At 66.2% G+C, this 230,686-nt stretch carries 204 protein-coding genes, 6 tRNA genes, 3 rRNA genes and 1 pseudogene (2 of these 214 cut by a window edge); 131 read left to right on the top strand and 83 right to left on the bottom strand.

From position 1 onward, the window contains the following. The 3 genes from dnaE to ABD05_RS01600 form a co-directional block, all read left to right on the top strand. Positions 1-3,482, top strand: partial view of a DNA polymerase III subunit alpha gene (dnaE, locus tag ABD05_RS01610; RefSeq protein ID WP_047898664.1) — the 3' portion only. It extends 52 nt beyond the left edge of the window; only the last 3,482 of its 3,534 coding nucleotides appear in the window; its start codon lies beyond the left edge, outside the window; the stop codon is at positions 3,480-3,482. A 270-nt stretch (positions 3,483-3,752) separates the two neighbouring features. Further along, positions 3,753-4,841, top strand: a complete 1,089-nt coding sequence (locus tag ABD05_RS01605; RefSeq protein ID WP_047898663.1) for a glycosyltransferase family 9 protein — start codon at positions 3,753-3,755, stop codon at positions 4,839-4,841. Positions 4,842-5,027: 186 nt separating this feature from the next. Further along, on the top strand, positions 5,028-6,206 hold the full coding sequence (locus tag ABD05_RS01600; RefSeq protein ID WP_047898662.1) for a glycosyltransferase family 9 protein: 1,179 nt from the start codon (positions 5,028-5,030) through the stop codon (positions 6,204-6,206). A 155-nt stretch (positions 6,207-6,361) separates the two neighbouring features. Here the strand turns inward: ABD05_RS01600 and ABD05_RS01595 are convergent, their stop codons facing one another. From ABD05_RS01595 to ABD05_RS01585, 3 genes are all read right to left on the bottom strand, one after another. After that, entirely contained in the window at positions 6,362-7,642 is a 1,281-nt protein-coding gene (locus ABD05_RS01595; RefSeq protein WP_047898661.1) for an O-antigen ligase family protein, read from the bottom strand. Between the two features lie 132 nt (positions 7,643-7,774). After that, positions 7,775-8,617 (bottom strand): glycosyltransferase family 2 protein, encoded by an 843-nt coding sequence (locus tag ABD05_RS01590; RefSeq protein WP_047898660.1) that lies wholly within the window; start codon positions 8,615-8,617, stop codon positions 7,775-7,777. Between the two features lie 128 nt (positions 8,618-8,745). After that, on the bottom strand, positions 8,746-9,498 hold the full coding sequence (locus tag ABD05_RS01585) for a glycosyltransferase family 2 protein (protein WP_047898659.1): 753 nt from the start codon (positions 9,496-9,498) through the stop codon (positions 8,746-8,748). A gap of 239 nt (positions 9,499-9,737) precedes the next feature. Here ABD05_RS01585 and msbA point away from each other — a divergent pair, with 239 nt between their 5' ends. Beyond that, positions 9,738-11,489 carry a lipid A export permease/ATP-binding protein MsbA gene (msbA, locus tag ABD05_RS01580; RefSeq protein WP_047898658.1) on the top strand — a complete coding sequence of 584 codons (1,752 nt, stop codon included), beginning with the start codon at positions 9,738-9,740 and terminating at the stop codon, positions 11,487-11,489. Positions 11,490-11,581: 92 nt separating this feature from the next. Beyond that, positions 11,582-11,974, top strand: coding sequence for an RcnB family protein (locus tag ABD05_RS01575; protein WP_047898657.1), 393 nt, complete (start codon positions 11,582-11,584; stop codon positions 11,972-11,974). A gap of 48 nt (positions 11,975-12,022) precedes the next feature. Here ABD05_RS01575 and ABD05_RS01570 read toward each other — a convergent pair whose 3' ends face one another. The 3 genes from ABD05_RS01570 to ABD05_RS01560 are packed head-to-tail and all read right to left on the bottom strand — an operon-like array spanning position 12,023 to position 14,861. Continuing rightward, positions 12,023-12,589, bottom strand: a complete 567-nt coding sequence (locus ABD05_RS01570) for an FUSC family protein (protein WP_047898656.1) — start codon at positions 12,587-12,589, stop codon at positions 12,023-12,025. A gap of 41 nt (positions 12,590-12,630) precedes the next feature. After that, positions 12,631-13,899 carry an MFS transporter gene (locus ABD05_RS01565; RefSeq protein ID WP_047898655.1) on the bottom strand — a complete coding sequence of 423 codons (1,269 nt, stop codon included), beginning with the start codon at positions 13,897-13,899 and terminating at the stop codon, positions 12,631-12,633. Further along, entirely contained in the window at positions 13,896-14,861 is a 966-nt protein-coding gene (locus ABD05_RS01560; RefSeq protein ID WP_047898654.1) for a PRC-barrel domain-containing protein, read from the bottom strand. Before ABD05_RS01560 ends, ABD05_RS01565 begins: the two co-directional genes overlap by 4 nt. 186 nt (positions 14,862-15,047) lie before the next feature. Here ABD05_RS01560 and ABD05_RS01555 point away from each other — a divergent pair, with 186 nt between their 5' ends. Further along, on the top strand, positions 15,048-15,251 hold the full coding sequence (locus ABD05_RS01555) for a hypothetical protein (RefSeq protein WP_047898653.1): 204 nt from the start codon (positions 15,048-15,050) through the stop codon (positions 15,249-15,251). On the opposite strand, the gene ABD05_RS01550 is transcribed toward ABD05_RS01555, so the two are convergent. From ABD05_RS01550 to upp, 11 genes are all read right to left on the bottom strand, one after another. Then, on the bottom strand, positions 15,244-16,473 hold the full coding sequence (locus tag ABD05_RS01550; protein ID WP_047898652.1) for a collagen-like triple helix repeat-containing protein: 1,230 nt from the start codon (positions 16,471-16,473) through the stop codon (positions 15,244-15,246). The genes ABD05_RS01555 and ABD05_RS01550 overlap by 8 nt on opposite strands. A gap of 483 nt (positions 16,474-16,956) precedes the next feature. Further along, positions 16,957-17,292 (bottom strand): YggL 50S ribosome-binding family protein, encoded by a 336-nt coding sequence (locus ABD05_RS01545; RefSeq protein ID WP_034184839.1) that lies wholly within the window; start codon positions 17,290-17,292, stop codon positions 16,957-16,959. A 126-nt stretch (positions 17,293-17,418) separates the two neighbouring features. After that, positions 17,419-18,888 (bottom strand): ribonuclease G, encoded by a 1,470-nt coding sequence (rng, locus tag ABD05_RS01540; protein ID WP_047898651.1) that lies wholly within the window; start codon positions 18,886-18,888, stop codon positions 17,419-17,421. 7 nt (positions 18,889-18,895) lie between these two features. Then, a complete protein-coding gene (locus tag ABD05_RS01535) occupies positions 18,896-19,528 on the bottom strand; it encodes a Maf family protein (RefSeq protein WP_047898650.1) in 633 nt (210 codons plus the stop codon). 51 nt (positions 19,529-19,579) lie between these two features. Next, positions 19,580-20,050, bottom strand: a complete 471-nt coding sequence (gene rlmH, locus ABD05_RS01530) for a 23S rRNA (pseudouridine(1915)-N(3))-methyltransferase RlmH (RefSeq protein WP_006484265.1) — start codon at positions 20,048-20,050, stop codon at positions 19,580-19,582. Positions 20,051-20,069: 19 nt separating this feature from the next. Next, positions 20,070-20,516, bottom strand: coding sequence for a ribosome silencing factor (gene rsfS, locus ABD05_RS01525; protein WP_047898649.1), 447 nt, complete (start codon positions 20,514-20,516; stop codon positions 20,070-20,072). A gap of 4 nt (positions 20,517-20,520) precedes the next feature. Further along, the gene (locus ABD05_RS01520; protein WP_082146027.1) at positions 20,521-21,222 is read right to left on the bottom strand and encodes a nicotinate-nucleotide adenylyltransferase; all 702 of its coding nucleotides are present in this window, start codon (positions 21,220-21,222) and stop codon (positions 20,521-20,523) included. A 39-nt stretch (positions 21,223-21,261) separates the two neighbouring features. Next, positions 21,262-22,185, bottom strand: a complete 924-nt coding sequence (gene hemF, locus ABD05_RS01515; protein WP_047898648.1) for an oxygen-dependent coproporphyrinogen oxidase — start codon at positions 22,183-22,185, stop codon at positions 21,262-21,264. 118 nt (positions 22,186-22,303) lie between these two features. Beyond that, positions 22,304-23,584, bottom strand: coding sequence for a phosphoribosylamine--glycine ligase (gene purD, locus ABD05_RS01510; RefSeq protein ID WP_034184846.1), 1,281 nt, complete (start codon positions 23,582-23,584; stop codon positions 22,304-22,306). Positions 23,585-23,688: 104 nt separating this feature from the next. Next, positions 23,689-24,417 (bottom strand): YebC/PmpR family DNA-binding transcriptional regulator, encoded by a 729-nt coding sequence (locus tag ABD05_RS01505; RefSeq protein ID WP_047898647.1) that lies wholly within the window; start codon positions 24,415-24,417, stop codon positions 23,689-23,691. 219 nt (positions 24,418-24,636) lie between these two features. After that, on the bottom strand, positions 24,637-25,287 hold the full coding sequence (upp, locus tag ABD05_RS01500; protein ID WP_047898646.1) for a uracil phosphoribosyltransferase: 651 nt from the start codon (positions 25,285-25,287) through the stop codon (positions 24,637-24,639). Between the two features lie 221 nt (positions 25,288-25,508). On the opposite strand from upp, the gene ABD05_RS01495 reads away from it, so the two are divergent. From ABD05_RS01495 to ABD05_RS01415, 16 genes are all read left to right on the top strand, one after another. After that, positions 25,509-26,288 (top strand): SDR family oxidoreductase, encoded by a 780-nt coding sequence (locus ABD05_RS01495; protein ID WP_034184849.1) that lies wholly within the window; start codon positions 25,509-25,511, stop codon positions 26,286-26,288. A 55-nt stretch (positions 26,289-26,343) separates the two neighbouring features. Further along, positions 26,344-26,736, top strand: a complete 393-nt coding sequence (locus ABD05_RS01490) for a methylglyoxal synthase (RefSeq protein WP_047898645.1) — start codon at positions 26,344-26,346, stop codon at positions 26,734-26,736. Between the two features lie 177 nt (positions 26,737-26,913). Then, complete coding sequence (locus ABD05_RS01485) at positions 26,914-27,888, top strand: quinone oxidoreductase family protein (protein ID WP_047898644.1); 975 nt, start codon at positions 26,914-26,916, stop codon at positions 27,886-27,888. A gap of 298 nt (positions 27,889-28,186) precedes the next feature. Continuing rightward, positions 28,187-28,279 carry a K(+)-transporting ATPase subunit F gene (gene kdpF / locus ABD05_RS01475; RefSeq protein ID WP_006752209.1) on the top strand — a complete coding sequence of 31 codons (93 nt, stop codon included), beginning with the start codon at positions 28,187-28,189 and terminating at the stop codon, positions 28,277-28,279. Continuing rightward, entirely contained in the window at positions 28,276-30,081 is a 1,806-nt protein-coding gene (kdpA, locus tag ABD05_RS01470) for a potassium-transporting ATPase subunit KdpA (RefSeq protein WP_047898642.1), read from the top strand. The genes kdpF and kdpA overlap by 4 nt, the downstream gene beginning before the upstream one ends. A gap of 54 nt (positions 30,082-30,135) precedes the next feature. After that, entirely contained in the window at positions 30,136-32,220 is a 2,085-nt protein-coding gene (gene kdpB / locus ABD05_RS01465; RefSeq protein ID WP_047898641.1) for a potassium-transporting ATPase subunit KdpB, read from the top strand. A gap of 18 nt (positions 32,221-32,238) precedes the next feature. Beyond that, on the top strand, positions 32,239-32,820 hold the full coding sequence (kdpC, locus tag ABD05_RS01460) for a potassium-transporting ATPase subunit KdpC (RefSeq protein ID WP_047898640.1): 582 nt from the start codon (positions 32,239-32,241) through the stop codon (positions 32,818-32,820). A gap of 164 nt (positions 32,821-32,984) precedes the next feature. Continuing rightward, positions 32,985-35,828, top strand: a complete 2,844-nt coding sequence (locus tag ABD05_RS01455) for a DUF4118 domain-containing protein (protein ID WP_047898639.1) — start codon at positions 32,985-32,987, stop codon at positions 35,826-35,828. Then, complete coding sequence (kdpE, locus tag ABD05_RS01450) at positions 35,821-36,519, top strand: two-component system response regulator KdpE (protein ID WP_047898638.1); 699 nt, start codon at positions 35,821-35,823, stop codon at positions 36,517-36,519. The genes ABD05_RS01455 and kdpE overlap by 8 nt, the downstream gene beginning before the upstream one ends. 158 nt (positions 36,520-36,677) lie before the next feature. Further along, on the top strand, positions 36,678-36,959 hold the full coding sequence (locus ABD05_RS01445; RefSeq protein ID WP_047898637.1) for a DUF333 domain-containing protein: 282 nt from the start codon (positions 36,678-36,680) through the stop codon (positions 36,957-36,959). 165 nt (positions 36,960-37,124) lie between these two features. Continuing rightward, positions 37,125-37,445, top strand: a complete 321-nt coding sequence (sugE, locus tag ABD05_RS01440) for a quaternary ammonium compound efflux SMR transporter SugE (RefSeq protein WP_047898636.1) — start codon at positions 37,125-37,127, stop codon at positions 37,443-37,445. A gap of 384 nt (positions 37,446-37,829) precedes the next feature. Further along, the gene (locus ABD05_RS01435) at positions 37,830-38,447 is read left to right on the top strand and encodes a DUF4126 domain-containing protein (protein WP_034190778.1); all 618 of its coding nucleotides are present in this window, start codon (positions 37,830-37,832) and stop codon (positions 38,445-38,447) included. 50 nt (positions 38,448-38,497) lie between these two features. Continuing rightward, positions 38,498-41,059, top strand: coding sequence for an ABC transporter permease (locus ABD05_RS01430; RefSeq protein ID WP_047901026.1), 2,562 nt, complete (start codon positions 38,498-38,500; stop codon positions 41,057-41,059). A 43-nt stretch (positions 41,060-41,102) separates the two neighbouring features. Further along, entirely contained in the window at positions 41,103-41,513 is a 411-nt protein-coding gene (locus tag ABD05_RS01425; protein ID WP_047898635.1) for a group II truncated hemoglobin, read from the top strand. A 105-nt stretch (positions 41,514-41,618) separates the two neighbouring features. Continuing rightward, positions 41,619-42,350, top strand: a complete 732-nt coding sequence (locus ABD05_RS01420) for an alanyl-tRNA editing protein (RefSeq protein ID WP_047898634.1) — start codon at positions 41,619-41,621, stop codon at positions 42,348-42,350. Next, a complete protein-coding gene (locus ABD05_RS01415; RefSeq protein ID WP_047898633.1) occupies positions 42,347-42,964 on the top strand; it encodes a DUF924 family protein in 618 nt (205 codons plus the stop codon). Before ABD05_RS01420 ends, ABD05_RS01415 begins: the two co-directional genes overlap by 4 nt. A 182-nt stretch (positions 42,965-43,146) precedes the next feature. Here the strand turns inward: ABD05_RS01415 and ABD05_RS01410 are convergent, their stop codons facing one another. The 11 genes from ABD05_RS01410 to ABD05_RS01360 all read right to left on the bottom strand — a co-directional run bounded on the left by ABD05_RS01410 (position 43,147) and on the right by ABD05_RS01360 (position 52,639). Then, positions 43,147-45,039, bottom strand: coding sequence for an ArnT family glycosyltransferase (locus ABD05_RS01410; RefSeq protein ID WP_047898632.1), 1,893 nt, complete (start codon positions 45,037-45,039; stop codon positions 43,147-43,149). A 226-nt stretch (positions 45,040-45,265) separates the two neighbouring features. Continuing rightward, positions 45,266-46,027 carry an SDR family oxidoreductase gene (locus ABD05_RS01405; RefSeq protein WP_047898631.1) on the bottom strand — a complete coding sequence of 254 codons (762 nt, stop codon included), beginning with the start codon at positions 46,025-46,027 and terminating at the stop codon, positions 45,266-45,268. Between the two features lie 22 nt (positions 46,028-46,049). Continuing rightward, the gene (locus tag ABD05_RS01400; RefSeq protein WP_047898630.1) at positions 46,050-46,631 is read right to left on the bottom strand and encodes an LOG family protein; all 582 of its coding nucleotides are present in this window, start codon (positions 46,629-46,631) and stop codon (positions 46,050-46,052) included. Continuing rightward, the gene (locus ABD05_RS01395; RefSeq protein WP_047898629.1) at positions 46,628-47,386 is read right to left on the bottom strand and encodes a TetR/AcrR family transcriptional regulator; all 759 of its coding nucleotides are present in this window, start codon (positions 47,384-47,386) and stop codon (positions 46,628-46,630) included. Before ABD05_RS01395 ends, ABD05_RS01400 begins: the two co-directional genes overlap by 4 nt. Positions 47,387-47,599: 213 nt before the next feature. Next, the gene (locus ABD05_RS01390) at positions 47,600-48,136 is read right to left on the bottom strand and encodes a diacylglycerol kinase (protein ID WP_047898628.1); all 537 of its coding nucleotides are present in this window, start codon (positions 48,134-48,136) and stop codon (positions 47,600-47,602) included. After that, entirely contained in the window at positions 48,133-49,167 is a 1,035-nt protein-coding gene (locus ABD05_RS01385) for a glycosyltransferase family 4 protein (protein WP_047898627.1), read from the bottom strand. The genes ABD05_RS01390 and ABD05_RS01385 overlap by 4 nt, the downstream gene beginning before the upstream one ends. A 29-nt stretch (positions 49,168-49,196) precedes the next feature. Further along, the gene (locus tag ABD05_RS01380) at positions 49,197-50,135 is read right to left on the bottom strand and encodes a UDP-2,3-diacylglucosamine diphosphatase (RefSeq protein ID WP_047898626.1); all 939 of its coding nucleotides are present in this window, start codon (positions 50,133-50,135) and stop codon (positions 49,197-49,199) included. A 223-nt stretch (positions 50,136-50,358) separates the two neighbouring features. Beyond that, complete coding sequence (locus ABD05_RS01375; RefSeq protein WP_047898625.1) at positions 50,359-50,865, bottom strand: RDD family protein; 507 nt, start codon at positions 50,863-50,865, stop codon at positions 50,359-50,361. A 6-nt stretch (positions 50,866-50,871) separates the two neighbouring features. Then, positions 50,872-51,627 (bottom strand): DUF3106 domain-containing protein, encoded by a 756-nt coding sequence (locus tag ABD05_RS01370; RefSeq protein WP_047898624.1) that lies wholly within the window; start codon positions 51,625-51,627, stop codon positions 50,872-50,874. Between the two features lie 26 nt (positions 51,628-51,653). After that, on the bottom strand, positions 51,654-52,079 hold the full coding sequence (locus ABD05_RS01365; protein ID WP_047898623.1) for a DUF3619 family protein: 426 nt from the start codon (positions 52,077-52,079) through the stop codon (positions 51,654-51,656). Next, on the bottom strand, positions 52,076-52,639 hold the full coding sequence (locus ABD05_RS01360; protein ID WP_047898622.1) for an RNA polymerase sigma factor: 564 nt from the start codon (positions 52,637-52,639) through the stop codon (positions 52,076-52,078). Before ABD05_RS01360 ends, ABD05_RS01365 begins: the two co-directional genes overlap by 4 nt. Positions 52,640-52,995: 356 nt before the next feature. On the opposite strand from ABD05_RS01360, the gene ABD05_RS01355 reads away from it, so the two are divergent. From ABD05_RS01355 to ABD05_RS01330, 6 genes are all read left to right on the top strand, one after another. Next, positions 52,996-54,759, top strand: a complete 1,764-nt coding sequence (locus ABD05_RS01355) for an acetolactate synthase 3 catalytic subunit (protein WP_047898621.1) — start codon at positions 52,996-52,998, stop codon at positions 54,757-54,759. 112 nt (positions 54,760-54,871) lie between these two features. Continuing rightward, positions 54,872-55,363 (top strand): acetolactate synthase small subunit, encoded by a 492-nt coding sequence (ilvN, locus tag ABD05_RS01350; RefSeq protein ID WP_006750445.1) that lies wholly within the window; start codon positions 54,872-54,874, stop codon positions 55,361-55,363. A gap of 104 nt (positions 55,364-55,467) precedes the next feature. Continuing rightward, positions 55,468-56,484: a ketol-acid reductoisomerase gene (gene ilvC / locus ABD05_RS01345; protein WP_047898620.1), complete on the top strand. Its 1,017-nt coding sequence runs from the start codon at positions 55,468-55,470 to the stop codon at positions 56,482-56,484. 127 nt (positions 56,485-56,611) lie between these two features. Further along, positions 56,612-57,256, top strand: a complete 645-nt coding sequence (locus ABD05_RS01340; RefSeq protein WP_047898619.1) for a phosphatidylserine decarboxylase — start codon at positions 56,612-56,614, stop codon at positions 57,254-57,256. A 15-nt stretch (positions 57,257-57,271) separates the two neighbouring features. Continuing rightward, entirely contained in the window at positions 57,272-58,144 is an 873-nt protein-coding gene (gene pssA, locus ABD05_RS01335) for a CDP-diacylglycerol--serine O-phosphatidyltransferase (RefSeq protein ID WP_047898618.1), read from the top strand. A gap of 319 nt (positions 58,145-58,463) precedes the next feature. Further along, positions 58,464-60,008, top strand: a complete 1,545-nt coding sequence (locus ABD05_RS01330) for a 2-isopropylmalate synthase (RefSeq protein ID WP_047898617.1) — start codon at positions 58,464-58,466, stop codon at positions 60,006-60,008. Between the two features lie 71 nt (positions 60,009-60,079). Here ABD05_RS01330 and ABD05_RS01325 read toward each other — a convergent pair whose 3' ends face one another. From ABD05_RS01325 to ABD05_RS01315, 3 genes are all read right to left on the bottom strand, one after another. Then, positions 60,080-61,630 (bottom strand): SulP family inorganic anion transporter, encoded by a 1,551-nt coding sequence (locus ABD05_RS01325; protein WP_047898616.1) that lies wholly within the window; start codon positions 61,628-61,630, stop codon positions 60,080-60,082. Between the two features lie 33 nt (positions 61,631-61,663). Beyond that, positions 61,664-62,305: a carbonic anhydrase gene (locus ABD05_RS01320; protein WP_047898615.1), complete on the bottom strand. Its 642-nt coding sequence runs from the start codon at positions 62,303-62,305 to the stop codon at positions 61,664-61,666. 382 nt (positions 62,306-62,687) lie between these two features. Next, complete coding sequence (locus ABD05_RS01315; RefSeq protein ID WP_047898614.1) at positions 62,688-63,200, bottom strand: hypothetical protein; 513 nt, start codon at positions 63,198-63,200, stop codon at positions 62,688-62,690. Between the two features lie 169 nt (positions 63,201-63,369). Between ABD05_RS01315 and ABD05_RS01310 the strand changes: the two genes are divergently transcribed. The 28 genes from ABD05_RS01310 (at position 63,370) to ABD05_RS01175 (ending at position 90,125) form a co-directional block, all read left to right on the top strand. Further along, positions 63,370-64,629, top strand: a complete 1,260-nt coding sequence (locus ABD05_RS01310) for a branched-chain amino acid ABC transporter substrate-binding protein (protein ID WP_047898613.1) — start codon at positions 63,370-63,372, stop codon at positions 64,627-64,629. A gap of 106 nt (positions 64,630-64,735) precedes the next feature. After that, positions 64,736-65,005 (top strand): 30S ribosomal protein S15, encoded by a 270-nt coding sequence (rpsO, locus tag ABD05_RS01305; protein ID WP_006398792.1) that lies wholly within the window; start codon positions 64,736-64,738, stop codon positions 65,003-65,005. 291 nt (positions 65,006-65,296) lie between these two features. Next, on the top strand, positions 65,297-67,444 hold the full coding sequence (gene pnp, locus ABD05_RS01300; protein ID WP_047901025.1) for a polyribonucleotide nucleotidyltransferase: 2,148 nt from the start codon (positions 65,297-65,299) through the stop codon (positions 67,442-67,444). Between the two features lie 148 nt (positions 67,445-67,592). Next, the gene (locus ABD05_RS01295; protein ID WP_047898612.1) at positions 67,593-68,612 is read left to right on the top strand and encodes an NAD(P)H-quinone oxidoreductase; all 1,020 of its coding nucleotides are present in this window, start codon (positions 67,593-67,595) and stop codon (positions 68,610-68,612) included. Between the two features lie 141 nt (positions 68,613-68,753). Further along, entirely contained in the window at positions 68,754-69,509 is a 756-nt protein-coding gene (gene tpiA, locus ABD05_RS01290) for a triose-phosphate isomerase (protein WP_047898611.1), read from the top strand. A 72-nt stretch (positions 69,510-69,581) separates the two neighbouring features. Next, the gene (secG, locus tag ABD05_RS01285; RefSeq protein ID WP_047898610.1) at positions 69,582-69,959 is read left to right on the top strand and encodes a preprotein translocase subunit SecG; all 378 of its coding nucleotides are present in this window, start codon (positions 69,582-69,584) and stop codon (positions 69,957-69,959) included. 111 nt (positions 69,960-70,070) lie between these two features. Beyond that, positions 70,071-70,155, top strand: a tRNA-Leu gene (locus ABD05_RS01280). Positions 70,156-70,308: 153 nt separating this feature from the next. Further along, positions 70,309-70,668: an NADH-quinone oxidoreductase subunit A gene (locus ABD05_RS01275; RefSeq protein WP_006398798.1), complete on the top strand. Its 360-nt coding sequence runs from the start codon at positions 70,309-70,311 to the stop codon at positions 70,666-70,668. A 62-nt stretch (positions 70,669-70,730) separates the two neighbouring features. After that, positions 70,731-71,210 (top strand): NuoB/complex I 20 kDa subunit family protein, encoded by a 480-nt coding sequence (locus ABD05_RS01270; protein WP_006398799.1) that lies wholly within the window; start codon positions 70,731-70,733, stop codon positions 71,208-71,210. 21 nt (positions 71,211-71,231) lie between these two features. Then, positions 71,232-71,834 (top strand): NADH-quinone oxidoreductase subunit C, encoded by a 603-nt coding sequence (locus tag ABD05_RS01265; RefSeq protein ID WP_006478264.1) that lies wholly within the window; start codon positions 71,232-71,234, stop codon positions 71,832-71,834. A 9-nt stretch (positions 71,835-71,843) separates the two neighbouring features. Next, complete coding sequence (locus tag ABD05_RS01260; RefSeq protein ID WP_047898609.1) at positions 71,844-73,097, top strand: NADH-quinone oxidoreductase subunit D; 1,254 nt, start codon at positions 71,844-71,846, stop codon at positions 73,095-73,097. A 173-nt stretch (positions 73,098-73,270) separates the two neighbouring features. Next, a complete protein-coding gene (gene nuoE, locus ABD05_RS01255) occupies positions 73,271-73,756 on the top strand; it encodes an NADH-quinone oxidoreductase subunit NuoE (protein WP_006756903.1) in 486 nt (161 codons plus the stop codon). Further along, a complete protein-coding gene (nuoF, locus tag ABD05_RS01250; RefSeq protein WP_034184889.1) occupies positions 73,753-75,063 on the top strand; it encodes an NADH-quinone oxidoreductase subunit NuoF in 1,311 nt (436 codons plus the stop codon). The genes nuoE and nuoF overlap by 4 nt, the downstream gene beginning before the upstream one ends. An 82-nt stretch (positions 75,064-75,145) precedes the next feature. Further along, positions 75,146-77,476, top strand: coding sequence for an NADH-quinone oxidoreductase subunit NuoG (gene nuoG / locus ABD05_RS01245; protein ID WP_047898608.1), 2,331 nt, complete (start codon positions 75,146-75,148; stop codon positions 77,474-77,476). Next, positions 77,477-78,544, top strand: coding sequence for an NADH-quinone oxidoreductase subunit NuoH (gene nuoH, locus ABD05_RS01240; RefSeq protein WP_047898607.1), 1,068 nt, complete (start codon positions 77,477-77,479; stop codon positions 78,542-78,544). A gap of 12 nt (positions 78,545-78,556) precedes the next feature. Further along, positions 78,557-79,045 (top strand): NADH-quinone oxidoreductase subunit NuoI, encoded by a 489-nt coding sequence (gene nuoI, locus ABD05_RS01235; RefSeq protein ID WP_009691265.1) that lies wholly within the window; start codon positions 78,557-78,559, stop codon positions 79,043-79,045. A gap of 105 nt (positions 79,046-79,150) precedes the next feature. Continuing rightward, a complete protein-coding gene (locus tag ABD05_RS01230; protein WP_047898606.1) occupies positions 79,151-79,801 on the top strand; it encodes an NADH-quinone oxidoreductase subunit J in 651 nt (216 codons plus the stop codon). Between the two features lie 17 nt (positions 79,802-79,818). Then, positions 79,819-80,124, top strand: a complete 306-nt coding sequence (gene nuoK / locus ABD05_RS01225) for an NADH-quinone oxidoreductase subunit NuoK (protein ID WP_004185739.1) — start codon at positions 79,819-79,821, stop codon at positions 80,122-80,124. 17 nt (positions 80,125-80,141) lie between these two features. Next, the gene (nuoL, locus tag ABD05_RS01220; RefSeq protein WP_047898605.1) at positions 80,142-82,205 is read left to right on the top strand and encodes an NADH-quinone oxidoreductase subunit L; all 2,064 of its coding nucleotides are present in this window, start codon (positions 80,142-80,144) and stop codon (positions 82,203-82,205) included. Between the two features lie 18 nt (positions 82,206-82,223). Next, a complete protein-coding gene (locus ABD05_RS01215) occupies positions 82,224-83,714 on the top strand; it encodes an NADH-quinone oxidoreductase subunit M (RefSeq protein WP_047898604.1) in 1,491 nt (496 codons plus the stop codon). Between the two features lie 39 nt (positions 83,715-83,753). Then, complete coding sequence (gene nuoN, locus ABD05_RS01210) at positions 83,754-85,208, top strand: NADH-quinone oxidoreductase subunit NuoN (RefSeq protein ID WP_047898603.1); 1,455 nt, start codon at positions 83,754-83,756, stop codon at positions 85,206-85,208. After that, positions 85,208-85,504, top strand: a complete 297-nt coding sequence (locus ABD05_RS01205; protein ID WP_047898602.1) for a DUF2818 family protein — start codon at positions 85,208-85,210, stop codon at positions 85,502-85,504. Before nuoN ends, ABD05_RS01205 begins: the two co-directional genes overlap by 1 nt. A 40-nt stretch (positions 85,505-85,544) precedes the next feature. Further along, the gene (locus tag ABD05_RS01200; protein ID WP_047898601.1) at positions 85,545-86,135 is read left to right on the top strand and encodes an NUDIX domain-containing protein; all 591 of its coding nucleotides are present in this window, start codon (positions 85,545-85,547) and stop codon (positions 86,133-86,135) included. Positions 86,136-86,271: 136 nt separating this feature from the next. Then, positions 86,272-86,694 (top strand): DUF1178 family protein, encoded by a 423-nt coding sequence (locus ABD05_RS01195; RefSeq protein WP_047898600.1) that lies wholly within the window; start codon positions 86,272-86,274, stop codon positions 86,692-86,694. A gap of 104 nt (positions 86,695-86,798) precedes the next feature. Then, positions 86,799-87,995, top strand: a complete 1,197-nt coding sequence (locus ABD05_RS01190) for an acyl-CoA dehydrogenase family protein (RefSeq protein ID WP_047898599.1) — start codon at positions 86,799-86,801, stop codon at positions 87,993-87,995. Positions 87,996-88,020: 25 nt separating this feature from the next. After that, positions 88,021-89,154, top strand: coding sequence for an acyl-CoA dehydrogenase family protein (locus ABD05_RS01185; protein ID WP_047898598.1), 1,134 nt, complete (start codon positions 88,021-88,023; stop codon positions 89,152-89,154). A gap of 36 nt (positions 89,155-89,190) precedes the next feature. After that, positions 89,191-89,652, top strand: coding sequence for a MaoC family dehydratase (locus tag ABD05_RS01180; RefSeq protein ID WP_047898597.1), 462 nt, complete (start codon positions 89,191-89,193; stop codon positions 89,650-89,652). Further along, positions 89,649-90,125, top strand: coding sequence for a MaoC family dehydratase (locus ABD05_RS01175; protein WP_047898596.1), 477 nt, complete (start codon positions 89,649-89,651; stop codon positions 90,123-90,125). The genes ABD05_RS01180 and ABD05_RS01175 overlap by 4 nt, the downstream gene beginning before the upstream one ends. A gap of 47 nt (positions 90,126-90,172) precedes the next feature. Here ABD05_RS01175 and ABD05_RS01170 read toward each other — a convergent pair whose 3' ends face one another. Further along, positions 90,173-90,865 (bottom strand): glutathione binding-like protein, encoded by a 693-nt coding sequence (locus ABD05_RS01170; protein ID WP_047901024.1) that lies wholly within the window; start codon positions 90,863-90,865, stop codon positions 90,173-90,175. A gap of 278 nt (positions 90,866-91,143) precedes the next feature. Next, positions 91,144-91,935, bottom strand: coding sequence for an oxepin-CoA hydrolase, alternative type (locus ABD05_RS01165; RefSeq protein WP_047898595.1), 792 nt, complete (start codon positions 91,933-91,935; stop codon positions 91,144-91,146). A gap of 202 nt (positions 91,936-92,137) precedes the next feature. Between ABD05_RS01165 and ABD05_RS01160 the strand changes: the two genes are divergently transcribed. Further along, positions 92,138-92,794 carry a glutathione S-transferase family protein gene (locus ABD05_RS01160; protein WP_047898594.1) on the top strand — a complete coding sequence of 219 codons (657 nt, stop codon included), beginning with the start codon at positions 92,138-92,140 and terminating at the stop codon, positions 92,792-92,794. Between the two features lie 44 nt (positions 92,795-92,838). Here ABD05_RS01160 and ABD05_RS01155 read toward each other — a convergent pair whose 3' ends face one another. Together ABD05_RS01155 and ABD05_RS01150 are read right to left on the bottom strand one after the other, a co-directional pair. Continuing rightward, on the bottom strand, positions 92,839-94,011 hold the full coding sequence (locus ABD05_RS01155; RefSeq protein WP_047898593.1) for a pyridoxal phosphate-dependent aminotransferase: 1,173 nt from the start codon (positions 94,009-94,011) through the stop codon (positions 92,839-92,841). 33 nt (positions 94,012-94,044) lie between these two features. Continuing rightward, positions 94,045-94,542 (bottom strand): putative toxin-antitoxin system toxin component, PIN family, encoded by a 498-nt coding sequence (locus ABD05_RS01150; RefSeq protein WP_047898592.1) that lies wholly within the window; start codon positions 94,540-94,542, stop codon positions 94,045-94,047. A gap of 57 nt (positions 94,543-94,599) precedes the next feature. On the opposite strand from ABD05_RS01150, the gene yaaA reads away from it, so the two are divergent. Together yaaA and ABD05_RS01140 are read left to right on the top strand one after the other, a co-directional pair. Further along, positions 94,600-95,382, top strand: a complete 783-nt coding sequence (gene yaaA / locus ABD05_RS01145) for a peroxide stress protein YaaA (RefSeq protein ID WP_047898591.1) — start codon at positions 94,600-94,602, stop codon at positions 95,380-95,382. A 137-nt stretch (positions 95,383-95,519) separates the two neighbouring features. Next, entirely contained in the window at positions 95,520-96,674 is a 1,155-nt protein-coding gene (locus ABD05_RS01140) for a M14 family metallopeptidase (protein WP_047898590.1), read from the top strand. An 82-nt stretch (positions 96,675-96,756) separates the two neighbouring features. On the opposite strand, the gene ABD05_RS01135 is transcribed toward ABD05_RS01140, so the two are convergent. The 4 genes from ABD05_RS01135 to ABD05_RS01120 form a co-directional block, all read right to left on the bottom strand. After that, the gene (locus ABD05_RS01135; protein WP_047898589.1) at positions 96,757-97,410 is read right to left on the bottom strand and encodes a BspC domain-containing protein; all 654 of its coding nucleotides are present in this window, start codon (positions 97,408-97,410) and stop codon (positions 96,757-96,759) included. A gap of 139 nt (positions 97,411-97,549) precedes the next feature. Beyond that, positions 97,550-98,224 carry an energy-coupling factor ABC transporter permease gene (locus ABD05_RS01130; protein ID WP_047898588.1) on the bottom strand — a complete coding sequence of 225 codons (675 nt, stop codon included), beginning with the start codon at positions 98,222-98,224 and terminating at the stop codon, positions 97,550-97,552. A gap of 74 nt (positions 98,225-98,298) precedes the next feature. After that, positions 98,299-99,135, bottom strand: a complete 837-nt coding sequence (locus ABD05_RS01125) for a response regulator transcription factor (RefSeq protein ID WP_047898587.1) — start codon at positions 99,133-99,135, stop codon at positions 98,299-98,301. A gap of 212 nt (positions 99,136-99,347) precedes the next feature. Next, complete coding sequence (locus ABD05_RS01120) at positions 99,348-100,565, bottom strand: DUF2863 family protein (RefSeq protein WP_047898586.1); 1,218 nt, start codon at positions 100,563-100,565, stop codon at positions 99,348-99,350. Positions 100,566-101,131: 566 nt separating this feature from the next. On the opposite strand from ABD05_RS01120, the gene ABD05_RS01115 reads away from it, so the two are divergent. The 8 genes from ABD05_RS01115 to ABD05_RS01085 all read left to right on the top strand — a co-directional run bounded on the left by ABD05_RS01115 (position 101,132) and on the right by ABD05_RS01085 (position 107,837). After that, a 16S ribosomal RNA gene (locus tag ABD05_RS01115) occupies positions 101,132-102,664 on the top strand. A gap of 62 nt (positions 102,665-102,726) precedes the next feature. Then, positions 102,727-102,803 (top strand) — tRNA-Ile (locus tag ABD05_RS01110). Positions 102,804-102,845: 42 nt separating this feature from the next. Then, positions 102,846-102,921, top strand: a tRNA-Ala gene (locus ABD05_RS01105). A gap of 290 nt (positions 102,922-103,211) precedes the next feature. Beyond that, positions 103,212-106,093 (top strand): 23S ribosomal RNA (locus tag ABD05_RS01100). A gap of 131 nt (positions 106,094-106,224) precedes the next feature. Then, a 5S ribosomal RNA gene (gene rrf / locus ABD05_RS01095) occupies positions 106,225-106,337 on the top strand. The 16S, 23S and 5S rRNA genes sit together here with 2 tRNA genes alongside, the layout of an rRNA operon. 250 nt (positions 106,338-106,587) lie before the next feature. After that, positions 106,588-106,992 (top strand): Cu(I)-responsive transcriptional regulator, encoded by a 405-nt coding sequence (cueR, locus tag ABD05_RS01090; RefSeq protein WP_047898585.1) that lies wholly within the window; start codon positions 106,588-106,590, stop codon positions 106,990-106,992. 216 nt (positions 106,993-107,208) lie between these two features. Next, a complete protein-coding gene (locus tag ABD05_RS35530; RefSeq protein ID WP_080970925.1) occupies positions 107,209-107,355 on the top strand; it encodes a DUF3563 family protein in 147 nt (48 codons plus the stop codon). Positions 107,356-107,468: 113 nt separating this feature from the next. After that, the gene (locus ABD05_RS01085; protein ID WP_047898584.1) at positions 107,469-107,837 is read left to right on the top strand and encodes a hypothetical protein; all 369 of its coding nucleotides are present in this window, start codon (positions 107,469-107,471) and stop codon (positions 107,835-107,837) included. 15 nt (positions 107,838-107,852) lie between these two features. On the opposite strand, the gene ABD05_RS01080 is transcribed toward ABD05_RS01085, so the two are convergent. Further along, positions 107,853-108,698: a 23S rRNA (adenine(2030)-N(6))-methyltransferase RlmJ gene (locus ABD05_RS01080; RefSeq protein ID WP_047898583.1), complete on the bottom strand. Its 846-nt coding sequence runs from the start codon at positions 108,696-108,698 to the stop codon at positions 107,853-107,855. Positions 108,699-108,809: 111 nt separating this feature from the next. Further along, positions 108,810-109,781, bottom strand: coding sequence for a potassium channel beta subunit family protein (locus tag ABD05_RS01075; RefSeq protein ID WP_047898582.1), 972 nt, complete (start codon positions 109,779-109,781; stop codon positions 108,810-108,812). Positions 109,782-109,945: 164 nt separating this feature from the next. Here ABD05_RS01075 and ABD05_RS01070 point away from each other — a divergent pair, with 164 nt between their 5' ends. Beyond that, positions 109,946-110,734 (top strand): 3-hydroxybutyrate dehydrogenase, encoded by a 789-nt coding sequence (locus ABD05_RS01070; protein WP_047898581.1) that lies wholly within the window; start codon positions 109,946-109,948, stop codon positions 110,732-110,734. A 121-nt stretch (positions 110,735-110,855) separates the two neighbouring features. Here ABD05_RS01070 and ABD05_RS01065 read toward each other — a convergent pair whose 3' ends face one another. Then, a complete protein-coding gene (locus tag ABD05_RS01065; protein ID WP_047898580.1) occupies positions 110,856-112,055 on the bottom strand; it encodes an amino acid aminotransferase in 1,200 nt (399 codons plus the stop codon). A 251-nt stretch (positions 112,056-112,306) separates the two neighbouring features. On the opposite strand from ABD05_RS01065, the gene uvrB reads away from it, so the two are divergent. The 5 genes from uvrB (at position 112,307) to ABD05_RS01040 (ending at position 117,849) form a co-directional block, all read left to right on the top strand. Next, on the top strand, positions 112,307-114,397 hold the full coding sequence (gene uvrB, locus ABD05_RS01060; RefSeq protein ID WP_047898579.1) for an excinuclease ABC subunit UvrB: 2,091 nt from the start codon (positions 112,307-112,309) through the stop codon (positions 114,395-114,397). A 227-nt stretch (positions 114,398-114,624) separates the two neighbouring features. Next, complete coding sequence (locus tag ABD05_RS01055) at positions 114,625-115,176, top strand: iron transporter (protein WP_047898578.1); 552 nt, start codon at positions 114,625-114,627, stop codon at positions 115,174-115,176. Between the two features lie 45 nt (positions 115,177-115,221). Beyond that, complete coding sequence (locus ABD05_RS01050) at positions 115,222-115,554, top strand: cupredoxin domain-containing protein (protein ID WP_047898577.1); 333 nt, start codon at positions 115,222-115,224, stop codon at positions 115,552-115,554. Between the two features lie 58 nt (positions 115,555-115,612). Next, positions 115,613-116,455 (top strand): FTR1 family iron permease, encoded by an 843-nt coding sequence (locus ABD05_RS01045; protein WP_047898576.1) that lies wholly within the window; start codon positions 115,613-115,615, stop codon positions 116,453-116,455. Beyond that, the gene (locus ABD05_RS01040; protein WP_047898575.1) at positions 116,452-117,849 is read left to right on the top strand and encodes a 4Fe-4S binding protein; all 1,398 of its coding nucleotides are present in this window, start codon (positions 116,452-116,454) and stop codon (positions 117,847-117,849) included. The genes ABD05_RS01045 and ABD05_RS01040 overlap by 4 nt, the downstream gene beginning before the upstream one ends. A 314-nt stretch (positions 117,850-118,163) precedes the next feature. Here ABD05_RS01040 and hemP read toward each other — a convergent pair whose 3' ends face one another. The 3 genes from hemP to ABD05_RS01025 form a co-directional block, all read right to left on the bottom strand. After that, a complete protein-coding gene (gene hemP, locus ABD05_RS01035) occupies positions 118,164-118,409 on the bottom strand; it encodes a hemin uptake protein HemP (protein WP_047898574.1) in 246 nt (81 codons plus the stop codon). Between the two features lie 138 nt (positions 118,410-118,547). Then, on the bottom strand, positions 118,548-119,033 hold the full coding sequence (locus ABD05_RS01030) for an SRPBCC family protein (protein ID WP_047898573.1): 486 nt from the start codon (positions 119,031-119,033) through the stop codon (positions 118,548-118,550). A gap of 100 nt (positions 119,034-119,133) precedes the next feature. Beyond that, on the bottom strand, positions 119,134-120,006 hold the full coding sequence (locus ABD05_RS01025) for a pirin family protein (protein WP_047898572.1): 873 nt from the start codon (positions 120,004-120,006) through the stop codon (positions 119,134-119,136). 122 nt (positions 120,007-120,128) lie between these two features. On the opposite strand from ABD05_RS01025, the gene ABD05_RS01020 reads away from it, so the two are divergent. Continuing rightward, positions 120,129-121,103, top strand: coding sequence for a LysR family transcriptional regulator (locus ABD05_RS01020; protein ID WP_047898571.1), 975 nt, complete (start codon positions 120,129-120,131; stop codon positions 121,101-121,103). A gap of 424 nt (positions 121,104-121,527) precedes the next feature. Here ABD05_RS01020 and ABD05_RS01010 read toward each other — a convergent pair whose 3' ends face one another. The 9 genes from ABD05_RS01010 to ABD05_RS00970 all read right to left on the bottom strand — a co-directional run bounded on the left by ABD05_RS01010 (position 121,528) and on the right by ABD05_RS00970 (position 128,828). After that, positions 121,528-121,956, bottom strand: coding sequence for an ExbD/TolR family protein (locus tag ABD05_RS01010; protein WP_006478310.1), 429 nt, complete (start codon positions 121,954-121,956; stop codon positions 121,528-121,530). 13 nt (positions 121,957-121,969) lie between these two features. Then, a complete protein-coding gene (locus tag ABD05_RS01005) occupies positions 121,970-122,701 on the bottom strand; it encodes a MotA/TolQ/ExbB proton channel family protein (RefSeq protein WP_047898570.1) in 732 nt (243 codons plus the stop codon). 37 nt (positions 122,702-122,738) lie between these two features. Continuing rightward, on the bottom strand, positions 122,739-123,473 hold the full coding sequence (locus tag ABD05_RS01000; RefSeq protein WP_047898569.1) for an energy transducer TonB: 735 nt from the start codon (positions 123,471-123,473) through the stop codon (positions 122,739-122,741). Positions 123,474-123,691: 218 nt separating this feature from the next. Next, complete coding sequence (locus ABD05_RS00995; RefSeq protein WP_039370093.1) at positions 123,692-123,928, bottom strand: (2Fe-2S)-binding protein; 237 nt, start codon at positions 123,926-123,928, stop codon at positions 123,692-123,694. Positions 123,929-124,078: 150 nt separating this feature from the next. Continuing rightward, positions 124,079-124,939, bottom strand: a complete 861-nt coding sequence (gene murI / locus ABD05_RS00990) for a glutamate racemase (RefSeq protein WP_047898568.1) — start codon at positions 124,937-124,939, stop codon at positions 124,079-124,081. Between the two features lie 39 nt (positions 124,940-124,978). Further along, the gene (gene bfr / locus ABD05_RS00985) at positions 124,979-125,455 is read right to left on the bottom strand and encodes a bacterioferritin (protein WP_047898567.1); all 477 of its coding nucleotides are present in this window, start codon (positions 125,453-125,455) and stop codon (positions 124,979-124,981) included. A 193-nt stretch (positions 125,456-125,648) separates the two neighbouring features. After that, a complete protein-coding gene (locus ABD05_RS00980; protein WP_047898566.1) occupies positions 125,649-127,172 on the bottom strand; it encodes a fumarate hydratase in 1,524 nt (507 codons plus the stop codon). Positions 127,173-127,206: 34 nt separating this feature from the next. Further along, positions 127,207-127,815, bottom strand: a complete 609-nt coding sequence (locus tag ABD05_RS00975; RefSeq protein ID WP_047898565.1) for a TIGR00645 family protein — start codon at positions 127,813-127,815, stop codon at positions 127,207-127,209. A gap of 113 nt (positions 127,816-127,928) precedes the next feature. Then, on the bottom strand, positions 127,929-128,828 hold the full coding sequence (locus ABD05_RS00970; protein WP_047898564.1) for a DMT family transporter: 900 nt from the start codon (positions 128,826-128,828) through the stop codon (positions 127,929-127,931). A gap of 303 nt (positions 128,829-129,131) precedes the next feature. Here ABD05_RS00970 and acs point away from each other — a divergent pair, with 303 nt between their 5' ends. The 3 genes from acs to ABD05_RS00955 all read left to right on the top strand — a co-directional run bounded on the left by acs (position 129,132) and on the right by ABD05_RS00955 (position 133,563). Beyond that, a complete protein-coding gene (gene acs, locus ABD05_RS00965; protein ID WP_047901023.1) occupies positions 129,132-131,114 on the top strand; it encodes an acetate--CoA ligase in 1,983 nt (660 codons plus the stop codon). Positions 131,115-131,199: 85 nt separating this feature from the next. Next, positions 131,200-131,544, top strand: a complete 345-nt coding sequence (locus ABD05_RS00960) for a DUF4212 domain-containing protein (RefSeq protein WP_047898563.1) — start codon at positions 131,200-131,202, stop codon at positions 131,542-131,544. 3 nt (positions 131,545-131,547) lie between these two features. Continuing rightward, complete coding sequence (locus ABD05_RS00955; RefSeq protein ID WP_047898562.1) at positions 131,548-133,563, top strand: sodium:solute symporter family protein; 2,016 nt, start codon at positions 131,548-131,550, stop codon at positions 133,561-133,563. A 224-nt stretch (positions 133,564-133,787) separates the two neighbouring features. Here ABD05_RS00955 and pdxR read toward each other — a convergent pair whose 3' ends face one another. Next, positions 133,788-135,257 carry a MocR-like pyridoxine biosynthesis transcription factor PdxR gene (pdxR, locus tag ABD05_RS00950; protein WP_047898561.1) on the bottom strand — a complete coding sequence of 490 codons (1,470 nt, stop codon included), beginning with the start codon at positions 135,255-135,257 and terminating at the stop codon, positions 133,788-133,790. A gap of 104 nt (positions 135,258-135,361) precedes the next feature. Between pdxR and ABD05_RS39405 the strand changes: the two genes are divergently transcribed. The 3 genes from ABD05_RS39405 to ABD05_RS00935 all read left to right on the top strand — a co-directional run bounded on the left by ABD05_RS39405 (position 135,362) and on the right by ABD05_RS00935 (position 139,668). Continuing rightward, the gene (locus ABD05_RS39405; RefSeq protein ID WP_158361549.1) at positions 135,362-137,422 is read left to right on the top strand and encodes a PepSY domain-containing protein; all 2,061 of its coding nucleotides are present in this window, start codon (positions 135,362-135,364) and stop codon (positions 137,420-137,422) included. A gap of 217 nt (positions 137,423-137,639) precedes the next feature. After that, the gene (locus ABD05_RS00940; protein WP_047898560.1) at positions 137,640-138,383 is read left to right on the top strand and encodes a DUF4198 domain-containing protein; all 744 of its coding nucleotides are present in this window, start codon (positions 137,640-137,642) and stop codon (positions 138,381-138,383) included. A gap of 130 nt (positions 138,384-138,513) precedes the next feature. After that, entirely contained in the window at positions 138,514-139,668 is a 1,155-nt protein-coding gene (locus tag ABD05_RS00935; protein ID WP_047898559.1) for a porin, read from the top strand. A gap of 239 nt (positions 139,669-139,907) precedes the next feature. On the opposite strand, the gene ABD05_RS00930 is transcribed toward ABD05_RS00935, so the two are convergent. Both ABD05_RS00930 and ABD05_RS38250 read right to left on the bottom strand, forming a co-directional pair. Further along, positions 139,908-139,998: transfer RNA gene (locus ABD05_RS00930), tRNA-Ser, on the bottom strand. Positions 139,999-140,069: 71 nt separating this feature from the next. Further along, a complete protein-coding gene (locus tag ABD05_RS38250; RefSeq protein WP_158361546.1) occupies positions 140,070-140,459 on the bottom strand; it encodes a hypothetical protein in 390 nt (129 codons plus the stop codon). Between the two features lie 256 nt (positions 140,460-140,715). Between ABD05_RS38250 and ABD05_RS00920 the strand changes: the two genes are divergently transcribed. From ABD05_RS00920 to ABD05_RS00895, 6 genes are all read left to right on the top strand, one after another. After that, positions 140,716-141,804: a toxic anion resistance protein gene (locus ABD05_RS00920; RefSeq protein ID WP_047898558.1), complete on the top strand. Its 1,089-nt coding sequence runs from the start codon at positions 140,716-140,718 to the stop codon at positions 141,802-141,804. Between the two features lie 10 nt (positions 141,805-141,814). After that, positions 141,815-142,555, top strand: coding sequence for a VWA domain-containing protein (locus ABD05_RS00915; protein WP_047898557.1), 741 nt, complete (start codon positions 141,815-141,817; stop codon positions 142,553-142,555). Between the two features lie 44 nt (positions 142,556-142,599). Further along, complete coding sequence (locus tag ABD05_RS00910; RefSeq protein WP_047898556.1) at positions 142,600-143,616, top strand: DUF475 domain-containing protein; 1,017 nt, start codon at positions 142,600-142,602, stop codon at positions 143,614-143,616. A gap of 91 nt (positions 143,617-143,707) precedes the next feature. Then, positions 143,708-144,364 carry a TerD family protein gene (locus ABD05_RS00905; protein ID WP_047898555.1) on the top strand — a complete coding sequence of 219 codons (657 nt, stop codon included), beginning with the start codon at positions 143,708-143,710 and terminating at the stop codon, positions 144,362-144,364. 51 nt (positions 144,365-144,415) lie between these two features. Further along, positions 144,416-145,282 carry a hypothetical protein gene (locus ABD05_RS00900; protein WP_047898554.1) on the top strand — a complete coding sequence of 289 codons (867 nt, stop codon included), beginning with the start codon at positions 144,416-144,418 and terminating at the stop codon, positions 145,280-145,282. Positions 145,283-145,418: 136 nt separating this feature from the next. After that, positions 145,419-146,039 (top strand): HAD family hydrolase, encoded by a 621-nt coding sequence (locus ABD05_RS00895; protein ID WP_047898553.1) that lies wholly within the window; start codon positions 145,419-145,421, stop codon positions 146,037-146,039. Between the two features lie 24 nt (positions 146,040-146,063). Here ABD05_RS00895 and ABD05_RS00890 read toward each other — a convergent pair whose 3' ends face one another. Continuing rightward, on the bottom strand, positions 146,064-147,173 hold the full coding sequence (locus ABD05_RS00890; protein WP_047898552.1) for a fatty acid desaturase: 1,110 nt from the start codon (positions 147,171-147,173) through the stop codon (positions 146,064-146,066). A gap of 226 nt (positions 147,174-147,399) precedes the next feature. On the opposite strand from ABD05_RS00890, the gene ABD05_RS00885 reads away from it, so the two are divergent. Next, positions 147,400-148,437: an AraC family transcriptional regulator gene (locus ABD05_RS00885; protein WP_047898551.1), complete on the top strand. Its 1,038-nt coding sequence runs from the start codon at positions 147,400-147,402 to the stop codon at positions 148,435-148,437. 64 nt (positions 148,438-148,501) lie between these two features. Here ABD05_RS00885 and ABD05_RS00880 read toward each other — a convergent pair whose 3' ends face one another. The 5 genes and pseudogenes from ABD05_RS00880 to cysD all read right to left on the bottom strand — a co-directional run bounded on the left by ABD05_RS00880 (position 148,502) and on the right by cysD (position 154,437). Next, the gene (locus tag ABD05_RS00880; RefSeq protein WP_047898550.1) at positions 148,502-149,551 is read right to left on the bottom strand and encodes a lactonase family protein; all 1,050 of its coding nucleotides are present in this window, start codon (positions 149,549-149,551) and stop codon (positions 148,502-148,504) included. Then, a pseudogene (locus ABD05_RS00875) lies at positions 149,538-149,882 on the bottom strand (MFS transporter); the annotation flags it as partial. The gene ABD05_RS00880 and the pseudogene ABD05_RS00875, both read right to left, overlap by 14 nt. Before the next feature lie 421 nt (positions 149,883-150,303). Further along, the gene (locus tag ABD05_RS00865) at positions 150,304-151,491 is read right to left on the bottom strand and encodes a helix-turn-helix transcriptional regulator (protein WP_047898547.1); all 1,188 of its coding nucleotides are present in this window, start codon (positions 151,489-151,491) and stop codon (positions 150,304-150,306) included. Positions 151,492-151,621: 130 nt separating this feature from the next. Then, positions 151,622-153,541, bottom strand: coding sequence for a sulfate adenylyltransferase subunit CysN (gene cysN / locus ABD05_RS00860; protein WP_047898546.1), 1,920 nt, complete (start codon positions 153,539-153,541; stop codon positions 151,622-151,624). Next, positions 153,541-154,437: a sulfate adenylyltransferase subunit CysD gene (cysD, locus tag ABD05_RS00855; RefSeq protein ID WP_047898545.1), complete on the bottom strand. Its 897-nt coding sequence runs from the start codon at positions 154,435-154,437 to the stop codon at positions 153,541-153,543. The genes cysN and cysD overlap by 1 nt, the downstream gene beginning before the upstream one ends. 214 nt (positions 154,438-154,651) lie before the next feature. On the opposite strand from cysD, the gene ABD05_RS00850 reads away from it, so the two are divergent. The 4 genes from ABD05_RS00850 to ABD05_RS00835 are packed head-to-tail and all read left to right on the top strand — an operon-like array spanning position 154,652 to position 158,782. After that, entirely contained in the window at positions 154,652-155,761 is a 1,110-nt protein-coding gene (locus tag ABD05_RS00850; protein WP_047898544.1) for a DUF1214 domain-containing protein, read from the top strand. After that, positions 155,758-156,951 carry a sulfotransferase family protein gene (locus ABD05_RS00845; protein WP_047898543.1) on the top strand — a complete coding sequence of 398 codons (1,194 nt, stop codon included), beginning with the start codon at positions 155,758-155,760 and terminating at the stop codon, positions 156,949-156,951. Before ABD05_RS00850 ends, ABD05_RS00845 begins: the two co-directional genes overlap by 4 nt. A gap of 41 nt (positions 156,952-156,992) precedes the next feature. Beyond that, positions 156,993-157,784, top strand: a complete 792-nt coding sequence (locus ABD05_RS00840; RefSeq protein ID WP_047898542.1) for an SDR family oxidoreductase — start codon at positions 156,993-156,995, stop codon at positions 157,782-157,784. 17 nt (positions 157,785-157,801) lie between these two features. After that, entirely contained in the window at positions 157,802-158,782 is a 981-nt protein-coding gene (locus tag ABD05_RS00835; RefSeq protein ID WP_047901020.1) for a hypothetical protein, read from the top strand. A 68-nt stretch (positions 158,783-158,850) separates the two neighbouring features. On the opposite strand, the gene ABD05_RS00830 is transcribed toward ABD05_RS00835, so the two are convergent. Further along, positions 158,851-159,303 carry a nuclear transport factor 2 family protein gene (locus ABD05_RS00830; protein ID WP_047898541.1) on the bottom strand — a complete coding sequence of 151 codons (453 nt, stop codon included), beginning with the start codon at positions 159,301-159,303 and terminating at the stop codon, positions 158,851-158,853. A gap of 13 nt (positions 159,304-159,316) precedes the next feature. Beyond that, positions 159,317-159,796, bottom strand: a complete 480-nt coding sequence (locus ABD05_RS00825) for an SRPBCC domain-containing protein (RefSeq protein WP_047898540.1) — start codon at positions 159,794-159,796, stop codon at positions 159,317-159,319. Between the two features lie 379 nt (positions 159,797-160,175). Here ABD05_RS00825 and ABD05_RS00815 point away from each other — a divergent pair, with 379 nt between their 5' ends. After that, positions 160,176-161,654 (top strand): cryptochrome/photolyase family protein, encoded by a 1,479-nt coding sequence (locus ABD05_RS00815; protein ID WP_047901019.1) that lies wholly within the window; start codon positions 160,176-160,178, stop codon positions 161,652-161,654. Between the two features lie 30 nt (positions 161,655-161,684). On the opposite strand, the gene ABD05_RS39265 is transcribed toward ABD05_RS00815, so the two are convergent. The 3 genes from ABD05_RS39265 to ABD05_RS00800 form a co-directional block, all read right to left on the bottom strand. Beyond that, positions 161,685-161,807 carry a hypothetical protein gene (locus ABD05_RS39265; protein WP_047898538.1) on the bottom strand — a complete coding sequence of 41 codons (123 nt, stop codon included), beginning with the start codon at positions 161,805-161,807 and terminating at the stop codon, positions 161,685-161,687. Then, entirely contained in the window at positions 161,798-163,027 is a 1,230-nt protein-coding gene (locus tag ABD05_RS00805) for an MFS transporter (RefSeq protein ID WP_047898537.1), read from the bottom strand. The genes ABD05_RS39265 and ABD05_RS00805 overlap by 10 nt, the downstream gene beginning before the upstream one ends. Positions 163,028-163,201: 174 nt before the next feature. Further along, positions 163,202-164,143, bottom strand: a complete 942-nt coding sequence (locus tag ABD05_RS00800; RefSeq protein ID WP_047898536.1) for a LysR substrate-binding domain-containing protein — start codon at positions 164,141-164,143, stop codon at positions 163,202-163,204. Between the two features lie 88 nt (positions 164,144-164,231). On the opposite strand from ABD05_RS00800, the gene ABD05_RS00795 reads away from it, so the two are divergent. After that, positions 164,232-165,272: an alpha/beta hydrolase family protein gene (locus ABD05_RS00795; RefSeq protein WP_047898535.1), complete on the top strand. Its 1,041-nt coding sequence runs from the start codon at positions 164,232-164,234 to the stop codon at positions 165,270-165,272. Between the two features lie 156 nt (positions 165,273-165,428). After that, positions 165,429-166,184: a 4'-phosphopantetheinyl transferase family protein gene (locus tag ABD05_RS00790; protein WP_047898534.1), complete on the top strand. Its 756-nt coding sequence runs from the start codon at positions 165,429-165,431 to the stop codon at positions 166,182-166,184. Positions 166,185-166,205: 21 nt separating this feature from the next. Here the strand turns inward: ABD05_RS00790 and ABD05_RS00785 are convergent, their stop codons facing one another. After that, the gene (locus ABD05_RS00785) at positions 166,206-167,126 is read right to left on the bottom strand and encodes a glutamate/aspartate ABC transporter substrate-binding protein (protein ID WP_047898533.1); all 921 of its coding nucleotides are present in this window, start codon (positions 167,124-167,126) and stop codon (positions 166,206-166,208) included. 216 nt (positions 167,127-167,342) lie between these two features. Here ABD05_RS00785 and hutH point away from each other — a divergent pair, with 216 nt between their 5' ends. The 10 genes from hutH to ABD05_RS00735 all read left to right on the top strand — a co-directional run bounded on the left by hutH (position 167,343) and on the right by ABD05_RS00735 (position 179,852). Next, positions 167,343-168,866 carry a histidine ammonia-lyase gene (hutH, locus tag ABD05_RS00780; protein ID WP_047898532.1) on the top strand — a complete coding sequence of 508 codons (1,524 nt, stop codon included), beginning with the start codon at positions 167,343-167,345 and terminating at the stop codon, positions 168,864-168,866. Between the two features lie 4 nt (positions 168,867-168,870). Then, a complete protein-coding gene (gene hutC / locus ABD05_RS00775; RefSeq protein ID WP_047898531.1) occupies positions 168,871-169,566 on the top strand; it encodes a histidine utilization repressor in 696 nt (231 codons plus the stop codon). A gap of 39 nt (positions 169,567-169,605) precedes the next feature. Beyond that, on the top strand, positions 169,606-171,294 hold the full coding sequence (gene hutU, locus ABD05_RS00770; protein WP_047898530.1) for a urocanate hydratase: 1,689 nt from the start codon (positions 169,606-169,608) through the stop codon (positions 171,292-171,294). Between the two features lie 2 nt (positions 171,295-171,296). Continuing rightward, positions 171,297-171,908: a HutD/Ves family protein gene (locus ABD05_RS00765; protein ID WP_047898529.1), complete on the top strand. Its 612-nt coding sequence runs from the start codon at positions 171,297-171,299 to the stop codon at positions 171,906-171,908. Between the two features lie 4 nt (positions 171,909-171,912). Then, entirely contained in the window at positions 171,913-173,136 is a 1,224-nt protein-coding gene (gene hutI, locus ABD05_RS00760; RefSeq protein ID WP_047898528.1) for an imidazolonepropionase, read from the top strand. 153 nt (positions 173,137-173,289) lie between these two features. Then, the gene (locus tag ABD05_RS00755; protein ID WP_047898527.1) at positions 173,290-174,666 is read left to right on the top strand and encodes a formimidoylglutamate deiminase; all 1,377 of its coding nucleotides are present in this window, start codon (positions 173,290-173,292) and stop codon (positions 174,664-174,666) included. A gap of 59 nt (positions 174,667-174,725) precedes the next feature. After that, positions 174,726-175,523, top strand: coding sequence for an N-formylglutamate deformylase (gene hutG, locus ABD05_RS00750; protein ID WP_047898526.1), 798 nt, complete (start codon positions 174,726-174,728; stop codon positions 175,521-175,523). A gap of 746 nt (positions 175,524-176,269) precedes the next feature. Next, positions 176,270-177,076, top strand: coding sequence for a gamma-glutamyl-gamma-aminobutyrate hydrolase family protein (locus ABD05_RS00745; RefSeq protein ID WP_047898525.1), 807 nt, complete (start codon positions 176,270-176,272; stop codon positions 177,074-177,076). 12 nt (positions 177,077-177,088) lie between these two features. Next, entirely contained in the window at positions 177,089-178,426 is a 1,338-nt protein-coding gene (locus tag ABD05_RS00740; protein WP_047898524.1) for a glutamine synthetase family protein, read from the top strand. Between the two features lie 28 nt (positions 178,427-178,454). Next, on the top strand, positions 178,455-179,852 hold the full coding sequence (locus ABD05_RS00735; RefSeq protein ID WP_047898523.1) for an aspartate aminotransferase family protein: 1,398 nt from the start codon (positions 178,455-178,457) through the stop codon (positions 179,850-179,852). A gap of 209 nt (positions 179,853-180,061) precedes the next feature. On the opposite strand, the gene cysC is transcribed toward ABD05_RS00735, so the two are convergent. From cysC to ABD05_RS00720, 3 genes are all read right to left on the bottom strand, one after another. Further along, a complete protein-coding gene (gene cysC / locus ABD05_RS00730; protein WP_047898522.1) occupies positions 180,062-180,604 on the bottom strand; it encodes an adenylyl-sulfate kinase in 543 nt (180 codons plus the stop codon). 637 nt (positions 180,605-181,241) lie between these two features. Further along, positions 181,242-181,316: transfer RNA gene (locus ABD05_RS00725), tRNA-Val, on the bottom strand. Positions 181,317-181,503: 187 nt separating this feature from the next. Then, positions 181,504-182,406, bottom strand: coding sequence for a LysR family transcriptional regulator (locus tag ABD05_RS00720; RefSeq protein WP_047898521.1), 903 nt, complete (start codon positions 182,404-182,406; stop codon positions 181,504-181,506). Positions 182,407-182,579: 173 nt separating this feature from the next. On the opposite strand from ABD05_RS00720, the gene ABD05_RS00715 reads away from it, so the two are divergent. The 3 genes from ABD05_RS00715 to ABD05_RS00705 all read left to right on the top strand — a co-directional run bounded on the left by ABD05_RS00715 (position 182,580) and on the right by ABD05_RS00705 (position 187,051). After that, positions 182,580-184,331, top strand: coding sequence for an acyl-CoA dehydrogenase family protein (locus ABD05_RS00715; protein ID WP_047898520.1), 1,752 nt, complete (start codon positions 182,580-182,582; stop codon positions 184,329-184,331). Beyond that, positions 184,328-185,536, top strand: a complete 1,209-nt coding sequence (locus tag ABD05_RS00710; protein ID WP_047898519.1) for a CaiB/BaiF CoA transferase family protein — start codon at positions 184,328-184,330, stop codon at positions 185,534-185,536. The genes ABD05_RS00715 and ABD05_RS00710 overlap by 4 nt, the downstream gene beginning before the upstream one ends. Before the next feature lie 102 nt (positions 185,537-185,638). Beyond that, positions 185,639-187,051, top strand: coding sequence for an MFS transporter (locus ABD05_RS00705; RefSeq protein WP_047898518.1), 1,413 nt, complete (start codon positions 185,639-185,641; stop codon positions 187,049-187,051). A gap of 109 nt (positions 187,052-187,160) precedes the next feature. Here the strand turns inward: ABD05_RS00705 and ABD05_RS00700 are convergent, their stop codons facing one another. Together ABD05_RS00700 and argA are read right to left on the bottom strand one after the other, a co-directional pair. After that, positions 187,161-187,436 (bottom strand): oxidative damage protection protein, encoded by a 276-nt coding sequence (locus tag ABD05_RS00700; RefSeq protein WP_006478357.1) that lies wholly within the window; start codon positions 187,434-187,436, stop codon positions 187,161-187,163. A gap of 50 nt (positions 187,437-187,486) precedes the next feature. Further along, positions 187,487-188,866 (bottom strand): amino-acid N-acetyltransferase, encoded by a 1,380-nt coding sequence (argA, locus tag ABD05_RS00695; protein WP_047898517.1) that lies wholly within the window; start codon positions 188,864-188,866, stop codon positions 187,487-187,489. 23 nt (positions 188,867-188,889) lie between these two features. Between argA and hrpA the strand changes: the two genes are divergently transcribed. From hrpA to ABD05_RS00670, 5 genes are all read left to right on the top strand, one after another. Further along, a complete protein-coding gene (gene hrpA, locus ABD05_RS00690) occupies positions 188,890-193,080 on the top strand; it encodes an ATP-dependent RNA helicase HrpA (protein ID WP_047898516.1) in 4,191 nt (1,396 codons plus the stop codon). 179 nt (positions 193,081-193,259) lie between these two features. Then, positions 193,260-194,249 (top strand): YVTN family beta-propeller repeat protein, encoded by a 990-nt coding sequence (locus ABD05_RS00685; protein WP_047898515.1) that lies wholly within the window; start codon positions 193,260-193,262, stop codon positions 194,247-194,249. A 16-nt stretch (positions 194,250-194,265) separates the two neighbouring features. Further along, a complete protein-coding gene (locus tag ABD05_RS00680; protein WP_047898514.1) occupies positions 194,266-195,240 on the top strand; it encodes a sterol desaturase family protein in 975 nt (324 codons plus the stop codon). Positions 195,241-195,351: 111 nt separating this feature from the next. Beyond that, positions 195,352-196,185 carry an EI24 domain-containing protein gene (locus ABD05_RS00675; protein WP_047898513.1) on the top strand — a complete coding sequence of 278 codons (834 nt, stop codon included), beginning with the start codon at positions 195,352-195,354 and terminating at the stop codon, positions 196,183-196,185. Then, complete coding sequence (locus ABD05_RS00670; RefSeq protein WP_047898512.1) at positions 196,182-196,997, top strand: competence/damage-inducible protein A; 816 nt, start codon at positions 196,182-196,184, stop codon at positions 196,995-196,997. The genes ABD05_RS00675 and ABD05_RS00670 overlap by 4 nt, the downstream gene beginning before the upstream one ends. Before the next feature lie 104 nt (positions 196,998-197,101). Here the strand turns inward: ABD05_RS00670 and ABD05_RS00665 are convergent, their stop codons facing one another. Continuing rightward, a complete protein-coding gene (locus ABD05_RS00665; RefSeq protein ID WP_034183537.1) occupies positions 197,102-197,566 on the bottom strand; it encodes a rhodanese-like domain-containing protein in 465 nt (154 codons plus the stop codon). A 406-nt stretch (positions 197,567-197,972) separates the two neighbouring features. Between ABD05_RS00665 and glnA the strand changes: the two genes are divergently transcribed. The 4 genes from glnA to ABD05_RS00645 all read left to right on the top strand — a co-directional run bounded on the left by glnA (position 197,973) and on the right by ABD05_RS00645 (position 204,463). Beyond that, the gene (glnA, locus tag ABD05_RS00660) at positions 197,973-199,388 is read left to right on the top strand and encodes a type I glutamate--ammonia ligase (RefSeq protein WP_047898511.1); all 1,416 of its coding nucleotides are present in this window, start codon (positions 197,973-197,975) and stop codon (positions 199,386-199,388) included. 161 nt (positions 199,389-199,549) lie between these two features. After that, positions 199,550-200,692 carry a nitrogen regulation protein NR(II) gene (gene glnL / locus ABD05_RS00655; RefSeq protein ID WP_047898510.1) on the top strand — a complete coding sequence of 381 codons (1,143 nt, stop codon included), beginning with the start codon at positions 199,550-199,552 and terminating at the stop codon, positions 200,690-200,692. 46 nt (positions 200,693-200,738) lie between these two features. Further along, entirely contained in the window at positions 200,739-202,256 is a 1,518-nt protein-coding gene (ntrC, locus tag ABD05_RS00650; RefSeq protein WP_047898509.1) for a nitrogen regulation protein NR(I), read from the top strand. An 89-nt stretch (positions 202,257-202,345) separates the two neighbouring features. Further along, complete coding sequence (locus ABD05_RS00645; protein WP_047898508.1) at positions 202,346-204,463, top strand: prolyl oligopeptidase family serine peptidase; 2,118 nt, start codon at positions 202,346-202,348, stop codon at positions 204,461-204,463. A 19-nt stretch (positions 204,464-204,482) separates the two neighbouring features. On the opposite strand, the gene xth is transcribed toward ABD05_RS00645, so the two are convergent. Then, complete coding sequence (gene xth, locus ABD05_RS00640) at positions 204,483-205,259, bottom strand: exodeoxyribonuclease III (protein ID WP_047898507.1); 777 nt, start codon at positions 205,257-205,259, stop codon at positions 204,483-204,485. A gap of 183 nt (positions 205,260-205,442) precedes the next feature. On the opposite strand from xth, the gene ABD05_RS00635 reads away from it, so the two are divergent. Beyond that, positions 205,443-205,519, top strand: a tRNA-Met gene (locus ABD05_RS00635). Between the two features lie 104 nt (positions 205,520-205,623). Here the strand turns inward: ABD05_RS00635 and ABD05_RS00630 are convergent. Then, complete coding sequence (locus tag ABD05_RS00630; protein WP_047898506.1) at positions 205,624-206,316, bottom strand: aspartate/glutamate racemase family protein; 693 nt, start codon at positions 206,314-206,316, stop codon at positions 205,624-205,626. A gap of 137 nt (positions 206,317-206,453) precedes the next feature. Here ABD05_RS00630 and dinB point away from each other — a divergent pair, with 137 nt between their 5' ends. Then, the gene (dinB, locus tag ABD05_RS00625; protein ID WP_047898505.1) at positions 206,454-207,617 is read left to right on the top strand and encodes a DNA polymerase IV; all 1,164 of its coding nucleotides are present in this window, start codon (positions 206,454-206,456) and stop codon (positions 207,615-207,617) included. A 58-nt stretch (positions 207,618-207,675) separates the two neighbouring features. On the opposite strand, the gene ABD05_RS00620 is transcribed toward dinB, so the two are convergent. The 4 genes from ABD05_RS00620 to fixL all read right to left on the bottom strand — a co-directional run bounded on the left by ABD05_RS00620 (position 207,676) and on the right by fixL (position 214,260). Further along, entirely contained in the window at positions 207,676-209,763 is a 2,088-nt protein-coding gene (locus ABD05_RS00620) for a M3 family metallopeptidase (protein WP_047898504.1), read from the bottom strand. A gap of 255 nt (positions 209,764-210,018) precedes the next feature. After that, positions 210,019-210,879, bottom strand: coding sequence for a bifunctional methylenetetrahydrofolate dehydrogenase/methenyltetrahydrofolate cyclohydrolase FolD (gene folD, locus ABD05_RS00615; protein ID WP_047898503.1), 861 nt, complete (start codon positions 210,877-210,879; stop codon positions 210,019-210,021). Positions 210,880-211,108: 229 nt separating this feature from the next. Beyond that, positions 211,109-211,747 (bottom strand): oxygen response regulator transcription factor FixJ, encoded by a 639-nt coding sequence (gene fixJ, locus ABD05_RS00610; RefSeq protein ID WP_006493245.1) that lies wholly within the window; start codon positions 211,745-211,747, stop codon positions 211,109-211,111. Continuing rightward, positions 211,744-214,260 carry an oxygen sensor histidine kinase FixL gene (gene fixL / locus ABD05_RS00605; RefSeq protein ID WP_047898502.1) on the bottom strand — a complete coding sequence of 839 codons (2,517 nt, stop codon included), beginning with the start codon at positions 214,258-214,260 and terminating at the stop codon, positions 211,744-211,746. Before fixL ends, fixJ begins: the two co-directional genes overlap by 4 nt. A 273-nt stretch (positions 214,261-214,533) precedes the next feature. Here fixL and aceE point away from each other — a divergent pair, with 273 nt between their 5' ends. The 3 genes from aceE to lpdA all read left to right on the top strand — a co-directional run bounded on the left by aceE (position 214,534) and on the right by lpdA (position 220,974). Then, a complete protein-coding gene (aceE, locus tag ABD05_RS00600) occupies positions 214,534-217,230 on the top strand; it encodes a pyruvate dehydrogenase (acetyl-transferring), homodimeric type (RefSeq protein ID WP_047898501.1) in 2,697 nt (898 codons plus the stop codon). Positions 217,231-217,298: 68 nt separating this feature from the next. Next, positions 217,299-218,930: a dihydrolipoyllysine-residue acetyltransferase gene (gene aceF / locus ABD05_RS00595; RefSeq protein ID WP_047898500.1), complete on the top strand. Its 1,632-nt coding sequence runs from the start codon at positions 217,299-217,301 to the stop codon at positions 218,928-218,930. A 277-nt stretch (positions 218,931-219,207) separates the two neighbouring features. Then, positions 219,208-220,974: a dihydrolipoyl dehydrogenase gene (lpdA, locus tag ABD05_RS00590; protein WP_047898499.1), complete on the top strand. Its 1,767-nt coding sequence runs from the start codon at positions 219,208-219,210 to the stop codon at positions 220,972-220,974. Between the two features lie 205 nt (positions 220,975-221,179). Here the strand turns inward: lpdA and ABD05_RS00585 are convergent, their stop codons facing one another. Further along, complete coding sequence (locus tag ABD05_RS00585) at positions 221,180-221,746, bottom strand: phasin family protein (protein ID WP_047898498.1); 567 nt, start codon at positions 221,744-221,746, stop codon at positions 221,180-221,182. 652 nt (positions 221,747-222,398) lie between these two features. Here ABD05_RS00585 and pbpG point away from each other — a divergent pair. Beyond that, positions 222,399-223,559 (top strand): D-alanyl-D-alanine endopeptidase, encoded by a 1,161-nt coding sequence (pbpG, locus tag ABD05_RS00580; RefSeq protein WP_047898497.1) that lies wholly within the window; start codon positions 222,399-222,401, stop codon positions 223,557-223,559. A gap of 104 nt (positions 223,560-223,663) precedes the next feature. Here the strand turns inward: pbpG and ABD05_RS00575 are convergent, their stop codons facing one another. Beyond that, a complete protein-coding gene (locus tag ABD05_RS00575; protein ID WP_034183553.1) occupies positions 223,664-224,473 on the bottom strand; it encodes an IclR family transcriptional regulator in 810 nt (269 codons plus the stop codon). Between the two features lie 183 nt (positions 224,474-224,656). Between ABD05_RS00575 and ABD05_RS00570 the strand changes: the two genes are divergently transcribed. The 9 genes from ABD05_RS00570 to hscB all read left to right on the top strand — a co-directional run. After that, positions 224,657-225,379, top strand: coding sequence for a (Fe-S)-binding protein (locus ABD05_RS00570; protein WP_047898496.1), 723 nt, complete (start codon positions 224,657-224,659; stop codon positions 225,377-225,379). Positions 225,380-225,414: 35 nt separating this feature from the next. Beyond that, positions 225,415-226,827, top strand: coding sequence for a lactate utilization protein B (locus ABD05_RS00565; protein WP_047898495.1), 1,413 nt, complete (start codon positions 225,415-225,417; stop codon positions 226,825-226,827). A 129-nt stretch (positions 226,828-226,956) separates the two neighbouring features. Further along, positions 226,957-227,184, top strand: a complete 228-nt coding sequence (locus tag ABD05_RS00560) for a hypothetical protein (protein WP_047898494.1) — start codon at positions 226,957-226,959, stop codon at positions 227,182-227,184. 102 nt (positions 227,185-227,286) lie between these two features. Beyond that, positions 227,287-227,769, top strand: a complete 483-nt coding sequence (locus tag ABD05_RS00555) for a low molecular weight protein-tyrosine-phosphatase (RefSeq protein WP_047898493.1) — start codon at positions 227,287-227,289, stop codon at positions 227,767-227,769. Between the two features lie 114 nt (positions 227,770-227,883). Next, positions 227,884-228,423 (top strand): Fe-S cluster assembly transcriptional regulator IscR, encoded by a 540-nt coding sequence (iscR, locus tag ABD05_RS00550; RefSeq protein ID WP_009691731.1) that lies wholly within the window; start codon positions 227,884-227,886, stop codon positions 228,421-228,423. 65 nt (positions 228,424-228,488) lie between these two features. After that, the gene (locus ABD05_RS00545; protein ID WP_047898492.1) at positions 228,489-229,712 is read left to right on the top strand and encodes an IscS subfamily cysteine desulfurase; all 1,224 of its coding nucleotides are present in this window, start codon (positions 228,489-228,491) and stop codon (positions 229,710-229,712) included. Positions 229,713-229,780: 68 nt separating this feature from the next. Then, positions 229,781-230,188, top strand: a complete 408-nt coding sequence (gene iscU, locus ABD05_RS00540; RefSeq protein ID WP_006481982.1) for a Fe-S cluster assembly scaffold IscU — start codon at positions 229,781-229,783, stop codon at positions 230,186-230,188. A gap of 65 nt (positions 230,189-230,253) precedes the next feature. After that, a complete protein-coding gene (gene iscA, locus ABD05_RS00535; RefSeq protein WP_047901018.1) occupies positions 230,254-230,577 on the top strand; it encodes an iron-sulfur cluster assembly protein IscA in 324 nt (107 codons plus the stop codon). Positions 230,578-230,671: 94 nt separating this feature from the next. Continuing rightward, positions 230,672-230,686: the start of a Fe-S protein assembly co-chaperone HscB gene (gene hscB / locus ABD05_RS00530; RefSeq protein WP_047901017.1), read on the top strand. Its footprint extends 513 nt past the window's final position; the window shows 15 of its 528 coding nt (coding positions 1-15); it begins with the start codon at positions 230,672-230,674; its stop codon lies off the right edge, out of view.

Below are 230,686 nucleotides of genomic sequence, written 5' to 3'. Positions count from 1 at the left end.
CCGACGGCATCGTGCGTCTCGACGACATCGTCAAGGCGGCGGCCGCAGACGGTCAGGGCGCGCTCGCGCTCACCGATCTCGGCAACGCATTCGGCCTCGTCCGTTTCTACCAGGAAGCCCGCGGCAAGGGCATCAAGCCGATCGCCGGCTGCGACGTCTGGATCACCAATCCGGACGATCGCGACAAGCCGTCGCGGCTGCTGCTGCTGGTGAAGGACAAGGTCGGCTACCTGAATCTCTGCGAGCTGCTGTCGAAGGCATGGCTCACGAACCAGTATCGCGGCCGCGCGGAACTCGACGCGAGCTGGCTCGACGGCGAACTCGCGCAGGGGCTGCTCGCGCTGTCGGGCGCGCAGCAGGGCGATATCGGGCTCGCGCTCGCGGCCGGCAACGAAGAAGCAGCGCGCCGTCACGCCGAGCGCTGGGCGAAGGTGTTTCCGGGCGGCTTCTACATCGAGCTGCAGCGATACGGCCAGCCGGGCGCCGAGGCGTACATCCAGCAGGCCGCGACGCTCGCGGCGTCGCTGAAGCTGCCGGTCGTCGCGACGCACCCGACGCAGTTCATGACCGACGACGATTTCACCGCGCACGAGGCGCGCGTGTGCATTTCGGAAGGCGACATCCTCGCGAACCCGCGGCGCCAGAAACGCTTCACGACCGACCAGTATTTCCGCACGCAGGACGACATGGCCGCGCTGTTCGCCGACCTGCCGTCGGCGGTGGCGAACACGGTCGAGATCGCGAAGCGCTGCAACCTGAAGCTCGAGCTCGGCAAGCCGAAGCTGCCGCTGTTCCCGACGCCGGACGGCATGTCGCTCGACGACTACCTGGTCCAGTTGTCGAAGGAAGGGCTCGAGACGCGGCTCGCGCAGTTGTATCCGGCCGAAGCCGAACGCGACGCGCAACGCGACACGTACTACAAGCGCCTCGAATTCGAGTGCGGGACCATCACGAAGATGGGCTTCCCGGGCTACTTCCTGATCGTTGCCGACTTCATCAACTGGGCGAAGAACAACGGCGTGCCGGTCGGCCCGGGCCGCGGCTCGGGCGCCGGTTCGCTGGTCGCGTACGCGCTCGGCATTACCGACCTCGACCCGCTGCGCTACAACCTGCTGTTCGAGCGCTTCCTGAACCCGGAACGCGTGTCGATGCCCGACTTCGACATCGACTTCTGCCAGCACGGCCGCGACCGCGTGATCCAGTACGTGAAGGAGAAGTACGGCGCGGATGCCGTGTCGCAGATCGCCACCTTCGGCACGATGGCGGCGAAGGCGGCCGTGCGCGACATCGGCCGCGTGCTCGACCTCGGCTACATGTTCACCGACGGCGTGGCGAAGCTGATCCCGTTCAAGCCGGGCAAGCACGTGACGATCGCCGACGCGATGAAGGAAGAGCCGCAGCTGCAGGAGCGCTACGACCACGAGGACGAAGTCCACCAGTTGCTCGATCTCGCGCAGCGCGTCGAGGGTCTCACGCGTAACGTCGGGATGCACGCGGGCGGCGTGCTGATCGCGCCCGGCAAGCTGACCGATTTCTGCCCGTTGTACACGCAGGGCGACGACGGCGGCGTCGTCAGCCAGTACGACAAGGACGACGTCGAAGCCGTCGGCCTCGTGAAGTTCGACTTTCTGGGCCTCACGACGCTGACGATCCTCGACTGGGCCGAGCGCTACATTCGCCGCCTCGACCCATCGAAGGCCGACTGGTCGCTCGCGCAGGTGCCGCTGGACGATCCGGCTTCGTTCCAGATCCTGAAGAAGGCCAACACGGTTGCGGTGTTCCAGCTGGAAAGCCGCGGGATGCAGGGCATGCTGAAGGATGCGCAGCCCGACCGCTTCGAGGACATCATCGCGCTCGTGTCGTTGTACCGTCCGGGCCCGATGGACCTGATCCCGAGCTTCTGCGCACGGAAGCACGGCCGCGAGAAGGTCGACTATCCGGATCCGCGCGTCGAACCCGTCCTGAAAGAGACCTACGGCATCATGGTCTATCAGGAGCAGGTGATGCAGATGGCGCAGATCATCGGCGGCTACTCGCTCGGCGGCGCCGACTTGCTGCGTCGCGCGATGGGCAAGAAGAAGCCCGAGGAGATGGCCAAGCACCGCGAGATCTTCGCCGAGGGTGCGGCGACGAACGGCCTCACGCGCGAGAAGTCCGACGAGATCTTCGACCTGATGGAGAAGTTCGCGGGCTACGGCTTCAACAAGTCGCACGCGGCCGCCTATGCGCTGCTCGCGTACTACACCGCGTGGCTGAAGGCGCACCATCCGGCCGAATTCATGGCGGCCAACATGACGCTCGCGATGGACGACACCGACAAGGTGAAGATCCTGTTCGACGACTGCGTCGTGAACAACCTCGCCGTGTTGCCGCCCGACATCAACCAGTCGCATTACCGGTTCGAGCCCGTCGCCGAAGCCGACGGCAAGCGCTCGCGCACGATCCGCTACGGCCTCGGCGCGGTGAAGGGCAGCGGCCAGAACGCGATCGAGGAAATCCTGCGCGCGCGCGAGGAAAAGGCGTTCACCGACCTGTTCGACTTCTGCGAGCGGATCGACCGGCGCGTCGTCAACCGCCGCACGGTCGAGGCGCTGATCCGCGCCGGCGCGTTCGATTCGCTGAACGCGAACCGCGCGCAGATGCTCGCGTCGGTGCCGCTCGCGATGGAAGCGGCCGACCAGGCCGAGGCGAACGCGATGCAGGCCGGCCTGTTCGACATGGGCGCCGAGTCGCCGCACGCGCATGCGCTCGTCGATGAACCGGCGTGGGACGACAAGCGTCGCCTGCAGGAAGAAAAGGGTGCGCTCGGCTTCTACCTGTCCGGCCACCTGTTCGACGCGTATCGCGACGAGGTGCGGCGTTTCGTGCGGCAAAAGGTCGGCGACCTGAAGGAAGGGCGCGACAAGCTGGTCGCGGGCATCATCGCATCGCTGCGCACGCAGATGACCCAGCGCGGCAAGATGCTGATCGCGCTGCTCGACGACGGCTCGGGCCAGTGCGAGATCACGATCTTCAACGAGCAGTTCGAGGCGAACAAGGCGCTGTTCAAGGAAGACGAACTGCTGATCGTGCAGGGGCAGGCGCGCAACGACGCATTCACGGGCGGCATCCGTTTCACGACCGACACGGTGATGGATCTCGAACGCGCACGCAGTCGTTATGCGCAGGCCGTGCGGCTGACGATGAACGGCAACGCCGACGCGGCCGCGCTGCGCCGCGTGCTCGAGCCGCACGTGTCGAAGGACGATCCGGCTGCCGCGCCCGCGGTCGAAGCACCCGCGCCGCGCGGCGGCGGGCGTGACGGCGGCCGCCGCCCGCAGGCGCCGCTGCCGAACGGGCTCGCGGTCCAGATCCACTACAGCAACGCGCGGGCGCAAGGCGAAATGCGTCTAGGCGATGCGTGGCGCGTGAAGCCGAGCGACATGCTGCTCGCGGAACTGCGTGCGGCGTTCGACGGCAGTGTGGTCGAAATCACGTACTGACCGTATCCCGGCCGGACGGCTGTCGCGATACGCGGCCCGTCGCATCGCCATCGTGCGGTGCGGCGGGCCGTTTTTGCATCTTCGGGCAGCCGGGTCTTGGGCCGGCCATCCGGACGCTATACAATCCGGCGCAAGCCGCGCTCGCACGCGCGCACACAAACGGGGGCGGATCCATGCGGCGAGCGGCAGCGCGCGAGCAGGCCGTCCCGGAACAGGATGCCGGGGCATCGGCCCGTCGCGACGAAAAAAACTGACAGTCACCACATGACCATGGCCAACAGGAACCCGACCGGGCGGATCCTCGTGATCCGGATTGATTTTCTGGGCGACATGCTGTGCACGACGGCGTTCCTTCGTGCGCTGAAGGAGCGCTGGCCCGGCGCGGAGCTGCATGTGGTCGCGAACCGCTACAACGCGGCCGCGCTGGCCGGAAACCCGGACGTGCACGCGATCCACACGTACGTGTACAGCCGTCAATGCGAACGCAACGACCGTCCCGGGCGGATGCGCGCGTTCTTCGACCGGCTGCGGCTCGTGCGCCGCCTGCGTCGGCTGCGGTTCGACCTCGTGGTCGTGCCGAACGGCGGCATGCATCGCAGCAGCATGCAGTTCGCGCGCCAGCTCCGCGCGAAGGATTGCCGCTGGCACGATGCCGAGACCGAATTCGACGATCGCAAGCCCGAACATGTCGCGCAGCGGCCGATGTGCCATGAGGCGCTGTCGGGGTTCCGGCTCGTGCCCGAACTCGGTCGCGCCGATCTCGACCGCATCGAGCTGTCGGTTCATCCGGACCGCGCGCTGCAGGATGCGTGGTATCGCCTGCTCGGGGAGCGCACGAAGCCGCGCGTCGGACTGTTCGTGTCGAACAAGGCGGCCGAGCGCCGCTGGCCCGCGGACCGCTGGCGCGACCTCGGCGAGCGGCTCGCGCCGTTCGCCGACGTGATCGTGTTCCGCGATCCGGCCATCGGCAAATCTGCCGAGGACGATGCGTGGCGCGACGTGAGCGCGCGCCATGTCGCGCCGTCGTCGGTTGCCGATCTGGTGGCCGCTGCGAGCCTGCTCGACGCAATCGTGTCGGCAGACAGCGCCCCCGTGCATCTCGCGTCGGCGCTTGGCGTGCCCGTCGCCGCACTGTTCGAGGATCGTCCCGAGAAATACCTGCGCTGGCATCCGCTCGGCGTGCCGCACGTGATCCTGCGCGCCGGCGCGACCGTCGATGCGATCGGCGTCGATGCTGTCGAGCGCGCCGTGCGCCATCTGCTGCCGCAGGCCGGGCATTGCGACGCGCCGGTGGCCGATGCGGAACGCGCGCGGCCGGCGGTCGCTGCGACACCCGCGATCCCGACCATCGCTTCGTAGCGCCGGACGCTCCGCGCACGGTGCAAGCGCCGGCGCGCGGGTGCCTGCCGCACCGCGTCCCGCAGGCAGGGCCACATCAGGGCCCCGTCGGCGCGCCATGCACGCCCGGTTCGCCATGCCGCGCCGGCTGCTGCAAAATCCTGTACATTGCCAGCCTTGTTCAGCCAGCTAGACAGACCGATCGCCGTGGCCCTGTTTTCCTCCGCCCGCCCGCCCAGAACCATCCTCGTTGCCGCGCCGCGCCGTATCGGCGACGTGCTGCTGACGACACCGCTCGTGCGTTCGCTGAAGGCCCGCTGGCCCGATGCGCAGATCGACATGCTGGTGTTTCGCGGCACCGAGGGCGTGCTCGAGCACAATCCGGACGTTCGCCGCGTGATCGTCGTCGCGCAGCGCGCGGGATTCCGCGAGCGGCTGCGCGACGCGCTGTCGATGTGGCGTCGCTACGATCTCGCGTGCGCGGCGCTGAGTTCCGATCGGCCGCGTTTCTATAGCTGGTTCGCGGGCCGCAAACGGGTCGGCCTCGTCGATCCGAACCGTGTCACGTGGCTTACGCGGATGATGCTGAACGGGATCGCGATCAATCACCACGAATCCGCGCATACGGTCGTCAGCACGCTCGCGCTCGCCCCCGTGATCGGCATCGAGCCGGTGTCCGAGGTCGTCGCGCCCGGTATCGGCGACGATCCCGCGCGGCGCGCGCGCTTCGACGCATGGCTCGCGGCGTCGCCGGCGATCCGCGACGGCAAGCCGCTGGTCGTCCTGCATCCGTATCCGATGTTCCGATACAAGCAATGGCGGCTCGAGGGCTGGGTCGAGATGATCCGCTGGCTGCGCGAGCACGGCTTCGCGGTCGCGTTGTCGGGCGGTCCGGCCGATCGCGAACGCGAGTATGCGGAGCAGGTCGCGGCCGAGGCGGGCGGCGACGTGCTGAACCTGGTCGGCCGCCTCACGTTCGGCGAAAGCGCGGAGCTCGTGCGGCGCGCGCGCCTCTTCATCGGGCCGGACACCGGCGCGACGCACGTCGCGGCTGCAACGGGCACCGACACGATCGCGCTGTTCGGCCCGTCCGACCCCGTGCGCTGGGGGCCGTGGCCGCAGCACTGGCCCGCGACCGAGAATCCGTGGGCGCTGCGCGGCTCGGGGCGGCACGGGAACGTGTGGCTGTTGCAGGGGGAGGGCGATTGCGTGCCGTGCCGGCACGAGGGCTGCGAGCGCAAGGTCGACAGCCGCAGCGATTGCCTCGCCAATCTCGGCGCGCAGCGCGTGAAAGCCGCGGCGGCCGAGATGCTCGGGCTGACTCCGCCGGGCCTGGCCGACGCCGTTGTCGACACGTCGCGACTGCATCGCGCCGGATCGGACTGACGACCGACGCGCGGAAGACGCGCGTTTTTTCTTCGCTTTTCGGGGGGCTTGTTTCTCGACGAGCCGCGCTGACGGCGCGCAGCCCGCTCGCTTTGACGGCGGGCCGCCGCGGCCGCCGAAGCTGGAGCCGGCAGCGGGGCGTATGCCGTCGTGCGTTACGCGCTGCGCCGGATCGCCGACGTCTCGCGCGGCAGCGCCTCGCTGCGCTCGCCGCAACCGAGCAGGATGCCTGCCAGCAGCACGATCAGGTGCCCTTCCGCGAAGTCGAGCAGCAGCGAATTCGCGAGACTGCCGATCGTGAAGATCGCGAGCCATGCGAGCAGCAAGTGCCGCGAGCGCGGATCGAGCGTGCGGCTGCCGCGCGCGATCTGCACGATCAGGTTGACGAACAGCAGTACGCCGAGCGAGCCGAGTTGCACGGCCATCAGCAGGTATTCGTTGTGCGGGTTCGACGTGAGCTGGCCCTCGGCGGCCGTCTTGCCGGCCGTGAGCTTCTCGAATTCGAACTCGAGGCCGCCCGCGCCGTAGCCGATCACGGGGCGCTGGCGATACAGCTCGAGCCCCTTCTTGTACCACTCGAGGCGCAGCCCGGTCGACGTGGCCGCATCGCTCTGCCGGTATTGCTGCACTTCCGACACGACTTTCACGAGCCGGCCGTCGTGAACCGTGCACGCGGCGACGACGAGCGCGACACCGGACAGCACGAGCACGCCGGCGGCGAGCCCCGCGCGCAGCGCCGATTGCCGGCGCAGCAACAGCACGAAACGCACGGCGACGACGAGGATCAGCAGCAGCGCGATGACCTGCCCCGTGCGCCCCTGCAGCATCACGAACACGTTGACGAGCGACCACGCGGCAACCCCCGCATAGGCGGCGCGCCACAGCGTCGTGCGGGCCGCCAGGGCCAGATCGGCCGCCTGGTAGAACAGCAGCGCGCCGAACATGCCGGCGGCGATGTGGTTCTTGAACACCCACGCGCGCGACAGCGGCAGTTGGGTCGCGTGCGCGGGCCCGATCGCGGTCAGCCCGAGATAGTTGGTCGTCGACAGCAGCAGGATCACGCACAGCGTGCCGAACCAGCAGCGCCGCACGATCGGCGCCCAGTTCGAATGACGGAACGCGAGCACGGCGAAGGGCAGCAGCAGCAGCTTGTCATACTTGCCGACCCAGCTCCACGCCTTGTTGTGCGGTGCGACCGTATACGCGACGCTGGCGGCCAGCGCGGCGAGGACCAGCAGCGCCGCGAGCGAAGCCGGGTCGGTCACGAACGAGCGAAGATCGCGCCAGAATTCGGGGGAGATCACGAGCGCGACGGCGAACAGCCCGCAGAAGACGTTGGTCAGCGCGGTCGAGACCGGCACCATGCAGAGCGCGGCGACGGCGAATGCGCGGGCAGCGGTCAGGCGCCGCGTGGCGGGAGCGGAAAACGAAAGCATCGGAACCTGTCGAATGGACGAATGCGGCTTGCGGACATCATGCTCGCGCCGCGCGTCCCGGCGGGAGCCTCGGGACGAACGGCGCAGTATACGCGAAGCAGGGCAGGTTTCTGTGTCGTTTTGGGGGGCTGATCAGCTGAATGCGCGCTTGATCCGCGAACGCAGCAGCGCGCGCTTCAGGCGCCCGGCGACAGCCGGCGTGTCGAGTGCGATGCGCGTGCCGGCCGGTTCGCCGCGATGCAGGTAGTAGCGGTCGAACGTGGCCTGGGTCATGCCCCATTTGTTGAGGAACTGGCGGCGGCCGTCGTTCTTGACGATCTTGCCCGTGCTCTTCTGCTGGAAGTGGTAAACGAGGCTGTCGCCGACGCCGAGGAAGATCCGGCAGCCGGCGTCCCAGAATTTCATCGAGAAGTCGTTGTCGCTGCTCATGCCGGGCGACAGCTCGCTGCTGTAGCCGCCGATGCGGTTCCACCAGTCGCGGTGCACGAGCGTCGGCGGCCAGGTCGACCCGAGCCAGTCCGCGCGCGCGAGACGCGGGGTTGCCTCGACGAGGCCCGCGGCGTCGAAATGCTCGGCGTCGCGGCCGAAATTGCTGACGACGACGCACGGGTTGCGCGTGTCGACCGGCTCCACCATTGTGCCCGACAGCATGAAGAGGTCGGTCGGCATCTGTTCGATGCGGCGCACGAGCGCCCTGTCCCAGCCGGGACAGCAGAACATGTCGTCGTTCATGTAGACGACGTAGTCGCGCGTCGCGCGCGCGGCGGCCAGGTTCACTGCATGGCAGATGCCGATGTTGGTCGGCGATGCGGTGTGCTCGATCCCTTCGCTGCGCACCCAGTCGAGCGTGCCGTCCGAGCCGTCGTTCACGTGCACGATGATCTGGTGGTCGTACGCGGAGTGGCGGCGCAAGCTGTCGACGACGAGCTTGAGGTACGGCAGGTTGTTCCAGGTCGGGATGATGATGGAGAACATGGCGGTCGGATTCGGTGGTCGTCGTGGCGGGCGGTGCGCGGTGCAGCCGCTCGGGCGCGCGCGGCGCGGGCAGCCCGGCATTGTAACGCCGGGCCGGCCGCGTACAGGCGGCGTGCAGGAGCGCGCGCTCAGCGCGCCGGTTCGTGGCCGAGCTTCAGGAAGCGGTAATACACGGTTTCGGCGTTGAACACGGCGATCATGAAGCCCGCGCGGCCGTCGAGGAACCCGCGCCGCAGCACGTAGGTGCGCACGAACGCCCAGGCGCCGCGCGCGAGCGCCTTGCCGAAGCCGCCGCGCTGGCCGGCCGCGCGGCGCTGGCGCGCGCCGGCCGTCGAATACGCGTCGAGCTTGCGCACGACGGTTTCGAAGTCTTCGTACGAGTAGTGCAGCAGCTTGCCGGGCAGGCGCTGTGCGGCGGTATCGAACACGAGACGCTCGTGCACGAGATCGTCCGAGAAGCGCGCGGTGCCGCGCCGGAACAGGCGCGGCACCCAGTCCGGATACCAGCCGCTGTGATGGATCCACTGGCCGCAGAAGCTCGACAGCCGGTCGAGCGCATAGACCTGCGCGGCCGGCGCGCGGATCGCGTCGCGGATCGACTGCGCGAGTTCCGGGCTGACGACTTCGTCGGTATCGAGCGACAGGATCCAGTCGGTGCCGAGCGCGTCGAGCGCGCGGTTCTTCTGCGGGCCGAAGCCCGGCCAGTCGCGCTCGACGATCACGCGCGCGCCGTGCGCCTGTGCGATCGCGACCGTATCGTCGGTGCTGCCGCCGTCGATGACGACGACATCGTCGGCGAACGACAGCGCCGCGAGGCACTGGGCGAGCCGCGCGGACGCGTTGAGGGCGATGAGGGCGACGCCGAGGGAGGGTTCAGCCATGAAATCGTCGGAAAGGCGGAGAAAACGGTGAGCGGCAGTATACCCGCGGCCCGGCCGCGGGCCGCCGGCCGCCCGTCGCATCGGCCTTGCCCGTGCCGGCGGGGGCGGTGCAGCTATAATGTTGAGCCCTTTTCGGCACCCGCCCGACAAGGGCGAAATCCCGGGCGGCCACGCGCCGGGCGCCGCATCGCGGCTCAAGAAGGATTGCCTTGGAAACCCAGAACACTCTTCGCAAACCGATGGACGGCAGCGGCACCTCGCCGGTCACGGTCCTCAAGCGCCTGTGGCCGTACATCCGTCCGCTCATTGGCATCGTGGTGCTCGCCGTGATGACGATGGGCGTCGTCGCGGCCACCGAAGCCGGCATTCCTGCGCTGCTCAAGCCGCTTCTCGACCACGGCTTCGGTGTGCACGGCAGCGACAGCGCGAAATGGTACGTGCCGATCGCGGTGATCGGCCTCGCGCTCGTGCGCGGCGTATCGCAGTACGCATCGAATTACCTGCTCAACTACGTATCGAACCGCATCCTGCTGCAACTGCGGCTCGAGATGTTCCAGCGGATGCTCCACACGGGCGCGTCGTTCTTCCAGCGCGAAACCGCGAGCACGGTGATCAATGCGATCGTGTTCGAGGTCAACCAGATCCTGTCGGTGCTGACGGGCGTGATGGTGACGCTCGTGCGCGATTCGCTGACGGTCATCTTCCTGCTCGGCTACCTGTTCTACCTGAACTGGCGGCTCACGCTGATCGTCGCGGTGATCCTGCCCGGCATCGGCTGGCTCGTCAGCAAGATCAACCGCCGCCTGCGCCGCCTGAACCGCGAGCACCAGACGCTGACCAACGAGCTGTCGTACATCGTCGAGGAGACGGTCGGCGGCTACAAGGTCGTCAAGGTGCACAACGGCGAAGCGTACGAGATGGACCGCTTCACCGCGATGAGCAAGCGCCTGCGCGGCTATGCGATGCGGATGACGATCTCGGGCGGTCTCGCCCAGCCGCTCACGCAGTTCCTTGCGTCGATCGCGCTCGCGGTCGTGATCACGATCGCGGTCGTGCAGTCGACCAACGACCAGACGACGGTCGGCGGCTTCGTCGCGTTCGTCACGTCGATGCTGCTGGTGATCTCGCCGCTCAAGCACCTGATCGACGTCAACCAGCCGCTGCAGCGCGGGATGACGGCCGCCGAACTGATCTTCGGGCTGATCGACGAGCCGGCCGAGCCGCAGGGCGGCGGGCGGCCGCTGCCGCATGCGCGCGGCGAAATCGAGTTCCGCAACGTGTCGTTCGACTATGGCGCGACCGAGCGGCCGACGCTCGACCGCATCTCGTTCAAGGTCGCGCCGGGTGAAATGATCGCGCTCGCGGGCCCGTCCGGCAGCGGCAAGACGACGCTCGTGAACCTGCTGCCGCGCTTCTTCGACCCGACGGACGGCGCGATCATGGTCGACGGCGTGGCGGTTTCCGACTACGACCTCCACGCGCTGCGCGGGCAGATGGCGATGGTCAGCCAGGACGTCGTGCTGTTCAACGACACGATCGCCGCGAACGTCGCATACGGGCAGACGCCCGACCGCGCGCGCGTGCAGGCCGCGCTCGAGGCCGCGAACCTCGCCGATGCGGTCGCCGCGATGCCCGACGGGCTCGACACGCTCGTCGGCGGCAACGGGATGCGGCTGTCCGGCGGCCAGCGCCAGCGGCTCGCGATCGCGCGCGCGATCTACAAGGACGCGCCGATCCTGATCCTCGACGAAGCGACGTCGGCGCTCGATTCGGAATCGGAGCGCCACGTGCAGGCCGCGCTCGAACGGCTGATGGAAGGTCGCACGACGCTCGTGATCGCGCACCGGCTGTCGACGATCGAGCGCGCGGACCGCATCCTCGTGCTCGAGGCCGGCAAGATCGTCGAAGAGGGCAGCCACGACGAACTGCTGCGCCACGGCGGCCTCTACGCGCACCTGCACCGGATCCAGTACCAGCAGCAGGCGGCTTGACGCACGTTCCGTTCGCGTCAGACCGGTGTGCTAGTCTTCATCGGGCGGGCCCAGTCGTTTCGCACCACGTGACAACACGGAGGGAAGGCACGATGAAGAAGATGCACAGCATGATGCTGGCCGCGCTGATCGCGGCAGGTTGCGCCGCGCCGGCCGCGATGGCGCAGGATCACGACAACTACGACAAGCACGATAACCACGGTGGTCACGGCATGCACCGCGGCCACGGCCCGAAACACATGCCGCCCGGCCAGGCGATGCACCGCGAGGACGACGTGCCGCCGCGCTGGGCTGACCAGCCGCGCCGCGACTGGCACAAGGGCGACCGGTTGCCCGACGAATTCCGCGACCGCCAGTACGTGATCGACGACTGGCGCGGCTACCATCTGAGCCCGCCGCCGCGCGGTTATCAGTGGGTCGGCGTGGGCGGCGATCACCTGCTCGTGCAGATCGGCTCGGGCATCGTGCTGCAGATCGGCCAGTAACGTTTCCCGCCGTTTATCCTGTTGCCGGGCGCGCGCCCGGCAACCGCGTCACTTTGCCGCCGCGCGGCGGAACCAGCGCCGCTCGATTCTCGACATCGCCCAGCACACGCCCAGCGCACACACGGTACCGAGCGTCACCTCGCCGAGCCGCATCAGCGGAATGTCCCACAGCGGGCCGTTGCCCGGAAACAGCAGCACGATCGTCGCGGTCACGCCGCCGAGCCGTGCCGCGCTGCCGACGTTCAGGCACCAGCAGCAGACGATCGTGAGCGCGACCGCGAGCGCATAGGCGACGAGGCGATCGCCGCCGAGCGCGGCGCCCGCGAAGCCGAGCACGCCGCCGATCATCGCGCCGATGAACTGGTCGCGGGACAGCGACATCGTGTCCGAGTAGTTGTGCTGCGTGACGGCGATCGCGGTGACCGCCGCCCACACGGCCTGCTCGGTGTGCAGCGCACGCCCGATCGTGTACGCGAGGCACGCGCCGCAGACGGCCTGGATGGCCATCAGCACGCCTTGCACGAAACGCTCGCTGAAGGTCAGCCCCTTGAACAGATCGAAGATCGACTGCTGGATCTGCTGGCGGGCTTCGTTGAGTGTCCTGATCGTATCCATCGTGAGTCGGCCAAGAAGCGGGTAACGGCGGCGCGCTGCGCTCAGTGCGCCTGTTTGGGCGACGCGGCGGCCGGCTCGTCGGCCGCTGCGTCGCCGTTCTCGACGCGCGTTTCGGGCATCACGAGCCAGACCAGCAGCACCGCGAGCGCACCCGCGCCCGCGAGCCCGAAGAAGCTGACCGCGTTGCCGAAGTGATCGGCGACGTAGCCGGCCGCGGCCGTGCTGAGCGTCGCGCCGATCCCGGCCGCGAGCCCGAACAGCCCGATACACAGGTTATAGCGGCCCTTGCCGCCCGCGACGTCGGCCGCGATCAGCGGCAGCATCACGCCGAACACGGCGGCGCTGATGCCGTCGAGCATCTGTACCGGCACGAGCAGGTACGGGCTGCTCACGCCGGCGAACAGCAGCGCGCGCACCGGCAGCGCGGAGAAGCCGAGCAGCAGGATCGGCCGGCGCCCCCAGCGTTGCGCGGAGCGGCCGACCCATGGCGACAGCATCGCGACGATCGCCTGCGGCACGATGATGCACGCGGCGATCACGAGCTGCACGTTCTCGCCCATCCCGGCCGTGACTTCGCCGGCCGCGAGGTTGAGCATCGCCGCGTTCGACAGGTGGAACAGCACGACGCACGCCGCGAAGATCAGCATCCGGCGGTCGCGCAGCAGTTCGAGCAGCGTTTCGCGTTCGCCGGCTTCGTCGTGAGTGCCGTGATCGTCGGGCTTCGACGATTGCGGGATCACCTCGTGCGTCGGCTGGATCATCGCGAGCGCGAACAGCGCGGGCAGCGCCAGCACCGCGGTCAGCCAGAACACCGCGCGCGCGGAGAAGTATTCGCCGGTGAGCCCCATCAGGCCCGCTGCGACCGCGCTGCCGATCGATGCCCAGCGTGCGTTGCGGCCGAGCCGGTCGCCGAGGTCCGCGCGGCCGACGAGCGAGAACGAGATCGCGGCCATCGCCGGCACGAGCATGCAGCTCGCGAAACCGTGGAACACCTCGGCGGCGATCACCGGCACGATCGTCGGGCTCGACGCGAGCAGCACCGCGGACAGGATGATGGCCGCGATCGCCCACGCGGCCGCGCCCTTCTTGTTCTTCAGCGCATCGACGGCCGCGCCGCCCGGCACCTGGCTGACCATCGCGCTGATCGTGCCGATCGACAGCACCATGCCGATCTCGCCCTGCGTCCACTTGTGCGACGCGAGGTAGGACGCGATGAACGGACCGAACCCTGTTTGAACGTTTGCAACGAAGAAGTTGAGCCAGTCGAGGGACCGGAGACTGCGTACGCTGACGGAATGCTTGATCGTCATCGGGTGGCACTCGCAGACGAAGCCGGCACGGGGGCGGCAGGGGGCGGCGAGACCGCGACGATCGGCTTGTCGGCCGCGTAGGGCGGCGACGCCTTGATCTGCGCGTCGTTCAGGTCGAGTTGCGGATGCAGCGCCTTGTCGCGCGTGACGAAGCGCAGCGCGGCCCAGTTCGCGGCGATCGAGCGGCGGTCGGTATTGACGAGCCCGCCGAGGTCGAGCACGACGGCCTGCGGTTGCGCGGCGCGGTCGATCAGCACGTCGACGATGCGGCCGATCTTCGTGCCGTTCGGGCGCTCGACATCGCTGTCGAGCATCGGCAGCCGCGTCGCGGGCGACGCCGCGGCGGAGCCCGACAGCGGCACGGCCTTCGGCCGCGCGGCCGGTGGCAGGTCACCCGACGGCACGTCGAGCACGATCGGCTCCTGTTTGCCGCCCGGCGTGAAGCGGAACACGTTCCACGGGAAGATGACCTTGCGGTCGCCGACGCCCATGAAGCCCTGCAGGTTGACGATCATCTCGTGCGGCTTGCCGCTCGCGTCGGTGACCATGTCGACCGCGCGGCCGATCACCTTGCCGTTGCGGCGCGCGACTTCGCTGTCGAGCAGCGCATGGATCTGGGTGCGGTCGAGCACGCGCGTCGCGACGAGCGGCGCGGGCGGCGGGGGCGGCGGCGTAGGCGTTTCCGGGCGCTGCACGGGCTTCGGGCGCGTCACCTCGCGATGCGGCTTCTTCGGCGCTTCCGGTTCTTCCGGCTGCGTCGGCGCCGGCACGGGCGGCATCGTCAGCGGCTCGCCGGCGGTTTCCTCGACGGGTTCGACGAGCGCCTCGCTGATCGGCGCGGGCGGATTCTGGACCGGCAGCAGCCCGCAGCCGGACAGCAGCACGGCGGCGGCGAGAATCGGGAAGACCGTCGACGACGGAAACGACTTGCGGGATGCGGGAAACGGAAGTCCGCCGCTCATTGACACTCACTCCATGGGTCGGGGGCGGCCCGAGGGCACGCGGCTGGCGATGGATGGCGGGTGCGGGCGGCGCACCACGCGAGGTGAGAGTTTAACGTGTCTTGCTTTCAGGACCGATTTCGATGGCCGATTGGAGGCGGACTGTCGGGAAAAGGAAGGGATCGGAGGCGGGGCCGGGGATGCCGAATGACGGTTGACGATGCGGCTGAGGCCGAGGCCGAGGCCGAGGTTGAGGTTGAGGTTGAGGTTGAGGCTGCGGCTGAGGCTGAGGCTGAGGCTGAGGCTGAGGCTGAGGCTGAGGCTGAGGCTGAGGCTGAGGCTGAGGCTGAGGCTGAGGCGCCCGACCGTCGACGACGATGCGGGCGCCGCGCGAGCCGGCGGCTTATTTGACCAGCGCGCCGAGCGTCGTCGTCACGGGCGCGAGCACGCCGCCGCCCGTCTTCGAGATTGCGCCGGTGCTGCCCGTCAACCCCGCGACGGGCGAGCCGCCGGCCGCACCCGACACTGCTCCCGTCACGGTGCCGACCGCCGACGTGAGCGCGCCAGCCGGGTTGCTGCCGCCCGTCGCGCCACCGAGCGCGCCCGTCGACAGGAGCCCCGTGACCGGCGCGAGCGGATTCGTCGCGGCGCCGCCACCGCCGAGCAGCGTCGTGCCCGCGGTCGCTACCGTGTTGCCGGTCGCCGTCACGACGTTGCCGACGCCGGTCGTCACCGGATTGCCGCCGGTTTTCGCGATCGTCGTGCCGGCGTTCGCGACGCCGTTGCCGATCGTCGTCACGAGGTTCGTGAGCGGCGCGCCGAGCGGCGTGCTCGACGCGACGGTCTGCGTGACCGACCCGACCGTCGACGTGATCGGCGTGATCGCCGAGCTGGCGGCGCCCGTGACCTGCGCGACGGGGCCGGTCGACAACTGCGTGCCGAGCGTCGCGCCGCCGCCCGCGATCGTATTGCCGAGCGTCGTGATCGCGCCGCCGACGGGCGACGTGACGGGCGCGAGCGGTGCCAGCGCCGACCCGCTGGCGCCGAGACTCGACACGACGCCGCCCGTCGCGGCGACCGCGTTGCCGAGGTTCGTGGCCACGCCGCCCGTGCTCGCGACCGTCGTGCCGACCGGATTCGACGACGCGCCGAGCTGGCCGAGCCCGGACCCGACGCCGTTGCCGAGCGTCGTGACGGCCGCGCCGGCGTCCTGCACGACGGTGCCGAGCCCCTGTGTGGTCGCCGCGTTCGTGCCCGGCAGCGACTGGCCGGCGATCGCCGTGCCGACGCCGGATACGGCGCCGCCCGCGGCCGTCACGATATTGCTCGACGTATCGATCGTCTGGCCGAGCGCATTGGCCGAGGTGCCGGTGCCCGAGGTGCCGCCGGAGCCGCTGCCGGTGCCGCCGACGGTCGAGCCGCTCCCCGACCCGCTGCCGGAGCCGTTGCCCGTGCCGTTGCCCGTGCTCGTGCCGCCGGTCGCGGCCGTCGTATTGCCCGAACCCGATCCGCCGCCGGTGCCCTGGCTCAGCGAGCCGGAGCCGCCGCACGCGGACAGCGACATCAGCGCCGCAACGCCCGCCGCGACCATGATCATTCGGAGTCCTGCTCGATGGGTGTTCGGCGTGTTCATGTCGTCCTCGTATCGATTGAAGGGTTGGGTCAGGCGGCCTTCGCGTGCGCCGACGTGTCGTCGCTACGGTGGGGAAGCGGTCGGCGCATCGTTGGTTGTCTCCCTGATCGACCTGTCGCCGTGTCGCCTTTTCGCCTGTACCGGAAGCCGGAACACCTGTCGGGCGGGCGGTTTGCATTCTTTCGTATTGCTTGCCGATCGCGCCGGAAAACACCGGATTCCTGGCGATCAGAGTAGGTCCGCCGGTGTGAGACGTCCTTTAACGATCGTTAAATTGAAGTAAACGTCCGATTCACTGCCGGAATCGGGGTAATCACGGTCGACGCGGCGCGAATCGCGTGAGTCGGTGCCGGTCGCGCGGGTGTCGGGCGACGGGGAAGGGAGGGAGAGCGGGAGAGGAGGCGGTGCACGCAGGCGCCGGCCCGGCCCGCCGTCATGGCGGGCCGGCGCGGGCGCTGCCCGATGCAGGGCGAAGCCGGAAAGTCAGGCGTCCGGATACCACGCGTCGGTGAATTCGCTGACCTTGACGTCGGTCAGTTCCGGCCGTGCGGCCAGCCAGCCGCGCACGATCTCGCGATCGGCGTCGGTCGTCGTGCCGCGCGGCGCGCCGGAGATCACGTACGCGCCGATACCTTCGTCCGCGGACGCAACGGTCAGCAGCCCGTTCGCTTCGACGAAGTCGATGAACGCGTCGATCAGTTCGCCGCGTTCGAGGTCGGTCATCTCGTTGCGGTAATGCGCGGTCGCGTTGAACGCGAGTTCCTGGAATTCGCCGATGTGGAGTTTCTTGCGCTGGCGGCGGTTGTGGCCTTGGCTCATGGTGCGTGATGAATACGAAAAGGGTAAATGAAAGGGCGGCGGCGGGCGCTGGCGCGGGATGCGCGAGCGGCCCGGGCGCCGCATCGAAGCGCCGCGCGGCGATGCCGGCGGCGGATGGGCGGAACCTTACATCAGCACGATATCGTACTGCTCCTGGCTCAGGTTCGATTCGACCTGCAGCGACACCGGCTTGCCGATGAAGTCGATCAGCATCGCGAGATGCTGCGACTCCTCGTCGAGGAACAGGTCGATTACCTGCTGCGCGGCGATCACGCGGAATTCGCGCGGGTTGAACTGCCGCGATTCGCGCAGGATCTCGCGCAGGATGTCGTAGCACACGGTGCGCGACGTCTTCACCTGGCCCTTGCCCTGGCAGGTCGGGCACGGCTCGCACAGCACGTGCGCGAGCGATTCGCGCGTGCGCTTGCGCGTCATCTCGACGAGCCCGAGCTGCGAGAAGGTATTGACCGTCACGCGCGTGCGGTCGCGCGACAGCGCCTTCTTCAGCTCGGACAGCACCGCGTCGCGATGCTCGGCGTTCTCCATGTCGATGAAGTCGATGATGATGATCCCGCCGAGGTTGCGCAGCCGCAGTTGCCGCGCGATCGTGTGCGCGGCCTCGAGGTTGGTCTTGAAGATCGTGTCGTCGAAGTTGCGTGCGCCGACGTAGCCGCCGGTGTTCACGTCGATCGTCGTCATCGCTTCGGTCTGGTCGATCATCAGGTAACCGCCCGACTTCAGGTCGACGCGGCGCGACAGCGCACGCTGGATCTCCGTCTCGATGTTGTACAGGTCGAACAGCGGCCGCTCGCCCGTGTAGTGGTGCAGCTTCGGGCTCACGGCCGGCGTGAACTCGGACGCGAATTCGGAGAGGCGCTGGTACGTCTCGCGCGAATCGACCTGGATGCGCGTCGTGTCGTCGTTCGCGAAATCGCGCAGCACGCGCTGCGCGAGATCGAGATCCTGGTACAGCAGGCTCGTCGCCGGCAGCCGCTGCGCAAGCCCTACGATCGTCGCCCACGTCTTGCGCAGGTACGTGACGTCGCCGGCCAGTTCGTCGGAGGTCGCATCCTCGGCGATCGTGCGCACGATGTAGCCGCCTTTCTCGTCCGGCGGGATCACGGCCGTCAGGCGCGCGCGCACGGCCTCGCGCTCGGCCTCGCTCTCGATCTTCTGCGAGATGCCGATATGCGGCTCCTGCGGCAGGTAGACGAGCGTGCGGCCCGCGATGCTGACCTGCGTCGACAGCCGCGCGCCCTTCGTGCCGATCGGATCCTTGATCACCTGGACCATCAGCGTCTGGCCTTCGAACACGGTCTTCTCGATCGGCTGGTGCGGCGTGTTCGATTGCGACTCGCCGGCGAGGCGCGGATGCCAGATGTCGGCGACGTGCAGGAATGCCGCGCGCTCGAGGCCGATGTCGATGAACGCCGACTGCATGCCGGGCAGCACGCGCACGACCTTGCCGAGATAGATGTTGCCGACCCGCCCGCGCGACAGCGTGCGCTCGACGTGAAGCTCCTGCACCGCGCCTTGCTGGACGAGTGCGACCCGCGTTTCCTGCGGCGTGAGGTTGATCAGGATTTCTTCGTTCATGGCGGGCTCAGAAGGCGACACGCGCGGCGCGCAACAGCGCCGCGGTCTCAAAAAGGGGCAGACCCATGATACCCGAATGGGAACCGTCGATCCGCTCGATGAATTCGGCCGCGCGCCCCTGGATCGCGTACGCGCCGGCCTTGCCGAACGGCTCGCCCGTTTCGACGTAGCGCGCGTATGCGTCGCGCGATGCCGCCGCGAAGCGCACCGACGAGCGCGACAGCGCGGGCGGCAGCAGTTCGCCGCCGGCATCGATCACGGCGACGGCGGTCAGCACCGCGTGTTCGCGGCCCGCGAGGCGCGTCAGCATCGTGAGTGCGTCGTCGGCGTCCGCGGGCTTGCCGAGGATCGCGCCGTCGATCGTGACGGTTGTATCGGCAACCAGCACCGGCGCGGCCGGCTTGCCGCTCGCGACGAGGCGCGCACGTGCGGCTTCGGCCTTCGCGACGGTCACGCGCCGCACGTATGCATCGGCGGCTTCGCCGGGCAGTTCGGCTTCGAGCGCCTCGGCGTCCTCGTCGGGGCGCGGCAGCAGCAGCTCGAAGCGTACGCCGATCTGCTGCAGCAGCTCCTGGCGGCGCGGGCTTTGCGAAGCGAGGTAAAGAGTCGGGAAAAGCGCGGGGGACGTGCTGGACGGCATGGTGTCGTTATCTCGGTGAGCGCGCGCGGCGCGCGTCTCGAGGACGACACGTCATGCGCGGTGGTAGGGGTGATTCTGCGTGATGCTCCACGCCCGGTAAAGCTGTTCGGCGAGCAGCACGCGCACCATCCCGTGCGGCAGCGTCATGCTCGAGATGCGCAGCAGCACGTCGGCGCGTGCTTTCAGTTCCGGATCGAGCCCGTCGGCGCCGCCGATCACGAACGCGACGTCGCGGCCGTCCTGCTGCCAGCCGGGCAGCGCCTGCGCGAGTTGCATCGTGGTCCAGTCGCGGCCGCGCTCGTCGAGCGCGACGAGGCGCGCGCCCTTCGGCAGCGCGGCCTCGATCTTCTGCCGCTCGGCCGCCATCACGCTTTCGGCGCTACGGCCGCCCGAACGCAGTTCGGGCTTGATCTCGCGCAGCTCGATGCGCAGTTCGGGCGGCATCCGCTTCGTGTATTCGTCGAAGCCGGATGCGATCCAGCCCGGCATCTTGTGGCCGACCGCGAGGATGAAAAGCTTCATCGGGACGATTCGTAACGACTTAACGGCGGCGGGCGGCCGTCTTGCGCGCCGGGCGGGCCGGTGCTTCTTCCTCGTCGTCCTCGTCTTCGCTTGCGGTGGCGAATCCGTTCTGGCCCTTGCCGCCGCCGAGCTTCATCCGTACAGGCTTGTCGCCCCAGATTTCCTCGAGGTTGTAGTACTGGCGCAGGGCCGGCTGCAGGATGTGCACGATCGCGTCGCCGCAGTCGACGAGCACCCATTCGCCGGTTTCCTCTCCCTCGGAGCTGACGATGTCGCCGCCGGCTTCCTTGACCTTGTCGCGCACGCTCGATGCGAGGGCCTTGGTCTGGCGGTTGGAGGTGCCCGATGCGACGACCACGCGGTCGAACAGTTCGGTCAGGTGGCTGGTGTTGAACACCTTGATGTCTTGCGCCTTGACGTCTTCGAGGGCGTCGACGATCACGCGCTGCAGTTTGCGAATATCCATGGAATCAGGTGTGGTAGAGGCGATGTTGAAGAATATAGGCCCATACGGCGGCCGGCACATGCTCGGCCGACGCGTCGGGCATTTGCGCATGGCGCGCGATGCATTCGCGCAAGTGCGCGCGGATGTCGGTCGCGGCGATGTCGAACGCGAGGGTCGTGTCGATCAGCAGGTGGCCGGCCGGCGTGGCCTTCAGCACGTCGGCGCCGGCCTGCCGTGCGGTGATTTCCTGCGCGACGTCCGGCGACGCCGCGCCGAGCTCGAAGCCCGGACGCGTCGACGCGCAGATGTGCGCGTAGTCGAACAGCTTGCGCCAGTCGCGCCACGTATCGAGGCGCACGAGCTGGTCGGCGCCGATCAGCAGCGACAGCGACGCGTCGGGGCCGACCCGCTCGCGCCAGCGCGCGAGCGTGTCGACCGTGTAGGTCGGGCCGGCGTGCTCGATCTCGTCGGTCGCGACGGTCACTGTCACGCCCGGCAGCACGAGCGAATCCGCGGCCGCGCGCGTCATCGCGAGCCGATGCTCGGCGGCCGACACGTCGCGTTTCTGGTACGGCTGCCCGGCGGGCAGCAGCACGAGCTCGGTCAGGCCGAGCAGCTCGGCGAACCGGCGCGCGAGCGCGAGATGGCCGTCGTGGATCGGGTCGAAAGTACCGCCCAGCAAGCCGATACGACGCGGCAGCGGGGCGGGGCGGGCGGTGGTGTTCAGAAAGCGCGTCCTTTTCTTGGGGCAGCGGGGTGCGCGGGCTCAGACCCAGTCGCGCGGCACGATGAAGTCGCTGTACAGGCGCGCTTCGGGCGTTCCCGGTTCGGGCTGCCAGTTGTAGCGCCAGTTCGCGACCGGCGGCATCGACATCAGGATCGACTCGGTCCGGCCGCCGCTTTGCAGGCCGAACAGCGTGCCGCGGTCGAACACGAGGTTGAATTCGACGTAGCGGCCGCGGCGATAGGCCTGGAAATCGCGCTCGCGCTCGCCGTACGGCAGGTCGGCGCGGCGCTCGACGATCGGCAGGTAGGCCTGCAGGAACGCATCGCCGACGCTTTGCATCAGGTCAAACGAGCGTTCGAAACCGGGTTCGGAGAAATCGTCGAAGAAGATCCCGCCGACGCCGCGCATCTCGTTGCGGTGCTTCAGGAAGAAATACTCGTCGCACCATTTCTTGAAGCGCGGGTAGAGTTCGGCGCCGAACGGGTCGAGCGCATCCTTGCAGGTCTGGTGGAAATGCCGCGCGTCGTCCTCGAAACCGTAAACCGGTGTCAGATCCATGCCGCCGCCGAACCAGAACACGGGCTCCTCGCCCGGTTTCGTCGCGATCAGCATCCGCACGTTCATGTGCACGGTCGGGCAGTACGGATTGCGCGGGTGCAGCACGAGCGACACGCCGAGCGCCTCGAAGCCGCGGCCCGCGAGCTGCGGGCGCGCCGCGCTCGCCGACGGCGGCAGCGCGTCGCCCGCGACGTCCGAAAAGCCGATTCCCGCGCGTTCGAACACGCGGCCGCCTTCCAGAATCCGCGTGCAGCCGCCGCCGCGCAGGCGTTCGGCCGGCCCGCGCTGCCAGGCGTCGGTCGCGAGCGGCGTGCCGTCGAGCGCGCCGAGCGCGTCGGCGATGCGTGTCTGCAGGCCCTGGAGGTACGTGCGCACGCGTGCCACGTCGTAGGTTGAATCGGTCATGTCTGGACTGGGTGCCCCCGCTTGAAGCGGCGGCCGTAAAAAAGGCATCTGCCGGGCATTCTATCGAACCCCGGCAGAGGAGCGGGCGCGCCGCGTTGCGGCGCGCCCGACGCGATCGTCACACGCTCTTGCGGTTGAGCGCGCGGAAACCGATGTCGCGGCGGTACTGCATGCCTTCGAAATTGATCTGGTTGATCGTGTCGTACGCATGCTGCTGCGCTTCGCGCACCGAATCGGCGAGGCCGACCACGCACAGCACGCGGCCGCCGGACGTCACGAGCTTGTCGCCGTCGCCGAGCGTCGTGCCCGCATGGAACGTGACGGCCTGTTCGGTCTCGGCCGGGATCCCGTTGATGCGGTCGCCCTTGCGCGGCGCGTCCGGATAACCGTGCGCGGCCAGCACGACGCCGAGCGCGGTGCGGCGGTCCCAGTCGAGCTCGACCGTATCGAGCGTGCCTGCGATCGCCTGCTCGACGACCTTCGAGAAATCGCTCTTCAGGCGCGCCATGATCGGCTGCGTTTCCGGGTCGCCCATCCGGCAGTTGAACTCGAGCGTGCGCGGATTGCCTTCCTTGTCGATCATCAGGCCCGCATACAGGAAGCCCGTGAAGCGGATGCCGTCCTTCTCCATCCCGCGCACGGTCGGCATGATGATCTCGCGCATCACGCGTGCGTGCATCTGCGGCGTGACGATCGGCGCGGGCGAATACGCGCCCATGCCGCCGGTGTTCGGGCCGCGGTCCTCGTCGAGCAGGCGCTTGTGGTCCTGGCTGGAAGCCAGCGCCAGCGCGTGCTTGCCGTCGACCATCACGATGAAGCTCGCTTCCTCGCCGTCGAGGAATTCCTCGATCACGACGCGCGCGCCGGCATCGCCGAGCTTGTTGCCGGACAGCATCATGTCGACGGCAGCGTGTGCCTCTTCGAGCGTCATCGCGACGACGACGCCCTTGCCGGCCGCGAGGCCGTCGGCCTTCACGACGATCGGCGCACCCTTCGCGTCGATGTACGCGTGGGCCGCGGCCGCATCGGAGAAGGTTTCGTAATCGGCCGTCGGGATGCCGTGACGCTTCATGAACGCCTTCGCGAAATCCTTCGAGCTTTCGAGCTGCGCGGCTTCGCGGGTCGGGCCGAACACTTTCAGGCCGCGCGCGCGGAACAGGTTGACGATGCCGGCCGCGAGCGGTGCTTCCGGCCCGACGAGCGTGAACGCGACGCCTTCGCTTTCCGCGAAATCGGCGAGTTCGTCGAGCGACGTGATGTCGACGTTCTTCAGGCGCTCGTCCTGCGCCGTGCCGCCATTGCCGGGTGCGACGTAGACCATCTGGACGCGCGGCGACTGCGCGAGCTTCCACGCCAGCGCATGTTCGCGGCCGCCGGAACCGACGACGAGTAGTTTCATGGGATTCCCCGCAGACTAGAAAACAGGGCGGCCGGCACGCTCAGGCGCGCCGGCCGCGGATTCGGTCGAGCCGCCGTCGCGACAGGAGCACGGCGGCCGGCATCTCATTCCTCGATGATGACGGCGTTCGTGTACACGTCCTGCACGTCGTCGAGGTTCTCGAGCGCGTCCAGGAGCTTCTGCATCTTCGCCGCGTCGTCGCCGGTGAATTCGACTTCGTTCTGCGGCTTCATCGTCACTTCGGCGAGTTCGGCCTTGAAGCCCGCGGCTTCGAGCGCGTCCTTCACCTTCGAGAATTCCTGCCAGTCGCACAGCACTTCGATCGAGCCGTCGTCGTTCGTGTTCACGTCGTTCGCGCCGGCTTCGAGCGCGGCTTCCATCAGCGCGTCTTCCGACGTGCCGGGCGCGAACAGGAACTGGCCGATGTGATCGAACATGAACGCGACCGAGCCGTCGGTGCCCATGTTGCCGCCGAACTTCGAGAATGCGTGGCGGACTTCCGCGACCGTGCGGGTGCGGTTGTCGGTCAGCGTGTCGACGATGATCGCCGCGCCGCTGATGCCGTAGCCTTCGTAACGGATTTCCTCGTAGTTCGCGCCGTCCGCGCCGCCGACGCCGCGATCGATCGCGCGCTTGACGTTGTCCTTCGGCATGTTCGCGTCGGCCGCCTTGTCGACCGCGAGACGCAGGCGCGGGTTCGAGCTGACGTCGCCGCCGCCGAGGCGGGCCGCGACCTGGATTTCCTTGATCAGGCGGGTCCAGATCTTGCCGCGCTTCGCGTCGGCCGCTGCCTTCTTATGCTTGATGTTGGCCCATTTCGAATGACCAGCCATACCTTTCTCCGTGCCCGGGCGCGCTGCGCGGGCGATTGTGCAATGTGTCGTTGAATCGGCGGCCGTTTCGGCGGGCATGAAGCCGCGGGGCCGCGCGTGTCGAGTGGATCGAGATTTTATCACGCGGCGACCGCCGGATCGGGGCCGCCGCGCATGGCCGAACGGCCGGGCAGGCCGCCGCGGGATACCCGACGGCGCGCCGCGCGGCCGCGCAGGGCGTCAGTTCTTGGTGCCGAACAGGCGGTCGCCCGCGTCGCCGAGGCCCGGCACGATGTACGCGTGCTCGTTCAGGTGCGAGTCGAGCGACGCCACATACAGCTTGACGTCCGGGTGCGCGTCCTGGAACACCTGCACGCCCTCGGGTGCGGCGACGAGCGCGACGAACATGATGTTCGCGGCCGGCACGTTGCGGCGCATGAGCACGTCGACCGCGTGCACGGCCGAATAACCGGTCGCGACCATCGGGTCGCACAGGATGAAGATGCGATCCTCGAGGTCGGGCAGGCGTACGAGATATTCGACCGGGCGGTGGTCCTCGGCGCGGTATACGCCGATGTGGCCGACGCGCGCGGACGGGACCAGGTCGAGCAGGCCGTCCGACATCCCGATGCCCGCGCGCAGCACGGGCACGATCGCGAGCTTCTTGCCCGCGATCACGGGCGCGTCGACCTCGACGAGCGGGGTTTCGACCCGTCGGGTCGTGATCGGCAGGTTGCGGGTGATCTCATAGCCCATCAGCAGCGTGATCTCGCGCAGCAGCTCGCGGAACGTGCGCGTGGACGTGTCCTTGTCGCGCATGTGGGTGAGCTTGTGCTGGATCAGCGGGTGATCGAGGATGAAGAGATTCGGGAAACGGCTGTCCTGTTTCATGACGGGGGCGCCTTGGCGGCAAAAGGGGAACGGGGCGACGGCGGGCGCAAGGCGGCCGTCGCTTATGGCCGCAATTTTACCAAGGCGCGTCGCATGATCCGGATATTATCGACGTCTCACGACAATCCGCGCGCCGCGCCCGCCCGTTCGCCCGCCCACCGGCGCGAAACGGGGCCGCACCGGGGGCCGCATCGGCGCGCGTCGCCACCAGGGAATCGACGATGGATCTCGGCATCGCAGGAAAGACCGCGCTCGTGTGCGCGGCAAGCAAGGGCCTCGGGCGCGGCTGCGCGGAAGCGCTGGCCGCCGAGGGCGTGAACCTCGTGATCGTCGCGCGCACGCGCGACACGCTCGAAGCCACCGCCGACGCGATCCGCGCGGCGTCCGGCGTGTCGGTCACGGCGGTCGCGTGCGACATCACGACACCCGACGGGCGCGCGGCCGCGCTCGCCGCGTGCCCGCAGCCGGACATTCTCGTGAACAATGCGGGCGGCCCGCCGCCGGGCGACTTCCGCGACTTCTCGCACGACGACTGGATCCGTGCGCTCGAGTCGAACATGCTGACGCCGATCGAGCTGATCCGCGCGACCATCGACGGGATGATCGCGCGCGGCTTCGGCCGGATCGTCAACATCACGAGTTCGGCCGTGAAGGCGCCGATCGACGTGCTCGCGCTGTCGAACGGCGCGCGCTCGGGGCTGACCGGCTTCGTCGCGGGGCTGTCGCGCAAGGTCGCCGGCCAGGGCGTGACGATCAACAGCCTGCTGCCGGGGCTGTTCGACACCGACCGGATCGCGACGACGCTCGCCGCGTCGGCGCAGGCGCAGGGCGTGACGGTCGACGAAATGCGCGCGCGGCGCACGAAGGACATCCCGGCCGGCCGGCTCGGCACGCGCGAGGAATTCGGCGCGGCGTGCGCGTTCCTGTGCAGCGTCCATGCCGGCTATATCACCGGGCAGAACTGGCTGCTCGACGGCGGCGCATATCCGGGCACGTTCTGACGCGCGCCCGCCAAATCACGATCACGACAACAACCGAACGACGAAGGAACCGGAGATGAGCAAACCCCGCATCGCACTGATTGCGCACGACGCGAAGAAGGACGAGATCGTCGCACTCGCGGGTCAATTCCGCGCGACGCTCGCGCAATGCCGGCTGGTCGCGACGGGCACGACGGGCGGCCGCATCGCGGCCGCGCACGGGCTGGAGGTCGAGTGCAAGCTGTCGGGGCCGCTCGGCGGCGACCTGCAGATCGGCGCGGAACTGGCCGACGGCCGCGTCGACATCGTCGTGTTCCTGCGCGACCCGATGACCTCGCAGCCGCACGATCCCGACATCACCGCGCTGGTGCGCGCGTGCGACGTGCACGACGTGCCGGTCGCGACCAACGTCGCGACCGCGCGGATGCTGCTCGACGATCTGGCGCGGAACATGCAGGACGTTTGCTAGGCGTTGGCCGCGCCCGATTGCCCCTGCTGACGGCAGGGCCATGCACGGACGGCGGCGACGCGCGAGAATCGTGCGTCGCGACGCACGCCTGCCGGCCGATTCCCGCATGAATCGGCCGGCCCGCGCATCGGCGACCCGGATTTTTCCCTGACCGATTGACAGACGAGGAGCGAAACGATGCCGAAAGCAATCCGATACGACCAGCCGGGCGGCCCGGACGTGATGAAGTGGGTCGATGTCGAGGTCGGCGAGCCGAAGGCGGGCGAAGTCCGCATCCGGCAGCATGCGGTCGGGCTCAACTACATCGACGTGTATTTCCGCACGGGCCTCTATCCGCAGCCGCTGCCCGGCGGCCTCGGGATGGAGGCGGCGGGCGAGGTGACGGCCGTCGGCGACGGCGTGACGGCGCTCAAGGTCGGCGACCGCGTCGCATACGTCGGGCAGCCTCCCGGCGCGTATGCGCAGGAGCGCGTGATGCCGGCCGAGCGGCTCGTGAAGCTGCCGGACGGCATCAGCTACGACGATGCGGCGTCGGTGATGCTGCAGGGCCTGACCGCGCACTACCTGCTGCGCCGCACGTACCGGGTGAAGGCCGGCGACACGATCCTGATCCACGCGGCGGCCGGCGGCGTCGGCCTGCTCGTGTGCCAGTGGGCGAAGGCGCTCGGCGCGACCGTGATCGGCACGGTCGGCTCCGACGAGAAAGCCGAGCTGGCGAAGGCGCACGGCTGCGACCATCCTGTCGTCTATACGCGCGAGAACTTCACGCAGCGCGTGAAGGAGATCACGAACGGCGCGGGCGTGCCGGTCGTCTACGATTCGATCGGCAAGGACACCTACATCGGCTCGCTAGACAGCCTCGCGCCGCTCGGGCTGTTCGTCAGCTTCGGCAATGCGTCGGGCCCGCTGCCGCCGATCGACTCGAAGGAGTTCTCGTCGCGCGGCTCGCTGTTCTTCACGCGCCCGACGCTGTTCTCGTACATCGCGAAGCGCGCCGATCTCGAAGCCGCCGCCGCCGAGCTGTTCGACGTGCTGCTGTCGGGCAAGGTGAAGACGAGCATCAACCAGCGCTACCCGCTCGCGGAAGTCGGCCGCGCGCATGAAGATCTCGAAGCGCGCAAGACCACCGGCTCGACGATCCTCGTTCCCTGACCTTCCCCTCGTGCCGGCGCGATGCCGGCACGCGCCTTCGCGGGCGGTGCTGCGGCGCCGCCCGTCCTGTCTCCGCTTTTCTCCCGTCTCGCGTTTACACGTTTTTTACATCCGCCCCGATACCTTTGACCCGTCCTTTACGTGCGTTCCCATAAGGTTCTAGTCGTCTCACTTCGACGACGGAGAACACAAAAATGGATGGGGTATTTATCGGCGCCCTGATGCTTTTCACCGCGCTGATCCTCGGTTTGATCGCCGGTTGCGAGAAGCTCGTGCAATACGGTCGCGGGGGGCGAGCATGACCTGGATGCTTTGGCTGGCGGGCGCATCGACGGCCCTGCTGTTCGCGTATCTCGTCTTTGCGCTGCTGCGCGCGGAGGACATCGAATGAACGCGAACAACCTGTTGCAGGCGCTGCTCTTCATCGTCGTGCTGCTGGCGGCGGCCGTACCGGTCGCCCGCTACCTGACGGCCGTGATGGACGGCAGCTCGCGTGTCGTGCGCGTGTTCGGGCCGCTCGAACGCGTGCTGTACCGCATCGCCGGCGTCGACGCCGGCAGCGAGATGAACTGGAAGCAGTACGCGATCGCGACGATCGCGTTCAACGCGCTCGGCGCCTTGTTCCTGTATGGCCTGCTGCGGCTGCAGGGCTTCCTGCCCGGCAACCCGCAGCAGTTCGGCGCGATGACGGTCGACGGCGCATTCAATACGGCCGTCAGCTTCGTCACCAACACGAACTGGCAGGACTACACGCCCGAGCAGACCGTCAGCTACCTGACGCAGATGCTTGGCCTGACCGTGCAGAACTTCCTGTCGGCGGCGACCGGCATCGTCGTCGTGATCGCGCTGATCCGCGGCTTCGCGCGTCATACCGCGCAGACGATCGGCAACTTCTGGGTCGACCTCGCGCGCGTGACGATGTATGTGCTCGTGCCGATGTCGGTGATCATCGCCGCGCTGCTGATGAGCCAGGGCGTGATCCAGAACATGAAGGCGTACGAGGACGTGCCGGTGCTGCAGGCAAGCACCTATGCGGCGCCGAAGCTCGACGCGCAGGGCAACCCGGTGAAGGACGACAAGGGCAACCCGGTGACGGTGCCGACCCCGCTCACGAAGCAGACGCTCGCGATGGGCCCGGTCGCGTCGCAGGAAGCGATCAAGATGCTCGGCACCAACGGCGGCGGCTTCTTCAACGCGAACTCCGCGCATCCGTACGAAAACCCGACGCCGTTCGCGAACTTCATCCAGATCTTCGCGATCCTGATCATCCCGGCCGCGCTGTGCCTCGTGTTCGGCCGCGTGATCGGCGACCGCCGGCAGGGCATCGCCGTGCTCGCGGCGATGACGGTCGCGTTCGTGATCGCGATCGGAGCAGAGGTGAGCGCCGAGCAGGGCGGCAACCCGACGCTCGCCGCGCTGCACGTCGACCAGTCGGCGAGCGCGCTGCAGCCGGGCGGCAACATGGAAGGCAAGGAAACGCGCTTCGGGATCGCGCAGACCGGCATCTTCACGGTCGCGACGACGGCCGCGTCGTGCGGCGCGGTCGACACGATGCACGATTCGCTGACGCCGCTCGGCGGCCTCGTGCCGATGCTGCTGATGCAGCTCGGCGAGGTGATCTACGGCGGGGTCGGCTCGGGCCTCTACGGGATGCTCGTGTTCGCGCTGCTCGCGGTGTTCGTCGCCGGCCTGATGATCGGCCGCACGCCGGAATACGTCGGCAAGAAGATCGAGTCGTACGAGATGAAGATGGTGTCGATCGTCGTCCTGCTCACGCCGCTGCTCGTGCTGGTCGGCACGTCGATCGCGGTGCTCGCCGATGCAGGCAAGGCCGGCATCGCGAACCCGGGCCCGCACGGCTTCTCGGAAATCCTGTACGCGTTCAGCTCGGCCGCAAACAACAACGGCAGCGCGTTCGCGGGCCTGACGGTCGGCACGCCGTTCTACAACTGGATGACCGCGATCGCGATGTGGTTCGGCCGCTTCGGCACGATCGTGCCGGTGCTGGCGATCGCCGGCTCGCTCGCCGCGAAGAAGCGCATCGCGGCGACGAGCGGCACGCTGCCGACGCACGGTCCGCTGTTCGTCGTGCTGCTGCTCGGCACCGTGCTGCTGGTGGGCGCGCTGACCTACGTGCCGGCGCTTGCGCTCGGCCCTGGCGTCGAGCACCTGATGATGTGGCTGGGCGCGTAATGCGCGCCCGCATGGCGACACATTGAAAAGACTGAAGAGATTGAAGAGATCGCAATGACTCAACATTCCGCAACACGGTCCATGTTCGATCCGGCGCTGCTGCGCCCGGCGATCGTGGACTCGTTCAAGAAACTCACGCCGCGCACGCAGTTCCGCAACCCGGTGATGTTCTGCGTGTACGTCGGCAGCATCCTGACCACGATCCTGTGGATCGCGGCGCTCTCCGGCCAGGCCGAGGCGCCGTCGGGCTTCATCCTCGCGATCGCGCTGTGGCTGTGGTTCACGGTGCTGTTCGCGAACTTCGCCGAAGCGCTCGCCGAAGGTCGCTCGAAGGCGCAGGCCGCATCGCTGCGCAGCGCGAAGAAAGACGTGATGGCGAAGAAGCTCAACGAGCCGCATCCGAAGTCGCCGATCCGCATCACGACCGCAACCGAGCTGCGCAAGGGCGACGTCGTGCTCGTCGAGGCCGGCGACGTGATCCCGGCAGACGGCGAGGTCGTCGACGGCGTCGCGTCCGTCGACGAATCGGCGATCACCGGCGAATCCGCGCCGGTGATCCGCGAATCGGGCGGCGACTTCTCGTCGGTGACGGGCGGCACGCGCGTGCTGTCCGACTGGATCGTCGTGAAGGTCACCGCGAACCCCGGCGAGGCGTTCCTCGACCGGATGATCGCGATGGTCGAAGGCGCGAAGCGCAAGAAGACGCCGAACGAGATCGCGCTGACGATCCTGCTCGTCGCGCTGACGATCGTGATGCTGCTCGCGACCGCGACGCTGCTGCCGTTCTCGATGTTCTCGGTCGAGGCGATGAAGGCCGGTCACGTGGTGACGATCACCGCGCTCGTCGCGCTGCTCGTGTGCCTGATCCCGACGACGATCGGCGGCCTGCTGTCCGCGATCGGCGTGGCGGGGATGAGCCGGATGATGCAGGCGAACGTGATCGCGACGTCGGGCCGCGCGGTGGAAGCGGCCGGCGACGTCGACGTGCTGCTGCTCGACAAGACCGGCACGATCACGCTCGGCAACCGCCAGGCATCGACGTTCGTGCCCGCGCCGGGCGTGACCGAGGAAGCGCTGGCCGATGCCGCGCAACTGTCGTCGCTCGCCGACGAAACGCCGGAAGGCCGCAGCATCGTGGTGCTCGCGAAGGAACGCTTCAACATTCGCCAGCGCGACATGGCGCAGCTTCATGCGACGTTCATCGGCTTCTCCGCGCAGACGCGGATGAGCGGCGTCGACCTGCCCGGCCGCGAGATCCGCAAGGGCGCGGCCGACGCGATCCGCCGCTACGTCGAGACGCACGGCAGCCGCTTCCCGGAAGAAGTGCGCCGCGCGGTCGACGAGGTCGCGCGCCGCGGCAGCACGCCGCTCGTCGTGGCCGACCTGCATGAAGGGGCGGCGCGCGTACTCGGCGTGATCGAGCTGAAGGACATCGTGAAGGGCGGCATCAAGGAGCGCTTCGCGGAACTGCGCAAGATGGGCATCAAGACCGTGATGGTGACGGGCGACAACCGGCTGACGGCCGCGGCGATCGCGGCGGAAGCGGGCGTCGACGATTTCCTCGCGGAAGCGACGCCGGAAACCAAGCTCGCGACGATCCGCGAGCATCAGGCGGCCGGCCGGCTCGTCGCGATGACAGGCGACGGCACCAACGACGCGCCGGCGCTCGCGCAGGCCGACGTGGCGGTCGCGATGAACACGGGCACGCAGGCCGCGAAGGAAGCGGGCAACATGGTCGACCTCGACTCGAACCCGACGAAGCTGATCGAGATCGTCGAGATCGGCAAGCAGATGCTGATGACGCGCGGCTCGCTGACGACGTTCTCGATCGCGAACGATATCGCGAAGTACTTCGCGATCATCCCGGCCGCGTTCGTGACGACGTATCCGCAACTGCGCGTGCTCGACATCATGCACCTGACGTCGCCGGCGTCCGCGATCCTGTCGGCGGTGATCTTCAACGCGCTGATCATCGTCGCGCTGATCCCGCTCGCGCTGAAGGGCGTCACGTACCGGCCGCTCGGCGCCGCGTCGCTGCTGCGCCGCAACCTGCTGGTCTACGGTCTCGGCGGCGTGCTGCTGCCGTTCCCGTTCATCAAGCTGATCGACATGACGCTCGCCGCACTCGGCTGGGCCTGAGGTCCTGAAGGAAACATCATGAAAACGTTGATTCGTCCGCTCGTCGTGATCTTTGTCGTGCTTGCCGCCGTGACGGGGCTCGCTTACCCGGCCGTGATGACCGTGTTCGGCCAGGCCGTGTTCCCGTCGCAGGCGAACGGCAGCCTGATCGAGAAGGACGGCAAGGCGGTCGGCTCCGCGCTGATCGGCCAGCAGTTCGATGCGCCGAAGTACTTCTGGGGCCGGCTGTCGGCCACGGCGCCGATGCCGTACAACGCGACCGGCTCCGGCGGCTCGAACCTCGGCCCGCTGAACCCGTCGCTCGCCGACCAGGTGAAGGGGCGCATCGCCGCGCTGCGCGACGCCGGCACCGACATGTCGAAGCCCGTGCCGGTCGACCTCGTGACGGCGTCGGCGAGCGGCCTCGATCCGGAGATCACGCCGGCCGCTGCCGCGTACCAGGTCGAGCGCGTCGCGAAGGTGCGCAACCTGACGCCCGACGCGGTCGCGCAGATCGTCGCCGCGAACACGACGGGCCGCCAGTTCGGCGTGCTCGGCGAGCCGCGCGTGAACGTGCTGAAGCTGAACCTCGCGCTCGACGCGGCGCAGGCCGCGCACTGATCGCGCGTCCGGGCGCCCGGCCCGGCAACCGGCATCCGGCGTGGCCCGAGCCGCGCCGGATGCGCTTTTTCCCGACGGCGCAAGCGCCGTCTTTGCCTTTTGCGGCGATTTGGAACAACAATGCTCGTACTCGCGCGCATCCGTGCGCTTCGCTTTCCTGACGCATGAACCGTCCCGATCCAGACCAACTCCTCGACAAGCTGCAGCGAGACGAAGAAAAGCAGCGTCGCGGCCAGCTCAAGATCTTCTTCGGCGCATCGGCCGGCGTCGGCAAGACCTACGCGATGCTGCAGGCTGCGCGCCAGCGCCTGCAGGAAGGCGTCGACGTCGTCGTCGGCATCGTCGAGACCCATGGGCGCAGCGAAACCGCCGCGCTGCTCGACGGCCTCGACGTGCTGCCGCTCGCGCGCATCGACTATCGCGGCCGCACGCTCGCCGAATTCGATCTCGATGGTGCGCTGGCCCGCCAGCCGCAACTGATCCTCGTCGACGAACTCGCGCACTCGAACGTGCAGGGCGCACGGCACCTGAAGCGCTGGCAGGACGTCTACGAACTGCTCGACGCTGGCATCGACGTATATACGACCGTCAACGTCCAGCACCTCGAAAGCCTGAACGACGTGGTCGGTGCGATCACCGGCATCCGCGTGTGGGAGACGGTGCCCGACCGCGTGTTCGACGCGGCCGACGAGGTCACGCTCGTCGACCTGCCGGCCGAGGAGCTGCTCGAGCGGATGCGCGACGGCAAGGTCTATCTCGCGCAGCAGGCCGAGCGCGCGGTACGCAACTTCTTCCGCAAGGGCAACCTGATCGCGTTGCGCGAACTGGCGCTGCGGCGCACGGCCGACCGCGTCGACGCGCAGATGCGCGAATACCGTGCCGACCGTTCGATCCAGCGTATCTGGCAGGCGCGCGAGCGGCTACTCGTGTGCGTCGGGCCCGGCGCCGAAGCGCCGACGCTCGTGCGCGCGGCCGCGCGGCTCGCCGCGAGCCTGAAGGCCGACTGGATCGCCGTGTATGTCGAGACGCCGCGCCTGCAGCGGCTGCCCGACGCGCAGCGGCAGCGCACGCTCGACGCGCTGAAGCTCGCGGCCGAACTCGGCGCGGAGACGGCGACGCTCGCCGGCGCCGACGCGGTGGCCGCGCTGATCGGTTATGCGAAGGTGCGCAACGTGTCGAAGATCGTCGCGGGCGGCTCGCCGAAGGTCGGGCTCGTGCGCCGCTTCGCGCGGCCGTTCGGCGAACAGCTTGCCGAACGCGCGGGCGACGTCGACCTGATGCTGATCCGCGCGTCCGCGAGCGACGAGGCGCGCGCGGCGCCGCTCGATCCGCGCGCGCGCGACTGGCGCGATGCGTTCGCGCAGTTCGGCACGCACCGTTCGCCGCCGCGGCACTACGTGTACGCGGCCGCGATCTGCGCGGCGATCACCGTCGTCGCAAACGTCGTGTCCGAGCGGCTCGACCTCACGAACCTCGTGATGCTGTACCTGCTCGGCGTCGTGTTCTCGGCCGTGCGGCTCGGGCGCGGCCCGGGCGTGCTGCAGTCGTTCCTGTCGGTGGCCGCGTTCGACTTCTTCTTCGTGCCGCCGCGCATGTCGTTCTCGGTCAGCGACACGCAATACCTGCTGACCTTTTTCGGGATGCTGCTGACGTCGCTCGTGATCAGCCACCTGACGTCGACGCTGACGCGCCAGGCGAGCGTCGCGCAGCGCCGCGAGCGCCGCACCGGCGCGATCTATGCGATGGCGCGCGAACTGGGCGCGGCGCTGACGACCGAGCAGATCGTCGAGATCGGCAGCCGCCACGTGGGCGAGGTGTTCCGCGCGCGCGTCGCGTTCCTGCTGCCCGACAGCGCGGACAAGGTGCGCCAGAAGATCGAGGAACCCGACGCGGCCGTCACGCTGACGGGCGCCGATCTCGACTGTGACGTCGGCCAGTGGGTGTACGACCAGCAGAAGCCGGCCGGCCGCGGCACCGACACGCTGCCCGCGACGGTCGCGCTGTACCTGCCGCTGAAGGCGCCGATGCGCACGCGCGGCGTGCTCGCGGTCGCGTCGCGCGAGCCGCGCGAACTCGAGGTGCCCGAGCAGCAGCGGATGCTCGACGCATTCGCCGCGCAGATCGCGCTCGCGCTCGAACGCGTGCACTACGTCGAGATCGCGCGCGACGCGCTCGTCAACATGGAGTCCGAGCGGCTGCGCAACTCGCTGCTGTCGGCGATCTCGCACGACCTGCGCACGCCGCTCACGACGATCGTCGGCTTCTCGTCGATGCTCGCGAACGGGCGGGCGGCCGCGCAGGGCGGTGATGCCGCGGCGGCCGAACGCTTTGCGCAGCGCGAGGGCGAACTCGTCGACGCGATCCACGACGAGGCGCTGCGGATGACGGGCATCGTCACGAACCTGCTCGACATGGCGCGGCTGCAGGCCGGCAGCCTGCAGCTCAAGCGCCAGTGGTCGCTGCTCGAGGAAACCGTCGGCGCCGCGCTCGCCGCGTGCAAGCGCGTGCTCGCGCGCCATCCCGCGCGCGTGTCGCTGCCGGCGGACCTGCCGCTGCTGCAGATGGACGCGGTGTTGATGGAGCGCCTGTTCACCAACCTGTTCGAGAACGCGGCGAAGTACACGCCGCCCGATACGCCGATCGACATTGGCGCGGAGCGCGTGACCGACGACGGCCTGCCGTTCGTACGCGTGCACGTCGACGATCACGGTCCGGGCTTGCCGGCCGGCATGGAAACGCGGATCTTCGACAAGTTCACGCGCGGCGAGAAGGAATCGGCGACGCCGGGCATCGGGCTCGGCCTCGCGATCTGCCGCGCGATCGTCGAGGCGCACGGCGGTAAAATCGGCGCACTCAACCGCACTGCGCCCGACGGCCACGTGACGGGCGCGCGCTTCTGGTTCACGCTGCCGGTCGAGACGCCGCCGGCCGCGCCCGCCGTGCCCGACGACGAATCCGACGTGCCGGGCGCATCGTCCCCATCCGAGTCATTGCCAGACCATGAGTGAACCCAGCCTGACCGTCGTCCTGATCGAGGACGAAAAGCAGATCCGCCGCTTCGTGCGTGCCGCGCTCGAAGAGGAGGACATCGCCGTGTTCGAGGCCGAGACGGGCAAGCAGGGGCTGATCGACGCGGCGACGCGCAAGCCCGATCTCGTGATCGTCGACCTCGGCCTGCCCGACACCGACGGCCTCGACGTGATCCGCGAGCTGCGCGGCTGGTCCGAGGTGCCGGTGATCGTGCTGTCCGCACGCACGCAGGAAGAGGAGAAGGTCGCCGCGCTCGACGCGGGCGCCGACGACTACCTGACCAAGCCGTTCGGCGTGTCCGAGCTGCGCGCACGGATTCGCGCGCAACTGCGCCGGCGCAACCAGGGCGGCGCGAACGAGTCGCCGAAGGTGAGCTTCGGCACCGTGTCCGTCGATCTCGCGCTGCGCCAGGTATGGCGCGACGGCGAGATCGTGCACCTGACGCCGCTCGAATACCGGCTGCTCGCAACGCTCGTGCGGCACGCGGGGCGCGTGCTCACGCACCGCCAGTTGCTGCGGGACGTGTGGGGGCCGTCGCACGTCGAGAGCCATCACTACCTGCGCATCTACATGGCGCACCTGCGCCAGAAGCTCGAGCGCGACCCGGCGCAGCCCGAGTACATCGTCACCGAGACGGGTGTCGGCTACCGGCTGGTCGGCGCCGCGTGACGGGCAACGCGCGGCGGCGGCAGCCCGGGCCGGCGTGACGCCGCGCGCCGGCGGGGTTGCGTCGGCGCGACAGTCGCGCGGCCGGCGCCGGCCTTCCACACCGGCCGCGCAATCCCCGTTATGCTGACCGTTCCGCGAACAAAATCGAGGAGCGTGCAATGTCCGTCCGTCTGGCCGTCATCTGTGCGCTGGCGCTGACTGCGCCCGGCGCGTATGCCCAACCGCTGCCGCAGGGGCAACAGCCGCCCGCGCAGGCCGCGCTCGCCAATCCCGCGTCGGTCAACTGCGAGAAGCTCGGCGGTCGCCACGTGATCCGCAGCCTGCCGAGCGGGCAGGTCGGGATGTGCATGTTCAAGGATGGCCGCGCGTGCGATGAGTGGGCGCTGTACCGCGACGACCGCTGCGTCGGCGGCGTTGCGCCGAAGCGCGTATCGAATTGATGTCGAACTGATCGGGCCCGGCCGATCCTGCCGCGGATCGGCCGCCGGCCGTGCGCCGCGTCCGGCATATCCGTAAGCCTCTTGTTATACTCGGCGCCGCCCGGGGACGACCCCGGGTCATTCGCTTCAACGGGGACGGCCCCATCCGATACGGAGTACGTCGAGATGGCGTGGGTACTGTTGTTGATTGCCGGTGTGCTGGAAGTGGCCTGGGCGGCCGGCATGAAATCGTCGGACGGCTTCACGAAGTTCGGTCCGTCGGTGTTTACGATCGTGACCGCGCTGGCCAGCTTCGGGCTGCTCGCGGTCGCGATGCGCCAGTTGCCGCTCGGCACCGCGTACGCGGTGTGGACGGGCATCGGCGCGGTCGGCGCGTTCGTGTTCGGCATCGTGATGATGGGCGAGGCGCTGACCGTCGCGCGCGTCGCGAGCGCTGCGCTGATCGTCGCGGGGCTGGTCGGCCTCAAGCTGTCGTCGGCCGCGTGACGCCGGAGTCCCGGACGCGCTGGGCACCGCACTGCGGAATTGCGCAGGCGCGGCACGTTCCCCTGTTTGGAAAAAATCACTGTGGGACTGGCCACCGGACCGATCGCGGCGTCATGCGCGTCGCGAATACGTCGGGTATTCGCTTCGTCCCACTGGGACTTCCGTTGGTCGTCGTATCCCTTGCGCTCGGCCCTTCTGGTGGCCGGCGCAAGCCCGTTATTAGCGGGAGCAGGTTCTAACCTGTCTATAATGGAACGCATTCGGGCCTGAATGCCGTTGTGCCGTTCGCGGCATGCGGCGCCGGTCGCCACGCGCCGCGCGGCCGGTCTGACCGACCCGATCCGATCGATCGGCAAAGCGCACGGAAAGTGCAAGGAGAGGGCCATGATCGAAGCCATTTCGCTCGGCGCGGGGCTCGCGTGGGCGAGCGGGCTGCGCCTGTACCTGACGGTGCTGATCGCCGGCGTGCTGGCGCGGGTCGGCTGGCTTCATCTGCCCGACACGCTGGCCGTCCTGATGTCGCCGTGGGTCATCGGTGCCGCGGCCGTGCTCACCCTCACCGAATTCCTCGCCGACAAGATCCCCGCGTTCGACTCGCTGTGGGATGCCGTGCACACCTTCATCCGGATCCCGGCCGGCGCCGTGCTCGCGGCCGGCGCCCTGGGCCATGCCGATCCGACCGTGCTGGCGGTCGCCGGGCTCGCCGGCGGTTCGCTTGCCGGCGCCGCGCACGTGGCGAAGGCCGGTACGCGCGCGCTGATCAACCTGTCTCCCGAACCGATTTCGAACTGGGTCGCGTCGTCGACCGAAGATGGCCTCGTGGTCGGCGGGCTCGTGCTCGCGTTCTTCGTCCCGCTCGCGTTCCTCGTGCTGCTCGCCGCCTTCATCGCCGCTTCGGCCTGGGCGCTGCCGCGCCTGTGGCGCGGCGTGTCGGGCGGCTTTCGCGGGATGGCGAACCACATGGTGTCGCGGCTCAACTCGATCGGGGGGAAGCGCGATTGAAGGGGCGGCAACACGCGGCGCAGCCGCCGGCCGGGCAACCCGGCCATGACATGCCCGCGCATGCCGGCCGTTTCGGCCTGCGCGACCTGATCCGCCAGGCTGCACGGATGACCGCGCGCGACTGGCGCGCGGGCGAGTTGACGCTGCTCGTACTCGCGCTGGTGCTCGCGGTCGCGGCACTGACGAGCGTCGGCTTTCTCGCCGACCGGCTGCGCCAGGGGCTCGAGCGCGACGCGCGCCAGATGCTCGGCGCCGATTTCGTCGTGCGCGCCGACCGTCCCGTCGATCCGTCGTTCGACCGCCAGGCCCGCGCGCTCGGCCTGCGTACCGCGACGACCGCGATTTTCCCGAGCATGATCGCGTCCGCCGCGGGCGGGCAGGCAACCGATGCAGCGCCCGCACGCCTCGCGGCCGTGAAGGCCGTGTCGGCAGGGTATCCGCTGCGCGGCGCGGTCGAGATAATGCCGGCCGGCGCCGCTGCCGCGCACAAGGCGGACGCGATTCCCGCGCCCGGCACCGTGTGGGCCGATCCCGCGCTGCTCGACGCGTTGCACCTGAAGGCGGGCGATACCGTGCGCGTCGGGCTGCGCACGTTCACGGTCGCCGCGTCGATCTCCCGCGAGCTCGATCGCGGTTTCTCGTTCGTCAATTTTTCGCCGCGGCTGATGATGCGCGCGGACGAACTCGCCGCGACGGGGCTCACGGGCTACGGCAGCCGCGTCACGTACCGGCTGCTGGTTGCCGGCGACGCGCAGGCCGTCACGCGCTTCGAAACCTATGCGCACGAGCGCGTCGACGGCGGGAAGCTGCGCGGCGTCGGTCTCGAGTCGCTGCAAGAGGGCCAGCCGCAGGTGCGGCAGACGCTGGATCGCGCGCGCCATTTCCTGACGCTCGTCGCGCTGCTGACCGCGCTGCTCGCGGCGGTCGCGATCGCGATGGCCGCGCAGCGCTACATGCGGCGCCATCTCGACGGCTGCGCGACGATGCGCTGCCTCGGCGTGAGCCGCCGCACGCTCGGCGCGCTGTTCGCGCTCGAATTCGTCGGCATCGGGATCGTGTCGGGTGCCGCGGGCGCGGTGCTCGGCTACGGCGGCCACTGGGCATTGCTGGCCGCGCTCGGCGGCCTGATCGAGGTCGTGCTGCCGCCGCCCACGCCGTGGCCGGCGCTCATCGGCGTGGGCGCGGCACTGGTGCTGCTGCTCGGCTTCGCGCTGCCGCCGCTCGTGCCGCTCACGCGCGTGCCGCCGGTGCGCGTGCTGCGCCGCGAGTGGGGCGATGCGTCGCGCACCGCGTGGGCTGCATATGCGATCGGCGTCGTGTTGTTCGCGGGGCTGCTGATCGCGGCCGCCGGCAACCTGAAGCTCGGCCTGATCGTCGCGGGCGGCTTCGCCGGCGCGCTGGTCGGGTTCGCGCTGATCGCGCGGCTCGTGCTGTTCGCCGCCGCGCGGGCGGTGCGCAACGCGCGCGTGGCCGCGGGCGTCGGCTGGCGCTACGCGCTCGCGTCGCTGCACCGGCGCGGCGCGGCCAGCGCGCTGCAGATCACCGCGCTCGCGCTCGGCCTGATGTGCCTGCTGCTGATCGCGATCACGCGCAACGACCTCGTCGCGGGCTGGCGGCAGTCGACGCCGCCCGATGCGCCGAACCAGTTCCTGATCGACATCCAGCCCGACCAGCGCGACGACGTCGCGGCCTATCTGGTCGCGCACGGCGTGCGCGATGCGGTGCCCGCGCCGATGGTGCGCGGCCGCCTCGTCGCGATCAACGGCAAGCCGGTGAATCCGGACGCGTATCCGTCCGACGAGGCGCGCCGGCTCGTCGACCGCGAGTTCAACCTGTCTTATACGACCGAGCTGCCGTCCGACAACCGGATCGTCGCAGGCGACTGGTTCGGCGCCGCGGCCACGCCGCAGATCTCGATCGAGGCCGGCCTCGCGAAGATGCTGAACGTGAAGCCGGGCGACACGCTGCGCTTCGACGTGACGGGGCTGACGGTCGACGCGCCGATCACGAGCGTGCGCAAGCTCGACTGGGGCACGTTCCGCGTCAACTTCTTCGTGCTGATGCCGCCGCCGGTGCTGAAGGATTTCCCGGCCGTCTACCTCACGAGCTTCCATCTGCCCGCATCGAACGCCGCGCTGCTCGATCCGCTGATCGCGCGCTACCCGAACCTGACCGCGATCGATGTCGCGCCGATCCTCGCGCAGTTGCAGCGGATGATGCTGCAGGTGGTCGGCGCGGTGCAGTTCCTGTTCGCGTTCACGCTCGCGGCCGGCGTGCTCGTGCTGTACACGGCGCTCGCCGGCTCGCGCGACGAGCGGGTGCGCGAGGCCGCGCTGCTGCGCGCGCTCGGCGCATCGCGTGCGCAAGTCAACGCGGTGCAGCGCGCGGAATTCGTCGTGGTCGGCGCACTGGCCGGCGCGCTCGCGTCGGCGGGCGCGATCGCGGTCGGCTGGGTGCTCGCGTCGCGCGTGTTCGAATTCCGGCTCGCCGTCGATCCGTGGCTCGTGCCGGCCGGCATCGCGGCCGGCATCGTGTGCGCCGGTGCGGCCGGCTGGCTGAGCCTGCATAATGTGTTGCGGCGCCCCGCGCTGCAGTCGCTGCGCGACGCTTGAGCGTCGCAGGCAGCCCCGAAGATCCCGTTTTCCGACTATCCGTATGACCGATGTGAATGACGATGCGCCGTCGCAACCGACGGCGTTCGAGCTCGTGGGCGGCGAAGCCCGCGTGCGCGAAATGGTGGACCGCTTCTACGACCTGATGGACCTCGAGCCCGAGTTCGCGCAGATTCGCGCGGTGCACCCGGCATCGCTCGACGGCTCGCGCGACAAGCTGTTCTGGTTCCTGTGCGGCTGGCTTGGCGGCCCTGACCACTACATCAGCCGGTTCGGCCATCCGCGGCTGCGCGCGCGGCATCTGCCGTTCCCGATCGCGTCGGTCGAGCGCGACCAGTGGCTGCGCTGCATGGCGTGGGCGATGGAGGATATTGGGCTGCCGGAGCCGCTGCGCGAGCGGCTCATGCATTCGTTCTACGACACGGCCGACTGGATGCGCAACCGGCCCGGTTGATCGACCGGTACGCCGCTGCCCGCGCGCGGGACGATCTGCGTCTGGGCGCGCACGCCGCGCGGCGCGACACTGGCCGTTTCCCCCAATCGATACGAGGCTCGCCCGATGACGACACAAGCGCTGTTTCGCGAAGACGCGTACCTCACGAAATGCGATGCGGTCGTCGAGGCTGTCGGCGACGACGGCATCCGGCTCGACCGCACCGTGTTCTATCCGCTCGGCGGCGGCCAGGCCGGCGACACCGGCACGCTGACCCTGCCCGACGGCAGCACGATCGCGATCGCCGATACGCGCAAGGCAAAGTTCGACGGCGCGACGCCCGACGACGCCGTGCACGTGCCGGCACCGGGGCAGGAGGCGCGCGTCGCGGCGCTCGTGCCCGGCACGCGCGTGGTGGCTGAGATCGACTGGCTGCGCCGTTACCGGCACATGCGCCTGCATACGGCCGCGCACCTGATGTGCGCGGTGCTCCCGTACGCGGTCGACGGCTGCAGCGTGACGGCCGACTACGTGCGGCTCGATTTCGCGACGTCCGACGCGATCGACCGCGACGACGTCGAGCGGCGCCTCGCCGGCCTGGTCGTCGGCGCGCATCCGGTCACGACCGAATGGATCACCGACGACGAGATGGCCGAGCGGCCCGAACTCGTGCGCACGATGAGCGTAAAGCCGCCGATGGGTCTCGGCCGCGTGCGGCTGCTGCGCATCGAGCAGGTCGACCTGCAGCCGTGCGGCGGCACGCATGTGCGCAACACGTCGGAAATCGGCGACCTGCGCGTCGCGAAACTTGAAAAGAAGAGCGCGCGCACGCGGCGCCTCGTACTGGAGTTTGCATGACGATCGACATCGGGGTGGCGGGCGCGGCGGCGCTGGATCCGCAAGCGCGGGAGATTCTGGATTTCTGGTTCGGCGAGCCGGGCTCGGCCGAATTCGGGCAGGAACGCAAGATCTGGTTCAACGGCGGCGCGGCGTTCGACGACGTGCTGCGCACGCGCTACGGCGCGCTGCTCGACGCCGCGTGCGACGGCGCATGCGATCACTGGGCCGGCTCGCCGTCGGGTGCGCTTGCGTTGATCGTCGTGCTCGACCAGTTCTCGCGCAACATCCATCGCGGCACGCCGCGCGCGTTTGCCGCCGATCCGAAGGCGCTCGCGCTCGCCCGCCGTGTCGTCGCGGCCGGCTGGGATGCGCAGCTGCCGAGCGGCCATCACCGTGCGTTCGCGTATCTGCCGTTCGAACACGACGAATCGACCGACAGCCAGCGCGAAGCGGTGCGCCTGTGCGCGGGCATTCGCGGCGAGGCAGGATGCGAGGGCTATCACCGCTTCGCGTTGCGGCATGCGGCCGTGGTCGAGCGCTTCGGCCGCTTTCCGCACCGGAACGCGATTCTCGGCCGGACGTCGACCGATGAGGAGACGGCGTTTCTTCGCGAACCCGGTTCGTCGTTCTGACGATCCGGGCGGTTGCGTGACTGAAGCGGGGAGGGGCGAGCCCGCGGATTCGCGCGGGTGCGTTGGCGGTCGGGGAAACCGGCTGGCGGCGCGCATCGCCCGGCGGTTGCGCACTGCTCAGACGGCCGGTTTCAACCTTTGCCGGAGATGAAGGCAGGCAAGACGGCGCGCGCCGTCTTGCGTCACTGCAGGTGCTGTTCGGGCGTGCGCACGTAGACGCGCAGCAGTTCCTCGTTGTCGCCTGGGCGCGCGCCCGTCCAGAACAGTTTCCATTCGCTGCCGGGCGCCGGATCGACGGCCCGCACACCCTGGACGATCATCCACGTGCAGCGCGTCGTCTTCGCGTCGTCGATCGGCGTGTGCTGGATGCCGGAGAAGTAGTACAGCATCGGCGCTTCCGATTCGCCGAGCCCGTGCAGGCTCGCCATGCAGTCGCCGTCGTTCCATTCGAGCGCGAGATGCGCGTTCAGGTCGTCGAACACCGAGCGGTAGCTCTTCGCGACGTCGAGCCACGGCAGCAGCAGCGTATAGACGAGCCCCCACGCGACGAGCGCGCCGGCGCCCCACGACAGCGCGCCGCGCCAGAGTCCCGTCGTGCGCAGCTTCGGCAGCAGCGTCAGCCAGCCGACCGTCAGCGCGAGCGCACCGACCACGAGCGCGGGCTCGATCGGCATTGTCCAGTCGAGCGGCAGCCAGCGGCCGAGCGGCGCGAGATCCGCGCGCGACGCGGTCGGGTCGGCCATCACTGCCCAGATTGCCCAGGCGAGCGCGGCGGTGGTGCCGAACAGCACGCGGCTGAAGTAATCCCACGCGAGATGCAGCGTGCGCGGAATGCGTTCGATCGCCTGCGCGGCGACCAGCGCGAGCGGTGCGAAGAACGGCAGGATGTAGAGCTGGCGCGACGTTGCGGACACTTGCAGCACCGCCAGCCCGATGCCGGCGAACAGCACGGGCAGCGCGATGCGCGGCGTGCGCCAGTCGCGCCACGCACCGCGCGCGAGCGCAACGATCGCGAGCGGCGCGACCGGGAAGCCGACGAGCAGGAACGCGCGCAGGATGAAGAACGGCTTGTCGTTTTCCGCACCGAGTTCGGGGACGGAGAAACCGAAGAAACGGCCGACGTTGTTGTCCCAGAACCACGTCATGAACAGCGTCTCGGAGCGCAGGAACAGCGCGGTCGGCCAGATCAGCGCGAACGGCGCGAACACGAGCGCGGCGACGCCGAGCGCGCGCGCGAACGAGCGGGTACGGCAGGCCGGGTAGAGCACCAGCGCGCCGACGAGCGTGGCCGCGAATACGAGCGGCACGAACAGCCCCTTCGTCATCAGCGCGATGCCGACGCCCGCGCCGAAGATCGGCGCGGCCCAGCGGCCCGACGGCCGGACCGGCAGCCCGTGCCGCATCTGCTGCGCGCGCGCGACGTGCTGCATCACGAGTTCGAGCAGCCCGCAGAAGCCCATTGCCGTACCGGCGAACAGCGCGACGTCCGTCATCATGTCGTGCATGTGCTTGATGACGACGAGCGTGCCCGCGCTCAGCACGACGGGACCGATCACGCGCAGGTCGAACCAGCTGTCCGCGCGGCTGGCGACGCGCGCCGCGCGTGCGATGAAGCCGAACGCGAGTGCCGCGAACAACGCGCTCGCGAGCCGTGCCGCGTCGTGCAGCGGCATCACGCGCTGCAGCAGCCATGCAAGGCTGGTCGCGACCCACGCGTAAAGCGGCGGCTTTTCCATGAACGGCAGGCCGGCATTGGTCGGCACGACGAAGTCGCCCGTCTCGAGCATGTGCTGGATGATGCCGAACGTGTAGGTTTCGTCCTGTTTCCACGGGTCGTGGCCGAGCACGCCGGGCAGCACATACGCGCAGACCAGGGCGACGACGAGCAGCCACGCGCGCCAGCCGAGCAGGAGCGAGCGGTCGCGCGCGGTGCTGGTTGCGGCGGTCGCGGCGACGACGGGCGTGCCGGCGGTGTCAAGCGTCGCGGTGAGGTTCGCGTCGGCGGTCGGGTGTGCGTGCGGGGCCGGAGCGGGCACGGACGTGCGTCGCCGGCTGGGCGCTGCGGTTCCAGGCATGGAAAAGATCTCGGGTCGAGTCGAGCCGGTTCGGCGACATGGGCCGGACCGATAAGGGCCACATCAGGGCGGCAAGGAACAGGCGTTTATGACACCTGTCTGAATGTACGCTAGTAGATCACGGAACTATTACGGATGTTTACTGAAACCGTCACGAAATTGTGAAGATTTGTGGCGCTGTGACGACAGATAGCTTGAGGCGGCGGTTTTGATTTGCCGCGCGCGGTTACCGGCCGCCGCCGACGTCGAGCAGGGCGCCCGTCGTGTAGGACGCCGCGTCGCCGAGCAGCCAGACGATCGCTTCGGCGATTTCCTGCGCTTCGCCCGCGCGGCCGAGCGGCGTTTGCGCGCCGAGGCGGGCCGCACGGCCCGGCTGGCCGCCACTCGCGTGTATTTCGGTCTCGATCAGGCCGGGTCGCACCGCGTTGACGCGCACGCCGTGCGGGCCGAGTTCCTTCGCAAGGCCGATCGTCAGCGAGTCGACCGCGCCTTTCGAGCCCGCGTAGTCAACGTATTCGTTCGGCGAGCCGAGCCGGGATGCGATCGACGATACGTTGACGATCGCGCCGCCCTGGCCGCCGCGGTCGGTGGACAGCCGGCGCGCGGCTTCGCGCGCGCACAGGTACGCGCCGAGCACGTTGGTGTCGAACATCCGCCGCAGCCGGTCGGCCGGCATGTCGGCGAGCGGCATCGACGGCGCGACGATGCCCGCGTTGTTGACGAGCGCGTCGAGGCGTCCGAACGCGGCCGCGACGGTGTCGAACATCGCGACGACGTCGGCTTCGTTCGCGACGTCGCCCGCGACCACGCATGCACGGCCGCCCGCGTCGCGGACGGCCTGCGCGGTGAGTTCGGCCGCCGCCGCGTCGCGCGCGTAGTTGATGCCGACGTCCCAGCCGCGTTCGGCCGCGAGCACGGCGGTCGCGCGGCCGATGCCGCGGCTCGCGCCGGTGATGAGAACGGCCTTGCGGTCGGACGGTGCGGTCATCGTGTGCGGTTCCCGGGAAGGGTTACTTCGCTGCGTCGGGCGCCCACTTGTCGTTGGCGGGCGGCTGGTAGCGGCGCAGCCGCTCGATCAGTTCGATCGGTTCCGAATCGACGCACAGCGCGTCGAAATAGGCCGGACGCATGAAACCCTCGTCGACCGTATGGCGCAGCAGCGCGATCAGCGGATCGTAGAACGAATCGATGTTGTAGAGCGCGACGGGCTTGCGGTGATAACCGAGCTGCGCCCACGTGTAGACCTCGAAGAGCTCCTCGAGCGTGCCGGCGCCGCCGGGCATCGCAACGAACGCGTCGGCGAGGTCGGCCATCATTTTCTTGCGGTGGTGCATGTCGGGCACGACGTGCAGTTCCGACAGCCCCGTATGGCCGACTTCCTTGTCGACGAGCAGTTCGGGGATCACGCCGACCGCACGGCCGCCGGCCGCCATCACTTCGTCGGCGATCACGCCCATCAGGCCGACACGGCCGCCGCCGTACACGAGCGTGATGTCTGCATCGACGAGCGCTCGGCCGAATGCGCGCGCGGCGTCGGCATAGACGGGTCGCACGCCGGGCGACGAGCCGCAGTAAACGCAGACCGCCTTCATTGCTTGGAATCCTTGATGGGAGCCTGCCCAACGGTGACCGGGCTGTCGGCGGGGCGGGGCGAACCGTCGCGCGGCGGCAGGTAGTCGGTGAACTGGCGCTTCGGCAGCTTGCCGGAGACCAGGTCGTCGAACAGCTGGCGCGAACGGCCGCGCAGGTACGGCGCCATCACGGAGATCACGTGCATGCTGACCTGGTGCAGTTCCTCGCGGATCGCGTCCTGGTCGTTGTACTTGCGCGGATGCATCACGTACTGATACGACAGCCAGTACGTCGAAATAACGGCCATGTTGGTGGCGATGACCTCGATCTCGGCGGGCGTCGCGACCATCTCGGCGTCGGACACGAGCAGCTCGCACATCTCGCGCGCGAAGCGCACCTTGTGGCTGATGATCTGCTTGAAGTGCGTCTCGAGCGTGCGGTTGCGGGCGAGCAGGTCGTTGAGGTCGCGATACAGGAACCGGTAGGTCCACATGAAATCGGCCATGTACTGCAGGTACGACCAGGTTTCGTCGATCGTCGGACGGTGATCTTCGGGAAAGCGCAGCCGCCGTTCGATCTGCTGCTCGAACTGCGCGAAGATGCTGTTGATGATGTCGTCCTTGTTGCGGAAATGGTAGTACAGGTTGCCTGGACTGATTTCCATTTCCTCGGCGATCGTCGTGGTCGTGACGTTCGGCTCGCCGATCTCGTTGAAGAGTTTCAACGACAACTCGAGAATCCGTTCGCGGGTGCGGCGGGGAGGTTTCGCTTCCATGTCGTCCGGCCCTGTGTGTGCCGGACTGGCGGGCGCTGCAATCGATGCTGCGTGATTCGTCCGGCGCGGGTTGCTGTTCTATGTCTAGCGGACGATTATAAACCGGGGTTTCGCCACATCGGGCGCATTTCGTGATCGCGGCCCCGCGCGACGGATGGTGCAGCGCCGCACGCGGGCGGTGTGCAACGCGCCCGCAGGCAGCCGTCCGGAAGCCTAGAAGCCGAGCCAGTGCGCGACGAGCGGGCCGAGCACGAAGCCCCAGGTCGTCACGCACGCGAACAGCGCGACCGTCACGGCCGCGCTGCCGAGGTCCTTCGCGCGCTTGGAGAGTTCGTGGCGCTCGAGCGAGATGCGGTCGATCGCGGCCTCGACGCTCGAGTTCAGCAGTTCGACGATCAGCACCAGCAGCACCGAGCCGATCAGCAGCGCGCGTGACGCAGCCGGCACCGGCGCGAACGCGCCGATCGGGAGCATCAGCGCGGCGAGCGTGAGCTCCTGGCGAAACGCGCTCTCCTCGCGGATCGCGACACGGAAGCCGTTCAACGAATGCTTGAGTGCGTACCATGCGCGCGTGATGCCGCGATGGCGCTTGTACGGGTTCGGCGGCAGCGGCGTCAGTTGATCGTCGGGGCCGAGCGGCTCGGACGCGTGCGCGTCCGTGTCGCCATGCGGCTCTTCCTCGTCGAACGGGCGGTGCCGTTGCGGCGTCGCGGCGGGGGGCGGGGTCTTGTCGTTCAGGTCTCGTTTCAAACGGCGGCACCTTCGGCTGGCGAGTACGCGGTCTTCGGCAGCGGCTTCAGATGCGATGCGAACTGCTCGGACGCCGCGCGCCACGAGAAGCGTTCTGCCCACGCGCGCGCAGTCGTGCGTTCGATCTTCAGCGCTTCGAGGCAGGCTTCCTGCAGGTCCTCGTGCATCGTACCCGCGTCGCCGCCGCTGAGCACGTCGATCGGGCCCGTGACGGGATACGCGGCGACCGGCGTGCCGCAGGCGAGCGCCTCGAGCAGCACGAGGCCGAACGTGTCGGTGCGACTCGGGAACACGAACACGTCGGCCGCAGCATACACCTTCGCGAGCTCGGCCTGTGACAGCACGCCGAGATAGTTCGCTTCCGGGTAGCGCGACTTCAGTTCCGCGAGCGCGGGGCCTTCGCCCGCGACCCACTTCGAGCCGGGCAGGTCGAGGCGCAGGAACGCCTCGACGTTCTTCTCGATCGCGACGCGGCCCACGTACAGGAAGATCGGCCGCGCGGTGTTGAGCACCTTCGACTCCATCGGGCGGAAGATGTCGAGATCGACGCCGCGCGTCCACAGCACGACGTTCGTGAAGCCGAACTTCTCGAGATCCTGCTTGACGACCGGCGTCGGCGCCATCACCGCGAGCGACGGGCCGTGGAACCAGTGCAGGAAGCGGTAGGTTGCGGCCAGCGGGATGCCGAAGCGCGCCTGCACGTATTCCGGAAAGCGCGTGTGGTATGCGGTCGTGAACGGCAGCTTGTGGGTGCGCGCATAGCGTCGCGCGGCGAGGCCGAGCGGGCCTTCGGTCGCGATGTGCAGCGCGTCGGGCGCGAACGCATCGATTCGCGCGCGCAGCTTGCGGTACGGCAGGATCGACAGGCGGATCTCGGGGTAGGTCGGGCAGGGCACCGTGCGGAACTCGAGCGGCGTCAGCAGTTCGACGCGGTGGCCGAGCGCCGTGAGTTCACGCGACGTGCTCTTCAGCGTGCGCACGACGCCGTTGACCTGCGGTTCCCACGCGTCGGTGACGATCATGATCTTCATCGCGGCATTGTCCTGTAAGTAGGGTTGTGTCAGGCAGTGGCCTTGGCCTTGCGCGACGTGGTCTCCGACGGCGCGGTGCGCATCACCGTCCAGTAGACGATCTTCAGTTCGCCTTCCATCGTTTCGACGAGCGCGGACAGGCTTTCGACCCAGTCGCCGTCGTTGCAGTACAGCACGCCGTCGATATCGCGGATCTCGGCCTTGTGGATGTGGCCGCACACGACGCCGTCGCAGCCGCGGCGGCGCGCCTCGTCGGTCATCACGGTCTCGAACTGCGAGATGAAGTTGACCGCGTTCTTGACCTGGTGCTTCAGGTACTGCGACAGCGACCAGTACTGGAAGCCGAGCCGGCTGCGGATCCGGTTGAACCAGCGGTTCAGCACGAGGATCAGCGTGTACAGCGTGTCGCCGAGGTACGCGAGCCATTTCGCGTGCTGGATCACGCCGTCGAACAGGTCGCCGTGCACGATCCACAAACGTTTGCCCGCGAGCGTCGTGTGGAACGCCTCGCCGCGCACCTGGATGTCGCCGAACGCGAGGTCGCAGAACTGTCGCGCGCCTTCGTCGTGGTTGCCGGGGATGTAGACGACCTGCGTGCCCTTGCGCGCCTTGCGCAGGATCTTCTGCACGACGTCGTTGTGCGCCTGCGGCCAGTACCAGCCTTTTTTCAACTGCCAGCCGTCGATGATGTCGCCGACGAGGTACAGGTATTCCGAATCGTTGTGACGCAGGAAGTCGAGCAGGTACGGCGCCTGGCATCCGCTCGAGCCGAGGTGGATGTCGGACAGCCAGATGGTGCGGTAGCGATGCGCGGACGGGTCGGGATCGTCGTGCTGCGTGGCGTGCTCGGCAGGCGGTTCTTGCGACGCCAGGTCATCGGCTGCGGCCGAGCCGGACAGGAAGGCGGTGACGGCGCGGGCGCCGATCGGGTGACGGAAAAGAGAGGTCGCGGACGTTTTCTGGCCCATGCATGACTCGCGCCGGTTGACATTACCGGCATTCCGCCATGCGGGCGTGACTGTGCCGTGACAGTCACGAGACGTTCTTATTACGACCTATGCAGGGTGTTTAGCAGTGAATGAACGGGGTTGTGCAATCTGCCGCACCGAACGGTCGGCGGTTGCCTGGCAGGCCGTCAGGCGAGGTGGCGGAGGCTTGGGCGAGCTGATTTCGTCTGGCGAATGCGGCGCGTCAGCGCGGCATGGCGACGACGCGCGTGCGCGCGATCCGGTCGTGCGGAAACTGGCCGCCGGCATGCAGCCGCGCGGCGCCGGCCCATGCGACGATCCATGCGGCGGTGAGCGCCAGCGTGACCGGCACCGACAGGCCGAGCAGCGGATGCAGTGCGAGCGGCGGCAGGAACCACAGCCAGCCGAGCGCATAGCGGACGAGCGCGTGGCCGGCGCGCAGCGGCCGGCCGCTCGACGATTCGAGCCGCAGCCGCCAGGTCTTCATCGGCAGCGTCTGGCCGCCATGGGTCCAGAACCAGATGAAGTACGCGCCGACGACGAGCGCGATCCACGCGGCGAGCAGGTTGTGATGGACGAGGCCGTTGCGCTGCTGCGTCGCGAGGCTGAACGCGAGCCCCGCGAAGAACACGACGCCGAACAGCAGCACGCCTTCGTAGAGCAGCGCGGCGAGACGCCGCCGCACGGACGGCGCGGTGGCCGGAGTCTCGGGTGCGCGGGCGTTCGCCACGGCCGCTCAGGAGCCTTTGAACAGCGAAGGCGCGTCGGCGGGCGACACCGGCGCCACTGGAGCGGGCGCGGACGCGGCGCCGGCCGTCGACGACGCGGGCACCGGCGGCGCGGCGGCGCCGGCCGAGGCGAGCGCCGGTGCGGTGGCCGCACCGCTTGCCGGGTGATCGTGCGAATTGACGAGGCGGCGGACGTCACGGTCGGCGACGGTCGGCGGCGCGCTGACGACGCTCGGCCGGCGGCGCCGCTCGGCCGCGGCGAGACGCTCCTTCTGCTCCTCGGGGAGCTGCTGGTAGGCCTTCCACGCGCGCTCGCGCGCCTGCGCGGAAAGCTCCTTCGCGCTCTGGTAGTTCTCTCGCGCGACGCGGCGCTGCTCGGGCGTCATCCGCGCCCATTCGGACATCCGGTCCTGCAGGCGCTTTTGGTCATCCGGCGTCAACTTCGCGAAACGCGATGCGATCTTCAGCCATTTGCGCTTGCGGGCGTCGCTGAAGCCGTCCCACTGGTCGGCGAACGGCGCGAGTGCCGCGTGCTGCGCCGGCGTGAGGCGTGCCCACGACAGCGGGCCGGTGGCGGCCGGCAGGGGCAGCGGCGGGAGGTCGGTGGTCAGCCCGGTCGCGGCCGATGCGGGCGCGGCAGGGCTGCTGGCCGTGACGGAAGTCGTCGCGGGGGACGGGTGGAATCGCGAATAGGTGGCGACGTAGGAAACGGCGATCGCGATCACGCATCCGAAAAATACGGCCAGGCCGCGCTTCTGACTCACCCGTGCGATCCCCTCGTTATTGTCTGTTAGTGAGCGCGCGAAAGATACGCGTTGAACCCGTGATCGAGATACGCGTTGAGCGGCAAGTCGTCGCTGAGCATCGCCGCGTCGATGTCGGCGAGCTCGGCGGTGCGCTGCATGTCTTCCCAGTAGGCGATGCCGATGAGCCCCGCGAGCAGCAGCGCGAGCGGCCACGCGCGCAGCAAACGGCGCGCGAACGACGCCTGCGGGCGGCTCGTGGGCGCCGGGCCGTAGGCGCCGGCCGCGCCGGCGAAGGCCGGCACGAACACCGGCGCGGTCGCGGGCTCGGGCTTCTTGCGCGCGAGCGCAGCCCGGCGGGCGACGGCCAGCCGATCGGTGGTCGCGGCTGGCAGTTCGGCCGCGCGTTCATCCAGCGCGCGGCGCACCTTCAGCGCGAATTCGTGTTCTCGGTTTGCGGGAGTGGAGCTCATAGCGTGATTCCTTTGGCCTTGAGCGCTTGCGCCAGGGTGTGGGTGGCTCGTGAGCAGTGCGTCTTGACGCTGCCTTCGGAGCACCCCATTGCGGCGGCAGTCTCGGCGACATCCATATCTTCCCAATAACGCATCAGGAACGCTTCCCGTTGACGCGCCGGAAGTTTCTGGATTTCTTCGTCGATCAGGGCCAGAACCTGCTCTCTTTCGAGGCGGTGCTCGCTGCTCTCGACGCCCGCGTTGTCGTCCGCGGATTCGAGCGTTTCGAGCGGGTCGAAGTCTTCGTCGTCGGTGTTGTTCAGCGACGAGAAGAGCGTGACCCAGGTGTTGCGGACCTTCTGCCGGCGGAACCAGTCGTGGATCGTGTTCTGCAGGATCCGCTGAAAAAGCAGCGGCAACTCGGCCGCCGGCCGGTCGCCGTATTTCTCGGCCAGCTTGATCATCGCGTCCTGCACGATGTCGAGCGACGCATCGTCGTCACGCACCGCGTACGCAGCCTGCTTGAACGCGCGCCTTTCGACGCCCGCCAGAAAGTCGGCGAGTTCCTTGTCTGATGCCATTCCGTGAAGGTATGCGCTGCGGACCGCTGCGTGGTGTAAAAGGTCGAAAAATTTCGTAAAACCCGCGGATGCTAACAAATTTTCACGCTGCTTGGCACCGGGTTGGGCGCCGCGCGTTGCGCGCGAGCCGCGGCGGCGGGGTGCCGGGCGGCGCGCATGATGCGCTGCGGGATATTTTGCTTGACGACCCAATCACGACCCGCTATCGTCAACGATTCGCAACATGAAGTGATGGTCTCATTTGAGGCTGGCCCAAGAAGCCCGCCCTTCAAACTGGACGCGCCGCTTGAACCCGAGCCACAAGCCCGGCAGAGAGCACCCGATCAATTTTTTGCCGAAAATTCGAAAGGTCAAAGATGAACATGCCCAGCGCGGAATTCTCCACGTCGGAACCCCTTTCCCCTCCCGATAGCGACTCCATCGGCGCCACCGTGCTCATGAAGGCACTGGCCGACGAGAACGTCGAATTCATCTGGGGCTACCCCGGCGGCTCGGTTCTCTATATCTACGACGAGCTTTACAAGCAGGACAAGATTCAGCACGTGCTGGTGCGCCACGAACAGGCGGCCGTGCACGCAGCCGATGCGTATGCACGTTCCACCGGCAATGTCGGCGTCTGCCTCGTGACGTCGGGCCCCGGCGTCACCAACGCGGTGACCGGCATCGCGACGGCGTACATGGATTCGATCCCGATGGTCGTGATCAGCGGCCAGGTGCCGACTGCCGCGATCGGCCAGGACGCATTCCAGGAATGCGACACGGTCGGCATCACGCGCCCGTGCGTGAAGCACAACTTCCTCGTGAAGGACGTGCGCGACCTCGCGGAAACCGTCAAGAAGGCGTTCTATATCGCCCGCACCGGCCGTCCGGGCCCGGTGCTGATCGACATCCCGAAGGACATCTCGAAGACGCCGTGCCAGTACGAGCCCGTCAAGAGCGTGTCGCTGCGTTCGTACAATCCCGTCACGAAAGGCCATTCGGGCCAGATCCGCAAGGCCGTGTCGCTGCTGCTGACGGCGAAGCGTCCCTACATCTACACGGGTGGCGGCATCATCCTCGCCGACGCGTCGCGCGAACTGAACCAGTTCGCGGACCTGCTCGGCTACCCGGTCACGAACACGCTGATGGGCCTCGGCGGCTATCGCGCGTCGGACAAGAAATTCCTCGGCATGCTCGGCATGCACGGCACCTACGAAGCGAACATGGCGATGCAGCACTGCGACGTGCTGATCGCGATCGGTGCCCGCTTCGACGACCGCGTGATCGGCGATCCGGCGCACTTCGCGTCGCGTCCGCGCAAGATCATCCACATCGACATCGACCCGTCGTCGATCTCGAAGCGCGTGAAGGTCGACATCCCGATCGTCGGCGACGTGAAGGAAGTGCTGAAGGAGCTGATCGAGCAGCTGCAGACAGCCGAGCACGGCCCCGACACCGACGCGCTCGCGCAATGGTGGAAGGACATCGAGGGCTGGCGCTCGAAGGACTGCCTGAAGTTCGACCGCGAAAGCGAGATCATCAAGCCGCAGTACGTGGTCGAGAAGGCGTGGGAGCTGACGGACGGCAATGCGTTCGTGTGCTCGGACGTCGGCCAGCACCAGATGTGGGCCGCGCAGTTCTACCGTTTCAACAAGCCGCGTCGCTGGATCAATTCCGGCGGCCTCGGCACGATGGGCTTCGGCCTGCCGGCAGCGATGGGCGTCAAGATGGCGCACCCGGACGACGACGTGCTGTGCATCACGGGCGAAGGCTCGATCCAGATGTGCATCCAGGAACTGTCGACCTGCCTGCAGTACGACACGCCCGTGAAGATCATTTCGCTGAACAACCGCTACCTCGGCATGGTTCGCCAGTGGCAGCAGATCGAATACAGCAAGCGCTATTCGCATTCGTACATGGATGCGCTGCCCGATTTCGTGAAGCTCGCCGAAGCGTACGGCCATGTCGGCATGCGGATCGAAAAGACCTCGGATGTGGAGCCGGCGCTGAAGGAAGCGCTGCGCCTGAAGGATCGCACCGTGTTTCTCGACTTCCAGACCGATCCGACCGAAAACGTCTGGCCGATGGTACAGGCCGGCAAGGGCATCACCGAGATGCTGCTCGGATCGGAAGATCTGTAACGGCGCGACGCGCGCTCAGGCCGGATGCGGCCGCCTTCACGAAGGGCGGTGCGGCACGCGGCGGCGCGCGGCGCGAGTGAATCGACACGGACACATTCTGGAAGAAGCGAACATGAGACACATCATTTCCGTCCTGCTGGAGAACGAACCGGGCGCGCTGTCGCGTGTGGTCGGTCTGTTTTCCGCACGCGGCTACAACATCGAAACCTTGACGGTGGCGCCGACCGAAGACCAATCGCTGTCGCGGCTCACCATCGTTTCCATTGGCTCCGACGACGTGATCGAACAGATCACGAAGCATCTGAACCGCCTGATCGAGGTGGTGAAAGTGGTGGACCTGACCGACGGTGCACACATCGAACGCGAGCTGATGCTGATCAAGGTACGTGCAGTGGGCAAGGAGCGCGAAGAAATGAAGCGGATGTCGGACATTTTCCGCGGCCGCATCATCGACGTGACCGAAAAGACCTACACGATCGAATTGACGGGCGCGAGCGACAAGCTCGACGCATTCATCCAGGGGCTGGACGCGAGCGCGATCCTCGAGACCGTGCGTACCGGCAGCTCCGGCATCGGACGCGGCGAGCGCATCCTGAAGGTGTGATGCCGAAATGCCAAACAGGCACGCCGGGTGCGCCGTCATGTCCCGGCCCGCAGTACTCCATCCGAACGAATTGTTGAATTTTTGAATTAGCGAAGGAACCCATCATGAACGTTTTCTACGACAAAGACGCTGACCTCTCCCTCATCAAGGGCAAGCAAGTCACGATCATCGGCTACGGCTCGCAAGGCCATGCACACGCGCTGAACCTGAAGGAAAGCGGCGTGAACGTGACGGTCGGCCTGCGCAAGGGCGGCGCGTCGTGGAGCAAGGCCGAAAACGCCGGCCTGTCGGTCAAGGAAGTCGCGGAAGCGGTGAAGGGCGCGGACGTCGTCATGATGCTGCTGCCGGACGAGCAGATCGCCGACGTGTACGCGAAGGAAGTGCACGCGAACATCAAGCAGGGCGCGGCGCTGGCATTCGCGCACGGCTTCAACGTCCACTACGGCCAGGTGATCCCGCGCGCCGACCTCGACGTGATCATGATCGCGCCGAAGGCACCGGGCCACACCGTGCGCGGCACGTACTCGCAAGGTGGCGGCGTGCCGCACCTGATCGCGGTTGCGCAGAACAAGTCGGGCGCGGCCCGCGACATCGCGCTGTCGTACGCGGCAGCGAACGGCGGCGGCCGTGCGGGCATCATCGAGACGAACTTCCGTGAAGAGACCGAAACCGACCTGTTCGGCGAGCAGGCCGTGCTGTGCGGCGGTACCGTCGAGCTGATCAAGGCCGGCTTCGAGACGCTGGTCGAAGCAGGTTACGCGCCGGAAATGGCGTACTTCGAGTGCCTGCACGAACTGAAGCTGATCGTCGACCTGATCTACGAAGGCGGCATCGCGAACATGAACTACTCGATCTCGAACAACGCCGAGTACGGCGAGTACGTGACGGGCCCGCGCGTCGTCACGGAAGAGACGAAGAAGGCGATGAAGCAGTGCCTGACCGACATCCAGACGGGCGAGTACGCGAAGAGCTTCATTCTCGAGAACAAGGCAGGCGCTCCGACGCTGCAATCGCGCCGCCGCCTGACGGCCGAGCACCAGATCGAGCAGGTCGGCGCGAAGCTGCGCGCGATGATGCCGTGGATCGCGAAGAACAAGCTCGTCGACCAGACGAAGAACTAAGCACCGCGTGCTGTTCCGGCCCTTCGAGTGGAGGGTCGGCATCAAAAAGCCGTCCGAAGGCAGCAGTGCCCCGGGCGGCTTTTGTTATGCTACGGGCTTTGCAATTCACCGAACACAGAACGAATCCATGAACTATCCTCATCCGATCATCGCGCGCGAAGGCTGGCCGTTCATCGCGATTGCTGCCGTCATCGCGCTGTTGATCCACGCCGTCGGGGGCTTCGGCTTCGCGTGGCCGTTCTGGCTGCTGCTCGCTTTCGTCGTCCAGTTCTTCCGCGATCCGCAGCGCCCGATCCCGGCGCAGCCGAACGCGGTGCTGTGCCCGGCGGACGGCCGCATCGTCGCGGTCGAGACCACCCAGGATCCGTACGCGAACCGCGAAGCGCTGAAGATCAGCGTGTTCATGAATGTCTTCAACGTCCATTCGCAGCGTTCGCCTGTCGATGGCGCGATCTCGAAGGTCGAGTACTTCCCGGGCGCGTTCCTGAACGCGGCGATCGACAAGGCGTCGACCGAGAACGAGCGCAATGCGGTCGTGATCCAGACGGCGAGCGGCAAGACCGTCACCGCCGTGCAGATCGCAGGCCTCGTCGCCCGCCGGATTCTCTGCTACGTACGCGCCGGCGAGCCGCTGTCGCGCGGCCAGCGCTACGGGTTCATCCGCTTCGGTTCGCGCGTCGACGTGTACCTGCCGATCGGCAGCCGCGCGAAGGTGTCGATCGGCGAGAAGGTCTACGCGTCGTCGACGATCCTCGCCGAGCTCGAACAGTAAGCGGCGGGGCGCACGATGGCCGCATTCAAACCACGCCGGCCGCGCAACGGCTCCGGCCAGACGCCACGCCCGTTCCGCCGCAACAAGGGGATGGCCGCCGATCCGGTACCCATCGAGAGCCGCCGTGCCACGCGCCAGCGGTTCCTGAGGACGCGCGGCATCTACCTGCTGCCGAACGCGTTCACGACCGCCGCGCTGTTCTGCGGCTTCTTCGCGGTCGTGCAGGCGATGAACGTGCGTTTCGAGATCGCCGCGATCGCGATTTTCGTCGCGATGGTGCTCGACGGGATGGACGGGCGCGTCGCGCGCATGACGCATACGCAGAGCGCGTTCGGCGAGCAGTTCGACAGCCTGTCGGACATGGTGTCGTTCGGCGTCGCGCCCGCGCTCGTGATGTACGAGTGGGTGCTGAAGGATCTCGGCCGCTGGGGCTGGCTTGCCGCGTTCGTCTACTGCTCGGGCGCCGCGCTGCGCCTCGCGCGCTTCAATACGAACATCGGCGTCGTCGACAAGCGCTTCTTCCAGGGGTTGCCGAGCCCGGCCGCCGCGGCGCTGATCGCAGGCTTCGTGTGGCTCGCGACCGACAACCGCGTGCCGATGAAGCTCGGCTGGCTGCCGTGGGTTGCGTTCGTGCTGACGATCTACGCGGGCGTGACGATGGTGTCGAACGCGCCGTTCTACAGCGGCAAGGCGCTCGACGTGCGGCACCGCGTGCCGTTCGCGGCGATCCTGCTCGTCGTCGTCGCGTTCGTGCTCGTGTCGTCCGACCCGCCGCTGATGCTGTTCTGCCTGTTCGTGCTGTACGGGCTGTCCGGTTATGTGTTCTGGGCCTACATGGCGATCCGCGGGCGCGCGAATCCGGCACGCTCGTCGCAGCGCGATCACTGACCTGACGCGCGATCTGCCCGGAAACGGCGGCCTCGGGGCCGCCGTTTTCATTTGCCCCTTTTTCGAACGGGGGCAGCCGGAACCCGGGGTGCCGTCCGATTGCGCGCCCAACGGAATGCCGCTATAGTCTTCGGCATGACTGCATTTTCCCGCCTCTCCCTCCTTCTAGCCGGTGCGCCGCTACGCGCGCTAGCGTTGGCGCGCCTGCCGCGCTGACCGTTCTCGCCCTCCGTCAAGCTTCGTCTGTTGTTGAGCGTCGCCAGCGGTGGCGCGATCTCATTACGTTTGACTTCCGTATAAAGAGCCCTGGAGCCCCCCCATGACAGACAAGCTGATCATTTTCGATACGACGTTGCGTGACGGCGAGCAATCGCCCGGCGCGTCGATGACGAAGGAAGAGAAAATCCGCATCGCGAAGCATCTCGAGCGGATGAAGGTCGACGTGATCGAGGCCGGTTTCGCGGCCAGCTCGAACGGCGATTTCGATGCGATCCACACGATCGCCGGTCTCGTGAAGGACAGCACGATCTGCTCGCTGGCCCGGGCCAACGACAAGGACATCCAGCGTGCGGCCGACGCACTGAAGCCGGCCAACAGCTTCCGGATCCACACGTTCATCGCGACGTCGCCGCTGCACATGGAAAAGAAGCTGCGGATGACGCCCGACCAGGTGTTCGAGCAGGCGCGCCTCGCGGTGCGTTTCGCGCGCAAGTTCACCGACAACGTCGAGTTTTCGCCGGAAGACGGCAGCCGTTCCGACCTTGATTTCCTGTGCCGCGTGCTGGAAGCCGTGATCGCCGAAGGCGCGACGACGATCAACATCGCCGACACGGTCGGCTACGGCGTGCCCGAGCTCTACGGCAACCTCGTGAAGACGCTGCGCGAGCGCATTCCGAACTCGGACAAGGCGATCTTCTCCGTGCACTGCCATAACGACCTCGGGATGGCCGTCGCGAACTCCCTCGCCGGCGTGAAGATCGGCGGCGCGCGTCAGGTCGAGTGCACGATCAACGGTCTCGGCGAGCGCGCGGGCAACACGTCGCTCGAGGAAATCGTGATGGCGGTGAAGACCCGCAAGGACTACTTCGGCCTCGACGTCGGCATCGACACGACGCAGATCGTGCCGACGTCGAAGCTCGTGTCGCAGATCACCGGTTTCGTCGTGCAGCCGAACAAGGCGGTGGTCGGCGCGAACGCGTTCGCGCACGCGTCGGGCATCCATCAGGACGGCGTGCTGAAGGCGCGCGACACCTACGAGATCATGCGTGCGGAAGACGTGGGCTGGTCCGCGAACAAGATCGTGCTCGGCAAGCTGTCGGGCCGCAATGCGTTCAAGCAGCGCCTGCAGGAACTCGGCGTGTCGCTCGACAGCGAAGCGGAACTGAACGCCGCGTTCATGCGCTTCAAGGATCTCGCCGACCGCAAGGCCGAGATCTTCGACGAGGACATCATCGCGATCGTGTCCGAGGAATCGGCATTCGCGCACGAGCAGGAACACTTCAAGTTCGTGTCGCTGTCGCAGCGTTCGGAGACGGGCGAGCAGCCGCAGGCGAAAATCGTGTTCGCGGTCGAAGGCAAGGAAGTGACCGGCGAGGCGCGCGGCAACGGTCCGGTCGACGCGACGTTCAACGCGATCGAAGGCGAAGTCGGCAGCGGTTCCGAACTGCTGCTGTACTCGGTGAACGCAATCACGACCGGCACGCAGGCGCAGGGCGAAGTGACCGTCCGGCTGTCGAAGAGCGGGCGGATCGTCAACGGCGTCGGTACCGATCCGGACATCGTCGCCGCGTCCGCGAAGGCGTACATCTCCGCGCTGAACAAGCTGCATTCGAAGGACGACAAGCTCAACCCGCAGCGCTCGTAAGCGCCGCGCGCAGCGCATCACGAAACGCCCCGTGCGGCCCTGCGCCGCCGGGGCGTTGTTTCATCTGCCGCTCATTCGGCGGCCGGCGCGCGGAACAGCCAGCGGCGCGTAGCCGCGCGGGGCACCGGGCTGCGTCGGCGGAACTCGACCGCGATCCCGCGCTGCGGCGCATCGGCGACGAACGCGTCGAGCAGTTCGAGCACGTCGTGATCGATGTAGTCGGCGCGCGTCGCGTCGATGATGACCGCTGCGCGGTCCGGAATGTGTCGCAGGTGGTGCTTGACCTGGACCTTGCCGAGAAACGACACGTCCTTGCGGAACGACAGCAGGAAGTGGTCGTCGTGCTGCGCAAGCGTGACCGGGCTCTTCAGGTTCGCGACGGCGACCGCCAGCACGCTGCATGCGAGGCCGAGCGCGATGCCGAACAGCAGGTCGACCGCCAGCACGCCGCCGATCGTCGCGGCGAACGGCACGAACGCGGCCGGCCCTTGCTTCATCACGGAGCGGAACAGCGCCGGTTTCGCGAGCTTGAAGCCGGTGTGGATCAGGATCGCGGCCAGGCTCGCGAGCGGGATCAGGTTGATCAGGCCGGTGAGCGCGAACACGCTCGCGAGCAGCAGCATCCCGTGGACGATTGCCGACATCCGGCTCTGCGCGCCCGCATTGACGTTGACCGAGCTGCGCACGATCACCGACGTGATCGGCAGGCCGCCGAACGCGCCCGCGACGAGATTGCCGACGCCCTGGGCTTTCAGCTCGCGGTCGGGCTGGGTCGGCCGGCGCTTCGGATCGATCTGCTCGACCGCTTCGAGGCTCAGCAGCGTCTCGAGGCTCGCGACGACCGCGAGCGTGATCGCGACGCGCCACACGTCCGGATTGACGAGCTGCGCGAAGTTCGGCCCGAGCTCCGCGTGCTTGAGCGATGCCGCGAAGGCCGCGAACGATCCGAGCTCAGGCAGCGTCACGCGATGGGCGGCGCCCGGCGCGACCGACGGCGCGACGAAGCCCAGCACGAGCGTCGCGCCGATGCCCAGCACGACGACCGCAAGCGGCGCGGGTACCGAGCGCACCAGCGTGAAGCGGCGCAGCGCGGGCGTGTCCCATGCGATCAGCAGCGCGAGCGAGGCGAGCGCGATGGCCGTGGCGGCCCACGCGACCGGCAGCCCCGGCCAATTCGCAAACGATTGCGCTGCCGAGCCGCCGATGCCGAACGCGAACGGAATCTGCTTCACGATCAGCAGCAGGCCGATCGCGGCGAGCATGCCCTTGATGACGGGCGACGGCACGTACGCGGCGAAGCGGCCGGCGCGCAGCATGCCGAACCCGAACTGCAGCACGCCGGACAGCAGCACCGCGAGCAGGAACGCGGAGAAGCTGCCGAGTTGCGCGATTCCTTCGACGACGATCACGACGAGGCCGGCGGCCGGCCCGCTGACGGACAGCGACGAGCCGCTTAGCAGCGCGACGACGATGCCGCCGACGATGCCGGACACGAGCCCGGCGAACGGCTCGACGCCGGACGCATTGGCGATGCCGAGGCAGAGCGGCAGCGCGACGAGGAAAACGACGATGCCGGCGACGATGTCGCGCGGCAGGGTGGACAGGCGCTCGTTCAGTTTCATGGTTGGGGCGATTTCATTGGCGTAAGGGGGGAATCAGCCGAGCGCGGCGGCCGTTGCGGCCTGCACGGGTTCGACGTCGGCGGGCGGTGTCGTGTAGCCGGAATCGAGTTCCAGCAGGCGGCCGTCGGCGAGCGAAAAGATCCAGCCGTGCACGAGCGGCGGCCGTTCCCGGCCGCGCACGATCGGCGATGCGCGCAGCAGCCGTACCTGTTCGAGCACGTTCAGCTCGGCGAGGCGGTCGGCGGCGGCCGTGTCGTCGAGACCGTCGAGCGTGTCGCGATTGCGCCGCGCGAGCGCGCAGAGCGGCGCGATGCGGCGCGCGACGTGCGGCAGGTCGGACGGTGGCGGCAGCAGCGACGCGCGCACGCCGCCGCACCCGTAGTGCCCGCACACGATCACGTGGTCGACCTGCAGCACGCGCACCGCGTACTCGAGCACGCTGGCGGAATTGTCGTCGTCGGGATGGAACAGGTTCGCGATGTTGCGATGAACGAACAGCTCGCCGGGTGCGCAGTGCGTGATGGTTTCGGCCGGCACGCGGCTGTCCGAGCAGCCGATCCACAGCACGCGCGGATTCTGGCCGCGCGCGAGCGCGTCGAAAAAGCCGGGCATGTGTTCGCGCGTCTCGCGGGCCCACGCGATGTTGGCAACCAGCATGCTCTTGGGGCGATTCATGAGGACTCCTTTATGATAAAGGCAAATAAATATCGACGGAAATGGCGCAACAGGAGTCTTTCTAAACTGAAAGGTTGAATTTGGACTGATATTAGGGGTATGCCCTAGCATTCCGGGGGCGTTGAAACAAATTGTTTCAAATTGATTTGGCGTAGTGCATTGCGTGCACCAACCCAACGCATGACATGCATTGCGCCTGCCTGTTTCCACGCAAAGGCCCGCATGACGGGGATTTCAGCGTGCTGCCATCGGAATGTCATCGATCGGAAAAGATTTCCGTCATATTTTCTGAATTAATCGGGTGGCGGAAAAAAGGAAATGGCCATTCACGCAATAATTCGTGAATGGCCATTGTGAAAGTTGCGCGTAAATGCGTAATCGGTCAGAACAGGTTGCGGCGATCGGGATCGTGCAGCGGGTCCGGCGTTTTCTGCGTGATGCGAAGGATGCCCTGCGGATCGAAGTAGAAGCTGTACATCATGTACCAGACGTTGTCCTCGAGATACCGGTACGTCCACACCTCGCGCTTCATCAGCGGGAAGTAGGACGTCTCGACGGGGCGTCCGAAATTGACGAGGACATCGGTCTTCGTCCACTTGCCGATCTCCGCACGATAGAACTCGCTCGGCTGCAGCACCTGGCGCACGTTGACGATCTTGTGGGCCGCGTCGACGTCGGCCGCGACCGTGACCTCGCCCATCGGCTGGGTCGGCCACATCAGGCGTTTGCCGCCGCCGGGCAGGTCGTAGATCTCGCGCGGCGGGCCCATGCGCGCGACGATCGCCGACTCGTCCTGGCCGGCCTGGTATTGCTGCCACGGTTGTGCGCAACCGGCCAGCAGCGCGGCGGCACAGGCGAACAGCACCGGCAGGCGCGCGGGAATGCGTATGCGCATGGGGATTCTCCAGAATACGGAAACAAGTCCCGTTGTATCACGGACGGCGAGCGACGGCACATCGTGCAGAAAAAATCGGTCCGGATCGCCGGCGCTGCCGCGCTTGCGGCCGGCAGGGGCGCCGGCCTATGATCCGCGCTTCTCGGGCAGATTGAAGGGTAGGTAGCCGATGCAGGGATGGAAGCGGTGCGCGCTCGCATTGAGCGCGGGGTGGATGCTGGTGTCGTCCGCGTTTGCCGGCGGCGAGCCGGTGCGGATCGCGCTGATCGAAGGGATGTCGGGCCCGTTCGCGAACGCGGGCGCGGCAGTCGAGCGCAATCTGCGCTTCGGCGTCGAGCAGGTCAACGCGGCAGGCGGCGTGAAGCTGCGCGACGGCGCACATCCGCTCGAGCTCGTCGTGCTCGACAGCAAGGGCAGCCCGGAAGAGGCGCTCGTGCAGTTGCGCGCGGCCGCGGACCGGCATATCGGTTTCGTCGCGCAGGGCAACAGTTCGGCCGTCGCGGCCGCGCTCGTCGCGGCGCTCGACAAGCTGAACGCACGCGACCCGGACAACCGGATGCTGTTCCTCAACTATTCGGCCGACGATCCGGCGCTGACCGGCGCGCGCTGCAGTTTCTGGCATTTCCGCTTCGATGCGCACGCGGGGATGCGGATGGCCGCGCTCGCGGACGTGATGGCGCGCGACCGCGCGCTGCGCAAGGTCTATCTGCTGAACCAGGACTACAGCTTCGGCCATGACGTCAGCACGCTCGCGCGGCAGGCGCTGGCCGCGCGGCGCCCGGACGTGACGATCGCCGGCGACGAATTCCACCCGATCGGCCGGATCAAGGATTTCTCGCCGTATATCGCGAAGATCCGCGCGAGCGGCGCGGACGCCGTCGTGACCGGCAACTGGGGCAACGACCTCACGCTGCTCGTGAAGGCGGCGCGCGAGCAGGGGCTGAATGCGACGTTCTATACGTTCTACGGCAACAGCCTCGGCGCGCCGGCCGCGCTCGGCGATGCCGGGGTCGGGCGGGTCGTGGCCGTGGCCGACTGGCACCCGAACGCGGGCGGCGCGAAATCGGACGCGTTCTACCGCGCATTCCGAACCCGTTTTCCGACCGCGCGGGACGACTATCCGGTGCGGCGGATGAGCCTGATGATCGAGATGCTGGCCGCCGCGATGAACCGCGCGGGGGCGGCCGACCCTGCCGCGGTCGCGCGTGCGCTCGAGGGCCTGTCGTTCGACGACGGCTTCCATGCGTCGCGGATGCGCGCACAGGATCATCAGTTGATCCAGCCCCTTTATGTGATGGAGATGGACAAGGCCGGCACGCCGGGCGTGCGCTTCGACAACGAGGGTTCGGGCTACGGTTTCCGGACGGTGCTCGCGGTGCCGGCGCAGCGCACGGAAATGCCGTCGACCTGTTCGATGACGCGCCCGTGACAGGGGCGGTAGGAACGGTGGGGAGTTGTGTTACAATGCCCGCCGGTTGTAAGTCACGGCACGGCCATTCTTCCGTGTCCGCCTGTTCAGTTAGAAAGGAAATCACATGTCTGTTGCAGATATCAAGAAGTCGGAAGTCGTTGCTCAGTTCGCCCGCGGTACCAACGACACGGGGTCGCCCGAAGTCCAGGTCGCACTGCTGACCGCACGTATCGTCGAACTGACGGGTCACTTCAAGACCCACGCGAAGGATCACCACAGCCGCCGCGGCCTGCTGCGCATGGTTAGCCGCCGCCGCAAGCTGCTCGACTACCTCAAGGGCAAGGATGCCGACCGTTACCGCGCACTGATCGAGAAGCTGGGTCTGCGTAAGTAATCGAGGCGATTGCCGCCAGCAAGATGCCTGTGTCAGTCCGCTGATGCAGGCATTTTGTTTTTGCGCGGTGCGTAGCGTCACACGCATCGCAGGCTGTCCGGCACGTTGGCGCCGGATGGCCGGAACGGCTGATGCCGGAGTCGGGATTTGTGTCATTCCAGCGCGTCGCTGCACGAGCGCCGCGCTGGAATGGCATAAAAAACACACCTTGCTCCGGGTGATTCGGTCGCGACGCCGCCGCGCGGGATGGCCGGCGCGGCGAATGAAATGCATGCATTCAAAGGAGCAACCATGTCCATGTTCAACAAGGTCGTGAAGGAATTCCAGTGGGGCCAGCACAAGGTGCGCCTCGAAACCGGTGAAGTCGCTCGCCAGGCAAGCGGCGCCGTGATCGTCGACGTCGAAGACACCGTCGTGCTGGCAACCGTCGTCGGCGCGAAGTCGGCGAAGCCGGGTCAGGACTTCTTCCCGCTGACCGTCGACTACCTCGAAAAGACCTACTCGGCCGGCAAGATCCCGGGCGGCTTCTTCCGCCGCGAAGGCCGTCCGTCGGAGCACGAGACGCTGACGTCGCGCCTGATCGACCGTCCGCTGCGCCCGCTGTTCCCGGAAGGCTTCTACAACGAAGTCCAGGTCGTGATCCACGTGCTGTCCGTGAACCCGGAAATCCCGGCGGACATCCCCGCGCTGATCGGCGCATCGGCTGCGCTCGCCGTGTCGGGCCTGCCGTTCAACGGCCCGGTCGGTGCCGCGCGCGTCGCGTACATCGACAACGCCTACGTGCTGAACCCGACGCGTGACCAGATCAAGGCGTCGAGCCTCGACCTCGTCGTCGCGGGTACGGAGCGCGCTGTGCTGATGGTCGAATCGGAAGCCGACCAGCTGTCGGAAGACGTGATGCTGGGCGCCGTGGTGTTCGGCCACGAGCAGATGCAAGTGGCGATCGACGCAATCCACGAACTGGTGCGCGAAGGCGGCAAGCCCGAGTGGGACTGGCAGCCGGCGCCGAAGAACGAGGCGCTGATCGCGCGCGTGACCGAGCTGGCACAGAACGACCTGCTCGCCGCTTACCAGCTCCGCGACAAGCAGGCTCGCTCGACGAAGCTGAAGGAAGTCTACTCGGCGACTTCGGCGAAGCTCGAGGAAGACGCGCAGGCAGCCGGTACGGCTGCGGCCGACAAGGCCACCGTCGGCAACGTCCTGTTCGACATCGAGGCAAAGATCGTCCGTTCGCAGATCCTGAACGGCGAGCCGCGCATCGACGGCCGCGACACGCGCACCGTGCGCCCGATCGAGATCCGCACCGGCGTGCTGCCGCGCACCCACGGCTCGGCGCTGTTCACGCGTGGCGAAACGCAGGCGCTGGTCGTCGCGACGCTCGGCACGAAGGGTGACGAGCAGATCATCGACGCGCTCGAAGGCGAGTACCGCGAGCGCTTCATGCTCCATTACAACATGCCCCCGTTCGCGACCGGCGAAACGGGCCGCGTCGGCTCGCCGAAGCGCCGCGAAATCGGCCACGGCCGCCTCGCGAAGCGCGCGCTGGTCAAGTGCCTGCCGAGCGCCGACGAATTCGGCTACTCGATCCGCGTCGTGTCGGAAATCACCGAGTCGAACGGTTCGTCGTCGATGGCATCGGTGTGCGGCGGCTGCCTCGCGCTGATGGACGCCGGCGTGCCGATGAAGGCGCACGTCGCGGGTATCGCGATGGGCCTGATCCTCGAAGGCAACAAGTTCGCGGTGCTGACCGACATCCTCGGCGACGAAGATCACCTCGGCGACATGGACTTCAAGGTCGCGGGCACCGAGCAAGGCGTGACCGCGCTGCAGATGGACATCAAGATCCAGGGCATCACGAAGGAAATCATGCAGGTCGCGCTCGCGCAGGCGAAGGAAGGCCGCATGCATATCCTCGGCAAGATGACGTCGGCGGTTTCGGGTGCGAACACGCAACTGTCGGAATTCGCGCCGCGCATGATCACGATCAAGATCAACCCGGAAAAGATCCGCGACGTGATCGGCAAGGGCGGTTCGGTGATCCGCGCGCTGACGGAAGAAACGGGCACGACCATCGACATCTCGGACGACGGCGTCGTGACGATCGCCAGCACGAACAGCGACGGCATGGCCGAAGCGAAGAAGCGCATCGAGAACATCACGGCCGAGATCGAAGTCGGCCAGGTGTACGAAGGCACGGTGCTGAAGCTGCTCGATTTCGGCGCGATCGTGAACCTGCTGCCGGGCAAGGACGGCCTGCTGCACATCTCGGAAATCGTCAACGAGCGTGTGAAGGACATCAACGACTACCTGAAGGAAGGCCAGCAGGTCAAGGTCAAGGTGATCCAGACGGACGAGAAGGGTCGCGTGCGTCTGTCGGCAAAGGCGCTGCTGAATGAAGCAGCGGCGGCGTCGCAGTCGGACACGCCGCCGCAGCAGTAAGCGGGCAGGCGGACCAACGGCCGGCAGTGCGAAAGCGCGCCGGCCGTTTTTTCTGTAGCATCGTTGTGCGGCGCAGCAGCGCCGGCGAGGCGCCCGTGCCGCGCGCACGGGTGTGCCATCCGATTCCGATCCTGGAGCCACCCTCACCATGAAAGCCATCGAAATCACCGAATTCGGCGCCCCCGACGTGCTGAAGCTCGCGGAGCGTCCGCGCCCCGAACCGAAGCGCGGCGAGGTGCTGATCAAGGTGGCGGCTTCCGGCGTGAACCGGCCCGACGTGTTCCAGCGCAAGGGCGCCTATGCGCCGCCGCCGGGCGCGTCGGATCTGCCGGGCCTCGAGGTCGCGGGCGAGATCGTTGGTGGCGACCTGTCGGATGCCGCGCTGAACCCGTTCGGCCTGAAGCTCGGCGATCGCGTGTGCGCGCTGCTCGCGGGCGGCGGTTATGCCGAGTATGCGGTCGCACCGCTGCCGCAATGCCTGCCGGTGCCCGACGGGCTCACCGATATCGAGGCTGCGTCGCTGCCCGAAACGTTCTTCACCGTGTGGAGCAACGTGTTCGACCGCGCGCAGCTCGGTGCGGGCGAGGGTGGCGAGCAGGAAACGCTGCTCGTGCAGGGCGGCTCGAGCGGCATCGGCGTGACGGCGATCCAGATCGCGCACGCGCTCGGTTTTCGTGTGTTCGCGACGGCCGGCACTGCCGACAAGTGTCGTGCGTGCGAGGCGCTCGGCGCCGAGCGCGCAATCAACTACAAGACCGAAGACTTCGTCGAGGTCGTGAAGTCGCTGACGCACGATCGCGGCGTCGACGTGATCCTCGACATGGTGGCGGGCTCGTACGTGCCGCGCGAGCTGTCCGCGCTCGCGGACGGCGGCCGGCTCGTGCTGATCGCGCTGCTCGGCGGCGCGAAGGCCGACGTCAACCTGAGCGAGATCCTGCGGCGCCGGCTGACGGTGACGGGTTCGACGTTGCGGCCTCGTCCGGTCGAGTTCAAGGCGCGCATCGCCGCGCAACTGAAGGCGCGTGTGTGGCCGCTGATCGCCGACGGCCGCATCAAGCCGGTGATCTATCGCGTGCTGCCGGCCGCGGAAGCCGCACAGGCGCATGCGCTGATGGAAAGCAGCGAGCACACCGGCAAGATCGTGCTCGATTGGGGTACGAACGCCTGACGGCCCGTGCGGCCGGGCTTGACATGCGCGGTTTGACCGGTTCAAGCCGTGCGCAGTAAAATCGCGGGTTTGCTTCGCCAGATCAAACCTGACGGCCGGTTTCCGGCGCGTTAATGACACAGCGGTGACGAGACAGACACGATGTCGAAACAGAGAACTAAGCGGGTGATCGGCAACTGGAAGATGCACGGCCGGCTGGCCGGCAACCAGACGTTGCTGAACGAAGTGGTGCAGGGCGCGGGCGCGGTGGCGGCCGAAACGTCGGTCGGCGTGTGCGTGCCGTTCCCGTATCTCGCGCAGGTTCAGGCGCAGCTCGACGGCGGCCGTGTCGCCTGGGGCGCGCAGGACGTGTCCGCGCACGAGCAGGGCGCGTTCACCGGCGAAGTGGCGGCTGCGATGGTCGCGGAGTTCGGTGCGTGCTATGCGATTGTCGGTCATTCCGAGCGTCGCGCGTATCACGGCGAACGCAACGAGACGGTCGCGGCGAAGACGCAGCGCGCGCTCGCGGCCGGCCTCACGCCGGTCGTGTGTGTCGGCGAGACGCTCGACGAGCGCGAGTCGGGCGCGACCGAGCAGGTCGTCGGCGCGCAGCTCGACGCGGTGCTGGCCGTGCTGACGGCCGACGAGGCTGCACGCATCGTCGTCGCGTACGAGCCGGTCTGGGCGATCGGAACCGGCAAGAGCGCGACGTCGGCGCAGGCGCAGGACGTGCACGCATTCCTGCGTGCGCGTCTCGCGGCGAAGGGCGCGGCAGACGTGTCCGTGCTGTACGGCGGCAGCGTGAAGCCGGACAACGCGGAAGAGCTGTTCGCGCAGCCGGACATCGACGGGGGCCTGATCGGCGGCGCGTCGCTGAAGGCGGAAGATTTCCTGGCGATCTGCCGGGCCGCGCGTTGAGCGGTCCGCGATCGAATTGAACCATGACGGCGGCCGGTCGATCCGGTCGCCCGATCCAATCGGGTGGGTGTGATGCTGTTATTCAAGACGCTGATTATTGTGGTGCAGGTGCTGTCTGCACTTGGTGTGATTGGTCTCGTGCTGCTGCAGCACGGCAAGGGTGCCGACATGGGCGCTGCATTCGGCAGCGGCGCGTCGGGCAGCCTGTTCGGTGCGACGGGCTCGGCGAACTTCCTGTCGCGCACGACGGGCATTCTCGCGACGATCTTTTTTGTCGCGACGCTCGCGCTGACGTACCTCGGTTCGTACAAGTCGACGCCGTCGGCAGGCGTGCTCGGCGCGGCAGCGACCGCACCGGCATCGGCGCCTGCAGCGTCGGCACCGGCTGTCGCGGCATCCGCTGCCGCGGGTTCGGCTGCAAGCGCGCCGGGCCAGGATGTCCCGAAATAAAAAGTTAAATTTTTTGCGTTTGTGCGTTGAACAATTCTGGAAGCCGGGTTAGAATTTAAGTCTTGAAGCGATTCGCGGGAAACAAGTAGCACAACCCGAGTTGCATGCAGTGCCGACGTGGTGAAATTGGTAGACACGCTATCTTGAGGGGGTAGTGGCGAAAGCTGTGCGAGTTCGAGTCTCGCCGTCGGCACCAAAGTTACTCAATGCCAGCCGCTTCTAGTGGCTGGCATTTTTCATTTCTGGGGTGTGCTTGCGGTTGTCTTGCGATCGCCTGCACTCCGAAATGATTCCTTCCGCCGGAAGTGGTATTCTCCGGACGCTCAGAACCAACCGATAGAGGATTGCCTTGAACCTCGCAGCCTATTACCCCGTCTTGTTGTTCCTCCTCGTGGGCACTGGTTTAGGTATAGCGCTGGTCAGCATCGGCAAGCTCCTGGGTCCCAACAAGCCGGACGTCGAGAAGAACGCACCGTACGAGTGCGGCTTCGAAGCCTTTGAAGACGCCCGGATGAAATTCGACGTCCGGTATTACCTCGTCGCCATCCTGTTCATCATCTTCGATCTCGAAACCGCATTCCTGTTTCCGTGGGGCGTCGCGCTCCGGGACATCGGCTGGCCGGGTTTCATCGCAATGATGATTTTTCTGCTCGAATTCCTGCTGGGCTTTGCCTATATCTGGAAGAAAGGCGGGCTCGACTGGGAGTGATGGGTTAATCGCCGGTTTGCATGGGCGGCCACGCTCGGTCGCTCGTCTGGAGTGGAAAGCAAATGAGTATCGAAGGGGTCTTGAAGGAAGGGTTTGTCACCACGACGGCTGACAAGCTGATCAACTGGACGCGTACCGGCTCGCTGTGGCCGATGACGTTCGGGCTCGCGTGTTGCGCCGTCGAGATGATGCATGCGGGCGCGGCCCGTTACGATCTGGACCGGTTCGGCGTCGTGTTTCGTCCGAGCCCGCGTCAATCGGACGTGATGATCGTGGCCGGCACGCTCTGCAACAAGATGGCGCCCGCACTGCGCCGCGTGTACGACCAGATGGCCGAGCCGCGCTGGGTGATCTCGATGGGGTCGTGCGCGAACGGCGGTGGTTATTACCACTACTCGTACTCGGTGGTCCGCGGCTGCGACCGGATCGTGCCGGTCGACGTCTACGTGCCGGGCTGTCCGCCCACGGCCGAGGCGCTGGTCTACGGCGTGATCCAGCTTCAGGCGAAGATCCGCCGAACCAATACCATCGCCCGTCAATAAAGCCCCGAGCGTCCCCTCAATATGGCAAGCAAAATCGAGACCCTCAAGGCAAACCTCGAAGCCGCGCTCGGCGCGCGCGTGGTGAGCCTCACCGAAGCGATCGGTGAACTGACGCTCGTCGTGAAGGCGAGCGATTACCTCGAAGTCGCAAAGACGCTGCGCGACGATCCGAAGCTCCGTTTCGAGCAGCTGATCGACCTCTGCGGCGTCGACTACCAGACCTTCGGCGACGGCGCCTACGACGGCCCGCGTTTCGCGGCCGTGTCGCACCTGCTGTCGGTCACGAACAACTGGCGCCTGCGCCTGCGTGCGTTCGCGCCTGACGACGACCTGCCGATCGTGGCATCGCTCGTCGACATCTGGACCTCCGCGAACTGGTACGAGCGCGAAGCGTTCGACCTGTACGGCATCGTATTCGAAGGCCACCCCGACCTGCGCCGTATCCTCACCGACTACGGCTTCATCGGCCACCCGTTCCGCAAGGACTTCCCGGTGTCGGGTTATGTCGAAATGCGTTACGACCCGGAAGAGAAGCGGGTCGTGTACCAGCCGGTGACGATCGAGCCGCGCGAAATCACGCCGCGCGTGATCCGCGAGGATCGCTATGGCGGTCTGAAACATTAAGGGGGCGTCATGGCAGAAATCAAGAACTACACGCTCAACTTCGGCCCGCAGCACCCGGCAGCGCACGGCGTGCTGCGCCTCGTGCTCGAGCTCGACGGCGAAGTCATCCAGCGCGCCGATCCGCACATCGGCCTGCTGCACCGCGCGACCGAAAAGCTCGCGGAATCCAAGACCTTCATCCAGTCCGTGCCGTACATGGATCGTCTCGACTACGTGTCGATGATGGTCAACGAGCACGGCTATGTGCTCGCGATCGAAAAGCTGCTCGGCGTCGACGTGCCGGAGCGCGCGCAGTACATTCGCGTGCTGTTCGACGAGATCACGCGCGTGCTGAACCACCTGATGTGGATCGGCGCACACGCACTCGACGTCGGCGCGATGGCCGTGTTCCTGTACGCATTCCGCGAACGCGAAGACCTGATGGACGTGTACGAAGCGGTGTCCGGCGCCCGGATGCACGCGGCGTACTACCGTCCGGGCGGCGTCTACCGCGATCTGCCTGACGCAATGCCGCAATACAAGGCGTCGAAGATTCGCAACGAGAAGGCGCTCGCGAGGATGAACGAAGCGCGCAGCGGCTCGGTGCTCGACTTCATCGACGATTTCTTCACGCGCTTCCCGAAGTGCGTCGACGAATACGAAACGCTGCTCACCGACAACCGGATCTGGAAGCAGCGTCTGGTCGGGATCGGCGTGGTCAGCCCCGAACGGGCGCTGCAGATGGGCCTGACGGGCCCGATGCTGCGCGGCTCGGGCATCGCATGGGATCTGCGCAAGAAGCAGCCGTACGAAGTGTACGATCGTATGGATTTCGACGTGCCGGTCGGCGTGAACGGCGATTGCTACGACCGCTATCTGGTGCGCGTCGAAGAAATGCGCCAGTCGATCCGCATCGCGAAACAGTGTATTGAGTGGCTCCGCAAGAATCCGGGCCCGGTGATGACGGACAATCACAAGGTTGCACCGCCGTCGCGCGTCGGCATGAAGACCAACATGGAAGACTTGATTCACCACTTCAAGCTCTTCACCGAAGGTTTCCATGTGCCGGAAGGCGAAGCGTACGCGGCGGTCGAGCATCCGAAGGGCGAGTTCGGCATCTACCTCGTGTCGGACGGCGCCAACAAGCCGTATCGCCTCAAGATTCGCGCACCGGGTTTCGCGCACCTGGCGTCGCTCGACGAAATGGCGCGCGGTCACATGATCGCCGACGCCGTCACGATCATCGGTACGCAGGACATCGTGTTCGGCGAGATCGATCGTTAATGGTTGCGCGGCCCGCGCGAGCGGGCGGCGAGCAGTAAGTCGCACGCGATGCGCGCTGAACCGGCGCGGCGTCGCAAGCTGTCAACAGAGTGAGCGCCAGGTCTGCCGTACATGCACCCCCAGTGTGCGGCAGGTTGTTCGTTCGGTAGGAATTGAAAGAGTCGTGTCTGAAAATGATCTCAGCTGAAGGCCTGAAGGAAATCGATCGAGCGTTGACGAAGTATCCCGCCGATCAGAAACAGTCCGCCGTGATGTCGGCGTTGGCCGTTGCTCAGGAAGAGCACGGCTGGCTGTCGCCCGAACTGATGCAGTTCGTTGCGGACTATCTCGGCATGCCGGCAGTCGCCGTGCAGGAAGTCGCGACGTTCTACACGATGTACGAGCTCAACCCGGTCGGCAAGCACAAGATCACGCTCTGCACGAACCTGCCGTGCCAGCTTGGCCCGCATGGCGGCGCGGAAGCGACTGCCGACTACCTGAAACAGAAGCTCGGCATCGGCTTCGGCGAGACCACGCCCGACGGCAAGTTCACGCTGAAGGAAGGCGAATGCATGGGCTCGTGCGGCGATGCGCCGGTGCTGCTGGTGAACAATCACAGAATGTGCAGCTTCATGAGCCGCGAGAAGATCGACCAGCTGCTTGAGGAGCTCTCGAAATGACGTCCCTCCACGACCGTCACATCAAACCGCTGATCCTCGCTGGTCTGAACGGCGAGAACTGGCATCTCGAAGACTACGTCGCGCGCGGCGGCTACAAGCAGCTGCGCCGCATTCTCGAAGAAAAGATTCCGCCCGAGCAGGTGATCGCCGACGTCAAGGCGTCGGGCCTGCGCGGCCGTGGCGGTGCGGGCTTCCCGACCGGCCTGAAGTGGAGCTTCATGCCGCGCCAGTTCCCGGGGCAGAAGTACCTCGTCTGCAACTCGGACGAAGGCGAGCCGGGCACGTTCAAGGATCGCGACATCCTGCGCTGGAACCCGCACGCGCTGATCGAAGGCATGGCCATCGGCGCGTACGCGATGGGCATCACCGTCGGCTACAACTACATCCACGGCGAAATCTTCGAAGTGTATCGACGCTTCGAGGCCGCGCTCGATGAGGCGCGCGCCGCAGGCTTCCTCGGCGACCACATCATGGGCTCCGAATTCTCGTTCCAGCTGCACGCGCACCACGGTTACGGCGCGTACATCTGCGGCGAGGAAACGGCGCTGCTCGAGTCGCTCGAAGGCAAGAAGGGCCAGCCGCGCTTCAAGCCGCCGTTCCCGGCGAGCTTCGGCGTGTACGGCAAGCCGACCACGATCAACAACACCGAGACGTTCGCCGCGGTGCCGTTCCTGCTGTCCATCGGGCCGCAGAATTACCTCGAGATCGGCAAGCCGAACAACGGCGGCACGAAGATTTTCTCGGTGTCGGGCGACGTCGAGCGTCCGGGCAACTACGAAGTGCCGCTCGGCACGCCGTTCGCGACGCTGATGGAGCTCGCCGGCGGGATGCGCGGCGGCAAGAAGATCAAGGCCGTGATTCCGGGCGGTTCGTCGGCACCGGTGATCCCGGGCGACATCATGATGCAGACCGATCTCGACTACGATTCGATCGCGAAGGCGGGCTCGATGCTCGGTTCCGGCGCGGTGATCGTGATGGACGAGACGCGCTGCATGGTGCGCTCGCTGCTGCGCCTGTCGTACTTCTACTACGAGGAATCGTGCGGCCAGTGCACGCCGTGCCGCGAAGGCACCGGCTGGCTGTATCGCGTCGTGAACCGTATCGAGCACGGCGAAGGCCGCCAGGAAGATCTGGACCTGCTGAACTCGGTTGCCGAGAACATCATGGGCCGCACGATCTGTGCGCTCGGCGATGCGGCGGCGATGCCGGTACGCGGGATGCTCAAGCACTACTGGGACGAATTCGCGTACCACGTCGAGCACAAGCACTGCATGGTCGGCGGCCACGCGCACGCGGCTGCGGCCTGAAGCGAACCCGGTTGCGGAATTTGAGCGCACGGTCGGGCGAAGGCGCGAACGGGCGGAAATAGGTTAAGGACCATTCACCATCATGGTTGAACTTGAAATAGACGGCAAGAAGGTCGAGGTGCCCGAAGGCAGCATGGTGATCCAGGCTGCGCACAAGGCGGATACGTACATTCCTCACTTCTGCTATCACAAGAAACTGTCGGTTGCGGCCAACTGCCGGATGTGTCTCGTCGAAGTCGAGAAGATGCCGAAGGCCGTGCCTGCCTGCGCGACTCCCGTGTCGGCCGGCATGATCGTCCACACGCAGTCCGACAAGGCTGTGAAGGCGCAGCAGTCGGTGATGGAATTCCTCCTCATCAATCACCCGCTCGATTGCCCGATCTGCGATCAGGGCGGCGAATGCCAGCTGCAGGATCTGGCGGTCGGCTACGGCAAGTCGTCGTCGCGCTACTCGGAAGAAAAGCGCGTGGTGTTCCACAAGAACGTGGGCCCGCTGATCTCGATGGAAGAAATGTCGCGTTGCATCCACTGCACGCGCTGCGTCCGCTTCGGCCAGGAAATCGCCGGCGTGATGGAGTTCGGCATGCTGGGCCGCGGCGAGCACTCGGAAATCACGACGTTCGTCGGCAAGACGGTCGACTCCGAGATGTCGGGCAACATGATCGACCTGTGCCCGGTCGGTGCGCTGACCAGCAAGCCGTTCCGCTACAGCGCCCGTACGTGGGAACTGTCGCGCCGCAAGTCGGTGAGCCCGCACGATTCCGTCGGCGCGAACCTCGTCGTGCAGGTGAAGAACAACCGCGTGATGCGCGTGTTGCCGTTCGAGAACGAAGCGATCAACGAATGCTGGATCTCGGACAAGGACCGCTTCTCGTATGAAGGCCTCAACAGCGAAGAGCGCCTGACGAAGCCGATGCTGAAGCAGGGCGGCCAGTGGATCGAAACCGACTGGCAGACCGCGCTCGAATACGTTGCGAAGGGCCTGAAGGGCATCGCCGCGGATCACGGCGCGAACGCGCTGGCGATGCTCGCGAGCGCGCACAGCACCGCTGAAGAGCTGTTCCTCGTGAAGCAGCTCGCACAGGAACTGAAGACGCCGAACGTCGATTTCCGTCTGCGTCAGCAGGATTTCTCGGCGCCGGTCCAGGGCGCGCCGTGGCTCGGCATGCCGATCGCCGACCTGTCGAATGTGGACGCCGCGTTCATCGTCGGTTCGTTCCTGCGCCGCGACCACCCGCTGTTCGCCGCCCGCCTGCGCCAGGCCGCGAAGAACGGTGCGAAGCTGCACTTCCTGCACGCAACCGGTGACGACGCACTGATCCCGACCGCGCAGCGCATCGTCGCCGCGCCGTCGGCATGGCTCGACGAACTGGCCGGCATCGCCGCGGCCGTCGCGCAACTGCGCGGCGTCGCGCTGCCCGACACGCTTGCGGGCGTCACCGCATCGCCGGCCGCACAGGCGGTCGCGCAGTCGCTCGCGAACGGCGAACGCCGCGCGGTGCTGCTCGGCAACGTCGCGGTCCGCCATCCGGAATTCGCGAAGCTGCACGCAGTCGCCCAGTGGATCGCCGACAACTCCGGCGCCACGTTCGGCTTCCTGACGGAAGCGGCGAACACGGTCGGTGCGCACGTCGTCGGCGCGCTGCCGGGCGAAGGCGGCCTGAATGCACGCGAAGCGTTCGCGCAACCGCGCAAGGGCTACGTGCTGCTGAACGTCGAACCGGAATTCGACACCGCCGATCCGGCACAGGCGCTTGCCGCGCTGAACCAGGCGGAGATGGTCGTCGTGATGTCGCCGTTCAAGCACGGCCTCGACTACGCCGACGTGCTGCTGCCGGTTGCGCCGTTCACGGAAACGGCCGGCACGTTCGTCAACGCGGAAGGCACCGTGCAGAGCTTCAACGGCGTCGTGCGCCCGCTCGGCGACACGCGTCCGGCCTGGAAGGTGCTGCGCGTGCTCGGCAGCCTGCTCGGCCTGCCGAACTTCGAATACGAGACGGCGGAAGAAGTGCGTGTCGCCGCGCTTGGCGACGCAGGCGTCGCGGGCCGTCTGTCGAACCAGACGTCGGTCGCGCCGGCACGCGTCGCGGCGAATGCCGCGAACGGCGGCTTCGAGCGCCTGGCCGATGTGCCGATCTATCACGCCGACGCGCTCGTGCGCCGCGCAGGTGCGCTGCACCTGACGGCCGCCGCGAAGGCGGCGAATGCCGCAGCCCTGCCGGCCGCGCTGTTCGACAAGCTGGGCTTGAAGGAAGGCGACGCCGTGCGCGTGCGCCAGGGCGAGCGTGCGGTGCAGTTGCCGGCCGTGCGCGACGCGAATCTTGCGGAGACGGTCGTTCGCGTGTCGGCGGCGACGCCTGCCGGCGCAGCGCTCGGCAGCCTGTCCGGTGAACTGGTGGTGGAGAAGGCGTAAATGAGCTTGTTCGATACGATCAACGCGGGCGGAGCCCAGCTTCTCGGCTTTGCGTGGCCGACGGTGTGGGCAATCGTGCGCATCCTCGTCGTCTCCGTCGTCATCCTGCTGTGCGTCGCGTACCTGATTCTGTGGGAACGCAAGCTGATCGGGTGGATGCACGTGCGTCTCGGTCCGAACCGCGTCGGCCCCGGCGGCTTGCTGCAGCCGATCGCCGACGTGCTGAAGCTGCTGCTGAAGGAAGTCATTCAGCCGAGCGCCGCCAGCCGCTGGCTGTACCTGATCGCGCCGGTCATGACCGTCGTGCCGGCGTTCGCGGTGTGGGCCGTGATCCCGTTCCAGGCCAAGGCCGTGCTCGCGAACATCAACGCGGGCCTGCTGTACGCAATGGCGATCTCGTCGATCGGCGTGTACGCGGTGATTCTCGCGGGCTGGGCGTCGAACTCCAAGTACGCGTTCCTCGGCGCGATGCGCGCCGCGGCGCAGATGGTCTCGTACGAAATCTCGATGGGCTTCGCGCTGGTGCTCGTGTTGATGACGGCCGGCAGCCTGAACATGTCGGAAATCGTCAACTCGCAGCAGCATGGCTTCTTCGCGGGCCACGGCGTGAACTTCCTGTCGTGGAACTGGCTGCCGCTCCTGCCGGCGTTCGTCGTCTACTTCATCTCGGGCATCGCCGAAACGAACCGTCACCCGTTCGACGTGGTGGAAGGGGAGTCGGAGATCGTCGCGGGTCACATGATCGATTACTCGGGCATGGCGTTCGCGCTGTTCTTCCTCGCCGAGTACATCAACATGATCGTGATCTCGGCGCTGGCTGCGACGCTGTTCCTCGGCGGCTGGGATGCACCGTTCGAGTTCCTGTCGTTCATTCCGGGCATCTTCTGGCTGGTGCTGAAGGTCTTCGCACTGCTGTCGGTGTTCATCTGGGTTCGCGCGACGTTCCCGCGCTACCGTTACGACCAGATCATGCGTCTGGGCTGGAAAGTGTTCCTGCCCGTCACGGTGATCTGGGTGGTCGTGGTCGGCTTCTGGATGATGTCGCCGCTCAACATCTGGGTGAAGTAATCGGACGAAATCATGACGGCAATCCAACACTTCTTTAAGACCTTCTTCCTGACCGAGCTGCTGAAAGGGCTCGCGCTGACCGGTCGTTACACGTTCAAGCGCAAGTTCACCGTGCAGTTCCCGGAAGAGAAGACCCCGATTTCGCCGCGTTTCCGCGGGCTGCATGCGCTGCGCCGCTACGAGAACGGCGAAGAGCGCTGCATCGCGTGCAAGCTGTGCGAGGCCGTGTGCCCCGCAATGGCGATCACGATCGAATCGGAAACGCGTGCGGACAACACGCGCCGCACGACGCGCTACGACATCGACCTGACGAAGTGCATCTTCTGCGGTTTCTGCGAAGAGAGCTGCCCGGTCGATTCGATCGTCGAGACGCAGATTCTCGAGTACCACGGCGAAAAGCGCGGCGACCTGTATTTCACGAAGGAAATGCTGCTCGCGGTGGGCGATCGCTACGAGAAGGACATCGCCGCGGCGAAGGCTGCCGACGCGCCGTATCGTTGATTGTGTTTGCAGTGCCGGCCCGGCATGAACGGGCCGAGCCGCCGCGACGGGTGCGGGCGTCCCGCAAGCCGCGCCTGACTATGGCCTAACGATGAACCGGTAATCATGGAATTCACGACCGTACTGTTCTACATCTTCGCGCTGCTCCTGGTGGTATCAGGGCTGAAGGTGATCACTTCGCGCAACCCGGTGGCGTCTGCGCTTTTCCTTGTGCTGGCGTTCTTCAACGCCGCCGCGATCTGGATGCTGCTGGAAGCGGAGTTCCTCGCGATCCTGCTGGTGCTGGTGTACGTGGGCGCCGTGATGGTGCTGTTCCTGTTCGTCGTGATGATGCTGGACATCAACATCGATTACCTGCGCCGCGACTTCAAGCGCTTCGTACCGATGGCGACCGTGGTCGGCGCGATCATCGTGATCGAGACCGCGCTGATCCTGTGGCGCGGCTACGGCGACACCCAAACGGTGCACGCGATGGCGACGGGCGAGATGGCCAACTGGTCGAACACGCGACTGATCGGCAAGGTGATCTACACCGATTACATCTTCGCGTTTGAAATCGCCGGTCTCGTGCTGCTGGTCGCGATCATTGCCGCGATCGGGCTGACCGAGCGCAAGGGCAAGGACAGCAAGCGCCAGCGCGTGTCGGATCAGGTCAAGGTGCGCCGCAACGATCGCGTGCGCCTCGTGAAGATGGAAGCGGAAAAGCCGCAGCCGGAAACGGCGCAGAGCGAAGCCGGTACGAGCAACAACGGCTAAGCGGAGGAAAGAAAACCATGTTGACTCTTGCTCACTACCTCGTGCTCGGCGCGATCCTCTTTGCGATCGCGATCGTCGGGATCTTCCTGAACCGCCGCAACATCATCATCATCCTGATGGCGATCGAACTGATGCTGCTGGCGGTGAATACCAACTTCGTCGCGTTCTCGCACTACCTCGGCGATGTGCACGGCCAGATCTTCGTGTTCTTCGTGCTGACGGTCGCCGCAGCGGAAGCCGCGATCGGCCTCGCGATTCTGGTGACCCTGTTCCGTAAGCTCGACACGATCAATGTCGAGGATCTCGATCAGCTCAAAGGTTAATTTCAGGCAACGCTGTTATGTCAACGACACTCAATGAAAACCTGCTGCTGGCGATTCCGCTCGCTCCGCTGGCCGGCTCGCTGATTGCGGGGCTGTTCGGGAACGCAGTCGGGCGCAAGGGCGCACACCGGATCACGATCCTCGGCGTAATGATCGCGTTCCTCCTGTCGGCGAAAGTCTTCGTCGACGTGATGGGCGGCGCGAGCTTCAACGCGACCATCTACGAATGGATGCGGGTCGGCTCGCTGAAGCTCGAAGTCGGCTTCCTCGTCGATTCGATGACCGCGATGATGATGGTCGTCGTGACCTTCGTGTCGCTGATGGTGCACATCTACACGATCGGCTACATGTCGGAAGAAGACGGCTACCAGCGCTTCTTCTCGTACATCTCGCTGTTCACGTTCTCGATGCTGATGCTCGTGATGAGCAACAACTTCCTGCAGCTGTTCTTCGGCTGGGAAGCGGTGGGTCTGGTGTCGTACCTGCTGATCGGCTTCTACTTCACGCGTGAGAGCGCGATCTACGCGAACATGAAGGCGTTCCTCGTGAACCGCGTGGGCGACTTCGGCTTCCTGCTCGGCATCGGCCTGCTGCTCGCATTCGCCGGCTCGATGAACTACGGCGAAGTGTTCGCCAAGCGCGCGGAGCTCGCGAGCCTGCACTTCCCGGGCACCGACTGGGGCTTGCTGACCGTCGCCTGTATCTGCCTGTTCATCGGCGCGATGGGTAAATCGGCACAGTTCCCGCTCCACGTGTGGCTGCCGGACTCGATGGAAGGCCCGACCCCGATCTCGGCGCTGATTCACGCGGCGACGATGGTGACGGCCGGCATCTTCATGGTGTCGCGCATGTCGCCGCTGTTCGAGCTGTCGGACACCGCGCTGTCGTTCGTCACGGTGATCGGCGCGATCACGGCGCTGTTCATGGGTTTCCTCGGCATCATCCAGAACGACATCAAGCGCGTGGTCGCGTATTCGACGCTGTCGCAGCTCGGCTACATGACGGTCGCGCTCGGCGTGTCCGCGTACCCGGTCGCGCTGTTCCACCTGATGACGCACGCGTTCTTCAAGGCGCTGCTGTTCCTCGCCGCGGGCTCGGTGATCATCGGCATGCACCACGACCAGGACATCCGCAACATGGGCGGCCTGCGCAAGTACATGCCGATCACGTGGATCACGTCGCTGATCGGTTCGCTTGCACTGATCGGCACGCCGTTCTTCTCGGGTTTCTACTCGAAGGATTCGATCATCGAGGCCGTGAAGGAATCGCATCTCGCGGGTTCGGGCTTCGCGTACTTCGCAGTGGTCGCGAGCGTGTTCGTCACGGCGCTGTACTCGTTCCGCATGTACTTCCTCGTGTTCCACGGCGAAGAGCGCTTCCGCAACCCGAAGCATCCTGAATCGCCGATGGGCATGGCGGCCGCGCACGGTCACGACGATCACGGCCACGACGATCACGGCCATGGTCACGACGACCACGCGCACGAACCGCACGAGACCCCGTGGGTCGTGTGGCTGCCGCTCGTGCTGCTCGCGATTCCGTCGGTCATCGTCGGTGCGATCGCGATCGGCCCGATGCTGTACGGCAGCTTCTTCGAACATGGCGTGGCATTCGACAAGGTGATCTTCATCGGCGAAAACCACCCGGGCCTCGAAGAGCTGGGCAAGGAATTCCACGGCTGGGCCGCGATGGGCCTGCACTCGCTGACGACGCTGCCGTTGTGGCTCGCGATCGCCGGCGTCGTGGTCGCGTGGTTCCTGTACCTGAAGCGTCCTGAGCTGCCTGCCGTGATCCGCCGCGCGTTCGGCCCGATCTACACGCTGCTCGACAACAAGTACTACATGGACAAGATCAACGAGGTGGTGTTTGCCAAGGGCTCGGTCGCGATCGGCCGCGGCCTGTGGAAAGAGGGCGATGTCGTGGTGATCGACGGCCTCGTCAACGGCAGCGCCCGGTTCATCGGCTGGTTCGCCGGCGTGATCCGCTTCCTCCAATCCGGTTACATCTATCACTACGCGTTCGCCATGATCATCGGCATGCTGGGGCTCCTGACCCTGTTTGTAACGCTCGGCGGCAAATAAGGCGAGGGGACAAGAACAATGCACGCTTTTCCGATTCTCAGTACCGCGATCTGGCTGCCGATCGTTTTCGGCCTCCTCGTGCTCGCGGTGGGTAACGACAAAAATCCGGGGCCGGCGCGCTGGCTCGCGCTGATCGGCTCGCTGCTCGGCCTCGCCGTGACGATTCCGCTCGTCACCGGCTTCGACGCGAGCACGGCCGCGCTGCAGTTCGTCGAGCAGTCGACGTGGATCGAGCGCTTCAACATCTCGTATCACCTCGGCGTCGACGGCATCTCGATGTGGTTCGTCGTGCTGACCGCGCTCATCACCGTGATCGTCGTGATCGCGGGCTGGGAAGTGATCACCGAGCACGTGTCGCAGTACCTCGCTGCGTTCCTGATCCTGTCCGGGATCATGATCGGCGTGTTCTCGGCGGCCGACGGCCTGCTGTTCTACGTGTTCTTCGAAGCGACCCTGATCCCGATGTACATCATCATCGGCGTGTGGGGCGGCCCGAACCGCGTGTATGCGGCGTTCAAGTTCTTCCTGTACACGCTGGCCGGCTCGCTGCTGATGCTGGTCGCGCTGATCTACCTGTACACGGAAACGCACTCGTTCGACCTCGCGACGTGGCAGAACGCGAAGATCGCGATGACGCCACAGATCCTGCTGTTCATCGCGTTCTTCCTTGCGTTCGCGGTGAAGGTGCCGATGTGGCCGGTGCACACCTGGCTGCCGGACGCGCACGTGGAAGCGCCGACGGGCGGTTCGGTCGTGCTGGCTGCGATCATGCTGAAGCTCGGCGCGTACGGTTTCCTGCGCTTCTCGCTGCCGATCACGCCTGACGCGAGCCACTTCCTGGCGCCCGTCGTGATCACGCTGTCGCTGATCGCGGTGATCTACATCGGCCTCGTCGCGATGGTGCAGGCCGACATGAAGAAGCTGGTCGCCTATTCGTCGATCGCGCACATGGGCTTCGTCACGCTCGGCTTCTTCATCTTCAACCAGCTCGGCGTCGAAGGCGCGATCATCCAGATGATCTCGCACGGCTTCGTGTCGGGCGCGATGTTCCTTTGCATCGGCGTGCTGTACGACCGCGTGCACTCGCGCGAGATCGCCGATTACGGCGGCGTCGTCAACGTGATGCCGAAGTTCGCGGCATTCGCGATGCTGTTCTCGATGGCCAACTGCGGCCTGCCGGGTACGTCGGGTTTCGTCGGCGAGTTCATGGTGATTCTCGCAGCCGTCCAGTACAACTTCTGGATCGCATTCGGCGCGGCATTCACGCTGATCCTCGGCGCTGCATACACGCTGTGGATGTATAAGCGCGTGTACTTCGGCGCGGTTGCGAACGATCACGTCGCCAAGCTGAAGGACATCGGCCGTCGCGAATTCCTGATGCTGGCCGTGCTTGCCGCGTTCACGATGCTGATGGGCCTGTATCCGAAGCCTTTCACGGACGTGATGCACGTTTCCGTGGAAAACCTCCTCTCCCACGTCGCGCAGTCCAAGCTGCCGCTGGCCCAGTAATCGCGAGCGGAGGAAATCAAGATCATGCAAAACGCCCCTATGAATGTCCTGTTGCCTGACGCGCTGGTGATGGCCGCCATCGTCGTCGCATGGCTGAACGACACCTTTACCGGTGCTTCCGGCCGCCGCCTGACCTATCTGATCGCGGTCGTATCGTCGGTCGTCGCCGGCGTGTGGTTCGCGGTGCAGGCACTCGACCCGCAGCAGTACTACTTCTTCTCGAAGATGGTCGTCGTCGACTCGTTCGCGAGCATGATGAAGGCCGTCGTGTCGTTCGGTTTCGCGGTCTCGCTCGTTTATTCGCGCAAGTACCTCGAAGATCGCGACATGTTCCGCGGCGACGTGTTCCTGCTCGGCATGTTCTCGCTGCTCGGGCAGCTGGTCATGGTGTCGGGCAACAACTTCCTGACGCTGTACCTCGGCCTCGAACTGATGTCGCTGTCGCTGTATGCGGTCATCGCGCTGCGCCGCGATGCCCCGCAGTCGAGCGAAGCCGCGATGAAGTACTACGTGCTGGGCGCGCTTGCGTCGGGCTTCGTGCTGTACGGCATCTCGATGCTCTACGGTGCGACCGGCTCGCTCGAGCTGAGCGAGGTGTACAAGGCGGTCGGCGGCAACACCGACGCAGCCGTGCTGATGTTCGGCGTGATCTTCATCGTCGCCGGTATCGCGTTCAAGCTCGGCGCCGTGCCGTTCCACATGTGGGTGCCGGACGTCTACCAGGGCGCACCGACCGCGATGACGCTGTTCGTCGGCGGCGGCCCGAAGGTTGCCGCATTCGCGTGGGGTCTGCGTTTCCTGGTGATGGGCCTGCTGCCGCTCGCACAGAACTGGCAGACCGCGCTCGTGATCCTCGCCGCGCTGTCGCTGATCGTCGGCAACATCACGGGTATCGTCCAGCGCAACATCAAGCGGATGCTCGCGTACTCGGCGATCTCGAACATGGGCTTCGTGCTGCTCGGCCTGCTCGCGGGCATCGTGAAGGGCGACGCGGCGGCACCGGCGAACGCATACAGCTCGGCGATGTTCTACGCGATCGTCTACCTGATCACGACGCTCGGCTCGTTCGGCGTGGTGATGCTGCTCGCACGCCGCGATTTCGAAGCGGAAACGATCGACGACTTCAAGGGCCTCAACAAGCGCAGCCCGGTGTTCGCGTTCGTGATGATGGTCATGATGTTCTCGCTGGCAGGCATCCCGCCGACCGTCGGCTTCTACGCGAAGCTCGCCGTGCTCGAGGCAACCGTCAACGCGGGCCTCACGTGGCTGGCCGTGCTGGCCGTGATCACGTCGCTGTTCGGCGCGTTCTATTACCTGCGCATCGTGAAGCTGATGTACTTCGATGCACCGCAGGATTCGACGCCGATCTCGGGCGATATCTGCAAGCGCACGATCCTCGTGCTGAACGGCCTCGCGGTCGTCGTGCTCGGCCTGATCCCGAGCCCGCTGCTGACGGCCTGCCTGCAGGCGATCCGTCACACGCTGCCGCTGTAATGTCGGCAGCCGGCTGGTTTATCGTGCTGTTGGCGCTCGTGTGCGCCAACCTGCCGTTCCTGAACCAACGCCTCTTCGCCGTCGTGCCGTTCGGCGCGGCGAAGAAGAGTGCGTGGGTGCGGATCGGCGAGCTGATCGTGCTGTACTTCATCGTCGGCGCGCTCGGCTTCTGGCTCGAGTCGCGCGCCGGCAACCGCTTCGAACAGGGCTGGCAGTTTTACGCGATCACGTTCAGTCTTTTCATCGTGTTCGCGTTTCCCGGCTTCACGTTCCAGTATCTCGTCAAACGACGCTGACGGCTCCGGCCGTCCGTCGCGCTCAATCTTGGAGCCGCCGATGGCCGAACTACCCAATCACGACGCCGCACTGACCGAAACCTGCCTCGAAAGCGAGGCGATCTTCGACGGCGCGTTCCTCAAGCTCAAGCGCGATACCGTCCGGTTGCCGGACGGCAAAAAGGCCACGCGCGAATACGTCCAGCACCCGGGCGCGGTGATGGTGATCCCGCTGTTCGACGACGGCCGCGTGCTGATGGAAAGCCAGTACCGCTACCCGATCGGCAAGGTGATGGCCGAATTCCCGGCCGGCAAGCTCGATCCGAACGAAGGCGCGCTTGCGTGCGCGATACGCGAACTGCGCGAAGAAACGGGTTACACGGCGCGCGAATACGTGTTCCTGGCCCGCATTCACCCGATCATTTCCTATTCGACCGAATTCATCGACCTCTACCTCGCGCGCGGGCTGACGGCCGGCGAGCGCAGGCTCGACGAAGGCGAATTCCTCGAAACCTTCATCGCCACGCAAGCCGACCTGCAGGAATGGGTGCGCACGGGCCAGATCTCCGACGTGAAGACGATCATCGGCACGATGTGGCTCGACAAGGTGCTGTCCGGCACCTGGCCGCTCGGGCCGGTCCTGACGCCCTGAGCGTGGGGTCGGCGGCGGGTGGGGCGCCGCGTTACAATCCAATGACGCGGCGCCTTCGCGCCGCTCGATCGAGATTTAGCACGGTCGTTCACAAAACCGCTTTTTGCGCTACACTCGTCACACGCCCTGATTCAGCATGAAGGTCCTCGATTTACAGTGCCCGCACGGTCATCGGTTCGAAGGCTGGTTCGCTTCCGCCGATGAATTCGAAGCGCAGTTGTCCCGCAAGCTTGTCGAATGTCCGGTGTGCGGGGCGACCGAGGTCAACCGTCTGCCGTCGGCGCCGCGCCTGAACCTGTCGGGCGCGACGCAGGCGCAGCCGGCCGATCCGCGTGCGCTGCAAGCGCAGGTGATGCGCGCGCTGCGCGAGGTGCTGGAAAAGACCGAGAACGTGGGCGAGCGCTTCGCCGAGGAAGCGCGGCGCATCCATTACAACGAGGCGCCGGCACGCAGCATCCGTGGCGTCACGACGCCGGAAGATGCGCAATCCTTGGTCGAAGAAGGCATCGACGTGATGCCGCTGCCGATTCCAGCCGCGCTGAAAGAACCGCTGCAATGACGTACGCAGGGGTTCCTTGCCGGGCCGGACGGCCGCGGACTGCGTTTGCATGGGACCGGAGTAACCGCTAAAGCGCTAACTCCGGTCGACAGGAGACACTGCGCATGGATCTGGATTATTCCCCCGCCGACGACGCGTTCCGCGTCGACGTCCGCGCCTGGCTCGAGGCCAACCTGCCTCACGCACTGCGCGTCAAAGTACTCGATCACAAACGACTCGACCGCGAGGATTTCGCGAGCTGGCACCGGATTCTCGGCCAGCGCGGCTGGTCCGCGCCTGCGTGGCCGGCCGAATACGGCGGCCCGGGCTGGAACGCGACGCAGCGGCACATCTGGGACGAGGAGTGCGCGCGGATCGGTGCGCCGACCGTGCTGCCGTTCGGCGTGTCGATGGTCGCACCGGTGCTGATGAAATACGGCAGCGAAGCGCAGAAACGCCACTATCTGCCGCGCATCCTCGACGGCTCCGACTGGTGGTGCCAGGGTTACTCGGAGCCGGGTTCAGGGTCCGACCTCGCGTCGTTGCGCACGCGCGCCGAGCGCCGGGGCGACCACTACGTCGTCAACGGCCAGAAGACCTGGACGACGCTCGGCCAATACGCGGACATGATGTTCTGCCTCGTGCGCACCGATCCGGTCGCGAAGAAGCAGGAGGGCATCTCGTTCCTGCTGATCGACATGAAGACGCCCGGCATCGCGGTGCGTCCGATCATCACGCTCGACGAAGACCACGAGGTCAACGAGGTGTTCTTCGAGGACGTGAAAGTACCGGTCGAGAATCTCGTCGGCGACGAGAATCGCGGCTGGACCTACGCGAAATACCTGCTTGGCCATGAGCGCACCGGCATCGCACGGGTCGGCGCGTCGAAGCGCGAGCTCGCGTTCCTGAAGCGCGTGGCGTCGAACCAGCGCAAGAACGGCAAGCCGTTGCTCGCCGACCCCGTGTTCGCCGCGAAAGTCGCGGCGCTCGAAGTCGAGCTGATGGCGCTGGAGGTGACGGTGCTGCGCGTCGTCAGCCGCGAGACGAGCGGCAAGGGGCCGGGCCCTGAGGCGTCGATGCTGAAGATCAAGGGCACCGAAGTGCAGCAGGCGCTCACCGAGCTGATGTTCGACGCGATCGGCCCGCTCGCCGCGCCGTTCGACGTACCGTTCCTCGACGGCCAGCGCGAGCACAGCATCGCGGGCGACGACGATGCGGCGCCGCTTGCCGCGTACTACTTCAATTACCGGAAGACGTCGATCTACGGCGGTTCGAACGAGATCCAGAAGAACATCATCGCGCAGATGATTCTGGGTCTGTGATCAGGGAACGGGAGCGGAGACGACCATGGATTTCAGCTTTACCGATGAGCAGCGGCAGTTCGCCGACGCGCTGCGCCGTTATCTCGACGAGCAATACGGCTTCGATGCGCGTCAGGCCATCGTGCACAGCGATACGGGCGTGTCGGACATGCAATGGGGCGCGTTCGCCGAACTGGGACTGACCGCGTTGCCCGTGCCGGACGCACAGGGCGGTTTCGGCGGTGGCCCGGTCGACATGCTGGTTGCGATGCAGGAGCTCGGCCGCGCGCTCGTGATCGAGCCGTACTGGGCAACGGCGGTCGGCGTCGAGGCATTGCGCATCGCCGGCTCAGGCGCGGGCGACGATGCCGTGCTGCTGGAGGCGGTTGCGCAGGGGCAGAAGCGGCTGGCGGTCGCGTTCCACGAACCGCATGCGCGCTACGACCTGTTCGAGCTCGACACGCTTGCACGCGAGCAGGGCGGCACCTACCGGCTGACCGGCACCAAGTCGGTCGTTCAGCACGGCGCACAGGCGCACGCGTGGATCGTGCCTGCGCGCGTCGACGGTGGCGGCATCGGCCTCTTTGTCGTCGAACGCGATGCGGCGAACGCGAAGGTGACCGACTACCGGACGATCGACGGCCAGCGTGCGGCGACGATCGAGCTCGACGAAACGCCGGCCCGGCTGCTGACGGGCGGCGCGCGCGACGCGGCGGCGCTCGAGCAGATTGCCGATTACGCAACTTTCCTGCTGTGCGCGGAAGCGGTCGGCGCGCTCGACGAACTGAATCGCGCGACGGTCGAATACACGAAGACGCGCGAACAGTTCGGCGTGCCGATTGCGCGTTTCCAGGCGCTGCAGCACCGGATGGTCGACATGCTGATCCATGCCGAGCAGGCGCGTTCGCTGACGTATCTGGCCGCGGTGCGCTACGCGAGCGGCGATGCCGATGCGCGACGCAAGGCCGTATCGGCCGCGAAAGCGCGCGTCGGCGCGGCAGCACGCTTCGTCGGCCAGCAGGCCGTCCAGTTGCACGGCGGCATGGGTGTGACCAACGAGGTCGCCGCCGCGCACCTGTTCAAGCGGCTGTCGATCATCGAGACGACGCTCGGCGACACCGATCATCATCTTGCCCGCATTGCGGCGCTGCCCGATTTCGCGCAGACCGACGCCGCATGAAGGGAACGCGCGAGTGCGCCAACGAGGAGACACAGAGTGGGCATCAGTTACGAAGACCTGGTGGTCGGCAGTACCACCGAAGTGGGCCGCTACACGTTCCAACCCGACGACATCAAGGCGTTCGCGCAACGCTATGACCCGCAGCCGTTTCACCTCGACGAGGAAGCCGGGAAAGCATCGCATTTCGGCGGGTTGGTCGCGAGCGGCTGGCATACGTGTTCGGTGTTCATGAGCCTGCTCATCAAGAAGCTCGGGTCGGACTCGACCAGCATGGGCTCGCCCGGCATCGACTCGATCCGCTGGCTGAAGCCGGTGCGTTCCGGCGACACGATCACGATGTACCAGAAAGTCCACGACAAGCGCGTTTCGGAGAGCAAGCCCGATCGCGGCATCGTGTCGACGGAGTGGATCGGTGTGAACGGCGGCGGCGAGACGGTGATCACCGTGCACACCAAGGTGATCTTCGGGTTGCGCCATCCGGGAGGCCCGAACGCATGACCGACGTGACATTGCCGCTGATCGCATCGGCGCAGGCGCTGCACGCGCGGGTCGGCGAGGGGCCGCTCGCGAGCGATTGGGTCGCGATCGACCAGCAACGCGTCGACGGTTTCGCCGACGCGACCGGCGATCATCAATGGATTCACATCGATCCCGAACGCGCGCGGCGCGAGTCGCCGTTCGGCGGGCCGATCGCGCACGGGTTCCTGACGCTGTCGCTGATTCCTGCGTTGATGACCGACGCGATGCGCTTCGAGCAGAAGATGGGCGTGAACTACGGACTGAACCGCGTGCGTTTCCTGAAGCCGGTGCCGGTCGGTGCGCGCGTGCGCGCGCTGTTCGCGGTGAAGGAAACCGCCGAGGCCGCGCAGGGCGGCGTGCAGGTGACGTGGTCGGTGTCGATGCAGGCTGAACGTCCCGACGCGCCGCTGCTGGTCTGTGCGGCGGAATTCATCACGCTGCATTACTTCTGAAGCGCGGTGCGGCATGCACGGATGCCGCACCGCGCTTCACGTGCGTGTCAGTGTTTCGCGTATTGCGTCGCGCCGAACAGTACCTCACGTGCCTTGTCGTCCTGCAGTGCCTTGCGCATCGATGCGAGTACTTCGACGCCGCGCTGTACGGCCGGCCGTGCGGCGATCGCCTCGTGCCAGCGCTTCACGTTCGGCAGTTCGTCGAGCACGATGCCCTGGTTTTGCCACGAGCGCGTCCACGGGAACGTCGCTATGTCTGCGATCGTGTACGCGTCGCCCGCGAGATATTCCGATTCGCCGAGGCGCTTTTCCATCACGTTGTACAGGCGCTTCGCTTCGTTCGTGTAGCGGTTGAACGCGTACTCGATCTTCTCCGGCGCGTACAACCGGAAATGGTGCGCCTGCCCGAGCATCGGGCCGACACCGCCCATCTGGAACATCAGCCACTCGAGCGTCGCATAGCGCGCGGCCGGATCGGTCGGCAGGAACTTGCCGGTCTTCTCCGCGAGGTAGATCAGGATCGCGCCCGATTCGAACAACGAGATCGGCTGGCCGCCGGGGCCGTCCGGATCGACGATCGCCGGGATCTTGTTGTTCGGGCTGATCTTCAGGAACTCGGGCTTGAACTGGTCGCCCGCACCGATATCGACCGGAAGGGCACGATAGGCGAGGCCCGTTTCCTCGAGCATGATGTGCACCTTGTGGCCGTTCGGGGTCGCCCAGCTATAGACGTCGATCATCGTCAACTCCTTGGTTGCATGCGCGAAAACGGCGCAGGCAGCGCGCCGCGACAGGCGGCCATTAGAGCATGGATCGACGCGGACTGCTGGCGACGGAAACGTGCGTGCGCAGGTGTACGCGCAGCCGAGCGGGAGATCGTCGCCGACATTGCGCGCGCCTTACTCTGGCGCACTTTTTGTGCGTACTGCCGCGCCAGTTCCGCCATCGGGCACGCGCGACGTCCGGCGTCCAGCGCCTGCACGATCGTCGCCGGACGGTCCTCGTCGACCGACGCTGATCAGCGCTTGTAGCGGGGCTGGCGTTTCTCGAGAAAGGCGGTGATGCCTTCGAGCGCGTCCGCATGGTGCAGCGAGGCGACGAAATGATCGCGCTCGGTGCCGAGATGCGGTTCGAGCGGCTGCGTCGCCGCGTCGTCGAGCAGCGACTTGATGCGCGTGAGCGCGTTCGGCGAGATGCCGGCGAGCGCATCGGCCCATGCCAGCGCGTCGGTCAGCGCTGCGCCGGGCACGGCGAGCCGGTTGACCACGCCGAGCGCATGCAGGCGTTCGGCCGCGACCGGCTTGCCTTCGAACAGGATCTCGGCCGCGATCGCACGCGGCAGCGCGCGCGCGAGGAACCACGAGCCGCCGCCGTCGGGCGTCAGGCCCACACGCGCGTACGACATCACGAACTTCGCATCGTGCGCGGCGACGATCAGGTCGCATGCGAGCGCGAGCGAAAAGCCCGCGCCGGCCGCGGCACCTTCGACCGCCGCGATCACCGGCTTCGTCGATTCGCGAATCGCCGTCACCCATGCGCCGAGTTGATCGATGCTGTCGGCCTGGTAGGACGGATCCTTCGAGCGGTTGTCGAGCAGCCGGTTCAGGTTGCCGCCTGCGCAGAAGAAGCGATCTGCGCCCGTCAGCACGACCGCGCGAATCCCGGGATCGCGCTCGGCGGTGGCGAGTGCTTCGACACCGGCCGCGTACATGTCGGGATGCAGCGCGTTGCGCGCGCCGGGATTGGATAGCGTGAGGACGAGCGTCGAATCGCTCTCGGGCGGACGCGAGGCCAGCAGTTCAGCACTCATGCGAGCGTGTCTCCATCGGATGGCGCCGCTGCGGCGCCGAACGTGTTGCGTGGACAGGCAGCGCTGCTGCCGCAGCGGATGTAATGTTGTCGTGACGAACGCAAAACTTGTTTTAGACTAGCACGAACGTGCTTTTCAGCGCGACGAATCCCGATGCGGCCGGCGTCGTCGCGGCCGCGCTCTCGCAAGGAAGGAGACTCCGATGCTACAGCTGTGCGGTATTCCGTTGTCCAACTATTACAACAAGGTGAAGTTCGTCTTGCTCGAGCACGACATCCCGTTCGAGGAGTCGGTGTGCGGTTTGCCGATCAGCGATCCGGCCCAGCTCGCCGATTCTCCGCTCGGCAAGATTCCGTTCCTGAGGACCGAAGAGGGCGCGCTGTTCGAGTCGCAGGTGATCATCGAGTACCTGGCGGCGCGCTATCCCGAGAAAGCCATCTTTCCGGCGGAGCCGTTCGCGGCGGCGAAGGTGCGCGAACTGGTCGAAACGCTCGAGTTGTATCTCGAATGGATGGCGCGCGAGGTCTATACGGAAGCGTTTTTCGGCGGCAAGGTCAGCGACGGGATGAAGGCGCACGTCGAGAAGCGCCTGCCGCGCGCGATCGATGCGTTCAAGCAGATGACGCAGTTTTCGCCGTATGTGCTCGGCGCGTCGTTCAGCCTCGCGGACATCGCTGCATCGATCCATCTGCCGGTCATCGGGATGGCGACGAAGGCCGTGTTCGGACGCGACTTCCTGCTCGATGCGGGCATCGACTGGAAGGCTCACGCGAAGAAGGTCGGTGAGCGTGCTGCCGCGCAGCGCGTGGCAGCCGAACGCAAGGCGTATGTCGAGGCGACGAGCGGCGCGCGTTCGTAAGCGCGATTCTCCGGCCGGGCGGCGCGTGGCCGCCCGCGCTGGACCTACAGGCGAGCGAGCCGTTCGAGTGCGGATGCGAGCGTGCTTTCCTGCTTCGCGAAGCAGAAACGTACGACACCCGATTCGTGCGGCTCGTGATAGAACGCCGACACCGGAATGGCGGCCACGCCGATTTCCGACGTGAGCCACTTCGAGAATTCTGCTTCGGGCAGGTCGCTGATCGCCGAGTAATCGACACACTGGAAGTACGTGCCCGTGCACGGCAGCAGCTTGAAGCGCGTGCGCTCGAGGCCGTCCCGGAAGAAGTCGCGCTTCTTCTGGTAGAAGCCGGCGAGCGACAGGTACGGTGCCGGGTCGCGCAGGTAATCGGCGAGCCCGATCTGCATCGGCGTATTCACCGTGAATACGTTGAACTGGTGGACCTTGCGGAATTCCGCGGTCAGCGCGGCAGGCGCCGCGACATAGCCGACCTTCCAGCCCGTCACGTGATAGGTCTTGCCGAAGCTCGACACGATGAAGCTGCGTGCGGCGAGTTCCGGATAGCGTGCGACGCTTTCGTGGCGCGCGCCGTCGTAGACCATGTGCTCGTAGACCTCGTCCGACAGGATCAGCACGTTGGTGCCGCGCACGATCTCCTCGAGCTTGCGCATGTCCGCCTCGCGCCACACGGTACCCGTCGGGTTATGCGGCGTGTTGATCAGGATCATGCGCGTTTTCGGCGTGATCGCGGCTGCGAGACGGTCGAACGGGATCGCGTAGTCGGGCGCCTCCAGCGTGACGAATACCGGCTTGCCTCCTGCGAGTTCGATCGACGGCAGGTAGCTGTCATAGGTCGGTTCGACGACGATCACTTCGTCGCCCGGATGCACCGCGCACAGGATTGCCGTCAGCAGCGCTTGCGTCGCGCCGGCCGTCACCGTGATCTCGGTGGCCGGATCGTAGCGCCGGCCGTAGACGTGCGCGATCTTGTCGGCGATCGCGTCGCGCAGCGGTGCGACACCGGCCATCGGCGGATACTGGTTGTGCCCGTTGCGCATTGCGGTCGCGACCGCGTCGACGATGCGCGGATCGCAATCGAAATCCGGGAAGCCCTGGCCGAGGTTCACGGCGCCTTTTTCGGCGGCAAGCGCGCTCATGACCGTGAAGATCGTCGTGCCGACGTTCGGCAGGCGCGAGGGGAAAACGGGAGTCGTTGGCATGTCTGAAGGAGCGTTCATCGATACGGTCGAAATCGGGTGATGGCGTGTGCGTCAGGCCGGCGTGGCAGGGGGGGGCGGCGCGGCGTCGAGCGCGCAGGCCTCGGCAAACGGCGCGGGTTGCGCGATCCGGAAGCCGAAGTCGCGTGCGGTGCGCTTCGCGAGCTTGAGCAGCGCACGGTCTTTCGAGACGAGCCACTCGGCCTGCGCGGCGCGGGCGAGTTCGAGAAACTTCTGGTCGTCGCGGTCCTTGCACTTCGGCAGCGGCGGCGCGTCGGCATCGACGGGCGGCGGCTCGACGAGGCTCGCGAGGCGGGCGACGGTCGCGAGCGCGGCGGCCTTGTCGATCGCACGCGCCTGGAACTGCGGATAATCGAGCACGTATTCGAGTTCGGTCAGGCAGCGGCCGTCGATCACGGCGGCAAGCGCGCCGCGTTCCAGTGCAGCACGGATCGGGCGCGTAGCGGGGTCGTCGAATACGAGGATGTCGATCCAGACGTTCGAGTCGAGCACGACGCGATGCGCGGCGTGCGGGGCGAGAGAGCGGGTCATTCGTTACAATCGGTGGTTTTCGTCTGACCGCAAGGCACGGCGTGCCAGCGAGCCTCTATGATAATCGTTCTCTCTCCCGCCAAATCCCTCGACTACGATACGCCCGCGCACGTCCAGTCTTACACGAAGCCTGCATTCGTCGACGACGCGTCCGAGCTGATCGACGGCCTGCGCAAGTTGTCGCCGCAGGACATCGCGACGCTGATGGATATTTCCGATCCGCTCGCGCGCCTGAACTTCCAGCGCTACGCGGACTGGTCGCCGACCTTTACGCCGGCCAATGCGAAACAGGCCGTGCTGGCGTTCAACGGTGACGTCTACGAAGGATTCGACGCGAAATCGCTGTCGCCCGCCGATCTCGACTACGCGCAGCAGCATGTGCGCGTGCTGTCGGGCCTGTACGGGCTGCTGCGCCCGCTCGACCTGCTGCAGCCGTACCGGCTCGAGATGGGCACGCGCTTCGCGAACGCGCGCGGCAAGGATCTGTACGCGTTCTGGGGCGACCGCATCACGCGGGCGCTGAACGAGCAGCTCGAGACGCGCAGCGGCGCGGCGCGCGTGCTGGTCAACTGCGCGTCGACCGAGTACTTCAAGTCGGTCAAGCCGAAACTGCTGGCCGCACCCGTCATCACGCCGGTGTTCGAGGACTGGAAGGGCGGCCGCTACAAGATCATCAGCTTCCATGCGAAGCGTGCGCGCGGCCTGATGGCACGTTTTATCGTCGAGAACCGTATTACCGAGCCGAAGGCGCTGAAGGAATTCGCGACGGAAGGCTATGTGTTCGACGCGGCTGCGTCGAACGATTCGACTTACGTATATCGCCGGCGAGTCGGCGAGTGACCATGCCGGCCATTCACGAGATGGTCGGCGCATGCATGAGGCCGGACAAGCGGCACACCGCCCGTTCCGGCCGACCGCTTTGCATGGGACCGGAGTAAGTGCTGAAGCACTAACTCCGGTCGACAGAGGAGAGACAGATGACCCTTTCGATCACCAGCAATTTCGACGCAGGCGCAATCGACGTCGTGTCGTGCGACAGCCCCGATGCGATTCGGCTGCGCGTGCGCGGCGACAGCCGCTCGGAATTCGCGCAGTGGTTTTACTACCGCTTGACGGGCGCGCGCGGCGAGCGGTGCGTGATGACGTTCGAGAACGCGGCCGAATGCGCATATCCGTCCGGCTGGCGCAATTACAGCGCGGTGGCGAGCTACGACCGGGTCGACTGGTTCCGCGTGCCGACGACGTTCGACGGCAAGACGATGACCATCGACCATACGCCGGAGTTCGACAGTATCTACTACGCGTATTTCGAACCGTACTCGGAGGAGCGCCACGCCGCATTTCTCGGCGCGGTCCAGCAGTTGCCGCAGGCGAGCGTCGTCGAGCTCGGACGCACGGTCGAAGGCCGCCCGATGTCGCTGCTGACGCTCGGCACGCCGGAAACCGACGGCGTGCCGAAGAAGAAGGTGTGGATCATCGCGCGCCAGCATCCGGGCGAGACGATGGCCGAGTGGTTCGTCGAAGGCCTCGTCAAGCGGCTGGCCGGATGGGGCGACTGGACCGGCGATCCGGTCGCGCGCAAGCTCTACGATCGCGCGACGTTCTACATCGTCCCGAACATGAACCCGGACGGCAGCGTGCACGGCAATCTGCGCACCAACGCGGCAGGGGCGAACCTGAACCGCGAATGGATGACGCCCGATGCCGAGCGCAGCCCCGAGGTGCTGGCCGTGCGCGATGCGATCCACGCGATCGGTTGCGACATGTTTTTCGACATTCACGGCGACGAGGATCTGCCGTACGTGTTCGTTGCCGGTTCGGAAATGCTGCCGAGCTTTACCGAGCAGCAGGGCAAGGAGCAGACCGCGTTCATCGACGCGTTCAAGGTCGCGAGCCCGGACTTCCAGACCGAGCATGGCTATGCGGCGAGCAAGTACAAGGAGGACGCGCTCAAGCTCGCGTCGAAGTACATCGGTCACCAGTTCGGCTGCCTGTCGCTGACGCTCGAGATGCCGTTCAAGGACAACGCGAACCTGCCCGACGAGCGTGTCGGCTGGAACGGTGAGCGCAGTGCGGCGCTCGGTGCAGCGATGCTGGCCGCGATCCTGGTACACATCGATACGTTCGCGTAAGCGTATCGTCGTCGCATGAAAAAAGCCGGGGCATCTCAGGATGCTCCGGCTTTTTTGCTTCTGTCGTTGCCGCTGCGTCGTATCAGGACTTCTTCGCGGTTTTCTTCTTCACGGCTTTCGTCTGGCCGCCTGATTTCTTCGTTGCGACGGCCTTCTTGCCGGTGCGGCCCGATGCCTTTGCCTTTGCCTTGCCCCGGTGCGATTTTCCCTTGAACTTCTTCGTCGAAGACGTGGAGCGCTCGACGCGCGGCTTCAGCGGCGGAACGGGGTCGTTCCAGCTGAACGCGAGCATTTGCTGGCCGACATAGCCGCAACGGAATTTCAGCGGAGTCGGGTCGCTGCCGTCGCTGTGGACGCCGAGTCCGTCGACCGTGACGATGTTGTCGACCTTCACGCGCTGCTTGCCCTGGTCGAACGAGTCGTTCCACGGCGTGATCGTCGCGTTGCCGCTGTCGAATGTGTTCGGCGCGAAGTCGACGCGGTCGAAGGCCGACGACGTGCTGGCGATGAAGCTGCCGTGTGCCGCACAATCGGCCGCGAGCGGATCGGCATGCATTTCGTTGACGAATTTGTTGATCAGTTCGGAGCGCTGGTCGAGCAGGTCGGCGAATACCGGTGTCGGAAGCGCAAGCGACAGGCCCGCGACACAGGCTGCCAGCTTGCCGAGCGCCCGGAGAATCCGGAGCGAGGCAGGTGAGCTGTCCATCTGGTTATTGGTGAGGAGCGAAGGAGACATCGGGCACGTATAGATGCCCGATGAAGAACAGGAGTTCAATCTTAGCGTAAAAAAGTTGTGCGACAGTAGACGGCCTATTCTCCCGCGCTGCGGAAGATGCCGCCGGCACGTACTGACGGTGCCCCGATCCGGATGAATTTCAGGCGCGCGGGCCGCCCAGGCGATAGCGCCGGACGTCGAAGGTCGTGACCCACGCAGGGCGATAGACGGCAATGAGTGCCGTCGCCATGCCGGTGAACCACGCTTCGCCGAGCGCGAGCAGCGCAGTGTTCAACAGATAGCCGGCAGGAATCACGACAGGCACGCCATCCGCGAGGGCGAGCTGGACGCCGGCTGCGGCAGCGGCGACCGCGATGATCGCAATGGCCGGCGACAGGAATCCCTGGCCGGTGATGAACGACGCGAGGTTGTGCGGCAGCCATGCGAGCGCGGCGCGCTGCAGCAACGCCGACACGGCGACAGGCAGCGCACCGTAGATCAGATAGGTCAGGCCGATGCCCTGCCACGGCGCGTCGAAGATGATCGCGGCAACCGCCGTGACGGCACCCATCGCAATCAGCGCGAGCGTCCAGTCGAACAGCGTGACGAGCAGCGTTGCGCCAAGCAGATGCATGACGATGCCATCATCGAGCCACGCATTCGAGGCCCAGAGGACCGCGATTGCGGTGACGAGCGCGAGCCACACGTGCTGGAGTGTGGCGTCCTGAAGGCGCACGAAGGGACGATTCCAGAGCGCGAGCGCGAGCAGGGCCACGGCGGCGATCCAGCCACCGATGCCAACCCAGAGCGGAAGCGGTGTGAAAAGAAAACCCATGCGTTCATATTACTCGTTGAGCATCAAAGGTGGGAATCCGCACATGTCGACCGTCGCAATATCGAGACTGTCTGCTAGCGCTCGCGCCGGAACCGTGCCCGCGGTTCGGCGGCGAGTGGCAAGTCCTGCGTGCCCGCATGCGCGGCAGGCAACGGGTACGGATGATCGTTCCGTTGCGTGCGCAGTGGAGCCGGGCCGCGTTCGCCGACGGCAGGCTTGCGCGCACGGTTGCGGTTCGCCAGCAGCACTTCGAGGTGCGGCGACAGCCAGCCGTTGTAGATTGCAACCGCGGCGGCGCGGTTGACGGCGCCCAACTGCTGGAAGATGCTGGCGAGGTGAATTTTCACGGTGCCCTCGCTGATGCCGAGCGTACGGGCAATCATCTTGTTCGTGCTGCCCATGTGGACGAAGCGCATGATCTGCGCTTGCCTCGGCGACAACAGGCCGCTCGGCGGGCGGCGGGGCAACGATCCGGCGAGCGTCTGGAAATGGGCCTCGTGGCGTGCCGCGGCCGCGGAGGGGAACAGGCGGAGCGCGATCGGCGGGATGTAGTGTCCGCCCAGCAGCACCATCTCGAGCGCACGCACGATCAAGTGCGGCCGCGTGGAATGCGGGATCACGCCTGCGACACCGTAGTTGAAGAAGCGCTGGATGGATTCCGGCGAGGCTTCGTCGATCAGCACGGCCGCGGGCGTCGGCGAGCAGGCGCTGCAGAGTGCCTGCAGTTCGCTCAGCCGGCCAACGTCCAGCCAGTCGATCGCGACGAGGTCGAAACGCTGGGTGCGCAGCAGCCGGCGCGCCTGGAAGCCGTCGGGCGCATCGTTGATGCTGGCGTGACGGTCGATCTGCCGCAGCAGGGCCTTCAGTCCGTCACGCCGTTCGGCGTCTGAATTGAGCACCAGGAACCGCATATTCAACCTCCATAAGGGTGAGTCATTGATCTGCTGTCGGGCATGCGTTGGCCCCGATAATGACAAAGACCTTACACGATGTCTGCTTGGCTGAAAGGCTTAGGAAAAGTCCGAAATTTTCGGAGAGGGAGTACCGGACAAGAAAAAAGCCGCTCCGGCGGGAACCGGGAGCGGCTTCGGGCGGGCAGGCCGTTCGGGCCTGCTGCGAGCGGTCAGTGGAAGTGCGGCTGGGCAGGCGATGCGTCTTCCGGCATTTCCGCATGGACGATTTCGCCGAGCGGATCTGCGTAGAGCGGCACGCCGCAGTCATCGCAGTATTCGGGTTCGAAGCGGCCCGCGTGCCGGCGGACGTCGGTTACGCCGCATTCCTTCAGCAGGCTCACGATTTCCTCGAGCGGCCCTTCGATCGGCGCCTCGCCTTCGAGCGTCGCGCTGTCGATCGACACGTCGCCGTTTTCACGGCCGTAAAGTGGCCACACGACGCCATAGATCACGTCGTTGCTCGCACGCCGCGTGAAGCCGACACGGTACTCGTCGATACGGCGTTCGCCGAAGCCGGCGACCACCGCGCGGAGTTCCTGCGGTGCGGTACCAAGTGTGTCGAAAAGATAACGAATGGCGGTTCGCACCGTGTGTGGACGGATGCGCTCGTCCGCATCGCGGCAGGCCGAGTAGTACGCGTCCGGAAGCAGGCACTCGAACTCACATCCGGGCAGTGCGATCGACAGATTCGGGCCGCCCTGAGCCGTCCACTGTTCGAGGCACTGACCGCGCTCGATCCGGCTGCCGCTTTCTTCTTCCTGCCAGCGGAACAGCGGTGCGCCGGCGGGCGCGGCGACGACGGCGAGCAGGAAGCGCGGGTCGGCCAGGATCGGCGAGGTTTCGGGCAGATCGCCGAAGCTGAGCTTGGGCGTGTGCTGACCGATCGCCGCATGTGCGAGCTGCTGGGCAAGGCGGTAGGTCTCGACGTGATGCCGCGGCAACTGGTCGATGCTGTAGAGGAACGGTGCGAGCCCGACGAGCGTGCCGTTCGCAAGGACATGAGCCTGCAGGTGCGTTCGCAGTGCGTCGGCAACGTCGCCCTTGAGCGGGCCTGACGGAATCATGTAGCGCGTCCATGCGAGAACCGGGACGGCAACCAGCAGCGCATCGTACGGCTGGCCGTCGTGCTCGATCACCATCGACTCGCTGTGGGTCTCGGCCATGTCGGCGAGCGCGCCGTAGGCGTCGGGATGATTCTGTTGCAGATGGTCGAGCGCTGCGTCGAGCGTGGTCTGGTTGCCGTTGCGGACAATCTTGGCGAGCAGCGCGTCGAGCTTCGCTTCCCAGAAGCGATCCTCGATGCGGCTACCCGAGGCGAAGAGCGCAAGCGACAGACCAACCAGTTTGTCGGCATCGGGGGGGAGGCGTTTGGCGATTCGCTGGCGCATATTAAAGACGTATATAGAAAGAGGCGAAGAACCTCACATTCTAGTCCGTTCTTTGCACCATAAGCGGTCTCGTGCCCAGGCATGGCCGGACGGCGGAATTGCGGCCCTCGCAAAAAGTTTCTTCGAACCCCTTGCGCGATTGCCGAGGGCTGCTTAGAATCACGCCTCTTTCGCGCTAACGGAAACGCAGCGCGGGAGAGGGGAAGCGAAGTCGGAGGTGTGCAGCAGGTTGCCGCGCACGGCTGGCGAAGGAAGATGGACCCCGCAGTCGCAACGAAGTCGTTAAAAAGTTGTTGACGATCTGCGAAACACGGTTCATAATCTCGCTTCTCTGCTGCTGAAAACGCAGCGCTGCTGGGAAACGCGATGTTCCTCGCAGAAATGCTCTTTAAAAATTAACAGCCGATAAGTGTGGGCGCTTGATGGAAGCGAGCTGATCCTCGGATCAGATAGCGAAAGTATCAAGAGTCTCACACTAAAGTAAGTCAGGTTTATGAAGCAATTCATATTCCTGTCAGCTTTGAGTGAGCGACCGGTTCGAAAGAACCGAAAACAGTAACAGGTTTAAACTGAAGAGTTTGATCCTGGCTCAGATTGAACGCTGGCGGCATGCCTTACACATGCAAGTCGAACGGCAGCACGGGTGCTTGCACCTGGTGGCGAGTGGCGAACGGGTGAGTAATACATCGGAACATGTCCTGTAGTGGGGGATAGCCCGGCGAAAGCCGGATTAATACCGCATACGATCTACGGATGAAAGCGGGGGACCTTCGGGCCTCGCGCTATAGGGTTGGCCGATGGCTGATTAGCTAGTTGGTGGGGTAAAGGCCTACCAAGGCGACGATCAGTAGCTGGTCTGAGAGGACGACCAGCCACACTGGGACTGAGACACGGCCCAGACTCCTACGGGAGGCAGCAGTGGGGAATTTTGGACAATGGGCGAAAGCCTGATCCAGCAATGCCGCGTGTGTGAAGAAGGCCTTCGGGTTGTAAAGCACTTTTGTCCGGAAAGAAATCCTTGGTTCTAATATAGCCGGGGGATGACGGTACCGGAAGAATAAGCACCGGCTAACTACGTGCCAGCAGCCGCGGTAATACGTAGGGTGCGAGCGTTAATCGGAATTACTGGGCGTAAAGCGTGCGCAGGCGGTTTGCTAAGACCGATGTGAAATCCCCGGGCTCAACCTGGGAACTGCATTGGTGACTGGCAGGCTAGAGTATGGCAGAGGGGGGTAGAATTCCACGTGTAGCAGTGAAATGCGTAGAGATGTGGAGGAATACCGATGGCGAAGGCAGCCCCCTGGGCCAATACTGACGCTCATGCACGAAAGCGTGGGGAGCAAACAGGATTAGATACCCTGGTAGTCCACGCCCTAAACGATGTCAACTAGTTGTTGGGGATTCATTTCCTTAGTAACGTAGCTAACGCGTGAAGTTGACCGCCTGGGGAGTACGGTCGCAAGATTAAAACTCAAAGGAATTGACGGGGACCCGCACAAGCGGTGGATGATGTGGATTAATTCGATGCAACGCGAAAAACCTTACCTACCCTTGACATGGTCGGAATCCTGCTGAGAGGTGGGAGTGCTCGAAAGAGAACCGATACACAGGTGCTGCATGGCTGTCGTCAGCTCGTGTCGTGAGATGTTGGGTTAAGTCCCGCAACGAGCGCAACCCTTGTCCTTAGTTGCTACGCAAGAGCACTCTAAGGAGACTGCCGGTGACAAACCGGAGGAAGGTGGGGATGACGTCAAGTCCTCATGGCCCTTATGGGTAGGGCTTCACACGTCATACAATGGTCGGAACAGAGGGTTGCCAACCCGCGAGGGGGAGCTAATCCCAGAAAACCGATCGTAGTCCGGATTGCACTCTGCAACTCGAGTGCATGAAGCTGGAATCGCTAGTAATCGCGGATCAGCATGCCGCGGTGAATACGTTCCCGGGTCTTGTACACACCGCCCGTCACACCATGGGAGTGGGTTTTACCAGAAGTGGCTAGTCTAACCGCAAGGAGGACGGTCACCACGGTAGGATTCATGACTGGGGTGAAGTCGTAACAAGGTAGCCGTATCGGAAGGTGCGGCTGGATCACCTCCTTTCCAGAGCTTCTCGCAAAATTGAGCGCTCACGCTTATCGGCTGTAAATTAAAGACAGACTCAGGGGTCTGTAGCTCAGTCGGTTAGAGCACCGTCTTGATAAGGCGGGGGTCGTTGGTTCGAATCCAACCAGACCCACCAATGTCTTGTCTGGCGGTAGTACCTGAGGATATCTGTACTCATGGGGGCATAGCTCAGCTGGGAGAGCACCTGCTTTGCAAGCAGGGGGTCGTCGGTTCGATCCCGTCTGCCTCCACCAATCTTCAATGGGAAGCGTTTGGATCACACGAAAGTGACGTGTGAGACGAGCATTTGCCATTGGCGATTGAGCCAGTCAGAGTGATACGTAGTATGTATCGGCTGTCGTTCTTTAACAATCTGGAAGAAGTAAGTAATTTGGATAGCGGAAGCGTCTTGAGATGGACGTGAAAACTATCCGGGTTGTGATTGTATCGATGTATCTCAAGATGATTCGAACTCTATGTTTGACTCAATTGGAATACGGCACAACGCGAGAACTCAACCTGTAACGAGACAGACTCGTTATAGGGTCAAGCGAACAAGTGCATGTGGTGGATGCCTTGGCGATCACAGGCGATGAAGGACGCGGTAGCCTGCGAAAAGCTACGGGGAGCTGGCAAACGAGCTTTGATCCGTAGATGTCCGAATGGGGAAACCCGGCCCTTTTGGGTCATCCTAGACTGAATACATAGGTCTAGTGAAGCGAACGCGGTGAACTGAAACATCTAAGTAACCGCAGGAAAAGAAATCAACCGAGATTCCCAAAGTAGTGGCGAGCGAAATGGGATGAGCCTTGTACTCTTTATTTGTATTGTTAGCCGAACGCTCTGGAAAGTGCGGCCATAGCAGGTGATAGCCCTGTAGGCGAAAACAGTATGAAAGAACTAAGTGTACGACAAGTAGGGCGGGACACGTGAAATCCTGTCTGAAGATGGGGGGACCATCCTCCAAGGCTAAATACTCGTGATCGACCGATAGTGAACCAGTACCGTGAGGGAAAGGCGAAAAGAACCCCGGGAGGGGAGTGAAATAGATCCTGAAACCGCATGCATACAAACAGTCGGAGCCTCGTAAGGGGTGACGGCGTACCTTTTGTATAATGGGTCAGCGACTTACGTTCAGTAGCAAGCTTAACCGTATAGGGCAGGCGTAGCGAAAGCGAGTCCGAATAGGGCGTTCAGTTGCTGGGCGTAGACCCGAAACCAAGTGATCTATCCATGGCCAGGATGAAGGTGCGGTAACACGTACTGGAGGTCCGAACCCACTAACGTTGAAAAGTTAGGGGATGAGCTGTGGATAGGGGTGAAAGGCTAAACAAACTTGGAAATAGCTGGTTCTCTCCGAAAACTATTTAGGTAGTGCCTCGTGTCTCACCTTCGGGGGTAGAGCACTGTCATGGTTGGGGGGTCTATTGCAGATTACCCCGCCATAGCAAACTCCGAATACCGAAGAGTGCAATCACGGGAGACAGACATCGGGTGCTAACGTCCGGTGTCAAGAGGGAAACAACCCAGACCGCCAGCTAAGGTCCCCAAATATAGCTAAGTGGGAAACGAAGTGGGAAGGCTAAAACAGTCAGGAGGTTGGCTTAGAAGCAGCCACCCTTTAAAGAAAGCGTAATAGCTCACTGATCGAGTCGTCCTGCGCGGAAGATGTAACGGGGCTAAGCTATATACCGAAGCTGCGGATGCGTGCTTTGCACGCATGGTAGGAGAGCGTTCCGTAAGCCTGCGAAGGTGCGTTGAAAAGCGTGCTGGAGGTATCGGAAGTGCGAATGCTGACATGAGTAGCGATAAAGGGGGTGAAAGGCCCCCTCGCCGTAAGCCCAAGGTTTCCTACGCAACGTTCATCGGCGTAGGGTGAGTCGGCCCCTAAGGCGAGGCAGAAATGCGTAGCTGATGGGAAGCAGGTCAATATTCCTGCACCATTGTTAGATGCGATGGGGGGACGGATCGCGGAAGGTTGTCCGGGTGTTGGAAGTCCCGGTCGCTGCATTGGAGAAGGCGCTTAGGCAAATCCGGGCGCGGAATTCAAGGGTGTGGCGCGAGCTCCTTAGGGAGCGAAGCAATTGGAAGTGGTTCCAAGAAAAGCCTCTAAGCTTCAGTCTAACGATGACCGTACCGCAAACCGACACAGGTGGGCGAGATGAGTATTCTAAGGCGCTTGAGAGAACTCGGGAGAAGGAACTCGGCAAATTGGTACCGTAACTTCGGGATAAGGTACGCCCTTGTAGCTTGATGCGCCTGCGCGCAAAGGGTGAAGGGGTTGCAATAAACTGGTGGCTGCGACTGTTTAATAAAAACACAGCACTCTGCAAACACGAAAGTGGACGTATAGGGTGTGACGCCTGCCCGGTGCCGGAAGATTAAATGATGGGGTGCAAGCTCTTGATTGAAGTCCCGGTAAACGGCGGCCGTAACTATAACGGTCCTAAGGTAGCGAAATTCCTTGTCGGGTAAGTTCCGACCTGCACGAATGGCGTAACGATGGCCACACTGTCTCCTCCCGAGACTCAGCGAAGTTGAAGTGTTTGTGATGATGCAATCTACCCGCGGCTAGACGGAAAGACCCCATGAACCTTTACTGTAGCTTTGCATTGGACTTTGAACCGATCTGTGTAGGATAGGTGGGAGGCTATGAAACCGGAACGCTAGTTTCGGTGGAGCCGTCCTTGAAATACCACCCTGGTTTGTTTGAGGTTCTAACCTTGGCCCGTGATCCGGGTCGGGGACAGTGCATGGTAGGCAGTTTGACTGGGGCGGTCTCCTCCCAAAGCGTAACGGAGGAGTACGAAGGTACGCTAGGTACGGTCGGAAATCGTGCTGATAGTGCAATGGCATAAGCGTGCTTAACTGCGAGACCGACAAGTCGAGCAGGTGCGAAAGCAGGTCATAGTGATCCGGTGGTTCTGTATGGAAGGGCCATCGCTCAACGGATAAAAGGTACTCTGGGGATAACAGGCTGATACCGCCCAAGAGTTCATATCGACGGCGGTGTTTGGCACCTCGATGTCGGCTCATCTCATCCTGGGGCTGTAGCCGGTCCCAAGGGTATGGCTGTTCGCCATTTAAAGAGGTACGTGAGCTGGGTTTAAAACGTCGTGAGACAGTTTGGTCCCTATCTGCCGTGGGCGTTGGATATTTGAAGGGGGCTGCTCCTAGTACGAGAGGACCGGAGTGGACGAACCTCTGGTGTACCGGTTGTCACGCCAGTGGCATCGCCGGGTAGCTATGTTCGGAAGAGATAACCGCTGAAAGCATCTAAGCGGGAAACTCGCCTTAAGATGAGATATCCCTGGGGACTAGATCCCCTTGAAGGGTCGTTCGAGACCAGGACGTTGATAGGTCAGGTGTGTAAGCGCAGTAATGCGTTCAGCTAACTGATACTAATTGCCCGTAAGGCTTGATCCTATAACAAGTCTGTTTCGGCTCCAGTGATGTGAGCCAGGACTAGTTGGATTCTCGTGTGTGATACACACAACTCAAAATTACTGCTTCTTCCCGATTGGTCGCGTTGCGAAGCAGCGCGACATCCCTCTTTGCCTGATGACCATAGCGAGTCGGTCCCACCCCTTCCCATCCCGAACAGGACCGTGAAACGACTCTACGCCGATGATAGTGCGGATTCCCGTGTGAAAGTAGGTAATCGTCAGGCTCCCTAAGCCAAGAACCCCCGCCCGAAAGGCGGGGGTTTTTGCATTGGCGCGGACAAAATGCAGGCCGGCCGGGCAACGGGCAGCGCGCTCCATCTCCCACCGACACACGCCTGATCAGTCGTCTTCCATCCCTCTACCTGCGCCCACCGCGGAACGAAACCGCGTGATTTGATACGATCGAAATGTCGTCGGCGATTGGGTTCGTCGACGTTCATGTTTGAAACCGGGGCTTGATGGAGAGGGCGGGGAATGAATATCGGCGATGCGTCGCGCGAATCCGGAGTCAGCGCAAAAATGATCCGGTACTACGAGCAGGTCGGCCTTCTTGCGCCGAGCAAGCGAACCGACGCCGGCTACCGGATCTACGGCGCGGATGAAATCCACATCCTGCGCTTCATCCGTCAGGCGCGACGGCTCGGCTTTCTCGTCGAAGACATCCGCAAGTTGCTGATGCTCTGGCAAGACCGCTCCCGCGCCAGCGCCGAGGTGAAGTCGATCGCCCTCGAGCACGTGGCCGAACTCGACAAGCGCATCGCGGAGCTAAGCAACATGCGCGATACGCTGGCCGACCTGGCCGCGCACTGCCATGGTGATGGACGGCCCGAATGCCCGATTTTGGCGCGCCTGGCCGACCCCGTCAGTGAACCAGATTAGTGCGTGCACTCAAGGCCCGAAATGGGCGTCTGGTTCAACCTCTATAAAAATCAAAGGGTTGCGCGAGATTGACGTGCACCCATTCCGAATTGGAATGGCTTCCATGCAAGTATTTCACTAGCATCTTGGTGCGGCGTCGTTATAATTCGGGAATACCCTATACGGGAAATCCCTGAATCTCGATTCGCCAGGGGTCCCCCTTCCTTGGAGAACATCATGATCGCCTACATCGTCGAAAAGCTGAGCAACTGGTTCGAATCCGCAGAACGTGAGCGCCGTGAGGCTTACCTCGCCACGTCGTCGGACATCGTCCAGCTCGAGCGCCGTATCCGCTCGCTCGAAACCAACGGCTACTCGCTGTAATCGAGTCACCGTCAGGTGCCGTGTGGCACCGAACAATAAGCAAGCCCCGTATTGACGGGGCTTTGTTTTTTTGTGCGCCGGATCTGGCGAAATCGTCGATGCGGCGCTATGGTATGGGCCTGCTTTTCATCGTGAAGGACACGATCATGCGTTTGCGTCTCGATGTGCGTCGCAGTACCCGCGCGCGTCTCGCTCTGGGCGCGGCCGTGCTTGTCCATGGCCTCGCGGCCGGTGCCGCGACTTCGTCCAAACCGCTGATCCTCGATACGCAACGCGGTATCCAGGACGGCAAGGGCGGGTTGGTGCTGCAGACAGCACCTTTGTCTTCCGAGCCGATCGTCGAGCCGGCAGGCATGCGGGCTCCGGCCGGGCAAGCGCCGAACACGTCGGTTCCGCTGTTCGTCGCGCCCTATATCAATGTGCCCGGCTGGGGCGCGCCGCCGGCCAACCAGCCGAGACTCGCACCGAGGCCGCAGCCGTAACTGCCGGCCGGCCGATCAGTTTCCGCGCTGCTCGATCTGACAGCGGGCGCCGCTATCCTGTCCCAGCATCTCGACCAGATAGGGCAGTGCCTCGTTCATGCTCTGCGCGAGCGTATACGGCGGATTCAGGATGAACATCCCGCTGCCGTAGAGGCCCAGCCCATCGGCAGGCGGATTCGACACCGTCAGCGTCAGGTGCAGCCAGTTGTTCGGTTGCAGGCGCTTCAACTGCTCGGGAAAGCGCTGCGATTCCGTCCGCGTGACCTGCGGATACCAGATCGCGTAGCAGCCCGTCGCGAAACGCTTGAGGCATTCCGTCACGCAGCTTACCGTGCGCGCGTAATCCTTCTTGTCCTCGTAGGACGGGTCGATCAGCACGAGTGCGCGTCGCGGCGGTGGCGGCAGCAGCGCCTTGATGCCTTCGAAGCCGTCACCGGCGAAGATCATCGCGCGTCGCCCCGCGTCGCGGAAGTTGTGGCGCAGCACGTCGATTTCCGTCGTGTGCATTTCGAACAGGCGCATGCGGTCCTGCTCGCGCATCGATCGCCATGCGATATACGGGGAACCGGGATAGAAGCGCAGTTCGCCGTCGTCGTTCAGCGCACGTACTTCGTCCACATAATCGCCCAGCGCTTCCGGCAGGTTCTTGTCGTTCCACAGCCGGCCGATGCCGGTGTCGAATTCCGCGGTCTTTGCCGCGTAGCCGTCGCGCAGCGAATACACGCCGGCACCGGCATGCGTGTCGATGTACCAGTACGACTTGTCTTTCTTGTTCAGGTAGCGCAGCAGTTGGACGACGACGGCGTGCTTGAGCACGTCCGCGTGGTTGCCTGCGTGAAAACCGTGACGATAACTGAGCATGGCGGGCTGCCTGAAACAGAAGGTGAATCGATGAAGGCGGTCGATCGGGTGCGGCTGTCAGGCCGGGCGCCGATGCGGCCGCGTATTGTACGCGAGTGGCAGTGAGTCGCCTTACTCGTATGCGTTGCCGACCACCTCCTCGATGCGTTGCTTCACATCCGGCGTCAGCTTCGCGGCGACGTCGAGCGCGCGCATGTTGTCGCCGATCTGCTCGACCCGCGACGCGCCGGTGATCACCGAACTCACGCGCGGATTCGCGAGCACCCACGCGATCGCGAGCTGGCCTGTGCTGCAGCCGAGGTCGGCCGCGATCACGCCGAGCCGTTCGACGATTTCGTTGCTGGCCTGATCGGTCAACCGGTCGCGCATCCAGTCGTAACCCTGCAATTGCGCTCGGCTGCCGGGCGGTACGCCGTTGCGGTACTTGCCGGTGAGCAGGCCCGAGGCCAGCGGGCTCCAGGTCGTGAGACCAAGGCCGTAGTCGTCGTAGAGCCGCGCATATTCCTGTTCGACCCGCGTGCGGTGGAACAGGTTGTACTGGGGTTGCTCGACCACCGGCTTGTGCAGATGATGCCGTTCGGCGATCTCGCACGCGGCGCGGATCTCGTCGGCGCTCCATTCCGACGTGCCCCAGTACAGCGCCTTGCCGCGCACGATCATGTCGCTCATCGCCCAGACGGTTTCCTCGATCGGTGTATTCGGATCGGGGCGATGGCAATAGACGAGGTCGACATAGTCGAGTTGCAGCCGGCGCAGCGAGCCGTCGATCGCGTTCAGCAGGTATTTCCGGTTCAGCGTGTGATACTGGTTCGGTGCTTCCGCGAGCCCCCAGAAGAACTTCGTGGACACGATATAGCTGATGCGCGGCCAGTCGAGCGACTTGAGCGCCTGGCCCATGATTTCCTCGGATTTGCCTCCGGCGTACACCTCGGCGTTGTCGAAGAAATTGACACCCGCGTCGCGGGCCGCGGCGAGGCATTCGCGCGCGACCCGCTGGTCGACCTGGTTGCCGTAGGTGACCCACGAGCCGAGCGAGAGCGCGCTGATCTGCAGGCCGGAACGGCCTAGCCGTCGATAGTGCATGTGAATCTCCTGCGTGACGGAACCGACCTTAAGCTTAGACGTTTTGCGCGCGAACGGCGGGGCCGATCGTGCACAATGACGGCTGGCCCGCCGGTACGGTCGCGCGATGAAAGCGGATGCGGCGGGCACGTGGTTTATCGATCCGATAACGGGAGGAGACGGACATGGCAGCAGATCTGAGCGGCAAGGCCGCAGTCGTCACGGGCGCCGCGAGCGGCATCGGCAAGGAAATCGCGCTGGAGCTCGCGAAAGCGGGCGCGGCTGTCGCGATCGCCGACCTGAACCAGGACGGCGCCAATGCGGTCGCCGACGAGATCAACAAGGCAGGCGGCAAGGCGATCGGCGTCGCGATGGACGTGACGAACGAGGAAGCCGTGAACAGCGGCATCGACAAGGTTGCCGAAACGTTCGGCTCGGTCGACATCCTCGTGTCGAACGCGGGCATCCAGATCGTCAACCCGATCGAGAACTACGCGTTCTCCGACTGGAAGAAGATGCAGGCGATCCACGTCGACGGTGCATTCCTGACGACGAAGGCCGCGCTCAAGCACATGTACAAGGACGATCGCGGCGGCGTCGTGATCTACATGGGTTCGGTGCACTCGCACGAAGCATCGCCGCTGAAGTCGGCGTACGTGACGGCCAAGCACGGCCTGCTCGGCCTCGCACGGGTGCTCGCGAAGGAAGGCGCGAAGCACAACGTGCGTTCGCACGTCGTGTGTCCGGGCTTCGTGCGCACGCCGCTGGTCGACAAGCAGATTCCGGAGCAGGCGAAGGAACTCGGGATCAGCGAAGACGAAGTGGTGAAGAAGGTGATGCTCGGCAACACGGTCGACGGCGTGTTCACGACGGTGCAGGACGTCGCGCAGACGGTGCTGTTCCTGTCGGCGTTCCCGAGCGCCGCGCTGACGGGCCAGTCGTTCGTGGTCAGTCACGGCTGGTTCATGCAGTAACGCGGGCGCGGGCGGCGTAGCCGCCCGCCGGCGAACGGCACAAAAAAAACGCGCTCCGGGGAGCGCGTTTTTCATTTCGGCAGGGCGGGGCCGGTGACGGCTGCCGCCCGCTGGCGCCGAGTTACTTCAGCACGGCTGCGACTGCATTGGCGACCACGTCGAGGTTGCGCGTGTTCAGCGCTGCGACGCAGATCCGGCCCGTGCCGACCGCATAGATGCCGAACTCGTCGCGCAGGCGATCGACTTGCGCCGAGGTCAGGCCCGAATACGAGAACATCCCGCGCTGCGCGTTGATGAAGCTGAAGTCGCGATCGACGCCGCTTGCCTTCAGACGCTCGACGAGACCGTTGCGCATCGCGCGGATGCGATCGCGCATTTCGCCGAGTTCCTGCACCCACGAAGCGTGCAGTTCCGGCGATGCGAGCACCGCTGCGACCACCGCGCCGCCATGGGTCGGCGGGTTCGAGTAGTTCGTGCGGATCACGCGCTTCAGTTGCGACAGCACGCGCGTGGCTTCTTCCTTGCTCGACGTGATGATCGACAGCGCGCCGACGCGCTCGCCGTACAGCGAGAACGACTTCGAGAACGACGACGACACGAACGCGTTCAGGTCGGCCGCGGCAAACAGCCGCACGGCGGCCGCATCGGCCTCGATGTTCTCGCCGAAGCCCTGGTAGGCCATGTCGAGGAACGGCACGAGGTCGCGCGCCTTCACGACGTCGACGACTTGTTGCCATTGCGCTTCGGTCAGGTCCACGCCGGTCGGGTTGTGGCAGCACGCGTGCAGCACGACGACCGTGCCCGCAGCGTAGCCGTTCAGCGCCGACAGCATGCCTTCGAAGTTCACGCCGTTGGTGGCGGCGTCGTAGTACGGGTACGCGACGACTTCGAAGCCGGCCGCTTCGAACAGCGCGCGGTGGTTTTCCCAGCTCGGATCGCTGATCGCGACCTTCACGTTCGGGTTCACGGTGCGCAGGAAATCGGCGCCGATCTTCAGTGCGCCCGTGCCGCCCAGTGCCTGGGCCGTGACCACGCGGCCCGCTGCGATCAGCGGCGAATCGTTGCCGAGCAGCAGCTTCTGCACGGCCGCATCGTAGGCGGCGATCCCGTCGATCGGCAGGTAGCCGCGCGGCAGGCCAGCTTCGACACGCACCTTCTCTGCTTCGCGAACCGCGCGCAGCAGCGGAATCTTGCCTTCTTCGTTCGTGTACACGCCGACGCCGAGGTTGACCTTGGTCGGACGCGCATCGGCGTTGAAGGCTTCGTTCAGGCCCAGGATCGGGTCGCGGGGAGCAAGCTGGACAGCGGAGAAGAGCGACATGATGATTCGGCAGTAGTGAAAAGAGGGTCAGGCTTTCAGCCGGCGGGGCGGGCGCAGCAAACCGCGCGCCAACAGGCGCGACGCCGGAAAGCGCAGCAGCCTGATATTGTAGCGAATTCGCGCTGCCGGGGGCGGGCGAATCGGCGGCGATTCGCGATTTCGGGCAGCCGTCGCGCGTCAGGAGCCGACAGCAGTTCGCGCGGCCGCGAAGCGCTAGAATGCTTTCTTTGCCCTCGCTCCGGCCGCATTCCATGTCCGAACATCATGCCGAAGTCGGCGACGCGCTCGACGAATCCAAATTCGTCACCTTCGAAGGCTCGCCGTTCCAGTTGTACCAGCCGTATCCGCCCGCGGGCGACCAGCCGACCGCAATCGACACGCTCGTCGAAGGCATCGGCGACGGCCTTGCCTTCCAGACGCTGCTCGGCGTGACGGGGTCGGGCAAGACCTTCACGATGGCGAACACGATCGCGCGACTCGGCCGCCCGGCGATCGTGTTCGCGCCGAACAAGACGCTCGCGGCCCAGCTTTATGCCGAGTTCCGCGAGTTCTTCCCGCGCAACGCGGTCGAGTACTTCGTCTCGTACTACGACTACTACCAGCCTGAGGCCTACGTGCCGCAGCGCGACCTGTTCATCGAGAAGGATTCGTCGATCAACGAGCACATCGAGCAGATGCGGCTGTCGGCGACGAAGAGCCTGATGGAGCGCCGCGACGTGGTGATCGTCGCGACGGTGTCGGCGATCTACGGTATCGGCAACCCGTCCGAATACCATCAGATGATCCTGACGCTGCGCACCGGCGACAAGCTCGGCCAGCGCGACGTGATCGCACGGCTGATCGCGATGCAATACACGCGCAACGAACAGGACTTCCAGCGCGGCACGTTCCGCGTGCGCGGCGACACGATCGACATCTTCCCGGCCGAACACGCGGAAATGGCCGTGCGCGTCGAGCTGTTCGACGACGAGGTCGAGACGCTGCACCTGTTCGACCCGCTGACCGGGCGCGTGCGGCAGAAGATTCCGCGCTTCACCGTGTATCCGTCGTCGCACTACGTGACGCCGCGCGACACCGTGATGCGCGCGGTCGAGACGATCAAGGACGAATTGCGCGAACGCCTCGAGTTCTTCCACCGCGACGGCAAGCTCGTCGAGGCACAGCGCCTCGAGCAGCGCACGCGCTTCGATCTCGAGATGCTGCAGGAGCTCGGCTTCTGCAAGGGCATCGAGAACTACTCGCGACATTTCTCGGGCGCGGCACCCGGCGAGCCGCCGCCGACGCTCGTCGACTACCTGCCGCCCGATGCGCTGATGCTGCTCGACGAATCGCACGTGCTGATCGGCCAGTTGAACGGCATGTACAACGGTGACCGCGCACGCAAGGAAAACCTCGTCAATTACGGGTTTCGCCTGCCGTCGGCGCTCGACAACCGGCCGCTCAAGTTCCCCGAGTTCGAACGCAAGATGCGCCAGGTGGTGTTCGTTTCGGCCACGCCGGCCGACTACGAGAAACGCGTGACGGGGCAGATCGCCGAACAGGTCGTGCGGCCGACGGGGCTCGTCGATCCGGAAATCGAAGTGCGGCCGGCGAGCTCGCAGGTCGACGACGTGCTGACCGAGATCAACGCGCGCGTGAACGCCGGCGAGCGCGTGTTGATCACCGTGCTGACGAAGCGCATGGCCGAGCAACTCACCGAGTTTCTGGCCGACCATGGCGTCAAGGTGCGCTACCTGCACAGCGACATCGACACGGTCGAGCGCGTCGAGATCATCCGCGACCTGCGGCTCGGCACGTTCGACGTGCTGGTCGGGATCAACCTGCTGCGCGAGGGCCTCGACATTCCCGAAGTGTCGCTCGTCGCGATCCTCGATGCGGACAAGGAAGGCTTCCTGCGTGCCGAACGCTCGCTGATCCAGACGATCGGCCGCGCCGCGCGGAACGTGAACGGCAAGGCGATTCTCTATGCCGACACGATGACCGAGTCGATGAAGCGCGCGATCGGCGAGACCGAGCGGCGCCGCGCGAAGCAGATCGCGCACAACGAGAAAATGGGCATTACGCCGCGCGGCGTCGTGAAACGCATCAAGGACATCATCGACGGCGTCTACAACGCGGACGAGGCGCGCGCGGAGCTGAAGGAAGCGCAACAGCGCGCGAAATTCGAGGACATGTCGGAAAAGCAGCTCGCGAAGGAAATCAAGCGTCTCGAGAAGCAGATGGCCGATTACGCGAAGAATCTCGAGTTCGAGAAGGCCGCCGCGACGCGCGACCAGCTTGCGCTGCTGCGCGAGCGCGTGTTCGGCGCGAACGTCGGCGACCACATCAACGGCGGCCGGTAAATCTTTCCAAACGTCACCAAAACCTGTCAGTAACGGGTCTGTAAGCCTTGTCGGATCAGGGGTTTACACGGTATCCGGTTTGTTCGGAAACAGGTTCGGTGCTAAACTCCGCAATTATTGAGAATAGTTCGCATTAACGTTCTTTATTGCGTTAGTGTTTTCAGCGAGCCGCCCCGGCGGCGGCCCGCATGTCGTCAAGGTAGTCAGACAAATAACAAGGAGTGTCCATGTTGGGTTCTTCGTTCATCCGCACGACGGTTGCGGTAGCGGCGGCACTTGCCGCGATGTCGGCCTCGGCTGCTGAATATCCGATCGGCAAGCAGCAGATCCAGGGCGGCATGGAAATCGGCGCGGTGTACCTGCAGCCGATCACGATGGACCCGGAAGGGATGATGCGCAAGGCGTCGGATTCCGACATCCACCTCGAAGCCGACATCCATGCGGTCAAGAACAACCCGACGGGTTTCGCCGAAGGCGACTGGATGCCGTACCTGCAGGTCACGTACAAGCTGACGAAGCAGGGCGACACGAAGTGGAAGGCCGAGGGCGACCTGATGGGCATGGTGGCGAGCGACGGTCCGCACTACGGCGACAACGTGAAGCTGAACGGCCCGGGCAAGTACCACCTGACGATGGTCGTCAAGCCGCCGATGCAGTCGGGCCACATGGCTTTCGGCCGTCACGTCGACAAGGAAACGGGCGTGGGCGCATGGTTCAAGCCCGTTACGCTCGAGTACGACTTCCCGTTCGCCGGTATCGGCAAGAAGGGCGGTTACTGATCGGTGGCATCACGAACGGCGCGCCGTCGTCGTAGAGAACCCAGAATGAAAATTCCCCAGAAAATCGTTGCCGCAGCCGCTGCATTGTGGCTTGCCGGCGCAGCGTACGCTGCCGATCTGCCGACGTTCAAGCTCGAGATGGCGGACGGCAAGCTGAATCCCGCCCGCATCGAAGTGCCGGCCGGCCAGCGTTTCAAGATCGAGATCAAGAACACCGGCAAGGGCGCCGCCGAATTCGAGAGCGTGCAACTGCGCAAGGAGAAGGTGCTCGCGCCGGGCGCCGATTCGTTCGTGGTCGTCGCTCCGCTGTCGCCGGGCGAATACAAGTTTTTCGACGATTTCCACCAGCAGGCGCAGGGTGTGATCGTCGCGAAGTAACGCGTTTTATCTGCGCGCGGGCACACCTGTCCGTTGCTCCGCGCGTCAGGAGGTATCGATGGGTCAGATCTTGTTCATCGTCTGGCGGGAGAGCGTCGAAGCGCTGCTCGTCGTCGGCATTCTCTATGCATGGCTGAAAAACGGCGACGACGACGCGCGCCGCGGCCTGCCTTTTCTCTGGGCCGGCGTCGGTGTCGGCTTGCTGATGGCGGTCGGCCTGGGTGCCGCGCTGGTCGGTTTCACCGAAGTGCTGTCCGGCGACGCGCAGGACTATTTCCAGACCGCGATGGTGCTGATCGCATGCGTGCTGATCGTGCAGATGGTGCTGTGGATGCGCCGGCACGGCCGCACGCTGAAGCGCGACATGGAGCAATCGCTGCAGCAGAGCACGCGCGATTCGAACTGGTGGGGCGTCGCCGTGCTGGTCGCGCTCGCGATCGCGCGCGAAGGCAGCGAGACGGTGATCTTCCTGTACGGTCTCGGTTTCGGCCAGTCGGGCCACGTCGACGGCAACCAGATGCTCGCGGTCGTGATCGGCCTCGGTCTCGCGTTCCTCACGTTCTATCTGCTGCAACTCGGCGGCAAATACTTCTCGTGGCGGCATTTCTTCCGCGTCACCGAAGTGATGCTGCTGTTTCTCGGCGCGGGCCTGTTCCAGACCGGCGTCGACAAACTGATCGACAAGGAAATCCTGCCGCTCGGCATTTCGCAGGTGTGGGACACGTCCGCGATCCTCGATGATTCGGGCACGTTCGGCTCGCTCGTCGCGACACTGACCGGCTATCGCGCGCACCCGGCGCTGACCAACCTGGTCGCCTATGCGGTGTACTGGGCGGTCGTGTGGCTGCTGATGAAGCGCGCGAGCCGTCGTCCGGCCGTTGCCGCGGGCCGCACGGCATGAGCGTTGTCGCCGCAGCCAAGCCGGGCTGGCTCGCGCAGGCCGGCCAGTGGATGCAGCGCCACGGTGCGCTGATCCGCGGCATCCAGTGGATCGTCGTCGCCGTCTACGCGTTCCTGATCATCGTGCCCGCGGTGTTGCCGCTGCCGGACGATTCCGCGCATCTGTGGAGCAACCTCACGCTGATCGCCCAATTCGCGTTCTGGGGCATCTGGTGGCCGTTCGTGCTGCTGTCGATGGTGATGCTCGGCCGCGTCTGGTGCGGCGTGTTGTGCCCGGAAGGCGCGCTCACCGAATACGCGAGCAAGTTCGGCCGCGGCGGCCCGATTCCGCGCTGGATCCGGTGGGGCGGCTGGCCGTTCGTCGCATTCGGGACCACGACGATCTACGGGCAGATGGTGAGCGTGTACCAGTACCCGCTCGCGGTGCTGTTCGTGCTCGGCGGCTCGACCGTCGGCGCGATCGTGATCGGCGTGCTGTACGGTCGCGAGAAGCGCGTGTGGTGCAAGTACCTGTGCCCGGTCAACGGCGTGTTCGGGCTGCTCGCGCGGCTCGCGCCGATGCGCTACAAGGTCGACGAGGATGCGTGGCGCCGCTCGTACAAGAACGGCGAGCACGGCCATCGCGTGATTCCGATCAACTGCGCGCCGCTCGTGCCGTTGCGCAGCATGAAGGGCGCGGCATCGTGCCATATGTGCGGCCGCTGCAGCGGGCACCGCGACGCGATCTCGCTGTCGTTGCGCTCGCCGTCCGACGAAGTCGTGAACCTCGGCGCGCAGCAGGCGAGCCCGTGGGATACCGCGCTGATCCTGTACGGCCTGCTCGGCGTCGCGATCGGCGCGTTCCACTGGACCGTCAGCCCGTGGTTCGTGCAGATCAAGCAGTGGCTCGCGGGCTGGCTGATCGATCGCGACATCACGTGGCCGCTCGAGACCAATGCGCCATGGTTCCTGCTCACGCATTATCCGGATCGCAACGACGTGTTCTCCTGGCTCGACGGCGGGTTGATCGTCAGCTACATCGTCGGCACGGGGCTCGTGTACGGCACGGCACTGCTGGTACTGCTGGCCGGCGCCACGCTGATGCTCGGCCGCTTCGATCGCGTGCGGCTGCATCATCTCGCGCAGGCGCTGATCCCGATCGCGGGTGCGGGCGTGTTCCTCGGGCTGTCGGCGACGACGCTGTCGTTGCTGCGCGCCGAGCATGTGCCGCTCGGCTGGGCGACCGACGTACGCATCGCGATCCTGGTCGGCGCCAACGCATGGAGTGCGTGGCTCGCGTGGAAGGTGACCGGGCGCTATGCGGCCTGGCCGCGCCGGCTCGCGGCATTCGCGTGGTTCGCCGTCGGGCTTGCGGTCGTCGACAGCGCGTGGTGGTTGATGTTCTGGGGCTTCTGACGCGGCTTGTGTGCGGCTTCGGCTGCGGGGCGAAGCCGCGAGGAAACAAGCGCGGTTCAGCTTCCGGCAAGCATTGAGCGGCAACGAACACGGGTGGCATGCGTCACGCATTGGCCGCCCAAACAAAAAAGCGACACGTCGTTCGACGTGTCGCTTTTTTTCTTCCTTGTGCGAGAACCAAAAAAAGTGGCTTGGCTTGCTGCAACGGCTGCTTGAGTGTGTTTGCACGAAGGGGTCTAGATCTCGCGTGCAAGCCGTTACGCTGGCTAATGCCCAACACCTCTCAGGGAGGTGGTCCCCACAATACTCTGTCGTTACTTCGTCAGGATCAGTTTGCCCAGCCGTGTGGCGCGCAACTGATAAGTCTCTCCGTTATGCGCGATGCTGATGTGGCTGTGGCCTTGCAGCAGCGCATCGCTGTTGACGACCCGCGTGCCTGCATCGCGGTTGCCGGCGGGCTTCGCCGGCGTCGTGACCGCTGCCGTCTTCTGACGGCTGCTGCCTGTGTTGCCAGTTGCGTGGCGCAAGGTCAGCGTGGTCGGGCGCATGGTGTCGGTCATTCGGTTGATCGGTGACTGTCGATACGATGGAATGAATTCTAAATGATAACCATTCCCATTCGCAAAAACTCTTTATCGATCGAAGCGGCGGACTTGATAGCTTGAGTCAAAGGGGCGGCCCGCAGGCCGCCGCCGGATTCAGTGCAGCGGATCGGGATCCTTGCGGCCCTGCGCGTATTCGCGGATCAGGCGGACCGTGTCGATATCCGACGTGCGATACGCTTCCTTGACGATCCCGTGCGTCTGCCGGGCATCTTCGCTGTCGTCCGTGACGGTCAGCGTCGTGCGGTATTCGAAACGCAGGAACAACTGGTGATCGTCGTCGCGTTCCTCGATCGTCATCGTCAGCGACCCGCCGATCTCGCCATCGGCCGCACGGATGTCGTAGCGGACCTGCTGGTTCGGCGTGAACGTGACGTGGTCGCGTACGGTCGCGTGGCCGTAGTGCAGCTCACGTTCGAGCGTCGTTTCCGTCCGTTCGCGGACGACGCAGCTATCGAGGCCGAGCACGAACAGTTGCGGCTGTTCGGCACGCAGCACGAGGCCTTCCCAGAGCTGGTCGCGGGTGAGGGTCGGCACGGCCGGATCGTCGGAGTTGATCTGGATCAGGTGTTCGAAGTTCAAGGGGACGGATTCCTTCTGGTGGTGGGCAGCCACATGGTTCAAGAAGTTATTGTGACGCAAAACCATCCGTTTCGCGGCACCTGCCGCCCCCGATCGGGCGTCAGGCTTCGATGCGGCCCATGCGGCCGGTCTGGTAGTCGACGACGGCCTGCCGGATCTCTTCCTCGGTATTCATCACGAACGGGCCGTAGCGGACGATGGGCTCGTTGAGGGGTACGCCGCCGATCAGCAGCAGGTCGAGCGGCGTGTCGCCGGCGGCGAACGTGACCGTGTCGCCGTCGTCCCCGTAGACGACCATGTGCCGTGCGTCGACAGCCTGCCTGTCGAGCCCGTAGAGGCCCGTTCCGTCGATCGGATAGGCAAACACGCGATAGCCGGCCGGCACGGGCTGCGTGACCGTCGCGCCGGGCTCCAGCGTGAAATGCTGGTAGAGGATCGGCGTGCGTGTCTCGATCGCGGCCCGGACGCCGAACGCTTCGCCGGCGATGACGCGCACGCGCGCGCGGCCGTCCGGCGACGTCGCGCTCGGAATACGGTCGGCCGGGATCTCCTGGTAGCGCGGCGCGATCAGCTTGTCGCGGCGCGGCAGGTTGACCCACAGCTGGAAGCCGTGGGAGCGGCCGCCCGCCTGCGCGAACGCCGGATCGGGCATCTCGCTGTGCACGACGCCGGCGCCGGCCGTCATCCACTGCACGTCGCCGGGGCCGAGCGTGCCGGCATGGCCGGACGAGTCGCGATGGCAGAAGCGCCCGTCGAGTGCGTAGGTCACGGTCTCGAAGCCGCGATGCGGATGGTCGGGCGCGCCGACGGCTTCGCCGGGGGCGTAGTCGACGGGCCCCATTTCGTCGAGCAGCAGGAACGGATCAAAATCCATCAGCAGCCGGGTCGGGAACGGGCGGTGAACCACGAAGCCGCCGCCTTCGGTCGTGCGAAGCGCGGGATACGTGCGGTCAAGCGAGCGAGCGGTCGTCATGGGGAAGCCCTCGAAATCATCGGAATAGCGTTATTTTTGAAACATAGCGCTATTATATTGGGCGTTTAACCGTTCGATTTGCGGCGGTTCGCAATGGATTGTTCTGAAATTGGAACGATGACATGAGTATCGATGCACACAACCTGAACGACCTGATGTACTTTTCGCAGGTCGTCGAACATGGCGGTTTCTCGGCCGCGGAGCGCGTGCTGGGCATCTCGAAATCGCGCCTGTCGCGGCGTTTGACCGAGCTCGAGGCGGCGCTCGGCGTGCGCCTGCTGCAGCGCTCGACGCGCAAGCTCGCGCTGACCGAGGCGGGGGAGCTGTTTTACCAGCATTGCCAGGCGATGCTCGCCGAAGCGCAGGCAGCGATGAACGCGGTGCAGCAGTTGCGCGCGTCGCCGCGCGGCTCGGTGCGTGTCAGCGTGCCTGTTACGCTGTCGCAGACGATGCTGTCGCGCATCCTGCCCGAATTCCTGCGTCGTTATCCCGAGGTGAAGGTGCACGTCCGTGTGACGAACCGCGTGATCGACCTGTTCGAGGACTCGATCGACGTCGCGCTGCGCGTGCGCTCGGAGCCGCCGCAGAACGCCAACATCGTCGTGCGGCCGCTGTGGCGCACCGAGCAGATGCTGGTCGGCGCGCCGAGCCTGCTGAGCCAGAATGCGCCGCCGCTGGTGCCGGACGACCTGACTTATTTCGAGACGCTCGATACGCCGAGCGTCGACGGGCGGCACGTATTCAACCTGATTGCACCGGACGGTACGCGTCATGTGCACGAGCACGACCCGCGGCTCGTGACGGCCGACCTGATGACGATCCGCGAGGCCGTGCTCGATGGCCTCGGCATCGCGGCGCTGCCCGAGATGATGTACGGCAACGCGCTGCGCGCGGGCCAGCTGTCGCCGGTGATGCCCGGCTGGACGCTGCCGGTGCCGCAACTGTATGCGGTGTTCGTATCGCGGCAGGGGATGCCGCCCGCGGTGCGTGCGTTCGTCGACTACCTGGTCGAGAAGCTCGATCACGGCGCCTACAAAGAGCCGGGGTGCCCCGAGCGCGCGAAGAAGGAAGCGGCGGCCGATGCTTCGGCGACCTGAACACACCGTGCACGACGAGGCAAATTTGTTTTGTCATTGAAGCGTCGCCTGCAATCGCAAGTTTCAATCGCCGGAACCTTGAATGCGCGGGCGGGCGGGCCTATATTGAAATCCCATTTCGTGAAGGAAGTTCTGAGCGAAATCAGGTGGCCGCATATATTGCGAGCCAGATAGGGCAGAACGCGCAGTCCGTGCAGACCACGGCAAAGTCGCATTTGCGTTGCTCGAGGCGCAACCGATACCGCCGAAGAGCCCGCCGCCCGAAGGCGCCCGCGTGCGCATGAAAAAAGGCCTTCATCTGGCGATGAAGGCCTTTTACTTTGGGGACGCCCGGTTAGGGGGCGGCCGGCAAGGTACGCCCGGTTGGGGGCCGCCTCGGGACGCCCGGTTAGGGGCGGCCGGCGAGGGGCGAAACGCGCGTGCGTTACTTCGCCTTCGCGCCCGGCTCCGTCACGAAGCCGAGCTTCGTCAGGCCGCCGGCCTGCGCATCCGACATCACTTCGGCCACATGCTCGTATGCAACCTTGCGGTCTGCACGCAGGTGCAACTCCGGCTGCGGCGTGCGTTTCGCCGCTTCCGCGATACGCGCCTGCAACTGTTCGCGCGTGACGGTGTGGTCGTCCCACAGGATCGTGCCGTCGCCCTGGATCGCGACGTCGACCGTCTGCGGCTTTTCGTCGACGGGCTGGCTGCTGGCGTGCGGCAGGTCGATCTTCACCGCATGCTGCATCGCCGGGATCGTCACGAGGAAAATGATCAGGAGTACGAGCATGACGTCGACGAGCGGCGTCATGTTGATCTCGCTCATCACGGCATCGTCGTCATCGTCGCTGAAACCGGTGTTCATTGCCATGGTTCACCCCGTCTCAGCTGGCGCGCGTCGCGAGACGCAGGCCGTCGCGCGTCGACGACGATGCGAGGCTCGCGCCCGTCACGAAGTATGCGTGCAGGCCGTGCGCGAAGCGGCGCAGCTTGCTGACGACACCCTTGTTCGCGCGGGTCAGTGCGTTGTAGCCGAGCACGGCAGGGATCGCGACGAACAGGCCGAAGGCCGTCATGATCAGCGATTCGCCGACCGGGCCCGCGACCTGGTCGATCGACGTCTGGCCGGTTGCGCCGATCACGAGCAGTGCGTGGTAGATCCCCCAGACCGTGCCGAACAGGCCGACGAACGGTGCCGTGCTGCCGATCGACGCGAGGATCGCGAGACCGCTCTGCATGCGCGAGATACCTTCGTCCATCGTGTCCTTCAGGCAGCGCGTGACCCAGTCCGACACATCCATGCGGTCGTGCAGGTGCGGTTGCGTCTGGTGATGGTGATCGGCGGCTTCCTTGCCCGACAGCGCGAGCGCGAGGAACGGGTTGTCGTTCGGCGTCGATGCGGCGAGGCCGAGCTTCTTGATGCCGTCGTCGAAATTGTCCGAATGCCAGAACGCCTGTTCGGCGTTCTTCGTGAGGCGGTTCAGGCGAATCACGTTCCAGCCCTTGATGACGATCACGATCCACGACAGGATCGACATCACGAGCAGCGTGATCGCAATGGCGCGCGTGACGAAATCACCTTGCGCCCAGACGTGCGCGATACCGTAGCTTTGCATTTTTTTTGTTTCCTTTGAATCTTCCGGATGAGGCAGGTTAGTCGGTGAGCCCGAAGCTGTAGGGCTGTGTGCGGGCGGCGCGGATCGCCTGGCCGTTCTCGATGTACGGACGGCAGGTGGTCGAGCGCATCGCGTCGAGTGCGGCATCGTCGAGGCGCGGGTAGCCGCTGCTCTTCTGCAGATCGATGCTTTCGATCTTGCCGGTTACGCCGACGACGAAGTGAACATAGGCCGTACCCGATTCGCCGCGGCGGCGCGACATCGACGGGTAGTCAGGCTTCACGAAGTTGCATTGGAGCGTCGGCACGTTCTTCGGCGCGCTGACTTGCATCGTCTCTCGAGCCGGGCCGGGCGTGGCGGCCGGTGCTGCTGGAGCGGGCGCGGCGGGAGCGGGCGTCGGATCGGCGGCTGCCGGCGCGGGTGTCGGCGACGGGGCCGGCGATTGTGCAACCGGCTGAGGCGTCGGCTTTGCCGCTTTCGGCACCGGCTTCGGCTCGACCTTCGGCTTCACGCGCGGCACCGGCTTCGGCGGCGCGGGCTGCGGGATCGATTCGGCGGCGACTTGCTGGGCGATCGGTGCGGGCGTGATGAGTTGCGCGGTGATCGACTGGACCTCGACCGATTTCGGCGGCAGCGCGTTGCGATGGAGCCAGGCGGCCGTCAGCATGATCGCGTGTGCGGCAAGCACACCGACCGCGACGACGATCACTCGGGGATTCATACGTGGTGCAGCCGGCAAGACGCCGGCAGGAGCGGAATGCGAAGCCTGCATGTTAGCTTGAAAGAACGATGTCGCACCCGGGGCGCGGCGGGTGAATCGGCATCACTTGCGGAAGATCAGCAGCGAGATGCAAACGGTGGTCACGAATCCGATCAGCAATTCCATCACAGGCTCCTTGGCAGGTAAGCCGCTGGCTCGCGCAGACGGTGGCTTGCTGACGGTCAAAACAAAAAATGCGGCCGGGGCCGCATGCGTACACTCGGCGCCGGTCAGGCAGCCTTGCGTTCGTAGAACGTGACCGGGATCGGGTGAGCGTGATGCTCGACACCGCACCGGCTCGCGCAGACGCCTTGCTCGGCCATGAGGTCGCGTACGGACTCCTCGCACTTGCCGCAGCACGTGGCCACGCCGAGCTCGAACTGGAGTTCATCGAAAGAGTTGACGCCCTCTGCGAGGGACGCGCGAATCTTGCGATCGGAAACAGACTTGCACACGCAGACGATCATGATGAGTTGCGATAGCTAACGTTAATGCGAATTATTATCATTAATTTTGCGGACGTTGACAAGCCTGGGTCGGGCTTTTTTTAAGGTCATCGGACCCTTGAAACCGCGGGGGTGGCGGAGCCGCGTCGGGAGAGGGCGTGCCGGCCCGCGTCAGGCGGTCGCGCAGGCGCGCGCGTTCGGCGAGGAAATGGTGACGGATTCGACCGGCGCATCGAGGCCGAGCAGCGTCGACGCGAGCACCTGTAGTTGCCGGCCGTCGCTGGTCGAGCAGAAGCGGGGCGGCGCCGCGCGCGTGTCGGCCGGCGCGCGCAGGTTGCGCTCGTCGAGAATCCGCATGAGCTGGCGCGCGATTGCGTCGCTGGTGTCGACGATCGTCAGGCGGTCGCCCACAAGGTCACGAATCGTTTCCGTGAAGAACGGGTAATGCGTGCAGCCGAGTACCAGTGTATCGGCGCCGTCGTCGAGCATCGGCTGCAGGTAACTGTCGAGCAACGCGCGCAATGCGGGCGAATTCGTGTCGCCGCGCTCGATGGCCTCGACGAGCCCGTGGCCGGGCTGGCAGATGAAGCGGCGGCCGGCGCCGTAGCGGTCGAGCAGCGCCTGGAAGCGCGGGCTGTTCAGTGTCGACTGCGTGGCGAGGACGCCCGCGACGCCGCTCGCGGACACGGCGGCGGCCGGCTTGATGCCCGGCTCGACGCCGACGAGCGGCATCGACAGGTGTTCGCGGATCGCGGCGATCGCGCGTGCGGTCGCGGTGTTGCAGGCGATGACGAGTGCTTTCGCCCCTTCACGGGCCAGCCACTCGCCGATTGCCAGCGTGCGTTCCGTAATGAACGCCTCATCGCGCGGACCATACGGCGCATGGTGCGAATCGGCGACATAGATGAACGATTCGTCGGGCAGCTGCGCGCGCACGGCGCGCAGCACCGACAGGCCACCCAGCCCTGAATCGAAGATGCCGATGGGGGCGACGGTGGTGGCCGTCGCAGCGATAACGGAAGGTGTCGACATGAACGGGCTGGAGGCGATGGCGGGAAGGGCGGGGCGAGCTTACTCCGGCGAACCCATCATCGTTTGCTGGTAGTTCTGCAGGCCGACCTTGCCGATCAGGTCGATCTGCGTTTCCAGCCAGTCGATGTGCTCTTCGGTGTCGTCGAGGATCTTTTCGAAGATCTCGCGCGACACGTAGTCGCGAACCGATTCGCAGTAGGCGATCGCTTCCTTGCACGTGGTCTGCGAGATCTGCTCGAGCTTCAGGTCGCACTTCAGGATTTCTTCGGTCTCTTCGCCGACGAGCAGCTTGTGCAGGTCCTGCAGGTTCGGCAGGCCGTCGAGCATGAACACGCGCTCGATCAGCCAGTCGGCGTGCTTCATTTCGCCGATCGACTCGTCGTACTCGTGCTTGCCGAGCTTGTCGAGGCCCCAGTGCTTGTACATGCGCGCATGCAGGAAGTACTGGTTGATCGCCGTGAGTTCATTCTTCAGTTGGGCGTTCAGATATTCGATGACTTTCTTGTCGCCTTGCATGGCTGTTCCTTGTTCAGTGGGGCTTCAGAAACCGAACGATAATCGCTCGAACGAGAAAAGCCAAGCCTCGAAGCCTTGCCGGGCCTGCCTTTTGCGTGTAATGAGAATCAGCCTTGAGTAGCCGGCTACACGCGATAATGAGAACGAGAAGCAAAAAGGCCGGACTCCCGTCCGGCCTTTCGTGCGATCGCGCTTAAGCGGCCGCGACCGGGATCTTGCCGATCTTCGCCTGCCACTCCTTCGGACCGGTCTGGTGCACCGACGTGCCCGACGAATCGACGGCAACCGTCACCGGCATGTCCTGCACGTCGAACTCGTAGATCGCTTCCATGCCGAGGTCTTCGAACGCGAGCACCTTCGCGCCGCGGATCGCCTTCGACACGAGGTAGGCCGCGCCGCCGACCGCCATCAGGTAGGCCGCCTTGTGCTTCTTGATCGCGTCGATCGCGACCGGGCCGCGCTCGGCCTTGCCGACCATCGAGATCAGGCCCGTTTGCGCGAGCATCGTCTCGGTGAACTTGTCCATGCGCGTGGCCGTCGTCGGGCCGGCCGGGCCGACCACCTCGTCGCGCACCGGATCGACCGGGCCGACGTAGTAGATCACGCGGTTCGTGAAGTCGACCGGCAGCTTCTCGCCCTTCGCGAGCATGTCGGCGATGCGCTTGTGCGCGGCGTCGCGGCCGGTGAGCATCTTGCCCGACAGCAGCAGCGTCTGGCCCGGCGCCCAGCTCGCGACTTCCTCCGGCGTCAGCGTGTTCAGGTCGACGCGCTTGCTGGTTTCCGTGTTCGGTTCCCACTGGACCTTGGGCCAGGCGTCGAGCGACGGCGCTTCAAGCTTGGCCGGGCCCGAGCCGTCGAGCACGAAGTGCGCGTGGCGCGTGGCCGCGCAGTTCGGGATCAGCGCGACCGGCTTCGACGCGGCGTGCGTCGGTGCGGCCATGATCTTCACGTCGAGCACGGTCGCCAGGCCGCCGAGGCCCTGCGCGCCGATGCCGAGCGCGTTGACCTTCTCGTGCAGCTCGACGCGCAGTTCCTCGACCCAGTCCTGCGGGCCGCGCGCGATGATTTCCTGGATGTCGATCGGCTCCATCAGCGATTCCTTCGCCATCAGCATCGCCTTCTCGGCGGTGCCGCCGATGCCGATCCCGAGCATGCCGGGCGGGCACCAGCCCGCGCCCATCGTCGGGACCGTCTTCAGCACCCAGTCGACGATCGAGTCGGACGGGTTCAGCATCACGAACTTCGACTTGTTCTCCGAGCCGCCGCCCTTCGCCGCGACCTGCACGTCGACCTTGTCGCCCGGCACGATCTCGTAGTGGATCACGGCCGGCGTGTTGTCCTTGGTGTTCTTGCGGCCGCCTTCCGGCGGGTTGACGATCGACGCGCGCAGCACGTTGTCCGGGTGCGTGTAACCGCGGCGCACGCCTTCGTTGATCATGTCGGTGAGGCCCATCGTCGCGCCGTCCCAGCGCACGTCCATGCCGACCTTCACGAAGATTGTGACGATGCCGGTGTCCTGGCAGATCGGGCGCTTGCCTTCCGCGCACATGCGGCTGTTCGTGAGGATCTGTGCGATCGCGTCCTTCGCGGCCGGGCTCTCTTCCAGCTCGTACGCGCGGCCGAGTGCCTGGATGTAGTCGAGCGGATGGTAGTAGCTGATGTACTGCAGCGAATCCGCGATGCTCTGGATCAGGTCTTCCTGTTTGATGACGGTCATGGCTGAGACTCTGTGAGGACTGTGGGGAATGCGTTTATGCGATGACGGCTGCTTCGGCCGGCTTGCGGGACGCAGCCACGGCTGGCGCATGCGTCTCGTGGAAATGGGTGGGATGCGTGTGGGTCGTCAGGCGGTCGACCCACGCCATCACGAGCGCCGACACGAGGAACGACACGTGGATGATCACCTGCCACATGATCGCGTGCATCGTGTGCTGGTCGGGGTTGATGAAGGTCTTCAGCAGGTGGATCGACGAAATGCTGATCAGCGCCATCGACAGCTTGACCTTCAGCACGCCCGCGTTCACGTGGTCGAGCCATTCGGGCTCGTCGGGGTGGCCCTCGATGCCGAGGCGCGACACGAACGTTTCGTAACCGCCGACGATCACCATGATCAGCAGGTTCGAGATCATCACCACGTCGATCAGGCCGAGCACCGCGAGCATCACGCTGATTTCGTCGAGGCCGGCCGCATGCGACAGCAGATGCCAGACTTCCTTCAGGAACAGGAACACGTAGACGGCCTGCGCGACGATCAGGCCCAGGTAAAGCGGAACCTGGAGCCAGCGGCTCATGAAAATCAGGGCGGGAAGCGGGCGAAGCGAGCGACGGGCAGGGTGGCCGGGCGAATGCGGGGCGGACATGGTGGTGGTGCGGGCGCGGTGCGCAGGTATCGGGGGTAATCTTGAAAAGGCGCGCTATTGTAACGCGTCGGCCGGCGCGACTGCAGCGACGCGCCGGCACGGCCGGGGACCGATCAGGATGCGGCCGCCGGCACACGCTTCACGCGCAGGCTTGCGAGCACGATGCCGGTGACGACGCACGCGAGCGCGATGCCGTGCGCAAGCGTCGGGCGCTCGCCAAGGAACGCGATCCCGTATGCGGCTGCGGCGATCGGCAGCACCGCGCTGAACACGCCGGCGAGGCTGCCCGGCACGTGCCGGATGCCCTTCATCCACAGCCAGAACGAGAAGATGCTGGCCGACAGCCCGTACCAGACGACGAGCGCCCACGTGCCGGTGGGGATGCTTGCGTAATCGAAGTGCCACAGCGCCGTCGCGCCGAGCGGCAGCATCAGGAACAGGCCGAACAGGTGCGTGTACGCGCAGATGTCGATCGGCGCGAGCGTCTGCGTGAGCCGGCGCGACAGGATCACGTAGATCGATTCGCAGCACACCGCGCCGAGGATCAGCAGGTTGCCGGTCAGCGAGCCGGATGCGTCGCCGTGCGCGGCCGCGCTGCCGTTGGCGAGGTTGATCGTCACGACGCCGGCGATCGCGAGCGCGATCGACACGAGCGCACGGCCGTTCGGTTTTTCACGCAGGATCAGCCACGCGAACAGCGCGACGATCGCCGGGATCGTGCTCGTGATGACGCCGGCCGCCACCGCGCTCGTGCGCTGCACGCCGTTGAGCATCAGCAGCGTGAACATGAAGGTGCCGAAGAACGCCTGCAGGAACAGGTTCAGCCATTCGCCGCGCTTGACCTTGCGCATCTTCACGGGGCTGAACAGCGGCCACAGCACGGCGATCGCGATCACGAAGCGCAGCGTGGCGAGGATGGCGACGGGAACGAATGCAACGATGGATTTACCGATACCGACGTTGCTGCCGACGAACAGCATCGACAGGATGAGAAAGAGGGCGTAGCGGTTCAAGCTGGAATCCGGGGGGCGAGTTCAGTTAGGATTGTAGGGTCGCGGTCGTTTCAGCGTAAAGCGCCGCCCGGCGTGCGAAACGGCCATGCCGCGTAAGTGACGGGTAAGTTGGAGCGCTTATCGTGGAAACTGCCGCGCCGCACGTTCATCGTCGCGTGACGTGGTGCGGTGCAACATCGTGCGCAGCCTTCGCGGCCGCGTGCGGGTGGGTGGGAGACAGCGGCGCACAGGCGCCGGCCAAGACGCGCGGCGCGCACGATCGCGCCGCCATGCAGAGGATTCATGTTCACCAAGGGGTTGTCGATGTCTGCGATTGAATCGGTTCTTCACGAAACCCGCCAGTTTGCGCCGCCCGCGGCGCTCGAGCAGGCGGCGACCATTTCCGGCATGCCGGCCTATCGCGCGCTCGCCGCCGAGGCCGAGCGCGATTTCGAAGGCTTCTGGGCGCGTCTCGCGCGCGAGGGCCTCGCGTGGCACAAGCCGTTCACGAAGGTGCTCGACGAGAGCAACGCGCCGTTCTACAAGTGGTTCGACGACGGCGAGCTGAACGCGTCGTACAACTGCCTCGACCGCCACGTCGAAGCCGGCAACGGCGAGCGCGTCGCGGTGATCTTCGAAGCCGACGACGGCACCGTCACGCGCGTCACCTATGCCGATCTGCTGGCACGCGTGTCGCGCTTCGCGAACGCGCTGAAGAAACGCGGGATCGGCAAGGGCGATCGCGTCGTCATCTACATCCCGATGTCGATCGAAGGCATCGTCGCGATGCAGGCCTGCGCGCGCATCGGCGCGACCCACTCGGTCGTGTTCGGCGGCTTCTCCGCGAAATCGCTGAACGAGCGGCTCGTCGACGTCGGCGCGGTCGCGCTCGTCACGGCCGACGAGCAGGCGCGCGGCGGCAAGACGCTGCCGCTCAAGAGCATCGCCGACGAGGCGATCGCGATGGGCGGCTGCGAAGCGGTGAAGAGCGTGATCGTCTATCGCCGCACCGGCGGCAAGATCGACTGGCATGCAGGCCGCGACCTGTGGATGCACGAGATCGCGGACGGCGAATCCGACCGCTGCGAGCCGGAATGGGTCGGCGCCGAGCATCCGCTGTTCATCCTGTATACGTCGGGCTCGACCGGCAAGCCGAAGGGCGTGCAGCACAGCACGGGCGGCTACCTGCTGTGGGCCGCGCAGACGATGAAGTGGACCTTCGACTGGAAGCCGACCGACGTGTTCTGGTGCACGGCCGACATCGGCTGGGTCACCGGTCACACGTACATCACGTACGGCCCGCTCGCGTGCGGCGGCACGCAGGTCGTGTTCGAGGGCGTGCCGACCTACCCGGACGCCGGCCGTTTCTGGAAGATGATCGGCGATCACAAGGTCACCGTGTTCTACACCGCGCCGACCGCGATCCGTTCGCTGATCAAGGCCGCCGAGGCCGACGACAAGGTCCACCCGAAGAGCCACGACCTGTCGAGCCTGCGCATCATCGGCACGGTCGGCGAGCCGATCAATCCGGAAGCATGGATGTGGTATCACAAGCACGTCGGCCAGGAGCGCTGCCCGATCGTCGATACGTGGTGGCAGACCGAGACGGGCGGCCACATGATCACGCCGCTGCCGGGCGCAACGCCGACCGTACCGGGTTCGTGCACGCTGCCGCTGCCCGGCATCATGGCCGCGGTGGTCGACGAGACGGGCCAGGACGTGCCGAACGGGCAGGGCGGCATTCTCGTCGTCAAGCGCCCGTGGCCGGCGATGATCCGCACGATCTGGGGCGACCCGGAGCGCTTCAAGAAGAGTTATTACCCGGAAGAGCTCGGCGGCACGCTCTACCTCGCCGGCGACGGCACCGTGCGCGACAAGGACACCGGCTACTTCACGATCATGGGCCGGATCGACGACGTGCTGAACGTGTCGGGCCACCGGCTCGGCACGATGGAGATCGAGTCGGCGCTGGTGTCACACGAGCTCGTTGCCGAGGCGGCGGTTGTCGGCCGTCCGGACGACACGACGGGCGAGGCGGTGGTCGCGTTCGTCGTGCTGAAGCGTTCGCGTCCGGAAGGCGAAGAGGCGGCGGCACTTGCCAAGACGCTGCGCGACTGGGTCGGCAAGCAGATCGGGCCGATCGCGAAGCCGAAGGACATCCGCTTCGGCGACAACCTGCCGAAGACGCGCTCGGGCAAGATCATGCGGCGCCTGCTGCGCTCGCTCGCGAAGGGCGAGGCGATCACGCAGGACACGTCCACGCTCGAGAACCCGGCCATCCTCGACCAGCTCGCCGAAGTGCGCTGATCTCACCTGTCGTGCGCCACGCGCGCATGAGCCCCTGCGCGGCAATCCCGATTGTCCGCGCAGGGGCTTTTTGCTAAATAACGGCATGACCGTTCCGACCCGTCCGGCGCCTGTCGCGCCGCCGCCCGTTCCCGAACCGCTCGCGCGTGCCCACGCGCGCTACTGGCGTTTCAACGTCGCGTTGATCGCGGTGCTGATGGCGATCGGCTTCTCGGTGTCGTTCGTCGTACCGTTCTTCGGGCCGGCGCTCGCCGGGGTCCGGTTCGCCGGCTTCAGCCTGCCGTTCTATGTCGGCGCGCAGGGCGCGATTCTCGTGTATCTCGTGCTGATCGTCGTCTACATCGGGCTGATGCAACGCGCGGACCGTACGCTGCGCCGCGCGTACGACGACCATGCGGCGCGCATCGGCAATGCGCACGGCGGGCGCTGATTCATGCTGACGCATCGACTGATACGCGCATACGCGCTCTACACGCTGGGTTTTCTCGGGTTCGTGCTGCTGATGTGGCGGATCGAGCGCGCGACCGGCTCCGGCGTCTGGATCGGCTACGTGTTCCTGTTCGTGCCGATCGCCGTGTATGCGGTGATCGGGCTGCTGTCGCGCACGTCCGATCTCGTCGAGTACTACGTGGCCGGGCGGCGCGTGCCGTCCGCGTTCAACGGGATGGCGACGGCGGCCGACTGGCTGTCGGCCGCGTCGTTCATCGGTCTGGCCGGATCGCTCTACTCCACCGGCTACGACGCGCTGGCGTACGTGATGGGCTGGACGGGCGGGTTCTGCCTCGTCGCGTTCCTGCTCGCACCTTATGTGCGCAAGCTCGCGCGCTACACGATTCCCGACTTTCTCGGCACGCGCTTCTCGAGCACGGCCGTGCGCGCGCTGGCGGCCGGCGCGGCGATCCTGTGTTCGTTCGTGTACCTGGTCGCGCAGATCCAGGGGATCGGCTTGATCGCGACGCGCTTCATCGGCGTCGATTTCGCGATCGGCATCTTCTGCGGGCTCGCGGGCATTCTCGTGTGTTCGTTTCTCGGCGGGATGCGCGCGGTCACGTGGACGCAGGTCGCGCAGTACATCATCCTGATCAGCGCGATCCTGATTCCGGTGTCGCTGATCGCGATGAAGAACGGGCTCGGCCCCGTGCCGCAGTTCAATTACGGCAAGCTGATGGAGCGCGTCGCGGCGCGCGAGGCGCAGGTGCGCGATGCAGCCGACGAGCAGCAGGTGCGCGACGCGTACCGGCGGCAGGCCGCGGACATCCAGACGCGGCTCGACCGGTTGCCGGCGTCCTATGCGGACGCGCGCCGGCATCTCGTCGACCAGCTTGCCGACTTGCGGCGCCATAACGGGCCGCTGCGCGAGATCAGCCAGCGCGAGCGCGAACTGGCCGACTTCCCGCGCGATCCGGCGGCGGCGCGCGTCGCGTGGACGCAGGCGCGCGACGACATGCTGGCGCGTGCCGAGCCGCCCGTGCCGATGCACGAACCGTTTCCCGCCGCGAGCGACGACGAACGCAAGCCGCGCGAGCGGAATTTCCTCGCGCTGCTGCTGTGCCTGTCGCTCGGCACCGCGAGCCTGCCGCACATCCTGACGCGCTACAACACGACCACGTCGGTTGCGTCGGCGCGGCGCTCGGTCGGCTGGACGCTGTTCTTCATCGCGCTGTTCTACCTGAGCGTGCCGGTGCTCGCGGTGCTGATCAAGTACGAGATCCTGGCGAACCTCGTCGGGCGGCCGTTCGCCGAATTGCCGGCGTGGGTCACGCAATGGCATCACTTCGAGCCCGACCTGATCAGCGTCGTCGAGGTGATTCGCGACGGCATCGTGCACTGGTCGGAAATCCAGATGCAGCCGGACATGGTCGTGCTGGCCGCGCCGGAGATCGCGGGGCTCCCGTATGTCGTGTCGGGGCTGATCGCGGCCGGTGCGCTTGCCGCCGCGCTGTCGACCGCGGACGGGCTGCTGCTGACGATCGCGAATGCGCTGTCGCACGACGTTTATTACTGCATGGTCGCGCCGGACGCATCGAGCCAGCGGCGCGTGACGATCTCGAAGGTGCTGCTGCTCGGTGTCGCGCTGTTCGCGTCGTATGTCGCGTCGCTCAATACGGGGAAGATTTTGTTTCTCGTCGGCGCGGCGTTCTCGCTGGCGGCATCGAGCTTCTTTCCGGTGCTCGTGCTCGGCGTGTTCTGGAAGCGCACGACGACGCGCGGCGCGATCGCCGGGATGGTGACGGGGCTCGCGGTGTGCGTGTACTACATCGTGTCGACCTATCCGTTCTTCACGCAGCTGACGGGGTTCGCGGGGCGCACGTGGTTCGGGATCGAGCCGATCAGCTCGGGCGTGTTCGGCGTGCCGGCGGGGTTTGCGGTGGCGATCGTGGTGAGTCTGTGCGATCGGCGGCCGGATGAATATACGCGGGCGCTGGTGGATTACATCAGGCATCCGTGAGGGGGAGGGCGCGGGGAGGCCGGCGGGACGGAACGGTCGCATTGCCACACACGCCGACGATCAAGTAGATGGGTTCGTCCACCACGGCTTCGACGGCTTCGACGGCTTCGGGAAAGAGATGTGGCCGAGTATGACTAATGACAAGCATCGAGCAAACGCGAATGCTACTCGAGATATTGAACGAATCAGGCGATACGGTTTGTGTTTGACGCTCGCCGGGTTCGCTACCTCGAATCCTGAACGGATATGACGCGCTCGACGATATGGGCGAAGGTCTGGACGGAGGGGCGGATGGCTTCGACATCGAGCGCGCCGAACCCCAACAGAAATCCGTCACGAAATTTTGGATCGCCTTGATTGAACGTGTGCAGCCGGCGAAGGTAAATGCCCTGTTCGAGAGAACGCGATATGGTCGTGTCGAAGTCGACCAGATCGCGAATCCTGACAGTCATATGCAGACCCACCGCGTTTCGCGACGTATCGAGTGCATCGCCAAAACTCTGATCCAGGCATCGGAGCAATTCCGAATGTCTTGCACCGTAGATATCGCGCATCCGCCGAATATGCTTCGCGAAATGCCCGTCGGTAATGAAGTCGGCCATCGCCGCCTGTAATGAAAGGTGCCCTGGCCTGTACAAGCGCAACGAAGCGGCTGCAAAGGAATCGACCAGATCGGGCGGAACGACGATATAGCTGAGCCTCATGCCGGGATACATGATCTTGCTGAACGTTCCCATCAGAATGACGCGATCGCTTTTATCGGCACCTTGAAGCGACGGAAGCGCGCGCTGGTCATATCGGAATTCACTGTCGTAGTCGTCTTCCAGCACGAATGCGTCCCACCGCTCGGCAGCCTCGCACAGCCGGGTGCGCCGTTCGTCCGACAATGTGACGCCCATCGGAAACTGATGCGATGGCGTCGTCACGATCAGGCGGGGCCGACGCACGCATCGTTCGATCTGTATGCCGTTGTGATCGACGGCAATAGCCTCCACATCCAGCCCGTTGGCGCGCAACAGGATCGGCGTCGCCCAATGGCAAGGGTTCTCGACATAAGCCAGTTCACCCGCATCGGCCAGAATGCGCGAGCAAAGATCGATCGACTGATTGCTGCCCATGGTCACGATGATCTGTTCCGGGGTAGTTCGGACTGCTCGCGATATGCGCAGGTAGTCGGACAGCGCGCGGCGCAACGGGAGATATCCCCCTGGATTGGAGTAGCCCATGAGATCCACGTGCTGCTCCCCGAGATAGCGATTCTGGATACGCCTCCATGTCTGATAAGGAAAGTAACCCGTATCGCAGACCCCAGGCACGAACGCGCCCTTACGCTCCTGAATGCCGGCGGGAGCGCGTATCAGTTGCTCCCCGCGTTCAGACAGCGTTCGTGCCGTCGACGCTCGAAGCGACGGCTTCGTCGAATGCGGCAGCGTGTCGGCGACAAGCGTGCCGCTCGTGGAGTCGGAACGAAGATAGCCGTCGGCCGAGAGTCTTTCATAAGACGTTACGACGGTTATCCGGGAAACCTCGAGTGCCGCCGCGAGCGTTCGCGACGACGGCAAACGCGTTGAGGCCTTCAGCGTGCCGTCGGATATCGCGTCTCGGATCGCGTTCGCGATCTGGACCTGTAGCGATGCTGACCCGTCTCGACGAAGGCGGCTGATCAGGAGGTCGGCGAGCAGCGAGTCAGCCATTGGACCTATCGAACTTTCTGAATTGGACTCATAGCATCACCACGGGAACACGTACTGTCAAGGCCAACCTCTTTCCGCTTATTGGTGGTCCTATGCGAGTATCTGTGCGCAAGAATATTCTTCAGTTGCATCGGGTGATAGGTCTGAGCATTGGACTGTTCGTCGTCATGGTGGCGATGACGGGCGCAGGCATGCTATTTCGTGCGCAGCTCGAACCGGTCGTCTACCCTGGTCTGCTCAAAGTTCAGACGTGTAACGCGCGCCTGCCGCTCGATACGTTGATCGCCAATGCCCGCGCTTCCAATCCGGCAGCAGGCCGGCCAAAGCAACTCCGCATATACGACGACGCGGATTCCAGCACACGTATTCTCCTTGGCGACAACCGGTGGTACTACGTAAATCCATGCAGCGGCAAAGTCCTCGGAAGCGAGGATCGTTACGGCGGCCTGTTCGGTGCGATGGCTGCCCTCCACAGTTTTCATTTCCTGAAAAATGGCAGCGTTGTCGCAGGATCGCTTGCGCTGACATTTGCGTTCGTCCTCGTCGTTGGCGGCCTGGCGGTGTGGATTCCGGAGACGCTGCGCAAACGTAGGCGAGCCGACACGACCGCGGCCAACCTTCCCGTTCGTGCGCGCCGGCTCAACCTGCACAAAAGGCTCGGCGGCTATGTCAGCGTCATCCTGCTTGCGTGCGCGCTCACCGGTGCCTTGCAGTCGTTCCAGTTCGTGAGGGACGCGCTCTATGCACTGACGGCCTCCATGCCCCCCACGCCGTCTCCCAAACTGGTCGTGCAGTCCACTGCGCCTGGTTTGTCCGTGGAGGAACTGTGGCAACGAGCACAGGCTTTGGTGCCGAAGCCGGAATATGCCCGCATTCACTACCCAGCCAATCCCGGGGATGCTTTCAACGTCGACCTCGTCGCACGCGACGCACCGCATATCAATGCATTTTCCTACGCAAGTCTCGACACGAGAACGGGCAAGGTATTGCGTTTTACTTCTTATTCCGATAACAGCTTAGGTCATCGAATTTACCTGACGGCGCTTGCACTGCATTACGGATGGCTGAGCGGCGGATTTTTGCAAGTGCTGCAACTCATCGGCGTACTCTCGGTGCCGGTCCTGGCCTACATCGGCATCGGAAGCTATCTGCGCGGAAAACGCAAACGGCCTGAATCGGCGCTCGCGTTGGCGCCCGCGGCTCAACAGACGACGCTCACGTTGAAAGTGGCCAGGAAAACAGCCGAGGCGGAGAACGTTCAATCGTTCGAACTCGTCGACCCTACCGGAAAACCGCTGCCGCCATTTACGGCCGGCTCCCACATCGATGTTCATGTACCCGGTGGAAAGGTGCGTCAATACTCGTTGTGCAATTCGTCAGCGGAGAGGCATCGTTATCTGATTGCCGTCATGCTGGCCGAATCGACGCGCGGCGGATCGAAGGCCATGCATGAGCGGCTCGGCGAAGGGGACTTGATCGAAGTCGGCCTGCCTAAAAATTTCTTCCCGCTCGTGGAAACCGCGAAGCGCTCCGTGCTTGTCGCGGGCGGTATCGGTATCACGCCGATCCTGAGCATGTCGGAACACCTGGCTGAAGTGGGAGCCGATTTCGACTTGCACTACTTTGCGCGCTCCGCGTCTCGCGCTGCCTTTGTCGAGCGCATCCAGCGTTCGACATTCGCCGACCGCGCTTTCTTTCACTTCACGCAAGACGAGCAACAGCAGCGGCTGGACCTGGCCGGATTTTTCGACAGCCATGATACCGAAACGCACCTGTACGTATGCGGCGGTGAGGCATTCATGAATGCGGTCATCAACGCAGCATTGGGAAAGGGGTGGCGCGAAGACCGAATACACCGGGAGTACTTCAGTGCAGAGCAGAGGGAATGTGACGGAAATTCCGAATTCGATGTCGTGATCGCAAGCACGGGCGAGACGATTCGGATACCCGAAGACAAGACTGTCATGGTGGCTTTGGCCGATTGCGGAATCCATATTCCGGCGTCTTGCGAACAAGGCGTCTGCGGCACCTGCGTGACGCGCGTGCTGGATGGCGAACCGCAACATCGCGACTTGTTTCTCTCCGATGACGAGAGAAAAAGAAACGACCTCTTCACTCCCTGCTGCTCGCGCGCCAATAGCCGGACGCTGGTACTCGATCTTTAAGTGAAACGACCGGCGGCGCCGGTAAAACCATAAACAAATTTCTGATTGGAGAGGCCGTTGGCGCGATCGAGGATCGCGCTCTCGGCTTGGCATGCGCTCGTCAAGCGCAGGTGCGAGCTATTCGCGGCGTTGCTGCGACTGCACGGCGCATCGCCTTCATGGCCAATGAGATCGATAGGAATCGACCGTTTTTTTCAACCACTGGATGGAGATACAAATGAAGATCCCGACAAAGCTGGCCGTCGTGGCAAGCCTGCTTGCAGGCATGGGCGCGAGCAGCCTCGCGCAGGCCCATGGCATCTGGTTCGCGCAGCGCTCGAACCAACTGGCGTTGGTCTACGGCATCGGCGCCGACGATCTGGACATGATCAAGCGGCAGTCCAAGGTAAAGAGTGTCACCGCCTACGACGAACAAGGCAAGGAGGTTTCCACGCAACTCACGGCCAGCGGCCCGCTGCTCGTAGTGAATACCGACAACCAGCCGGCAATCGTTGCAGGCGTGTTGGACAACGGCCTGTGGAGCAAGACGACGGACGGCAAGTGGCACAACAAGGGCAAGGATGAAGTGCCCAACGCCGAGATCAGCTTGCACACGTTCAAGTACGCGGTGCATCTGCGTCGCCCTCTGCATGGTGCGATGCCGATACTGCCAGAGCAGAAGCTGCAGATCGTGCCGGTCGGCAATCAACTGCCGGATCGGATGGGCCAGCCGCTCACGGTTCGGGTGCTGTATGACGGCAAGCCCGCAGCGGGCGTCGAGGTGCAGCCAGACCTTCTCAACGATCCCGACTCCGAACCGCTTAAGACGGGAGCCGACGGCAACGTGACGATTCCGGTGCGCAACCAGGGTTTGAACGTCGTCGTTGCGAAATTCGACTCGCCGCCGTCGGAACCCGCGAAGACGAACAGCGACGAGCACGAGGCCACGCTGTCTTTCGTGCTGCCGCATCTGCCGGAGTGATCGACCGGACCGCCATCTGCTGGTCGCCTGCAACGATGATTGCCGGCGTTCTCTTCGTTCCCGAAAGCGCTGCCTGCCACGCATGAAGGACATTGTTTCAACTGTTTTTATTCACCCATACCGCATTCACATGAAAAAGTCTCTGATTGCAGCGGTCCTGCTAGCCTCGGTCGTATGTACGGCACGTGCCCAGAGCAGCGTTACGCTCTACGGCTTGATCGACGTCGGGATGAACTATGCGAACAACATTGGCGGTCATAGCCAGTATTCAATGGGCGCGGGCAATCTCGCCGGCAATCGCTGGGGGCTGCGTGGTTCCGAGGATCTCGGCGGCGGCCTGAAAACGATTTTCGTGCTGGAGAATGGATTTAGTATTGCGAACGGAAGGCTTGGCCAGGGGGGAGACGAATTCGGGCGACATGCGTATGTCGGCCTGTCGTCATCGAACATAGGTACCGTTACGTTCGGCCGTCAATATGATCCGATTACCGACCTGATCTACATGTTCGTCGCGGCTCAGACGTGGGCCGGATACGCGAGCGCCCATCCTGGCGATGTAGACAACACCGATGGCAGCAACCACATCAACAATGCGATCAAGTTCACCAGCGTGTCGTATGGTGGATTCACATTCGAGGGCGCCTACAGCTTCGGCGGTATCGCTGGAAAATTCAACCAGAATCAGATCTGGTCGGTCGCGGCGAACTATGTTCGGGGGCCGCTCACACTTGGGGCCGCCTTCGCCGATGCACGGGATCCCAACTTCTCCTACTTCGGCAATAACGCGGCTTCAAGCGCTACCGGGTCCAATATGGGCGCAAGTCGTGTGTATTCGGGCTATGCGTCCGCGAAAAGACAGCAGATCTTCGTTGCGGGCGCTTCTTACGTCGTCGGTGCCGCGACCCTCGCTGTCGACTACAGCAACACGCAGTTCAAGAATATCGGGGCGTTGCCGGGTCTCCCGGCAACAGGCGCGGGTGGCGATGCACGATTCCACGACATTGAAGTCAACATCCTCTATCGCCTCACGCCTGCACTCCAGTTGGGTGTCGGCTATAACTTCTTGAAAGGCTATGGCGTCAACGGTGCGATTTACAATCAAGGTGCGATTGGCGTCGATTACTTTCTGTCGAAGCGGACGGATTTATACGCAAACGCGGTCTATCAGCACGCGTCGGGCACTGATTCGACAGGTGGGAGGGCGGTCGCCAACCTCAACGGCCTGACGGCTTCCACCACCCAGAGTCAAGCGGAAGTCGTTTTCGGCATTCGACATCGCTTTTAGCAATCTGCGTTCGAGGACTGAAACCTATTCGCACCCCGCGGGCACGATACGAGGTCGTGCCTGCGTCGTTGCACTGAATAGCGATCGTCTCGTCGAGCGTGCTGAACGACATGCATCATGCACTGGCCGAACCCGGTGGGCGAAACGAATACCTGCCGCTGCTCGGGTAGCCGATTCGTGAGCGTGAAAACAAAAAACCCCGCAAATCATTGATTTTGCGGGGTTTTCGCCAAGAATTCTGGCGGAGAGAGGGGGATTCGAACCCCCGATAGGCGATTAACCTATACACGCTTTCCAGGCGTGCGACTTAAACCACTCATCCATCTCTCCGGAAGACCGAGAGTATAGCAAACTCTGGCGGCGGCCCGCCACTCCCTTGCACGCACGTCAGAAATCCGTCGTCATCGACAGCCATACCGGCCGCGTATCTGCTCGTCACCGACTACGACTGCCCGTTCGAGGAGGCCGTCACGTTCACGCTCGTGTCGAAGGATCCGCTGAAGGTGCGCGCGCAGCGTACGGTCGGCGCGATGTACACGTCGTGCCATCTGGATGACGTCACGTGGGCTGACGACCGGCATTTCAGCGCGACGTTCGTGGATGTCGACGGGCGATGGAATTTCACGATTCGTGACCGATCCGTGCCGTTCATCCTGCCTCGGCTCGACATGCATCGCGTACGGGATTGGTAGTGCGCGATCGACTGCCGCGAGCGCCTCATGCACGCGTGCGGACCGTCTGAAATCCGCGGAAACCGGCGGTTTCATTTGTCTTTCGTATTGATCAGACATGTAAGTTTCGGCGCGCACTGAACTTGCGTGGTCCATGCGCATGGCTGCAGGAACGGCGACGCTCGGGCATCGCGTCCACACGCAACATTACAAAATGAATGGAAAGTGAAAGAATTCCTTCCCTTGACGCACCGCACCGTCGCCATTTATTGTCCGTCTGCCGCCGTGAGAGAGCACGGCGGTTATCGCGGATGCGCGCCTCGCGCGCACGACGACAACACGTAGCAAAAAGCAGAAAAGGAAACGTGGTAGCCACATGAAGCCGCTATTCGACGACAAGAAATCCGATGCGGTCAGCGATCGTCCTTCCACCCCGTCTTTGTCACCCGTCGCAGTGCCCGCGGCCGCCGTCGTGCCGGCCGTGCAGCCGACGGAGCACGCGCGCCTGATCACCGTCGACGAGATCGACCAGCTCGGCGCGACGCAGGGTACGCGGATCGCCGCCTTCTCCCAGCAGATACTCGCGAGCGTCCGCGCGTCGGATGCCGACCGGCTCGGCGACAAGCTCAACGAACTGATCGCGACCGCGAAGGGGCTCGACCCGCGCGGCGCCGACAAGGGCGGGCTGCTCACGCAGGTCACGCGGCTGTTCCGCTCGACCAAGGAAAAGCTGCTGTCGCAATACGAGTCGGTGAGCAAGCGGATGGACACGCTCGTCGTCGAGCTCGAAAACCATGCGCAGCGCCAGAAGGCCGGCATCGACGAGCTCGAGCGGATGTACAACGACAACTACGCGCTGCACCAGGAACTCGCGCAGTCGAAGGCACACGGCGAAACGGCGCTCGCGACGCTGCGCGCGCATCTCGCGGCCGGCCAGCAGCCGGCGGACGACGCGTTCGCCGCGCAACGGCTGCTCGACGTGAAGCGCAAGGTCGACGCACTCGAGAGCAAGCTCGACGACCTCGACCGCGCGATGCTGATGTCGAAGCAGCTCGCGCCGCAGATCCGGATGGAGCAGGACCAGAAACGCACGCTGACGTCGAAGTTCATGACGATCAAGACCGTGCTGATCCCCGCGTGGACCAACGCGTTCGCGCTCTACCTCGAGCAGCTCAGCACGAAGCGCGCGGCGGCGCTCGCGAACGCGACGTACGACGCGGCCGACGAGGCGATTCGCGCGCAGGCCGACCTGAATCGCCAGAACGCGCAGGAAGTCGCGAAGCTCGGCCAGCGTCCGGTGATCTCGACCGACACGTTCGAATACGCGCAGCAGCAGCTGTTCGGCGCGTTCGACGACATCACGCAGATCATCGCCGACGGCAAGCGCCAGCGCGAGCAGGACGCGCCGCGCCTGCGCCAGCTCGAACAGGACTTGATCTCCCGATTCGCTCCGAAGCACCATTGAGGAACACCGCATGATTACGCTTGAGAAACGCGCGGCGAAGGTCGCGATCGTCCTCGAAAAACGCCAGATCCTGAAGCCGCCCGTCGTACGTGTCGGCGCGGCGCTCGATATCTCGGGCTCCGCGAAGCCGCTTTACCAGTCGGGCGTGATCCAGGAGACGCACGACCGGATTCTCGGCATCGCACTGAAGTTCGACGACAACGGCGAAGTCGACACGTGGACCTTCACCGAAGGCTACGACCGCCTGCCGACCGCGACGCCGGACAACTACGGCTCGTACATCTCCGATCACGTGCTCGAAGCGCGGATCGACAAGTGGGGCGGCACTCAGTACGCGCCGGTGATGAACGACATCGTCGACTTCTTCTTCCGCGCGCCGGAGCCGAAGCGCGAAGCAAAGCGCGGCTTCCTGAGCCGGCTGTTCGGCGGCGCGGACGAAACCCCCGCCCCGGCCGCATCCGCGCCGGCGAACGGCCATCTGCCCGCATGGGTGCTGTTCGTCACCGACGGCCAGAACCCGAAGAACGACCGCAAGCGCGTGCGCCAGTTGCTGGCCGAGTCGCAGCACTTCCCGCTGTACTGGTCGCTCGTCGGCGTCGGCGATCCGGACGAATTCGGCTTCCTCGCTGAAATCGCGGACGAGATGCCGAACGTCGGCTTCCTGCATCTCGAATCGCTCGACCTCAGCGACGAACAGATCTACGAACAGTTGATCACGCAGGAATTCTGCGACTGGGTGCGCGCGAAGTAAGCGCGGCCCGCACGCCCCTTTTTCAAAACTCGATTACCCCCATCATGTTGAAAGACTTCAAGATCCCGCTGTCGCTCACGGTGCTTGCGCTGATCGCGGCCCATCTCCTCGGCGGCGTAAAGGACATGCTGATCGTCGCGGTCCTGTGTGTGCTCGAAATTTCGCTGTCGCTCGACAACGCGGTCGTCAACGCATCGGTGCTCAAGAACTGGTCGGAGAAGTGGCGCAACCGCTTCATGGTGTTCGGCCTGCCGGTTGCCGTGTTCGGCATGCGGCTCGTGTTCCCGCTGCTGATCGTCGCGGTGATCGGCCACATCGGCCTGTGGGACGCGCTGACGCTCGCGGTCGAATCGCCCGAGAAGTACGCGGCGGTGCTGACGTCCGCGCATCACGAGGTGTCGGCGTTCGGCGGCGCGTTCCTGCTGATGGTGTTCTTCAAGTTCATGCTCGACACCGAGAAGGACGAGCACTGGATCGGTTTCCTCGAAGGCCCGATGCGCCATCTCGGCCGCATCACCGCGCTGGAAGTGGCGCTGACGCTCGCGATCGTGATCGTCGCGTCGTTCTACGTGCCGGCGGCCGAGCAGGTGAGCTTCCTGCTCGCGGGTGCGTTCGGCGTGATCAGCTTCGTGATTGCGCACGGCATCGGCGATCTGATCGGCGGCGAGGACACCGGCACGCGCGTGGTGCGCGAAGGCGTCGCGGGTTTCATGTATCTCGAAGTGCTCGATTCGTCGTTCAGCTTCGACGGCGTGATCGGCGCGTTCGCGCTGTCGAACAACATCTTCCTGATCGCGCTCGGCCTCGGCGTCGGCGCGGCCTACATCCGGGAGATGACGCTCGTGCTGCTGAAGAAGGGCACGCTCGCGCAGTATCGCTTTCTCGAACACGGTGCGTTCTGGGCGATCGGTGCGCTCGCAACGATCATGTTTCTCGGCGTGAAGTTCGAGGTGCCCGAGGTCGTCACGGGCCTGATCGGCGCGGCGATGATCGCCGCGGCCGTGTGGTCGTCGATCGTCGTGCAGCGCAAGGAAGACCGGACCGCGGTGGCGGGCGAGTAATACGCGCGGCCCGGAAACCATCAACGAGGGCCGCGCACGGCGGCCCGGCATTGCCGCCGGCGCAACGGCGGTTCCAGCAGAAGAGGTTCAGATGATCAATTTGTCGAAAGGCGGTCGCGTCAACCTGTCGAAGGAAGCGCCCGGCACGCAGAAATTCCGCATCGGTCTCGGTTGGGACGCGAACGCGACGGACACGGGCACGGATTTCGATCTCGACGTGTCGGTGTTCCTGTGCAAGTACGATGCGCAGACCAATCCGAAGCTGATCTCGGATCAGCACTTCGTGTTCTACAACAGCGAAGTGCGCACGATGGACCGCGAGGAAACCTTCATCCAGCCGGGCGACGATTTCCCGAAGCGCGGGATGCCGGCGTCGAAGTGCATGGGCGTCGTGCATAGCGGCGACAACCGCACGGGCAGCGGCGGCGGCGACGACGAAGTGATCTTCATCGACATGACGAAGCTTGCTGCCGACGTCGAGGAAATCTCGGTGGTCGTGACGATCGACCAGGCTGAAGCGCGCCGCCAGAATTTCGGGCAGGTTCGCAACAGCTACATCCAGATCGCCGACGAGGTGTCGGGTGCAGTGATCGCGAAGTATGCGTTGGAAGAGGATTTCTCGATGGAGACGTCGGTGCAGGTCGGCAGCTTCTATCGCCGCGACGGCCACTTCATGTTCAAGGCGGTCGGCGCCGGCTACAACCGTGGCCTCGGCGATTTCGTGCGCGCGTACGGCGGCGCGGTCTGACTGGCGGCAGCCCGGCGTGCGGGAAACCGCCGCGCCGGGCAGGATGCAGCGATGACGAATCCGTCAGACGAGCCGAAGCGGCTCGAGTTCGATACGACGCCCGAGCGCACGCCCGGGCGTCTTGCGTTCGACGCGCCGCCCGCGGCCGGTGCGCCGGCCGCGCATGCGCCCGACCGGCCGGCGCCGCAGGCGCTCGACTTCGGGCCGGCGGCCGACAAGGTTGTGCGCACGGCGCCCGCCGATGCGGTCGGCCGTGCGCTGTTCGGCGAATCGAACCATCCGCTGCTCGAATCGTGCTTCCGCACCGCGCAGGCCAGCTTCCCGAATCTCTATCCCGACTACGCGCCGCGCATCGAGCGGCACATCCGGCAACTGGTGCCGCTCAAGCTCGCGACGGTCGCGACGATCGGCGACGGTGCGCTTGAAACGGCGGGCAACCTCGTCGAAGCCGTCGCGGCGACGACGCGCGAATTCAACGAACTCGGCGCGGCCGACACGATGGCCGGCATGCTCGCGCAGGCGACGCGCAAGGCCGGCATGTTCGAACGCTGGTTCGGCGCGGCGTCGGGCCATGTCGACTACCGTGCGGCGCTCGGCGCGCTCAAGCAATCGCTCGGCTTCTTCCCGCGTCGCACCGAGGAGCTTGCCGCGAAGGTCCGTCATGCGGAAGAAAACCTCGTGGTTGTGCTCGCGGCGCTGAGTGCGGTGGCGGACGTCGTGCGCGTGCCGGACGATGCGGGCGTCGAGCGCACGCTGTTCGACCGCCGCAACATCGTCGGGCAGGCCGTCCGGCAGATCCGGATGCAGCCCGCGCAACTGCGCGGGCTCGATGAGCGCGTGACCGACCTGCTGTCGCGCGCCGATCACCTGATGAACGTCGTGCTGCCGGCGGCGCTGGCGGCGCGGCCGCAACGCTGAGCAAACGTCACGACGACCACCTGCGCTTCGGCGCGCGTGGTCGGTGCCCGGGCCACGCTACGTCACGCCGTTTCGCGCGCATTGGCGCGAGTCTGCTATCTTCCCGGGCATCTCATCGCTTTCCCGCCGATTCTCCATGACTGACCGCATCGTCGCCGCGTTCGATTTCGACGGCACCATCACGACCACCGACAGCTTCCGCCACTTCGTCCGCTACGCGGTCGGTACGCCGCGCTTTGCATGGGCCGGGCTGCGCGCGCTGCCGTGGATCGTCGCGATGAAGGCCGGGCTGCTGTCGCGCGGCGATGCGAAGGCGAAGTTCGCGTCGTTCGCATTCGGGCCGGTCCGCGAGGATGCGCTCGATGCGCTGGCACGCACGTTCGTCGATACGACCCTGCCGCGCTTCGTGCGTCCGGAAATGCTCGAGCGGATTCGCGAGCATCGGGTGCGCGGGCATGAGGTCGTGCTGGTCAGCGCGTCGCCATCGCTGTATCTGGAGAAGTGGGCGAAGACGGCCGGTTTCGACGCCGTGCTCGCGACGCGGCTTGCGTTCGAACGCGGCGCGTTCGCCGGGCGGCTCGACGGCGAGAACTGCTGGGGGCCGCAGAAGGTCGTACGGCTGCGCGGGTGGTGGGGCAACCGGCCGCCGAAGCAGTTGTTCGCATACGGCGACAGCCGCGGCGACAAGGAAATGGCCGAACTCGCGAACTGGTCGTGGATCCGCGGGCAGGGGGCGATGCCGCCGATCGGCGATTGATGCGGCGCGCTGCCGATGCCGGTATTACGCGTCGGCTTGCGCGTTGCGCGCGCCGCGCGACGAACGATAAGCACCCCAGCGATTCGCACGCGCAAACGTGCCGACGTCGTTGAAGCGCACGCCCACTTCGCGCAGCGCCGCATGCGCGGTTCGCGCGGTCAGTTGCCGGATGTAGAACGGATCGCGCACCACGAAGTGATGGATCGCGTGCGTGCTGCCGAAATTGAAGCAGAAGAACTGGAACGGCAGCATCCACCACGGATTGAGCACCTGCGTCTGCTGGATCACGTTGCGCGAATCGATGTCGCCGAAGTAATGCATGTTCGAGCTGACGAAGTTGATGCAGAAGCTGCGCACGAAGTTCGGCCCGAGCCACACCACCGCGAGAAAATCGACGACGTCCATCGCACGCTCGACGAGGGCCGGCACCGTCACCGCATAGCCGAACGCATGCAACGCGAACAGGCCGACGTGATAGACGATGAACGCGTGCCACAGCGCGTAGTACACGTGACCGACCGGCATGTACGACGACACCTGCTCGACGCGCAGCTGCATGCGCTCGGCCGGATCCTGCACCGGCTGCGCGGCCACGTACTGCTTCACCTTGCGGCGCATCGCGGCCGGCCGCAGCACGACGGCGAGCATCCCGTCCGCGATCATCAGCAGGCGCTTCACGCCCCAGCGCTCGCCGTTGGTGATGCCGAATTCCTCGAGATCCGATTCGCCGCCCGACACCTTGTGGTGATGCAGGTGCATGCGCCGCCGCGTCCACGGGTTGATCGTGCCGGGCCGCGTGAGCCAGCACAGCGCCATCATCAGGTGATAGGCCCACGGCGTCTTCTTGAAGTACATCAGGTGGATCAGGTCGTGCTCGAGTTCGTGGATCAGCGACGTGACGAACGCGGCGAGCGGCAGCGCGACGTACCACGCGATCGTGCCGCGTGCATATAGCCACGCGATCGCGAGCATCGCGGCGACCGACACGGCCATCACGGTCGCGCCGACGAGGTTCTGGTTGTCGAGCAGCGGAAAGCGCGCGCGGATCGCATCGCTCGCGGCATTGACCTCGCGGCGGACGTACGCGACCTTGTCGGCGTCGTTGCGAAAGACGATTCGTGCGGGTTGGCTCATCGACCGGAATCCGTGCGGAAAGGGTGGGGCGTTATGCCGATGTGACAAGCATAGGCGCGCGCCGCACCGCACGCGAGGGCCGCCGGTGCCAATGGCGGTGTCATTTCGGGCCACGATGGCCGGCGAGCGAGCGCCCGATCGCGCATCGCGCGGCTAGAGTGTCGCCGCGGTGTCATTGCGGGCCAGCGACGCTACAATCCGCCGAAACCGCTCCGGAGTCCGCCGCATGGCCCTGTCCGTCCCGGATGCCGCGCGCCAGTTGAACAAGGCGACGGTGTCGTCCGCGTATGCGCTGTTCATGCTGATGCTGGCCGAGGAGCGCGGTATCGATGGCGGCCGCATTCTCGCCGGCTCGGGCGTCGAGCGCGACCGGCTCGCGCAGCCCGATGCGCGCATCACGCCGCTGCAGCAGGCGGCGATCGTGTTCAACCTGCTCGATGCGACCGACGACCCGTCGATCGCGATCGAGATCGGCCTGCGCAGCAGCCTGACGAAAGCGGGGCTGATCGGATTCGGGCTGATGAGCTGCGCGACGCTCGGCGAGGCGATTGGGCTCGGCATCCGTTACCTGCCGACGCGCGTGCCGTTCTTCTCGGTGCGGCTCTCGCAGCTCGACGGGATCGTCGACATCGACGTGCTCGAAGCGTTTCCGCTCGGCCGGCTGCGTCAGTTCGCAGTCGAGAATTTCCTGGTCGAGACGGCGATCCTGTTCAATTCGCTGCTGTATCCGGCGCCGGGGCGCACGCTGCAGTCGCGCGCCGAACTCCACTTCGCATGGCCCGAGCCGCCGTGGTTCGAGCGTTATCGCGCGCGGCTGCCGCGCTGCCATTTCGATGCAAGCGCAAACCGCATCCGCTGCGACGCCGCGCTGCTCGATGAGCCGATCGGCACCGCGAACGCACAGACCGCGCAGATGATCGTCCAGCAATGCGAGGCCGAACTCGCGCGGCTCGGTTATGCGGAGAGCATCGTCGAGCGCGTGCGCAACCTGCTGATCTGCGGCGATGGCGGTTATCCGTCGGTCGACGACATTGCGCGCGAACTGCATGTATCGGCGCGCACGCTCAAGCGCAAGCTCGCCGAGTACGGCGCGACCTATTCGACGCTGCTCGACGAGATCCGGCTGCGCGACGCGCTGCGGCTGCTCGAGGGCACGCGCTTGCCGGTCGACGAGATCGCGGCGCGCGTCGGTTATACGGACCGCGCCAACTTTACGCGTGCGTTCAAGCGCTGGACGGGCGTTGCGCCGAGCGAGCGGCGCTGACCGCGGGCACGGCGGACCTGCGTTCGCGGCGGACCTGCCGGATCCCGCGCCCGGCGTTGCTTCATCAGACGATCGCGACCCAGTTCGCACCGCGCCCGCCCGGCACGCGCGCGTGCGGCGACAGCGCGCCGTCGTCCGCCGCGATCGCGTACACCGTCACGTATTCCGACTGCTCGCCGCACGCGACGAGCCAGCGCCCCGATGGATCGATCGCGAACCCGCGCGGCTGTGTTTCGGTGGGTGTCGCGTGCGCGGGCTCGAACGTGCCGTCGTCGGTGCGGCGATAGCAGAGCAGTTGGCTCGACGTGCGTTCGCTGACATACGCGAAACGCTCGTCGGGCGTCAGATGCAGGTCGGCGGCCCACACCGAAGGTTCGGCGGGCGCGGGCGGCCGCGCATGGCCTTGCGCGAGTTCGGCGACGGCCGGGTGGCGCACGCTTACATGCGCGTCGCCGAGCCGGCCGCTGTCGGGATCGCGCGAGAACGTCGCGAGCGTGCCCTGGAATTCGCTGACGACGACGAGCGCGCGGCCGTCGCGTGCGAATCGCAGGTGACGCGGGCCGAAGCCGGCCGGCACGCGCGACTCGCCATGTTCGACCAAACGCAGGCCGGCGGCGTCCTCGACGAGCGCGAAGCTGAACACGCGGTCCGAGCCGAGCGAACTGACATACGCGAAACGATTGTCCGGCGACACGATCACCGCATGCGCGTTCGCGATGCCGCCGGCCACCTGCAGCGGCGTGCCGTCGCCGTCGCGCACGCGCGCGGCGTCGTAGAGGCTCAGCGAATTCCCGCCGTACGATGCGCCGAGCAGCCAGCGGCCGCTGCGGTCGAGCGACAGGTACGCGTGGCTCGCGTCGATCGCGGTCGTGCCGATGCGCGCGAGCGCGCCCGTGGCCGGGGCGACGCGGAACGCGACGATCGTCGGCTGTTCGCCGCGCGTCGCGACGTAGAGCCGCGCGCGGTCGCCCTGCACGGCGATCGGCATCGCGACGTCGGCGGCCGGGTAGCGGGCGAGCGGCGCGAGCGTGCCGTCGCCCGTGAGGGAGAACGTGGCGAGGTCGCCGTCGGCGGCATTCGAGACGACGACGGTCAGGCGGTCAGTGTTCGGCATGGCGGAGCATCGTAGCGTGCGTGAAGGACTCGTCGGCCGGCAGGCCGCGCGGCGGATCGCTGCGCCGGTGCGTGCGCGCGAACAGCGCGGCGACCGCGGCGACGAGGGACGCGATCGCGAGTGCATACAGCCCGCCCGTGATCGAACCCGTATGTTGCTTCAGATAGCCGAATGCCGTCGGCGCGACGAAGCCGCCGAGGTTGCCGACCGAGTTGATCAGCGCGATCACGGCCGCGGCCACGCGCGTGTCGAGATAGCCCTGCGGGATCGGCCAGAACAGCGACGACGCGGCCTTGAAGCCGAGCGCGGCGAAGCAGATCGACGAAACCGACGTTCACGCGGTCGATGTAGTTCGCGATGAACATGATCAGCACGAGCGGCAGCACGTGCCACTTCACTTTCGAGACGGCGGACGCGAGCGGGTCGCGACCGGGCAGGGCGGGCGAGGGCGGGTTCAACGGTGTCTCCGGTCGGGCGGCGGCGGACGGGGCGGCAGCCCGCGTCGGCGTATGGGTGGTGGTCGATGTAGTATGTCGTCGTATGACATGGTACGCCTGAGCGCAAATGAAGGCGTCGCGGGTTTACCCGGTAATTTCCTGGATATTGGCGAATATCTTGAGACCGATTGGTTGTTCAATCATGTCTGATGACGTATGACGTCAAATGAGATTGCGTCGATCGTCGGGTGCCCGGTCGCGACCCGCGTCGTGCGTCGGCCGCGCTGGCTGCCCTGCGGCCGCCGTCACGGACCGCTACGCCATCGACACGACGCTGTTGAGCAGCGTCTTCACGAGCACGGCCTGACGCGTCGCGCCCGTTTTCGCGAAGATGCCGCGCAGGTGCGCACGCGCGGTGTTCTTCGTGATGCCCGTCGCGGCGGCCGCTTCGTCGAGCGTGAGCCCGTCGACGAGCAGCAGCGCGATTTCGGTCTCCATCGGCGTAAGCCGGAACAGCCGGTGCAGCATGTCGCGCGACGTCTGCGGCGACGACGCCGGATCGCGGACGAACACCGCGACGGCCGGCCGGTGCTGGCGGTCCTCGGCGCCGCGATAGGGCGCGAGCGGGCGCAGCAGCACGCTCAACGGCATCGCGCCGCCGGGGCGCGACAGCGTGGTGGCTTCGATGCGCGCGAGTGCGCCCGCGCGGAAATGCTCGAGTGCGGCCTGCAGCGCCTTCTGCAGCCGGCGCTCGTCGAGCGGGCACGATGCGTGGAGCCGCTCCTGGCGCATGCACAGCCCGTCCTGCTGCTCGATCAGCCGCTCGGCGATGCGGTTGCGCTTGATCACGCGGCCGTCCTCGTCGACGATCGCGGTGCCGACATCGAGGCGGTCGACGGTGCCCGCATACAGCGCGCGTTCGGCGTCGAGCACGTCGAGTGCCGCGTGCAGCTCGACCGCGCGCTGCAGGTGCGGCAGCAGCGTCGCGACCTGCGCGCGCTCGGCCGCGTCGAAATCGCGGCCGCCGTGCGCGCGGCTCACGAAGAACGCGCACTCGACGCCGCGTTCGCCGCGCAGGTTCGCGCCGAGGATGTAGCGCAGGTCGAGCGGCTGCAGGTACTGCCGGTAGAAGTCGTGCGCGCGCCACGCGGTTTCGCCGAACAGCCGGTCGGCCGTGAAGACCTGGCCGGGCGGCTGGTCGAGAAACGGGCACAGCGCATAGAACTGCTCGCTGTACGACGGCTCGCCGGGCAGCAGCGGGCCGTGCGTCGACGCATTGATGATGAGCCCGTGCCGCGAGCCGCCCGGATTGCGCAGCACGAGCGTCGTGAAGCTCGCGTCGAGCCGCACGCGGACCGCTTCGAGAAAGCTTGCCCACGGGGTCGCTTCCGACGGGCCCTGGTAGACGAGCCCGAGCCACGCGCTGAGTTCGCGCGCCGTCCACGCCGCGTCGTCGAAACCGTCGTGCGTGGCCGTGTCGCCGGGCGCCAGCGCGATCCGCATGCTCGTATTCTCCTGGGTCGGGATGAAGTGTTCCCGAACCAGCATACCGGCCGGCCGGCGGCCCGCGTCACCCGAACGGAGTAGGCGGCGCGGGCAGGCGGGCAACCGCCGGGCTGCCCGCCTGCGGCGCTTACGCCGCGCGCTCGCGCAGCAGGTACGCGACGATGCGGTCCGCCGCCTGTTCCGGCGACTCGGCCACCGTGTCGACGCGCAGCTCGGGCTGCGCGGGCGGCTCGTACGGCGAGTCGATGCCGGTGAAGTGCTTCAGCTCGCCGCGCCGCGCCTTCTTGTACAGGCCCTTCGGATCGCGTTCCTCGGCGACCGCGAGCGGCGTGTCGACGAACACTTCGACGAACTCGTCGGGGCCGACCAGCGCACGCGCCATGTCGCGCTCCGCACGGAACGGCGAGATGAACGACACGAGCGTGATGAGCCCCGCGTCGAGCATCAGTCGCGCGACTTCGGCAACGCGCCGGATGTTCTCCACGCGATCGGCCTCGGTGAAGCCGAGATCGCGATTGAGCCCGTGCCGCACGTTGTCGCCGTCGAGCAGGTACGTGTGCCTGCCGAGCGCATGCAGCCGCTTCTCGACGAGGTTCGCGATCGTCGACTTGCCGGCGCCCGACAGCCCCGTCAGCCACACGATGCGCGGCGTCTGCGCCTTCTGCACCGCGCGTGCGTCGCGATCGACGTCGACGGCCTGCCAGTGCACGTTGTGCGCGCGGCGCAGCGCGAAGTGCAGCATCCCGGCGCCGACCGTGTCGTTGGTGAAGCGGTCGATCACGATGAAACCCCCCGTATGGCGGTTCCGGTCGTACGGATCGAATGCGACGGGTCGGTCGAAGCTCAGGTTGCACACGCCGATCTCGTTGAGCGCGAGCGTGCGCGCGGCGAGATGCTCGCGCGTGTTCACGTCGATCTTGTACTTCGGCGTCGCGCAGGTCGCGCCGACCGTCTGCGTGCCGAGCTTCACGAGATACGGGCGGCCGGGCAGCAGCGGCTCGTCGTGCATCCACACGAGCGTTGCCTCGAACTGGTCGGCCACTTCGGGCGGCGCGTCCGCGCGCGCGATCAGGTCGCCGCGGCTGATGTCGATCTCGTCGGCGAGCGTGAGCGTCACCGCGTCGCCGGCGCGGGCGACGTCGCTTTCGCCGCGCTGCGTGATGACCGTCGCGACCCGGCTCTCCTTGCCGGACGGCAGCACGCGCACGCGCTCGCCGACGCGGATTTCGCCCGACGCGATGCTGCCCGCGTAGCCGCGGAAGTTCAGGTGCGGGCGGTTGACCCACTGCACGGGCAGCCGGAACGGCTCGTCGCGCGTCACGCGCGCGGCGAGCGGCAGGCGGTCGAGATGCTGCATCAGCGTCGGGCCCGCGTACCAGGGCATCTGCGCGCTCGGCACGATCACGTTGTCGCCGCGCAGCGCCGACATCGGGATGCTGACGATCTCCGCCAGCCCGAGCTCGGCCGCGAACGCGCGATAGTCGGCGTCGATGCGGTCGAACACGGCCTGGTCGTAGTCGACGAGATCCATCTTGTTGATCGCGAGCACGACGCGCTTGATGCCGATCAGCGCGACGAGATGGCTGTGGCGGCGCGTCTGCGTGAGCACGCCCTTGCGCGCGTCGATCAGGATTACGGCGAGATCGGCGGTCGATGCGCCGGTGATCATGTTGCGCGTGTACTGCTCGTGGCCGGGCGTATCGGCGACGATGAACTTGCGCCGCGCGGTCGCGAAGAAGCGGTACGCGACGTCGATCGTGATCCCTTGCTCGCGCTCGGCCGACAGGCCATCGACGAGCAGTGCGAAATCGAGTTCGCCGTCCTGCGTGCCGACCTTCTTCGAATCGGTCTCGAGCTGCGCGAGCTGGTCGTCGAACAGCATGTTCGATTCGTAGAGCAGGCGGCCGATCAGCGTGCTCTTGCCGTCGTCGACGCTGCCGCACGTGATGAAGCGCAGCAGGTCCCTGGTTTGCGCGTCGTCGTCGGCGGCGGACGCGGCGGAGTCGCGGCGCGCGAGCGTGTCGGGCGCGGTGAGTACGTGTGCCATCAGAAATATCCCTCCTGTTTCTTCTTTTCCATCGAACCGGCCGAATCGCTGTCGATCAGGCGCCCCTGGCGCTCGGACGTGCGCGTCTCGCGCATCTCCTGCAGGATGTCGTCGAGCGTCGTCGCCTCGCTGTCGATCGCGCCCGTCAGCGGATAGCAGCCGAGCGTGCGAAAGCGCACCTTGCGCATCTGCGGCACTTCGCCTTCGCGCAATGGCAAACGTTCGTCGTCGACCATGATCAGCGCGCCGTCGCGTTCGACGACAGGGCGATCCTTTGCGAAGTAAAGCGGCACGATCGGGATGTCGTGAAGCTGGATGTACTGCCAGACGTCGAGTTCGGTCCAGTTCGAGATCGGGAACACGCGCAGGCTTTCGCCTTTGCGCTTGCGCGCGTTGTACAGCGACCAGAGTTCGGGACGCTGGCGTTTCGGGTCCCAGCGGTGCTGTTCCGAGCGCAGCGATACGATGCGCTCCTTGGCGCGCGATTTTTCCTCGTCGCGGCGCGCGCCGCCGAACGCGGCGTCGAAGCCGTAGTGGTCGAGCGCCTGCTTGAGCCCTTGCGTCTTCCACACGTCGGTGTGCACGGCCGAGCCGTGCGTGAACGGATTGACGTCGTTCGCGACGCCGTCGGGATTGATGTGCACGCGCAGGTCGAGGCCGAGGCGCTCGGCCGTCTCGTCGCGAAACGCGATCATCTCGCGGAATTTCCAGGTCGTATCGACGTGCAGCAGCGGAAAGGGCGGCTTCGCCGGGTAGAACGCCTTCATCGCGAGATGCAGCATGACCGAGCTGTCCTTGCCGATCGAATACAGCATCACCGGGTTCTCGCTCTCCGCGACCACCTCGCGCATGATGTGGATGCTTTCGGCCTCCAGCCGCTCCAAGTGGGTCAACATCGTTCGTCTCCTTGTTTCATGCCGGTGCCGCGCGACATGTGCGGCGTTTCGTGCATGACGCCAACGGTATCGAGCGAGGGGCATGCCGCTCTTCGTCCGGGTGGACTAAGAGGCGACCTGGCGGCGCAGCGGATCTTTCCTTAGTCCACCCGGACGAAGTGGCGCGCGACGCAGGCGCTTAAGGTGAGCGCTCGACCATCGGCGGAGACGACACATGACGGACGACACACGTGCCACGCAATTGCTTTCGGGCCAGACCTGGGCCGATTTCTGCGACACCCTGAAACGCAGCGGACAACAGATCCTGCGCGCCGAGGCGCCGGACGATCCGCTGACGCGCGCGGAAGGGTTCCGCTACCTGAGCCGGCTGATGCGCATCGCGCTGGAAATGCACGTCGAATTCGCGGACGGCGCTTGGCCCGGCTTCTTCTCGCCGTCGCACGAGACCGCGAAGATCGGCGCCGACAATCCCGACAACCTGTACCAGTACGCGCGTCTCGACGGCCGCTGCGAATACCGCGTGACGGGGCGGCGCGGCACGGTCGCTTACCTGAGCTTCGGCACGCAGAAGGGCGGCTACGAGACCGACGGCAAGATGCTGCAGACGGGTTTTCTCGACGCGAAGCAGCTCGAGATCGCGCCGGACGGCAGCTTCGAGATCGTGCTGAGCGAGACGCCGCGCGCGGGCAACTGGGTGCGCATGGAGCCCGGCACCAACGCGCTGCTGGTGCGCCAGACCTTCCTCGACCGGCGCACGGAGACGCCCGCGCAACTGAAGATCGAGCGCATCGGCGCGCAGGACCACCCGGCGCCGCTCGACCCGCTCGTGCTGCAGGGCGGCCTCACGCGCGCCGCACAGTTCGTCGAGCAGACGTCGAAGCTGTTCGCCGACTGGGCCGCGAGCTACCGGTCGCACGTCAATGCGCTGCCGCCCGCCGACCAGGCGCTGTGCCAGTCGGTCGGCGGCGACCCGAACATCTATTACTACCACTCTTGCTGGTCGCTGGCCGACGACGAAGCGCTCGTGATCGACGTCGACACGGTGCCCGACTGCGATTTCTGGAACGTGCAGCTCAACAACTACTGGATGGAGTCGCTCGACTACCGGCACTTCGACATCTGCGTGAACAAGCACAGCGCGCGGCTGAATGCCGACGGCGGCGTGACGGTGGTCGTCGCGGCAGCACGGCCGGGCGACGCGAACTGGCTCGATACGGCCGGGCACCGCACGGGCACGATCTGCTGGCGCTGGGTCGGCGCCGCGCAACCGGTGCATCCGCGCACGCGCGTCGTCAAGCTCGCCACGCTGAAGGAGGCCGCTTGAACGCGCCGCTCGACCGGATCCGCACGCTGCTCGCCGCCGACGGATTGATCGCCGAGGCTGTGTCGCGCACGGGCGGGCTCGCCGCGTTCGGCGACGGGCCGTATCGCGACGCGCTCGACGTGATGTGCGCGTCGCTGATCGACGAAGCGAAGCTGTCCGCGCGCGGCGCGGAGATGATGCGCGAGAAGCTCGTCGGCCAGCTCGTGAACCGGCTCGTCGTCGAGTATTACTTCCGGCGCCATCCGGAAATCGCGGACATCGCGATCGACGATCCGCTCGTGATCGTCGGCCTGCCGCGCACGGGCACGACGCTGTTGCAGCGGCTGCTGGCCGTCGACCCGCGCTTTCATTCGGCCGCGTGGTGGGAAACGCGCTACCCGGCGCCGCTCGCGGGCGAGACGCTCGACGCGCCGACCGTGCGCATCGCACGCGCGCAGGCCGAGGTCGCGACGATGATCGACTGCATCCCGCAGATCCTGACGATCCATCCGCTCGACGCGATGCTTGCCGACGAGGAGTTCATGCTGATGGAGCACTCGTTCGTGTGCGCGATGGACTCGTACGCGAACGTGCCGCGCTATACGGCATGGCTCGCGCAGCAGGATCTCACGCCGGTCTACACATACCTGAAGCGGATGCTGCAGTTCCTGCAGTGGCAGAAGGCGCGGCGCGGCGTCGCGCCGGCCGAGCGCTGGCTGCTGAAGACGCCGCAGCACCTGCATGCGCTCGACGTGCTGTGCCGCGTGTTCCCGCGCGCGCAGATCGTGCTCACGCACCGCGATCCGGCGCAGACGATTCCGTCGATGGCGAGCATGGCGCACACGCTGTGGCAGATGTATGCGGACGATCCGGATCCGCTCGCCGTCGGCGCGCAGTGGAACGCGGGGATGGCGCGCGCGATCGGCGCGGCGATGACCGCGCGCGACGCGCTGCCGGCCGACCGGTTCCTCGATGCGCGTTTCGAGGACACCGTAGCGAATCCGCTGGGCGTCGCGGAAGCCGTGTACGCGTTTGCCGGCATGCCGCTCGATGCGCGGCAGCGCGCGGCGATGACGGACTGGATGGCGCGCAACGGTCGCGACAAGCGCGCCGCGCATGACTATTCGATCGCGCGCTTCGGCTTCACCGATGCGCAGCTTGCGCGCGACTTCGCCGCGTATCGCGCGCGGCACCTGCGGGCGGCCGGCTGACGGCCGCACCCGCGAGACGAACGACAACCAGGAGACAACCCATGTTGCTGAAGGACAAGATCGTCGTGATATCCGGGATCGGGCCGGGCCTCGGTGTGAAGCTCGCCGTCGAGGCCGCGCGCGAGGGGGCGCGCGGCGTGGTCGTCGCGGCGCGCACGATGGAAAAGCTCGACGACGCCGAAGCGCGGATTCGCACACTCGGTGTCGATTGCGACGTGCTGAAGGCGCAGACCGACATCACCGACCGCGCGCAATGCCGGCAGCTCGCGATGCAGGCCGTCGAGCGCTTCGGCCGGATCGACGCGCTCGTGAACAGTGCATTCGTGCACGGCACGTTTCCGGAGCCGGTCGAGCAAGCCGATCTCGACGGCTGGCGCACGGTGTTCGACACCAACGTGTTCGGCACGATGGCGCTCACGCAGGAAGTCGTGCCGCACATGAAGCGCGAGCAGCGCGGCGCGATCGTGATGATCAACACGCAGGCGACCCGCAAGCCTTTTGCAGGGGAAGGCGGCTACGCTGTATCGAAGGGGGCGCTCGCGGTTGCGGCAAAATACCTGGCGCGCGAACTCGGCGTGCACGGCATTCGCGCGAACAGCATCCACATGGGCTGGATGTGGGGCGTGCCGACGCAGACGTATTTCCGGCAGGCGGCTGCCGAATACGGGATGACGGAAGAACAGATCATCGCGCCGATCGCGTCGAATATCGCACTCGCGAAGCTGCCGACCGACGACGATTGCGCGCGCGCGGCGCTGTTTCTCGCGTCCGACTACGCGAACGCGGTGACGGGCGCGACGCTCGACGCGAACGGCGGCGATTTCATGCCCTGACGATGGAGCAAAGGATCATGCAGGACAACCACAACGCGCGGCATTTTTTCGCGTTCAACGGCGACGCGGACGGACTGTGCGCGCTTCAGCAACTGCGGCTCGCGGAAGGCGTGCGCGGCACGCTCGTGACCGGCGTGAAGCGCGACATCAAGCTGCTCGAACGGATCGATGCACGGGCGGGCGACCTCGTGACCGTGCTCGACGTGTCGCACGATCAGAACCGCGACGCATGCGCGCGGCTGCTGCGCGACGGCGCGACGGTCCGCTATTTCGATCACCACTTCGCGGGCGAGCTGCCCGACGATCCGCGTTTCGACGCACATATCGACACGGCGGCCGATGTTTGCACGAGCGCGCTCGTGAACCGCCATCTTGGCGGCCGGCATGTGCGCTGGGCGATCGTCGCGGCATTCGGCGACGAACTGCCGGCGCTCGGCGACGCGCTCGCGCGCGAGCACGGGATCGACGACGCCGGGCGATGCACACTCGCTGAACTCGGGCTCTACCTGAACTACAACGCGTACGGCGATTGCGTCGGCGATCTGCACTTCGATCCGGCGGCGCTCGCCGACGCGATGCTGCCATGCATCGATCCGCTCGATTTCGTGCGCGGGACCGCCGTGTTCGCCGCACTGCGCGACGGCTACCGCGACGACATGGCGCGCGCGTGCGCGCTCGCGCCGCTGCGCGAGGTGCCGGGCGCGACGCTGGTACGGATGCCTGATCAACCGTGGGCGCGGCGTGCGACGGGGATGCTCGCGAACGAACGGATGCGCAACGCGCCGCATGCGGCGCTCGCGGTGCTGTCGCCGCGCGCCGATGGCGGGCTCGTCGTCAGCGTGCGCGTGCCCGACGGCCGGCCGCTCGGCGCCGACGAGTTCTGCCGCGGCTTCGCGACCGGCGGCGGGCGCAAGCGCGCGGGCGGCATCAATCATCTGCCGGAAACCGAGTTCGACGCATTCGCCGCGCGTTTCGAGGCGGCGTTCCGGCTCGATTGACGAAGCGACCGGCGACGCGCGCGCCGTGCAGCCATCGCACGGCGCGCGTCGTGGCCAGTCCGACCGGGTCAGCCGGTCGCGCCCGCGAGCACGGCCGGCACGTTGTGGCCGTAGCAGCGCTCCTCGACACGCTCGGCGATGCGCCAGCCGTGCGCGGTGCGCACGAACCGGTCGACGTACCACAGCCCGAGAAACATCACCTGCATGCCGCCGTCCGGCAGCGCGACTTCCATCGGATTGAAGCAGATCGTGCGGCCGCGCGCGGTGTCGCCGTCGAGCCGGATCGACAGGTTGCCGACCATGTGCTGGTATTGCGGAAACTGCGGCAGCACGGCGCGCAGCCACGCCTTCACGTCCGGATAACGGCCGGCGATGCCGCCCATCGCGCGATAGTCGATCGCCGCGTCGGGCGTGAATACGGCGTCGAGCGCATCGAAGTCGCGCGTGTCGATCGCGCTCGAATACGCGACGACCAGCTCGCGGATGTCGTGATGGTCGGACAGTGTTTGCAGATCGGGCATCGGCCGCTCCCGGTCACGCGCTGTTGCGCCGGCGTGCCGCATGCAGCGCTTCGGCGCGCTGCTTCACGTCGCGCGCGCACTGGTCGAAGCCCTGTTTCACCCACGCGCCGTGGTTCTGCATGATCGTGTCCGCGTTGACGCCGAGGAACTGGTCGGTCGTGAAGTAACGGCAGCGCTCCGGGCCGTCGGCGTCGATGTACTGGTCGCGGCGCGCGGCGTCCTTGTTGTCGTCGGTCGGACGCTGCTCCCACGACAGCAGGCGCTCGGGCTCATAGGCGACGAGGATCTCGTTGACGGGAATCACGGTCTCCGTGCCCGGGATGCGAACCTGCATGTGCACGAAATCGCCGAGCTTGCCGGACGTTTCGAAGCCGACGCAGAACGTGTTCCATTCGCCGTAGCGCGGGAAGTCGGTCAGCACTTCCCAGACGACGGAAGCCGGCGCGTCGATGTCGACGGTGATCGAGGTGACGAGATTCGAGGATTTGGTCATGGAGGTCTATCGGGTGAGGCTGCGCGCGCCCGGGTGGCCGGGCGCCGCGGCGGTCGGAAGGATCCGCGCCGGCATCGGCCGGCGCGCGTGGCGGGTGCGGATCGGGACGCGCGGTGTCGGTAGCGGCCGGCACGTGCCGCGCATCGCGGGGCATCCGACATCGAGCGTAGGCCGGCGGACGCGGCGAAGAATCGTCGGAATGGACTAAGGCGTTTCACCGGGCGCGCGAGGTGGCGCGATGGCCGTGGCCGTCATCGGTGTCGGCAGGTCCGCACGTCGGCACGTCGGCACGTCGGCACGTCGGCACGTCGAGCGTCGACACCGCGCGGCGCAGCCGCGACAATACGCATCCCGTTCCGCTTCCCGCATCGAGGTGCCCGTGCCCGCCAAGTCGTCCGTTGCTCCCGCGATCGTCTGGTTCCGAGACGATCTGCGCGTGACCGACCAGCCCGCGCTGACGCGCGCGGTCGAGTCAGGCCGGCCGCTCGTCTGCGTGTTCGTCGACGACTCGGGCGCCGGCGCGGGTCGCCCGCCGGGCGGCGCAGCGCGCTGGTGGCTGCACGGGGCGCTGGCCGGGCTCGACGCCGCGCTCGCGCGTCACGGCGGGCGCCTGTTGCTGTTGCGCGGCGACGCGCAGCGCGAGATCGAGCGCGTCGTGCACGACACGGGCGCGGCGGCCGTGTACTGGAACCGCCGCTACGCGCAGCCGCAGCGCGACGCCGATGCGGCGCTGAAGGTGTCGCTCAAGGCGCGCGGCGTCACGGTCGAGAGCAGCAACGGCAGCCTGCTGAACGAGCCGTGGGAGGTGCTGACGGGCAGCGGCGCGCCGTACCAGGTATTCACCGCGTACTGGCGAGCGGCGCGCCGCGACCGCACGGTCGCCGCGCCGCTGCCGGAACCGGAATGGATCGTGTTTCAACCGTGGCCGGAAACCGTGCGTGACCGTGCGCTGGCGCTCGACGCGCTCGCGTTGCGCCCGCCCGTGCCGGACTGGGCCGGCGGCCTGCGCGACGCGTGGCCCGCGCCCGACGAGGCCGGTGCGCACGAACGGCTCGACGCGTTCCTGACGGCGTCGCTCGCCGGCTACGCGGATGCGCGCGATCGTCCCGACCGTCCCGCGACGAGCCGGCTGTCGCCGTTCCTGCGCTTCGGCAACGTATCGCCGCGACAGGTGTGGCACGCGGTGCAGGGCGCCGCGAATGCAGGCGGCGCGGCGTATGCAGCAGACGCCGACAAGTTCCTGAGCGAGCTCGGCTGGCGCGAATTCAGCTACGCGCTGCTGTATCACTTCCCGGCGCTCGCAACCGACAACTTCCGCGCGCAGTTCGACGCGATGCCGTGGCGTGACGATGCCGCGGCGCTGCGTGCGTGGCAGCGCGGCCGGACCGGCTATCCGCTCGTCGATGCGGGCCTGCGCGAGCTGTGGACGACCGGCTGGATGCACAACCGTGTGCGGATGGTCGTCGCGTCGTTCCTGGTCAAGCATCTGCTGATCGACTGGCGCGCGGGCGAAGCGTGGTTCTGGGACACGCTGGTCGACGCCGATCCCGCGAACAACGCGGCAAGCTGGCAGTGGGTGGCGGGCTGCGGCGTCGACGCCGCGCCGTATTTCCGCATCTTCAACCCGGTCGCGCAGGGCCAGAAATTCGACCCGGACGGCGCGTACGTGCGGCGCTGGGTGCCCGAACTAGCGGGCCTCGACAACGCGTCGATCCATGCGCCGTGGGCAGCGTCGCCGCTGCAGCTCGACGCGGCCGGCGTACGGCTCGGCGTCGACTATCCGGCACCGCTCGTCGATCACGCCGCCGCGCGCGCTCGCGCGCTCGATGCGCTGGCCGCATTGCCGAAACGTCGCTGACCGTCTGCCCGCGCGGCACGGTTTGCCGCGTCAGTTGCAGAACGCGACGTGTTCGAGCAGCGCATACGCGACGCCCGAATCGAAGTAGGCGGCGCCGCACCACGCGACGAACGCGAGCGCGCCGGCGGCCAGCGCCGCGCGGATCACGCCCATGCCGCGTTGCCCGATGCCGGACGCGCGATGCGCGCGTCGTCGATCGGCAGGTGCAGGAGCGCCGCGAGCACGCCGAGCGCGATCGAGCCGATCCACAGCGGCAGGTACGAATGCGTCGCGTCGTACACGAGCGCGCCGAGCCAGACGCCGAAGAAGCTGCCGAGCTGGTGCCCGAAGAACACGAAACCGAACAGCGTCGCGATGTAGCGCACGCCGAACACCTGCGAGATCACGCCGTTCGTCAGCGGCACCGTGCCGAGCCACGTGAACCCCATCACGGCCGCGAACACGTAGACGCTCGCGGGCGACAGCGGCACGGCGACGAACGCGGCCATCGCGAGCGCGCGCACGAGGTACAGCACCGACAGCACGTACTTGCGCCGCAGCAGCCCGCCGAGATGGCCGCACGCATAGGTGCCGGCCACGTTGGTCAGTGCGATCAGCGCGAGCGCGATGCTCGCGTGGCGCGCCGGCAGCCCGTGGTCGAGCAGGTACGCGGGCAGGTGCGTCGCGATGAACGCGAGCTGGAAGCCGCACGCGAAGAAGCCGGCGTTCAGCAGCCAGAAGCCGCGATGCGCGAACGCCTCGCGCACCGCTTCGCCGATCGACTGGTCGGAGCCGGCGCCGCCGGCCGCTTGCGCGGGCCGGTCGCGCAGCAGCACGGCGAGCGGCGCGAGCAGTGCCGCGACGAGCGCCAGCGCGACGAACGCGTGCCGCCAGCCGATCCCGCCGATCAGTTCCTGCGCAACGGGCACCATGCAGAACTGGCCGAGCCCGCCGATCGCACCGGCGACGCCGAGCGCCCAGCCGCGCCGTTCGGGCGGAAACAGGCGGCTCAGCGCGCCGTAGATCGACGCGAATGCCGAGCCCGACAGCGCAATGCCGATCACGAGCCCGGCGCCGACCGTGAACATGCCGGTCGATGCCGCATGCGCCATCGTGACGAGCCCGGCCGCGTACAGCAGCATCCCGGCGACGATCACGCGCACCGAGCCGAAGCGGTCGGCGACCATCCCCGTGAACGGCTGCGCGACACCCCAGATCAGGTTCTGCAGCGCCAGTGCGAGCCCGAACGCTTCGCGCGACCAGCCGTGGTCGAGCGATACGGGCGCGAGGAACAGGCCCTGCACATGGCGGATGCCGAGCGCGGCGCCCATGATCAGGCCGCCCGCCAGCACGGGCAGCCAGCGGCGTCGGACTTCCTGCTCGATCGGGGTCATGCGTGTCTCCGGATGAAGGCGCGCGGCGAAACGGCCGCGCTCGATCCGATTAGACGATCGGGCCCGGCGTCGCTCAAGCGATCATTCGGTCAGGTTGGCATGCGCGAGGGGAATGTGACGAGGTGCGGCCGGGCGAGGCGGCAGGTCGTGGTCGCGGTCATCCGGAAAGCCGGCTTACGCAGAAGCCGTGTCGTGCGTGCGCATCGCGGCATCGCATTCGGCCGCTTCGGCGAGCATCCAGTCGCGCACGTCGGCGACTTCGCGGCGCGGGGCCGGATCGTGCTGAAACAGCCAGTAGCCGTACGCATCCGACAGCGCCTGCGTGTGCGGCCCGAGCACCGCGAGCCGCCCGTCCGCGAGCATCGGCGCGACGAGTGCGAGCCGGCCGAGCGCGACACCCTGGCCCGCGATCGCGGCCTGGATCACCTGATCGTACTGGTTGAAGCGCAGCACGCCTTTCGGGCGCGCGTCGCCGAGCCCGGCCGCATGCAGGTGCGTGCGCCACTGCAATTGCGGCTGCGGCGGCCCGTCGAATTCGAGCAGCACATGGTCGGCGATCGCGGCCGCGCTCGTGACCGGCCGCGCGGCGAGCGCAGGATGCGCGACCGGCACGACGATCTCGTCGAACAGGTGCAGCGCGCCGGCCGGCGCGCGATCGCGCGGGCAATAGCGGATGCCGAGGTCGATGCCTTCGGTGCGCAAATCGAGTACCTTGTCGTTCGCGGCGACGCGCAGGTCGATCTCCGGCAGGCGCGCCTGCAGCCGCCCGAGCCGCGGCAGCAGCCACAGCGCGGTGACGCCGATGCTCGCGGTGATCGTGACGGGCTGGCGCTCGCGCGCGGCGGCGAGCGACGCGACAGTGTCCTGCAGGCTGTGCAGCGCCGCATCCGCGACGCGGAACAGCCGCTCGCCTTCCGGCGTGAACGCGATCTTCCGGTAGCCGCGCTGCAGCAGCGCGACGCCGAGATGCGCTTCGAGCGCATGCACCTGGCGGCTGACCGCCGACTGCGTGACGCACAGGTCCTGCGCGGCGAGCGTGATGCTCATGCGGCGGCCGACCGCGACGAAACCGCGGACGAGGTCGAGCGACGGGAGACGGACGAGAGGCGTTGACATGCGCGTGACTCATGCGAACGGAGCAGCAAGATTGGTTGAGAACGCGGCACGCGTCAAGTTCAATGGAGGCTGGCCGATGGGAGACAGGATGACGATGTCGAACGAAGGAGGCGGGGCGGCGCAGGGCAGTCGCACGGCGGGCGCGTTGCCGCCCGAGCCCGTGACGCTGCGCGCGGCCGACGGTTATGCATTGCGCGGCCACGTGTGGCGCCATCGCGGCGGCGGTGCGGTGCGGCCCGCGACGGTCGTCAATTGCGCGACGTCGGTGCGTTGCGACTATTACTTCCGTTTCGCGGCCTGGCTGTTCGCGCAGGGGCGCGACGTGCTCGTCTACGACTATCGCGGCATCGGCGGGTCGCGCCCGGCGCAGCTCGCGAAGCTGCGTGCGAACTGGCTCGACTGGGGGCGGCTCGATTGCGAAGCCGCGCTGCAATACGCGCGCGACGCGTTTCCGGGCCAGCCGCTCGACGTCGTCGCGCACAGCATCGGCGGCTGCCTGCTCGGGCTCGCGGCATCGAACGTGCATGTGCGGCATGCGGTGACCGTCGGCGCGCAGTATGCGTACTGGCGCGATTACCTGCCGGCCGAGCGGCGCAGCATGTGGTGGAAGTGGCATGTCGCGATGCCGGCGCTCGCGGCCGTGTTCGGCTACGTGCCCGCGAAGCGGCTCGGTTGGATGGAGGACACGCCGCGTGGCATCGCGCTGTCGTGGGCGCGCTCGCAACCGCGTTTCGAGGATGGATACATCGGCGGCGTGCTCGACGAAAGCGCCGTGAGCCGCGCGACGTTGCCGGCGCGCTTTGCCGGGCTGTCGGCGCCGATGCTCGCGATCGGCACCGACGACGACGCGTTCGGCACCGTCGACGCGATCGAGCGGCTGGTCGGCTACTACACGGGCAGCGATGTCACGCACCTGCGAATCGCACCGGCCGACATCGGCGTCGACACGATCGGCCATTTCGCGTTTTTCCACAGCCGCTTCACCGACACGCTGTGGCCCGTCGCGCTGCACTGGCTGCAACACGGCGTGCTGTCGGCCGACGCGCCGGGCGTCGTGCACGCACTTCATCCCGCGTCGCGCAATCGGGTGACGGGTAGCGGCGTGCCGGGCGTGGCCGCGAACGGGTGAAGCGGGGCGCGTTGCCGTGCGCGGCCATCGAATGTCGTTCGTAAAGAATCCGTCATTCGATATGGACGCGGCAATACGCGCACACGCCGGTTCGTGCGCCGGCGCGATCGATTAACATCGGACGTTTCATTCCACAGCGCAGGCTGCCGCGTGCCGATGTCCGTTCCGTCCGATTCCGCTTCCCCGGTCGATCCCCCCCGTGCCTGGCGCGTGCATGCGCTCGACGTGCCGGCCGCCGCGTCCCGCGCCGGCGTGCGGATCGTGCGCATCGATTTCGACTGGCGCGTGCCGCTGGCGTCGCCCGCCTATGCGGCGCTCAGCGATGACGAGCGGGCGCGGGCCGCACGCTTCATGCGGCACGAGGATGCGGTGCGCAGCGCCGCGACGCGCGCCGCGCTGCGCGACGTGCTCGGCGCAGCCCTCGGTGTCGCGCCGCACGCGGTGGCGATCGTCGTCGATGAATCGGGGCGGCCGTCGCCGGCCCCCGCGCATCGCACGACGCTCGATTTCAACGTGTCGCACGCGGGCGATCATGCGCTGCTCGCGTGGGCGCCCGCGGGCCGCGTCGGCGTCGACATCGAATCCTGCAACCGCACGACCGACTGGCGCGCACTGACGCGCGAAGTCTGCGCGCCGGCCGAGGCCGCGTATCTCGACGGCCTGCCGCCCGACGCGCGCGCGGACGCATTCATGCGGGTCTGGTCCGCGAAGGAGGCGCTGCTCAAGGCGCTCGGCACCGGCATCGTCGGCGGGCTGCGCGCATTCGCGGTCGTGCCGCCGCGCGATGCGGCGACCCCCGCGACGACGATCGTCGAGCCGTCCGCTCCCGCCGCCGGCGTCGCCGGGTTCGACGCGGCGTGGGTCGACGCGGCGCCCGGCTACGCAGCGTGCGTCGCGTGGACGCGCGCGTGAGCCGGTGTCAACGAGCGGCGCTCATTCGAGCGGCGTGTCGTTCGGTGCCGCGTAGCGCGTCCTGATCACGTCGCTCATCGGGAAGTCGAACGCCAGCCCCTTCGGCGGCACCGGCTTCATGAACCACTTGTCGTACAGCGCGTTGATCTCGCCGCTTTTCATCAGTTGCACGAGCACGCCGTCGATGAGCGCCTTGAACTGCGGATCGTCCTTGCGCAGCATGAACCCGTAGGCTTCCGACGACTGCGGCGTGCCGACGATCTGCCAGTCGGCCGGCTTCGCGGCGAGCTGGCGCGCACCCGCGAGCAGTACGTCGTCCATCATGTACGCGGCCGCGCGGCCCGATTCGAGCGTGAGGCGTCCTTCGCCGTAGTCCTTCGCGCTGATGATCTGCATGTTCATCTTCTTTTCCTCGTTCATCTTGCGCAGCAGGCGTTCGGACGTCGTGCCCTGGTTCGTCACGACCGTCTTGCCGGCGAGATCGGGGAAGTCGCGGATGCCCGACGTCGTGCGCGTGAGCAGGCGCGTCGTCGCGACGAAGAAGGTCGTCGAGAACGCGACCTGCGCGTGGCGCGCGGCGAGGTTGGTGGTCACGCCGCATTCGAGATCGACGGTGCCGTTCTGCACCAGCGGAATGCGGTTCTGCGACGTGACGGGGATAAAGCGCACCTGCAGGTCGGGCTTGCCGGTGCGCGCCTTCACCGCGGCGATCACGCGATCGCACAGGTCCTGCGAGAAGCCGATCACCTTGCCGCTCGCGTCGACATAGGAGAACGGCACCGACGTCTCGCGATGGCCGATCGAGATCAGGTTGGCCTGCTGGATCTTCTCGAGCGTGCCCGACAGCGGCTCGGCGGCGAGCGACGCGCCGCACGCGAGCGCGCACGCGGCGACGAGCAGGCTGCGGCGGAACAGGGCGGCGAACCGAGGCGGGGTTTTCATGACGGGGATCTCCTTGCTGAATGGTGATCCGTATGTTGCCAAATACAAAATAACTGCAACATATGTTAATGGGCTGGCCCCATCAGCCGGTCCGGCGGGCCGCGTCGGGCATCAGGGAAACTCCTGAGTCGAAATCGGTGAAAAACGGGTTGTCTAGACAAGTTCGGGTGGCTACACTTCAATCCATTCCGAACTTGTCTAGACAGGATTGCTCACATGATTATGTTGACCCCCGGCCACCTGACCCTCCCGCAACTGCGCCAGATCGCACGCGAATCCGTGCAACTGACGCTCGACCCGGCCAGCTTCGCGAAGATCGACGCCGGCGCGAAGGCCGTCGCCGACATCGCCGCGAAGGGCGAGCCGGCCTACGGCATCAACACGGGCTTCGGCCGCCTGGCCAGCACGCACATCCCGCACGACCAGCTCGAGCTGCTGCAGAAGAACCTCGTGCTGTCGCACGCGGTCGGCGTCGGCGAGCCGATGGCGCGTTCGTCGGTGCGCCTGCTGATGGCGCTGAAGCTGTCGAGCCTCGGCCGCGGCCACTCGGGCATCCGCCGCGAAGTGATGGACGCGCTGATCACGCTGTTCAACGCGGACGTGCTGCCGCTGATCCCGGTGAAGGGTTCGGTCGGCGCATCGGGCGACCTCGCGCCGCTCGCGCACATGTCGGCCGTGCTGCTCGGCGTCGGCGAAGTGTTCATCCGCGGCGAGCGTGCCAGCGCGCTCGACGGTCTGCGCGTCGCGGGCCTCGCGCCGCTGACGCTGCAGGCGAAGGAAGGCCTCGCGCTGCTGAACGGCACGCAGGCTTCGACGGCGCTGGCGCTCGACAACATGTTCTCGATCGAAGACCTGTACCGCACCGCGCTCGTCGCGGGCGCGCTGTCGGTCGACGCGGCAGCCGGCTCGGTGAAGCCGTTCGACGCGCGCATCCACGAACTGCGCGGCCATCAAGGCCAGATCGACGCGGCCGCGTCCTATCGCGACCTGCTCGAAGGTTCGCCGATCAACCAGTCGCACCGCGACTGCGACAAGGTGCAGGATCCGTACAGCCTGCGCTGCCAGCCGCAGGTGATGGGCGCGTGCCTGGACCAGATGCGCCATGCGGCCGACGTGCTGCTGATCGAAGCGAACGCGGTGTCGGACAACCCGCTGATCTTCCCGGACACCGGCGAAGTGCTGTCGGGCGGCAACTTCCACGCCGAGCCGGTCGCGTTCGCAGCCGACAACCTCGCGCTGGCCGCAGCGGAAATCGGTGCGCTGGCCGAACGCCGCATCGCGCTGCTGATCGACGCGACGCTGTCGGGCCTGCCCCCGTTCCTCGTGCGGGACGGCGGCGTGAACTCGGGCTTCATGATCGCGCACGTGACGGCTGCCGCGCTGGCGTCGGAAAACAAGACGCTCGCACACCCGGCGTCGGTCGACTCGCTGCCGACTTCCGCGAACCAGGAGGACCACGTGTCGATGGCGACGTTCGCCGCACGCAAGCTCGCCGACATCGCGGACAACACGAAGCACATCCTCGCGATCGAACTGCTGGCCGCGGCCCAGGGTGTCGACCTGCGCGCGCCGTATCACACGAGCCCGAAGCTGGCGCCCGCGATGGAAACGATCCGCGGCAAGGTTGCGCACTACGAGCTCGACCACTACTTCGCACCGGACATCGCGGCGATCGCGAAGCTGGTCGGCGAGCGCGCGTTCGCGAAGATCAGCCCGTTCTCGTTCGCATCGGAACAGTAAGCCCATGAGCGCGCCGGTCTACCAGGAGATCAAGGATTTCATCCTGGGCCGCATCCACGCCGGCGAGTGGGAGGAGGGCGACCAGGTGCCGTCCGAGAACGAGCTGGCGCGCGAGTTCAAGGTTGCGCGCATGACCGTCAACCGCGCGCTGCGCGAGTTGACGGCCGAGCAGGTGCTCACGCGCATGAAGGGCGCGGGCACCTACGTCGCGCGGCCGAAGTACGAGTCGACGCTGGTGGCGATCCGCAGCATCTCGGAGGAGGTCGGCGCGCGCGGGCATGCGTATCACGCCAGCGTGCTCGGCCTCGACACGATCCGCGCCGACGAGGCGCTCGCCGACGAGATGCAGGTGGCCGTGCGCGCGAAGCTGTTTCATTCGCAGGTGCTGCACTTCGAGAACGACGAGCCGGTGCAGCTCGAAGAGCGGTGGGTGAATCCGGCGGTCGCGCCGGATTACGCCGAGCAGGATTTCACGAACACGACGCCGAACCTGTACCTGATGCGCGCGGCTCCGCTGCAGCGCGTCGAGTACCGGATCGAAGCGGCGGCCCCGGCGCCGGAACGGCGCGAGCAGCTGCGGATGGACGACGTCGAGCCGTGTCTGGTTTTACATCGGCGCACCTGGTCGCAGGGCGTCGTCGCCTCGGTGGCGAATCTGTGGCATCCCGGCAGCCGTTATCGCTTCACCGGGCATTTCTGATTCCTATTTGATATTCATTTTCCTTCGGGAGCAGTCGTCATGAACCATCCGAAACACATCGATCCCCGTCTCGATCCGACGCGCACGATCCGCGCGCCGCGCGGCAGCGAGAAGACCTGCAAGACCTGGCTGGCCGAAGCGGCCTACCGGATGATCCAGAACAACCTGGATCCGGAAGTCGCCGAGCACCCGCATGCGCTCGTCGTGTACGGCGGCATCGGCCGCGCGGCGCGCAACTGGGAATGCTACGACCAGATCCTCGCGTCGCTGAAGGATCTCGAAGAGAACGAGACGCTGCTGATTCAATCGGGCAAGCCGGTCGGTGTGTTCCGCACGCACAAGGATGCGCCGCGCGTGCTGCTCGCGAACTCGAACCTCGTGCCGCACTGGGCGACGTGGGATCACTTTCACGAGCTCGACCGCAAGGGCCTGATGATGTACGGCCAGATGACGGCCGGCAGCTGGATCTACATCGGCAGCCAGGGCATCGTGCAGGGCACCTATGAAACGTTCTTCTCGGTCGCGAACCAGCACTTCAACGGCGATCCGTCGGGCCGCTGGATCCTGACGGGCGGCCTGGGCGGGATGGGTGGCGCGCAGCCGCTCGCCGCGACGATGGCCGGCTTCTCGATGATCGCGGTCGAATGCGACGAGACGCGCATCGACTTCCGCCTGAAGACGCGCTACGTCGACAAGAAGGCGACGACGCTCGACGAGGCGCTCGGCATGATCGAGGAAGCGAAGCGCGACGGCAAGCCGGTGTCGATCGGCCTGCTCGGCAACGCGGCCGACGTGTTCGCGGAACTCGTCGAGCGCGGCATCACGCCGGATTGCGTGACCGACCAGACGAGCGCGCACGACCCGATCAACGGCTACCTGCCGCAGGGCTGGACCGTCGCGCAATGGCGCGAGGCGCAGAAGGTCGATCCGCAGAGCATCGTGAAGGTCGCGAAGCAGTCGATGGCCGTCCAGGTGCGCGCGATGCTGGCGCTGCAGGACCGCGGCGCGGCGACGCTCGACTACGGCAACAACATCCGCCAGATGGCGCTGGAAATGGGCGTCGAGAACGCGTTCGACTTCCCGGGCTTCGTGCCGGCGTACATCCGCCCGCTGTTCTGCGAAGGCAAGGGCCCGTTCCGCTGGGTCGCGCTGTCCGGCGATCCGGAAGACATCTACAAGACCGACCAGAAGGTGAAGGAGCTGATCCCCGACGATCCGCACCTGCACAACTGGCTCGACATGGCACGTGAGCGCATCGCGTTCCAGGGCCTGCCGGCACGGATCTGCTGGGTTGGCGTGAAGGATCGCTATCGCCTCGGCCAGGCGTTCAACGAAATGGTGAAGAACGGCGAACTGAAGGCGCCGATCGTGATCGGCCGCGACCACCTCGACACGGGTTCGGTCGCAAGCCCGAACCGCGAGACGGAATCGATGAAGGACGGTTCGGACGCGGTCAGCGACTGGCCGCTGCTGAACGCACTGCTGAACACGGCAGGCGGCGCATCGTGGGTGTCGCTGCACCATGGCGGCGGGGTCGGCATGGGCTTCTCGCAGCACTCTGGCGTCGTGATCGTCGCCGACGGTACGGCCGAGGCGCACGAGCGTCTCGGTCGCGTGCTGCTGAACGACCCGGCGACGGGCGTGATGCGCCATGCGGATGCCGGCTACGAACTCGCGCAGCAGACGGCCCGCGAAGCCGGCCTGAAGCTGCCGATGCTCGGCCGCTGAGCATGACGGCGCTTGCTCAGGCGCCGGCAGACGCGACGATGATCCGCGCAGCGGATCTCGTCGCGTCGCCGTGGAAGAACGGCGGCGGCGTGACGCGCGAAATCGGCGCATTCCCGCCCGGCGCCGCGCTCGACGCATTCGCGTGGCGCGTGAGCGTCGCGGACGTCGGCACGGCCGGGCCGTTCTCGCGTTTCGACGGGATCGACCGCACGCTCGTGCTGCTGTCCGGCGCGGGCATGACGCTTGCCGAAGCGGGCGGTGCACGCCACGTGCTCGATACGCCGCTGGCGCGCGCGGATTTCGCGGGCGAGACGGCGATCGACGCGACGCTGCACGACGGCGCGACGCGCGACTTCAACCTGATGACACGCCGTTCGGCCGCGCGCGGCGCGCTCGACGTATGGCGCGCAGGCGCGCACCGCATCGAGCGTGCCGATACCGTGCTGCTGTTTTGCGCGGCTGGTGCGGTCGGCGTGGAAATCGACGGCGCGCACTACGCACTGGAAGAAATGGACACGCTGCGGCTCGATGGGCCGCGGCGTGCGTTTGACGTCGTCGTGAGCGGGGGCGGCGCGCTGCTGGCCGTCTCGCTTGCCGTCGGCGAACGAGACTGAACGCATGAAACCGACTGTCTGGCATCACCTGAGGTTGTGTCCGCACGGCCATCCCGACGAGACGATCGACGATGCGGCGATCGCCGTCGACGAAACCGGCACGATCGTCTGGCTCGGCGCGTTGTCCGCGCTGCCGCACGTTTTTGCGCACTGGCAGCGCGAGGATCTGCACGGCGCGTGGGTGACGCCGGGCCTCGTCGATTGCCATACGCACCTCGTGTACGGCGGCGCGCGTGCCGACGAATTTGCGCAGCGCCTCGCGGGCGTCAGTTATGAGGAAATCGCGCGGCAGGGCGGCGGGATCGTGTCGACGGTGCGCGCGACGCGCGCGGCTGACGAGACGACGCTGTTCGTGCAGGCCGCCGCGCGCCTGCAGCCGCTGCTCGCTGAAGGCGTGACCGCGATCGAGATCAAGTCGGGCTACGGGCTCGACCTCGCGACCGAACGCAAGATGCTGCGCGTCGCGCGCCAGCTCGGCGAGCGCTTCCCGGTCACCGTCTACACGACCTTCCTCGGCGCGCATGCGCTGCCGCCCGAATACGCGGGCCGTGCGGATGCGTACATCGACGAAGTGTGCGACCGGATGCTGCCGGCGCTGGCCGACGAGGGCCTCGTCGACGCGGTCGACGTGTTCTGCGAACGCATCGGCTTTTCGCTCGCGCAGACCGAGCGCGTGTTCGAGGCCGCGACGCGGCGCGGGCTGCCCGTGAAGCTGCATGCCGAGCAATTGTCGAACGCGGGCGGCACGGCGCTCGCCGCGCGCTACCGCGCGCTGTCCGCCGACCACCTCGAATTTCTCGACGAAGCCGGCATCGAGGCAATGAAGGCGGCCGGTACGGTCGCCGTGCTGCTGCCCGGTGCGTACTACTTCATCCGCGAAACGCAATTGCCGCCGATCGAGCTGCTGCGCAAGCACGGCGTGCCGATCGCGCTCGCGACCGATCACAACCCGGGCACGTCGCCGCTCGAATCGCTGCTGCTGACGTTGAACATGGGCTGCACGCTGTTCCGCATGACGGTGCCCGAGGTGCTGCAGGGCGTCACGCGCCATGCGGCCGCGGCGCTCGGCCGCGCGGATCGGCACGGTGCGCTCGAGGTCGGCCGCCAGGCCGACTTCGCCGCATGGTCGGTCGGCTCGCTGTCGGAGCTGGCCTACTGGATCGGCCGGCCGCTGTGCGAGCAGGTCGTACGCGGCGGCACGACCGTGTTTCGCCGGATGAACGGATAGTTCTGCATGGGACCGGACCCGGCGCGCAAGCGTGTTGCGGTCCGGTCGACTGCAACGGGGCATGAGCAAGCGCCGATGCGCCGGCCCCTGCCAACCGTGGAATGGGACCAGACCAAACGCTGCAGCGTCGATTCTGGTCGATAAGGAATCGCAATGACCGACACCCTGTTGTTCGCGGACCATGCCTACCTGCCCGATGGCTGGCGCCGCAACGTGCTGCTGCGCTGGGACGCGGCCGGCACGCTGACCGAAGTGACGCCCGACACCGATGCGCCGGCAGGCGTCGCGCGCGCGGCCGGCCCGGTGCTGCCCGGCATGCCGAACCTGCACTCGCATGCGTTCCAGCGCGCGATGGCGGGGCTCACCGAATACCGCGCGAATCCCGCCGACAGCTTCTGGAGCTGGCGCGACCTGATGTACCGCTTCGCGCTGAAGATCACGCCCGACGCGCTCGCCGCGATCGCGCGCTGGCTGTATGTCGAGATGCTCAAGTGCGGCTACACGTCGGTGTGCGAATTCCACTACGTGCATCACACGCAGGACGGTTCTCGCTATCAGCAGATCGCGGAACTCGGCACGCGCGTGATCGACGCCGCGCGCTCGGCCGGCATCGGCATCACGATGCTGCCCGTGTCGTACCAGTTTGCCGGCTTCGGCAACAAGCCGCCACGCGACGACCAGCGCCGCTTCATCAACACGCCCGAGGGCCTGCTCGAACTGCTCGACGCCATGCGTCGCGCCGCGCCCGAGCACGGCGGGCTGCGCTACGGCGTCGCGCCGCACTCGCTGCGCGCGGTGTCCGAGAGCGGGCTGCGCGTGCTGCTCGACGGGCTGCCCGACGACGCACCCGTGCATATCCATATCGCCGAGCAGACGGCAGAAGTCGACGACTGCGTGCGTGCATACGGCGCCCGGCCCGTCCAATGGCTGCTCGATCGTTTCGACGTCGGTGCGCGCTGGTGCCTCGTGCACGCGACGCACGTCGACGCGGCCGAAACGGCAGCGCTCGCGAAGCGGCGCGCGGTTGCCGGCCTGTGCCTGACAACCGAAGCGAACCTCGGCGACGGCGTGTTCCCGGCGGTCGACTATCTCGCGCAGGGCGGTGTGATCGGCGTCGGCTCGGACAGCCACGCGTCGGTCGACTGGCGCGCGGAGTTGCGCCTGCTCGAATACGGGCAGCGGCTCGTGCATCGCGCGCGCAACGTGCTGGCGAGCGACACGCAGGCGCATGTCGCCGATCGCCTGTTCGATGCATCGCTCGCGGGCGGCGCGCAGGCCAGCGGGCGGCGCGTCGGTGCGCTGCGCGAAGGCTGCCGCGCCGACTGGCTCGTGCTCGATCCCGATCATCCGGCGATCGCCGAACACGGCAGCGCGTCCTGGCTGTCGGGTATCGTGTTCGCCGAGCACGGCGAGACGCCGGTGCTCGACGTCTACACGGGCGGCGAGCGCGTCGTGAGCGGCCGCCGCCATCGCGACGAAGCCGTCGCGTATGCCGACTACCGCGCCGCGCTGGCGCAACTGCTGCGCTGACGCGCGGCAACCGGCGCACGCCGCACGCGTGCGCCGGCAGACTCTTACGGTGATGCGACATGACTGAACAACCGGCTGTATTCACGCTGAAGCAGGGCACGCTGCCGCTGCTGATCTCGATTCCGCACGCAGGCACGCACATCCCCGACGACATCGCCGCGACGATGACGCCCGACGCGCGCTTCGTCGACGATTGCGACTGGCATCTCGAGCGGCTGTACGGGTTCGCGGCGGCCCTCGGCGCATCGATCCTGGTGCCGTCGAATGCGCGCTACGTCGTCGACCTGAACCGTCCGCCCGACAACGAGAACCTGTATCCGGGGCAGGACACGACGGGGCTCGTGCCGGTCGATACGTTCAACAAGGCGCCGCTGTATCCGGCGAACGCGCTGCCCGGCAACGACGAGATCATGCGTCGCCGCGACCGCTACTGGCGTCCGTATCACGATGCCCTGCAGGGCGAAGTCGCGCGCCTGAAGCGCGAGCATCGCCGCGTGCTCGTGTGGGAAGCGCATTCGATCCGCTCGCACGTGCCGCGCTTCTTCGAAGGCCGCCTGCCGGACTTCAACTTCGGCACGTCGAGCGGCGCGAGCGCAGCGCCGGGCCTCGCGGAGGCGCTGGCCGAGCGCGTGCTCGCGCATGGCGGCTATACGGCCGTCGCGAACGGGCGCTTCAAGGGCGGCTACATCACGCGTCACTACGGCGTGCCCGACACCGGCGTCGAAGCCGTGCAGCTCGAGCTGTCGCAGATCACCTACATGGAAGAGACGCGTCCTTACGCGTACGACGAAGCGCGCGCAGCGCGGATCGTGCCGCTGCTGCAGACGCTCGTCGAAACCGCGCTCGCGCATCGCTGAGCACGGACCGCCCGCTTGCGGCGGCGCGGCGGGGCAACGGGCCGCGGCCCTGCGGCGCGCAGCGTGTGCGCCGACGCAATGCACGACACGGCATCGATCCCGGCGATCGATGCCGTTTTTTTTCGTCTGATCGATATCGTCATCGGCGCCTGAAAATTTGACGCAATTTTTAGGTGATATAAGCTGAATGTCAGGAAGTCGTCACGCGCGCACCGGCGGCGCAGCCGTCGATCATGGCCGCACCGCGCCGGAATCCGTTGCGAGACACCTTGCCGACGTGTCGCCGCGCAGCATTGCCGCATGCGCGTCATCGCGACACGTATCCTGCATTCATCAGTCAGTCGAGTACGATCGTGAAAGCCGCCAGCCCTTCGATACGCCGGACGCGAAGTCCGTCGGCGGGCGCGCCGCCTCAGGCCGGGCCGATCCGGCATGCTGATCGCGGCACGTGTGCCGCCCCGTTACGCGAGCCTCGTCTCTTCGCCATTTCCCATCGCGGCCTGCGCCGCTTCAATCTCGTGACCGCGCGCGTGTTCAGCGCGGTGCAGTGCGACGGCAGCGCATCCTTGTTGCCCTAGCGTCCTTTTCCGCTTCCGTTCCGGGCCGCACCACCTTTCGCCGCATCGTCCGCGCGGCAGGATTGCGCATGCCCATGGGTCGCATCGTGGTGCGCGCATGCGGCGCAACCGCGGACCCTTGTCGTCCCGCGCGCGAACGTGTTGCGCGCGATCATCGGAGAGACGCCCATGCATGCGCGCCCGATCGTAGCCGTCACCGCCGACCGCATCCTGCGCGGTGCGCATCCGAACCACGCGGCGGGCGAGAAGTACCTTGCCGCGCTCGTCGACGGCGCCGGCGCGCTTGCGTTCGTGCTGCCCGCGCTCGGCGCGCGCCAGCCGGCCGACGCGATAGTCGCGGCGGTCGACGGGCTGCTGTTTACCGGCAGCTACTCGAACGTCGAGCCGCATCGTTACGGCGGTGCCGAGAGTGCGCCCGACACGCTGCACGATCCGGCGCGCGATGCGACCGCGCTGCCGCTGATCCGCGCGGCGATCGATGCGGGCGTGCCGGTGCTCGCAATCTGTCGCGGCATGCAGGAGCTGAACGTTGCGTACGGCGGCACGCTGCATCAGCGGCTGCATGCGACGACCGGCTTCGACGACCATCGCGAGCGGCCGGCCGATCCGCTCGAACGGCAGTACGGTCCCGCGCACGCGGTGCAGCTCGCGCCGGGCGGCCTGCTGCAGCGGGTCGCGCGCGGCGCGCACGAAGCGACGGTCAATTCGCTGCACGACCAGGGCATCGCGCGTCTCGGCGCGGGGCTCGTCGTCGAAGCGAGCGCGCCCGACGGACTGGTCGAGGCCGTCAGCGTGCGCGGCGCGCGCGCGTTCGTGCTCGGCGTGCAGTGGCATCCCGAATGGCGCTTCGCGGAACAGCCGCTGTCGCGCGACATCTTCGCGGCATTCGGCGCGGCGTGCCGCGCGCGCATGACGCACCGCATTCATGCGGCCGGCGGCGCGATGCCGTCGCCGGCTGCATCCGACGTCGACTGAAAGAGGCCGATCATGCAACCCGAACTGAGCGAATTCCTGCGCCAGCACCGCATCACCGAGGTCGAGGCGATCATTCCCGACATGGCCGGCATCGCGCGCGGCAAGATCATTCCGCGCAACAAATTCGAATCCGGCGAATCGATGCGCCTGCCGCAGGCCGTGATGGTGCAGACCGTCACCGGCGACTATCCGGAGGACGGCTCGCTGACCGGCGTGACCGACCCCGACATGGTGTGCGTGCCCGATCCGTCGACGATCTGCCTGATCCCGTGGGCCGTCGACCCGACCGCGCAGGTGATCCACGACTGCGTGCATTTCGACGGCTCGCCGGTCGAGATCTCGCCGCGCTACGTGCTGCGCCGCGTGCTCGACCTGTACCAGGAGAAGGGCTGGAAACCCGTCGTCGCACCCGAACTCGAGTTTTATCTCGTCGACATGAACGCCGATCCGGACCTGCCGCTGCGTCCGCCGGTCGGCCGCACGGGGCGTGCGGAGACCGGCCGCCAGTCGTATTCGATCGAGGCCGTCAACGAGTTCGATCCGCTGTTCGAGGACATCTACGAGTACTGCGAGATGCAGGGCCTCGATATCGAGACGCTGATCCACGAAGTCGGCGCCGCGCAGATGGAGATCAACTTCGTGCACGGCGACGCGCTGCCGCTGGCCGACCAGGTGTTCCTGTTCAAGCGCACGGTGCGCGAGGCCGCGCTGCGGCACAACATGTATGCGACGTTCATGGCCAAGCCGATGGAAGGTGAGCCGGGGTCCGCGATGCATATCCACCAGAGCCTCGCCGATGTGCACACCGGGCGCAACCTGTTCGCCGACCAGGACGGCGTCGTTTCGCCGCTGTTCCACAGCTATCTCGCGGGGCTGCAGAAATACACGCCGGCGCTGATGCCGATCTTCGCGCCGTACATCAACTCGTACCGCCGCCTGTCGCGTTTCATGGCCGCGCCGATCAACGTGCAGTGGGGCTACGACAACCGTACGGTCGGCTTCCGCATCCCGCAGTCGAGCCCGATGGCGAGACGCATCGAGAACCGGATTCCGGGCGTCGACTGCAACCCGTATCTCGCGTTCGCGGCGACGCTCGCGGCCGGCTATCTCGGCATGACGCAGCAGCTCGCGCCGACCGAGCCGATCGCATCGGACGGCTACGACCTGCCGTACCAACTGCCGCGCAATCTCGAGGAAGGCATCTCGCTGATGGCCGCGTGCGAGCCGCTCGCCGGCATCCTCGGCGACAAGTTCGTGAAGGCCTACCTGGCGCTGAAGGAAACCGAATACGAAGCGTTCTTCCGCGTGATCAGCTCGTGGGAACGCAGGCACCTGCTGCTGCACGTATGAGCGTGCGGCACGGTTTTACGGAGGAAACATGACCGATCGAAACGAAGCCGTTTCACCGCGACCGGCCGCGCTCACGACCGCCGAATACCGCGCGCTCGACGCCGCGCACCACATCCACCCGTTCTCGGACATGGGTGCGCTGAACCGCGCGGGCAGCCGCGTGATCGTGAAGGCCGACGGCGTCTACCTGTGGGACTCGGACGGCAACAAGGTCATCGACGGGATGGCCGGCCTCTGGTGCGTGAACGTCGGCTACGGCCGCAAGGAACTCGCCGATGCCGCGTATCGCCAGCTGCAGGAACTGCCGTTCTACAACACGTTCTTCAAGACGACGCACCCGCCGGTGATCGAGCTTTCCGCGATGCTCGCGGAAGTGACGCCCGCCGGCTTCAACCACTTCTTCTATTGCAACAGCGGCTCGGAAGGCAACGACACCGTGCTGCGCCTCGTGCACCAGTACTGGCGCGTGCAGGGCAAGCCGCAGAAGAAATACGTGATCTCGCGCAGGAACGGCTATCACGGCTCGACGATCGCGGGCGGTACGCTCGGCGGGATGGGCTACATGCACGAGCAGATGCCGTCGAAGGTCGAGCACATCGTGCACATCGACCAGCCGTATTTCTTCGGCGAAGCGCAGCCGGGCGAGACGCCCGAAGCGTTCGGCCTCGCGCGTGCGCAGCAACTCGAAGCGAAGATTCTCGAACTCGGCGCGGAGAATGTTGCTGCGTTTATCGGCGAGCCGTTCCAGGGCGCGGGCGGCGTGATCTTCCCGCCGTCGACGTACTGGCCGGAAATCCAGCGGATCTGCCGCAAGTACGACATCCTGCTCGTTGCCGACGAAGTGATCGGCGGCTTCGGCCGCACCGGCGAATGGTTCGCCCACCAGCACTTCGGCTTCGAGCCGGACCTGATCACGATGGCGAAGGGCCTCACGTCGGGTTATGTGCCGATGGGCGCGGTCGGGATCCACGAGCGGGTGGCGCGCCCGATCATCGACAACGGCGAATTCAACCACGGCCTCACGTACTCGGGCCATCCGGTCGCCGCGGCCGTCGCGGTCGCGAACCTGAAAGTGCTGCGCGACGAAGGGATCGTCGAGCGCGTGAAGAACGACATCGGGCCGTATTTCCAGCGCCGGCTGCGCGCCGCGCTGGGCGACCATCCGATCGTCGGGGAGATTGCGGGAGCGGGGCTGGTTGCCGGCGTTCAGCTTGCGCGCGATCGTGGCCGGCGCGAGCGGTTCGGCGTCGATGTCGATATCGGCACGATCTGCCGCGACTTCTGCTTCAACGGCAACCTGATCATGCGCGCGACCGGCGACCGGATGCTGCTGTCGCCGCCGCTCGTGATCCGCGAGGCGGAGGTCGACGAGATCGTCGACAAGGCGCGGCGTGCGTTCGACGCGACGGCGGAGCGGGTGGGGTAGTCGCGCAACGATTTACGTGAGGCCGCAATCACGCTGCGGCGCGGTGCGTCATTTTCGACTGAGATTCGATGAATTCCGGCGGACCGGACCGGCGTGACGTTCCGGGCGACGCTGTTCGGCGTTCCCGGCACCGGGCGGTCTTTGAGGCCGGCCCGACCGCCGGAACGCTGGCGGCGCGTCGCTGGACGTGAAATGACGATGGGCCGGGATTACGCGTGCGTGAATCGCTGCCGCTCGAAATCCATGACGAGCGCGACAGAAGAGGCGATATCCATCGTTCCCGTTTCAACGATGAGATCGGGAGCGGTGGGTATTTCGTATGGATCCGAGATGCCGGTGAATTGCGTCGTCTGACCGGTGACCGCTTTTGCGTAAAGCTGCTTCGGATCACGTACGGCACAGGTTGCAATATCGGTTTTCAAGTAGACCTCGACGAACCGGTCCGGGCCGATGATTTGTCGTGCCCGTTGCCGGTCGGCCTCATAAGGCGAGATCAGGGCGACGATTACGGTAAAACCCTGGGCATTGAGCAATTTCGCGATTTCAGCGGTGCGACGACAGTTCTCGGTACGATCTTCTCGCGTGAAGCCGAGATCGGTAGAAACGCCCGCCCGCAATTCGTCGCCGTCGAGTACGCATGTCGGAATATTGCGCGCGCGCAGCTTCCCGGCAATTTCGCGCGAGAGGGTTGACTTGCCGGCGCCGCTCAGACCGGTAAGCCACAGGGTGTAATCGTTCTTCTGTGGGGACATGGGTATGCAATTTCTATCGCCAGCTCACCATCGCAAGTCATGATTCCGTGCCTAAATGCGATGCCGATTCGGCTGGCTGTTATATGGCGTAACGATTCTATGCATCCGGATTTCTACAAATGTTACGAAAAAGTTACCAAAAATTACACTGGCAAATTTCTTTCTTTCGTGCTGAAAGCTTTATGATGGTTTGAATGAAATGTCTGATCTTTGTGTGGATGCCGGATTGGTGGATAGCGCCGGCCCTACGGTGCTTGTTTGGCGAAGAAATAGGGTGTTTTGCGACCGATAGCCGATTTGTCTGATTTGTATCGCCGATGCAAGCCATTTGTGTTTGGCGAATTGCGGGGCGTCAGTTGCCAGGCAACATTTGCGAGAGGTCGTTCCTGAAGAGGATTTCGATTGGCGGTATCTCGCTGTTGTTGGGAAATCGCACAGCTTCAGCAAGTTTGCCGGGCCGGTATTGATATCCCGCAGATCGAATAATGGCGCCGGCAATAGCAGGGAGCCTGCTGTTCGAGTTCGAAGCAGTGCATGCGTGTCGCGGGTATGCCGCCTATCGAGATGGGCGGGCAGTGAATGCCGATCACCAAAACGAAAAGGGCCTGCGTCGTGAGACGCAGGCCCTTGAATTCTTTGGTGGGCGGTACTGGGATCGAACCAGTGACCCCTGCCGTGTGAAGGCAGTGCTCTACCGCTGAGCTAACCGCCCAAAGAAGCTGAAATTATGTCAGAGCTTTTGGGGTTCGTAAAGCCCTTTCTGCAAATTTTTTCCAGACCCGCGCAACGATCGGTCAGCCGGCCGTCGACGGCTCGACGAGATCGAGGATCGAGCCGTCGCACGGTGCCGTTCGATTGACCGGCGTTCGGGATGCGGCAGGCGCAATCCCGACGTCCACTCAGCCCGCGAGCGCGGGCAGCGCGTCGATCGACGCGCGCACGTAGTCGGCGAAGCGCAGCGCCACCGGTTCGGCGGTGCCGATGCGCTTCAGCGCGAGCGTGCGCGATTCGAGCGATGCGTCCTTCAGCGGCCGGAACGCGAGCCGGTCGCTTTTCACCTGCTGCAGCACGCGCGGCACCAGCGCGATGCCCATCCCGAACTCGATCATCGACAGGATCGTCTGCCACAGCCGCGCCTCGTGGCGGATCAGCGGGCTGAATCCCGCGTTCACGCACTGCGCGATGATCAGGTCGTGATAGTGCGGCGCCGCTTCGCGCGGAAACAGGATGAACGGTTCCGTCGCGAGCGAGGCGAGCGCGACCTGCCTGCGCCGCGCGAGCGGATGCGCGGCCGGCAGGCAGCACACGAACGGTTCCGCATAGACGGGCACCGATTCGACCTCGGGCGGGAAGCGGCCCCAGTGCGCATAACCAAGATCGATCTGGCCACGCTGGATCGCCTGCACCTGCGCCTGTGTGTTCATCTCGCTCAGCACGACCTCCACGCCCGGGTAGTCGGCTTCGAAGCGCCGCACCGCATCGGGCAGCCCGCGATACAGCATCGAATGGACGAAGCCGATCCGCAGCCGGCCCGCGAGACCCGACGCGGAACGCACCGTCAGGCGCTCGGCTTCGGCCGCCTGCAGCAGCAGCCGGCGCGCTTCGCCGAGCAGCACCTCGCCCGCGTTGGTCAGCGCGACGGTCTTGTTGGTGCGCGAGAAAAGCTGCACGCCGAGCGCTTCCTCGAACTTGCGGATGTCGAAACTCAGCGCCGGCTGCGAGATGAACAGGCGTTTTGCCGCGCGCCCGAAATGCAGCTCCTCGGCGACCGCCACGAAGTAGCGCAACTGCCTCAGTTCCATGGTGTCTCCTCCCGGCGTCGGCATCGATAAGCGATATCTATCGTACCGGATAAATCCTGTATTGGACGCTTATCGATCGCGCGCCTACGCTCTGCGGAAGCCTTTGCACAAGGCCGGCTGGGCGCCGCGGCGCCGGCACCGGCCGACGTGCAGGCAACCCAGGAGACGCATGCATGAACGACACCATCCGCACGCCGGATACCGGCACATCCAACATCCCCGACAGTCGGGGCATCGATTTCTTCACCGCCGATCCCGATCTCGGTGCGTTGCTGAAGCTGCATCTCGGCGACGCGCTTTATGCCGAACTCGAGCCGCAGCTCCGTGCGCTCGGCGCGCGCGTGTCGGGCGAGCTCGACGAATGGGCGTCGCGCGCGGACAAGCACCCGCCCGTGCTCGAGCACCGCAACCGGCGCGGCGAGGCCGTGCAGCGGATCGACAAGGATCCCGCGTATGTCGCGCTCGAACGCGTCGCGTATTCGGAACTCGGGCTCGCGGCGCTGAGCCACCGGTCCGAATCCGTGCCGCCGCTCGTCAAGTACGCGCTGACGTTCCTGTTCGTGCAGGCAGAATTCGGGCTGTGCTGCCCGGTCAGCATGACCGATTCGCTGACGCGCACGCTGCGCCGCTTCGGCGATCCGGCGCTCGTCGCGCGCTACCTGCCGATGCTCGCGTCGCGCGACTTCGACACGCTGTACCAGGGCGCGATGTTCATGACCGAGCAGGCGGCCGGCTCCGACGTCGGCCGGATCGCGACGCGTGCGTCGCGCGAGACCGACGCGCACGGCGAGACCGTCTGGCGCCTGACCGGCGACAAGTGGTTCTGCTCGAACGCGGATGCCGATCTCGCGATGGTGCTCGCGCGGCCGGACGGCGCACCGGACGGCATCAAGGGCCTCGCGCTGTTCCTGCTGCCGAAGACGCTGCCGGACGGCACGCGCAACCGTTACCGGATCGTGCGATTGAAGGACAAGCTCGGCAGCCGTTCGATGGCGAGCGGCGAGATCGCGCTCGAAGGCGCGCAGGCCTACCTGATCGGCGAGATCGGCCGCGGTTTCCACCAGATGGCCGACATGATCAACATGTCGCGGCTGTCGAACGGCGTGCGCGCGGCCGGGCTGATGCGGCGCGCGCTGAACGAGGCGCTGCACGTCGCCGCGCACCGCGAGGCTTTCGGCCGCAAGCTGATCGAGATGCCGCTGATGCAGCGCCAGTTGATGAAGATGCTGCTGCCGGCCGAGGCCGCGCGCGCAATGTTCATGCAGATCGCGCTGCTGCTGCCGCAGGCCGATGCGGGCGACGAGCAGGCCGCGCGCTGCGTGCGGATCCTGACGCCGCTGATCAAGTTCCGCGCGTGCCGCGATGCGCGCCGCGTGACGGGCGACGCGATGGAGGTGCGCGGCGGCACCGGCTACATCGAGGAATGGAGCGACGCGCGGATCGTGCGCGATGCGCATCTCGGTTCGATCTGGGAAGGCACCAGCAACATCGTCGCGCTCGACGTCGCGCGGGCCGCGCAGCGCGAGCACGCGCTCGACGCGCTGCGCGCGTTACTCGGCGATCGGCTCGGCGCGGCGCCGCTGCCCGACGCGAGCCGCGAGGCGCTGCGGCGCGTTCTCGCGCGCGCATGCGACGCGCTTGCGCGGGTCGCGGCGGAAGGCGACGACGCGCGCGTGCGGCAGGCCGCGTCCGCGCTGTACTACACGAGCGCGGCCGTGCTGATGGCCTGCGAGGGCGTGCGGCTCGCGCCGGATTTTCGGCGCCTCGCGCTCGCGCACCTGGTCGTGCGTCACAAGCTGCTGCCGGTCGATCCGCTCGCGCCGGCCCCGCGCGACGACGAATCGGCCGCATTCGACGCGCTGCTGCGCGGCACGCCGGTGTCGCTCGACACGGCGCTCGACCTGCTGCCGGAGGTCGAACGATGAATCCGACGCGAGGCGCACTGGACGGCCTGAAGGTCGTCGACCTGAGCCGCGTGCTCGGCGGCCCGTACTGCACGCAGGCGCTCGCCGACCACGGCGCGACGGTGGTCAAGATCGAGCCGCCGGCCGGCGACGAAACGCGCGGCTGGGGGCCGCCGTTCCTCGGCGATACCGCGTGGTACTTCATGGGCGTCAACCGCAACAAGGAAGGGCTCGCGCTCGACCTGTCGCGGGACGAAGGGCGCGCGATCCTGTGGCGCCTGCTCGAAGAGGCCGACGTGCTCGTCGAGAACTTCAAGCCCGGCACGCTCGCGCGCTGGGGGATGGACTATGCGCGCGACCTGCAGCAGCGCTTCCCGCGCCTGATCCATTGCGCGGTGACGGGCTTCGGCACAGACGGCCCGCTCGGCGGGCTGCCCGGCTATGACGCGGTGATCCAGGCGATGGCGGGGCTGATGAGCGTCAACGGCGAGCGCGACGGCGACGCAACGCGCATCGGTTTGCCGATCGTCGACATGGTCACGGGGCTCAACGCGCTCGCGGGCATCCTGCTGGCGCTTGCGGAGCGCGAGAAGAGCGGGCGCGGGCAGTCGATCGACATCGCGCTGTACGACTGCGGCGTGTCGCTGCTGCATCCGCACCTGCCGAACTTCTTCGGCTCGGGGCGCGTGCCGGCGCGCAGCGGCAACGCGCATCCGAACATCGCGCCGTACGACAGCTACCGCACGGCGACCGTGCCGATCTTCGTCGCGGTCGGCAACGACCGGCAGTTCGCGCGGCTCGTCGCGCATCTCGGCGCGCCGGCGCTCGCGGCGGATCCGCGCTTCGTCGACAACCGCAGCCGCTGCGCGCACCGGTCCGAGCTGAAGGCCGAACTGGAGGCGCGGCTCGCCGCGCATGCGTGCGAGCCGCTCGCGCGCGACCTGATGGCGGCCGGCGTGCCGTGCGGGCCGGTGCGAACGGTGGCCGACGTCGCACACGATCCGCATGCGCTGCACCGGAACCTGTTCGTCGAAATCGGTGCGTATCGCGGCACCGCGTCGCCGGCGAAGCTGTCGCGCACGCCAGCCACCTACCGAACGCCGCCGCCCGCGCTCGGCCGCGACACGCGCGCGGTGCTCGATCGGCTCGGCGTCGATCGCGCGGTTCAGCAGCAACTGCTCGATGCCGGCGTGCTGAAAACGGCACCCGGCCAGGCGCCCGACTAGGCGCCTCCGACCGGCACAACGCCGCCGGCCGGCGGCGTTATGCCGGCCACCCGGGAAAGGCGCGCGGCAGTCGCGCCCCCGAACACAAACCTGGAGACATCGATGAGCCGTCCGCAATCCCCGCCCGCCGCGCACCCGCGGCCAGGCCGCGCCGCCTTCGCGGCGTTCGTCGGCACCACGATCGAGTGGTACGACTTCTACATCTACGGCACGGCCGCGGCACTCGTGTTCGGCAAGGTGTTCTTTTCGAGCACGATGGACCCCGGCGTCGCGACGCTGCTCGCGTTCGTCACGTTCTGGGCCGGCTTCGCCGCGCGGCCGCTCGGCGGGATCGTGTTCGGGCATCTCGGCGATCGCGTCGGCCGCAAGACGGCCCTCGTGATCACGCTGGTGATGATGGGCCTCGCGACGACCGGTATCGGCCTGCTGCCAGGTTATGCGCAGATCGGCGTATGGGCGCCGGCCGGCCTCGTCGTGCTGCGTGTGCTGCAGGGCGTCGCGGTCGGCGGCGAGTGGGGCGGCGCGGTGCTGATCGCGAGCGAGAACGCGCCGAAGCATCGCAGCATCCTGTATGCGGCGTTCGCGCAGCAGGGCTCGCCCACCGGCAACCTGCTCGCGACGGCCGCGTTCTTCGCGCTGAGCGCATTGCCGACGCCGTCCTTCCTGATGTGGGGCTGGCGCATTCCGTTCCTGCTGTCGGCCGTGCTCGTGATCATCGGCATGGTGATCCGGCTGAAGCTCGAGGAATCGGTCGACATGCAGCGCGTGCTCGCGCGCAAGCGCACGGTGAAGCTGCCGCTGCGCGATGTCGTGCGCGATCACTGGGTGGTCGTGCTGCTCGCGGCCGGCACGCTGCCGGTGATCAACGTCACGTATTTCCGCAGCACGTTCGCGCTGTCGTGGGCGACGAAGGAGCTCGGCTACGCGCAGGGCACGTTCCTCGGCATCCTGTCGATTTCGCTCGTCGTGCAGTTCCTGCTGCAGCCGGTCGGCGCGTGGTTCGTGTCGAAGGTCGACATGCGTCGCGCGATGTGCTGGATCCTGATTCCGGAAATCGTGCTGATGCCCGTGATGTTCCATGCGCTCGCGACGCGCTCGTACTGGGTCGCCGTCGCGGGCATGTGCATCTCGACGATTCCGTCCGCGATGTTCTACGGCGCGGTCGGCGGCGTGCTCGCGCGCGTGTTTCCGGCCAACATCCGCTACACGGGCCTGTCGCTCGCGTATCAACTGAGCGCGCTCGTCGTCGGCGGCGGCACGCCCGTGCTCGCGCAGGCGATCCTCAATTCGACGGGCAGCATCGTCGGTGTCGCGGTCGCATCGGGGCTTTACGCGCTCGTGTCGCTCGTCTGCATGCTGGCGCTGCTGAACCGCACCGGGTATCGCGCGGACGAACTGTCGAGCGCCGAGCGCAGCGATGCCGCGGAATGGGGCACCGAAGGCGGAAGCGCTGAAAGCGCGAGCGGCGGGCCGCAGCAGCCGGGCGACGGCGGCGCGCTGAAACCGGCGGGTTGAGTCGCATCGATCGCGCGACCCCAAAAGATAAACGGCACCGTGCGATACACGGTGCCGTCTTTTTTCGGATCACGCGGCCGGCAGGCTGCCGATTCCGCGCATCATGCCATCAGCCTTCCGTCGGCGGCACGTAGCCGGACGCCTGGTCCGCGCCGTCGCCGAAGAAGTACTTCTCGGTCTGCTTCATCAGGTACTGGCGTGCACGCGGATCGGCCATGTTCAGGCGGTTTTCGTTGATCAGCATCGTCTGCTGCTTGAGCCAGCCCTGCCATGCTTCCTTCGAGACGCTTTCATAGATGCGCTTGCCGAGTTCGCCCGGTAGCGGCGGGAAATCGAGACCTTCGGCTTCCTTGCCGAGCTTCGCGCATTGAATCATACGGGCCATCGTGTACTTCTCCTGTAATCGGACTGGGGGGAGGGCAGTCGTGCCTGCGCTCAGAGCTGCTTCATCAGCACGAGCGACTTGCGCTGCCAGTTATAGAGTTTGCGGCGATCTTCCGGCAGGTCGTCGACGCTGACCTTGACGAAGCCGCGCTTGAGGAACCAGTGCTCGGTGCGCGTCGTGAGCACGAAGATGTGCGTGAGGCCGCGCGCGCGTGCGCGCTGCTCGATGCGCTTGAGCAGGCGTTCGCCGTCGCCCGAGCCCTGCGCTTCCGGCGCGACCGTCAGGCACGCCATCTCGCCGATCTTCTCCAGCGGATACGGATAGAGCGCCGCGCAGCCGAACAGCACGCCATCGTGCTCGATCACCGAGAAGTGGTCGATGTCGCGCTCGATCTGGTGGCGGCCGCGCCGCACCAGCGTGCCGTCCGTCTCGAGCGGCTCGATCAGCGACAGGATGCCGCCGACGTCGTCCGGCGTCGCTTCGCGCAGGCTCTCGAGGTTCTCGTACGAGATCATCGTGCCGACGCCGTCGTGCAGGAACAGTTCCAGCAGCATGCTGCCGTCGAGCGATTGCGGGATCAGGTGCGCACGGGTCACGCCGCCACGGCAAGCGCGGATCGCGTGCTTCAGGAAGAACGCGTCGTCGCCTTGCAGGTCACCGGAATCGAGCAGGTCGGCGGCCGAATCGAGCGACATTTCGCGGATCAGCTCGCCTTCGTCGTCGACGATGCCGGGGCCGTCGGTCAGGAACACGATCTTGTCGGCGCGCAGCGCGATCGCGGCAGCCGACGCGACGTCTTCCATCGACAGGTTGAACGCCTCGCCGGTCGGCGAGAAACCGAGCGGCGACAGCAGCACGAGCTTGCGGCTCGCGAGCGAATGGCGGATCGATTCGGCGTCGATCTTGCGTACGATGCCCGTATGCGCGAAATCGACCCCGTCGAGAATCCCCACCGGCCGCGCGGTCACGAAGTTGCCCGACACGACGCTGATGTGCGCGTGCGCCATCGGCGAGTTCGGCAGCCCCTGGCTGATCGCGGCCTCGATGTCGAGACGCACTTCGCCGGCCGCTTCCTTCGCGGATTCGAGCGCACGCGCATCGGTGATGCGCAGGCCGTGCGAAAACTCGGATTCGACACCATGCAGGCTCAGCTGCTCCTCGACCTGCGGGCGCGAGCCGTGCACGAGCACGATCTGGATGCCCATCGCCTGCAGCAGCGCGATGTCGGACACGAGCGCGTTCAGCAGCCCCTGCTGCACCACCTCGCCGCCGAACCCCACGACGAACGTGCTGTTGCGGAACTTGTGGATATAGGGCGCGACGGAGCGCATCCAGTCGACGAACTGCGCGTGGCTGGCGGCCGAATCGTCGGCGGCCGGCGGCGTCGCGGCACCGGACTGGGCGGGAGGGAGGTCGGTTTGGGAATTCATGGGCGGGATTATAATGCGCCCCCATGTCGAATGTACCTAAAAGTCCCGCGCCGACGCGGGCCAAAGCGCCGTCGGCCCGGCACCCGGATGGTGCGGCCGATGCGCGCGCGCAGCAGGGCCAGCCGCCGCGCCAGCAGCAGGACAAGCAGGCGGGCCAGCCGCCGCGCGGGCCGCGCGGCGACGAACGCCGCGGCGATGCGCGCCAGCCGGCCGCGGCGACCGCACCCGATGCACGCACCCCGCGCCGCGAGCGTCCGCCGCGCGCTGCCGTCGCGCCGAATCCCGTTCCGCCGATCACGTACCCCGAAAGCCTGCCCGTATCGGGCAAGCGCGACGAAATCGCGCGCGCGATTGCCGGTCACCAGGTTGTCATCGTCTGCGGCGAAACGGGCTCGGGCAAGACCACGCAGTTGCCGAAGATCTGTCTCGATCTCGGCCGCGGCCTCGGCGCCGGCGGCACGGGCCTGATCGGCCATACGCAGCCGCGCCGCCTCGCCGCGTCGTCGACCGGCCGCCGGATCGCCGAAGAGCTCGGCACGCCGTTCGGCGAGGTGGTCGGCTACAAGGTGCGCTTTACCGACAACCTCGCGCCGGGCGCGTCCGTGAAGCTGATGACGGACGGCATCCTGCTCGCCGAGACGCAGACCGACCCGCTGCTGAAGGCGTACGACACGCTGATCATCGACGAGGCGCACGAGCGCAGCCTGAACATCGACTTCCTGCTCGGCTACCTGAAGGAAATCCTGCCGAGGCGGCCGGACCTGAAGCTGATCGTCACGTCCGCGACGATCGACGCCGATCGTTTCGCGCGCCATTTCGGCACCGACGAGCGCCCGGCGCCCGTGATCGAGGTGAGCGGGCGGCTGTATCCGGTCGAGATGCGCTACCGCCCGGTGGCCGAGGATCGTCCGGCCGTGAAACATGCCGAAGGCACGGCCGGCCGCGACCGCGTGAAGACCGCGCGCGAGGCCGAGCGCGATCTGATGGACGCGATCGTCGACGCGGTCGACGAGCTGTGCCGCGAGGGCTCCGGCGACGTGCTGGTGTTCCTGCCCGGCGAGCGCGAGATCCGCGAGGCGGCCGAGGCGCTGCGCAAGCACCATCCGCCGCACACCGAGATCCTGCCGCTGTTCGCGCGGCTCTCGGCGGCCGACCAGGACAAGGTGTTCAAGGCGTCGAACGCGCGCCGGATCGTGCTCGCGACCAACGTGGCCGAGACGTCGCTGACGGTGCCGGGCATCCGCTACGTCGTCGACACCGGGCTTGCACGCGTGAAGCGCTATTCGTACCGGAACAAGGTCGAGCAACTGCAGGTCGAGTCGATCTCGCAGGCCGCGGCGAACCAGCGCGCGGGCCGCTGCGGTCGCGTGGCCGACGGCGTCTGCATCCGTTTGTACGAGGAAAGCGACTACCAGGCGCGCGCGCGCTTCACCGATCCGGAAATCCTGCGCTCGTCGCTCGCGTCGGTGATCCTGCGGATGAAGTCGCTGCACCTGACGGCGATCGAATCGTTCCCGTTCCTCGAGCCGCCGCCCGGCCGCGCGATCGCGGACGGCTACCAGTTGCTCAACGAGCTCGGCGCGGTCGACGACGACAACGCGCTGACGCCGCTCGGCCGCGAACTCGCGCGGCTGCCGCTCGACCCGCGCGTCGGCCGGATGATTCTCGCCGCGCGCGACCAGCAGTCGCTGCGCGAGGTGCTGATCATCGCGAGCGCGCTGTCCGTGCAGGACCCGCGCGATCGGCCGATCGAAGCGCAGGAGCAGGCCGACCAGGCGCACCGCCGGTTCGCCGACGAGCGTTCCGAATTCCTGCAGTGGCTGAAGATCTGGGCGTGGTTCGAAGAGGCCGTCGCGCACAAGAAGTCGAATCGCCAATTGATAGACGCGTGCCGGCAGAACTTCCTGTCGCACCTGCGGCTGCGCGAGTGGCGCGACGTCCATTCGCAGTTGCTGACCGTCGTGCGCGAGCACGGCTGGCGGCTCAACGAAGTCGAGGCAACCTACGAACAGGTCCATCTGGCCCTGTTGACGGGCCTGCTCGGTAACCTGGGCCTGAAGGCCGACGACGATCCGCACTACCTCGGCGCGCGCGGGATCAAGTTCTACCTGTGGCCGGGCTCCGTGCTCGCGAAGAAGGCCGGCCGCTGGGTGATGGCGGCCGAACTCGTCGAGACGAGCCGGCTGTACGCGCGTTGCCTTGCGAAGATCGAGCCCGAATGGATCGAGAAGGTCGGCGCGCACCTGCTGAAGAAATCGCTGTCGGAGCCGCACTGGGAAAAGCGCCCGGCGCAGGTCAGCGCGTACGAGCGCGCGACGCTGTACGGGCTGCCGATCTACCACCGCCGGCGCGTCGCGTTCGGCAAGCAGGATCCGGCCCGCGCGCGCGAGCTGTTCATCCGCGGCGCGCTGGTCGAAGGCGAGTTCGACACGAAGCTCGCGTTCTTCGCGCACAACCGCAAGCTGCTCGCCGACATCGAGCAGCTCGAGCACAAGTCGCGCCGGCAGGACGTGCTGGTCGACGACGAGCTGATCTACGCGTTCTACGACCAGGCGATTCCGGAAGGGATCCATACGGGCGTCGCGTTCGAGCGCTGGTATCGCGACGCGGTGAAGCAGGGCGGCCAGCCCGAGGACAAGCTGCGGTTGCTGTACCTGTCGCGCGACGACCTGATGCGCCACGAGGCGGCTGGCGTGACGACCGAGCTGTTCCCGAAGCGCGCGACGATGGCCGGCGTCGAGATGGCGCTCACGTACCACTTCGAACCCGGCACGCCGCGCGACGGCGTGACGCTCGCGGTGCCGCTGTACGCGCTGAACCAGGTCGACGCGCGCCGCTGCGAGTGGCTCGTGCCGGGGATGCTGAAGGAAAAGGTGCAGTTGCTGCTGAAGTCGCTGCCGCAGAAGCTGCGCCGCCACTGCGTGCCGCTGCCCGAGTACGCGGCCGGTTTCGTCGAGCGGATGGGCCGCGAGCGCTTCGGCGCGGGCGGGCTCGTCGAGGCGCTGATCGCCGACGTGCGCGGCGAGACGCAGGTCGCGATGAAGACGGCCGACTTCAAGCTCGAGACGCTGCCCGCGCACCTGTTCATGAACTTCAAGGTGATCGACGAGCACGGCCGCCAGCTCGCGATGGGGCGCAATCTCGCGCAGCTTCGCCAGGAACTCGGCGCACAGGCGCAGCAGCAATTCCAGAAGATCGCCGCGGCGTCGACGATCTCGACCGGCGGCGAGGCCGATGCCGGGCCGACAGCCGGCACGGCGCCGGCGCCTGCCGCCACGGCCGGTGCCGCCGTCCGTGGTGCGAAGCCCGGCAAGGGCGCGGCGCCGCAGACGGCCGCTCCGGCGGAAGCCGGCGCGACGGCGCTGTACGAGAACCTGACGACGTGGAATTTCGGCAAGCTCCCCGAGCTGCTGGAGATCCGCCGGCGCGGCCAGACGCTGTACGGCTACCCGGCGCTCGTCGACCGCGGCACGCATTGCGACGTCGAGGTGTTCGATTCGCCGGAGGAGGCCGCGCGCATCCACCGGGCCGGCTTGCGGCGGCTGTTCGCGCTGCAGCTGAAGGAGCCGATCAAGTTCCTCGAGAAGAACCTGCCGGGCCTGCGCGAGATGGCGATGCAGTACATGTCGCTCGGCACGCAGGACGAGTTGCGCGACCAGTTGATCGACACGGCGCTCGACCGCGCGTGCCTGCAGGATCCGCTGCCCGGCGACGATGCGAGCTTCCACGCGCGGCGCGACGAGGGCCGCAGCCGCCTGAACCTGCTCGCGCAGGAAATCGCGCGGCTCGTCGGGCAGATCCTCGCCGAATACGCGGGGCTCGTGAAGAAACTCGCGCAGGCGAAGCCGTTCGCGCAGGCGCACGCGGATCTGCAGCAGCAGCTCGCCGCGCTGGTCGGCAAGCGCTTCGTGATCGATACGCCTTACGTGCAGCTTGCGCACTTCCCGCGCTACCTGAAGGGCATCGCGCTGCGGATCGACAAGCTGAAGGCCGATCCGGCGCGCGACGCGAAGCAGTCCGCCGACCTGTTGCCGCTCGCCCAGCAGTACCAGCGCGCGGTGTCGCAGCGCGGCGGCGTCGCCGACCCGCGGCTCGCGGAATTCCGCTGGCTGCTCGAGGAACTGCGAATTTCGCTGTTCGCGCAGGAACTGCGTACGCCGATGCCGGTCTCTGTCAAGCGCCTGCACAAGGTCTGGGAGTCGATGCAGCGCTAGCGCAACATCGGTTTTCCGGGCCCGCACCGGCGGCCGGCCCCGGCCGGCCGCACGGCGTATGCCGCGCCGGCCTGTCCGGCCTCGTGGCGTGCGTCGAAGTGGCGCAACGGCGGTTTACGTCAACCGGCGAGGCCGGTTGAACGTTTTACAATGACGGTTGTTCCACGACGTGAGTCTTCATGCGCACTTTCCTTTCCCTCGGCCGCACGCTCGCGCTGGCCGCCGCCGTGCTGGCGCCCGCCGCACACGCGAATAACGTGATCGTCCTCAATTCGGCCGAAGCGACGCTTTCCCTGATCGACCAGCAGACTCGCGAGGTCGTCGGCACGATGCCGACCGGCAAGGAACCGCATCACCTGATGGCGACGCCCGACAATTCGTCGCTGATCGTCGCGAATTCGGTCTCGAACAGCCTGATGTTCGTCGATCCGAAGACGGGCAAGCTGCAACGCACGGTCGAAGGCATTGAGGATCCGTACCAGCTCGGCTTCTCGCCCGATCACAAGTGGTTCGTGTCGACCGGGCTGCGCCTCGATCGCCTCGACATCTACAGCTACGACGGCCGTGACGTGAAGATCGCGAAGCGCCTGCCGCTCGCGGTGATGCCGAGCCACCTCGCGTTTACGAAGGACAGCAAGACGGTGCTCGTGTCGCTGCAGGTGTCCGGCGAGATCGCGGCGGTCGACCTCGCTACCCAGACGGTCAAGTGGAAGATGCCGGTCGGCAAGGTGCCGGCGGGCCTGTGGCTCACGCCGGACGACAAATTCCTGCTCGTCGGGATGACCGGCGCGGATTACGTCGCGGTGGTCGACTGGCGCAACCAGAAGATCGTCAAGCAGATCCACACGGGCAACGGCGCGCACAACTTCCGCTCGCTCGCCGACGGCACGCACGTCGCGATCACGAATCGGGTCGCGAACACGATCAGCATCATCGACGAGAACACGCTCACCAACGTCGGCGACATCACCGGCCTGCTGCCGGGCCCCGACGACATGGAGCTGTCGGCCGACAAGAAGACGCTGTGGGTCACGTTCCGCTTCGCGAAGAAGGTCGGGATCATCGACCTCTCGTCGCGCAAGCTGGTGCAGACGATCGCAGTCGGCCGCTCGCCGCACGGCATCTACTTCTACGACCGCGCGCCGTGGAAGGCGGCGAACGGCGCGTGACGGGTGGAGGCGAACGATGCTGCACCTGATCGATGCGTTCGTGTCGGACATCCAGACCTGGCTGTACGTCGATGTCGTGCAGCCGCTCCTCTTCAAGTTCAACCTGATGGGCTATGACGAGGACACCTACGACGCGCTGTACTGGGTGATCATCGGCGCGCTGCAGATGGTGCTGATGTTCGCGCTGCTGCGCCCGCTCGAGGCGCTGCTGCCGGTCGAGCGCTGGAAGAACCGCCGCGCCGTGCGGGTCGACGTGATCTACACGGCGATCTCGAAGCTCGGCATCTACGCGCTGTTCTTCTTCTTCGCGCTGCAGCCGGTGTTCGACAGCTTCCAGGCATGGCTGCGCCTGCACGGCGTCGCGAACGTCAATCTCGACTATCTGTGGCCGGGCGTGACCTCGCAGCCGATCGTCGCGTTCGCGATCTATCTCGTCGTGCTCGACTTCGCCGGCTACTGGTATCACCGCTGGCAGCACAAGTTCGGCATCTGGTGGGAGCTGCACGCCGTGCATCACAGCCAGCGGCAGATGTCGCTGTGGTGCGACGACCGCAACCACCTGCTCGACGACGTGATCCAGTCGTGCTTTTTCGCGTCGATCGCGCTCGTGATCGGCGTGACGCCGTCGCAGTTCGTCGTGCTGACCGCGTTCACGAACTTCATGCAGAGCATTCAGCACACGAATGCACGGCTGTCGTTCGGCTGGCTCGGCGAGCGCCTGCTCGTGAGCCCGATCTTCCACCGGCGCCACCATGCGGTCGGCTACGGCCACGAAGGCACCAAGTACGGCTGCAACTTCGGCGTGCTGTTCCCGTGGTGGGACATGATGTTCGGCACCGCGTCGTGGAACCGCACGGTCGAGCCGACCGGCATCCGCGAGCAGGTCGAGGGCGTGTCCTACGGCGAAGGCTTCTGGGCGCAGCACGGCCTCGCGTTCGTGCGGATCTTCCGGCGCCTGTTCCCCGCGAAGCGCGGCGCGGCGTCGGCCTGACCCGGCCACACTCCCGTTGAACGGCTCTCCCACGCGGCCCGCATGCGCTTTGGCGCATGCGGGCCGCGTGGTTTATCCTTTCCCCGTTTTTCTCCGTCCATACAGGCTCGCATGAACGACTTGCTGCGCTCCTTCGTCCGGGCATTGGCGAGCGCATTGCATCCGCGCATGCTCTGGCTCACCCTGATGCCGTTCCTCGTCTCGGCCGTCCTGTGGGGCGTCTTGCTGTGGTTCTCGTGGCAGACGCTGATCGACGCCGCGCGCGGCGCGCTCGACGGCTTCGTGCTGACGGCCGCGCTGTATCGCGCGTTCGACGCGATCGGCATGTCGCAGCTGCATGCGGTCGTCGCACCGTTCGTGGTCGTGTCGCTCGCGATCCCGCTGATCGTGCTGACCGTGCTGCTGCTGATCGCGACGATTTCGATGCCGGTCGTGATCAAGCACCTGTCGAACCGGCAGTTCGCGGCGCTCGAGGCGAAGCGGGGCGGCACCTTCCTCGGCAGCGTGTTCAATTCGCTGGGGGCGGCGCTGGCCGGTGTCGTCGTGCTCGTCGTCACGATCCCGCTGTGGCTGATCCCGCCGTTCTTCGCGCTGCTGCCGCCGGTGATCTGGGGCTGGCTCACGTACCGCGTGATGACCTACGACGCGCTCGCGCTGCACGCGAGCCGCGACGAGCGTCGCGCGCTCGTGAAGCAGCACCGCTGGCCGCTGATCGGCATCGGCGTCGCGACCGGGCTGCTCGGCACCGTGCCGACCTTCGTGTGGGTATCGTCGGTCTGGATGATGGTGCTGTTTCCGTTCGTCGCGGCGGCCATGATCTGGGTTTACGCTTTCATCCTCGTCTTCTCGGCGCTGTGGTTCGGGCACTATTGCCTGCGCGCGCTGGAGGACCTGCGCGCGAGCGCGAGCGCGCGCGCCACCGCAATCGACATGGGGCAGGCATGAGCATCGGCATCATCATCATCGGCGACGAAATCCTCTCGGGCCGCCGGCAGGACAAGCATCTGGCGAAGGTCATCGAGCTGCTCGGCGCGCGCGGCCTCGCGCTCGACTGGGCCGAATACGTCGGCGACGATCCGGCGCGCATCACGGCGACGCTCGCACGCGCGATCGCGTCGGGCGACATCGTGTTCTCGACGGGCGGCATCGGCGCGACGCCGGACGACCACACGCGCCAGTGCGCGGCCGCCGCGCTCGGCGTGCCGCTCGAACTGCATCCGGAAGCGAAGGTGCTGATCTCGGAGCGGATCCGGGAAACCCACGGCGATCCGGCCACGCCGGTCGACTTCGATTCGCCGGAGAACCAGCACCGCTTCAACATGGGCGTGTTCCCGGTCGGCGCGACGATCATCCCGAACGGCTACAACCGGATTCCGGGCTTCTCGGTCGGCGATCTGCACTTCGTGCCGGGCTTCCCGGTGATGGCCTGGCCGATGATCGAATGGGTGCTCGATACGAAATACGCGCACCTGCATCACGCGACGCCGCACGCGGAGCGTTCGCTGTACGTGTTCGAATTGCCGGAATCGACGCTCACGCCGCTGATGGAGCGCATCGAGCGCGACTTCCCGGGCGTGCGCGTGTTCAGCCTGCCGAGCGTGGGCGACGCGGAGCGGGGCGGCATCTATGCGCGCCGTCACATCGACCTCGGCGTGAAAGGCGAGCCGGAAGCGGTCGCGGCCGCGTTCGTGAAGCTGCGCGAAGGCGTGCACCTGCTCGGCGGCGACGTCGTCGAGCCCGACACGCCGCGCGCCTGACCCACCGCCCAAAAAGCAACGGGCCGCGCAACGCGGCCCGTCATCGGCATGTCATCGCCCGGCTCGACGATGGGGTTGTCGCAACCGGTCGGGAACGCGCGCCGTCAGGCGCCGATCCACGGCAGTTTGCGGAAGCACCAGCCGTCGACCGTCTTGCGGTGGCCTTCGGCGTCCTTTGCACCCTCGAAGCCTTCGAGCAGGTCGAACGCCTTCGTGAAGCCGGCCTGCGACGACGCGACCGCGGCGAGCTTCGAGCGCGCGGCGCTGCGGCACAGGAACAGCACGGGCGTATCGGGCGCGATGGCCGCCTTCAGTTCGTTGACGAATTCGGCGTTCGGCACGCCGCCCGGGTAGCGCGTCCATTCGAGGTGCAGGTACTGGCCGTCGCCGACGAGCGGGCGGCCGATCCAGTCGAGCTCGGCGCGGGTGCGCACGTCGACGAGGCGCGCCGACGGGTCGAGCTGCAGCAGTTCGAATGCCTCGACCGGCAGCAGTGCGCCGGCGTAGTTGAGCGCGCCTTGGGCGCGGCGTTCGTCGGCCTTCGCGTAAAGCTGGTCGAGCGTACTCATGGCGGGGAGTCTCCTTGTCGTTCAAACAAACATTCTAGCGCGGTGTCGTGGCACGGACGTCCGCATGCGGCACGGTGCACGCACCGCACACGCGTTCACCAAAAGAGTGCAGAATGGCCTGCATGCACCAGAATGATTCCGCGGGCGCGGCGCATCGCGACGATTGCACCACGGCGGTGCCATCGGTTGGCGGCCGGTGCGGCGCCGGGCCCCGGAATTGCGCAGCACAGCCCCGTCGCGGCGAGCGCCGGCGCGATTCGCGCCGGTCTTGCACATGGGTGGCACGGAAGCTGCTTTATAGGTTTCGGTCGAATCGGGGCGCGCTGCGCCAAAGCAAGACCCCGATCAGCTCGATAAACGAGGCGGTTCCCAGTCCGCCGGAATTGTTCAATCAGGAGAAGAGGTTATGAGTAAAACCGTCGCCGACGTCATGCAGCTCGTGAAGGACGAGGACGTCAAGTTTGTCGATTTCCGCTTCACGGATACGCGCGGCAAGGAACAGCACGTGTCGGTGCCGGTTTCGGCGTTTGACGAAGACAAGTTCGAAAGCGGTCATGCATTCGACGGTTCGTCGATCGCGGGCTGGAAGGGCATCGAGGCGTCGGACATGCTGCTCATGCCGGACCCGACCGCCGCATTCATCGACCCGTTCTATGAAGAGTCGACCCTCGTGCTGACCTGCGACGTGGTCGAACCGGCCGACGGCAAGGGCTACGAGCGCGATCCGCGTTCGCTCGCGAAGCGCGGCGAAGCGTACCTGAAGAGCACGGGCATCGGCGACACGGCCTATTTCGGTCCGGAACCGGAATTCTTCATTTTCGACTCGGTCCAGTGGAACACGGACATGTCGGGCTGCTTCGTGAAGATCAACTCGGAAGAAGCACCGTGGTCGGCCGGCAAGGAATTCGAAGGCGGCAACACGGGCCACCGTCCGGGCACGAAGGGCGGCTACTTCCCGGTCGCGCCGGTCGACACGTTCCAGGACATCCGTTCGGAAATGTGCCTGCTGCTCGAACAGCTCGGCATCCCGGTCGAAGTGCACCACCACGAAGTGGCGGGCCAGGGCCAGAACGAAATCGGCACGAAGTTCTCGACGCTCGTGCAGCGCGCCGACTGGACGCAATGGTCGAAGTACATCATCCATAACGTCGCGCACTCGTACGGCAAGACGGCGACGTTCATGCCGAAGCCGGTCGTCGGCGACAACGGTTCGGGCATGCACGTTCACCAGTCGATCTGGAAGGACGGCCAGAACCTGTTCGCGGGCAACGGCTACGCCGGCCTGTCGGAACTGGCGCTGTTCTACATCGGCGGCATCATCAAGCACGCCCGTGCACTGAACGCGATCACGAACCCGACGACGAACTCGTACAAGCGTCTGGTCCCGCACTTCGAAGCACCGGTCAAGCTGGCCTACTCGGCACGCAACCGTTCGGCATCGATCCGCATTCCGCACGTGTCGAACCCGAAGGGCCGCCGTATCGAAACGCGCTTCCCGGATCCGATGGCGAACCCGTACCTGTGCTTCACGGCGCTGATGATGGCCGGCCTCGACGGGATCCAGAACAAGATCCATCCGGGCGAAGCAGCCGACAAGAACCTGTACGACCTGCCGCCGGAAGAGGATGCAAAGATCCCGACCGTCTGCGCGGGCCTCGACCAGGCACTCGAAGCGCTCGACAAGGATCGCGAGTTCCTGACGCGCGGTGGCGTGTTCACGGACGGCATGATCGATGCGTACCTCGCGCTGAAGGAGCAGGAGCTGGCGAAGTTCCGCATGACGACGCACCCGATCGAGTTCGAGATGTACTACTCGCTGTAATCGGCGATGGCGCTTCGATTCAGCGCCGTTTTGCCGGTTCGTTCCCGTCGCGCAGGCTGCGGCGGGAACAGCGGAGTCTGAAAGGGGACGGCGTCCAGCCGTCCCTTTTTTGTTCCGACGATTTTCATTTTCTGGCCCGTTGAGGCGCGACAAGCACGCAGATGGTTCTGAAGAATCTGATCAAGGCGAAAACGGGGCAGCCCGAGCGACTGACGGACGACGAGCGGCTCGCGCGGTCGGGCCTGCTTGCGGGGCTGGAAGCGTTGCCGACGGTCGTGATCGTGCTCGACCGCAAGACACTGCGGATCGCGTTCGCGAACCCGTCCGCTGAGGCGATGCTCGACATCTCGCGCCGGCAGCTCGCGCAGCGGCCGTGGGGCGAGATTTTTCCGAACGCGAACGAGCTCGCGTCGACGATCACCGCGATCGGCGAGGAGCGTTTTCACGCGACGCACCTCGATACCGTGCTCGACCGGCCCGGCCGCGAACCGCTGCACGTGCATGCGATCGTCGGTTTCCTCGAGACCGCGCCCGATTTCGTGCTCGTCGAGCTGTTCGAGAACGAGCGGCAGTCGCGCACCGATCGCGAGGAGCGCATCCACGACCTGACCGCGGTCAACAAGCAACTGATCCGCAACCTCGCGCACGAGATCAAGAACCCGCTCGGCGGAATTCGCGGCGCAGCCCAGCTGCTCGAATTCGAGCTCGGCGAGCGCGAGCGCGGCGAGTTGCGCGAATACACGCAGGTGATCATCAAGGAGTCCGATCGCCTGCAGACGCTCGTCGACCGGTTGCTGGAGCCGCACCGGCATCCGCACATCGTCGGCGACGTGAACATTCATGAAGTGTGCGAACGCGTGCGCGCGGTGATGCTTGCGGAATTCCCGCGCGGGCTCACGATCGAGCGCGACTACGACGTGAGCGTGCCGGACCTGCGCGGCGACAAGGAGCAACTGATCCAGGCGCTGCTCAACATCGTGCGCAATGCGGCGCAGGCGCTGCGCGAGCGGATCGCGCAGGGCGACGCGAAGATCGAGCTGCGCACCCGCATCGCGCGCAAGATCACGATCGCGAAGCGCCTGTACAAGCTGGCACTGGACTTGCACGTGATCGACAACGGGCCCGGCATTCCGGAAGAGATCCGCGACCGGATCTTCTATCCGCTCGTGTCCGGGCGCGAAGATGGCAGCGGGCTAGGGCTCACGCTCGCGCAGACGTTCGTGCAGCAGCACGACGGGATGATCGAGGTCGAGAGCCGGCCCGGACGTACCGAATTTCAGATTCTGCTGCCGCTCGACCATTGAGCGGTAACAGCACGATTCACCGGATTCACCCATACCTGACCGACCTATGAAGCCGATCTGGATAGTAGACGACGACCAATCGATCCGCTGGGTGCTTGAAAAGGCACTCGCCCGGGACAGCTTCGCGACGAAGAGCTTCGCGAACGTGCGCGATGCGCTGGCCGCGCTCGACCACGAGACGCCGCAGGTGCTCGTGTCCGACATCCGGATGCCGGGCGGCTCGGGCCTCGAGTTGCTGCAGGCGATGCACGAGCGGCTGCCGGGCCTGCCCGTCATCATCATGACCGCGTTCTCCGATCTCGACAGCGCCGTCGCGGCGTTCCAGGGCGGCGCGTTCGAATATCTCGCGAAGCCGTTCGACGTCGACAAGGCGGTCGAGCTGATCCGCCGCGCGGTCGAGGAAAGCCTGCGCGGCGGCGCGCCGCAGGACGAGCGCGTGGCCGAGGCGCCCGAGATGCTCGGCCAGGCGCCCGCGATGCAGGACATGTTCCGCGCGATCGGCCGCCTGTCGCATTCGGCGGCGACCGTGCTGATCACGGGCGAGTCGGGCACCGGCAAGGAGCTCGTCGCGCGTGCGCTGCACCGTCACAGCCCGCGTGCGAACGGGCCGTTCATCGCGCTGAACACCGCGGCGATTCCGAAGGACCTGCTCGAATCCGAGCTGTTCGGCCATGAGCGCGGCGCGTTCACCGGCGCGCAGACGACGCGGCAGGGCCGCTTCGAGCAGGCCGAGAACGGCACGCTGTTCCTCGACGAAATCGGCGACATGCCGTTCGACCTGCAGACGCGCCTGCTGCGCGTGCTGTCGGACGGGCAGTTCTATCGGGTCGGCGGGCACAACCCGCTGCGCGCGAACGTGCGCGTGATCGCCGCGACGCACCAGAATCTCGAATCGCGCGTGCGGCAGGGGCTGTTCCGCGAGGATCTTTACCACCGGCTCAACGTGATCCGGCTGCGCCTGCCGCCGCTGCGCGAACGCAGCGAGGACATCGCGCTGCTCACGCGCCACTTCCTGCAGAAGAGCGCACGCGATCTCGGCGTCGAGCCGAAGCGCGTGTCCGACGATGCGCTGGCGTACCTGACGTCTCTGGCGTTTCCCGGCAACGTGCGGCAGCTCGAGAACCTCGCGAACTGGCTGACCGTGATGGCGCCCGCGCAGACGGTCGAGATCAAGGACCTGCCGCCCGACCTCGTGCCGGCCGGTGCGCCGGTGGTCGCGACGGGCGACGGTGCGGATGGACACGGCAGCGGCGGCGATGCGGCGTTCGCGCAACCGGCGATCGGTGCGGCACCGATGGCGTCCGCGCCTGTCGCGGCCGCGCCGAACGGCGGTGCGCCGGCCGGCTATCCGCTGTGGGAGCACGGGCTGCGCACCGAAGTCGCGCGGCTGTTGCGCGAGAACTCGGCCGACGTGATGGACGAGCTCGCGCGCCGCTTCGAAGCGGCCGTGATTCGCGAGGCGCTCGACTTCACGCGCGGCCGCAAGGTCGAGGCCGCGGAGCGGCTCGGCATTGGCCGCAACACGATCACGCGCAAGATCCAGGAACTCCATCTGGAGCCCTGAGCACGATTTGCGGCATGCGCGGGCATCGCGCATGCCGCGATCGGACATAATCGCGGTTTGCCCGACGTTTCCCAATCCGCCGATCCGCAATGTCCGATTCCTTCCGCTGGCCCGCCGGGGCCGACCCGTTCCGTTTCCTCGAAGCACTCGACAGCAAGCGCGCCCGCACGTGGGTCGACGAGCAGAATGCGCGCACGCGCGCCGCGCTGCGCGACGACGACGCGTATCGCGCGCTCACGGCACGTCTTGCCAAAGCGTATCTGCCGCGCGAACGTCCGGTGATTCCGACCCGCTGGCGCGACTGGGCCTACGACCTGTGGCAGGACGACCTCCATCCGAAGGGGCTGTGGCGCCGCACGCGCTGGGACGACTGGCGTGCCGGCCAGCCGGCGTGGGAAACGCTGCTCGACGTCGACGCGCTCGGTGCCGAGGAGGGCGAGTCGTGGGTGTTCGAGCAGGACGCGATCCTCTATCCGGACGGCGATCGCGCGCTGCTGTCGCTGTCGCCGGGCGGCGCCGACGCGGTCGTCGTGCGCGAGTTCGATCTCGTCGAACGCCGTTTCGTCGACGGCGGTTTCACGATCGACGAGCCGGGGCATCACACGGTCGGCTGGATCGACCGCGATACCGTCTATGTGAGCTGGGATCGCGGCGAAGCGCACGCGACCGCGGCCGGCTATCCGTATGAAGCGCGGCGCTGGGTGCGCGGTACGCCGCTCGCCGACGCGCCCGTCGTATTTCGCGGCGAACCCGACGACATCAGCGCGGGCGCGGGGTTCGATCCGATCGACAACCGCCACGTCGCGTGGCGCAGCGTCGATTTCTTCGATGCGCATGCGTACCGGCTGACGGACGCGGGCGAGTGGGCGCGCTACGACGTGCCGACGCATGTCGAGGTCGGGTTCTGGGAAGGCTGGCTCGTGCTGGAGCCGCGCCTCGACTGGGATTGCGATGGCGTGCGCCATGCGGGCGGCTCGCTGCTCGCGATCCGAGAGCAGGCGTTCCTGGCCGGGGCGCGCGAACTCACGACGCTGTTCGCGCCGCAACCGTCGACGTCCGCCTGCACGTGGACGAACACGCGAACGATGCTGATCGCGAGCTGGCTCGACGACGTGCACAACCGCACGATGCTGTGGCAGCCGCGGCAGGCCGACGACGGCACGTGGACGTGGGACGCGCAGCCGTTCGACTGGCCGGGCGACGCGCAGATCGACGTCGAGCCCGTCGAGTCGACGTTGAACGACGAAGTCTACGTGGACGTCGACACCTATCTCGATCCGCCCGAATGCTGGCTGGCCGACCTTGCCGATCGCGCGGCCGATGCGCCGTCGCGCCGCGTGCTGCTCGACCGGCCGCCGGTGCAGTTCGATGCGGCCGGGCTCGTCGTGCGTCGTGCCAGCGCGTGCTCGCGCGACGGCACGGTGGTGCCGTACACGCTGATCGGGCCGCGCGATGCGCTTGACGCACTCGATGCGCCCGACGGCGCCGCGCGCGTTGCGCGGCCGTGTCTGCTGTCGGGCTACGGCGGCTTTGCGATCCCGAACCTGCCGGGCTACAGCGACGCGTTCGGCATTGGGTGGCTCGAACGCGGCGGCGTCATGGCGTTCGCGCACATCCGCGGCGGCGGCGAGTTCGGGCCGCGCTGGCACGTCGACGCGCAGCGCGAACACCGGCAGCGCTCGTTCGACGACTTCATCGCGGTGGCCGAGGATCTGGTTGCGACCGGCGTGACGAGCGCCGCGCAGCTCGGGATCGAGGGCGGCAGCAACGGCGGGCTGCTGGTTGCCGCGTGCATGGCGCAGCGGCCGGAGCTGTTCGGCGCGGTGCTGTGCCGCGTGCCGCTGCTCGACATGCGCCGCTATCCGAAGCTGCACGCGGGCGCCGCGTGGCTCGACGAATACGGCGACCCGGACGATCCGCGCGAGGGCGCGGCGCTGGCTGCATATTCGCCGTATCACCGCGTGCGCGAAGGCGTCGCGTATCCGCCGCTGCTGTTGACGACGTCGACGCGCGACGATCGCGTGCATCCCGCGCATGCGCGCAAGATGGCCGCGCGCATGCATGCGCTCGGTCACGAACGGGTGTGGTACTGGGAGAACACCGACGGCGGCCACGGCAGCGCCGACGATCTGGAACGCGCCGAATCCGACGCAGCCGAATTCGGGTTCCTGTGGGCCCATCTCGGGCCGGCGCCCGCGCGGCGCTGAACGCGCGCGGGCTGCGCGATCAGCCGACGACCGCGACGACGGGCGTGTGGTCGGACGGCTGTTCCCACGTGCGCGGCGTGCGGTCGACCTCGCACGACGCGCAGGTGGCGGCGAGCGCCGGCGACAGCAGGATGTGGTCGATGCGCAGCCCCGCGTTGCGGCGGAACGCCATCATCCGGTAGTCCCACCAAGTGAAGGTCTTCTCGGGTTGTTCGAAGCGGCGGAACGCATCGACGAAGCCGAGCTCGATCAGCTTCGCGAAATGCGCGCGCTCCTGCGGCGACACGAGGTTCTGGCCTTCCCATTTCGCGGGATCGTGCACGTCGCGGTCTTCCGGCGCGATGTTGTAGTCGCCGAGCAGCGCGAGCTTCGGGTAGCGCTGCAGTTCCGTGCTCAGCCATGCGTGCAGCGCGTCGAGCCACTGCATCTTGTAGACGAACTTGTCAGAGTCGGGCGCCTGGCCGTTCGGGAAATAGGCGGACACGATGCGCACGCCGTCGACCGTCGCGGCGACCACGCGCTGCTGCGGATCGTCGAAGCCGGGGATGTTGCGCACGACGTCCGCTTCGTCGACGGACAGCGTATCGCGTGCGAGGATCGCGACGCCGTTGTAGGTCTTCTGGCCCGTGAACCAGCTGCGGTAGCCGGCCGCTTCGAGATCGGCGCGCGGGAATTTCTCGTCCGGCAGCTTCAGTTCCTGCAGGCACAGCACGTCGGTGCCGCTTTGCGCGAGCCAGTCGAGTACGTGCTGCTTGCGGACGTTGAGCGAGTTGACGTTCCAGGTGGCGATTTTCATGAACGGGAGTGTGCGTGCGGCGTGAATGCGAAGGCCGCCATCTTACCGCGAGCACGCGGCGCGAACGCGTGCGATGCGCGACGCGGCGAAGGCGTCGCGCATCGCTGCATCGGGGAGGGAAAAAGAAATTCTGACAAAAGTGTTGACGTAAGTACTCCCTCACCCTATAATTTATTTCTCTGACGCGGGGTGGAGCAGTCTGGCAGCTCGTCGGGCTCATAACCCGAAGGTCGTAGGTTCAAATCCTACCCCCGCAACCAAGCACACCAGACGATGTGCAGCGCATATGACCGATGCGTGCTTCGTCGACAGGAACCCGGCCTCGTGCCGGGTTTTTTGTTTTCTGCGCGCGTCGTTCGTGTCGCTATCGCGCAGCCCATTCCACGGCCGCCTTCGCATGCAGCGCGGTCGTGTCGAATACCGGCAGCGGCGAGTCGTCCGTGCCGATCAGCAGTGTGATTTCCGTACAGCCGAGGATCACGGCCTGCGCGCCGCGCTTTGCCAGTCCTTCGATGATCGTCACGTACGTCGCGCGCGATTCGGGCGAGATGACGCCGTGACACAGCTCGTCGTAGATGATCCGGTGCACGTCGTCGCGCCCGCGTTGGTCCGGTACCAGCACGTCCATCCCGAACTTCCCGCGCAGCCGCTCCGCATAGAACGGCAACTCCATCGTGTAGCGTGTGCCGAGCAGCGCGACGCGCTCGACACCCGCGTCGCGCAGCGCGGTGCCGGTCGGATCGGCGATGTGCAGGAACGGCAGCGTCACCGCGGCTTCGATCGCGTCATGCACGCGGTGCATCGTATTGGTCGTCAGCACGACGAGATCGGCGCCGGCCGCTTCGAGCTGCCGCGCGGCGCCGGCCATCCGTTCGCCGAGTGCAGCCCAGTCTTGCGTGCGCTGCAGCGCTTCGATCTCTGCGAAATCGACCGTCACCAGCACGCTCTTCGCGTTGTGATGCCCGCCATGCAGCGCCTTCGAGTGCCGGTTGATCATCCGGTAGTACTCGGCCGACGATTCCCAGCTCATTCCGCCGATCAGTCCGATCGTCTTCATTCGTCACCTTTGCGTTTCGTGTGTCGCGGCAGACGAGTATAGGCGCCGCTCTCCGCGCACGGCCGATACGATCCGTGCGGAGCGGGCCAGTACGGCGCAGCCGGGCGTGGCCGCACGCGACAGTTGAAACCGGCACTGTGTTTTTGTACAGTATCGGCACCGTGAACCCGACCACCATTCCGCCTGCCGATCCACACGCACCGCCGCCGGGCGACGTGCTGCCGCGCATGCGCAAGATCATTCATTGCGATTGCGACTGTTTCTACGCGTCGGTCGAGATGCGCGACGACCCGTCGCTGCGCAACCGGCCGCTCGCGGTCGGCGGCCGGCCGGACCAGCGCGGCGTGATCGCGACCTGCAACTACGAGGCGCGGCGCTATGGCGTGCATTCGGCGATGTCGTCGGCGCTGGCGATGCGCAAGTGTCCGGACCTGCTGATCCTGCCGTCCGCGATGGACAAGTACCGCGCGGCGTCGCGGCAGATCATGGCGATCTATCGCGACTACACGCCCGACGTCGAGCCGCTGTCGCTCGACGAGGCGTACCTCGACGTCAGCGGGTCAGAGCGGTGCCAGGGCAGCGCGACGCTGATTGCGCGGGAGATCCGCCAGCGCGTGCACGACACGGTCGGGGTGACCGTGTCGGCCGGCGTCGCGCCGAACAAGTTCATCGCGAAGATCGCGTCCGACTGGAACAAGCCCGACGGCCTGTTCGTCGTGCGGCCGCACGAGATCGACGCGTTCGTCGCGGCGCTGCCGGTGCGCAAGCTGCACGGCGTCGGCAAGGTGACGGCCACGCGGCTCGACCGGCTCGGCATCCAGACCTGCGCGCAATTGCGCGACTGGCCGCTGATCGACCTGCACCGCGAATTCGGCGCGTTCGGCCGGCGGCTCTACGAACTGTCGCGCGGGATCGACGAGCGGCCCGTGCAGGCTGACCAGGAGCGCAAGTCGGTCAGCGTCGAGACGACCTACGTGACCGACCTGACGACGCTCGAGCAATGCGCGGACGAAATCCGCCGCCTCGTCGTGCAGCTCGATGCGCGCGTCGCGCGCGCCGGCGCCGCGCGGTCGATCCGCAAGCTGTACGTGAAGATCCGCTTCGCCGATTTCCAGCGCACGACGGTCGAGTGCGTGGCCGACGCGACGAATGCCGATACGGCCGTCACGCTGCTCGCGAAGGGGCTGCAGCGGCGCGCGCAGGCCGTGCGGCTGCTCGGCGTCGGCGTGCGCATCGACGAGGACACGGCCGAGCGTCACGGGCAGTTCTCGTTGTTCGACGACGAATCGCCCGCACCATGAAAAAAGGCACCGCCGCAGCGGTGCCTGTCGATGCAGCCCGAAGGGCGGGGCGGCGCGCTCAGTGCGCGGGCGCGGCCATCCCGTTGTGGCGCAGCAGCGCATCGATTTCCGGCTCGCGGCCGCGGAACGCCTTGAACGAATCCATCGCCGGGCGGCTGCCGCCGACCTCGAGGATTTCGCGGCGATAGCGCGTGCCGGTCGCCGCGTCGAGCACGCTGCCGCTCGCGGCCGCCGCTTCCTCGAATGCCGCGTACGCGTCGGCCGACAGCACCTCGGCCCACTTGTAGCTGTAGTAGCCGGCCGCATAACCGCCCGCGAAGATATGGCTGAACGTGTTCGGCCAGCGCGAGAACGCCGCTTGCGGGATCACGTGATAGCGCTCGTTGATCTCGCGCGCGAATGCGGTCACGCCGGTTGCGCCCGCCGGGTCGAAGTCGACGTGCAGCAGCATGTCGAACATCGAGAACACGATCTGGCGCAGCGTGCCGAGCCCGCTCTGGAAATTCTTCGCGGCGATCATCTTGTCGAACAGTTCGCGCGGCAGCGTGGCGCCCGTGTCGACGTGCGACGACATCGACGACAGCACGTCCCATTCCCAGCAGAAGTTTTCCATGAACTGCGACGGCAGCTCGACCGCATCCCATTCGACGCCGTTGATGCCGGACACGCCGAGTTCGTCGACGCGCGTGAGCATGTGATGCAGCCCGTGGCCGAACTCATGGAACAGCGTGATGACTTCGTCGTGCGTGAAGCACGCGGGCTTGCCGCCGACCGGCGCCGAGAAGTTGCAGGTCAGGTAGGCGACCGGCGTCTGCACGGTGCTGCCGCGCTTCGCGCGCGAACGCGCGTCGTCCATCCATGCGCCGCCGCGCTTGCCTTCGCGCGCGTACAGGTCGAGATAGAACTGCGCGACGAGCGAGCCGTCGCGATTCTCGACGCGGAAGAAGCGCACGTCCTTGTGCCACACCGGCGCATCGTCCGGCTTGATCCGCACGCCGAACAGCGTCTCGGTGACGGTGAACAGGCCCTTCAGCACGGCCGGCTCCGGGAAGTACTGCTTGACCTCGTTTTCCGAGAACGCGTAGCGCTGCTCGCGCAGCTTTTCGGCCGCGTACGCGACGTCCCACGGCGCGAGTTCGGCGAGGCCGAGTTCCTTCGCCGCGAACGCGCGCAGCTCGTCCCAGTCCTTGTCCGCGTGCGGGCGCGCGCGCGTCGCGAGATCCTCGAGGAACGCGATCACCTGCTGCGGCGATTCGGCCATCTTCGGTGCGAGCGACACTTCGGCGAAGTTGCGGTAACCGAGCATCTGCGCCTCTTCGCGGCGCAGCTTCAGCTCGTCGGCGACGATTGCCGTGTTGTCCCACTCGGCCTTGCCGTCGCCGTACTGCGGCCCCAGTTCCGACGCGCGCGTCGCATACGCGCGATAGAGCGTCTCGCGCAGCGCGCGGTTGTTCGCGTACTGCAGCACCGGGAAGTACGACGGGAAGTGCAGCGTGAATTTCCAGCCGTCCTTGCCGTCCTTCTGCGCGGCTTCGCGGGCGGCCTCGATCGCGTCGCCGGGCAGGCCGGCCAGGTCGGCCTCGTCCTGCACGAAGTACGCGTACGCGTTGGTCGCGTCGAGCACGTGGTCGGAGAACGCCTTCGACAGCGCGGCCTGCTGTTCCTGCAGTTCCGCGAAGCGCGGCTTCCGGTCCTCGGGCAGCTCGGCGCCCGACAGGCGGAAATCGCGCAGTGCGTTGTCGAGGATCTTCTTTCGTTCGGCGGACAGCGTCGCGTATTCGGCGCTCGCGGCGATCGCCTTGTACTTCTCGTACAGCGCGAGATTCTGGCCGACGCTCGACCAGAACTCGGTCACGCGCGGCAGGTTCTCGCCGTATGCGGCCCGCAGTTCAGGCGTATCGGCGACCGCGTTCAGGTGGCCGACGACGCCCCACGCACGGCCGAGCGGCTCCGTCGCCTGCTCGACCGTCTCGACGACGGCGGCCCAGGTCGCCGGCGTCGCGGGCGCGCTCGCGGCGTCGACCGCGCGACCGGCTGCGTCGAGCAGCGTATCGAGCGCGGGCGTCACGTGTTCCGGGCGGATTTCGCCGAAGCGGGGCAGGCCGGTGAAGTCGAGGAGCGGATTGGTGTTGGCGCTGGCGGACATAAGACTCCCTGTCTGTTGCCGGATGAACCGGGATGAAAAGGGTAACGGCGGCTGGGCGCGATGGCGCCCGATACCGACATTATTGGGGCGCATCGTGCGCTTTCCAATCGTTAGTTTCTAACGGCGCGATTGACGCAGGGTCGGAGGCGGGGCGGAAAGTCGTCGGGCAACGCGCGGCCGGCGTGGTGCAGCCGGCGCGATGCGGCTGGCGGGACGCCGGCGCACGGAACCGCGCGCCGGCTGAACGGGCAGGGGTCAGGCGGCCGCGGCGGCGGCGCGCTCGGCGGCTTCGATCGTGTTGATCAGCAGCATCGTGATGGTCATCGGACCGACGCCGCCCGGCACCGGCGTGATGTGGCCGGCGACTTCCTTCACGCCCGCGAAATCGACGTCGCCGCACAGCTTGCCTGCGTCGTCACGGTTCATGCCGACATCGATCACCGTCGCGCCGGGTTTCACCATGTCGGCCGTCAGGATGTTGCGCTTGCCGACCGCGGCGACCACGATGTCGGCCTGCCGCGTGTGCGCGGCGAGGTCGCGCGTCTTGCTGTGGCAGATCGTCACGGTCGCGCCGGCTTCGAGCAGCAGCATCGCCATCGGCTTGCCGACGATGTTCGAGCGGCCGATCACGACCGCGTTCGCGCCCTGCAGCGCGATGTCATGCGCGGCGAACATCTTCATCACGCCGTACGGCGTGCACGGGCGGAACAGCGGCTTGCCGGTCATCAGCGCGCCGGCGTTCGCGACGTGAAAGCCGTCGACGTCCTTCTCCGGTGCGATCGCCTCGATCACCTTGTGGCTGTCGATGTGCGCGGGCAGCGGCAACTGGACGAGGATGCCGTGGATCTTCGGGTCACGGTTCAGTTCGTCGATGCGCGCGAGCAGGTCGGCTTCCGACAGCGTGGCCGGGTACGTATCCTTCTGCGAGAAGAAACCGTTGTCCACGCACGCCTTGATCTTGTTGCGCACGTAGACTTCGCTCGCCGGGTTTTCGCCGACGAGGATCACCGCGAGACCGGGCTGGTGGCCGCGTGCGGTCAGGGCGGCGGCGCGTTCGGCGGCCTGCGCGCGCAGGGTCTTCGAAAGGGCGTTGCCGTCGATGAGGAGGGCTGTCATGGTTGGTGGGTCCTGCCGGGAAGTTGGAATGCGGGCGTACGGCACCTGAAGCGCCGCAGCAAAGCACGCAATTATACCGTTCGCCTGCTGCCGTCCGACAGCGAATCAGCAGGAAGCGTCATGACCGCGGCGCTCGCGCGCCGGGAGGAGAGGCCGCCGCCGCGCGAGTGGGCCGCATCGCGCGGGGCGGCCGGGCCGGGCGGGCAGTGCCGCCGCGGCCAGCGAACGCTCAGGCCTGTTTCTTCGACAGCGCGAGGCGCAGCAGGTCGGCCACCGTGTTGACGTTGAGCTTTTCCATGATGTTCGCGCGGTGCGCTTCGACCGTCTTGATGCTGATGCCGAGGTCGTCGGCGATCTGCTTGTTCAGGCGGCCCGCGATGATCCGTTCGAGCACCTGCTGCTCGCGCGCGGTCAGCTTCGACAGGCGTTCGCTCGCGGCACGCTGTTCCTGGACGCTCTTGCTCTCGCTTCGGGCCTTGTCGAGCATCCGCTCGACGAGCTTGCGCAGCTCGGCTTCGTCGAACGGTTTCTCGATAAAGTCCATCGCACCCTTTTTCATCGTCGACACGGCCATCGGCACGTCGCCGTGACCCGTGACGAAGATGATCGGCAGTGCGGCGTTGTCGGCGATCAGGCGTTCCTGCAGTTCGAGACCGCTCATGCCCGACATCCGCACGTCGAGGATCAGGCACGCGATCTGTCCGGCCTGTTGCGCAGGCTGGTACGCATCGAGGAATTGCTCGGCGCTCGAGAAGCATTGCACGCGATAGCCGTTCGCCTCCAGCAGCCAGCGCAGCGAGTCCCGTACGGCCTCGTCGTCGTCAACGACAAAGACGGTTTCCTGAGTGGTGGTGACAGGGCTATTCATAGTTCTCCCGTTACGGTATGTGATGCCGATGCCTCGCGCCCCCCTTGGCCGAGATCAGCGGGTTCCCCAATGGGCAGGCTGCAGTGGAACGTCGCGCCGGAAATGCGGCCATCCGGCTCGACGTTGTTGACCACCCACAGACGCCCCCGATGCGATTCGATGATCGAACGGCAGATGTTCAGCCCCATGCCCATGCCATCGGACTTGGTGCTGTAAAACGGTTCGAACAGGCGTTCGGCGGTTGCTTCGTCGACGCCCGGACCCTGGTCGATCACGCGGATGTCGACGAATCCCGCATCGATGTCGGCGACGACGCGGATCACGCCGTCCGCCGACGCCGGCTTCACGTCGGCCATCGCCTCGGCCGCGTTCTTCATCAGGTTCATCAGCACCTGCTCGATCAGCACGGGGTCGACATAAATAATAGGCATTCTTGCGAGGATTTCCGTGACGATCCGGATCCTGCGCTTCCTGGCCTCGATTTCGGCGAGCCCGACCGCGTCGGCGACGATGTCCGCGACGCGCGCCGGCTGGCGCTTCGGCTCGCTGCGCTTCACGAATTCGCGGATCCGCTTGACGATCATCCCCGCGCGCAGCGCCTGCTGCGCGGTCTTTTCCAGCGCGGGCTGCAGCGTCTCGGGCGTGCCGCGGCCGCTCTTGACGAGCGCGAGCGTGCCGGAGCAGTAGTTGTTGATCGCGGCGAGCGGCTGATTCAATTCGTGAGCAATCGACGACGCCATTTCACCCATCGTCATCAATCGGCTCGTGAACTGCAGCTTCTCTTCCTGCTGGTGCGCGAGTTCCTGCGCCTTCTTGCGGGTCGTGATGTCGGTCGCGATCTGCATCTGCGCGAGGTGGCCGTCCACCCACTGGATGTACTGGCGGCGCACCTCGAACCACTTCTGGATGCTCTCGACGTACACCTCCTGCGCATCGGCGGTGCTGCTCGTCAGCGCGGCGGCCGGCAGGCCCGCGAACGCGTCGACCATGTCGATCGAGTCGGACGATGCCTGCGCGCGGTCGAAGCCGCCGCCCGACAGCTCGAGATGGCCGTCCGGGCGGATGCCGAACAGGTGGCGGTAGTAGCGGTTCGCGAACAGCAGCTCGGCCTCGTCGGCGGCCAGCACCGACACCGCGGCGTCGAGGCTTTCGAGCACCGTCGTGAAGCGCTCGTGCGCGGCCGCGAGTTCCTCGCGCGCGCGCTTCGGCTCGGTGATGTCGGTCATCGACGACATCCAGCCGGTCTGGCGGCCAGAGCTGTCGATCAGCGGCGATACGTACAGGCGCGCATGGAACAGCGTGCCGTTCTTGCGCCGCACGCGCAGCTCGAAGCCCGAGCTCGGCGCCTTGCCGCGCAGCGTCATGTCGAGCTGGCGCTGCATTTCCGGGTAGGCGTCGCGCGGCCAGTACGGGAACGGCGCGACCTTGCCGACGAGGTCGCTCTCGTCCCAGCCGGTCATCCGGCAGAACGCCGGGTTCACGTGCGTGATGCGGCCGTGCATGTCGAGCACGCGCATGCCGATCAGCACCGAGTTCTCCATCGCGCGGCGGAAGAACGCTTCCGCGTACAGCGCCTGCTGCGCCTCGAAGCGCTGGCGCGTGTGCTTCCACAGGCTCCAGAGGCTCCACAGCACGAAGCACGACAGCCCCGCGACGAGCCACACGAGCGTGTTGTTGGTCAGGTTCGTGAGCTGCGGGAACGCGTACACGCGCACGGTCAGCCCCTGGCCGGGCGGATCGAGCGGCAGGTCGTAGTGCGAGTCGCGCGGCAGGCGCGGACGCGTCGACGTGGACGACAGCTCGCGGTTGTTCGCGTCGGTGATCGAGATCTTGTACTTCGACGACAGCTCTTGCGGGATGTCGTGTTTCAGGATCCCTTCGACCGAGAACACCGCGGCGATCGAGCCGAGATACTCGCGGTCGCCGCGCATCACGGGCGTCTGCAGCGTGATGAAGCCGTTGCCGAAGTCGTCGTAGATCAGCGGCGAATAGGCCTGGCGGCGCGTGCTGCGCGCTTCGTCGTACGCGCCGCGCACGGCGTCCTGCATCTGCGCGTCGCCGGGCTTCGCGAGCCGCTGGCCGAGCAGCGGCGGATGCACGGTCGGCCAGCGCTGCACGCCGGGCGCGGTGTACCAGTTCAGGTAGAGGATTTCCGGATGCGTCTGCATCACGTCCGCGACGGCCATCTGGAACGCGTTCTGGTCGAGGCGGCCCGACGCGAGATCGCGCGACAGCGCCTGCAGCTGTTCCTGCGCGCCCGTCATCGACAGGCGGATCTGCTGCTGCGCCCACGCGACGTTACGGAAGAGGGTGTCTTCCTGTTGCTGCTGTTCGCGGCGATTGAGGCTCCACAGGATGAGGCTCATCACCACCAGGAACACCAGGATCGACAGCAGCGGCGTCAGCAAATAGGAATTGGACCACCACGGTCCGTGGTGCCAACGGGACGGCTGCGACTCCGCCGGCGGGCCCGACGGTCGCGCCGAGCGTGCGAAAAGCCGATCGGTCAACATGGCAGGATTGTAGCGCAGCGCAATACATGGAAAACCTGTACCGCATATGTTGAACGGAAACGGATTTATGCTGCCGGGACGCGCCGCAGAGCCCCGAAACAAGGGTGCAGCGCAGCAATATTCCGCATTGCGAGAAAAGATCTCACAATTCGAAAATTTTGTTGCGCAGGCCCGCGCACGCTCATTACAATCCGCTGGAGCTTGCCCGCAGCCGGTCGCGTCGCGTCGTCTGCACGAGAGCGATCCTCACATTCCAGGACCCAGGAGACGAGAATGTCCGCTGTACCGAACGAAGTGATGAAATATGTCGCCGCCGAACGTGACGACGACCCGCAAGAAACCGTCGAGTGGCTGGAGTCGCTCGATGGCGTGATCTCCTCCGTGGGCACCGGCCGCGCGCACTACCTGATCGAAAAGCAGATCGAGTTCGCGCGCATGCACGGCGAACACCTGCCGTTCTCCGCGAATACCCCGTACATCAACACGATCCCGGTCGAAGCCCAGGCGAAGATCCCGGGCGACCAGGACCTCGAGCACCGCATCCGTTCGTACACGCGCTGGAACGCGCTGGCGATGGTGCTGCGCGCGGGCAAGGACACGAACGTCGGCGGCCACATCGCATCGTTCGCATCGGCCGCGACGCTCTATGACGTCGGCTACAACCACTTCTGGCACGCGCCGTCCGAGAACCACGGCGGCGATCTCGTGTTCGTGCAGGGCCACTCGTCGCCGGGCGTGTACTCGCGCGCGTTCCTGCTCGGCCGCCTGACCGAGAACCAGCTCGACAACTTCCGCCAGGAAGTCGGCGGCAACGGCATCTCGTCGTATCCGCACCCGTGGCTGATGCCGGACTTCTGGCAGTTCCCGACCGTGTCGATGGGCCTGGGCCCGATCATGGCGATCTACCAGGCGCGCTTCATGAAGTACATCGAAGCGCGCGGCATCGCGAAGACGCAGGGCCGCAAGGTGTGGGCGTTCCTCGGCGACGGCGAGACGGACGAACCGGAATCGCTCGGCGCGATCGGGATGGCGAGCCGCGAGAAGCTCGACAACCTCGTGTTCGTGATCAACTGCAACCTGCAGCGTCTCGACGGCCCGGTGCGCGGCAACGGCAAGATCATCCAGGAACTGGAATCGGAATTCCGCGGCGCCGGCTGGAACGTGATCAAGGTCATCTGGGGCAGCCGCTGGGATGCGCTGTTCGCACGCGACAAGACGGGCGCGCTGATGCGCCGCATGATGGAAGTCGTCGACGGCGAATACCAGACGTACAAGTCGGAATCGGGCGCGTTCGTCCGCGAGCACTTCTTCAACACGCCTGAACTGAAGGCGCTGGTCGCCGACTGGTCGGACGACGACATCTGGGCGCTGAACCGCGGCGGCCACGATCCGCACAAGATCTACGCGGCGTTCCACGAGGCCAGCAACACGAAGGACGCGCCGACCGTCATCCTCGCGAAGACCATCAAGGGCTACGGGATGGGCGAGTCGGGCCAGGCGATGAACATCACGCACCAGCAGAAGAAGCTGCCGGTCGAGCAACTGAAGAAGTTCCGTGACCAGTTCCGCCTGCCGATCACCGACGAACAGATCGCCGACGTGCCGTACCTGAAGTTCGACGAAGGCTCGAAGGAACTCGAATACATGCGCAAGCAGCGCATGGATCTCGGCGGCTACCTGCCGCAGCGTCGCGAGAAGGCGACCTCGCTGCCGGTGCCGGCGCTCGACGCGTTCGAGCCGCTGCTGAAGGGCACGGGCGAAGGCCGCGAGATCTCGACGACGATGGCGTTCGTGCGGATCCTGAACATCCTGCTGAAGGACAAGGCGCTCGGCAAGCGCGTCGTGCCGATCGTCCCGGACGAGTCGCGCACGTTCGGCATGGAAGGCCTGTTCCGCCAGATCGGCATCTGGAACCAGCAGGGCCAGAAGTACGTGCCGGAAGATTCCGACCAGCTGATGTTCTACAAGGAATCGGAAACCGGCCAGATCCTGCAGGAAGGCATCAACGAAGCGGGCGGCATGTGCGACTGGATCGCGGCGGCGACGTCGTACTCGACGCACGGCGAGATCATGGTGCCGTTCTACATCTTCTACTCGATGTTCGGCTTCCAGCGGATCGGCGACCTCGCATGGGCCGCGGGCGACATGCGTTCGCGCGGGTTCCTGCTCGGCGGTACCGCGGGCCGCACGACGCTGAACGGCGAAGGCCTGCAGCACGAAGACGGCCACTCGCTCCTGTGGGCGGCATCGGTGCCGAACTGCGTGAGCTACGACCCGACCTTCGGTTATGAACTGGCTGTGATCATCCAGGACGGCCTGCGCCGCATGGTGCAGGACCAGGAAGACGTGTACTACTACATCACGGTGATGAACGAGAACTACGAGCACCCGGCGATCCCGCAGGGCGAGCAAGTGGCGGCCGACATCATCAAGGGCATGTACGCGTTCAGGAAGGCCGACGCCGACAAGAAGGCGCCGCGCGTCCAGCTGCTCGGCGCGGGCACGATCTTCAACGAAGTGATCGCTGCCGCCGACCTGTTGAAGAACGACTGGGGCGTCGCCGCCGACCTGTGGAGCGTGCCGAGCTTCACCGAGCTCGCGCGCGAAGGCCACGAAATCGAGCGCTGGAACCTGCTCCATCCGACCGAGGAGCGTCGCCTGTCGCACGTGCAGAAGTGCCTGAAGGACACGCAGGGCCCGGTCATCGCATCGACCGACTACGTTCGTGCGCTGGTCGACCAGATCCGCGGCCAGATCGATCGCCGCTTCGTCGTGCTGGGCACCGACGGCTATGGTCGTTCGGACACGCGCGAGAACCTGCGCCACTTCTTCGAGGTCGACCGTCACTGGGTCACCGTCGCCGCGCTCAACGCGCTGGCCGACGAAGGCACGATCGAGCGCAAGGTGGTCGCGGACGCGATCGCCAAGTACAACCTCGATCCGTCCAAGCCCAACCCGATGACCGTTTAACGCACACGCCGTGTGATGCCGCGCGCCGCTTCCGGGAGGAGCGCGCGCGGCCATGGAGACAGAAACAGATGAGTCAAGCGATCGAAGTGAAGGTGCCGGATATCGGCGATTACAAGGACGTGCCCGTCATCGAAGTGCTCGTGAAGGCGGGCGATACGGTCGAGCCCGAGCAGTCGCTCGTCACGCTCGAGTCCGACAAGGCGACGATGGACGTCCCGAGCCCGGTTGCGGGCACGGTCAAGGAAGTGAAGGTGAAGGTGGGCGATTCCGTGTCGGAAGGCACGCTGATCATCCTGCTCGACGGCGGCGCAGCCGCACAGCCGAACGGCGCGGCAGCGCCGGCAGCAGCCCCGGCTCCGGCGGCAGCGCCGGCACCGGCCGCACCGGCAACGGCCGGCGGCACGCTCGAAGTGAAGGTGCCCGACATCGGCGACTACAAGGACGTCCCGGTGATCGAGATCGGCGTGAAGGTCGGCGATACGGTCGAGAAGGAGCAGTCGCTCGTCACGCTCGAATCGGACAAGGCGACGATGGACGTGCCGAGCCCGGCCGCCGGCGTCGTGAAGGACATCAAGGTGAAGGTGGGCGATTCGGTGTCGGAAGGCACGCTGATCGTGCTGCTCGAAGCCGCAGGCGCGCCGGCTGCCGCACCGCAGGCGAGCGCACCGGCTCCGGCCGCCGCCGCGCCGGCTCCGGCGCCCGCCGCCGCACCCGCGAAGGCAGCACCGGCACCGGTTGCCGCCGCCGCACCGGCCGCAGCGCCGTCGGGCGAATACCGCGCCAGCCACGCATCGCCGTCGGTGCGCAAGTTCGCGCGCGAACTCGGCGTCGAAGTCGCACGCGTGCAGGGTTCGGGTCCGAAGGGCCGCATCACGAAGGAAGACGTCACGGGCTTCGTGAAGGGTGTGATGACCGGCCAGCGCGCAGCACCGGGCGCGGCAGCGGCCGCACCGGCAGGCGGCGGCGAGCTGAACCTGCTGCCGTGGCCGAAGGTCGACTTCTCGAAGTTCGGCCCGTTCGAGGCGAAACCGCTGTCGCGCATCAAGAAGATCTCGGGCGCGAACCTGCATCGCAACTGGGTGATGATCCCGCACGTCACGAACAACGACGAAGCGGACATCACCGATCTCGAGGCGCTGCGCGTCCAGTTGAACAAGGAGCACGAGAAGGCGGGCGTGAAGTTCACGATGCTCGCGTTCGTGATCAAGGCGGTTGTCGCGGCGCTGAAGAAGTTCCCGACCTTCAACGCGAGCCTCGACGGCGACAACCTCGTGTTCAAGCAGTACTTCCACGTCGGTTTCGCTGCCGATACGCCGAACGGCCTCGTCGTGCCGGTGATCCGCGATGCGGACAAGAAGGGGCTCGTCGACATCGCGAAGGAAATGAGCGACCTGTCGAAGGCCGCGCGCGAAGGCAAGCTGAAGCCGGACCAGATGCAGGGCGGCTGCTTCTCGATCTCGTCGCTCGGCGGGATCGGCGGCACGAACTTCACGCCGATCATCAACGCGCCGGAAGTGGCGATCCTCGGGTTGTCGCGCGGCCAGACGAAGCCGGTGTGGGACGGCAAGCAGTTCGTGCCGCGTCTGATGCTGCCGCTGTCGCTGTCGTATGACCATCGCGTGATCGATGGCGCGGAAGCCGCGCGGTTCAATGCGTATCTCGGTGCGTTGCTCGGCGATTTCCGTCGCATCATTCTTTGATGAGCGGGGAGTTTTCTCGCGGGGGCGTGGGTTTCTTTTCTGTTTTCCACGCTTCGTCGTTGAACTGGCTTTCTTGACGGTCTGCCAGCGTCGCCCCTGCGCGGGGCGGCGGTTACTTTTCTTTGTCTTCCAAAGAAAAGTAACCAAAAGGAAGGCGCGTCCTTGGGCGGACGGCAAAGGTGGTCCTGCCCAGCGTCGCGGTCTTTCTTTTGTCGGGCCGTAGTTCTCACGCGGGTTTCTCCCCCTCTGTCTGCAGCTAATCAAGAAGGGGACAGTAATGAGTCTCATCGAAGTCAAGGTTCCGGATATCGGCGATTTCAGCGGCGTCGATGTCATCGAAGTCAATGTGAAACCCGGCGACGTGATCGAAAAAGAGCAGACGCTCATCACGCTCGAATCGGACAAAGCCTCCATGGAAGTGCCCAGCGACGTCGCCGGCACCGTCAAGGAAATCAAGGTCAAGGCCGGCGAGAAAGTCTCGCAAGGCACCGTCATCGCCATCGTCGACGCAGCGGCAGGCGCCGCCGCACCCGCGAAAGCACCCGAACCGGTCAAGCCCGCAGCAGCAGCTCCGGCACCGGCCGCCGCCGCCCCGGCACCCGCGCCGCAAGCCGGCAGCTACGCCGGCGCAGTCGACATCGAATGCGACATGCTCGTGCTCGGCGCCGGCCCCGGCGGCTACTCGGCCGCGTTCCGCGCAGCCGATCTCGGCATGAAGACGGTGCTCGTCGAACGCTACTCGACGCTCGGCGGCGTGTGCCTGAACGTGGGCTGTATCCCGTCGAAGGCGCTGCTGCACACGGCGCTCGTCATCGACGAAGCCGCGGCGCTCGCGTCGCACGGCATCACGTTCGGCAAGCCGCAGGTCGATCTCGACAAGCTGCGCGACTTCAAGGGCGGTGTCGTCAAGAAGCTGACGACGGGCCTCGCCGGCATGGCGAAGGCGCGCAAGGTCGAAGTCGTCACGGGCGTCGGCGCATTCGTCGATCCGTATCACATGGAAGTGCAGGGCGAAAACGGCAAGAAGGTCGTCAGGTTCAAGCAGGCGATCATCGCCGCGGGCTCGCAGGCCGTGAAGCTGCCGTTCATGCCGGAAGACCCGCGCGTCGTCGATTCGACGGGCGCACTCGAACTGCGCCAGCTGCCGAAGCGCATGCTCGTGATCGGCGGCGGCATCATCGGCCTCGAAATGGCGACGGTGTACGCGACGCTCGGCGCCGAGATCGACGTCGTCGAAATGATGGACGGCCTGATGATGGGCGCGGACCGCGATCTCGTGAAGGTCTGGGAAAAGTACAACGCGAAGCGCTTCGGCAACGTGATGCTGAAGACCAAGACGGTCGGCGCGGAAGCGAAGGAAGACGGCATCTACGTGAAGTTCGAGGGCGAGAAGGCGCCGGCGGAAGCGCAGCGCTACGACCTCGTGCTCGTCGCGGTGGGCCGCAGCCCGAACGGCAAGAAGATCGGCGCCGACAAGGCCGGCGTGGCCGTCACGGATCGCGGCTTCATCGACGTCGACAAGCAGATGCGCACGAACGTCCCGCACATCTTCGCGATCGGCGATGTGGTCGGCCAGCCGATGCTCGCGCACAAGGCCGTGCATGAAGGCCACGTCGCAGCGGAAGCCGCGCACGGCGAGAAGGCGTACTTCGACGCACTGCAGATCCCGTCGGTGGCGTACACGGATCCGGAAGTGGCGTGGGCCGGCAAGACGGAAGACCAGTGCAAGGCCGAAGGCATCAAGTACGGCAAGGCCGTGTTCCCGTGGGCCGCTTCGGGCCGCGCGATCGCGAACGGCCGCGACGAAGGCTTCACGAAGCTGATCTTCGACGAGGAAACCCATCGCGTGATCGGCGGCGGCATCGTCGGCCTGAACGCGGGCGACCTGATCAGCGAAGTGTGCCTCGCCGTCGAAATGGGCGCGGACGCGGAAGACATCGGCAAGACGATCCATCCGCACCCGACGCTCGGCGAATCGGTCGGCATGGCCGCCGAACTGTACGAAGGCGTCTGTACGGACCTGCCGCCGCAACGCAAGAAGTAACGCGACCGGCACGGCCGGTTCTGCGCCGGCCATGAAAAACGCCGCCGCCCGGGCAAACCGGGCGGCGGCGTTTTCTTTTGCTCGTGGCCGGCGCGGCGATCAAACGGCTGTTCGAGCGTAGCGAGCGGCTGCCGGTTCGCGCAGTTTCCGGCGCCAGAAACGAAAAAGCCGCGCTGGGCGCGGCTCTTTCAGGAGCAGGGGACGCTTACGCGGCCGGTTTGCTCGAACGACGCGCAGCAGCGGCGGTAGCAGCCTTCGTTGCAACGGCAGCAGCGGCGTTGAAGTTCGTTTCGGCGATCTCGACGGCTTGCTTCGCAGCCTTCTGAACCGTTTCGTACGTGGTGTTCGCTGCGTTCAGTGCCGACTTCAGCGCGGCGACAGCCGTTTCCGAACCGGCCGGGGCGTTCTTCGCGACGTTGTCGACGAGTGCCTGGACCTTCTTGTTCTGCTCTTCGAATTGCGCTTCAGCAACCTTCGCGAACTCGGCTTGCGTCGACGATGCGATTTCGTACAGGTGACGGCCGTACGACAGCACCTTTTCAGCGACCGGCTGCGACAGGCTCGCTTGCAGTGCGATCAGTTCCTGAGCGTCCTTCACCGACAGCAGACGCTGTGCGTTTTCCTGGCCCTCGGCCAGCGTCGACTTCACGACCTGCAGATTCAATTCGATCAGCTTTTCGACGCTTTCGAATGCCTTGGTCGTCAGACCGAACAGGCTTTCGAGGTTGGCTTTCTGTGCGGCGGCGATTTGCTCGGGGGTCAGCAAGGACATGTCAAGCTCCTGAAAAGCGATCGCGTCGATCGCAGGGTAAGGGGCACTACGAAGGGGAACCTCGGATGCGCGTGCTTTGTGCAACGCAGCAATGAAGCCTATTTTAGGGCAGAGAAAACGGATGTCAAGTACTTTTTGTGCGTTGCACAATCGCGACAAATTATCGATAAAACAACAAGTTATCGCGGTCTTCCGGAATCGGTTTCACACGAGTTCCCAAATGGTGCGCACGACCGCGGGGCAGGCGCGGCGCACCATGGTCAAGCACAGGTAAACCTGACAGGCCTGTGGAACGTTATCCTTCTGTTCCTGTCGAAAACGCGCCGTTTCGATGCGCGTGCCGTGGCGACGTGCCGCCGCCACGGTCGAGGTCGGCGTGCCTGGCACGCCGAGCGCCGGATACGTAGTTTCCCCGCTTTAAATTGCCTCCAAAGTGACGTTATCTCAATTAACCGTGTGGTAATCGGGAGACGGGTACTGTCGGGCAGCGCATCCCATGAATTTTTTCGATGGGGGCGGGGGAGTCGATTGGTCAGAGGTTGGCCGACTCTTACATTCCGGTTTAACGACGATCGGTAAGTGCCTAATATTGCTCTTTTTTTCAGCTTTAACTACACTTGCGGAAACTCCCGCCCGCTTTGTCCAGACCCCAATGAAAGCCGAATCGTTTTCACCGCGCAGATTGTTGCAGAGCATGACGCTCGGCACGGCTGTGTCGGTCGCCGTCGCCTTGCTGGCGACGACCGCGTCCGTCGCGCCCGCTGACGCCTTTGCCGCCACTGCGAAGACCCAACAAGCTGCCAAGAAAAAGGCCGTCGCTCCTGCTTCGTCCGCGAAGAAGAAGACGGCCAAGGCAACCGCCGACAAATCCGCCAAGGTCGCAGCGGCTGATGCGCCGCGAGCGTCGCGCAAGCGCGTGACGCTCGCGGCGAACGTGCATGGCAGCCACCGCGGCGCGGTCCGCAAGATCGCGTTCCAGCCGCGCCGGCCGACGGTCGGCCAGGCGTTCGGCCTGCACGACACGCCGGACGCGCTCGCGCTGCGTTCGAGCGTCGCGTACGTCGTCGACCAGAATTCCGGCGAGCCGCTGTTCGACAAGAATTCGCACGCCGTCGTGCCGATCGCGTCGATCTCGAAACTGATGACGGCGATGGTCGTGCTCGACTCGAAGTCGCCGATGACCGACCAGATCGAAGTCACCGACGAAGACCGCGACTACGAGAAGGGCACGGGCTCGCGCCTGTCGGTCGGCTCGGTGCTGTCGCGCGAGGACATGCTGCATATCGCGCTGATGGCGTCGGAAAACCGCGCGGCCGCCGCGCTGTCGCGTTACTACCCGGGCGGCCGTCCGGCGTTCATTGCCGCGATGAACGCGAAGGCGAAGTCGCTCGGCATGGCCGATACGCACTTCGAGAATTCGACGGGCCTGTCGAGCTCGAACGTGTCGAGCGCGCGCGATCTGGTGAAGATGGTCAATGCGGCGTACCAATACCCGACGATCCGCCAGTTCTCGACCGATCGCAGCTACGAGGTGTACACGGGCAAGCGCAATCTCGCCTACAACAGCACGAACGCGCTGATCCGCGGCAACGGCTCGTGGGACATCGGCCTGCAGAAGACGGGCTTCATCAACGAAGCAGGCGAGTGCCTCGTGATGCAGGCAACGATCCACGGCCGGCCGATGGTGATGGTGCTGCTCGATTCGTTCGGCAAGTATTCGCGCTTCGCCGACGCGGCACGCCTGCGCAACTGGCTCGATGCCGGCGGCGGCGAGCGCCTGACGGCGGCCAACGCGCCGAACGGCGGCACCTGATCGCGCCTGCGGCGGTCCACCGCCGCGCCGGTCGGCTGCAAGCAAAAAGCCCCGCGATCGCGGGGCTTTTTTCGTTCGGGAGAACCGGGGCCGGTGAAGGCGGCTTATGCCTGCCGCTGCAGCCCGTCCGCATCCTTCGCGGGCGCCGGCCGGTAGCCGAGCGATTCCGAGATGGTGAGCGCCGTGCGGCTCAACTGGCCGAGCCACGCATCCTGCAGGCGATCGGCCGGTGCCGACAGCGACAGGCCCGCGACGAGCTTGCCCGAATCGTCGTAGATGCCGGCCGCGATACAGCGCACGCCGAGCTCGAGCTCCTCGTTGTCGCGTGCGCACGATTGCTGGCGGACGATCGTCAGCTCGCGCTCGAGCTTCGCGATGTCGGTGATGCTGTTCTGCGTATGGCCGGACAGCCCCGTGCGCGTCGCATAGGCACGCACGCGCGACGTTTCGTCGGCCGCGAGGAACAGCTTGCCGACCGACGTGAGGTGCAGCGGCGCACGGCCGCCAATTGCGCGGACGACCTGCATCCCGGAACGCTCCGAATACGCGCGCTCGATATAGACGATCTCGTCGCCCTGGCGCACCGACAGGTTCACGGTCTGCCCGGTGAGGCGGTGCAGCTCGCGCATCGGCATCAGCGCCGCGTCGCGTACCGACAGGCGCGCCTTCACGAGGTTGCCGAGCTCGAGCAGCCGCATGCCGAGGCGGTACGTGCCGGGATCGGAGCGGTCGACGAGACGGCAGGTCACCATGTCGTTGAGGATGCGGTGCGCGGTCGACGGATGCAGCTCCGTGCGCTGCGCAAGCTCCTTCAGGCTCACAGGGTCGCTGTGCGCGGCGAGCGCGTCCAGCAGCCGCATCATGCGTTCGATCACCTGGATCGACGTTTTTGAATCCGGGGTGGGTTGGCTCATGTCGGGGGAGAAATCGGTTGACGCGTCAAGCGGAGTTGGGCCGATTGTATCTCGTATTGTGAAAAAAGCGAACGCCGTTCGAGGAAGTCCTCGTTTCGCGCAGCGCGGGCTTGCGCGCGAGCCGGCGTTGGTCTTGCCGGCCAAACGGCGGATAATGAGAGCCGTTTTCTCGAAGGAGCACGTATGCGAGTCGGTTTGTTCGTGACCTGCCTGGTCGATCTGATGCGCCCCGAAATCGGGTTCTCGGCGCTCAAGCTGATTCGCGACGCCGGCTACGAGGTGATCGTACCGCCCGCGCAGACCTGCTGTGGCCAGCCGGCCTACAACTCGGGCGACCGCGCGCTCGCGCGCGATCTTGCGGAAAAGACGCTGCGCGAGTTCGAGCAGTTCGATTACGTCGTCGCGCCGTCGGGTTCGTGCGGCGGGATGATCCGCACGCACTACGGCGACCTGTTCCGCGACGACCCCGAACTGATGGGACGCTACGCGCGGCTCCAGCCGAAAGTCTACGAACTGACCGATTTCCTCGCGAACGTCGCCAAGGTGTCGCTCGAGCCGGGCGAGTTCACCGGGCCCGTCACCTATCACGACTCGTGCTCGGGCCTGCGCGAACTCGGCGTGAAGGCGCAGCCGCGCGCGCTGCTCGCGCAGCGCGGCATCGCGCTCACCGAGATGAAGGACTGCGAGCACTGCTGCGGCTTCGGCGGCACGTTCGCAGTCAAGTACGGCGATATTTCGGCGGCCATCGCGGACGAGAAATGCGCGAACGTGCGCGCGTCGGGCGCGGGCGCGGTCGTGCTCGGCGATCTCGGCTGCATGCTGAACATCGAAGGGCGGTTGCGCCGCACCGGCGACCGCGACACGCGCGTGCTGCACGTCGCGCAGGTGCTGGCGGGCGACGTCTGACGCCCGGTTCCGCTCACTTTTCCCCCGATACCGCGATGCAAGTCCAATCGATGCATTTCAAGGCGCGCGCCGGCCAGAAGCTGGCCGACCAGCGCCTGCAGCAGAACCTGAAGAAGCTGTCGACGAAGTTCGTGTCCGCGCGCGCCGACGCGATGACCGCGATCGACTTCCCGGCCACGCGCGCCGCGCTCAAGGCGCGCCGCAACCGCGCGCTGGAGAACCTCGACGTGTGGCTCGAGGCATTCGAGCGCGAGGCGACGCGGCGCGGCACGACGGTGCTGTTCGCCGAAACGACCGCGGATGCCGCGCGGCTCGTGGCCGACATCGCGCGTCGGCACGACGTGAAGAAGGTCATCAAGACCAAGTCGATGGTGTCCGAGGAAATGCGCCTGAACGCGGTGCTCGCGGAGATGGGCGTGCAGTCGATCGAGACGGATCTCGGCGAATACATCCTGCAGATCAACGACAACGAGCCGCCGAGCCACATCATTGCGCCCGTCGTGCACAAGGACAAGGAAGAGATTGCCGACCTGTTCGCGCGCACGCACCACCGCGAGCGGCTCACCGAGATTCCGGACATGACGCGCGAGGCGCGCGAGGTGCTGCGCCCGCATTTCATGTCGGCCGACATGGGCGTGACGGGCGGCAACTTCGTGATCGCCGAGACGGGCTCGGTCGCGATCGTGACGAACGAAGGGAACGAGGGGATGTGCACGGTGATGCCGCGCGTGCATGTCGCGGTGACGGGCATCGAGAAGGTGCTGCCGACACTCGAGGATCTGGCGACCGCGATGCGCCTGTTGCCGCGCTCGGCGACGGGGCAGAAGACGTCGAACTACTTCTCGCTGCTGACCGGGCCGCGCGGGCCGGGCGACGAGGACGGCCCCGAACACAACTACGTGGTGCTCGTCGACGGCGGCCGCACGGGCCTGATCGGCGGCGAGTTCCAGGAGATGCTGCGCTGCATCCGCTGCGGCGCGTGCATGAACCACTGCCCGGTTTACCAGAAGGTCGGCGGCCATGCGTACGGCTGGGTCTACCCGGGGCCGATGGGGTCGGTGCTGACGCCGAGCTACGTCGGGCTCGAGCGCACGCTCGACCTGCCGCAGGCCGCGACGCTGTGCGGCGAATGCGACAGCGTGTGCCCGGTCGGGATTCCGTTGTCGCACCTGTTGCGTACGCTGCGCGAGAAGCAGGTCGAGCGGCACCTGCGGCCGTGGCGCGAGCGGGCGGCGCTCGCCGCATGGGGCTTCGTCGCGCGGCGGCCGACGCTGTACGCGCTGACGACCAAGCTCGCGGTGCGCGTCCTCGAGCGGCTCGGCGGCAACGGCGGCATGCTGCGACGCCTGCCGATGATGGGTGGCTGGATGGATACGCGCGACATGCCGACGCCGACCGGGCGCACGTTCCGCGAACTGTACGCGGCATCCCAAAGCCACCTCGGCTGAAGACTGTTCATCCGGCGACAACAGTGCGTTCGCTATTTGTATATTTATCTCGATAGATGCGGTCTATAGAATCCTGTCTGTAGTCCCCGGAATTGGGTTTCGGGGTACGAGGTCAAGGAGGTCCGCATCATGAGAAAGACAATATCGATGTACTGGCCGCTGGCAATCGTCGTCCCGCTGGCTGCGGCTGCTTATCTGCATGCAATGGCCGATGCGCCGTCGCGCGGCCCGCTGGCGGTTCACCAGGCGTCTGCCGAACTGGCGCGCGCGGTGTCGTTCGGGCTGGTCGGCGACGCGGCGCAGCCGCTGCCGGCGGCATCCGGCGACGTCGTGCTCGCCGCGCCGAAGGCGCTGTAATGCACGGCGCCGTCGTTTTGTGCGGCGGCGCGATTTCGGTCGCCTTTGTATAATGGCGAGTTCATTTCTTTCGCGGTCCGCCGCGGTTTTCCGACAAGTGCGATGACCCGCGTTGCGATCTGTTTCGTCTGTCTCGGCAACATCTGCCGTTCGCCCACCGCGGAAGGCGTAATGCGTCACCAGGTCGACGCTGCCGCGCTGGCGGACCGGATCGCGATCGATTCGGCCGGCACCGGCGACTGGCATGTGGGCGAGCCGCCCGATACGCGTGCGCAGGTAGCCGCGCGCAGCCGCGGCTACGACCTGTCGGCGCTGCGCGCGCGGCAGGTGAGTGCGGCGGATTTCGAGCGTTTCGACCTGCTGCTGGCGATGGACGAAGCGAATCTCGCGGAACTGCATCGCCGCTGCCTGCCGCTGCATCGCGACAAGGTGCGTCTGCTGATGGAATTCGCGGGGGACTCGGCCGAAACCGAAGTGGCCGATCCCTATTTCGGCGGTGCGCAAGGCTTCGAACAGGTGCTCGATCAGGTCGAGCGCGCGTGCGCGGGCCTGCTGGAGACGCTTCGGGCCCGCACGGAGCGCTGATCGCGCGGTATTCAGCGATCTGCGAATACCCTTTCAAAGGCATGGATACTTGACTAAATTCGTCAAATATTTATACTTGACCAAAATCGTCAAGATTGCAGTCCCCTAGACACCATGAGACTCACCACCAAAGGCCGTTTCGCCGTCACGGCGATGATTGACTTGGCACTGCGCCAGGAGCAGGGCCCGGTGACGCTTGCAGGCATCAGCCAGCGCCAGCGGATTTCGCTCTCGTATCTCGAACAGCTGTTCGGCAAGCTGCGCAGGCATGAAATCGTCGAATCCGTGCGCGGCCCGGGCGGCGGCTACAACCTCGCGCGTCGCGCGCAGGACGTTACCGTTGCCGACATCATCATCGCGGTCGATGAACCGCTCGACGCCACGCAGTGCGGCGGCAAAGGCACGTGCGACGGCTCGAAGCAGCCCGACGGTCATTGCATGACGCACGAGCTGTGGTCGACCCTGAACCAGAAGATGGTCGAATACCTCGATTCCGTGTCGCTGCAGGATCTCGTCGATCAGCAGCGCGCACGCGAGGGCGCACCCGCGGTGCTGCGCGACCGGCGCACGCCGGAGCCCGTCGCCGCACCGGCCGAGCCTGTGCGCACGATGCCGCTCGGCCCCAATTCGGTGTTCAACATCGCGAGTTCGTGAGCGCGAACGCGCCCGCCATACCCCATAACGCACATAGTCCCTGCACAGAATACCCGGAGCGACAGATGACCCAAGAGACTCTCCACCTGCCCATCTATATGGATTACAGCGCGACGACGCCCGTCGATCCGCGCGTGGTCGACAAGATGGTGCCGTACCTGCGCGCTCAGTTCGGCAACCCGGCGTCGCGCAGCCACGCTTACGGCTGGGATGCAGAGCGTGCGGTCGAGGAAGCACGCGAGCAGGTGGCCGCGCTCGTGAATGCGGATCCGCGCGAGATCATCTGGACGTCCGGCGCAACGGAATCGGACAACCTCGCGATCAAGGGTGCCGCGAACTTCTACAAGGGCAAGGGCAAGCACATCGTCACGGTGAAGACCGAGCACAAGGCTGTGCTCGACACGTGCCGCGAGCTCGAGCGCGACGGTTTCGAAGTCACCTACCTCGACGTGAAGGATGATGGCCTGATCGACCTCGACGCGTTCAAGGCTGCGCTGCGCCCCGACACGATCCTCGTGTCGGTGATGCACGTGAACAACGAGATCGGCGTGATCCAGGACATCGAGACGATCGGTGAAATCTGCCGCGAAAAGGGCATCATTTTCCACGTCGACGCCGCGCAGTCGACCGGCAAGGTCGGGATCGATCTCGCGAAGCTGAAGGTCGACCTGATGTCGTTCTCGGCGCACAAGACCTACGGCCCGAAGGGCATCGGCGCGCTGTACGTGCGCCGCAAGCCGCGCGTGCGCATCGAGGCGCAGATGCACGGCGGCGGCCACGAGCGCGGGATGCGTTCGGGCACGCTGGCGACGCACCAGATCGTCGGCATGGGCGAAGCGTTCCGCATCGCGCGCGAAGAAATGGCGACCGAGAACGAGCGCGTCCGCATGCTGCGCGACAAGCTGCTGCGCGGCCTGTCGCAGATCGAGGAAACGTACGTGAACGGCGACATGGAGCACCGTGTCCCGCACAACCTGAACATCAGTTTCAACTTCGTCGAAGGCGAGTCGCTGATCATGGCGATCAAGGACGTCGCGGTGTCGTCGGGCTCCGCTTGCACGTCGGCGTCGCTGGAGCCGTCGTACGTGCTGCGTGCGCTCGGCCGCAACGACGAGCTCGCACACAGCTCGATCCGCTTCACGGTCGGCCGCTTCACGACGGAGCAGGAAGTCGACTTCGTGGTCAATCTGCTGAACAGCAAGATCGCGAAGCTGCGCGAACTGTCGCCGCTCTGGGAAATGCACCAGGAAGGCATCGATCTGTCGACGATCGAATGGGCCGCTCACTAAGCGCCACACTGAACATAGCCGCGGGCGGAATCGCGCACGCAGACGTAACGAGTCAAGGAGTCTGAGTCATGTCTTACAGCAACAAGGTTCTGGATCACTACGAAAACCCGCGCAACGTCGGTTCGTTCGCGAAGGACGACGACACGGTCGGCACGGGCATGGTCGGCGCGCCGGCCTGCGGCGACGTGATGAAGCTGCAGATCCGCGTCGGCGCCGACGGCGTGATCGAAGACGCGAAGTTCAAGACCTACGGTTGCGGTTCGGCGATCGCGTCGAGCTCGCTCGTGACCGAATGGGTGAAGGGCAAGACGCTCGACGAAGCACTGTCGATCAAGAACACGCAGATCGCCGAAGAGCTCGCGCTGCCGCCGGTGAAGATTCACTGCTCGATCCTCGCGGAAGACGCGATCAAGGCAGCCGTGGCCGACTACAAGAAGCGCCACGACACGAAGGAAGGCGATCAGGCAGCAGCCTGAGCGGCATCGAGCGGCTTCAGAAGGACACGCGGCGGGCCCCGGTGGCGCGTCGCGGCAAGGACATCATGGCAATTTCACTGACCGAAAAAGCAGCACAGCACGTCCAGAAATACCTCGTCCGTCGCGGCAAGGGTGTGGGCCTGCGGCTTGGCGTTCGCACGACCGGGTGCTCGGGGCTCGCGTACAAGCTCGAGTATGTCGACGAGCTGGCTCCCGAGGATCAGGTGTTCGAGAGCCATGGCGTGAAGGTCGTCGTCGATCCGAAGAGCCTCGCGTATATCGACGGCACCGAGCTCGACTTCGCCCGCGAAGGCCTGAACGAAGGGTTCAAGTTCAACAACCCGAACGTGAAGGACGAGTGCGGCTGCGGCGAATCGTTCCGCGTGTGACGCGGGTCTCCGCGCAATGCGGGCAAGAGGCGGCACGGGCCGCCTTTTTAATGTGCGGCGTTTGCCGCGCGACGAACCGGAATTGAACGCGACGATGGTCTCGCTGAAA

Source organism: Burkholderia pyrrocinia (assembly GCF_001028665.1).
Lineage (GTDB): Bacteria > Pseudomonadota > Gammaproteobacteria > Burkholderiales > Burkholderiaceae > Burkholderia > Burkholderia pyrrocinia.
This window is presented reverse-complemented; position numbering and strand designations above follow the sequence as displayed.

Coding starts and splice junctions, on each gene's coding strand:
- ABD05_RS00795 (WP_047898535.1), top strand. CDS start 164,232: ATGACGATGTCGAACGAAGGAGGCGGGGCGGCGCAGGGCAGTCGCACG.
- ABD05_RS01575 (WP_047898657.1), top strand. CDS start 11,582: ATGAAGAAGATGCACAGCATGATGCTGGCCGCGCTGATCGCGGCAGGT.
- ABD05_RS01070 (WP_047898581.1), top strand. CDS start 109,946: ATGGCAGCAGATCTGAGCGGCAAGGCCGCAGTCGTCACGGGCGCCGCG.
- ABD05_RS01420 (WP_047898634.1), top strand. CDS start 41,619: ATGACGACACAAGCGCTGTTTCGCGAAGACGCGTACCTCACGAAATGC.
- ABD05_RS01170 (WP_047901024.1), bottom strand. CDS start 90,865: ATGATCGACGTCTATAGCTGGGCGACCCCGAACGGCCACAAGGTGCAC.
- hemF (WP_047898648.1), bottom strand. CDS start 22,185: ATGACCGATTCAACCTACGACGTGGCACGCGTGCGCACGTACCTCCAG.
- ABD05_RS01265 (WP_006478264.1), top strand. CDS start 71,232: ATGGCAAGCAAAATCGAGACCCTCAAGGCAAACCTCGAAGCCGCGCTC.
- ABD05_RS01395 (WP_047898629.1), bottom strand. CDS start 47,386: ATGGAAGCGAAACCTCCCCGCCGCACCCGCGAACGGATTCTCGAGTTG.
- yaaA (WP_047898591.1), top strand. CDS start 94,600: ATGATAATCGTTCTCTCTCCCGCCAAATCCCTCGACTACGATACGCCC.
- ABD05_RS01435 (WP_034190778.1), top strand. CDS start 37,830: ATGATCGAAGCCATTTCGCTCGGCGCGGGGCTCGCGTGGGCGAGCGGG.
- ABD05_RS01175 (WP_047898596.1), top strand. CDS start 89,649: ATGACCGACGTGACATTGCCGCTGATCGCATCGGCGCAGGCGCTGCAC.
- nuoE (WP_006756903.1), top strand. CDS start 73,271: ATGATCTCAGCTGAAGGCCTGAAGGAAATCGATCGAGCGTTGACGAAG.
- ABD05_RS01075 (WP_047898582.1), bottom strand. CDS start 109,781: ATGCACTATCGACGGCTAGGCCGTTCCGGCCTGCAGATCAGCGCGCTC.
- ABD05_RS00885 (WP_047898551.1), top strand. CDS start 147,400: ATGGCCCTGTCCGTCCCGGATGCCGCGCGCCAGTTGAACAAGGCGACG.
- ABD05_RS01190 (WP_047898599.1), top strand. CDS start 86,799: ATGGATCTGGATTATTCCCCCGCCGACGACGCGTTCCGCGTCGACGTC.
- folD (WP_047898503.1), bottom strand. CDS start 210,879: ATGACAGCCCTCCTCATCGACGGCAACGCCCTTTCGAAGACCCTGCGC.
- ABD05_RS00645 (WP_047898508.1), top strand. CDS start 202,346: ATGTCCGATTCCTTCCGCTGGCCCGCCGGGGCCGACCCGTTCCGTTTC.
- aceE (WP_047898501.1), top strand. CDS start 214,534: ATGTCCGCTGTACCGAACGAAGTGATGAAATATGTCGCCGCCGAACGT.
- ABD05_RS01120 (WP_047898586.1), bottom strand. CDS start 100,565: ATGCGCCAGCGAATCGCCAAACGCCTCCCCCCCGATGCCGACAAACTG.
- ABD05_RS01080 (WP_047898583.1), bottom strand. CDS start 108,698: ATGCTCAGTTATCGTCACGGTTTTCACGCAGGCAACCACGCGGACGTG.
- ABD05_RS01570 (WP_047898656.1), bottom strand. CDS start 12,589: ATGGATACGATCAGGACACTCAACGAAGCCCGCCAGCAGATCCAGCAG.
- ABD05_RS00900 (WP_047898554.1), top strand. CDS start 144,416: ATGACGAATCCGTCAGACGAGCCGAAGCGGCTCGAGTTCGATACGACG.
- cysN (WP_047898546.1), bottom strand. CDS start 153,541: ATGGCACACGTACTCACCGCGCCCGACACGCTCGCGCGCCGCGACTCC.
- ABD05_RS00880 (WP_047898550.1), bottom strand. CDS start 149,551: ATGCCGAACACTGACCGCCTGACCGTCGTCGTCTCGAATGCCGCCGAC.
- kdpA (WP_047898642.1), top strand. CDS start 28,276: ATGAACGCGAACAACCTGTTGCAGGCGCTGCTCTTCATCGTCGTGCTG.
- ABD05_RS01425 (WP_047898635.1), top strand. CDS start 41,103: ATGACCGATGTGAATGACGATGCGCCGTCGCAACCGACGGCGTTCGAG.
- xth (WP_047898507.1), bottom strand. CDS start 205,259: ATGAAAATCGCCACCTGGAACGTCAACTCGCTCAACGTCCGCAAGCAG.
- ABD05_RS00680 (WP_047898514.1), top strand. CDS start 194,266: ATGCTGCACCTGATCGATGCGTTCGTGTCGGACATCCAGACCTGGCTG.
- kdpE (WP_047898638.1), top strand. CDS start 35,821: ATGAGTGAACCCAGCCTGACCGTCGTCCTGATCGAGGACGAAAAGCAG.
- ABD05_RS00995 (WP_039370093.1), bottom strand. CDS start 123,928: ATGATCGTCTGCGTGTGCAAGTCTGTTTCCGATCGCAAGATTCGCGCG.
- ABD05_RS01045 (WP_047898576.1), top strand. CDS start 115,613: ATGGGTCAGATCTTGTTCATCGTCTGGCGGGAGAGCGTCGAAGCGCTG.
- iscU (WP_006481982.1), top strand. CDS start 229,781: ATGTCTTACAGCAACAAGGTTCTGGATCACTACGAAAACCCGCGCAAC.
- msbA (WP_047898658.1), top strand. CDS start 9,738: ATGGACGGCAGCGGCACCTCGCCGGTCACGGTCCTCAAGCGCCTGTGG.
- nuoH (WP_047898607.1), top strand. CDS start 77,477: ATGAGCTTGTTCGATACGATCAACGCGGGCGGAGCCCAGCTTCTCGGC.
- hutI (WP_047898528.1), top strand. CDS start 171,913: ATGAAACCGACTGTCTGGCATCACCTGAGGTTGTGTCCGCACGGCCAT.
- ABD05_RS01430 (WP_047901026.1), top strand. CDS start 38,498: ATGCCCGCGCATGCCGGCCGTTTCGGCCTGCGCGACCTGATCCGCCAG.
- pssA (WP_047898618.1), top strand. CDS start 57,272: ATGGCCGCATTCAAACCACGCCGGCCGCGCAACGGCTCCGGCCAGACG.
- ABD05_RS00665 (WP_034183537.1), bottom strand. CDS start 197,566: ATGAGTACGCTCGACCAGCTTTACGCGAAGGCCGACGAACGCCGCGCC.
- ABD05_RS01410 (WP_047898632.1), bottom strand. CDS start 45,039: ATGCCTGGAACCGCAGCGCCCAGCCGGCGACGCACGTCCGTGCCCGCT.
- ABD05_RS01565 (WP_047898655.1), bottom strand. CDS start 13,899: ATGACGATCAAGCATTCCGTCAGCGTACGCAGTCTCCGGTCCCTCGAC.
- bfr (WP_047898567.1), bottom strand. CDS start 125,455: ATGCAAGGCGACAAGAAAGTCATCGAATATCTGAACGCCCAACTGAAG.
- cysD (WP_047898545.1), bottom strand. CDS start 154,437: ATGTTGACCCACTTGGAGCGGCTGGAGGCCGAAAGCATCCACATCATG.
- ABD05_RS01340 (WP_047898619.1), top strand. CDS start 56,612: ATGAACTATCCTCATCCGATCATCGCGCGCGAAGGCTGGCCGTTCATC.
- ABD05_RS01315 (WP_047898614.1), bottom strand. CDS start 63,200: ATGCGCATACGCATTCCCGCGCGCCTGCCGGTGCTGTTCGCCTGTGCC.
- ABD05_RS01585 (WP_047898659.1), bottom strand. CDS start 9,498: ATGGCTGAACCCTCCCTCGGCGTCGCCCTCATCGCCCTCAACGCGTCC.
- ABD05_RS01355 (WP_047898621.1), top strand. CDS start 52,996: ATGAACATGCCCAGCGCGGAATTCTCCACGTCGGAACCCCTTTCCCCT.
- ABD05_RS01005 (WP_047898570.1), bottom strand. CDS start 122,701: ATGCAAAGCTACGGTATCGCGCACGTCTGGGCGCAAGGTGATTTCGTC.
- ABD05_RS01495 (WP_034184849.1), top strand. CDS start 25,509: ATGGATCTCGGCATCGCAGGAAAGACCGCGCTCGTGTGCGCGGCAAGC.
- ABD05_RS00740 (WP_047898524.1), top strand. CDS start 177,089: ATGCAACCCGAACTGAGCGAATTCCTGCGCCAGCACCGCATCACCGAG.
- ilvN (WP_006750445.1), top strand. CDS start 54,872: ATGAGACACATCATTTCCGTCCTGCTGGAGAACGAACCGGGCGCGCTG.
- nuoL (WP_047898605.1), top strand. CDS start 80,142: ATGTCAACGACACTCAATGAAAACCTGCTGCTGGCGATTCCGCTCGCT.
- ABD05_RS01310 (WP_047898613.1), top strand. CDS start 63,370: ATGCAGGGATGGAAGCGGTGCGCGCTCGCATTGAGCGCGGGGTGGATG.
- ABD05_RS01185 (WP_047898598.1), top strand. CDS start 88,021: ATGGATTTCAGCTTTACCGATGAGCAGCGGCAGTTCGCCGACGCGCTG.
- fixL (WP_047898502.1), bottom strand. CDS start 214,260: ATGTTGACCGATCGGCTTTTCGCACGCTCGGCGCGACCGTCGGGCCCG.
- ABD05_RS00840 (WP_047898542.1), top strand. CDS start 156,993: ATGTTGCTGAAGGACAAGATCGTCGTGATATCCGGGATCGGGCCGGGC.
- ABD05_RS00765 (WP_047898529.1), top strand. CDS start 171,297: ATGACGGCGCTTGCTCAGGCGCCGGCAGACGCGACGATGATCCGCGCA.
- ABD05_RS01365 (WP_047898623.1), bottom strand. CDS start 52,079: ATGAGCTCCACTCCCGCAAACCGAGAACACGAATTCGCGCTGAAGGTG.
- ABD05_RS01020 (WP_047898571.1), top strand. CDS start 120,129: ATGAGTATCGATGCACACAACCTGAACGACCTGATGTACTTTTCGCAG.
- ABD05_RS01605 (WP_047898663.1), top strand. CDS start 3,753: ATGGCCAACAGGAACCCGACCGGGCGGATCCTCGTGATCCGGATTGAT.
- ABD05_RS00935 (WP_047898559.1), top strand. CDS start 138,514: ATGAAAAAGTCTCTGATTGCAGCGGTCCTGCTAGCCTCGGTCGTATGT.
- pnp (WP_047901025.1), top strand. CDS start 65,297: ATGTCCATGTTCAACAAGGTCGTGAAGGAATTCCAGTGGGGCCAGCAC.
- ABD05_RS00975 (WP_047898565.1), bottom strand. CDS start 127,815: ATGTCCGCCCCGCATTCGCCCGGCCACCCTGCCCGTCGCTCGCTTCGC.
- ABD05_RS39265 (WP_047898538.1), bottom strand. CDS start 161,807: ATGGGCGTGATCCGCGCGGCGCTGGCCGCCGGCGCGCTCGCGTTCGTC.
- purD (WP_034184846.1), bottom strand. CDS start 23,584: ATGAAACTACTCGTCGTCGGTTCCGGCGGCCGCGAACATGCGCTGGCG.
- nuoK (WP_004185739.1), top strand. CDS start 79,819: ATGTTGACTCTTGCTCACTACCTCGTGCTCGGCGCGATCCTCTTTGCG.
- ABD05_RS00745 (WP_047898525.1), top strand. CDS start 176,270: ATGCATGCGCGCCCGATCGTAGCCGTCACCGCCGACCGCATCCTGCGC.
- ABD05_RS01230 (WP_047898606.1), top strand. CDS start 79,151: ATGGAATTCACGACCGTACTGTTCTACATCTTCGCGCTGCTCCTGGTG.
- ABD05_RS01270 (WP_006398799.1), top strand. CDS start 70,731: ATGAGTATCGAAGGGGTCTTGAAGGAAGGGTTTGTCACCACGACGGCT.
- ABD05_RS00830 (WP_047898541.1), bottom strand. CDS start 159,303: ATGCCCGATCTGCAAACACTGTCCGACCATCACGACATCCGCGAGCTG.
- ABD05_RS00955 (WP_047898562.1), top strand. CDS start 131,548: ATGCTGACGCATCGACTGATACGCGCATACGCGCTCTACACGCTGGGT.
- ABD05_RS00785 (WP_047898533.1), bottom strand. CDS start 167,126: ATGAAAACCCCGCCTCGGTTCGCCGCCCTGTTCCGCCGCAGCCTGCTC.
- ABD05_RS00705 (WP_047898518.1), top strand. CDS start 185,639: ATGAGCCGTCCGCAATCCCCGCCCGCCGCGCACCCGCGGCCAGGCCGC.
- ABD05_RS01385 (WP_047898627.1), bottom strand. CDS start 49,167: ATGAAGATCATGATCGTCACCGACGCGTGGGAACCGCAGGTCAACGGC.
- ABD05_RS01085 (WP_047898584.1), top strand. CDS start 107,469: ATGGGCCTGCTTTTCATCGTGAAGGACACGATCATGCGTTTGCGTCTC.
- lpdA (WP_047898499.1), top strand. CDS start 219,208: ATGAGTCTCATCGAAGTCAAGGTTCCGGATATCGGCGATTTCAGCGGC.
- ABD05_RS01135 (WP_047898589.1), bottom strand. CDS start 97,410: ATGTCTCCTTCGCTCCTCACCAATAACCAGATGGACAGCTCACCTGCC.
- ABD05_RS00895 (WP_047898553.1), top strand. CDS start 145,419: ATGACTGACCGCATCGTCGCCGCGTTCGATTTCGACGGCACCATCACG.
- hutG (WP_047898526.1), top strand. CDS start 174,726: ATGACTGAACAACCGGCTGTATTCACGCTGAAGCAGGGCACGCTGCCG.
- cysC (WP_047898522.1), bottom strand. CDS start 180,604: ATGTCCCCACAGAAGAACGATTACACCCTGTGGCTTACCGGTCTGAGC.
- fixJ (WP_006493245.1), bottom strand. CDS start 211,747: ATGAATAGCCCTGTCACCACCACTCAGGAAACCGTCTTTGTCGTTGAC.
- ABD05_RS00700 (WP_006478357.1), bottom strand. CDS start 187,436: ATGGCCCGTATGATTCAATGCGCGAAGCTCGGCAAGGAAGCCGAAGGT.
- cueR (WP_047898585.1), top strand. CDS start 106,588: ATGAATATCGGCGATGCGTCGCGCGAATCCGGAGTCAGCGCAAAAATG.
- kdpB (WP_047898641.1), top strand. CDS start 30,136: ATGACTCAACATTCCGCAACACGGTCCATGTTCGATCCGGCGCTGCTG.
- ABD05_RS01205 (WP_047898602.1), top strand. CDS start 85,208: ATGTCGGCAGCCGGCTGGTTTATCGTGCTGTTGGCGCTCGTGTGCGCC.
- ABD05_RS01260 (WP_047898609.1), top strand. CDS start 71,844: ATGGCAGAAATCAAGAACTACACGCTCAACTTCGGCCCGCAGCACCCG.
- ABD05_RS00735 (WP_047898523.1), top strand. CDS start 178,455: ATGACCGATCGAAACGAAGCCGTTTCACCGCGACCGGCCGCGCTCACG.
- ABD05_RS01320 (WP_047898615.1), bottom strand. CDS start 62,305: ATGAATCGCCCCAAGAGCATGCTGGTTGCCAACATCGCGTGGGCCCGC.
- ABD05_RS00910 (WP_047898556.1), top strand. CDS start 142,600: ATGTTGAAAGACTTCAAGATCCCGCTGTCGCTCACGGTGCTTGCGCTG.
- ABD05_RS01195 (WP_047898600.1), top strand. CDS start 86,272: ATGAAGGTCCTCGATTTACAGTGCCCGCACGGTCATCGGTTCGAAGGC.
- iscR (WP_009691731.1), top strand. CDS start 227,884: ATGAGACTCACCACCAAAGGCCGTTTCGCCGTCACGGCGATGATTGAC.
- ABD05_RS00565 (WP_047898495.1), top strand. CDS start 225,415: ATGCAAGTCCAATCGATGCATTTCAAGGCGCGCGCCGGCCAGAAGCTG.
- iscA (WP_047901018.1), top strand. CDS start 230,254: ATGGCAATTTCACTGACCGAAAAAGCAGCACAGCACGTCCAGAAATAC.
- ABD05_RS01595 (WP_047898661.1), bottom strand. CDS start 7,642: ATGCTTTCGTTTTCCGCTCCCGCCACGCGGCGCCTGACCGCTGCCCGC.
- ABD05_RS00630 (WP_047898506.1), bottom strand. CDS start 206,316: ATGAAGACGATCGGACTGATCGGCGGAATGAGCTGGGAATCGTCGGCC.
- ABD05_RS00545 (WP_047898492.1), top strand. CDS start 228,489: ATGACCCAAGAGACTCTCCACCTGCCCATCTATATGGATTACAGCGCG.
- tpiA (WP_047898611.1), top strand. CDS start 68,754: ATGTCGAAACAGAGAACTAAGCGGGTGATCGGCAACTGGAAGATGCAC.
- ABD05_RS01040 (WP_047898575.1), top strand. CDS start 116,452: ATGAGCGTTGTCGCCGCAGCCAAGCCGGGCTGGCTCGCGCAGGCCGGC.
- glnL (WP_047898510.1), top strand. CDS start 199,550: ATGGTTCTGAAGAATCTGATCAAGGCGAAAACGGGGCAGCCCGAGCGA.
- ABD05_RS00940 (WP_047898560.1), top strand. CDS start 137,640: ATGAAGATCCCGACAAAGCTGGCCGTCGTGGCAAGCCTGCTTGCAGGC.
- aceF (WP_047898500.1), top strand. CDS start 217,299: ATGAGTCAAGCGATCGAAGTGAAGGTGCCGGATATCGGCGATTACAAG.
- ABD05_RS00755 (WP_047898527.1), top strand. CDS start 173,290: ATGACCGACACCCTGTTGTTCGCGGACCATGCCTACCTGCCCGATGGC.
- ABD05_RS01550 (WP_047898652.1), bottom strand. CDS start 16,473: ATGAACACGCCGAACACCCATCGAGCAGGACTCCGAATGATCATGGTC.
- ABD05_RS01165 (WP_047898595.1), bottom strand. CDS start 91,935: ATGAGTGCTGAACTGCTGGCCTCGCGTCCGCCCGAGAGCGATTCGACG.
- hemP (WP_047898574.1), bottom strand. CDS start 118,409: ATGACCGACACCATGCGCCCGACCACGCTGACCTTGCGCCACGCAACT.
- ABD05_RS01025 (WP_047898572.1), bottom strand. CDS start 120,006: ATGACGACCGCTCGCTCGCTTGACCGCACGTATCCCGCGCTTCGCACG.
- ABD05_RS00685 (WP_047898515.1), top strand. CDS start 193,260: ATGCGCACTTTCCTTTCCCTCGGCCGCACGCTCGCGCTGGCCGCCGCC.
- ABD05_RS00850 (WP_047898544.1), top strand. CDS start 154,652: ATGACGGACGACACACGTGCCACGCAATTGCTTTCGGGCCAGACCTGG.
- ABD05_RS00620 (WP_047898504.1), bottom strand. CDS start 209,763: ATGTCCGCCAGCGCCAACACCAATCCGCTCCTCGACTTCACCGGCCTG.
- glnA (WP_047898511.1), top strand. CDS start 197,973: ATGAGTAAAACCGTCGCCGACGTCATGCAGCTCGTGAAGGACGAGGAC.
- rsfS (WP_047898649.1), bottom strand. CDS start 20,516: ATGGATATTCGCAAACTGCAGCGCGTGATCGTCGACGCCCTCGAAGAC.
- ABD05_RS01055 (WP_047898578.1), top strand. CDS start 114,625: ATGTTGGGTTCTTCGTTCATCCGCACGACGGTTGCGGTAGCGGCGGCA.
- ABD05_RS00835 (WP_047901020.1), top strand. CDS start 157,802: ATGCAGGACAACCACAACGCGCGGCATTTTTTCGCGTTCAACGGCGAC.
- ABD05_RS01295 (WP_047898612.1), top strand. CDS start 67,593: ATGAAAGCCATCGAAATCACCGAATTCGGCGCCCCCGACGTGCTGAAG.
- ABD05_RS01125 (WP_047898587.1), bottom strand. CDS start 99,135: ATGCGGTTCCTGGTGCTCAATTCAGACGCCGAACGGCGTGACGGACTG.
- rpsO (WP_006398792.1), top strand. CDS start 64,736: ATGTCTGTTGCAGATATCAAGAAGTCGGAAGTCGTTGCTCAGTTCGCC.
- ABD05_RS01490 (WP_047898645.1), top strand. CDS start 26,344: ATGAGCAAACCCCGCATCGCACTGATTGCGCACGACGCGAAGAAGGAC.
- ABD05_RS01000 (WP_047898569.1), bottom strand. CDS start 123,473: ATGCAGGCTTCGCATTCCGCTCCTGCCGGCGTCTTGCCGGCTGCACCA.
- ABD05_RS01455 (WP_047898639.1), top strand. CDS start 32,985: ATGAACCGTCCCGATCCAGACCAACTCCTCGACAAGCTGCAGCGAGAC.
- ABD05_RS01505 (WP_047898647.1), bottom strand. CDS start 24,417: ATGGCTGGTCATTCGAAATGGGCCAACATCAAGCATAAGAAGGCAGCG.
- ABD05_RS00915 (WP_047898557.1), top strand. CDS start 141,815: ATGATTACGCTTGAGAAACGCGCGGCGAAGGTCGCGATCGTCCTCGAA.
- acs (WP_047901023.1), top strand. CDS start 129,132: ATGTCTGCGATTGAATCGGTTCTTCACGAAACCCGCCAGTTTGCGCCG.
- ABD05_RS01560 (WP_047898654.1), bottom strand. CDS start 14,861: ATGAGCGGCGGACTTCCGTTTCCCGCATCCCGCAAGTCGTTTCCGTCG.
- ABD05_RS01010 (WP_006478310.1), bottom strand. CDS start 121,956: ATGGCAATGAACACCGGTTTCAGCGACGATGACGACGATGCCGTGATG.
- ABD05_RS00890 (WP_047898552.1), bottom strand. CDS start 147,173: ATGAGCCAACCCGCACGAATCGTCTTTCGCAACGACGCCGACAAGGTC.
- ABD05_RS01545 (WP_034184839.1), bottom strand. CDS start 17,292: ATGAGCCAAGGCCACAACCGCCGCCAGCGCAAGAAACTCCACATCGGC.
- kdpF (WP_006752209.1), top strand. CDS start 28,187: ATGACCTGGATGCTTTGGCTGGCGGGCGCATCGACGGCCCTGCTGTTC.
- ABD05_RS00980 (WP_047898566.1), bottom strand. CDS start 127,172: ATGACCGTCATCAAACAGGAAGACCTGATCCAGAGCATCGCGGATTCG.
- ABD05_RS00585 (WP_047898498.1), bottom strand. CDS start 221,746: ATGTCCTTGCTGACCCCCGAGCAAATCGCCGCCGCACAGAAAGCCAAC.
- ABD05_RS01160 (WP_047898594.1), top strand. CDS start 92,138: ATGCTACAGCTGTGCGGTATTCCGTTGTCCAACTATTACAACAAGGTG.
- ABD05_RS00905 (WP_047898555.1), top strand. CDS start 143,708: ATGATCAATTTGTCGAAAGGCGGTCGCGTCAACCTGTCGAAGGAAGCG.
- ABD05_RS01325 (WP_047898616.1), bottom strand. CDS start 61,630: ATGAAACTGAACGAGCGCCTGTCCACCCTGCCGCGCGACATCGTCGCC.
- ABD05_RS00670 (WP_047898512.1), top strand. CDS start 196,182: ATGAGCATCGGCATCATCATCATCGGCGACGAAATCCTCTCGGGCCGC.
- ABD05_RS01330 (WP_047898617.1), top strand. CDS start 58,464: ATGACAGACAAGCTGATCATTTTCGATACGACGTTGCGTGACGGCGAG.
- ABD05_RS01155 (WP_047898593.1), bottom strand. CDS start 94,011: ATGAACGCTCCTTCAGACATGCCAACGACTCCCGTTTTCCCCTCGCGC.
- nuoN (WP_047898603.1), top strand. CDS start 83,754: ATGAATGTCCTGTTGCCTGACGCGCTGGTGATGGCCGCCATCGTCGTC.
- ABD05_RS01590 (WP_047898660.1), bottom strand. CDS start 8,617: ATGTTCTCCATCATCATCCCGACCTGGAACAACCTGCCGTACCTCAAG.
- ABD05_RS01130 (WP_047898588.1), bottom strand. CDS start 98,224: ATGGGTTTTCTTTTCACACCGCTTCCGCTCTGGGTTGGCATCGGTGGC.
- secG (WP_047898610.1), top strand. CDS start 69,582: ATGCTGTTATTCAAGACGCTGATTATTGTGGTGCAGGTGCTGTCTGCA.
- ABD05_RS00720 (WP_047898521.1), bottom strand. CDS start 182,406: ATGGAACTGAGGCAGTTGCGCTACTTCGTGGCGGTCGCCGAGGAGCTG.
- ABD05_RS01065 (WP_047898580.1), bottom strand. CDS start 112,055: ATGTCGCTCTTCTCCGCTGTCCAGCTTGCTCCCCGCGACCCGATCCTG.
- ABD05_RS35530 (WP_080970925.1), top strand. CDS start 107,209: ATGATCGCCTACATCGTCGAAAAGCTGAGCAACTGGTTCGAATCCGCA.
- ABD05_RS00865 (WP_047898547.1), bottom strand. CDS start 151,491: ATGCGGATCGCGCTGGCGCCCGGCGACACGGCCACGCACGACGGTTTC.
- ABD05_RS01485 (WP_047898644.1), top strand. CDS start 26,914: ATGCCGAAAGCAATCCGATACGACCAGCCGGGCGGCCCGGACGTGATG.
- hutH (WP_047898532.1), top strand. CDS start 167,343: ATGATTATGTTGACCCCCGGCCACCTGACCCTCCCGCAACTGCGCCAG.
- ABD05_RS00790 (WP_047898534.1), top strand. CDS start 165,429: ATGTCCGTTCCGTCCGATTCCGCTTCCCCGGTCGATCCCCCCCGTGCC.
- ABD05_RS01050 (WP_047898577.1), top strand. CDS start 115,222: ATGAAAATTCCCCAGAAAATCGTTGCCGCAGCCGCTGCATTGTGGCTT.
- nuoF (WP_034184889.1), top strand. CDS start 73,753: ATGACGTCCCTCCACGACCGTCACATCAAACCGCTGATCCTCGCTGGT.
- nuoG (WP_047898608.1), top strand. CDS start 75,146: ATGGTTGAACTTGAAATAGACGGCAAGAAGGTCGAGGTGCCCGAAGGC.
- ABD05_RS00570 (WP_047898496.1), top strand. CDS start 224,657: ATGCGAGTCGGTTTGTTCGTGACCTGCCTGGTCGATCTGATGCGCCCC.
- pbpG (WP_047898497.1), top strand. CDS start 222,399: ATGAAAGCCGAATCGTTTTCACCGCGCAGATTGTTGCAGAGCATGACG.
- ABD05_RS01150 (WP_047898592.1), bottom strand. CDS start 94,542: ATGACCCGCTCTCTCGCCCCGCACGCCGCGCATCGCGTCGTGCTCGAC.
- ABD05_RS01140 (WP_047898590.1), top strand. CDS start 95,520: ATGACCCTTTCGATCACCAGCAATTTCGACGCAGGCGCAATCGACGTC.
- ABD05_RS01200 (WP_047898601.1), top strand. CDS start 85,545: ATGGCCGAACTACCCAATCACGACGCCGCACTGACCGAAACCTGCCTC.
- ntrC (WP_047898509.1), top strand. CDS start 200,739: ATGAAGCCGATCTGGATAGTAGACGACGACCAATCGATCCGCTGGGTG.
- ABD05_RS01405 (WP_047898631.1), bottom strand. CDS start 46,027: ATGACCGCACCGTCCGACCGCAAGGCCGTTCTCATCACCGGCGCGAGC.
- hutC (WP_047898531.1), top strand. CDS start 168,871: ATGAGCGCGCCGGTCTACCAGGAGATCAAGGATTTCATCCTGGGCCGC.
- ABD05_RS00710 (WP_047898519.1), top strand. CDS start 184,328: ATGAATCCGACGCGAGGCGCACTGGACGGCCTGAAGGTCGTCGACCTG.
- rlmH (WP_006484265.1), bottom strand. CDS start 20,050: ATGAAGCTTTTCATCCTCGCGGTCGGCCACAAGATGCCGGGCTGGATC.
- ABD05_RS00825 (WP_047898540.1), bottom strand. CDS start 159,796: ATGACCAAATCCTCGAATCTCGTCACCTCGATCACCGTCGACATCGAC.
- hrpA (WP_047898516.1), top strand. CDS start 188,890: ATGTCGAATGTACCTAAAAGTCCCGCGCCGACGCGGGCCAAAGCGCCG.
- ilvC (WP_047898620.1), top strand. CDS start 55,468: ATGAACGTTTTCTACGACAAAGACGCTGACCTCTCCCTCATCAAGGGC.
- ABD05_RS01415 (WP_047898633.1), top strand. CDS start 42,347: ATGACGATCGACATCGGGGTGGCGGGCGCGGCGGCGCTGGATCCGCAA.
- pdxR (WP_047898561.1), bottom strand. CDS start 135,257: ATGGCTGACTCGCTGCTCGCCGACCTCCTGATCAGCCGCCTTCGTCGA.
- ABD05_RS01445 (WP_047898637.1), top strand. CDS start 36,678: ATGTCCGTCCGTCTGGCCGTCATCTGTGCGCTGGCGCTGACTGCGCCC.
- hutU (WP_047898530.1), top strand. CDS start 169,606: ATGAACCATCCGAAACACATCGATCCCCGTCTCGATCCGACGCGCACG.
- ABD05_RS00575 (WP_034183553.1), bottom strand. CDS start 224,473: ATGAGCCAACCCACCCCGGATTCAAAAACGTCGATCCAGGTGATCGAA.
- ABD05_RS00805 (WP_047898537.1), bottom strand. CDS start 163,027: ATGACCCCGATCGAGCAGGAAGTCCGACGCCGCTGGCTGCCCGTGCTG.
- ABD05_RS01400 (WP_047898630.1), bottom strand. CDS start 46,631: ATGAAGGCGGTCTGCGTTTACTGCGGCTCGTCGCCCGGCGTGCGACCC.
- argA (WP_047898517.1), bottom strand. CDS start 188,866: ATGAATTCCCAAACCGACCTCCCTCCCGCCCAGTCCGGTGCCGCGACG.
- ABD05_RS01380 (WP_047898626.1), bottom strand. CDS start 50,135: ATGGGCCAGAAAACGTCCGCGACCTCTCTTTTCCGTCACCCGATCGGC.
- ABD05_RS01215 (WP_047898604.1), top strand. CDS start 82,224: ATGCACGCTTTTCCGATTCTCAGTACCGCGATCTGGCTGCCGATCGTT.
- ABD05_RS00560 (WP_047898494.1), top strand. CDS start 226,957: ATGAGAAAGACAATATCGATGTACTGGCCGCTGGCAATCGTCGTCCCG.
- kdpC (WP_047898640.1), top strand. CDS start 32,239: ATGAAAACGTTGATTCGTCCGCTCGTCGTGATCTTTGTCGTGCTTGCC.
- upp (WP_047898646.1), bottom strand. CDS start 25,287: ATGAAACAGGACAGCCGTTTCCCGAATCTCTTCATCCTCGATCACCCG.
- uvrB (WP_047898579.1), top strand. CDS start 112,307: ATGTCCGAACATCATGCCGAAGTCGGCGACGCGCTCGACGAATCCAAA.
- rng (WP_047898651.1), bottom strand. CDS start 18,888: ATGAACGAAGAAATCCTGATCAACCTCACGCCGCAGGAAACGCGGGTC.
- ABD05_RS01555 (WP_047898653.1), top strand. CDS start 15,048: ATGACGGTTGACGATGCGGCTGAGGCCGAGGCCGAGGCCGAGGTTGAG.
- nuoI (WP_009691265.1), top strand. CDS start 78,557: ATGACGGCAATCCAACACTTCTTTAAGACCTTCTTCCTGACCGAGCTG.
- ABD05_RS00960 (WP_047898563.1), top strand. CDS start 131,200: ATGACCGTTCCGACCCGTCCGGCGCCTGTCGCGCCGCCGCCCGTTCCC.
- ABD05_RS00920 (WP_047898558.1), top strand. CDS start 140,716: ATGAAGCCGCTATTCGACGACAAGAAATCCGATGCGGTCAGCGATCGT.
- ABD05_RS00715 (WP_047898520.1), top strand. CDS start 182,580: ATGAACGACACCATCCGCACGCCGGATACCGGCACATCCAACATCCCC.
- murI (WP_047898568.1), bottom strand. CDS start 124,939: ATGTCGACACCTTCCGTTATCGCTGCGACGGCCACCACCGTCGCCCCC.
- ABD05_RS01535 (WP_047898650.1), bottom strand. CDS start 19,528: ATGCCGTCCAGCACGTCCCCCGCGCTTTTCCCGACTCTTTACCTCGCT.
- ABD05_RS00675 (WP_047898513.1), top strand. CDS start 195,352: ATGAACGACTTGCTGCGCTCCTTCGTCCGGGCATTGGCGAGCGCATTG.
- ABD05_RS38250 (WP_158361546.1), bottom strand. CDS start 140,459: ATGTCTGATCAATACGAAAGACAAATGAAACCGCCGGTTTCCGCGGAT.
- sugE (WP_047898636.1), top strand. CDS start 37,125: ATGGCGTGGGTACTGTTGTTGATTGCCGGTGTGCTGGAAGTGGCCTGG.
- ABD05_RS00800 (WP_047898536.1), bottom strand. CDS start 164,143: ATGTCAACGCCTCTCGTCCGTCTCCCGTCGCTCGACCTCGTCCGCGGT.
- ABD05_RS00555 (WP_047898493.1), top strand. CDS start 227,287: ATGACCCGCGTTGCGATCTGTTTCGTCTGTCTCGGCAACATCTGCCGT.
- ABD05_RS01360 (WP_047898622.1), bottom strand. CDS start 52,639: ATGGCATCAGACAAGGAACTCGCCGACTTTCTGGCGGGCGTCGAAAGG.